This is a genomic window from Prevotella heparinolytica (assembly GCF_002998535.1).
GTDB lineage: Bacteria > Bacteroidota > Bacteroidia > Bacteroidales > Bacteroidaceae > Bacteroides > Bacteroides heparinolyticus.
In genome coordinates this window covers 3,212,129-3,442,814 of record NZ_CP027234.1, presented here as the reverse complement: position 1 = coordinate 3,442,814, position 230,686 = coordinate 3,212,129, and the positions used below count along the sequence as shown (strand labels likewise).

The window sequence follows — 230,686 nt, the reverse complement described above, 5'->3', positions numbered from 1 at the left end:
TTTGTACCAATCAATCAGAGGGGCTGTCTGTGAGTGATAAACATTCAAGCGTTTCTTGATGGTTTCTTCGTTGTCATCTGCACGGCCGGAATCTTTTCCGCGTTTGATTAGACGAACCATCAGCTCATCTTCCGGCACTTCGAGGTCGAGCATGACACTCACTTCCTGTCCTCTCTCTCTCAGCATCACTTTCAATGCTTCTGCTTGTGCAATGGTTCTGGGGAAGCCATCAAAAATAACCCCTTTGCTGTCCTTGAAACTGTCGAATACACTTGCCAGAATATCAATCATCAAAGAGTCGGGAATCAGTTGGCCTTGGTCGATGTAGCCTTTGGCTGTCTTTCCGAGTTCTGTTCCGTTCTTGATTTCCGCACGGAGCACATCTCCGGTAGAAATGTGGTTGATGCCATACTTCTCTACTATTCTCTCGCTTTGTGTTCCCTTGCCTGAGCCGGGGGCACCGAAAATTACAATGTTCAACATCTTTTTGAGTTACGATTTATTGAGTTATGATTCTTTCTTTGTGGTTATTCCATTACCGTATAAATGTCAGGGTAGTTACGTCCGAATCCGTCATAGTCTAACCCATAGCCCACTATAAAGTCGTTCGGGATGTTCATGGCTACGTATTCAATGTTCAAGTCCACTTTCAGCTTTTCGGGTTTCACCAGCAGGGAAGCGATATGGATTTCCTTTGGTTTACGGGTGCCGAGCGTTTCCAGCAGGCGTTGCATGGTAAGCCCCGTATCCACGATGTCTTCCACGATGACCACCGTGCGGTCTGTGAGGTCTTCGTTGATGCCTATCACTTCCTTGATTACTCCGGTAGAGGACAGCCCTTGGTAAGAAGCCAGTTTTACGAACGATATTTCGCAGGGAATGGTGATGCGTTTCATCAAGTCGGAAGTAAACATGAACGAACCGTTGAGCACGCTGACGAACAGCGGGTTCTTTCCGGCCAAGTCCCGGTTTATTTCGTTTGCCACGCGTGTCACTTCTCTCAGAATGTCCTGCTCTTTGATAGAGACGGAGAACCTTTTGTCTTTTATCTGTATGGTATCCATAAGATGGGATGTTTTTAAAAAGTTGCCGCAAAAATACAATTTTTATTCTACTCTCCTTTACTTTTCTCGTCAAATTCACAGAAGATGCCGAAAACCTTTCTCTTTTTCATTATTACTACGCATTGACCTTACAAATCAAAAAAAAGAAGAATCTCTTGTTTCTCCACACTTTACTGTCCGTAAGCTCACATCTTGTTGCCCGTAAGCCCACACTTCACCATTTGTAAGCCCGCGTCTTAGCTTTGCTCCGCCCCCATGTTACGGCGTATAAGCTGTGCTGTTTCTCCGCCTTCTCCACCTCCAACGAGGAGGGGGTATGGGGGAGATATTTTCTTCTCTTTTCTTCTCTTCTCTCTCGCGCGCGTAAGGAATAAAGAGGGTAAATCTGTTGATATACTGTATGTTATGCTCTTTTGGGGCGGTTTCTGAATTGCTTGTCAACTCCGAGCCGGCTCGGAGTTGACAAGCAGTCGGCTGTAAGTTCGTGCGTAGTTGCTGCGCAAGGACCGGACACTTGATGAAAACGGTCATGGGCAACAAAACGATTTTACCCTCCTTTAATTTTTCTCGTCAATTTCATTGGAAGTATGGAGATTTATTCTATTTTTGTGCCTGATAATCAATGCAAATATTCTTTGTCTGAGATTTATCAATGTTAAACTTAAAAACATGCTTATGAAGAAGACCTTTTGTTTTTGCAAGGCAGGTGTGTGCTTGCTGATTGTCCTATGCTTCGGAGCTTGCTCTTATGATTGGGATGATGATTTCATTCAGAAAGAACCGTCCGATTTGTCGGTAGATGAGGCTCGGGATTTTTTTGAGAAAGAAGTGATGAGGACGGCAACACGTTCTGCCGATAGGGTAGAACAACCGTTGATGTGGAGTTTGGGAGATATTATTCCGAAGTGGAACAAGGGTGTTCCTACCGGAGCATCTTCGATTTGCAGTGTTGACGTACCCATTGAGAATTCCACCTATTGTTATCGGGTGATACAGACAGACCCACAAACGGGAGAAGAAAGCTTCGTGAAATGTTACCATAAACTGGTGGTGGTCAAGGATCGGAAAACGGGTAAACTTGGCAATTATGTCGTATTCTTCATTGCTGCGAATGACTATGCCAAGGCTCATCCGGGCGATGTGTCCAAACGGTTCAACAATGATGGCGAGATGGGCGATTTTTCAGGTCTGAAGATTTATACAACGCTGGAGGGGAGTATTATTCGGGTGAACAAGTATAATAAAGGGCAAAAGCAGCAAGGAGTATTTTTAGGCTCTGCAAAAAAACAAAAAGGAATACGGCAGAGGTCTTATGCGGATAATACGCATGCTGGAACACATGGAGCTGCAACGGGGCTTCAAAGTAGGAGCCGTAACTCGTTATGAGGGCAACGATGACTGGGATTATAAGAATGGAGACTACATAGACTGGGGGTTGGGTTTCTTTTGGGATCCGAAGTATGACGTGGTACTTTATGATTATGACGGAGATGGAAAACCGGATGGTGTATGGTTAGATGAGGTGGAAATAGAAGGAGAGTATAATCCGTCTGCTCCTGAAGAAGAACCTCCTTATCATGAATATCCCGAACCGGACCCTAAACCGGATGGGGATGGAACTGGTGATTCGGGAAGTGGCGGAGGGTACACCGGAGGGGAAAACGGTGTTTCAGGCGGTGCTCCAAGAGCCAGAGCCATATTCCGCAACTCTAAGATGACGGAGCTGAATTGGGATGTTATAGAAAGGATGCTTGACAAAATTACCAATGACTGTTTAGGAGAGCATTTGTACGAGGGGCTTAAAGAGCACTTGGGTGGAAAAACCTTGACCATTCAGTTTGTCGCTCCCAAAGAGGGCTCAAGTTTTAACTTCGATGGGAATACGGCAGGCATCAAGCTCACCACCGACATGGAGAGCAACCAGCTGTTTCACGAAATGATGCATGCCTTTCAGGCTTATCAGGAAACGGAAGCTTCGTATAAAGCTTCTCTGATAAATAAGGAGATTGAAGCAAGATATGCACAGTACCAATATGTGAGGAAGTTAAAGGAATATCCGGGAAGTAAGTGGGAGAAGCAATATACAAATACAGATGTGGGGATGGTTATTGCAGGTTTAGAAGATATGGTTGATGCCAAAGGAAATTTGCGGCCTAACCGTACAGATGATCTCCTATTGACCCAAGTGTACACAGCAAAAAGTGCTATTGAGGCTATAAGTGCATATTCCACTCTTCTTTTTGATTATGATAAATCCGGAATTGAGAATTTTACTTCTTTACAAAAAATATCTAAAGACTGCTGATTATGAAAACTACAATTATTTCTTTTCTACTAATCTTCTGTGCCGTTTATACAGCGGCACAGACCAATTACTATACCGAGACCAAAACGTTTCAGGAGAACGGATATACTTATCAGTGTGACGTGTTGACTGGGAAAAGAGTAAGGTTATATAACAAAGAGAATAACTTAGTCTATGTCCGGCAAATATTCAAAGATACCAAAGAAGTTCCGGGATTTGGCTTCGATTTTGATGATGTAGTGGAGGAAACCTGGACGAGACCGAAAAGCCTTTCCATTGTCAATAATGCTTTTACTGCGGAACAAAAACAACGTATGGGAACAGAAAGTGTCGGTATATGTATGTACATCAGTCCGGAAACAGGAAAGGTGGTTGAAGTGGCTTTTCATTTTACAACTGTCAGTCCTTTTGCCACAATTCCACTCTCTGTCTATCGCAAGATAGAAGTGGAGCTAAAGCAACAAATTTGGTTCACTCCCACCAAAGACGGGAAAAGATTGAATCATTTGATGAGATATTGGAGGCATCGGTTTAAAGAATAGCGGCGATATAGCTTTGGTCTTGTATGAGGAAACTGATTATGAAAACAACGCTTTTTTCTTTTTTACTGTTCTTTTGTGCTGTTTATACAGCGGCACAGACCAATTACTATACCGAGACCAAAACTTTTAAAGAGAGTGGGTATGTCTATCAGTGTGATGTATTGCCGGGCAATGATGTTCGTCTTTACAATAAAGAGAATAAACTGACTTATGTAGACCAAATCTTTAAGGATACTAAAGAAGTGCCTGGATTCGGATTTGATTTTGACGACGTGGTAGAGGAAACTTGGACAAGGCCGAAAAGTTTTTCTATTGTAAACAATGCGTTTACTGCTGATCAAAAGTTGAGGATGAAAAACAGGAGTGTAGGAATATGTATGTATATAAGTCCGGAAACAGGTAAGGTTATTGAAGTAGAGTTTCATCTCAGTACAGTTAGCCCTTTTGCCACAATTCCACTCTCTGTCTATCGTAAGATAGAAGTGGAGCTAAAGCAGCAAATATGGTTTACCCCCACTAAAGACGGGAAAAAGTTGAATTTTTTGATGAGGTTTTGGATGCATAGTTTTAATGAATAGCATCGTTATAGATTTGGTTTTGTATGAGGAAACAGATTATGAAAACAACAATTGTTTCTTTTATGCTGTTTTTCTGTGCCGTTTATACAGCGGCACAGACCAATTACTATACCGAGACCAAAACCTTTAAGGAGAATGGATATACTTACCAGTGTGACGTTTCACATGGACTTGTAAAATTGTATAACAAAGAGAATAACTTAGTCTATATCCGGCAAATATTCAAAGATACCAAAGAAGTTCCGGGATTTGGATTCGATTTTGATGATGTAGTGGAGGAAACTTGGACGAAACCGAAAAGTCTATCCATTGTCAATAATGCGTTTACTCCGGAACAAAAACAACGTATGGGAACACAAAGTGTCGGTATATGTATGTATATCAGTCCGGAAACGGGAAAGGTGGTTGAGGTCGATTTTACTCTTGCAACATTTAGTCCTTTTGCCACAATTCCACTCTCTGTTTATCGGAAGATAGAAGTCGAATTAAAGCAACAAATATGGTTTACTCCCACTAAAGACGGGAAAAGGTTGAATTATTTGATGAGGTTTTGGATGCATCGGTTTAAAGAATAGTATTGTTATAGATTTGGTCTTATATGGTGAAACGAATTATGAAAACAACAATTGTTTCTTTTATGCTGTTTTTCTGTACTGCTTATACTGCGGCACAGACCAATTACTATACCGAGACCAAAACGTTTCAGGAGAACGGATATACTTATCAGTGTGACGTGTTGACTGGGAAAAGAGTAAGGTTATATAACAAAGAGAATAACTTAGTCTATGTCCGGCAAATATTCAAAGATACCAAAGAAGTTCCGGGATTTGGCTTCGATTTCGATGATGTAGTGGAGGAAACCTGGACGAGACCGAAAAGCCTTTCCATTGTCAATAATGCCTTTACTGCGGAACAAAAACGACGTATGGGAACAGAATGTGTCAGTATATGTATGTATATCAGTCCGGAAACAGGAAAGGTGGTTGAAGTGGCTTTTGATTTTACAACTGTCAGTTCTTTTGCCACTATCCCTCTCTCCGTTTACCGTAAGATAGAAGTCGAATTAAAGCAACAAATATGGTTTACTCCCACTAAAGACGGGAAAAGATTGAATCATTTGATGAGATCTTGGATGCATCGATTTAAAGAATAGCGGCGATATAGATTTGGTCTTGTATGAGGAAACAGATTATGAAAACTACAATTGTTTCTTTTATGCTGTTTTTCTGTGCCGTTTATACAGCGGCGCAGACTAATTACTATGTCGAGACCAAAACGTTTCAGGAGAACGGGTATGCTTATCGGTGCGATGTATTATCGGGCAATGATACTCGTTTCTACGATATAGGGAGAACCGGTAAACTTTTGTACGACTATTTTTTAGATACTCAAAATAGGATATAAAGACTTATGAAGTGCGCCCCACAGATAAAACAAACCATTGTAGTACGAACAACCGATTTGTTGTTCATAGCCTGTTTGCTGTGTTTCGTCTTGAATAGAAAGAGCCCTGTCGATGTATTGTCGTTATGGCAATATGGAACGTTTCTTATCGTGTATATATGTATGCGGAACTTTTCAAAACTTCATTATCCTTTACTTGTAATAGCTCTTTTGGGGGGAGTGATGGAAACAGTGGTCGTTGTTATGCAAAAGATGTATATACTGGATAATGAGAATGTATATTTCAGTGTGACGGGAACTTTCGGACATCCGGCAGAATTGGGCGGAATGTTGTCTGTGTGTTTTACTGTCAGTATCGGACTGTTGGCGTGGCATTATAATAGAAAGAATCGCTTTTGGGCATTTATTGAAGGTGGTGTTTCGTTGATTATTTTGTGCGGACTGGTGCTGTCCGATTCGCGTGCGAGTTGGTTGGCGGCCATTGTCGGATGCTTGTCTGTTGTTTTTTGTAGGTTTATTGGATTTGAAAAGGTGAGGAGATGTAACTCTTTTCGTCTTTGTATGACAAAAGGACTTGCAGTGTTATGTGGCGCAGTTTTTTTGTATGCTGTTTATCTTTATAAGAAAGATTCTGCGGACGGACGGCTTTTGATATGGTATGTTACAGCGGATATGATTTGTGAGAAACCACTTTTCGGACATGGTGCCGGTGGTTGGCAATCAGGCTATATGCTTTCGCAGGCTGCATATTTTGAGCGGCATCCGGATGCTCCTGCCCGTATGCTGGCCGATGATGTATCGTGCCCTTACAATGAATATCTTTATATAATGACAGAACAGGGTGTTGCCGGTTTGTTATTGATTCTTCTGGCGTTATATATTTTGACGACTTATAGGTCGGATGATAGGCTGTCTTTTATATGTAAGTCGGCTATATTATCTTTAGGAATTTTCGCTCTATTTTCATATCCGTCTGCCATGTTTCCGTTGATGTTGCTGTGTGTCGCTTTGTGGGGAATGATGAGGACGAAGGAAATCGGTCGGATGCATGTTGGGAGAACAGTAAAAGCAGCTCTTTTTCTGTCCGTGCTTTTCGTGGTTGGTGGGGTGTCTTTATGGTCATTCAAGGCGTATGACGATTGTAGGGTTGCCATGCGAAATCTGCGTTATGAACAAGAGAGTGAACTTCATCAAAGGGCACGGGATTTTTTGGACAAGCATTATTGCCGGTTTCGCTTTAATCCGCTTTTTATGAATGCTTATGCCCGATATGCTGCCCTGAATCTTCCGGACGACAAGGTGGAAGAAATATTACGGGCAACGGCAGAGTTGATACCCTCTTGTGGACTGTATTGCGATATGGGCGATTGCTTTGAACGGAAGAGTGCTGTTGCTGAAGCAGAACAATGTTATAGGCAAGCAGCTTATATGATTCTTACGCGTATGATGCCGAGATATAAGTTGTTTCAGTTGTATGTAAATTGCATGGATACGGTTGCGGCATGTAGGGAAGCGACGACTTTATTGAATTTTCAGGAAAAGAAAGTGGGAACAAGAACGTTGCGAATGAAAGCGATAGCTAAAGAATATATTGAGAATTGTGCTCGTAACGATTCCCTTGGTAAGAAAATAAGGTGAACACCTTTTTGACTCTTTGCACTTTTTCAAAGATTTCCGTTGTAACTATTCATCTTTCATTATCCCTTCTTTTGCTTTTTCTAACTATTCACCCTACCTTTGCTTTACAATCATATATATAATAATGTATCATGAAGATTTTTCCTACCGCAAGCATCAAGCAGTTGGATGCATATACCATAGAGCATGAACCGATTTCTTCCATCGACTTGATGGAGCGTGCTTCGCAAGCATTGGCCGAAGCCATTGCAGAGCGTTGGGATGCCGACACACCATTTACTGTCTTTGCCGGACCGGGCAATAACGGAGGCGATGCACTGGCTGTGTCCCGGCTTTTGGCTGAAAAAGGATTTAGGCCGGAGGTCTATCTGTTCAATACGAAAGGCTCGCTTTCTTCGGATTGTAAGACGAATCGGGATAGATTGAAAGAGGTACCGGGAGTCGTTTTTCATGAAATCACCAGCGAATTTGTTCCGCCTATGCTGACAGCCGGTCATGTGGTTATAGACGGCCTGTTTGGCAGCGGGCTGAACAAAGCGCTTAGCGGCGGCTTTGCCGCAGTGGTGAAGTACATCAACGCTTCACCCGCCACGGTGGCGGCCATTGATATCCCATCGGGACTGATGGGAGAGGACAACAGCTATAATGTGCAATCTAATATCATCCGTGCCGATTTGACCTTGAGCTTGCAATTGCCTAAGCTGGCTTTCTTTTTTGCGGAGAACGAACCTTTTGTAGGCGAGTGGCAACTGCTGGACATAGGGCTTGACAAAGAAGGCATGGAGAAGATGGAGACGGACTATTATCTGGCAGAAAGCGAAGCGATGTCCGGATTGCTGAAGCCTCGTAGCCGCTTTGCTCATAAAGGAAACTTCGGGCATGCCTTGCTGATTGCCGGTTCGCAGGGAATGGCAGGAGCTTCGGTTCTGGCAGCACAGGCTTGTCTGCGTTCGGGTGTAGGATTGCTGACGTTGCATGTGCCGTTTTGCAATCAGCTCATTGTGCAGACTGCTGTACCCGAAGCCATGACCGAGTTGGACGTGAGCGATACATGTTTTGCCTCTCCCACTGATACGGACGATTATCAGGCTGTGGGCGTAGGGCCGGGACTGGGGCAGTCGGCGGAGACTGAAAAGGCTCTGCTTGAGCTGATTGAATCTTGTCAGACTCCTATGGTAGTAGATGCCGACGCGTTGAATATTCTGGGCAGAAACCGCAGTTACATAGCCCGATTGCCGAAGGGCAGCATCCTTACGCCGCATCCCAAAGAGTTGGAACGTCTGGTGGGCAAATGTCAGAACTCCTACGAACGGTTGATGAAGGCGCGTGAACTGGCCGAAACTGCCGGGGTGCATATCATTCTGAAAGGTGCTTATTCTGCTGTTATTACCCCTTTGGGAAAATGCAGCTTCAACATTACGGGAAATCCGGGAATGGCTACAGGAGGGTGCGGAGATGTGCTGACGGGAGTGCTGCTGGCTTTGCTGGCGCAAGGATATGAGGCCGAAACTGCCACCCGCTTGGGTGCTTACGTGCACGGACTGGCCGGAGATGTGGCGCGCAGCAAACGTGGAGTGATGGGGATGACAACGGGCGATGTGGTTGCTTGTCTGCCGGAGGCATGGAAATCTTTGTAAAGATTTGGGATTTACCGTCCACTGAAGATGCTTACGTAATTTCTATAGATAAGCAAAGGGTCGTATTTCTGCTAAAACTAATCGGATTTTTTATTAGAAAACGGAAAGGTATTATTAATGCCCTCTTTCCCTATTATGTTTCACGCATTCTAAGGCTTAGATAAATCTTAGAATGCGTGAAACATAATAGGGAAAGTTGTTTTGAAAGCTTTAAAATAACCCTTGACCAGAAAATCTACATTTCTTGACCTGTTTTTAGGTGCTTTTGCTCTCAAAAAGGACGGCAATAGATATATATTGCTTTCATTCTCGACATTTCTCAATTAACGAATCTTTAAATTTGTACTATGACCATTAAATTTTATACGCTTATGAAGACAAGATTGCTTATTTTTTTATTATTCCTATGTGTAGGAGTTGACTTAGTGGCTCAGAATGCTACAATTACAGGTGTCGTTACAGATAGTGAGACTAAACACTTTTTAATAGGTGCGACCGTCATGTTAAAAGGCTCGAATAAAGGAACAATAACAGATGCCAATGGGCAATATACCTTATTCATACCTAAAGGTAAACAGACAATCCTATTTTCTTTCATGGGATATCAAGTGCGCGAATTTGATATAGATTTAAAATCTAATGAAGTGAAGACGCTGAATCTTGTTATGCGCCCAGATAACCATATGTTGAAAGAAGTAGTTATCAGTGCTCAAGCCAAGGGGCAGACTGCGGCGATTAAAAGTCAATTAAATGCAACTGGTATTATGAATGCTGTATCTGAAGAAAAGTTGCATGAACTTCCGGATGTAAATGTTGCTGATGCTATTGGCCGTCTTCCTGGTTTAATGATTCAACGTGATGGAGGAGAGGGGCAAAAAATCATCATACGCGGTTTAGATCCTAAGTATAACTCGGTAGCTATTAATGGTATGAATGCACCATCGACGAGTAGTACCGATCGGAGTACTGACTTGAATATGATTTCACCGGACATGATTGCTGGGGCTGAAGTGCTGAAAGCCAGTACAGCCGATAAGGATGCCGATGGGCTAGGAGGAACAGTAAACCTAATAGTGAAAGATGCTCCGAGGGACTTTAAATTTAATATAACTGGAGAAACAGGTTACCATTCGCAAATAAATGGAATGGGGAGATATAAGGGTGGTGTCATGGCAAGCAATCGATTTTTTAGCGAAAGATTTGGTGTCATATTTACTGCAAGCGCTGATCAAACAGACCGGAGCAATGATACATTTAATGCAGCTTATAAGGTAAATGGCAATACGCCTACTCCTGGATTGGATTACACAAAACCATGGATTACAGGGGTCAGCCTGGAATCGAATTTAGAAAAGCGTCAACGTTTTAACGTAAACCTGAATATGGATTTCGACTTGGGAAAAGGTTCTAAACTCAAAATGTCCAATCTCTTTAGTAGAATGAACAGAGATCGTGATATACGTCAAAAACGTTATGACTTAGAAGGAACCCGGCTGAGATTTCAGCAAACTGACCGTAATTCACATAATGCTAATATTACCAATATGTTGCAAGGGGATTTCAAAGTTTTGGGAGCAACCTTGAATCTCGGAGTAGGGCGTAGTAGTTCGCGCACAAGGACTCCATACGACCACCAAATGCAATTTCGGTTGAATGCCCCTTTTATAGCTGATATAGATGCATTGTCTTATCAGCCTCCTTATTTGATAGCCAATTCTAAATTCGTCAAAGAAGATGATCTTACGCAATATTATCTGTATGAAGCCGTTTTTAATACAGAATTTGCCAAAGAAACAGAATACAGTGCATGGTTGGATTTGAAGAAACCTTTTAGTTTTGGCGAGAAAGTCAATGGCTACATTAAAATTGGTGGAAAGTTCCGCCAAAAAGAGAGAAGTCTTGAAACAGAGCGTAGGTATAGGCGTATGGATTTGTCTGAAGGAGCTGGCCCGGTGTTTGAGAATATGCCCGGATTAACCCCATCATCTTTCAAGAACTCTTATATAGGTATTACGGATTTCTTAGACTCCAGTTATAAGCCTCATGACTTTTTAAATAATAAGTATAAAGACTTATACATTAATTTTACGCTAGATCATCGTGCCATGAGAAACTTCTATAATATTAATCAAGGTGTATATGGTAATATCCTTACTACAAAAATATTGAAGGACTATGATGGAAATGAGAGTCTTTGGGCGGGGTATATTATGGGTGAAATAAACTTTGGAAAGTATGTTACATTTATACCAGGCGTACGCTACGATTTTTCTTACTTAAATTATAATGCATACAGTGGTTCTAATGTTCCTGACAATGAAGATAAGGAACATGATTTTGAATATGAAAAAAGTAATGATTCCGACAGATATAAATATTGGCTGCCACAAATCCATTTGCGTGTGAAGCCAACAAATTGGATGGATATTAGGTTGGCATATACCGAAACTCTGTCAAGACCGGATTATAATCTGCTTGCTCCGAGAACAATCATAAAACCCAACGTGAATGAAGTAGTCTGGAGTCGTACTAAATTGAAACCTGCTTTATCTCGAAATTATGATGTTATATTGACGTTCTATCAGCCGGATTATGGATTGTTTACTATCAGCGGGTTTTACAAAGACATTAAAAACTTTACTTATACTCGCTCTGCCTATATGTTGAATGGTACAGTAACAGATCCTGCTAATTTTGAATTGCCAATGAGCTTGACAGGTGGTAGCATTACCTATCCTTTAAATAGTTCATATAATGCAACCTTGAAGGGACTGGAATTTGATTTGCAACTGCAATTCCGTAAAATGAAGAATTTTATGAGAGGTGTCGTATTGGGGGCTAATCTTACTCTTATGGATTCTAAAATGAATTATTTTGAAACATTGAAGTCAAGAATTAAAAATCCGGATTTTACTCCCGGAGGTACTGAGAAGCCATTCCTTCCAATCAACTCTGACATTATATATACAGACCGATTGTTAAAGCAGCCTTCCCTACTATTCAACATTTCCTTGGGATATGATTACAAGAAATTTTCAGGCAGAATATCTTGCAACTATCAAGACGGAGTGTTGATTGCAGAACAGCATCGCCAAGATGCAGCTGATGTGGAATCTACACGTCCATTCGTAAAATGGGATATGCAGTTGAAATATAGTTTGACCAGACAATTCTCTCTGTATGCAACTTTGTCTAATTTTACGCAATCTTCCGATCGTAAACGTCGTGATATAACGAACTATCCGTCCAGAGTTGAATACTATGGTTCGGCAGCGTATATCGGATTCAAATATGATATCTTTAAATAAAAAATGTTCCACTAAAATACTAAAGTCATGAAACTATATTCTATAACTATAAGATTGCTTCTTACATTACCACTCTTGTGTATTGGCTGCGAGAATGAAGATATACTCGATATCAATGATTTGGATATCTCTCCAGATAATCCGGGGAGTATGATTATTGTAGAACCAGACGACGGTATTACGTCGGTCAACGCTTTGACAAAAGCTATTAATGAAAATGGAGATGCGACATATATATTGCGTCGTGATGGAGTTTACTATATGGAAGGCAAGAACGTATTCAAACATAATGTTGTGATTAAGGCGGAAAAAGGTTCAGGTAAAATGCCAGTCATACAGCCCATTTGTGATGCACAAGGAGCCCTAAATGCTGATATGATCCGTTTGGCAGGTAGTGCCACTTTTGAGAATATTTATATTATAGGTAAGGATGCGGCAACAGGTAATCTCATGCAGCGTCTGTTTCGTATTGACGCATCAAACGTGAGATTGAAATTTGATAATTGTTTTATTGATTATTGCAGAAATTTCTGCATTCGTACTGACAATGTCAATAATAAAATTTATCTGAATAACTCTACCGTTCGTAATTTAGCTCTCACAAGTGATCCGGCCAACGGCAGATTAATTGATTCACGTGGAAACGAGCAGGATAGCATTGTAATCAATAACTGTTATCTTTATAATAACACTGCCCATATCGTACGATTTGATAATGTAGTCACAAACTATTTTGGAATTAAACATACTACCTTCTATAATGTCGGGCATCATATACAAATAAACTATGCCATCAAGGTTGAAATTGAGAATAATATTTTTGCTAATGTAGGGTGGAAATCGAGTAACAAGAGTAATGTGTTTTGGCAAATTTCAATACCAAAGAAAGATGAACGTGCTAAAGATATAGATATGAGTATTTGTAACAACAACCTCTTTTTCTCTGAAGAAATGGAAGGGTTGTTTGCAAAATACCCACGGAATCAGAAGCGTACTGCCTTATCCGATGATGGCTATCAGCTGATAGAGCAAGGTAAACTGACTTTTAAGGACAATTTCTCGGAAGTGCTGGTTTTTGATTATCCACCAGCTTTGCCAATGGAATATATTGATAAATTCTTTGAGAATATGGGAAGTAATATGGTCAAATGGGCAGATCTTCCATTTTATGTAGATGAAGACGGAGTAGAAGGTATTGAATCAGGAAAAACATTCACATTTCATTATTCGGCCTCTTCTAAATCGGCAACAGCTTCCACGACTCAAGGACCTATTGGAGCATTATTTTAAAGTGAGAAGAAAATGAAGAATATGCTATTTATATTTTTAGCAATGTTCTACTCTGCTTGTATATCGGCTCAAGAAGGGGATAGCAAGAAAGTTAAAGCAAGGGAACATCCCTATTTAATAATGACAACAGAAGATGAGGCTGTCATTTGTTCTGCCGTGCAAACAGATGGAATGTGGAAAGAATATCATGCTTTCATGATGGAAGAGGCTGATAATCTTCTGGGTAAGCCCAATTGTCAAAGAACTGTTCAGGGCAGAAGATTGCTTGAAGTGTCTCGTGAAATTCTGCGTAGAACATTGATTTTAGGATATGCTTACAGAATGAGCGGTGAAGCGAAATATGCCCGACAGGCGGAAAGTGAATTAGATAATGCCGCAGGCTTTGTTGATTGGAATCCGTCTCACTTTCTGGATGTAGCCGAAATGACTGCGGCTATGGCTATCGGATATGACTGGCTTTACAATTTTATCAGTGATCGGACTAAAATTAAAATAGAGAAAGCTATAGAAATGAAAGGGTTGAATCCATCGTTGGATAGCCGCTATAATAGCTGGCTCTATCGGAACAATAATTGGAATCAGGTATGTAATGGTGGAATAACACTTGGAGCTTTGGCTATTTATGATAAAATTCCAACCTTCGCTGATAAGTTAATCAACCGGGCTGTTCAATCTGTTAAACTACCTATGTCCGTCTATGCTCCTGATGGTGCGTATGCCGAGGGCTATTCCTACTGGGGGTATGGGACGACTTACAACCTCCTTTTAATTGATGCCTTGGAAAAGGTTATGGGAACTGATTATAATCTTTCTCAAGAACCGGGTTTCTTAAATACCGGTAAATTTATCCAGAACATGTTGCTTTCTGATGGTAAATCCTTCAACTATGGAGATTGTTCATCATCTGGTCGCGTAAGTCCTGCTATGTTCTGGTTTGCTAATAGGACTTCTGATAAAGATATTCTTTGGAGTGAGAAATATCAGTTTAGTCTGTCTTCCAGAAAGAGGCTTATGTCTTATCGATATGCCATATTGGGTCTGATATGGGGTGCTTCTACTCCTATGGATATTCTGCCTAGACCCACTCAAAGAATATGGGTATCAAGCAAAACAACTACTCCTGTTGCCCTTATGCGGACTACGTGGGATTATCAACATGGATTATCCATTGCGTTCAAAGGAGGGACAGCACAATCTGGACACACACATTTGGATGCCGGTTCTTTTATCTTTATTAGTAAGAACACTCGTTGGGGCATGGATTTAGGCCCTCAGGATTACAACTCATTAGAATCAAAAGGCCTTGATTTATGGAATAAGAGTCAGGAATCTGATAGGTGGAAGATCTTTAGATACAATAATCTGGCTCATAATACACTCTCTTTTGACAACAAATATCAAAATGTGAATGGTTATGCAGCGATTACAGACTTTCAGGACAATGAAAATTTCATGTATGCTATTGCAGATCTTACGCAGATATATGAAGGTCAAGCAAAGGAAGTAAAAAGAGGAGTAGCCATCGTTGATTCGCACTACGCAGTTGTTAGGGATGAAATAAAGACACTGGGACGGCCCACAGTCATTCGTTGGAATATGGTGACAGAAGCCCAACCTGATATTATAGGCGAACATACGATACAACTTTCCCAGAATGGGGAAAAATTGTTATTGGAAGTGGAATCTCCGGTAAAGATCAGAATGAAGATTTGGAATGCAACATCACCTAATAGTTGGGATGCAGAAAACCCGGGGGTAACATTCGTTGGGTTTGAAACTGAACTACATCCCAATGCGACAGAAGTATTACAGGTTAAACTCATACCGGAGGGAAATTTTGATTCCCGCAAAGAAATAATGCCGTTAACTGATTGGAAAAATAACTAAAAATAAAACAGTATGAAAAAGACATTGCTTTTGGTAAAATTAGTAATGGTACTCCTCTTGCCATCATGTAGTAATAATAATGATGTGATGAGTACTATAATAGAAAAAGGATTAAAACGTAGTATTGAACAGTCTGAATTCATGGCTGCAAGTCTAATGGAACAGCCCGAAAGGCTTCCAAAGACCACAGAGAAAGATGGAACTCTTGTGACATCAGATACGCATTGGTGGTGTAGCGGTTTCTTTCCTGGAACTTTATGGATGCTTTATGAAGCTACCGGGAATGAAACGCTGAAGAAGTATGCAGAAAACTATACGATGCGTATTGAAAAGGAACAATATGCTTTAGATACGCATGATTTAGGTTTTATGATGAACTGTAGTTTTGGAAACGGTTACAGAATAACCGGGGATGAAAATTATAAGAAAGTCTTGTTACAAAGTGCTCGGTCATTGGCTACACGCTATAACGAAAATTTAGGAGTTATTCGTTCGTGGGATAATAAGCCTAAATGGATGTATCCTGTAATTATTGACAATTTAATGAATTTGGAACTATTGGAAAATGCGTATAAACTATCACAGGACTCATTGTTTGATAAAATTGCAAATAGCCATGCTACAGTAACTATGATAAATCATTTTCGTCCGGATTATAGTTCATGTCATGTAGTAGATTATGATACCATAGCCAATAAAGCACTCAAAATGGATACCCATCAGGGATATTCAAGTGCTTCAGCATGGGCACGTGGACAAGCATGGGGATTATATGGCTATACGATGATGTATAGAGAAACCCGGAACGGAAAATATCTCCTGCAAGCCACTAACATTGCAAAGTTTATCCTGCATCACCCAAATCTTCCGGAAGATAAGATTCCTTATTGGGATTTTGATGCGCCCAATATTCCGGACGAACCGAGGGATGCTTCTGCCGGAGCTATCATAGCATCTGCTCTGTTAGAGTTGAGTCAATGTGTCAATGACGATAAACTTTCTAAGGAGTTTCAATCTGTAGCTGGTCAACAGCTAAGAACGCTCTCGTCAGATGAGTATCTGGCGGCTCCTCGGACGAATGGTGGATTTATTCTTAAACATTCAGTGGGAAATAGACCTCGAAACAGTGAAGTTGATGTCCCACTTACATATGCTGATTATTATTATGTAGAAGCATTGCTCAGATATAAGAAACTGTTGCAATAAGTATTTCGGTCAATTGTATAAGAATATGGGTAGAACGGTTGGGGCAATCTAATTATTCATAAACAACACTTAACAACTACCATGAAAAAGAGATTGGCTTGTTTATTTTTGCTATTATGGTTTTGCTGCAATCAGGCACAGATTGTACGTGCCCAATTTGCTATGACAAACGTATATGGCCGGAAATATTCCCTATTGAACGGGAAATGGGATGTAATCATAGACCCTTATCTGCATGGGCATAAAGATTCTATCTATAAAGATAAGCCTCTAAAAGGCAAATTCGATTTCAAAGAATATGCTTTTGAGGGAGGACTGCGCCTTAATGTGCCGGGTGACTGGAATTCTCAATGTCCGGAATTAAAATACTATGAAGGAACTGTGTGGTATGCAAAGTATTTCAGCGTACAAAGGAGTTCTGACGAAAATATATTTCTATATTTCGGAGCAGTAAATTACCGAAGTACTGTATATCTGAATGGCACAAAAATAGGTGCACATGAAGGAGGATTCACTCCTTTTCAGATAAATATAACAGACCATATTGTTTCTGGGAATAATTTTCTTGTATTGGAGGTTGATAACAGTAGAAATAAAGATGCAATACCGGCTTTGCTCTATGACTGGTGGAACTATGGTGGCATTACTCGAGATGTTATGATTGTGAAAACTCCTCAAGTTTATATTGACCATTATTTTATACAATTAGACAAATATAAACCGGATTTGATTCATGTCAAAGTACAGCTTTCTGAAAAGCGTGTAAATGAAAATATCCGAATTGCTATTCCCGCTTTGAATGTATTCTGGCAGTTGAGTACAGATAGTACAGGTATGGCTCAAACCTCCATGAAAGTTAAACGGTTGCAGCGCTGGTCACCGCAAACACCTCATTTGTATTTGGTCCAGTTGGCTACCCGTAACGATACTATTGAGGAGGAGATTGGATTTAGGAATCTTTATGTCAAAGGGAAACATATTTACCTGAACGGTAATCCTGTCTTTATGAAAGGTATCAACTTTCATGAAGAAATAGCCCAAAGGCAAGGCAGGGCTTTCTCTCAACAAGATGCGGTAGCTCTGCTGTCCGAAGCGAAGACATTGGGAGCTAATCTGATACGGCTGGCACATTATCCTCAAAATGAGTATATCGTAAGACTGGCCGAAAAAATGGGTTTCATGCTTTGGGAAGAAATACCACTTTGGCAAAATATAGATTTCAATAGTAAAGCAACTTTGCGGAAGGCATTGGCCATGCATTCTGAAATGGTAATGAGAGATAGGAACAGATGTGCTTTAACTTTTTGGGGGATTGCTAATGAAACAAGCCCATCCAAACCGCGCGACAGTTTTCTGAGAGAAATTATAAATAATTGTCAAAAGATGGATACCACCAGGCTTCTTACTGCTGCTTTTGATAAGGTGAAGTGGAATAATGATACCAGCACATTTGAGTTGGAGGATACACTTACGGAATATTTGGATGTTATATCTATCAATAAATACATGGGATGGTATCATCCTTGGCCACTAAAACCGTCTGAAATTAGCTGGAATATCTGTCCCGATAAACCGCTTTTTATTTCCGAATTTGGTGGAGAGGCATTATATGGCCGGCATGGAGATGCTACGGTAGCGAGTTCATGGAGTGAAGAATATCAGGAACAGCTTTATAAGGATAATTTAGAAATGTTTGTTTCTATTCCTAACTTGGCAGGTATAGCCCCTTGGATTTTATTTGATTTTCGTTCTCCTTATCGTTTTCATCCACTCAATCAAAATGGTTGGAACCGGAAAGGGTTAATCTCAGATCAAGGATATCGTAAAAAAGCCTGGTATATAATAAATGATTTTTTTAGAAAACATTAATCCCTAGATGTTTCATAATGAATATCCATATGCTTACCTTGCTGAGGCAATTAGTGTATCTGTAAACTTTGCCCAAAAGCAATTCTATTCCTATATCTTTTTTTGCAGAGAATATTGTTTCGGAGTTAAACCAAACTCTTTCTTAAAGCTCTGTCCGAAATAGCGTTGATCTGAATATCCAACCATGTAACATATTTCTGAGACGGGATAAGAAGTCTGTTTCAACAACTCTGCCGCTCGTCGCATGCGTCTTTTCCTGATCAAATCACTTGGCGACAAATTTGTAATTTCTATAGCTCTTCTATATAAGGTAGAACGACTTATATTTAGCAAACCGGCCAATTTATCAATGTTAAACTCAACATCTGCCATGTTGTCTTCTATAACGTTGATGATATTGGCAACGAATTTGTCATCATCTGATGTAATAAGTACTTCTTTAGGGTCTATAATCAGCTCTTTTCGAATGTTCTCTTTGATTGCCGTACGTACATCAAGTAACTGTTTTATTCTTACATCCAGACTGGCTACATTGAAGGGTTTTACAATAAACATATCAGCCCCCGCTTCATATGCTTTCTGTTCTGTTATTTCAGAAAGGATCGATGAAATGAAAATGACGGGTATTGCTGATAGTATCTGGTATTCTTTCATTTTGCGGCATAACTCAAATTTATAGTCGTCCTCTTTCACAACATCAAAAATAACTAAAGAGGGGACTCTGTCGAGCATGTGCTTTATGTCGGTGGAAGCTGTCTTTAGCGATACGTTAAATTTATCTTGGAAAACAGACTTTATGAAAAGGTCTATATCTTTGTCTCCCTCGTACAGGTAAATCATTGGCAGATTTTTATCCGAATCAAGACTCAATTCATCTACAGTCCTGTCTTTTTGAATAGTTACAGGTAATAGCAGCGATACAGATTGCGCTCTATCCAATGTTTTCATTTCTCTTGCACTATAATGTGAGCCTCCTAATAGTAAGCCGAAAGTATATTCTCTCATCCGGCTGCCTTCAATATTGCGTATGGATAATTCACTATGATGCACTTTCAGATAATCATATGCAATTAGAAAACGAGTGTTTAACTCTTTTATATTAGATTCGCCTTCTCCATTTCGCGATGCAATGATACTTACGTTCAGTTTGTAATCATGTGAGTCAAGCATATATTTCACTTCAATTCTACCGTCATCTGTTATATAAGAGATAGCATCTTCCATGATATTATAGAGAGCTACTTCTATCTTGGTTATGTCTATGATAGTTGTAACAGAAGTCACGTTCCCTTCTATTGAGTGAGTTATATGTTTAGTGGCAAATTCATCTATAAATAAATCATAAATTCCTTGGATAACAGGAATAGCATCCACTTCTGATAGCTGTACGTCATATTCTCCCAAAGATACTTTTTTGAACTCCATCAACTTCGATACTTGTTCCGATAATTTGAATACATTGCCTGACATTATATGTAGCATGTGCTTAATATCTGAAATTGTCAACTGGTCATAGTTTTTCAGTAAATATTGTAAAGGTGCATAAATCAGGGTTAATGGTACTTTAAAGCCATATGACAAACGGGTGTAATAATCCAATTTCCACTTAGATAAAGCATCCTTATGCTTCAATCTTGAACCTAAATTAAAGTTTCGGACAACTAATAGTAAGATGCCTACAACTACGGTAACATATATGGAGTAGGCCCACCAGGTTCTCCATGGAGCCTTTCCCACAACGATTTCAACAGTCCGTATATTGTCCATCCAAATTCCTGAAGCATTAGTTGATTTTACTTTAAAAATGTATGTGCCGGGAGTTAAATTAGAATAAGAAGCACTATTTCTTGATGCATCTGTAATAATCCAATCTTTATCGAAGCCCTCTAACATATAGGCATACTCTATCTTTGTCGGATCTTTATAATAGAGAGAACTGAAAGACATGGAAAATTGAGTGTCTTTATACGATAATGCCAACTTACCGGAATTATTAATCTCGTGTAAGGGGTTTTGCTTTTCATCGGAAAAGTTATCTTTATTCAGAATCTTTATACTGGATATATAGACATTATGCGGATAGGTGTCTGGTGTCAATTGAGTAGGATTAAAAAAGTTGAGTCCATTTACTCCTCCTATAAATATTACTCCATTGCGGTTGACGCATGTTCCTAAAATATACCAAGTCTTTATGATATTTTGATTTACATTCAATTCATAATAAACAATCAAATCTTCTATATTGATCTTATAAATACCATGTAAACTAACCGCCCATATGTTTTCCATGTTATCCTGTATAATGGATCCAATATAGGAACTTTTTCTTGAATATGGGAATTCTAATCTTGTAAACTTATCTTGCTCAATGTTGTATCTATATAATCCGTTTGCCGTTCCGGCCCATATTCTTTTTTGATGGTCTATGTATATAGCCGTTATCCATGAACCACCAAACATATTTCTATGATATAACTTTGTACTTACAACTTTCAAATCATCATCTACTTGCAGACGATATAATCCGTCATTGTCGGATGAAAGCCAAATGTCTCCATTACTATCCCTGCAAATGGCTCTGTGCTTGCCTTTCACCTTCTCAGGATAGCCTAATCTGGTGAATTTGCCGGTTGAAGCATTAATGCAGCCAACTCCGCCTTCGGAGAATGCAAGCCAGATATTATTGTAATAGTCCTTGAATATGGAACGTACATATCGCATTCCATATTGTTCTAAAGCAGCATTCAGTGATTGGTCGTCGTAAAAAAGGCATCTTCCCGAATCAAAGAATTTGATGGCGTTTTTCGTGCTAATCAGAAATTTTTGCTCTTTTATTTTGGTGATGCACTGGATTTTATTACCTGCAATTATATCATTTGTATTTCTTCGGTCAACATATTGCGTAATAGTGTAGTCATTCTTATTGTTCCATTTAATTTTATTAATTCCATTGGATGTGGCTAACCATAAGTAATTGGCATCACAGTATATGGAAGAAATAATATTGCTGGAGGGAACATCCTTTCTGTCTTTGCTATACTTGATGACATGAAAATTAGAGGATTCATCATTGTATAAGTATACCCCCTCTAATGTACATATCCAGATTCTGGATTTCTTGTCTTTATAGATTTTATTGATAGTGTTTTTCAGCTCGTTATCTCCTGATTTATCTATTAATAATTTATTTTTTAAGGTTACCTTTCCGCTATGGTCATATTCGTATATGGAAATACCATATCCTCTGGTTCCTACCCACACTTGGTTCGCGTATTCAAAGAAGGAGATAACTTCGTGATTATAGGCGATATGATTAAATCCTGATACTCCCACAGAATCCAAAGCATCTATGTTGCTATATAATATTTCTTCACCACGGCATATCCATAGTTTCTTACGGCTATCAATAAATAATTGAACAATTTTATCTCCACTATATAAAGTGTCGATTTTCGTTTTGCCGTCATTACCAATATGAATGATTACCAGTCCGGATTCTGTGCCTAATAAGATTTTTTGATTTCCATAAATCACCATAGAAGTAATATGATTATTCAGTGATTCTTTATATATGGTTATTTTGCGGATGAATTTCCAGTTATAATTAAAGAGGAAAATTTCTCTGTCTGTAGCAACGATTTGATAATCGCCGTTATACTGATAAGCTATGATATTCTGGGACTCCAATAACGGCGAACAAAGTTCACATTGGTTATTTATATAGTCGTAGGCATAAAGTCCTTCATTAGTTCCTATATACAATGTCGTCTTTCTGTGGCTTAAGAAATTAACATAATGATCGCTTATCATTGAATGGGTTAATGGCTGAAGAGAATAACCATCAAAAAGAAAGACACCGTTATCCAACCCTAACCACATAAACCCTAATGTGTCTTGTTCAATAGAAGTAATTGTATTATAGAAAAGATTTCCTTTAAAATCAAAAGATTTGATGTTTTGTGCCATTCCATAAAATGAACAAGACAGCAAAATACACAATGGCACGAAGATATTTTTATTGATATTTTTCATAGGGCGCTCAGCTAAAATATTACACATTAAGATAGTCTTCCTTATCACACCTGTATTTCTTTGGGGTTCTGCTAAGATGTTATTTCTTATAAAAAACAAATCTACTAATTTATATTGTTAACCTGTTATTTAGAGTCTTAAAAAGCAAAAAGCATTTGGAGTTTAAAAGGACTCTGGTTGTGGTATCTATTGAGTTGTCCATATATGGTAGATGATTTCTCAACATATTATGAGAGGCAAAGATACTCGGGGAGTTTTAGCCTGTTAGTTTCTAATATATGCTATATCGGCGTACTTGGCTACCGGTAATTTTGTTGATGTGAGTTACATAAATGACGGCAACTTAAAATGTGCTAAAATTATATTGAACTCTGGTTCAAAAGAGGACTGTCTTATTTGAGAAGGACAAAACTTTTGTAGTTGAGTCAACTGCCGGATATGGAGCTTAACAAAGAAAACATAGAGAAGTTGGAGACAGACTATAAATCTGTTGGAAAGCGAAGCGGGATTCGGATTGCTGATATTACATGTACTGTTGGATAATCAATCCATTATACCGGTTCCGTGCCCGAAGACATGGCAGCACCGGATGCAGACGATACAAGTTTTGTCTCTCTCGTTGATATAGACTGATTGGCGATGTGACTGCATGTCTACCGGAAGTGTGGAATAACCTGTAAATATTTATAACTTGTAGCTTGCTGAATTCCTTTCAATAAAACGCTTCTTTTAAACCGTTGATAATCAGCCTGCTATGTTCTTGCTAAAAACAGCTCCGATTTTTACTAATTTCCCGATGGATTTTTACTAAAAATCGGCTCAATTTTTAGTAAAAATGGAGAGCTTTTTAGTAACGCTTCTTCTCCCCTTGTGCTAAAAAACTCTTTTTGTAAAATAAACGGATTGTTTCCTTATGCTCACTGTCTGGCGGTGATGTGAAAACACCCTTGCTTCAACTCATATTTGACATAACACTTCTCCGCCTGTTTTAAGTCTCTCAACACCTCGGACAGTACCAGCTTCAAAGTATCCGGACTGACATCCTGCAAGGGACGTCCGTCTTCATCCTCCACTTTTTGGAAACGCTTCCAGCTGACATCGAACGTGGTGCCGTAGAAATGGGCGGAGTTTTCGGAGGCATTGCCATTGCGGCGGCGCAAGCGTTTGACGTCCTCTTTCGTGCGAAGTACGGATGTTACTACTATCTTATTCGGGTTTAACCCTTTGGAGGCCAAAGAGTCGAGAAAGTTACTGCCGATAGTGTCCAACAAACTTGCCGCTTCCGGAATGAGATAAGGAAGGGAGTGCGTCAGTGAATCCACAGCATACAGCTCATTCGTGGTGATGAGTTGCAGTTTCCCTTTTATCCTTTCCGCTTCTTCGCGCGAAGAAATCGGCGGTATGCCGAGTGCTTGAGCCACATTGAGGTGCTTCTCGTTCAAATCGCCGAAAGAACGTTTGTAGCTGATGACTCCCCGAATGTTGCGTGGCTGGTTCGGCTTGAGCGACATGTCTTTCTTTTTGCAGCCGGCAAGCGTGCATGTGGCAACCAGTGCGGCAAGTAACAAAATAGGTATAAAACGTTTTTTATGCTGTATTTTCATTCTTATTTATGATATGGGTTTGTGTGACTTGTGATGGAAATTCCGGGCAAAGATATAGCAAACCATTGAAACTCCGGGAATGGATTGCGTCTTTTTTCGTCTCTTTTCGTACCTTTGTAGCGAATTTATAGAAAGCAGAGGGAAACGTGCAACGATATTTTATATACTTGGCTTATGACGGCACAGCCTATCACGGTTGGCAAATCCAACCCAACGGGACAAGCGTGCAAGCGTGTCTGATGAAGGCGCTTTCCACCTTGTTGCGCCGGGAAGTCGACGTGGTAGGTGCGGGGCGTACGGATGCCGGAGTGCATGCTTCGCTGATTGTGGCCCACTTCGACAGCGATGCTCCTTTGGACACCGTTCTTATGGCCGACAAGCTGAATCGGCTTCTTCCTCCTGACATTTCCGTCTATCGGCTGCGTGCCGTGAAACCGGATGCACATGCCCGTTTTGACGCGACGGCGCGCACATATCGATATTATGTCACTACGGCCAAGACTCCTTTCAACCGCCAATATCGCTGCCGCCTGTTTCAGACACCCGATTTTGAACGGATGAATGAAGCGGCGCAAATCTTGTTTGACTATACCGACTTTACCAGTTTCAGCAAGTTGCATACTGATGTAAAAACCAACAACTGCCGCATCATGCAGGCCGGGTGGACGCAGCAGGATGAATCGACGTGGGTCTTCACCATCAGGGCCGACCGTTTCCTGCGCAACATGGTGCGTGCCATTGTAGGGACGCTGCTTGAAGTGGGGCGGGGCAAACTCTCCATCGAAGGTTTCAGGCAGGTCATCGAGCAACGCGATCGCTGCCGGGCAGGGACTTCCGTTCCCGGAAATGCGCTGTTTCTGGTGGATGTTGCCTATCCGGAAGAAATTTTTGTTAGTGATTAACGGATAGGGACTCGTGGTTAGTGTATTGTAAATCATTAAATTGTAAATAAACCGATGTGGTTATTGCTTGCCTTTCTCTCGGCGGCTTTGCTGGGATTTTATGATGCTTTCAAAAAGAAGTCGCTTCGCGACAATGCCGTGTTGCCGGTACTGTTCCTGAATACGATATTCTCAAGTCTTGTCTTTCTTCCCTTTATCCTGATTTCGGCCTTTGCTCCTGCCGTGCTTGAAGGTACGATGTTCAATGTCCCCGTGGCGGGATGGGAAGTGCACAAGCTCATCGTGATAAAATCGTTCATTGTGCTTTCTTCTTGGATATTCGGCTATTTCGGAATGAAACATTTGCCGTTGACCATCGTGGGACCCATAAACGCCACCCGTCCGGTGATGGTGCTTGTCGGCGCCATGCTGGTGTTTGGCGAGCGGCTGAACCTTTATCAATGGATCGGGGTGATGCTTGCAGTGCTCTCCTTCTTCATGCTGAGCCGTTCGGGCAAGAAAGAAGGCATCGACTTCAGGCACAATAAGTGGATTCTTTTTATTGTGCTTGCTGCTGTGACGGGTGCTGTCAGCGGATTATATGACAAATATCTGATGAAGCACCTCAATCCGATGTTGGTTCAGTCTTGGTACAATGTCTATCAGGTATTTATCATGTGTCCCGTCATCCTGTTGCTGTGGTATCCCCGGCGAAAGGATAGTACCCCGTTTCGTTGGGAGTGGACGATTATCTGCATTTCCATCTTTCTTTGTGCGGCAGATTTTGTTTATTTTTATGCCCTGAGCTACGAAGATTCCATGATTTCCATCGTCTCCATGGTTCGTCGCGGCAGCGTGGTGGTTTCTTTCCTTTTCGGTGCGCTTTTCTTCCGTGAAAAGAATTTAAAAAGTAAGGCTGTCGACCTCATTTTAGTGCTGATTGGAATGTTCTTCCTATATTTGGGGAGTAAATAAGTAAACAAAGATGGCAGAAGACTTGTATATAGATAATGGAAGTAAGGAGGAAAAGTATCGCACTTTGCTTCCGCAGATAAAGAGCTTGGTGTCGGGTGAAGACGACCTTATAGCCAATTTGGCCAATGTATCGGCCGCTTTGAAAGAGACTTTTCGTTTCTTCTGGGTAGGTTTTTACTTGGCGAAGGGCGATGAATTGGTGTTAGGACCTTTTCAAGGACCGATAGCCTGCACGCGCATCAGGAAAGGACGCGGAGTGTGTGGCACGGCTTGGGAGAGGAAAGAAACGTTGGTGGTGCCCGATGTCGACGCCTTTCCCGGACACATTGCTTGCAGTTCTTTATCCCGTTCCGAAATAGTTGTTCTTCTTAAGAGAGAAGACACCGTATGGGGTGTACTTGATATTGACAGTGAACGTACGGATAGCTTTGATGAAACAGATGCCCGTTTCCTTGAAGAGATAGGTTCCCTGCTTTGAGCCCACACGCAACCTGAAAAGAGTGTCGGAGGAAAAACCGGTTGTGACCGTGTAGTACAATGAAATAATAAGATATTTGAATGATGAAAAAGAGGTTAAGTGTTTTTATATGTCTGTTTTTCCTTGGATTTGTTTCCTTGCAGGCTCAAGAAGCCAAAGTCTTTTTTAAAAACATGCCCGACTCCTTGTGTCCGTTGCTTTCTGCCGTGAACCGCGCAGACTTTATAGATTTTCTGGAAAGCAAGATGAAGGCCGAAGTCACCAATCGTTTCGGTAGTAAATCGGAGATGACGGCACTTTCTTCCGATTATATCAAAGTGAAGATGACCTCGCAAAGCTCTTGGGAGATGAAACTTCTGCCTATGGACGACGGTACGAAGATTATTTGTGCGGTTTCCACCGTGTGTGCTCCGGCTTGCGACAGTCATATCAGGTTTTATTCTACCGAATGGCGAGAATTGCCGACTTTGTCTTTTCTGCCGCAACTGCCCGGCATGGAGGATTTTGTTTCCGAGGCTTCGGACACAGTGGATATTTATAGCTATCAGGCAGCCCGGCGTCAAGCCGATATGCTGTTGTTGAAAGCTGATCTTTCTGCCGAAGATGTTACACTTACGTTTACGTTCGCCACAAAGGACTACATGAATAAGGAGGCGGCAGAGAAACTGAATCCGTTTGTTCGCTCCTCCATCGTGTATCGTTGGAAGAAAGAGCGTTTCATTTTACCTTGATAGTGTCGAATCCTTTTCCATACACTCCTATGACCGCACTTTGCGAGACGAAAGCATTGGGGTCTATGTCTTTTATCAGTCGGAAAATAATGACGGACTCCCGTTTCTTGGCAAGGATGAAGAGCATTTTTACTTCACGTCCGGTATAGAATCCCGAAGCATTGATGACCGTCGCTCCCCGGTGCGGATGTATGCTGATGTGTCTGGCTATCTCTTCATATTTATCGCTGATGATAAAGAACTGCACGGATTGGCGGGCGCTGTTCACCACCTGATCCACAACGAAACTGCATATATACAAGGTGACATAGCCATACACCACCTTCTCCCAATCGCGCAACACAAAGTAGCTGGAAGAGATAATGATGAGGTCGCATATCAATATCACCTTTCCCAAGGTTATATCCCGGTATTTGTTGATGATGGCGGCGATGATATCCGTACCGCCTGTACTGCCATTGTAGGAAAAAGCAATGCCGACCCCTCCTCCACAGAAAGATGCCCCGATGACACATGCCATGAAAGGTTGGTCGTGGAGAAGATTTGTGCCTGCCACTAACTTTTGGATGATTGTAAGGAAGAAAGTCAGCGTGAAGACGGCAAATATGGTCTTGATGCTGAATTTCCATCCCATGATGTATATGGAAAGCAAAAGCAAGATAAAATTGATGCTGAAGTAACTGTATTGCACGGGCAATCCGGTTGCAAAATAGATGATGGATGCAATGCCGGGTACGCCGCCGGTAGTGATGTCGTTGGGAAGCAAGAACACCGTCCATCCTATATCGTACATAATCATGCCCAAAGTTATCATCAAATAATCCTTCAGCTCACGCATGGTGTTCTGTTGGAAGGGGATGCTTGCTATCTTTTTCATACTCTTATGGTGGCTAACTAACTTTCTGTCTATTTATACTCATCCATTCTTTAAAATTATTGCAAAAATATTCATTTATGTCGGAAAACGAAATAATTTCCGACTAAACAATTTGCGCTTTCTCCTTATTCTTGGCTATTTAACTTTTCAGATGCTCTTTAAGTTTATAGAGTGGTTAGAAAGAGTTCTGTTTGGTTGAATTCCCGGTTTAACTTATCCACTTCAATCAACCTCTTCCATCGTATTATTAAAAACAAAAATCAGATAGAAATCTTTCGATAACTATCTGATTTTCAGAGAGCGGAAGACGGGACTCAAACCCGCGACCCTCAGCTTGGAAGGCTAATGCTCTATCAACTGAGCTACTTCCGCATTATTTTTTTTGTGGGCAAAGATGGATTCGAACCACCGAAGGCGTAAGCCAGCAGATTTACAGTCTGCCCCATTTGGCCACTCTGGTATTTGCCCTTTTGCTTTTAAGATTCTATCTCAATTCTCTCATTGAGTAGGTTTGTTTCTCAATTGCGGTGCAAAGATACTACTATTTTTGGAAACTCCAAGCAAAATCTATCATTTTTATTGCAGTAATTGCGCATTCATCGCCCTTGTTGCCTAATTTTCCACCGCATCGAGCTTCGGCCTGCTCCATGGTATTGGTCGTGATTAATCCGTAAATCACCGGTATGTCACAGGTTGCGTTCAATTGGGCAATACCTTGGGTAGCACCCATGCAAACATAGTCGAAGTGTGGAGTATCTCCTCTGACCACACAGCCAAGTGCAATTACGGCGTCTACTTCGCTATATTCGATAAATTGGTTGGCGCCGTATATCAGCTCGAAGCTGCCGGGAACCATCTTTACCAATATATTTTCATCTTTTACGCCATGTTTCTTCAAAGTATCTATTGCTCCTTTTAAAAGGGCGCCTGTAATGTTATGGTTCCATTCGGATACAACGATGCCGAATTTCATGTTTTCCGCATTAGGCACGGAGTTGAAGTCGTAGTCTGAAAGGTTGTGGAAAGCTGTTGCCATAGTTGTTTAAAAAATTAATGATTAGAGAATGGAGGAGAATGAATGTGCTTTGAATGAGAAAAAAGAGGCACGGACTACACGAACTCCACGGCAATTGTACTATTCCGTGCTTTCCGTGTGATCCGTGCCTGAAATATCAGTTTACTGAAAAGTGTATTATTTCTTCATCAATTTGGCTTGCTCGATATATCTGTCGATATCCATGGCTTGGTATGAGCGGAAGTATTTCTCTTTAATAGTGGTGTAGGCCTTGATGGCGTCGTCATACTTGCCTTGTTTTACCAGAATTTCCCCCGCTTGCAGCAGATAGATAGGGCTAAGTGAGTTGTTGTCGGCTTTGTCGGCTGCCTTCAACAGCATGGAAGCGGCTTTGTCCATTTGGCCGAGTTGTGCATAACAATTGCCCATGGCTCCTATCATGGCCGGAGCTACCATCAGGTCGTTTCCGTCGAAGCTGTCCAATGCTTTCACCGCTTCATCGTATTGGCCGAGTTGTGCATAGCAGATACCCATATAGGCTTTTGCAAGGTTGGCGGCTTTTGTGCCGCTGTATTGGTCGGCTATTTTTATGAAACCGGCATAACCGATGCTGTCGCCGTTCAATGCTTGTGTATAAGCATCCGCTTCAAAATATTCCTGTCCTTTGAATAGGGCAGCCTGTGCTTTTTCTTCACGGGGAGCCGCATAAAGATTTTTATACATCACCACACCCGCAACAACGATGATAACTGCTGCTACAGCACCGATGATTGCTTTCTTGTTCTTAATGAAAAAAGCCTCCGATTGTGTCAGTGCGTCTTCCACGTTTAAGGCGTCATTCGTTTTTTTCTGTTCTGCCATTTCTATGTATTTTTTTTGTTATTATTCTGAAAAGAGCTGTTTCGACCCGCAAAAGTAAGTTTTTTATGTCTATCAACGAAATTTAGCGGCATCTTTTTTTAGTATGTATCTCAAAATTTACAAAAACCTGAGTCCGGGGGCAGGCGGTTGCTTTCGCTAAAGACGAGGGGCTGCATCCTGTCGGGAGGATATTTCCTGAATGCACCGGTTTGCAGCGATTGGTCAGAAGATAAGAGCGCCTTTTTACGCCGGCCTCCCTCCCCCTGCTTTGACAACTGCAATCCTTTGTCGTGACAGAGGCAAGTGTTCAAGCTGACAGACACAAGTCTCTGACAGGGTAGTGGTAAGCGTCTGATAAACAAGGAGATTTGGCTTTAAGACTCAAGCCTTCGGGTGAGGCTCTCGACCGGCTTCTTATCCCGGATTCAGGTTGCAAAACCCTTTTGTTTTTTATAAAGCTAAGTTTAAATTCCGCTTAAAAACAGATACACTTATTTTGTACAGCTTTGGGATTACGCTATCTTTGCAGTTGAACTCATCATCACCCTATGATACTGAAACGCATATCGATACTTAATTATAAAAACTTGGAGGAGGTGGAGCTGGCTTTTTCTCCTAAGTTGAACAGCTTTTTCGGACAGAACGGAATGGGGAAAACCAATCTGCTTGATGCTATCTACTTCCTGTCGTTTTGCAAGAGTGCCGGTAATCCCATCGACTCCCAGAACATCCGTCATGATGCGGACTTTTTCGTTATTCAAGGATTTTATGAAGGGAGCGACGGCACGCCGGAAGAGATTTATTGCGGCATGAAGCGCAGCCGGAAGAAACAGTTCAAGCGGAACAAGAAAGAATACACCCGTCTGTCGGATCATATCGGTTTTTTGCCTTTGGTCATGGTGTCTCCGGCTGATGCTGGGTTGATAGGGGGGGGCAGTGACGAGCGTCGTCGTTTCATGGATGTGGTTATCTCGCAGTACGACAAAGAATATCTTGAAGCATTGATACGCTACAACAAAGCGTTGGCCCAACGAAACACGCTGCTGAAAAGCGAACAGCCGGTAGAGGAGGAACTGTTTCTTGTATGGGAAGAGATGATGGCGCAAGCCGGTGAAGTGGTTTTCAAGAAACGGGAGGCATTTATTCGGGAGTTTATTCCTATTTTCCAGTCTTTTCATTCATTCATTTCTCAAGATAAGGAGCGGGTAGGGCTGACTTATGATTCGCATGCCCGTGATGCCTCCTTGTTGCAGGTGTTGAAAGATAGCCGCACGCGCGACCAAATAGTGGGATACTCATTGCGCGGTGTGCATAAGGACGAATTGAGTATGTTTCTGGGAGATTTTCCAATCAAGCGGGAAGGTTCGCAAGGACAGAACAAGACTTATTTGGTTGCCCTGAAGCTGGCACAGTTCGATTTCTTGAAGCGCACCGGTACGACCGAGCCTTTGTTGTTGCTGGACGACATCTTCGACAAACTGGATGCTTCGCGTATGGAGCAAATCATCAAGCTGGTTGCCGGCGACAACTTCGGACAGATATTCATAACGGACACCAACCGTGAACATCTAGACCGCATTCTGCATAAGGTAGGCAGCGATTACCGGATGTTTAGTGTAGATAAGGGCGCAGTGTCCGAAATGAAGAGGGAGGAAGATGTATGAAGCGGAACAATGCCGAGCAGATAGGTGTGCTTATCCGCAACTTTCTAAGGCAGGAGAGTCTGGATTCGCCACTCAACGAACAACGGCTCATCAATGCGTGGGCGGAGGTGCTGGGGAGTGCCGTAGCCTCTTATACCCGCGAACTTTACATCAAGAACCAAGTGCTTTATGTGCACCTCACGTCGGCAGCTCTCCGTCAGGAGTTGATGATGGGGCGTGAATTGCTGGTGCGCAATCTGAACCATCATGTGGGGGCACAAGTCATCACCAATATCATCTTCCGATAAAGCCGGCAATCAAAATCTGAGACCTCTGCAAAACTCATTGTTCAAGATTTGTTCATTTCATCATATTTTTGTAGCTTTATAGTATGAAACAACGTCCTTCTTCTCGGAGTTTTGCTGACCTAATAGTTGGTCATCGTAAGGTTAAACAGACCTTTTTCTTTCAAATCGATCAGATAATCGACTGGAATCCCATTCGTGGACTTATTGAAATTGCTTACACCAAAGGCAACCGTCCCACCGGTCGTCCAAGCTATGACAGCCTTGTGTTGTTCAAGACCGAACTTCTTGGTACATGGTATGGCTTGAGTGACGGCGAGGTCGAAGAGCAGGTAAATGACCGTCTGTCCTTCAGTGGCTTTGTCGGTTTAGGCTTGGGTGACTGCGCTCCAGATAGTACAACTGTATGCCGTTTCCGTAACATTTTGGTTGAAGCCGACCTTTACGACAATGTTCTGCAAGAGATAAATCGCCAGTTAGAGTTGGCTGGTGTTTTGGTTAAGCGTGGTGCTATCGTTGATGCAAGTATCACGGATAGTCCCGGTCGGCCTCGCGGCCGTAAGGAATACGAAGTAGTTGAGGATCGCAATGAGGAATCAGGCGGGGATGTAGCAGAAAACGCAGTGGTTAAAGAGATCGTCAAGCCCAATGTTGATGGTGAAGCACGTTGGGTAAAGAAGATGGGGCAGCTACACTTCGGTTACAAGCGACATTCGGTTACAGATGAGAACGGTTTGGTGATAGCCGAGGAAACCACACCGGCTAACGAAAGTGACATCAAACATTTGGAAAAGCCATTAGAAAAAGCTAAACTTCCACAAGGTACACCTGTTTATGCCGACAAGGGTTATGATTCTACAGCAAACAGGGATGTACTTAAACGTATGAAGCTCAAGAGTCGTATCATGTACAAAGGAGTAAGGGGACGTAAGCTAACGGAAAGAGAGCAGCGTGTTAATGTAGCAATCAGCAAGACACGGTACAAAGTGGAACGTACCTTTGGATCTATTCACAGATGGTTTCATGGTGGGATAGCCAGATATGTAGGTTTAGCTAAGACTCACGCACAACACATCATGGAGGCTATTGCCTACAATTTATATCGAACTCCAGGGATAATTGTGGCTAATTCTCTCCAATAAGAGGAGAGTATGAGATGAAATAGAGCATATACAGCCTAAAAATCAAAAATATAGACTGCAGGTGAGCCAATATTGCTCAAAAACAAGAATGATAGAGAATGGGGTAAGGTTTTGCAGAGGTCTCGTTGTATGACTATTGAAGGAGTTACTATTAGGTCATGTTCTGCAAATGCGTAAGCGCTTGCAAGAATGGATTTCTGTTCTTCTTCAGTGAACATTTTGATTTTTTCAGCCAACCATTCAAGTTCTTCTCTTTGAAGTGCTTGTTGTTTTTCATTTTGGTGTTCCAGTAAAATAGATACTTTTTCTTGTTCTTTTTCGGTCAATGCATTTTCCAATGCTTGATTCTTCCGTTTAAGAACGTTGAATTTCAGCAATGCTGCAATGTACATACAGAAATATCCTACTGCAATATCGAATATTAGGACAAGCAGATAATTGTTGCTTGAATTTTGGGTATTTCCAGCCATATACTCACTGATAGGAATGACGGCTAATAGCATGATGATGGCTATTACATAAAGCACCCTATATCGCGTTTATGGCTTACCTGCGGCAAGGAGGCAAACAAAAAGGCGATAATCAAAACGGCAATTATTGCACAGAGTGATATGAAAGATGTTCCCATAGGTTTATTGTTCTATTTGAGGACTAATTACAATGCGCCAATAGCCAGTCTTATCCGAACCTTCATGAGCCAAAATTCCCATATCCCTAAGGTTCTTGATGTTTTTCTCTATAGCGCGTTTAGTTACACCAACCTTGTTAGCCATATTATCGGCTGTGATTGATGGGTCAGAAATAACGAGGTCGATTATCTTTTGTGCAGTTTTACTGACTTTCTTAGGTATTTCCGATGTGTCTCCGAACATTTTTGCATTTACACCGAACTTTTTCACCGAACTTTTGCTGTTTACACCGAACATTTTTGCATTTACACCGAACTTTTCGACCGAACTTTCTTCGTTTATAGGGTACTTTTCGAGGGTGCTATTTACCCTGTTAGCCACTTCCTCAACAGGTATTCTTCCGTTATCACCCCAGTTTAGATTATAAAAAGTGGTGAAGAAAGAAGTTGCTTCCGTCTGATATTGCGGTTCTTTTCCTTGCAGGAAGTTGGGTAGTTTTTCTGTAAGCTCTCGCATTTTACGCAAACCGGAACCACGTTTCTCCATATAGTCCAATTGTGTAAATACATCTGCAATGACAGGATTACGACGCATGGACGGCACTTTGTATATATCACGGTCTTGGATTTGTGTACCATCAAGCATCGCACCGGGTGATACCAATTCTACTCGGTCGTCATAGATATCAATATGTACTTCACCACCCATTACAGTATAATCTCTATGGATAAGATGGTTTACTAACCCTTCAAAGATAGCACGGTCTGAATAGTCGGGGAGGTTCAAGCGATAGTTCGGCATCTTCACCCATCCGCTCATGGTGTAGTTCTTAATGAAGTCCATGCCATATTTCAAAAGCAATACAAGATTTGCTCGATGTTCTACGGAACTGATGGCATCGTCTTTATATAGTCCCGTCCAACGGGTACAGAAAATACGTGATTGGAATACGGTACAATTATCCACAAACAGCAATCCGGCATTGGTTAGTTTACCGTCAGATGCGACCAGTCCAAATGATTCCAAATACTTATCGTTCCATTCCTGATGGGTTTGCTCACGGAATGTATTGGCAAGAATGATGAAAGAGTGCTTGTCTGCATCCACTTGTGTAGGCAACGAATCCCAAGTCATGTGCGTGCCCTTTAATACTAACGAAAGAAGTTGTTGCGAATTGCACTCTACACTTTCATTACCGACTCTTGTATAAGCTGTACGTGTTCCGTCTTGATAATAATAATAAGGTGTCAGCGTTCCTGCCTTTACTTTCACTTCAAGCAGGGTACGTCCTTCGTGTTCAATCGGAATAAGCTGTACGTCCGGTACAGGATCAAGTCTTGCTTTTATCATTTCACTGATAAAGTCGGCATCTGCTTGCGGATTCTCCAAACCTACAATCACTCCGTCATCGTTTACTCCATAGAATAAACTGCCACCGTTCGTATTGGCAAAAGCCGATACGGATTTAAGCCATGATTATACTTTCTTTCGTTCAAGCATTTCCTTGAAATCGTAAGACGAGCATTCAGCTATCAATGTATTGTTATGAATTTGCATCGTTTTCTTTTTGTTGTTTGGGTATAAAGCCCGATTTTATATACAAAGGTAAGGATAAAACCGAATATTCTGTTAAAATCGCCCCATTGATTTGATTATTATGTGTTTATATTCTGAAGTGATTTAAACTAATTGATCAAATGATAAACAGCGTACTAATAGCTAAAATTGTTATATTATGGGTGAGCAAACTCATTCATAACAACATCCCCATGTACGCTTTGTTGGACAAAGATACAATAAAAAGTGAAATATTGCCTCATTTATGTGTGGGCAAACGTGGTTTCGTAACTCAAAGTAGTCTTGTTGAAATCGTAAATGCCATTCTTTATAAACTGAAAACAGGGTGTCAGTGGAAATATTTACCTGTAGATTCCCTGTTCAGTGACAAGGTTCTGACCTATGGTGGGGTATTCCATCATTATAACAAATGGAGTAAAAAAGGTGAATGGAAGTCTCTTTGGCTTCATCTTTTGAATAAGCACCGTACAAAGTTTGATATGTCAAGTGTAGACCTTGACGGAAGTCATACGGTAGCTATGCGTGGTGGAGAGGAGGTTGGTTATCAGGGTAGAAAAAAGCGCAAGACAACCAACGCTCTTTATATTACAGACCGGCAAGGCATACCGGTTATCATGTCTTCGCCTAAAAGCGGCGAACATCATGATACTCATGACATAAAAAACGTAATCCGCTCCATGATGCATGACCTTGGGATTGCAAAAGTCAGAACAGATGGTCTTTTCTTGAATGCGGATGCCGGATTTGACTGTAAAGCTCTTCGAAGTGTACTTGGCTGTCATGGAGTAGTCGCCAATATCTGCATCAATAAAAGAAACGGGACTCCCAATAATACCGTTGTGGACGAACTGTTGTATGCTGAACGTTATGCCATTGAGAGGACCAATGCATGGATGGACAGTTACAGGACTATTTTAAATCGATTTGAAACAACGGTTAGGAATTGCGAATCATGGAACTATATTGCATTTATGGTAATTCTGCTAAGGAAATATTTGAGAAAAAGAAAAGTTTAAATCACTTCTCTATTTAAAATGATAAAATCCATACACTACTGTCCCGTAAAAGTGGATAAATAGTTCTTTGAAATTATTGAAATATAGTCAATTACACGTTTTTTGAAATGAAACGGACTTGATTTTGCAACTTTGCAGTCTAATACAAATGGCTGCTATGTTCCAAGACAAATACGTATTCTCTCAATTAACCGCTTTTCTGAACAGGACTCAGTTCAACAACTATGTTCGCAAGTATGATGGCAACCGATATGTGAAACATTTCACTTGCTGGAATCAGATGCTCGCGATGATGTTTGGACAACTGAGTAACCGTGAGAGCCTGCGAGACTTAATCGTTGCTTTCGAGGCGCATAGGGCCAAGCAATATCATCTTGGGTTAGGTCGTGAACCGATAGCCAAGACAACTCTTGCGACAGCCAACCAGAACCGTGATTACAGAATTTTTGAAGAATTTGCATTCTATATGATGAAAGAAGCCTGCGAGAAGCGGACGACCAACATCCTTGACATTTCCGGAAAGAAATATGCGTTTGATTCAACAACGATTCCGTTATGTCTTGCAACATTCCCATGGGCAAAGTTCCGAAGCAAGAAAGGAGGAGTGAAAGCTCATGTCTTATACGACATTGAAGCACAAGTTCCTGCCTTCTATACTGTAACCACTGCATCAAAGCACGATTCTACAGCAATGTCTTCAATCCATTATGAGCCAAATGCTTATTATAACGTGAGTTCGACGAATTTAGAATAAGGCAAGCTGCGTGTCTATTTTCCTTTGTACATTGATACACGGTTTTTTCGGAAATAAGCAATATGCAGCAATGGCTCCCAGAAGGTTAACGATGAAGTTATCAAAGCATCTATGTCTGGAGTGCTCTACCTGAGCAATGTTCTTAAGCTCATCATTCACCGTTTCAATAATCGCTCGGTTTCATTCCGTCAAAAACTGTTTTATAAAACGGTCAAGCGTATTTCTATCAACTTTACATAATTTTGAAATTTTACGCTTAGAGACTTTTGCCTTTAAAAGTTCATGGATAAGATTTTCTTTTCCATGAAGTTTGTATTTTTCTACAGAACTTTTTCTTCCCTTTGGTCGTCCCAGCGTCACACCTTCAGCTTTTTTTCTTGCCAAAGCCTCCTTCGTGCGCTGGCTAATAAGATTACGTTCAATCTCAGCAGATAGTCCAAAAGCAAAGGCAAGAACCTTACTTTGGATATCATCACCAAGACGATAGTTGTCTTTTATAGTCCACACACGACATTCTTTGGTCATACAAATATTTAATATCTCCATAATCATGAACAGATTTCTTCCCAAGCGTGATAATTCTGCACAGATAATGAGATCATCTTTCTGAATCTGTAGCAAAAGCCTACCCAATTCACGTTTATTGTATGATTTCATACCACTAATGGTTTCCTCAATCCAACCATCAATTACAAGTTTATAACGTTCACAGAAATTATTAATTTCAAAACGCTGATTCTCTACTGTCTGCTTATCGCTGCTTACTCTAATGTATCCGTAAATCATAATTCTCATTTTTTTATTATTTATACTTTCCCATAATAACAAGAAAAATCCTTTTAGCCATATTTATAAAGATATAAAAGAATAAATTCTTAATAAGCAGTATTTTTATATGTAATAGCATTAGTGTCCCGTTAAAATGGGACGAGTTAAACAATTAATCAAATAGCCCCGGAATCAGGGGTTCATTTAGATCTTTGACATCATTGAAATTAGTCTTGTCGAACAGGTCACGCAAGTGGGTTTTGTCAGTCAATGATATGCTGAGAATCTGCAAAACTTCATAGGTTGAGCGTTTCAACTTCATATCATGTTGGACAATAGCCACAAGACAGTATGTGATAATAGCCACACTGATTTGTATGCGAACAGGGTTCTCTGTTGTGCCCCAGAATTTCTTTATCTTGAGATGCTGCTTGAGCCATTTGAAGAACAGCTCGATCAACCATCTTTTCTTATAAAGATTGGCGACATCCAGTGCAGAAAGTTGTTTCGCATTCGTCAAAAAAGTGAACTCACGGTCATCTTCTTCATCGTGATATCGGACGAGTCTGAATGACTCAGGATATTTCTTCTCGGAGAGATATCCGGTCAGTTTCACTTCCGCATCTGTCATTATGTGCTTTGGTATTCTTCGCTTCCATTTGACTGTCTTATACTTTAAGTTCGTCTTGGCTCTGACAACAAAGAAAGAGTCTGTAAGATGTATCCTATAGAGTTCTTTAAAGGAGTCATAAGCCCTGTCGAATATATAATAAGCATTTGGCTCATAATGGATTGAAGACATTGCTGTAGAATCGTGCTTTGATGCAGTGGTTACAGTATAGAAGGCAGGAACTTGTGCTTCAATGTCGTATAAGACATGAGCTTTCACTCCTCCTTTCTTGCTTCGGAACTTTGCCCATGGGAATGTTGCAAGACATAACGGAATCGTTGTTGAATCAAACGCATATTTCTTTCCGGAAATGTCAAGGATGTTGGTCGTCCGCTTCTCGCAGGCTTCTTTCATCATATAGAATGCAAATTCTTCAAAAATTCTGTAATCACGGTTCTGGTTGGCTGTCGCAAGAGTTGTCTTGGCTATCGGTTCACGACCTAACCCAAGATGATATTGCTTGGCCCTATGCGCCTCGAAAGAAACGATTAAGTCTCGCAGGCTCTCACGGTTACTCAGTTGTCCAAACATCATCGCGAGCATCTGATTCCAGCAAGTGAAATGTTTCACATATCGGTTGCCATCATACTTGCGAACATAGTTGTTGAACTGAGTCCTGTTCAGAAAAGCGGTTAATTGAGAGAATACGTATTTGTCTTGGAACATAGCAGCCATTTGTATTAGACTGCAAAGTTGCAAAATCAAGTCCGTTTCATTTCAAAAAACGTGTAATTGACTATATTTCAATAATTTCAAAGAACTATTTATCCACTTTTACGGGACAGTAGTGAATTTCAGATTTGGGAACATAAACATAGTTACCGATTTGGCGTGTAGGAATAGAATGACGACGTATGTGCTTAAATACACTGCTGTCATTGATATGGAACTTCTTTGCGATCTCTCTGATGGTGTAACAATCTTTGGGTTCAAAGGACAATGCCTCCTTTTTTCTCTTTCTACTCCCTGCCTTTGTTTTGAAGTGTTCATCCATATACTGCCGACTAAGGCGTATCAGACGCTGACCAAAATTGTATGACGGTATCAAGCCTTGCCGTATCATACGATAAAGAACGTCTTTACTAATTCCGTAAATCAGCATAGCTTCCTTTACGGTTAGATACCCCTTACTGGATGGTATTCGTCTAATCAGTGCTTGGCGTATCGCTTCTTTCTCTTTTGCGATTTGTCTTTTCTTATACGCCCTCTTGGAACAAGCAGGGCAACAATACTTCGACACTAATGTCGGAGGAGTAAAGATTTTACCGCACTCCTCGCAACTTCTTTGAATGATGTAATTTCCTCTTGGCATATTCTTCTCGTTTTAAATGGTTTATATCAATTTAAGTTGTACCTTATCGCCAAATAAGACGTGTCGCAAACATGTCGCAAATAAGAGATAAAAAAGCCCATAGAAAACACATAGCAACCATGAACCCCATAAACGCAAAAAGAGGGTGTGTCAAAATAGACACATCCTCTTTTTTTGTTTTTTCGCGTCTTCCCTGCTCGATTTCCCTTATGCCGCAATCAACTCTGTTTTTCTTCCATGACGGCCTCCATTGGGCCGGAAAAGGCGTATCAGGACACAAATCAAGGCTGTAAATGCGTCTGACAGCCCCGATATCCCCCCCTTGAGCATCTTTGCGCACATTTTCTTGATGTTGAAGGCCATGGCGAAGAAGGCAAAGTCCATCAAAACCTTGTCTTTTCCAAAGTGCCGGAAGCGTCGGTATGCCATATCGAACTTCATCTGTCCGAAGACGGCTTCAGGTTCAATGCACCGCCGTCCCCTGTGCCTGATGCCTTCCCGGGAAGTGAGCCTTTCCCGTGCCTTTCCCTTGTATTCGTTCAGCCTGTGGTTGACCTCCATGATGCGTCTGTCCGTCCTTGCCCCGTAGCATCTGCATCTGAGCGGGCATCCTTTGCAGTTCTGCGCCCGGTAGCGTGCGCTTTCGGTGAGGTATCCGCCTGCGGTCTTTCCACGGGTTGTCCCGACGCGCTCCATGTGCTGCCCCATGGGACAGACGTAATAATCCTCCTCCTTATTATAGTACAGGCTGTCCTGATGGAACGGGGCCGGTGTATAATGTGGACGCTGTTCCATGTGGAAACGGTTGTACTTGACGTATGCCTCCACGCCGGCATCCTCCATGAAACGGTAGTTCTCCTCCGAGCCGTACCCCGAGTCGGCAACGGCGGTGGAAGGATGACGGTGATAGCGCCGGAAGAAAGAATCCATAAAGGGGATAAACGTGAGCGTGTCGGTGGGATTGGGAAACAGGGCAAAGTCGGTGATGAACTGGTTCTCCGTCGCTATCTGGAGATTATAGCCGGGCTTGGTCTGCCCGTTGTTCATGGCATCCTCTTTCATGTGCATGAACGTGGCGTCAGGGTCTGTCTTGGACATGGAATTGCGACTGCCAATCTGTTCAAGACGGCTGTCATACTCCTGCAGTTTCTCACGGTACTTATCCAGTTCCTTTATCTGTTTCTCCTTTTTCTTGCACTGTGCTTTCTCTTCTTTGGTGGTAGCGGCAGGGGGCGTGGCAAGGGCTTCTCTAAGTTCGGCAGACAGTTCGCTCAATGTTGCGGGCGTGAACTCCACATGCTCTTTCTCCGAGGATTTCTCTTGCGCAATGGTATCATCGACCTGCTGCAGGAGGATGCGTATCTTCTCTATCAGTTTAGTGCGATTCTTTTCTATTGTCCTGCGCCATACAAAAGTGTATTTGTTGGCTTTTGACTCTATCTTCGTACCATCGATATATTCCACATCGAGCGTTACAAAGCCACGCTCCGCGAGCAGAAGAACCAACCGGGTAAATACATTGTTGAGTTCGTCCTTGACACGATTACGGAATCGGTTGATAGTAATAAAATCAGGTTTCTCATATCCTGCAAGCCAAATGAAGTGTATGTCACGCAGGAGCAATTGCTCTATCTTGCGGCAAGAATAGATATTATTCATATAGGCATAGAGGATAACCTTGAGCATCATCTTCGGGTGGTATGGACTACGACCGCTTTCCTTGTAGAGCTTGCGGAAATTATCCAAATTAAGACCGTCAACAATGGCGTTGACCATGCGGACAGGGTCGTTCTCCGCAATATTTTCATCAAGCCGTTGTGGAAAAAGCACCGTTTGGTTGCAAGTGTAAGGGCGAAAGTGTAACTTTGACATAACGTAATTTTGTATGCCTAAAGTTACAAAAACTTTAGGAAATAGCAAAGCCCTGGCTTGAGAAAGTCGGGGCTTTGTGCAAAAAAAGAGGATGTGTCTATTTTGACACACCCTCTTTTGCTTATTGTTTATTGTCTGTTTCCTTATCGGAATCATTTGACCTCCTCAAAATCCACATCCTGCACATTATCTCCGTGCTTGTTACCATCCTGTGCACCGCCGTTTTGTCCGGCATTCATGTCAGAACCGGTTTGCGCACCGCTTTGAGCATACATTTCAGCACTTGCGGCCTGGAAAGCGGTGTTTAGTTCTGTCATGGCAGAATCAATAGCAGCCAAATCCTGAGACTTGTGAGCATCTTTCAGTTTCTGCAGAGCGGCCTCAATAGGAGCTTTCTTGTCAGCAGGCAACTTATCGCCCAAATCCTTCAGCTGATTTTCTGTAGTGAAAATCATGGAGTCTGCCTGATTCAGCTTATCGATCTTTTCACGTTCTTTCTTGTCCGCTTCGGCATTAGCTTCCGCCTCTGCCTTCATCTTTTCGATTTCCTCCTTGCTCAAGCCGCTGGAAGCTTCAATGCGGATGGCTTGTTCTTTACCGGTGGCTTTATCCTTGGCCGAAACCTTCAAGATACCGTTGGCGTCGATGTCGAATGTAACCTCAATTTGAGGAACACCGCGACGGGCAGGAGCAATACCGGTCAAGTTAAACTGACCGATTGATTTATTCTGCGAAGCCATCGGACGCTCTCCCTGCAATACGTGGATAGTCACCTCTGTCTGATTATCGGCCGCAGTAGAGAATGTTTCACTTTTCTTACACGGAATAGTCGTGTTGGCATCGATCAGCTTAGTCATCACACCACCCATCGTTTCAATACCCATAGACAGCGGAGTGACATCCAGCAATACCACACCCTTGATTTCATCTGTCAGAACTGCACCTTGAACAGCCGCACCCACAGCTACCACTTCGTCCGGATTAACACCCTTGGAGGGAACTTTGCCGAAGAATTCTTCTACCAGCTTCTGCACGGCAGGAATACGCGAAGAACCACCTACAAGGATTACCTCGTCAATATCCGCATTGTTCAAACCTGCATCGCTCATGGCTTTCTTACAGGGTTCCAAACAAGCTTGAATCAGGCTATGGGCCAAAGCTTCGAACTTGGCGCGAGTCAGCGTCTTCACCAAATGTTTGGGCACACCACCCACCGGCATGATATAAGGCAGGTTGATTTCAGTGCTGGTAGAAGAAGAGAGTTCTATTTTCGCTTTCTCGGCAGCTTCCTTCAAACGTTGCATAGCCATCGGATCTTGCGTCAGATCGGCGCCCTCGTCATTCTTGAATTCCTGAACCAGCCAGTCGATAATCACCTGATCGAAGTCGTCACCGCCAAGATGAGTGTCACCATTAGTTGACAGCACCTCAAATACGCCGCCACCGAATTCAAGGATAGAGATATCGAACGTACCGCCACCAAGGTCGAATACAGCCACCTTCATGTCCTTATGGGATTTGTCGATGCCATAGGCAAGGGCTGCGGCAGTAGGCTCGTTCACAATACGTTTCACTTCAAGACCTGCAATCTGGCCGGCTTCTTTCGTAGCCTGGCGTTGAGAGTCAGAGAAATAAGCAGGAACGGTAATAACTGCTTCCGTAACTTCCTGTCCCAGATAATCCTCGGCAGTCTTCTTCATTTTCTGCAGAATCATGGCCGAGATTTCTTGCGGAGTATACAGACGTCCATCAATATCTACACGCGGAGTGTTATTGTCTCCTTTCACCACTTTATATGGCATGCGAGATATTTCTTTCTGCACCTGTTCCCAGTTCTCACCCATGAAACGTTTGATTGAGAATACAGTCTTTGTCGGGTTGGTGATGGCCTGACGCTTGGCAGGGTCGCCAATTTTACGTTCACCACCGTCTACAAATGCCACTACCGAAGGAGTGGTTCGCTTGCCTTCACTGTTTGCGATTACCACCGGCTCGTTACCTTCGAAAACGGAAACACAAGAGTTTGTTGTTCCTAAGTCAATACCAATAATTTTTCCCATGATTGTTTTATTTTATTTGTTATTATTCATTGTTAGCCGTCCACCACATCGGCAGACGCCAATCCAAAAACAAATGCCGTGCCAAAGCATGTAAAGGCAACCACAATCGGGAAGTGACAGAACTTGCTGTCAAATTGTCAGAAACCGCATGCTCTTTTCTGCCTAAATAGTCTTTTTACTCCGGTTCTTGTTCAGAAACCAGCTTCCGCCATGCCTTCAAAATGCAGAACGGGAGGCAGTTCTTTGCCTGAAAGCTTAGGCTTCTTCTGTAATACGATTACGGCATGTCCGGAAGAACCGAACAGCCCCATATTTTTCATATCCAGCTGTCTATACCTTCTCACTCTGCCCAAAGCAGCCAGCACCTTCTGTTCCACTGCCATATCGGGACATGCCATGCGAGTATTTCCCAACGCATGCAGATGCAAAACTCCCGGTTTGGCCTTCACATCAAACGTGCCTGTGAGGCTGTTGCAACCACTGTTGCCGTACATCATGCCGGTCTTTGTGCGAAAGCTGATGTAAGGATACGATTGTCCCGGAGCAGGAACCATTGCCGTACCGTCCACTTCGATGATATACCATTCACCGTCGATAGACGAAATCTCAGTCGCGTTTTTAGTCGAAGCACAGGACGATACTCCCACCAAGGCAGCTGCCATACAGATAGATAAAATCAATTTTTTCATTATTCCTTTCAGTGTGTTCAAATTAATCCTCCTTTAGAAAACCAAAGCGGAGAGACAAATATAACGTAAAGCTTTTATTCCCACAAATCCGGCGCTTAAAAGAAAGCTTAAAAGGATATTAGGGAAAATAAAGCCGCTTCATAATGATTTTATGAGAATTAACCCTTATATTTGCTCTCCGTTATTTTCACAAACAAGATATAATATAAAAATAAGTAGTAAAGAAATGGGTAAAGTTCTTATTATCGGTGCGGGCGGTGTAGGTACCGTTGTTGCGCACAAAGTGGCTCAGAATCCTGATGTTTTTACAGAAGTCATGATAGCCAGCCGAACCAAGTCCAAGTGCGACGCCGTTGTCAAAGCCATCGGAAACCCAGCCATCCAGACCGCTCAAGTAGATGCAGACTGTGTGGATGAACTTGTAGCGCTTTTCAATCGTTTCAAACCCGAAATTGTCATAAACGTGGCTCTCCCCTACCAGGATCTTACCATCATGGAAGCATGCCTGAAGAGTGGCGTCAACTATCTGGACACGGCCAATTACGAGCCGAAAGATGTGGCCCACTTTGAATATAGCTGGCAATGGGCTTATAAGAAACGTTTCGCAGAAGCCGGACTTACCGCCATTCTCGGTTGCGGTTTCGACCCGGGTGTGAGCGGCATTTATACGGCTTACGCAGCCAAGCATCACTTCGACCGGATCGAGTATCTGGATATCGTGGATTGCAATGCAGGCAACCATCACAAAGCATTTGCCACCAACTTCAATCCGGAAATCAACATCCGCGAAATCACTCAAAACGGACGTTATTATGAAAACGGCCAATGGGTGACTACCCGTCCGCTTGAAATTCATAAAGACCTCACTTATCCCAATATAGGTCCGCGCGACTCTTATCTGCTTTATCACGAAGAGCTGGAGTCGCTGGTCAAGAATTTCCCCACCATCAAGCGTGCGCGCTTCTGGATGACGTTCGGTCAGGAGTATCTGACGCACCTGCGTGTAATCCAGAACATCGGCATGGCGCGTATCGACGAGGTGGAATACAACGGAACCAAGATTGTTCCGTTGCAGTTCCTCAAAGCCGTACTTCCCAATCCGCAGGACTTGGGCGAGAACTACGAAGGCGAGACCTCCATCGGTTGCCGCATCCGCGGACTGAAAGACGGTAAGGAGCGCACCTATTATGTATACAACAACTGCAACCATCAGGAAGCCTATAAAGAGACCGGCATGCAGGGTGTAAGCTATACCACCGGCGTACCTGCCATGATTGGAGCAATGATGTTCCTCAAAGGTCTTTGGAAAAGACCGGGAGTATGGAATGTGGAAGAATTCGACCCGGATCCTTTCATGGAACAACTCAACAAGCAGGGATTGCCCTGGCACGAGATTTTCGACGGAGATTTGGAAGTTTAATAACGAAAGGCCATGAACATAGGAGACAAAGCCCCCGACATATTGGGTATCAATGAGAAAGGCGAAGAAATACGCCTGAGCAATTATAAGGGAAAGAAAATCGTACTTTATTTCTACCCCAAAGACATGACGTCGGGGTGCACCGCACAAGCCTGCAACCTGCGCGACAATTACTGTGAGCTGCGCAAAGCCGGTTACGAGGTCATCGGCGTCAGTGTGGATGGCGAGAAGTCACACCAAAAGTTCATCGAAAAGTACGATCTCCCTTTCAGCCTGATTGCAGACACCGACAAGAAACTGGTGGAGCAATTCGGCGTATGGGGAGAGAAGAGCATGTACGGCCGCAAATACATGGGAACTTTCCGCACCACTTTTATCATCAATGAAGAAGGCGTTATAGAACGTATCATCACCCCTAAAGAGGTGAAGACCAAGGACCATTCCGCCCAGATTCTTTAAATCATAGCAAAAATTTTATGGCAAAAAAAGACGAACTTAATTTTGAAACAGAAAATGGCGCTGCAACACCTGCCGGGAAACTGAAAGCCTTGCAGGCTGCCATAGACAAGATAGAAAAAAGTTTTGGCAAAGGCTCCATCATGAAGATGGGCGACGAGAGCATCGAGCCGATAGAAGTAATCCCTACCGGCTCCATCGGACTGAACGTGGCACTCGGCGTAGGCGGTTATCCACGCGGACGCATCATCGAGATATACGGCCCGGAATCATCTGGTAAAACCACTCTGGCCATCCACGCCATCGCCGAAGCGCAGAAAATGGGAGGCATAGCCGCTTTCATCGACGCCGAGCATGCTTTCGACCGTTTTTATGCCACCAAATTAGGTGTGGACGTAGATAATCTGCTCATTTCACAGCCCGACAACGGCGAGCAGGCGTTGGACATTGCCGACCAGCTCATCCACTCCTCTGCCATCGACATCATCGTGATAGACTCCGTTGCCGCACTAACCCCAAAAGCCGAAATAGAAGGCGATATGGGCGAGAACAAGGTAGGACTTCAGGCGCGTCTCATGTCGCAAGCCTTGCGCAAACTCACGTCGGCTGTCAGCAAAACACGCACCACCTGCATCTTCATCAACCAACTACGCGAGAAAATAGGTGTAATGTTCGGCAACCCTGAAACCACGACAGGCGGTAACGCCTTGAAGTTCTACGCTTCCGTGCGCCTTGACATCCGTCCGGGGCAAGCCATCAAGAATGGTGAGGAGATTCTGGGCAAACAGACCAAGGTCAAAGTGGTGAAGAACAAAGTGGCCCCCCCGTTCCGTCGCGCAGAGTTCGACATCATGTTTGGCGAAGGCATTTCGCGTGCCGGCGAAATCATAGACCTGGGTGTGGAGATGGAGATTATCAAGAAAAGCGGTTCTTGGTTCAGCTACAACAACACCAAAATTGCTCAAGGGCGTGATGCAGCGAAACAAGTCATTCTCGACAATCCTGAATTGGCCGAAGAATTGGAAGGACTGATTTTTGCAGAACTCAAAAAGGAGAAATAACAAAATCCTCCCGGACATGCACGGCGCATCTCCGGGAGTTTTTTCATCCCGGTACATTTTTTTACTGCAAAATTTTGCAGTAATATCAAAAAACCGTACTTTTGCACCGCAATTAAGGATGGTTCCGTAGCTCAGCTGGATAGAGCAACGCCCTTCTAAGGCGTGGGTCAAGCGTTCGAATCGCTTCGGAATCACAACGAAAGGCAAGCAGTCGATAAAAAAGATGGCTTGCCTTTCGTCATTTTACCGGATAGCGATTTTGCAATCATTCCGGAAACCCGATTTACCCATAGCCCACGGACTATCAGGAAAATCCGTGTCCTGCATTCCCTCCTTCCACTATTCAGAGAGATTCAATGGAAAGGTTGTACAAGTGAAGAGTCACGCTTGTACAACTGTAAGGTGATACTTGTACAAGCGTAAAAGCAGAAGCTGCCTTCGGGCCTTTCAATTAAAATGTTGTGGATTTCTTTGACTAAGGATGACGTAAATGATGACCGGCGCTCCGATGATAGGCGTTACTGCATTCAGCGGAATAATGCCCGACTCGCCCGGAAGTACGCACACCAGGTTACAGACCAAAGCCACCGCCCCTCCGCTCAGGATGGTGACGGGCAGCAACGAATTATGGTTGGATGTCCCCAGAATCAGGCGGGCCACGTGCGGTACGGCCAGCCCGATGAAAGCCACCGGCCCGCAAAAGGCAGTGGTGACGGCGGTCAACAGTCCGGTGACAACCAGCAGCCAATTCCTCACCCTACGGATGTTCACACCCAGATTCTCCGCGTAGCGTTCGCCCAGTAGCAGTGCGTTCAACGGCTTTATCAGCAGCAACGAGGCAAACAAGCCCAGCAGAGTGATTGCGGCAAAGGCAGGCATCTGTTGCAAAGACACTCCGCCAAAGTTACCCATGCCCCATATCATGTAGGACTGCACCCCCTCGGCAGTAGCGAAGAAGTTGAGCAAGGCGATGGCCGAAGAGGCCATATACCCTATCATGATACCCGTTATCAGCAACATGATGTTGCTCTTCAGCAAAGTAGAGAAGAAAAGGATGAGCGCCATAATCAGCATAGCCCCCACAAACGCCCCTGCCAGCACGGAGAAGAATCCGGACAGACTGAATGTGCCTGCCGTGATGCTGCCTCCGAAGAACAGCATCACGAAAGCCACTCCCAGACTTGCTCCGGAATTAATACCCAAAATAGAGGGGCCGGCCAACGGGTTCTTGAAAGCTGTCTGCAACATCAGTCCGCAAACGGCAAGGGCACTGCCACACAGCAACGCCGTCAATGCCTGAGGCAACCGCGACTCCCATAGGATAAAAGCCCAGCCAGCCTTCACTCCTTCAGCCCCCCAAAGAATACGGAACACATCGGCCGGCGGAATCGAAACCGACCCCACCAGCAGATTCGCCAGAAAGAGCAGTACAATGATTGCTCCCAGGCCGATGCCGTATCTCCAACCTTTATTCATTCAGTTTGCAAAAATAGCGCAAACCGCCCAAATCTCCCATTTCAGGATGCAGAATTTGTATCAGGTCGGCCAGCAGATAGTCCGGACGGAAAGGCGTCTCTTCATAATACGGCACTTTCCCTGTGTTGCAGCCATAAATATTACGGGTCTTGAAAGCCTTAAAGCCTGTATATCCCATGAAGTCCATTTTCAGATCCGCATAGGTCATATCCCGTTCGCGGTTGTATTTGATGGTCCACACGTCCGCATTCCCTGCCTTGTCGAACACCGTCTCGAAGGCCAGAGGCACGGAACCGCTGTGCGTGTCGTCGGCAAAGGCATAATTCCCGCACGCGTCCCTGAAGAGGCCACCCATGGTGCTGCGTCCGCCCGGCACATACCAAGCCGTTCCGTTTTTCAATTCACTAACCACCGACAAACGCACCGACGAAAGTTCGGCACGCATCTTCAACTGCCGATAACAGCTGTCCACCTCGGCAAAAAGGCTGTCGGCTTGCGCCTTCCTGCCGAACAACAGACCGTAGAAACGCATCCACTCGGCACGCCCCATGGCAGAGGTCTCCATGTAGTCGGCACATTCGATGATGGGAATATTCAGCTTCTCTACACGTCCATAGCCGCCACTGTTCTCAAAAGGCGAGAGCAAGATGGCATCCGGATGCAGGTCGATGATTTTTTCCATATCCGGATTCATGCCGTCGCCGCAGTCCGCTATCGTCCCGTTGCGACATCCCTCCTGCACGGCCGGCAGTTTGATATACTTCAGGTCGCACACGCCGCCTATGCTGCCCCAAGCGCCCAGCTTGCCCACCAGCGCGCAATGCACCGACGAGTAGACCACCGCCTTCGAGAGTGGCGTGCGCACCACCGTCCCTTCGGGCAGATTCTCCGGCAAGGGATCGGCAGCAGGCACAAGCACATACGTATGCAGCGTTTTCAACGTATCCCACGGGTTTCGCAACGAAGCCACGGTATAACCCGGATAATCCACCAATACGAGGTTATCGGCATAGCGTAAAGCCACCGTGTCGCCTCCGGCAACCGCCGTAACACTCCTGCCCCTTGCGCCACAAGCCGCAAAGAGCCAAATGGCAGAGCATACAACAACCGATACGAAAAATCTTCTCATCCGTTTTTAGTTAAAGAAAACCGCCTTCTTAGGATTCTGACCACCGCAATCAAACTTCTCTACAAAGCTGCCGTCGCTTTTGAAACGATATACATTGCCGTTCGTCTTGCCGTGTCCGGTAGTGGCAATGTAGATATCACCGTTCTTCCCGTTCACCTCAATCATATACACCACTGCCGTATTCAACTCTTCCGGAACATTTTTCAAGAAAGAGGTCGCATTCATCTTCCCGGACTTCGCATCATAGGTAGCAAACGAATTGCGGGCGGAAACCTCCGGCCAGTGCGAGTAGTCCACTCTCGAATCCACCAGATAAAGCAGGTCGCCTTTCGCGGCCATGTGGGTAGCATAGCCCAGTTGCGACACCTTGTTTCCGTTTTTCGGCTCTATCATCTGCAACACATAGCTTTCGGCACTGTAATCCCACGAAATGAGATACACCCGGTCATCTTCCTCTGTCATCATGTTGGGATTCTGCGTCACGGTCAGCTTCTCTTTCAGGCTGAATGTGTTCAGATCTATCACGGCCACTTCCTTGTTATAAACATACTTGGAGTCCACAACCTTATACGAATCCGCCACATAGAGCATCCGCTCGCTTATGGCCACCCCCTCCAAGTTGCTTCCCACTCCGGTCAGTTTCTTCTCCACCTGCAACGTATTGGCATCGATTTTGGCCACCGTCCCTCCGTAAAACGAAGCATAGATATAGCCATCCTCGGCGGCAATGCTGCGGATACCGGCAGACAAGTCTGCGTCACCGACAAAAGACACCCGCTTCTGCACCACACCGGCAGCGTTCAGCTTCACCAGATAATTGGAACCATACACAGCCACATACAGACACTCTTCATACACTATCATGTCCTGTCCCACATCTCCCAACTGCGCATTGTTCTGCTTCTTGAAGATGTCGCTTATGGATGCGGCATCCCCGTTGGGGGCATAAAACATGATACCCGCATTGTTCTCCTTCTGCGTGCCCTCATTCAGGAAATAAGCACGCACCTGTGGCAGACTCACTGTCGAGCCGCTGTCGTCCAACACATCATCCTCGTCGCTACAAGAAACGAGCGAGGCACTTAACGCCAGCATACAAAGCATGCCGAATAGCAAACTTCTCACTTTCATAAATACCAGTCTTAAAAAAATTAAGTTTTAAAAATTCAATGTCCCCGTAAGCCGCCACGAACGTCCCGGCATCGGATAATATTTTATCACTTCATACTGTTCATCGGTCAGGTTCACCACCTCAGCCTGCAACCGCAGCTTGCACCGCTTCATCGCCAGCTCCCTCGACACGCTCACCGTATGCTCCATGTACCCGTCTATCCGGTTCTCCGGGATGTTTTGCGACAGCCGGTAACGCTTTCCCACTCCCACCACGGAATAGCCCACGTTCAGCCAAGGCGTTTCCCACACGGCCGATACGTTTCCCGTATGCACGGGCGTATAAGGCAACTGCTCCTTGTAGTTCTTGGCCGTTGCATCAGTCACGTCCACCGCCTTCTGATAGCTATACCCTCCGGACATGGCCAGCTTCATGCTTCTGCCCAAAGCCACCGCCGTGGCCAGCGTAATGTCCACCCCTACGGCACGCACCTTGCCATAGTTTGCCATCCGCCACGCATACGTGGTGGGAAAAGCCACAATCTTGTCGGTCACGTCGTTATAATACGCATCCACCGTAACGGACAGATAATCCGGCAACCGCCAAGACGAGCGGCTCCACGTAATGCCCACGTTATACTCGTTCGCCTTCTCCGGGCGCAGGCTTCGGTTGCCAAGCCTGTAATAATACAAATCGTTGAATGTAGGCATACGGAACGTGCTTTTGTACATCAGACGCAAGAAGAGCTCCTCCTCCTTCCACGGTTTCAGGCTGATGGAGAGTGACGGAGCCAGACGCTGAAAATCATCGGGCGCCTCTCCCACCCTCACCCGTTCGGTCACAAACGTATGCACCAGCGTGCCCGTGGCCGTCACCGCCCCTTGCCGGTAGCGCGCGTTAAAAGCCGTCAGCGAAGTATATCGCGTGGGAAACGGACAGTCGTTCAGGTTGCTTCGCAACTTATTCACCGCCCCGTCTTGCGCCACCGACAGCGACCAAGCCAATGACGGGCTGTACAATGCCGTTGCCGACAGGTAATACTCGTCTTGCCGGTGCACGCCCCGATATACTCCCTGCTCATACTCCTTCCCCTTATCCTCATACAAGTTCCATCCATGCGTATACTTGGCCTGCGCCTGCACGCTCCACCGCGGCGAGAAACGCTTCTTGTAGCGCGCCTGCACAAACGGGTTCTCATCCCGAAGCGTCTCGTCCGATAACGGGTTGTAGAGCGTCACCGCACCCGGCAGCCCCCTTCGCGAATAGTAATAGCCCCCTTTCACATCCAGTTCGCCTCCATCCCCGAACGTATGATACAAAGCCGCTTCGCCCTGCCACGAATAGATGGCCGAATTGTGCCGCTTCTCCTTCGTCACATACTTCCCGTTCACCAACGTAAACGGATATACCCCATCGGCCCTCATGTAGTCGGCATTCACAGCCAGGCGCGTGCGGTCGCCCACTCGCTGCCACCATCGCAACGAAGGACTCACATAGCCGAACGACCCGCCTTTCATCCTGACCTGGAAAGCCGTGTTCCGTCCCTCCTCCAAATACGGTTTCTCCGTCTCAATGTTCAGCACCCCCGCCGAGGCATACAAACGGGCCGACTGCAACAAATCCTCCCCTTGCCCCACTGCCAGCGAAAGCATCGCCACATTGTCCGTCGAGAACCGTCCGATGTCAATCTGCCCCGCCAGGCAGTTGCTCACCGCCACCCCGTCATAGCTGACAGCCGTATGCGGTGCTCCCATGCTGCGTATCGATACTGTTTTCAGTCCCCCTATTCCCCCGTAATCCTTCACGTTGGCGCCGGCAAATCGTCTCACTGCATCTGCCATGCCCTGTATTCCCAGCCGTTCCATCTCCTGCTTCGACATGGTTTGCACGGGCACGGCCGATGTCACCTTGTTCGGTAGCCGTCGTGCCGTCACCACCACCATCTCTATCTCGTGCACCTTTCCGGTAATGGTATCCCTTCCCGCCTCCTGAGCGGCAAGCGGCAAGACGCTTATTCCCAAGATACAGATGCGAGCCAGTTGCCTCCTCATATATCCGGCCATACAGACAATTAAAATTAATCTTATAAAAATCCGTGCATTGTCCGCTTTCCTCGAGCGGACAATTTTTCGACTTTGTTTTGCAGGTCTTCTGACTTGTTTCCGGTGTATCGCCTTCCCATCCTTTCTTCAAGGATAGTGGCATTGGTATCGATGCACCCTCCGCGAAACTCACAGCAGCGGGACTGTCCGGGATTTCCACCCGGTTCCCTTTTCATCCATATTCTCCGAATGGAGAAGGCGGAACAAAACAGGGGCAAAGATAAGAATAACAAATGATATTATAATATCGTTAAAAAAGAAGTTTTTATTACACCAAGTAATTTATGTTATAATGATTGGGGTAGATGATTTTGCCGGCACTTAAATTGAAAGATTTCTTACGAAACAGACAAATCTGTACAGCAGGGAGTAATTCTAAGCAACTTTTTTCACTATCTTCAAATGGAATAAAAATAGGATTTGATCTCGAGAAATGACCATAAGCCCTAATCCCATCATACTTAGAAGCTAAACCGGCTTTACTCTTCAAATACTCTATCACTTTGGCAACCGTGGTAGTCTTAGTAACCAACTTTTGGGACTTCAAGAAATCAATTACTTCATTAAAGGATTTCAGATGTTCCATGTTACCATGCAGGTCAAAGCATTTTCCATTCAATAAGTCACACGTATATTCTACAATTACATAATTTTCTCTATACCTCACCTTGCCCCACCAATGTGCATTTGCAATCAATGTATCCCAGAAATAATATCCCTCTCCCAGCCATGCATTTGCAGCTTTGCAAATAAAAGGAGCATTCGATTCTATGTAATCAGGATTATCTCTATCCTCTACCGTCTGGAAAAGCTTCATCTCATTGCACTTCTTTAGTGTGTTTCTTCAAAGGTTCTTCCAAGGAAGACAAATTCATTGTCGGTAAAACAATGGGAGGAACATTTGCCTGAAGCGTTATTGTACTCACAAAAGCTCTAACATATGGAAACACTATTGCAATACTGTTTGCATAGAAAAAAGAAGGAATCTCATTAAATTGGATATTGCTTGCAAATTTAAAAGTTGCATGACACTCAACCGAGACAAAAGACTCCGAAGCACCTTTATCTTTCGCAGAAAATATAAACTTTAGGTCAAAAACAGAATTAGGGTTCATTTGCTTAAAACTTCCCGAAGGTTTAAAATCAATTTCCAATTCTGACAACTTGTTTAAATCAAAATCAATTCTCACTCTATTAAAGATATATTTCTCCAAAGAAAAAGCAGCCTTATTCATGATAAAAGAATATTATTGGTGAATATTGGGTACAAATATAAGAAAACTCCGAATACAAATCCGGAGTTTTCTTGTTTTTATTTTCTGACGTTCCTTTCCATTTGAATGACCAATTGCTTGTAAATGATAAAAAATCATCTATTGTAGGTCCTGTGTTATAGGAATCAAATTCCTCCCACTCTTGTTCAATAATAGCCCGTGGGCTATTATTAAAATATTGCTTTAATTGTTCTAATATGGTATTCATAATCCCAATCTTTTGATATATCAAGCCTTGATGATAACTAATCACTTATAAACTTTATGCAAAGATATTATTTTTCTCTCAATACGCCAAATTCATCCCAATATTTTTACCATCTGTTATATAAAGGCATATTCTTGCCTCTCAACATCCTCCATAACAGTCAAAAATGGCTGTTCCATGCATCGCTTCTCTTATGGAATATAAGCTCCGTCTTTCGCTTCAAATATAATTGAGGGCTCCTGTACATTCACCGTATGCCATACACCTGCAGGAATTTGCATACCATACAGCCCTTCGGCCGGACAAAGCAACTGCCTTGATACTTCCCTGAAAGTTCTTTTCCTCACTACCTCCCTTATATTCGATAGTGCATCCGAGGCATACTCCTCCACCTCTTCATAGAAAATCTCCTCCAGCTTTCCACATAGGCATACCACCGTTTCCGCTGTAGCCTCATGCCGATGAATTGACACCTCCGTGCCTGGAAGCAATGCATTCAGCATCCGTTGCGACATATCTTCCGACGAGTTACGCAAGTCATAATTCTGTCGCAATCTTGGAGATTCAGCGGCTTGTGCCCACAAACTGTCCAAGAAATTCTTATCAAATAAATTGTTCATTATATAACAATCATTTATTTAACGATGCCAGATATGCCTCATGCAGAGGATAATATAGTTTCAATGAACAATACTTCATTCTATCAATACGCCCTGAGCACCACCTCAAAAGCTTCGGAGTACATCTGCCCCCACTGACCACCTCTCATAGCCGCAAGACCTGAGATATATTCGGGCGATCTAGGATGTGGATATGAACGCATAACACCACGGTACATTGAGAGAGCCTTAATTTTAGCTTCCACACCTTCCTTGCCAACTTCTACAAAGCAATTAGGATTAAAAGTATTCATGCCGCTATTTATCTTCCACTCCGTACAAGAAGGTACTTCCATATACCAAAACTCTTTCACACGTTTTACCCCTGGACGTCTTTGGAACAGACGGATAGCTTCCTGACACGCCATTGAGGTCTGTAAATGGTCATTATTAGTATCTGCAGGATGATGAGTGATGATAATATCCGGTTCACTTTCCTTAATTGCACTTTCTATGAACTGTACCAACTGCAAGTGAGGTACAGTATTCATCTCGATATTAGGAAATGTACCTTCATAAATTTTATTTACTCCGAGGAACTTATTGGAAGCATTCGTATCATCCTCCAATTCATTGTCCTCCGGACGGAAAGCACGTACTTTAACTTCCGTACACATAATGACAACTTCTACTTCATCACCCTCTTTACTCCACTTATACATAGAAGCACCAGCTCCCAAGACCTCATCATCAGGATGAGCCACTACAATTAAACGCCTCATAATTTATTCTTTTTTTATTACACAATTAAAGCTTAGGCATCACTTCTATCTCAGAATTTGACGCTTTAGCGTCAGCAAGAAACTCCCTCAATATCCAAGTGGCTTCTTTGCCAAGAAAAGTATATACAATGCAGATAACAGTATAAATGATCATCTTCAAATCATAGAAAAAACCAGCTTTCTTAACGTATGTATATTCCAATTCTCTGCGAGTAGGATAAACCTTCTCCATATATTCCTTCTCATCTGTGAAATTATCACCATAAACAAAGTCATAAAGTGCAGCAGGTCCGCTAAGTCCTACTGGTACACTCTTGGCTTCATCCCATTTACCATAGCGGAACATATCAAATTGATCTTTTGCTACAGGTCGAGGACCAACAAGACTCATAGTACCATTAAGGATATTGAGCAATTGAGGTAACTCATCAATCTTTATCCTACGGATAAAATGGCCCCAAGGGAAAATTCGGTCTTCTTCTGGACGGAGAGAAGCTTCTGCTCCTTTCTTTGGTTCTCTCAGCACTCGCATGGAACGAAACTTATACATTTTGAAAAGTTTATTGTTCTTTCCTATTCGATGAGCAGTATAGAAAATAGGCCCCCAGTCAGAAATCAGGATGCCAATTATACCGATTATCCACAAAGGGCTGGTAACAATAATACCAAGTAGTGCACACACAAAGTCAAATATTCGCTTTATTATTCTGTAAATCATAATACCGATACTTACAATTCACTTTCTATTCATTAGAAGATTTTGATTTATCTCCTCTATGTGGTATTTGCTTCAAAACCTTTGCAGGCCTCCCGGCAGCCACTGTCCAAGCCGGTATATCCGTTGTAACAAATGAACCTGCACCTACGATGGCACCTTCACCTACTGTCACTCCCGGCATCACAAAACTTTCCATTCCTATCAAACACCCTTTCTTTAGAACAATAGGCTTCACTATATATCCTAGTTCCATATAATCATCTCCAACACAATAATCACAAAAATTTCTTTGATGACAAAGCAAACGAGTTCCAGAAGCTATACTAACGTGATCTTCCAGTGTAATCATATCAGCATGTCCTTGATCTATTCGTACATAATCTCCAATAAAACATTCTTTACCAACATGACATCCCATCTTTCGCATAAGTATAGGTCTAATCTTGCGAGGATTGAATGACTGCAATATCGGCCAATCCATCATCTTTTCCAATCTCTTACGATAGATGTTACCAAAAAACTTTCCCAAAACCTTACTTACACTTACATCACCATATTCTTCTTCTGAATAGTTAAAGCCGAGTGTTCTCAACATTTTGTAAGTCGTACTTAGTTTTTTCTGCTTACTCATATCTTAAATCGATTATTTTTTATTTTTAGGTTCAATACCTGCGAATGATTCTTTCAAACTTACCACTCTATATTCAAATGCATATTTGCTCATTTCCATATCATATGTACTATTAGAAAACATCTTACCCAAAGGACGGACATGATTCCCGAACATCCATATGAGAGGATTAAATAATCTTGTAATCCAAACATGTCTTCCACTCTGTTTCGCATAATAGCGAATGATCTCTACAGTATCAGCATATTCTGCATTTTGAGGAAACACGATACCTCCTGTTTCGTGTAAAATCAACTGCTTAACGAACTCACAAAGGTTATCTATATAAAGCATACTTCTCTTATTATGCCAAGCCGGGAAGATAGGAGTCTTATTAGCCAACCATACCAATCTAGGAAAATTACCTTTACATCCTGGGCCATAAATCATTGGTGGTCGAATAATACACACTTTAAAGTTATTATCTGATAAGGTGCGGATTCCTTCTTCTCCTTGTAATTTACTATCGCCATAAAAGCCATTAGGTGCTGGTTTTGTATCTTTATGTATCTGCTTACCTTCAAGAGTCTTCACTTCTTTATAAACAATCATACTACTCATATGGATAAATTGCTTCACACCTGCAGCTTTAGCCGCTTTGGCTATCTCTATCACCATATCGCGGTTAACAGCATAATACAGAGGTCCCTTACCTTTAGCCGCTTTAACATGGGCAATACCAGCCACATTGTAAACAACATCATATTTTGAGAAGTCCGCTTGCTTCCAACGATTGTCAATCGTATCTACAGCATCAATATCAAATAGCTTTTCTTTACCATCAAATGCAGCATCAAGCCAATGTTCTACTCTGAGACCAACATAACTGCCGACACCTGTTATCAAAACTTTCTTCATGATTTATTTTGCTCCTATAATCCTCTCTAAATTATCAATACACATATCCATTCGATAATTCTTCATGTAATAGTCTCGACTATTACGTCCCATTTTTTCAAAAGATTCGCGATTCGTTAGAACCTTTTCTCTAATCACCCTTATCAATGCTTCGGAATCCCCTGCAGGTACGGCATATCCACACTGTGATTCATCAATGATATCAGCTCCGCCACATCCTATCATGGCTAGGACAGGTCTTCCAGCCGACATATATGATTGTAGGCGAGCTGGAACAACAGCTTCTAAATGAGGAAATCCTGCCCTCAAGGTTACAAGCATTACATCTGCTTGTTTGTAAAAAGCTGGCATAGCTTCAAAAGGGTACTGTCCAAGACAAACAGCTTTATTCTCCATCCCATTTCCTTTGATGAAGTTTTCGAGCCATTCTTTTCGTGAACCACCACCAACAAATATCCATTTCACTTCAGGTTCGTCTTTCAATCCTAACATCACCTCAGTTACAGCTTCCAGATTCTGAGACTTGCCCAGATTACCTGCAATCATAATTTTAAAGCCTTCCGGAGCTTGTGGTATTTCATAATCTGCAGACATCTCCAGAATATCATCACTCCAATTTGGAAAGTAAATAATTTTATCCTTGAAGTCACCTTTCTGCTCAATAAGCTCTCGAAAACGTTTACTTGTTATCAATATCTTATCTGTTTGATTATAAATATCCTTAACCAGCTTATCTACAAAGTTCACTACTTTCTCGTTCTTTATTCCCCCCCCAGACTTCATAGCATCTGGCCATAAATCCATAATCCAATAATAGAAAGGAATTTTTCTAAGCTTTCTCAGCAATAATGCCGGATAAGCTTGGAAAATTGGCGAAGGCTCATGACCGATAATGCAATCATACTTCTTTTTCCATGCAATGAAAAAAAGCACCCACAAGCATCCACTGATTACGTATGACAAATAATTGAAAGGTAACCTCCATCCCCCTTTCCCTCTTGGCGTTTGAAAACAACGATATACATTAACACCATTTACGACTTCATATCGCTTGCTAAATAATCCATATCCATCAAAGTATTTCCCATCAGGATAATTGGGAATACCTACAAGGGCATCCACATGATGCCCTCTTTTTACCAATTCAAAAGCTAAATCATTACTTTTAAATACCTCTGGATAAAAATATTGTGTAACTAATAATATTCGCATTTTATATTTCTATATAAGATGATTTCCCATCATAACCTTTCAAAGCTCTTCCTGAAAACCAGAGCCTTCCATCACAATACGCATTCTGTGGAAACTCAAATGTACCAAACTGGAATATAAATGGCAGCCAATCCTTCTTTGCTTTATAACGCTCTTCCCAGTGTAACCCATCCTTTGAAACCCAAAGGTGTGCATACTTATCAGTATTCACCTTTGACGGTTCAACTGTTGTTGATATGAAAGCGACATCACCAACTTGTCCACCTTTGATAACAGAGCCTTGTACTTCCTGTAGTTCAGTTATCTCTAGAGTCTTACGATCAAACTTTTTAATAACATTCTGTTGGTATTGAGTATCTGTTCCGAATACTACAAAATCTTTATAAAAAAATAATTGGCATGTACGATACTCTTGTCCGCCCCTAAACACCTCTAAAAAGGTCTTAAACTCATCATCTGTATACCCTATGATACATTCGTTTTCTCGATCGCCAGTTGCTACCCAAATACGATCTGTATATTTATCAAAGAACAGTCCATGAATATGATTGATATTCCCTGCTTCAAACGTATAGGCGATATGCCAAGTACGTGCATTATCTTCCGAGCAATAAATATTAACAGCCTGTTTCTCCATGTTTTGAAAATACTCACCAAAAAAGATATTACCTGAAAGAGCTAAACATAGGTTCAACGGCTTAGACCCTCTGGGCATAGCAAAGCTTTTTATAAAAGAATTTTCACCTTTCTTCTGCAAGAACAGTCCTTTCTTGGCAACAGCAATTCTATCTGCATTCGCCAATTGATAAAAACTCGTGATTTCAGCCCGTAAAAGTCTTCTTATCAAGGTAAATCGAGATGGCCAATAGAACTTGCTGTCATCAATCTTATACTTACCGATTGTTTCTTCAAGAAGATAACCTCTACTCAAAAGCATAGTATTATCTCCTATTATAATCGCCTTTCCTTTCCTCATACCTGCAATCCAAGTTCTTTTACAACTAAATTCCTGATGTAGTTAATTTCAAAAAGACCATAATAAAGAATTTTTGTTCCTACGCTCGCATACTCGTAAGCCAAAGTACTTTCATAACTTATAAGCAAATCGACAGCTGGCAGATGCGTATTTAGTCCCTCGATAAAAGTAAAATCAAATTCTTTACGTAAATCATAGTAGGACGCATTTGTTTCGGCTGGATGATTCTTCAGATATATGATTACATCAAGTCCTTGCAATTGACGTATTATTTCACGTTCGTTATCGAAGAACAAAGCAGGCTGCCCAACTATAAGCAACGACTTCTTTTCTGGTTTAAACGAGGGTTTGAAACCATAACCCATGTGGATATACTTAGGATTGTTTGCAATAACTGAGTGAGAAAGTGCAATCTCATCATCTTTTGTATAACAATAAATCGTCGATGGAGAGCTTTTATAAAGAGATTTCCATATATATGCACCTAAATCTTCTTGCCATACAAAATGTGATGCCTCAAGAACTAAATTGTGAAAGTGCATCGTTCCGTGTTGAATCATAGTTTTATTCTCATGGGGTAGCTTATCATATAAAATGGCCATACGGTCACAAATACAGCTAAATGTCATATTAACATCTAAAGGAATATGACGCAATGCAAAGTCCGTCAAACACCATTCGTATGCACGAAAAGACAATAAATACTTATCGTACCCTAATGAAATAACGGTTTTAATATGTAGTATCACTGCCTGCCCCGCACTTTTCCATATTTCGCCCATTGACACATAATCAAGAGCACAAACAGATTTATATTCTGCAGGTAGAGTGATAAAATCAAATGGATTATGAAACCACACATCATCTTCTCGCTGTATGCCTGCTGTTTTGCTTAGCGCAAGTAGACGTCGTTCGTGGTGCAAATATAGTCGTTTGAGTGGGTATTTCTTTTGTTTGTGCCCCAAGAAGCATATGCTGTTCTTTATTGGGAAGACGAAATCTGACACTATCATAATTACAGGCAAGCATATATTGAATACGAGCCTAAAAAAAGTGCTTTTCCAGAGATGTTTAAATATCTTTCTCCTGCTTGCTCCTAACTGATTAAAATGCTTAATCTGCTCATCTTGCCGTCCTGTTTTCAGTTCAATATCATTCAACAACGTAATGCAATAAGTTTCTCGTTGTTCTTTCAGACTATATTCTGCCATACACATTCGCGATTAGCCATTTGATATCATCATCTTCTCGTAACCCTCCGCCATGTTTTTGAGCCCAAAATAGCGGTGAAACCTCTCAACAGAGCGCTCTTTCTGTTCTTGAGAAACAAGCTTTTGATCAATAATAGTTTCAAGCTTTCGTGCAACGTCCTTGGGATCTCTTGTAATAACTATACCGCAATCATCACCCATAACCTCACAATTCCCACCAACATCAGTGAGTAGTAGGAACAAACCAGCACGAAGAGCCTCTAGGGTACTGATCGAAAGCCCCTCGTTTTTACTGGGCATAACAAATACATCCATATCTACCAAGATATTTGCCACATCCTTTCGCAAACCCATAAACTCAACAACATCGTTAAGGTGCAATTCTAACACCCGCCTTTCCAAATCCCCTCTTGCACTTCCATCTCCAACAAGAAAAAGTTTAACCTTTTCTTTCTTCTCTTTGGGCAGTAAAGCTAAAGCAGAAATAATTACGTCTTGGCCTTTTCTGCCAGACATAGAACCAACACAAACAAGGTTTATCTGTGGCCTTTCCAGCTTTCTTGACCTCATATTTTCGGCCACATCAGATATTCCGTTATATATCATACAACGTTTTGAAATAGGAGCTATACTCTCTTCATATGCTTTTTGTGATATATAAATAATCTTATCTATATTTTCATATACATAATCACGAAGTCTCAATATCCTTGCCGTTTGTTTTTCGCTGTTGTTGAAAGCCGGGAATGTTGCCAGGAACTGACCACACAAATCATCCGCCTGGTGTATTATTATTGCCGTTTTCTTTTCAATACTATTTTTTTGCTTAAGTTTTAGATAATAATAAGCAGAATGGATTTCCTGAAAAATAAGCCATTCGCATTGATTTGAATCAGACAAAGCTCTTTTTGCGACGCATTTAGCTGGCCTCACATAGTTAAGATATTCTTTTAGTCTTGCCCAAATAATATAATCAGAACTGAGCAAATTCCTAAAAAAAGATCTAATTCCTCTTGTAGCTTTATAAGTACATGTTTCATTACCTTCGCCTATTGGCATCTCTTCGCCATTGTTTACATCCACTACCTCTGCAGAAGAGTAGATTTTATTTAATAATACATCATTAAAGAATGGCTTACTTTTGACAATATTATCCAAGACAAAGTTGGCGCCATGTACAGCCTTTAAAGTTCCAGTACTAACAATTGAGAATCTTTTCATTATAATGTGATTTAGGGTTATTTTTCATTTTAAAAACATTATATCTCACTCCATTTGAATAGATAGCTATAAGAGCAAGAGCTGTTGTAACAATTATTATAATATAAGTATAATCAACCCCTTTGTACCTATAGTCCACAAAATAAAGCTCCTCCAAGCCCTTCATAATCAAATAACCTTGGAATAATAAAATTCCAATAAAATAAGGTACCCTAAAAATCCAGTTTCTCATATATGTCATTGTTAAAGGAATTGCAAAAATCAGGAAAACTTGATAATAAAGCAACATCCTACCTACTATATCAATGGGTGGCGCAAAAACATAGCCTACGGTTAAGAGGCTTAAAGTTATAGAGGTTAGTTTATTTATTCCGTCTTCAAGCGCATGCTTCCTTAAAAAAATAAAGTATAATGCCAAGTATAAAATGCGTATTAATTTAGCATTCAAGGATACTTCTGATGACGTGTCAATATAGTTCTCAAAATCAAGACCAAAAATTAACAAGTAACGTCCAAGATCTGAGTTCAGCAGCGCAATCAATAGAGAAGCAACTATCATTATCACCATGAAGCCTTTTTTATCTTTAATGTTGTATATAAAATATATCGGAATCCACACGATAGAAGAGCTATGAGTAAAGAAAGCGACAATACACAAAATAAGATACACAGACAATTTCTTTCGGAAAATATAAGGTATCGTTAGGATTACGATTACCAAAGCCAAATACTGTCTTACTACAAATAGAGACTGATTATACACAAAAAGGAGAATTAGAACTATAGATATTATATAATTCGGAGAATACTTTTTTATGACGTAGAATAATGAAAAGAATAGGATTAAATTATAGACTAAAAGAAAAAAAACAAAATCATTTGAAACATATGAAACTATTCTGTTAAAGACTGCATAGAAGTAATCTGTGGTTCTAATTTGATCAAAAATCTTTGTAATTGGAGCACCAGCAACGTCTCTAAACTGGACTTCATATCTTGGTAAATCCTCAACACTATTAATATCAACACCTACATGTAATAGAACAAACACAAAGAAAGAAATCCCAACAAAAAAGGAATCCAACTTGTAAGTGGAAATCTTCATCTTTTTTATTAATAGCAACATGAGAGCTATGATGGAAAAAAACAAATAATTAGTTACAAATAAATGCATCCTTTAAAATAGAATTACAACAGAAATATCAAGAATAAATTCAAAAAACTATAATTTATCGTCGTAAGATTCTCTTTAAGCCCTCATACCAAGAACCTTTTAATAATACTCGAAGAGGTATTCTTATTATCTGTACAAAATTATAGTGGAGAATATTTATTATTCCAAACTTATACCAAAAAAGAAAGTGGTAATAAAACTTATCTCTTATTGAAATGTCAGCTGAATCTATGTATACAAGACAGTAGCTAGTAATAGCCTTAAAAACGGAACTATTAAGACGCTTACGACAATTTCTGAATATATCAAATGTAAGCGCTTGATAAGGAACGATTGCAAAATGATTCCAAGTTATATCAGCCCCATGTTCTTGGATAACTCCTTCGGACGAGAAGAAACACGATGCCTCATTATTATCATTTAAAAATTTGATTACTTTTAGAATCTGAGCGGTAGACGTTGAGAGGTATCTATAATGCCAGTGCATATAGTTTTTTGTAAGATCCATGTTATTAATACACTCGCTTGTATAAAATGATGCTGCAAAAGCACCTTTGGGCTTCATCGCATTACAAAATCCTTCAAGGCCTCTGGTTTCTCCCACATATGGGGAATTGAACTTTATATAAATACCATTATCATGTTCTTTTATTGTGTTCAACACAATACGAACTGCATTGTTAGAGATATAATCATCATCCCCTATAACCCATAGCCACCTAGTATCACAACACTCAAAAAGCCTTGCTACATTGGCATCTCCGCCTATGTTTACTTTATTATTTTTAGCAATTACCCCATACTCCTCCACATAAGGAGAAATAAAACGTTCGAAATCGTAATTTGTACTACAATTATCTCTTACAACAACACATACATCTTCATTCAATTGAGGACAAATATGGTCAAGACAATCTTTTAGATAATGACTGCGATTAAATGTGGGTATCCCTATTGTTAATATTGGTTTCTTATTCATCATGCCATTTTTTTTTGAAATGATTAAATGTCCAAAAACCCCATGGGAGCATTATCATTTGAATTAGACAATAACCAATGGTTATACCGTATAATCCATATTGTTTACCGAACACCAATGTGGATAAAAGACACAAACAACCTGCTGAAATGGAATTAATGAGAAAAGGTTCTTGCTTATGACAACGTAAATAAGTGGCCCAAGAATTAACATATTGGTGAGTATATACAGGTATCATCATTAATAACATAGGCCAATAATCTAAGAATCTATCTGCAAGTAAATTCCCATTCAATCGTATTTGAGTAAGATGCAGGAAAACAACACACAGAAAGAATGTCACTAATAAACAAAGGCAAACCATTGACATTTGCTTTAGAGTTTTGTTAAATAAAAAATCTAACTGTTGATAATCTTTTAGCGCTACCAATTGACTGTATAATGGGACTTTTGTGCTTAACCAACTAAATGAAAAAGTTTGTATTGCATTCAAAGCTTGAAGGGTCATACCCATTTGACCAGCAATAACAGCGCCTTCTTTAGCAAATAAAACAGGATTAAACAGTTGAAAGATGAAATAACCGCTTATCCAACTTAGCGCAATCTTCCATTGGAAGGGAAATATTTCCTTAAAATATTCAATTCTATCCGTTACTTGATACTTCCATAGATTTACTATCAGTTTTATTAATTCAGTTTTATAAACATAGACCTGCCATAAAAGAACGGATAGTAAATATCCTATACCAACAACAAAGAGTTTTAATCCTGAAGCAAGTCCAATCCACGTGACTAATGGTGTTAAAATTTGCTGATAAAACCCTATTTTGCTCATTTCCTTTACCTTTCCCAACCCCATAAAGATGGATGTGAATGGTGATTGAAAAAGTTTTATTGCGGTTCCAAGACAAATAAGTGCCCAAGGTATTTTCCATTCTATGCCAACATGTTCACTTCCATATTTTTGAAAATAAACAAACCCCAATAATAAAAGAAAAATAAACACAATAATAGCTAATACGGTATACCACTTGACGCAAAATTGGATCAACGAGGCTAACCTTGATCGGTAATACCTTTCTCCTTCATAATTAAAATTATTTAATGATAAATGCGAAACCTCATGTGCCACAAATTGTGTCATTATGCTTGTGAGGCCTAGTTCAAAGAAGACCTGCATTGCAAGTAATGAACCAAATGTATAGAAGAATCCCTGTTCTACTCCTGTTAGAAAAGTTGTTATAAAGAATACAGAAGCTACTCCTATAAACCCTCCGATTATTCTAGCTCCCGAAGAATAAGCTATAGACTTATCAACCCCTATTTTCTTAGCAAGTTCTTTGATTATATTAGCCATTATAAAAAAAGCCTTTCGTATTTTCGTAAAAATAGTTGAGAACCTACAACCTCAACAAACTCATCAGGAATAGCAATTCTCTTAATCTTTGGATATGTTTCTATCCCACCATCAGCATAAAGATCATTTACTATCTCAACAACAGCAGACCCCATACCACAAGATTTCTGATGTTCCTCTATTGTAATCAATCCTTTTGGGTGAGAGTTAATAACCCTCTTCAACTGATCAATATCAATAGGCTTTACAAATGGAACGCTATAGAGATTATAGGGAAGATTTTCATCCTCTATTTGATGCTTAGCTGCGTCAAGAATATTACCGCAAGCTAATACCGCTTTTTCATTCCCTTTCTTAACGATTAGCGGGCAGATATCTCCAATCTTAATATCTATAACCTCTTTAGTATGTACAACCTTCTCACCAGCTTTACCCAAACGAATATACATAGGACCATCGTATATAGCAGATAACTTCGTTATAGCCTTAGCTTCGATCGGGTCACCCGGCGTTGCTACCACTATATTGGGTATAACACGAAGGGCACCAATATCCTCAGTCGCTTGATGAGTAGCACCAAGGCTACCATAAGCATAACCAGCTCCTACAGATACAATCTTCACATTCACATTGTGGTAAGAAATATCATTACGTATCTGCTCCAAGCACCGGATAGTTGGGAAATTACCTATTGAATAAAAATACACATTATAACCTGCCATTGATAAACCTGCCGCTACTCCTGCCATATTCTGTTCAGCAATTCCCACGTTCAGGAAACGTTCAGGAAACTCCTCTGCAAATGGCTCGATAACATGATAACCTAAATCACCTACAAGCAGAAAAATTTTATCATTATGACGAGCTTCTTCAATTAATTGCTTTATAAAATTCGTTCTCATAACAACTCCTCCTTAGCTTGTTTAAGTTCACCATCATTTGGTGCGCTATAATGAAATTTCAGATTATGTTCCATGAAACTAACACCTTTACCCTTTATTGTATTTGAAACGATTACGGTTGGCTTGCCTGTGCATTCTTTAAAATTATCGAAAGCAGAAATAATCTGATTATAGTCATGGCCATCGATTTCAATAACATTCCATTGAAAAGTCTTCAATTTTTCAGGAAGAGGATCAAGACACAACACATCCTTTGTATCCCCCAAGGCCTGCATTTTGTTCTTGTCTACTATCAAACAAAGATTATCCAAATGATTATGAGCTGCAAACATAATAGCTTCCCAATTGCTACCTTCATTGATTTCGCCATCACCAATCAAACAATACACACTGTTGTTTAGACCATTGCGTTTCGCGCCAAGAGCTAATCCGCAAGCTACTGGCATACCATGACCAAGACTACCTGTAGAAAGCTCTACACCAGGAAGTTTATGAGTGGCATGAGCAAAAAAAAGAGTTCCATTCTTTGCAAAGTTCTCCATAAGTTCATTCATATCAATGAATCCCATTTCTGCCAAAACTGCATAATATAGGGCACAACAATGCCCCTTACTCAATATAAATCGATCTCGTCCAGGAGCCTCCTTTGTTTCTGGAGTATTATTTAGATAGTTGGCATAAAGTGTAACAAGTAAGTCCGCCATAGATAAAGCTCCACCAGAATGCGACTCATTTGCATTATGAGCCATTTCAAGAGCTTTATAACGAACTGACTGAGCCAGTTCGAATAATTGTTTTTTTTCCATCATTATACTTATTGAGATAAAATTCTATAGTTTCATACAACCTTTCATCAAAGTTCGATGTATTTAGATTATAGATATTTTTACGAAGGGCAGTAGTATCCCCTTCCATATACATACATTGCCCATAACGATAAGGCAGTGCACCAAAATTCAATTTAAAACTTGGATTAATTGCATCCCTTATCTTACTAACCAAATCTTTCAAAGATGTTGGATTGTCAGAACAGATATTATAAATACCACTCTTTCCATCAGCATAAATTGCCATCTCAATAGCTTTCGCACATTCACCTACATAAAGATATGCCAATTTCTGTTCTCCAGGTGTTAAATCCATGTGGTCCTCATTTGATATACTCTTTATTAAACTGGGAATTAACCATCTGTCTGCTTCATGAGGGCCAAATAGAGGGAAAAGACGAAACCAGAACCAATCCATGTCATGAATTTCACAGAAACTTCTCAGTATTGTTTGAGATGCAGATTTTACTGCTGCATAAGCTGTCTTGGGATTGATAGGATCAGATTCTTCAATTTTTTTAGTGAAGTTTCCATATTCTGATTGGGAGCCAATGCCTACAAACTTCTTGCATTTAGTTTCCAATGCTATATCCAGAAGCTCCTGTTGTAAATAAATATTACTCACCTGCTTACTCCACACAATACGATCTGCAGCCGCTACTCCATTCCAAGCAAGATTATAGACAATAGTTGGATTAAAATCATGAAATCTTGATTTCCAATCATCTGAGTTATCAACCCATAGTACTTTTTCTTTATATGATTCCAAGCCGTTAAGTTTAGAATTAGGCCTTTTAAGGCATAACACCTCATGACCATCATCCACTAGAGCTTTAACTAAATATGCCCCAATAAACCCACTTGCACCTGTTACAAATGCTTTCATTACCTAAGAAACTTCTCAATTTCCTCCAAACAGAGGTTAAATACATTTTCTGTTTTATATCTCTTGTACCAATCAGCCGTTAAAGCTACACACTGCATGGCATTTAATCTTGGCTTCCATCCAAGACGTGTCTTCCCCTTATCAATATTAAGCATCAACAAATGTGCTTCATGGAGTGCCTCAGAATCTGAAACATCTTGCAATTCTCCAAAACCAAAGGTCTTGATGATAGCAGTCGCCATCTCCCAAACAGTAAGCACACTTTCAGCTTCAGGACCAAAGTTCCAGCCTTCACAATATTCTGTAGGATTCTCCCACATCTTCTGAGCGAGCATCATGTAGCCAGAAAGAGGCTCTAATACATGCTCCCATGGACGAATAGCCTTTGGTGAACGAATTTTGATTGGACTACCTGTTTCAAGCGCACGAATACAATCTGGAATAATACGATCAAGAGCCCAATCGCCGCCTCCAATTACATTACCGGCACGAACTGATGAAACGCTAACGGTATGCTTCTTACCATAATCTTCCGGATTAAAGAAACTCCTTCTCCAGCTTTGGATGGCAATTTCGCAAGCACCTTTAGAGGAAGAATATGGATCATAACCACCGAATGGGTCAGTTTCAACATACCCTTTCATCTGTTCTTTGTTATCATAGCACTTGTCGGTAGTAATCATTATACCAACTTTCACACTCTTTGTAACACGAATAGCCTCCATGATATTGATAGTTCCCATCACGTTTGTCTGATAAGTCTCGACAGGTTGCACATAGCTCAAGCGAACCAATGGCTGAGCAGCAAGATGGAAAACAATCTCTGGCTGATATTCAGTAAAGATTTGCTTCATCTTTTCGCCATCACAAATATCAGCACGAATATCTGCTTTGATTTTTGAGCCAATACCAGAAAGAACAAAATTGTCTTTCTCAGAATATGGCTCAAGGCCAACACCTACAACCTCAGCTCCTAACTCATGAAGCCAAATAGAAAGCCAAGACCCTTTGAAACCAGTATGGCCGGTTACAAGAACCCTTTTTTCTTTATAAAAACTATTGAAAATATCCACCATATTGTTTAAAAACCTTTAGGGATATTAGGAATCGCACGTTTCCAACGTTGCCAAGGTGCTTTATTTTCAGCTAGCAATTTTTCCAACATAGCTTTCTCACGAACGTTGTCCATACATTGCCAGAAACCTTTATGAATGTATGACATCAACTGATTCTCTTCAGCAAGTTTGGTAAGTGCGACCTTTTCAAACACACATGTATCATCTGTTAAATAATCAAATATTCTTGGCTCAAGTACCATATATCCAGCATTGATAGGTACCCCATCAGCAATATTCTTCTCTCGAAAGGATTTTACCGCTCCTCCCTCAATATCAAGCACCCCCTTCTCTTGAGCCATTTTAACTGCTGTTAGAGTTGCAAGTTTACCATGAGACTTATGAAATTCTAGCAATTTGTCTATTTCAACATCACATACACCATCGCCATAAGTGAACATGAAAGGTTCATTACCAACATACTTCTGAATGCGCTTAACACGACCACCTGTCATGGTGTTATAACCAGTATCAACAACAGTCACTTTCCAAGGCTCCATATTTGTCTGATGAACCGTCATTTCATCTTTACCATTACGAAAATCAAAGGTTACATCAGAATTATGCAAAAAGTAATTAGCAAACCACTCCTTGATATATTCCTGCTTATAGCCTGCACAGATAATAAACTCTATATGTCCATAGTAGGCATACTCTTTCATAATATGCCAAAGAATAGGCATGCCGCCAATCTCAATCATTGGTTTTGGTTTGAATTGGCTTTCCTCACTGATGCGTGAGCCAAAACCACCAGCTAAAAGTACTACTTTCATGGTATATTTCACTTTATGTAATCAAGACTCATTCTATCCCCCTTATTAAGGTTACAATTTACCTTTTTCCCTAGTATATCTTTGAAATATTTTGGATGCAATCCAAAACCCGGCCTCACAGATCTCACATTCTTTTCTGTGATAACATCACCAGCTTTCATATCTTCAGCAACATAGAGAGAACGAGAGAAATTGCGTCCTTTAATTTTGAAAGGGTCTGTAGGATAATCAACATGACCAAGGGCCTTTTCTACATTACGAATAGAGATTGTCATTGCTGCAAATTCTTCTGTAGTCATAGAGAATGCAGCGTCAGGTCCCCCAATAGCCCTATCCATGATGAAGTGCTTCTCAACTATTTCTGCACCCAATGCCACTGCTGCTACTGCCACATCAGACCCCATTGTGTGATCAGACAATCCTACTTTAACGCCAAAACGTTCTTTCATGTCAAGCATTGTCTTGAGATTTACATTCTCAAGAGGGGCAGGATAAGCAGATACGCAACGAAGAAGAGTAATATCTGTGTTACCTACCTCATGACAAACCTTAATTGCCAGTTCGATATCTTCCATTGTTGCAATACCCGTCGAGATAACCATTGGCTTACCTTTACTTGCCGCATATCGTATGAGGTTAACGTCTGTTATTTCAAAGGAAGCAATCTTATATATTGGATTGCCACACTCCTCCAGCAAATCAACTGCAGTATTATCAAAAGGAGTTGAAAAGCAAATTAATCCTATTGATCTTGCATAATCAAACAGCTTCTGATGCCATTCCCATGGAGTATATGCTTCTTTATATAAATTATAAAGTTTATAACCATCCCAAAGGCCATTATCAATCTGAAAGTCTTCCTTATCACAATCAAGTGTAATGGTGTCAGCTGTGTATGTTTGTATTTTGACCGCATCTGCTCCAGCTTCTTTTGCAGCATCCATTGTGCGAAATGCAATATCAAGACTACCATTATGATTCGCAGATAACTCTGCTATAATAAATGTATTCATATCAACATTCAAATATTACAAGTAGCCATAGCTCTTGCTTCACCTTAATTAGCTTAATTAAATAGTGCCATTATCAACATGAATATTCTGACCAGTAATACTCTCTGCCTTGTCACTCAACAGAAATGCCACAGTCTCAGCAACCGATCTTACCGATGTTGCAGCCTTCAATGAAGTGCGAGCATATATCTTGTCTCTCTGTTCCTTAGTCAAGGAAGCACTCATTGCTGTAGCCATAAATCCTGGCACTACCACATTTGAGCGGATACCCATCTGTCCCCATTCGCGAGCTGTATCCTTTGAAAAAGCTTCGAGTGCCCCCTTTGAAGAGGCATACATTGCCAGCCCCTTATAACCAGTGTGGACACTGATAGAAGAGATATGAACGATAGAGCCCTTAGTATGATGAAGAATCATGTTGCGAATCACATTCTTAGCCATCATCATTGGTGTGAAGACATTCACATTATACATTGCTTTCAAACGCTCAAGATTCAAGTTGGTTATAATGTCATCATAAGCCAATGCTGCATTGTTGACATAACCATTAATCTGTACTTTATTGCCACAGAAATCCTTGAAAACACTCTGGCGAATATTATCACAATCAGAGAGATCAACACTCTTGTAAAATAGTCGACCTTCATACTCGCTTTGCAGAGCCTTGAAATCATCGGGACAGCTACGAGCAATTCCATAAACAGTATGGCCCTGTTCTAGTAGGACTCGACAAATTTCTAATCCTACCCCACGAGAACAACCTGTAACTAATATATTCATGCTAAATAAATTTATTATTTACACTCTTTTTAACTTGCCTGTACGTGTGAGAGAGAATACCTCCACGAACTTAATCTTACGGGGAATCTTAAAATCCTGAAGTTGTTCCTTGAGTACCTTGCGAATCTCTAATTCTGTGAGTTCCACATTGTCTTCTAATTGAACTTCTGCTACCAAAATATTGCCAAGGATAGAGTTCTTCTTACCAAAAACCAACGATTGGCGAATACCCGAAATTGCATTGATAACATCCTCAACCTCATTAGGATTGACCTTATAGCCACCTACATTGATGAGTTCATTCTTGCGACTCTTGAACTTGAAAAAACCTTCCTCCCTGTTTGTCCATTCGATAAGGTCGCCTGAGTGATAATAATCTCCATCAAACTTGAAGCTATCTGAAAATCCCAACAGACTTTTGTGAATCAGCAACTCAGAGTTCTCGTCAACCTTAAACTTATCACGGATTTTCTCAGGTATTTGAAAAGCATCACCTCTTGCAGCGAACAACGAACCAGCTTCTGTAGAAGCATACACATTATTAATTTTTGCATTTGGGAATATTTTCTTAATAGAATCATAAAGATGCTGATCAGACTTCTCCCCCCCTAATGTTGCGCGTATCAAACTTTCGTAAGACTTCTCGAAAGGCAACAACAAACGATAAAAAGTAGGAGTTGCAGAAACATGTGTGATCTGGTACTTATCAATCAGGTCATACACCTCTGCACGATTCCTATTAAAGACATTCACAAAGGTATCTTCATTTTCAAAAGCCTGAAAAAAAACCTGTAGCCCTGCCATATGGGTAGGATTATAGGCATACCCCCAAATTTGCCCTCTATACTTATCACCAAGGCGAACCGCACGAGTCAAAGAGCTGATATGATGAACGATTTTTTTGGGTTGGCCAGTGGTACCAGATGTAAAAATAGTAATCTCTGATTGAGATTCCTGCACACCTTTTACCACATCCCCCATGCTGCTTACATGTACTTCATCAATGGCTACAACCTTGTTAATATCCTCTTCCTCAACACCATCAATTTCAGACGCATTGATATCTGAATCAATCAGGATTAAAGGCTTATTAGCGACTAACGCTTTGATGACGTTTACAAAGTACTCAAAGAGTTTCTTTGTACGCATCATTGGTATATACTCCTTACTCCCGTTAATGGCATTCAACAGCTCATCATAAGAATAAGTCCTCTCACCATCAATCAAAAAAATCATCACGCCTCTAGCTTCTTATAGATTTCTCCAATAGTATTAACAAGACCATCCTCAAAAATATCGATGTCGAATTCATCCTCAAGCTTTACTGTCAACTCTGCCAAATCGAATGAAGTCAAACCTAAGTCATCGCGAAGGTTATCCTCATTGTTAAGTACAGTTACTGGTGCCATTTCTTTAGCTACACGAATTTCGTTGATAATTTCTAAAACCTTTGCTTTCATTATATCTGAATTAATATTATTACTCATTTCGTTGTATGATATTTAGCAGTATTACAGTTCTATTACTTCAATCCTGCTTTACAAAACTTAATATAGTCTCTAATCTTAAGATCATACTTTTCCATAAAGAGATTTCTATCTAAGTTTGTACTAACTAGATAATTATCTCCATCCACCTTCTTTTGAGAAGAGAATTCACAACCCAAAAACGCATCTATCAATAAGGCATTTCGATTATTCTCTGCCACTGCACAATATAAATGACCAAAATCAAGAATATTAAAGAAAAAATAAAAACATTCACGAACATAGTTGTAGCCCAGCTCTCCTGATTTAGGATTCATATACAAACCTAGTTCCGCTGTGTCAGAAGCTTTATCAATATCATTTATATTAACTACACCAATATAATTACCTTTAAATGACATAACTAGCCAATAATACCTGTCATTGCGTTCTTTTAAATTATCTATAAATTCAAGATGTTCCTTTAATTGAATTTCATTTTTATTATACATCCATTTTTTTATCGACTCAGAATTACGCCATTCCAGTATCATTTTCTTTTCTTGGTCTGATAATTCCAAGAAAGACTTAAATATATATTTACTACTCTTATATTCTTGCTTTTTATTAATATCTATCATAAGTTCTTGATGCCTTCTAATGTATACCTATACTATCAAATCGATCTAAATGCTTTTATAATATTGGAAGCTATATCCGCTCTTTCTAAATGTTTTGAAACAAAGATTTTTAATTTCTCTACTGCATTTTCCAATCTACCAGTCGTCACATTTTGAAGTTGACCTAATGGAATTATGTAACCATTTTGTTCTAACATACGATAAAAATCATATTGGTTGTCTACATAAAAGCCTGCTATTATAGGCAAATTCCTGCTTAAGGCTTCAATACACACAGTACTTGCTGAAAAAATTCCAGCACTTGATTGGTCAAAAAGCATTGCCATTTGGTTCGCTCTAAGATTACTTAAAACATCAACCCTCTTTCGATTTTCATCTGACAGATATACTTTTTCGCCTAATATAACCTTAATATTATAAGGTATAGCTATTTTTAATAGCATTGATACAACTCTATCTGTCAAACGAAGAGGATCTGCACCTCCAAAACAAACTACAATATCTTCATTTCTAGTTTTAATTGAAGATTGGAGTAAAAAAGGCCTTCTAAGAAGTGAATATTCTAAACCAAGGCATAATTTTGAATAAGGTTCTATGATATTTTCATATAATGATTTATCGTTAACACCATGATTTACTATTAAATCTGCATAGAAATGTTTATCATGTAAATCATCAATGCATACCAATTTACAGCCTTTGCCCTTTACTAGCTTTTGATATTCAGTAGTATAAAAATAATTGTCTAATACTACAATCTCATCACCTTGCAGATAAGATAAAAAGTTTTCAAATTTACTATTGTCACAAGGCAATTCTACAAGTTTACATACATTTTCTGCCTCATTCTTCTGATATTCTGAAGGATTTTGGGTAAAAAAGATACATTCAAAATCATCTTTGAGCATATCGGCAAGTGCAAGGCTACGAATGAAATGACCGTAACCAATATCTGCACTTGCATCTGCCCGAAAGTAGACTTTACGCTTTGTCATTAAACAACAATTTATATTTCATTTCAGCAAGCTTCCAATCGGTTTCTGTATCAATGTCTTGGATACGAGTTTCATCAACCTCGACACCACCGATTTTGATATTTCCAGAAAGCCATCCTGCTGTTTTATACCAATAGAACGTACCCGTATCATGATACTCCTTTGGAAGATCTTGACTACGGCTATTTTCATACTCCGGCCAATGACGTTTCATGGTTCCATCTTCCGCCAAATCAAGACAACGCCAAATAGGATAAGAAAATTGAACCACAGGATATACGACTGTGAAGTCAGAAGAAAGAAGACGTTCGTAAGCTGCTGTAATATCCTCACTTTGCGTCATTGGAGCTGTAGCGTAAATGCAACAGAAATTATCGAATTCTATCCCGGAAGCTTTATAATTACTGATTACTTCATTAAGGACATCCGCTGTTGTTGCAAAGTCGTTTGCCGTCTCAGCACTTCTCATAAATGGAACCTTAGCCCCATATTGACGCGCAACTTCTGCTATTTCTTCATCATCGGTACTAACCATAACTTCATCAAAGAGCCCTGTTTTAAGAGCCGCTTCAATGGAATAAGCAAGCATTGGCTTACCAAGAAAACGCTTCACATTCTTACGAGGTATGCGCTTACTACCACCTCGTGCAGGTATAATACATAAGTTTTTCATTTTACTTACATATAAATTCTTTGACCTCAGAGATTGTATACTGCTGCTCCTCATCTGTCAATGTTGGGAACATAGGAAGTGCGAGAGAATGCTTGTAATAATCCTCAACTATTGGAAGATCACCCTCCTTATTTCCAAACTGTTTGTAGTAAGGCATGAGGTTGAGCGGATAATAGAGCACCTGTGCGTAGATCTTGTTCTCACGCAGGAAGTTATAGAGTCCAAGACGGTCTTCCACTTGAATGATATAGAGATGGTATGCATGATAAACATCAGGAGCTTCATATGGTGTCTTGATACCTTCGACATCAGCCAAAGCCTCATTGTACTTACGGACAAGTTCACGGCGAATCTCTACGTTACGACGTGCACGTTTGAGTTGAGATGTACCTAGAGCTGCTTGAATATCAGTAATACGGTAATTATAACCAAGTTCCTGCATCTCGTAATACCAAAGTCCATCCTTACGCTGGAGTTTGTCAACATCATGAGTGATACCATGAGTTCGATAAAGTGCCATCTTCTCATAGAGATTCCTATTTTGAGTACATGCCATACCACCTTCTCCTGTGGTAATGTGTTTAACAGGATGGAAAGAAAAGACAGTGATATCAGAATACTTGCCACAACCTGTATAAACCTTATCACCTGCACTATCTATAAAATAAGCTCCAGGAGCATGACATGCATCTTCTAGAATCCACATTCCATATTCATCAGCCACTCTACGATATTCTTCCATATTATGAGGATAGCCGGCAAAATCAACAAGAACCATACCTTTATAAGTACCCTTTGGAGAAGCTGCAAGAGTTTCTTTCAATTTGTCAATATCAAGCAGAAATGTTGTAGGGTTTATATCAACGAACTTGACATTGCCTCCACAGAAACGTATACAATTGGCTGAGGAAGCAAAAGTCATAGGCGTACAGATAATATTATCGCCTTCCTTTACCCCAAGAGCCATTGCTGCGATATGGAGAGCGGCTGTAGCATTACATACCGCTACCGAATAGTCTGCATGCACGTATTCACAAAACGCTTTTTCAAATTCGGGAATAGCAGGACCACAAGTCAAGTAGTCAGACTTAAGGGTCGTTATCACAGCCTGAATGTCGTCATCGGAAATATATTGGCGACCATAAGGAATAACATTTTCTATCATTTAGTTATAATTTTAATGACGGATTGATATAGAGTTTAATCTTATCTCGAAGGGATTCAACTGTCTCCTGAACAGGATTATCGTTAGAACTGTAGTGAAAATCATCAGCAACAGGTTGGGCGTTGTAATGAGCAGTATAATTATTTTTGCCACGATGACCAGTGAAAGAGATACAAGGAAGAATTGCATAATAATCACCAAGGTCAATAGTGTTGATGCTATCGGCCGCCGAGATAAGTTCCTCATGAATCTTCTCACCGGCACGAATGCCAACCTCCTTTTGCTCCATTTCGGGAGCAATGGCTGTAGCAAGATCAGTGATGCGATAGGAAGAAACCTTTGGAATAAAAATTTCTCCTCCAATATGATTCTCTAAAGCAAACTCTACAGCTGTAACGACTTCTTGATTAGAAATAATAAAACGGGTCATTCGCTTGTCTGTAATGGGTAGGCTTCTACCGCCAAGTTCCTTACGAGAAAGAAATAATGGAATAACAGAACCTTTACTACCCATCACATTACCATAACGCACTACAGAGAAACGGATATCCTTTGAGCCTTTCATGTTATTAGCAGCAACGAAAAGCTTGTCAGAGACTAATTGGGTAGCTCCATAAAGATTGAGAGGAGCACATGCTTTATCAGATGATAGCGCAACCACATCATGCACTCCACACTTGAAAGCCGCATCAATTACATTTTGAGCACCGATTATATTAGTCTTAATACATTCTTCCGGATTATATTCTGCAGATTCGACGGATGCTATGGTAGCTGCATGAATAATAATATCGATGCCCTCGCAAGCTCTGATCAGGCGTTCCTTATCACGCACATCACCTAAGAAAAAGCGTAACTGCGAAAACTGTTTCCCGGGATATAGTTGAAGAATATCATTATGTTTCTGTACATCACGTGAGAAAACAATAATTTTTCTAACCCCAGGATAGTCACGAAGGATTGTTTCAATGAAACAACGGCCAAAAAGCCCAGAACCACCTGTAATAAGTATTGTTTTATTATTGAACATTATATTTACTTATTATTAGATTCCACAGGATCGAAATATGTATCAGGGCGGTCAGGATCAAAACAACCGTTTGCCCATATAACAGTCACCATATTCTCGGTATCTGACAAATTAATGAGATTATGGGTGTAACCGGCTATCATCTCAACTACTTGTAATTTATCACCACTGACCTCATAATTAAGAACCGGATAAGGAGCACCATTCTCGTCAACTCCTTCCTTACGAAGTTGAATGAGACCATGACCACTGACTACAAGGAAACGTTCTACAAGATTGTGATGCCAATGTTGTCCTTTTATGACACCGGGTTTGGATATATTGATAGATACTTGACCATGGTTTTCAGTACGAATGAACTCAGAGAAACTTCCTCGATCGTCAATTTTCATTTCAAGAGGATATGCAATCTTACTCTCCGGAAGATATGAAACGTAAGTAGAATAAAGCGCCTTGCGAAAGCTATCGCTCACACAAGGAATCTGAAGATTATATCTCCCCTTATCAAAAGAATAGATAAGATCGGCAATGTCACCGAGGCGCACCTTATATACATTAGGTACATAACAATACTTACCCTCTTTATATTCATGGCCAGAAAGACATGCTATTAAAGCATCAACCACATCGTCAATATAAACCATGTTGAGCATGACGCTTGGATCATTAACCTGAATAGGTTGTCCGTTAGCAATATTATAACAAAAAGTCGCTACTACAGAATTATAGTTAGGGCGACACCACTTTCCAAAAAGATTAGGAAAACGATATACAAGCACCTTGGCTCCTGTCTCCTTTCCATATTGAAACATCAGTTCTTCTCCTGCCTTTTTGGAAAGTCCATAAGGATTATCAAGAGCAGCCTGAGAAGAAGAGGAAAGCATAACAGGACAGGTATTAGCATATTTCTTAAGTGTGTTAAGAAGTGTAGTGGTAAAACCATAATTTCCTTTCATAAACTCTTCCGGATCCTTTGGTCGGTTGATACCTGCAAGGTTGAACACAAAGGAACATTCCTTGCACCATTCTTCAAGTTGTTCCGGAGTGGAATCAATATCATACTCATAAACAGCCTCAATAGCTTCGGGAAGTTTATACCAGCGAGCCTTATTATCTTTGATGTTATTAAGTTGAGCACAAAGGTTTTTACCGACGAACCCTTTTGATCCTGTAACTAACACTTTCATAGATTTAAAATTTTCTCCACACCATCTTGTTGACGATGCCTACATAACTCTGAATAATCTTAACGACTTTGGTACTGACATTCTCATCTATGTAATCAGGAACAGGAATCCCGTGCTGACCGTCTTTACAAAGTTCAACTGCAGTGGTAACAGCTTGAAGGAGTGACTTCGTATCAATACCTGCAATGATAAAGCCTGCCTTATCAATTGCCTCAGGACGTTCTGTGGAGGTACGAATGCAAATAGCCGGGAACGGATGACCGATACTGGTAAAGAAAGAGGATTCCTCGGGAAGTGTACCAGAATCTGATACCACAGCAAAGGCATTCATCTGGAGACAATTATAATCATGAAAACCAAGTGGTTCCTGCTGAATAACGCGTTTATCCAACTTGAAGCCTGAAGCTTGTAACCGGTTTCTACTCCGGGGATGACAACTATAGAGGATGGGCATATCGTATTTTTCAGCCATGGCATTAATAGCATTGAAGAGAGAAAGGAAATTTTTCTCAGTATCAATGTTTTCTTCACGATGAGCACTTAAAAGAATATATTCCCCCTTTTTAAGTCCAAGACGTTTGTGAACATCAGATGCTTCAATCTCTGCAAGATTCTCATGGAGGACTTCTGCCATAGGAGAACCAGTTACATAAGTACGCTCCTTTGGAAGGCCACAATCGGCTAAATATCTGCGAGCATGTTCTGAATAAGCCATATTGACATCAGAAATGATATCCACAATTCTACGATTAGTTTCCTCCGGAAGACATTCGTCTTTGCAACGGTTACCTGCCTCCATATGGAATATAGGAATGTGAAGACGCTTTGCACCAATAACAGACAAGCAACTATTGGTATCACCCAAAACGAGTACTCCATCCGGCTTCAAAGTAGCGAATAACTTATACGAACAATTAATAATGTTTCCACAAGTAGCACCAAGATCATCACCAACTGCATCCATATAAACTTCCGGTTCGGCAAGCTTGAGATCACGAAAAAAAATACCATTGAGATTGTAGTCATAATTCTGTCCGGTATGAGCCAGAATGAGATCGAAATACTTTCGACATTTATTGATAACGGCAGCAAGACGGATTATCTCAGGGCGAGTACCTACTACTATGATAAGTTTAAGTTTACCGTTTTCCTGCCAGTGGATATCACTATAATCCAATTTGGGAAGTTTGTCCATAATGCAACTCTTATTCAGAACGATAATCACGTGATTTTGCACGAGATTGGAGTCCGAGATCTTCACGAATGAAATTCAGTTTGAGGAGAAGCTCTTTCATGCCCTCAACATCTAGCCTGCGGGTGTTGTGTGAGTGATAATCCTCTGTACGGCTGATTGCATCATCACCTTCGGTAAAGAATTTGTCGTAATTGAGGTCTCGAGAATCGCAAGGAATACGAAAATAATTACCCATATCTTCTGAACGAAGCATCTCCTCACGAGTGACAAGAGTTTCATAAAGTTTCTCACCATGACGGGTACCAATAACCTTGACTTCTGTCTTACCAAACTCAGGATTTACTTTTGCATATATCTCCTTGAGAGCCTTTGCGAGTACTTCCAATGTAACTGCAGGAGCTTTCTGCACAAAAAGATCACCATTATTCCCGTGCTCAAAAGCGTAAATGACGAGATCCACAGCATCATCGAGGGTCATCATATAGCGAGTCATATTAGGATCTGTAATTGTTATCGGCTTACCTTCCATCATTTGCTCTACCCAAAGAGGAATAACAGAACCACGAGAAGCCATAACGTTGCCATAACGTGTACAACATATAGTAGTCTTTGCATCAGCACCAAGTGCGCGACCCTGAGCGATAGCAACTTTCTCCATCATAGCTTTAGAAATTCCCATAGCATTAATCGGATAAGCAGCCTTGTCAGTAGAGAGGACAACGACATTCTTAACACCATGTGAGATGGCAGAAAGAAGCACGTTATTAGTACCTTCCACATTAGTACGAACAGCTTCCATCGGATAGAACTCGCACGAAGGAACCTGCTTCAATGCTGCAGCTGAAAAAACATAATCTACGCCGGCCATTGCAAAATCTACAGCCTCGCGCTGGCGTACGTCACCGATGTAAAATTTCACTTTGTGGGCCACATCAGCACGATTAGCCTGAAGAAAATGACGCATATCATCTTGTTTTTTCTCATCTCGACTCAAAATCCTGATTTCTTTAATATCTGAATCAAGAAATCTCCTTAATACTGCATTGCCAAATGATCCAGTACCACCTGTGATTAACAGGACTTTATCTTTGAATACTGACATAATTATTATTTATTATAAAATTGCTAATCCAAACAGCATTGAATACTTTCTATTAAAAAATACAAATAACACAAGTTCATCAACTGTATAGTTTGTTTGCTAGTTCCAGTCGCAACTCCTACCCCATCACCTCCAGCATCCCCCCCGCAATCTCCATCCTTGCGCATCCCAGCATATCCACGCGTATCACCAGATTGGTTTTTCCGTCGCCGGTTTCCAGCACATATCCCTCCAGCCCCATGAGCTTGCCGCCGTTGACACGGACTTTGGCTCCAAGGGGGATATCTATAGGTTCGATGGCTATTTCGCCGTCGCCGTCGTTCACCATCCGTTTCAGGCTGCGCATCTGGCTGTCGGGGATGACGGCTACGGAGCGCATGCCACTGTCGGTACGTTTGGCAGCAATGTTCACCATGAAGCGTTTGATGTAGGGCAGGTGCACGATGTCCCGGCGGCGCTGCTGCTCCGTGCAACGGATAAAGAGCATGGCGGGGAAAAGGATGCGCTCTACGGTGCGGCGCTTGCCGTCGGCACGGACACGAAGCTCTTGCCGGACGGGGACGTAGACTTCGTAGTCTTTGGCGTCATCGGCCTGCCGGACTATGCGGGCTTCGAGTTTGTCACGGCAGATGCGCTCGGAGTTGTTGCCCACAATGGCGATGTACCACTGCTTGGTTTCGGGCTTTTTATCGGGGAAAGATACGCCTACGGCGTCGTCGGTTTCGGCAACCGGCGCTATCTTCAAGGGCTTAGGCGAACTTATTTTTTTATTTTTTTCCACAACCTATACTAAAGGTTCGGAGCTTGTTTCAATTCCTTTCCGCCTTAATTTCGGGCTTCCCCCACGCGTTTTCTTTCACAAAAAAACTGCAGGAAGAGAACTTGGATAAGGCGAGACAAAATAAAAAAACGGCTCCGTATTGAAAAACACACTTCTTCCCGATTCGGGAATCGACTGTCGGGGACAAAAGTACAACTTTTTTTATATTCTACCGCTTATCTCGAAGGAAAAAAGTAAAAAAAATAGAGATTGGAGAGGTCAGGGATTGGAGGAGAGGAGAATATAAGAAGAGGCGGTGGGGATTCCCGGCTCAAGGAGGAAGGTGGCGCACGTGCCTTGACAAAGGGTTTCATACCGGCGTGCCGCTTCATACCTCTTCTTGTCCTCCGTCTTTCTTCGTCAGACCGGGAAAGAGCAGGCGCACGCCTTCCACATAGATGCGATGGGCATCTTCCTCATCCGTGAACTCTTCAAAAGCGCGCAGGATGTGCTCGTAATAGTCTACCTCGTAGTTGCCTTTGCCTTGCTTGATTTCCTCAAGGTAGGTCTGGCTCATGTGGCAGACATCACGAAAGTCGCTGCGCCTGATGTGCAGACGGCACAATTCGCGCATCAGAAAAGTGCCGAAAGCTTCGTGATCGGAGGCTTTACGGGCCTTCAAGTGTGTCATAAATAATGAAGTTTATTAAATAAACAGGATTGCACGGTAATCTGTACCCACATGCCGGTACAGGCTATCCGAGAAAATCGAATTAAGAAGTTGTTTTCTGTCTTTCACAGAGGGTATGCGCTTTTATCATTTTCTTGTTTTCTTCTTGTCTATGGCGAGCGCCTCCAAAAGAACATGATAAGAACATGATAAGAACATGATAGGAACTTGGTTGGTACGAAGGTAAGATGGTTACTCCTTTAATGTGCTTCCAATCGTGTCAAACTGTTGAAAAGCTGAAATAAATTCAAAAACAGATTCTAATTATATCAACAATAATATACCCTCCGAGAGGTCTTTCGGAGAAAATGAAGATGAAGGTAAAGAATTTTCGCCCCCAGGGGGGATGGTTTCCGGGCGTGCAAAGAGGGCACGCCCGGAACGAGCGAGGCGGGGAAGTTCTTCCACCTCATCAACCAAAACAAGGAGCAGAAGGCGCGTTAGCTGCTCAGGCTCATCGACCGCTTTGAGCAGGAGGAGGGAGTGGTCGTGAGCGATTAGGGATAAGTGGTCAGCAGAACATTAGAGATTGGAATGCCGAAGGGCACATATTGAAGCTTATCATCACCGAAGGCGGAAAGGATGCGCTCACCCTCGGCGAAGCGGGCTATCTGTTTTGTCATCAGCGTGCCCAACGGGGCGGCGGGCGACCTGCACAAGAGTTTCGAGGCCTTCGACCCGTGGCTGGACTATGCGCAGAGCATCGTGATTTACGGCGACACCGACCTGCCAGGGCGCACGCGGACCAAGTACCTGTCCGACTACTTCGGCAACCGATGCCTGCTCACAATGTTGCCGCACGACTGCAAGGATATCTCCGGCGTGGTGGTGAAGTACGGCATCGACGTGGTGCGCGAAATCATTGACACGGCCAAGCCGCAGCACACAGCAGACATCATCACCGTGGGCGAACGCAAGGAGGAGGTGCTGAACGTACTGTGGGACGAATACGACCATGGTTACGACGTGGGCTGCGACCCGCTCACCAACCACGTCTGCCGCCCCGCCCACCAGGTCGGCGCCCACGCCGCCAGCTGGAACGACAAGAGCCTCGGCATCTGCTACGAAGGCGGTCTTGATGAAGACGGACATCCGGCCGACACACGCACCTATGCCCAGAAATGCACCCTGATGGATTTGCTGCGCCGATTGCGGAAAGACTATCCCCATGCCCGTATCCTGGGGCACAACCAGCTCGGCCAATCCGTGCGCAAGGCTTGCCCCTGCTTCGACGCAAGGAAGGAGTACAGGGAGTTGTAGAGACAATGTGCCCGATGCCCGGAAGAAAGCCACCTCCTTAAGCATCAGGCACATTCATTTACGCCCCTCGAATGATGCCGCACATCTTCTCAAAAACCTCTACCGCTTCCTTTTTATTCAATCCGGCTTTTACGGCCACAGCGAAAATATCCTCCTTCGTTGGTTCTATACTTTCGTTGATGGAAGTTGTACGATAGCCGTTGATGCCATCGGCAGGCAGCAAATCATAAGCCGGTGCAAAATGCCAATCTCCGTCGCGACGGATAAAGGAGAAATTCTTTGCATGGTCATCTTTATTGCCTATCAGATAATTGAATACCATCAGACGGTAGACCTTCCACATCTCGGCGACACTACGGGTCAATGCCGCACATACCTGAAAAATATGCCTGTAGTCGATACCGGGCAAACGATAATCGGCACCGATAAGCCCGGCAACACTTACCACATGCAATTTACCCTCCGCCGTACGGTCAAAACGTTCGACACCAAAATATTTGTCCTCGAAAAGACGTGTATCAGGCATTTCAACCCCGCATTCCTTAGCAAGAAGCGAATAGTGATATTCCTCTATCCCTATACGTTGAGAATCTCTCTTTGCACGAAACTTCACCAACCATTCCCTGCCCTCATAACGGGTGAAAATTTTGGGACGCGCACCTCCGGGAGAGCCTCCCCTGTCCTGAAATTCAATAATCCCCTCTCCTGCATAATCATCACTGTCGAGTATCCGTTCCGCCTCCAATGCCAGCTTCTCAAAATCCGCATATTCCTGATTGGAAACAACGCTTCTGTCCGGCCGGAATTCCAAAGCTCCGCGCCCTGCAGAGCCGACGAATGCGAGGCGATCCAACAACGACAGAGTATGCAGCCTGACGCCTTTCTGCTGCAAATACCTATCAAGAATAAGCAAGCCCCACCCATCAGGCAAGCAGTCATCAAAAACACCGAAGTCCCCCTCAAATGGACGCGGTTTTGCTATAAAGACACCACTCCTCAACGGCAACTCAAACGGCGAAATGGAAAATCCCGAATTAAGCCATCCGGCCGAATACTCGAACGCGCACAACCCTTCTTTGGTCAGAGCCAACCGCCCAACCAACAAATCGCAATGGATGACCTCTATCTGTCTGATACTATTCATTCTTCTGTCCTCTTTTACGGGTAATACTTTGTTCGTTCAGCACCTCGTCCAACGACCGGTACTGCTTCTGCGCAAAAAGAGTATCGAACTCAGCGAGCGCATTCAAGGCAAATCCTATCCGGAGCAATCCCTTTAAGGAGATCTCTCCTGTCTGCTCAAACCTGCGGTAAGTGGCAAACTTGATTCCGGCTCTTGCAGCCAATCCCTCCTGGGTTAAATTCAGTTCCAATCTCCGAGCCTTCACTCTGGCCGCCATCTGTAGCGCCACCTCGTCGGGAGTAGAAAAATTAACTGCTATTATATTATTCATAACTGCGATATTATCTCACTAACAAATATTATATTGTTCATTACAAAGATAAGCATTATAATCTAATCGTACTTATTTTAAGCATAATTATTTTAAGAATCATTGTAATGCGCAAGCAGCCGTATGAATCAAGGACGACAGGGAGCAAGCTTCTTACACTTGATAATAAAAAAAACGACGAGACACCGGTTTTGCCCCGGTATCTCGCCTGAAATATTCCTTGTTTTAAGGAGAAACCACTGCATCTTTTGTCCGACAAACGTGCTACGCCTATTCAGTGTACACGTGCCGTCAAGCAAAGATGTCGCTTCGCTGAATATATGCAATCACATCACCCTTGTTGACCACATCGCCTTGCTTGGCGCACACCTCTACCACGCGCCCCGTGAAGCCGGTCCACACCTTCTCATACTCTCCCCACGGTGTGGAGACGTAGCAGAACACTTCGTCGTGCTGGTACTTGCGACCGATGAAAGGTTCGGACGAAGGCCCTTCGACGGAAACTTCCCAAAGCACCTGTCCCTTGGAGGGGGCAACAACGGGGTCGGCTTTGGCACGCTTCAGCTTCTTGATTTCCTCTTCCGAGAATCCGCTCTTCGCCATGGCGGCATCTTTGGCGCGTTGCAAATCGTCTTCAAAGCGTTTCTTGGCAATGCCCGACTTGTAATCGCGATATTGGCGGTCGTGCATGGCCAACTCGAAGAGTTCCTCGTCGTCATCGCCATACGCCCAGCCGTTCTCGTCCATCTCCTTCCGGTATTCGTCCAGAGCGTCGGGATAGTTCAGCTGCGGGTCGGTATCCACGAACTCATAGCCTTTGGACTTGGCAAGCTCCACGATTTCGGGTGCCAACGCACCGGGCAGGCGCCCGCTCTTGCCCAGAATCATATCCCAGGTATGGTTGTCGATCATCGTCCAGCGCTCTTCGCCCTTCATCAGCTGCATCAGGTTCATCAGCGCCACGTTCTTGACGTATTGGCTGAAAGGCGTCACCAGCGGAGGATAACCCAGCTTAGGCCATACGTATTCCACCTCGTCGAACAGCATCACAAGCAAGTCGTCGATGCTGAGCTCAGGTTCGTTCTTGCCCCGCAATATCATGTTGATGCCGGCATGCACCCCTTTCAGGTCGGCCATCATGGAGCCCATCATGCCGCCGGGCAGACCGCACTTCAGCAGCAGCGAAGACATGTATTTGTTGGTGGGATCCATGAAATAGCCCAGAAAGTCGTCTATGAACTCCTGTGTCATGGCACGAGCCTTCATATAAGCCTTCATGTTGATATCGGGCACTTGGAAGCCCAAATCCTTCAGCATGGCCTGCACGGAGATGATGTCCGGATGGACTTTTCCCCACGACATCGGCTCCATGGCCACGTCTATGATATCGGCTCCGTTCTCGCATACCTCAAGGATGGAAGCCATCGAAAGCCCCGGCCCGCTATGCCCGTGATACTGTATCAGCACGTCGGGATGCTTCTCCTTGATGGTCCTGACCAACATGCCCAGCATGCCGGGACGGCCGATGCCCGCCATGTCCTTCAAGCAGATTTCGGGCGCGCCGGCCTCGATGAGCCGGTCGGCAATCCGGGCGTAATACTCCACGGTATGTACGGGGGAATAGGTGATGCAGAGCGTGGCCTGCGGTATCATTCCTGCCTCCAGCGCATACTTAATGGAAGGAATAATGTTACGGGTCTCATTCAGTCCGCAGAAGATGCGGGTAATGTCCACCCCTTGCGCATGCTTCACCTTATACATCAAGCGGCGCACGTCGGCCGGAACGGGATACATGCGCAACGCATTCAGACCGCGGTCGAGCATGTGCGTCCGGATGCCCGCTTCCCTGAAAGGACGGGTAAAGGCGCGAACGGCTTTATTGGGATTCTCGCCATACAGAAGATTCACCTGTTCGAAAGCTCCTCCGTTTGTCTCGACTCTTGCGAAACAGCCCATTTCAACAATCAACGGGGCGATGCGCTCCAATTGGTCTACCCGGGGTTGGTATTTACCGGAAGACTGCCACATGTCCCGGTAAACAAGACTGAATTTGATTTCCTTTTTCATCGTGGTTAATAATAAATGTTTTTTCTTTGGTTAACTTAACATATACAAATATAGAATAATCTTCTGACATATAGTTAATGGAAACCCATAAAAATCCACCCGGAATTATATGTTATATATCATATTGTCGGATGTCCGACTGCTTGTACGACACATTTTTCGCGCCCGGAAACATTTTTTCCGAAAGAATCGTAAAAGCAATGTGATTTTTTCATAATTTTGCCTACATATGTAGAAGCCGTCTGGAATTTATTCTTGAATATGTTCCCGGCAAAAACACTTTAATTATAAACACTTCATTACATGAAACCAAATCAATTCAAATCACTCTTTTTATTGATGGCCCTTGCAGTTGCCCTGCCCTCTTTCGGACAAGGGCTGAAGGCTTTCAAGTTAAAAAACGGTCTTTCCGTATATATATGGGAAGACAACACGAAATCGGATGTGTATGGAGCCGTTGGCGTACGCACGGGTTCGGTGAACGACCCGGCAGAGTACACCGGACTTGCGCACTACCTGGAACACGTCATGTTCAAAGGTACGAACAAAATCGGCACGCTCGACTGGAGTGCCGAAGAACCCCTCTACAAGCAAATCATCGCCAAATATGACGAAATGGCCGAAGAAGCCGACCCGGTGAAGAAAGAAGCCATCGGCAAGGAGATAAACGAGCTGACCATCCGGGCAGGCAAGGTGAGTGTATCCAACGAGTTCTCCAACCTGATGGAAAGCATGGGAGGCAAGAACCTGAATGCAGGAACCAGCTACGACTACACGGTCTACTATAACTCTTTCCCGGCCTACCAGATCAACAAATGGCTGGAGATTTCGTCGCAACGCTTCCTCAATCCGGTGTTCCGCACGTTCCAGTCGGAGCTGGAGACCGTATACGAAGAGTATAACCGTGCGCAAGACAACCCCGGCAGAGTGCAGAACCAGTTCCTTATGGGCAAGGCTTTCGAAGGACACCCTTATTCGCGCCCCATATTGGGACTTCCGGAGCACCTGAAGAACCCGCGCCTGAGCAAACTGATAGAGTTCTACAACACTTGGTACACGCCGGAGAACATGGTGCTGGTGCTGGTGGGTAACATCAATGCCCAGCAAGTGAGCGCACGCATCAACGCCGCTTTCGGCCGCTTGCCCAAGAAAAGAATTCCCGAAAGAAAGAGCTATCCGGAACTTGAAATAAAAGGACGCACGCAACACACCGCCAAGATAGGCTATTACCCCAGCGTTGCACTGGTATACAAGGGCGTGCCCACCGGACATCCGGACGAGAAGGCGCTGGACATCGCCATGGAATTACTGTCGAACAGCAACAACACCGGAACGCTGGACAAACTGGTGATAAGCGGTGACCTGACCAACGGATACGCATTTCTCAACACCCTGCGCGAACAAGGACGCTGCATCGTAAGCGTGATGCCCTTGTACGACGAGAACCAACGCCGGTTCGAATCGAACAAGAGCGCCGAGAAGAAAGCGCTGAAGGCTATTGAGCAGATAGCCAAAGGCGAATTCCCCGACTGGCTGGTAGAGGCCATCAAGAACAATATATGCCGCGACTACGACTTGCGGATGGAGGCCAACGAAAGCAAGGCAAACGCACTGATGGAAGCCTTCATCAACGAGGCCGACCTGAGCAAAGTGCTGAACTACAAGGAAGAAGTAATGGCCGTCACCAGCGAAGACATCAAGCGCGTGGCCAAACAATACCTGACGGACAATTACCTGGCACTGTACATAGAGAAAGGAAAAACCAAAGAAGATAACAAGCTGAAGAAGCCCGGTTACAAAGCCATCGAGCCTCCGGTAGGCCAGCAGTCGCTCTATGCCACACAGTTCAAGAACATGCCCATCGGGCAGGTGGAGGAAAAGTTCATCGACTTCAGCGATGTGCAGACCAAGAAGCTGAACGAACGTTCGCAAATGTTCTACACGAAGAATCCGGAGAACAACATCTTCAGTCTGACCCTGAGATATGGCGCAGGAGAACGCGAGTTTCCCAAGCTGGGCATTGCCGCCAACCTGATGAACGACGCCGGAATCATGGGAGCATACGAACCCCAGCAACTGAAAGAAGAGTTGAGCAAGCTCAATGCCACCTACTCCGTGAACGCTGACGACAACTACCTCTACATCACGATGAGAGGATATGAAGAGACCTTGCCACAGGCCTGCCAACTCTTGGCACGCCAGATCTTGATGCCCAAGCTGGACGCCAAACAGCTGAGCCGCATCAAGGGAAGCCTTCTGGGTATGCGCCAGCAACGCAAGGAGAACGTTTCCCTGCTGAATCAGGCACTGAGCCAATATGTCCGCTACCAAGACAAGTCGGACTACATCACCGAGCTGACCGACAAGGAAATCTACGAATTGCAAATAGCCGAGCTGACGGGAGACATCAACCGTGCCGCCAACTACGAGGCCGAGATTTTCTATTGCGGCTCCCTGCCCTTCGACAATGTATACGAGATCTTGAGCAAGAACCTGCCGCTGGTAGCCAATGAGCGCCCCAGCCAATCGCCCCAGGACAAGGCCTTGGCACAGGTTACGGAAAACATCATCTACTTCCTGCCCAACTCCGACACCGAGCAGGCACAGATCTCTTTCTTCCTGCCCATGCAAGGTTATGACAAGAAAGACGACGTGTTGCGCGACGCCTTCTACCAATACTTCTCCGGAGGTTTCAACGGATTGGTGCTCAACGAAATACGCGAAAAACGCTCGATGGCCTACACGGCAGGAGCTTATGTGGTAACCCCGCAGGTAAAGGGGAATCCGACCTACTTGTCAGGAAGCATCGGCACACAAAACGACAAAGCCAATGATGCCATAGATGTATTCATGGAACTTATCAACAATATGCCGAAGAACGCCGAACGCATGGACAACATCAAAAGCTACATGCGTCAAGAGGCCTTGAGCACGCATCCCGGCTTCCGCTATAAGGCAAGCTATCTCAAGAGACTGCAACAGATGGGCTATGAAGGAGATCCTGCCGCAGTAAATCTGCCGAAGATCGACGCCCTGACATTCGAGGATATCGTGAAGTTCTATGAGGAGAACATCAAGGGTAAACCTTATGCCATAGGTATCATGGGCAACCCGAAAGACATCGACCTGAAACGCTTGGAAAAATACGGCAAAGTGGTGAGACTGAACGAACGTAAGTTGTTCAACACCAAGGATGCCTTGTTTTAATTACTAAAAAGGTAAACAATGAAAGAGGAGCGATGATCATCGCTCCTCTTTTTCTCCCCCATGCCCCGACAAGGTGGGCAGACATATCTTGAATTTCACCGCCAATATGCGGACAATGAATACGGTGGTGCCCGCCATCACCTGACAAGCGTAGGATTGCATCCCCAGCGAATCGCAAAGCCAATAACACGTCCCGCCTACCACGCAGGCCATTGCATAAATCTCTTTTCTGAATATCAGCGGGATTTCATTGATGAAAACATCGCGTATCACACCTCCCGCCGCTCCGGTGATGCTGCCCATGATGATGGCCACCCAGAACGGATAGCCCACGGCAAGGCTCTTGCCTACACCCACCACGGTGAACAGAGCCAGTCCGATGCTGTCGAAAATGAAGAACGTATTGTGCAAATGGATGAGGTATTTCCCGAAAAGAATGACCCACAACAAAGCCAGACCGGTACAAATCAAATAAATGGGATCTGTCATCCAGCCCGGAGTGACATCGAGCAGCAGGTCGCGTATCGTACCGCCGCCAATGGCCGTCACAAAACCTACCACATAAGCACCAAACCAATCGAACCGCTTGGCCGAAGCCAGACGTATGCCGCTGATGGCAAACGCGAACGTACCGACAAAATCGAGAACCTGAACAAATGTAGGCATTGTCATACTGTATTTGAGATTTAGAATGAGTATTTAAAATTCCACTATTTTCAAGAAGTATTCAAAATTATGGGCAAAGTAACAAATAAATTCCCTAAGAAAACGTATTTTTGTTCCATCATTTTTTTCACCATTATGACAATGAAGATAACGATTGTATCGGGAGCACGTCCCAACTTCATGAAAATAGCTCCTATATGCCGTGCCATCGATGCGGCCAAAGAAGCCGGGAAAAACATCTCTTACCGCATAGTGTACACCGGACCGCAAGATGACACCAGCTTGGATGCCTCGCTCTTTTCCGACCTTGCCATGAAGCAGCCGGACGCCTACCTCGGTGTTTCGGGACGCGACCACTCCCAAGTGGCAGCCTCCATCATGTTGGCTTTCGAAAAAGAGCTGAACGCTCATCCCGCCCAGGTAGTACTGGTGGTAGACGACATGACCGCCACCATGAGCTGCTCCATCGTAGCCAAAAAACGCGGGCTGAAAGTGGCGCACGTCATAGCCGGAACACGTTCTTTCGACATGAACATGCCCCGTGAAGTGAATCGCACCATCGTAGATGCCATCTCCGATTATCTCTTCACTGCCGGCATGGTGGCGAACCGCAACCTTAACCAGGAGGGAATGATACCTGATTATATCCATTACGTGGGAAACATCTTGATCGATACCATCCGCTTCAACCGCCATCGCCTGATACAGCCAGTATGGTTCTCTACCCTCGGCTTGAAAAAAGGAGAGTACCTGTTGCTCACCCTGAACCGGCACGACCTGCTGGCCAAGAAAGCCGTGCTGCAATCTTTGCTGCAGACACTGCTTGAAAAAGCAGACGGCATGCCCATCGTGGCCCCGCTGCATCCATACGTGCAAAATGCCGTGAAATCATTGGAACTGAATGCCCCCAACCTGCACATACTGCCGCCGCAGAGCTATCTGCACTTCGGTTTCCTCATCAACCAAGCCAAAGGTATCGTCACCGATTCGGGCAACATCGCCGAAGAAGCCACTTTCCTCGACGTGCCCTGCATCACCCTAAACACCTATGCCGAACATCCGGAGACCTGGCGCATCGGAACGAACGAGCTGGTAGGCGAAAACTCCTTCGCTCTTTCCGCCTCGCTCCACAAACTGCTTCACGAAGGCTGGAAGCACACCACCCTGCCCGATCGATGGGACGGACGGACTGCGGAACGTATCGTACAGACTTTGCTGAACAAGGAGTCGGTTTAAAAATATCCGGAAAGAACAGGAACTGACGCTAATGGCACAGATGCAGAAGATCTGTGCCATTAGCGTCAATTGTATGTAGAAGCATCGCGCGGATGCCACGCAGGTATCATCCGCCAAGCCCCGACAGAGAAAAATTATGTAAAGTTAAGAAGCCGTAATGTCAAGATAATCATTTCATTAATCACTAATAACTTCTTTTTGCTTCTTGATTGGCAGTTATTTGCTAACTTTGCAGCCTGATTATTGTGTAACAAGTATGAAACATATATATATTATTTCCGCCCTTTTTCTGCTGTCCCTGTTCGCATGCGTACCTGCATCGGCACAGATAAAAGGCGTAGTTACAGACTCCCTCACCAACGAACCATTGATGTATATCACCGTACAATACGAGGGAAAAGGCGTGGGAGGCATCTCCAACGGCAATGGTGAATATCAGGTGGAAACCCGCAAAGGCTGGAATGAACTGACCTTCTCTGCCGTGGGATACATCACCAAGAAAGTGAAGTTTGAACCCGGAACCAAGGTACTGAACGTGAAGATGCTGGCAGACGACATCATGCTCTCCGAGGTAGTGGTAAAACCCAAGAAAGAGAAATACTCGCGCAAGAATAATCCGGCCGTGGAGTTCATGAAAAAGGTCATCGAGAACAAAAAAGCCCTGAAACTGGAGGAGAACGACTACTACCAATACCGGAAATACGAAAAGATGAAGATGTCTGTCAACGACATCACACCGGAGAAAATGGAGAAGGGCATCTACAAGAAGTTCTCCTTCTTCAAGGATCAGGTGGAGTTGTCGCCTAAGACCAACAAGATGATCCTCCCCATCTCCGTAAAGGAAACAGCCGGCAAGACCATTTACCGCAAAGACCCCAAGAGCGAAAAGACCATCATCGAGGGTATGAACTCCACCGGCATCGAAGAATTCTTCAGTACCGGAGACATGCTGGGAACCATCCTGTCGGAAGTGTTTTGCGACATCAACATCTATGATGACGACATCCGTCTGATGCGGAGACGCTTCGTCAGCCCCATCGGCAAAGGAGCCATCAGCTTCTACAAATACTACCTGATGGACACGCTTATGGTGGACAAGCAAGAGTGCGTGCACCTTACTTTTGTTCCGCAAAACCCGCAGGATTTTGGCTTTACAGGACACCTGTACGTGGTGAAGGACTCTACCTATGCCGTGAAGAAATGCACCATGAACCTGCCCAAGAAGACGGGGGTGAACTTTGTGGAGAACCTCGACATCGTTCAGGAATTTGAGCAACTGCCGGACAATAACTGGGTGTTGACCGACGACGACATGACCGTGGAACTCAAATTCGTGAAAGGCATCCAAGGCCTGGAAGTACAGCGTACCACCAAATACTCCGACTACTCATTCCAAGAGATAGAACCTCGCCTCTTCCGCTTGAAAGGAAGCGTCATCAAGGAAGCGAACATGCTTGCCAAAAGTGATGAATATTGGGCAAAAGTACGCCAAGTGCCACTCACCAAGAAAGAGAGTACCATGGACGTATTCATGAACCGCATCGAACAGATACCGGGCTTCAAATACGTGATATTCGGAGCCAAAGCCCTGATAGAGAACTTCGTGGAGACGGGTACCAAGAATCATCCCAGCAAGTTCGACCTCGGCCCCATCAACACCATGATCACAAGCAACTATGTGAACGGCACGCGTTTCCGTCTGAGCGGCATGAGCACCGGAAAGCTCCACCCCCACTGGCTCTTCAGCGGATACGGAGCCTATGGTACCAAGGACAAGAAATGGTTCTATTCCGGCGAGGCGGCCTACTCTTTCAACAAGCGCGAACATGTGTTGTGGGAGTTCCCGAAACATCACATTGCCTTTAAATATACCTACGATGTGATGTCGCCGATGGACAAGTATCTTGCCACCGACAAAGACAACGTATTCGTGGGCTGGAAGTGGACTACGGTGGACCAGATGTCGTACATGCGCGACGCCACCCTGCACTACGAACTGGAGACCAACACCGGATTCTCCGTCCATGCCATGGCACGCCATCGCAACGACCAGCCTGCCGGTATCCTGCAATATTGGAAGAACGATGGAAGGATGCCCGGCGTAAGGGGTGACAACAATACGCTCGTGCGCGACATCACCACAGCCGAACTCGGCGTAACGCTGCGCTATGCTCCGGGAGAAACATTCGTCAACACCAAACAGCGCCGCGTTCCCATATCATTGGATGCTCCGATATTCAGCATCTCGCACACGGCCGGCTTCAAAGGCGTGCTTGGAGGCGAGTATAACTTCAATATGACAGAGGCGAGTGTCCGCAAACGTTTCTGGCTCGGTGCATGGGGTAAGATAGACATCACCGCCCGTGCCGGTGCACAGTGGAACACCGTTCCCTTCCTCTTGCTGAATCTGCCGATGGCCAACCTTTCGTACATCACGCAGCACAACGAATCGTTCAACCTTATCAACAACATGGAGTTCCTGAACGACCGCTACGCTTCGCTCGCCCTGACCTACGACATGAACGGAAAGCTCTTCAACCGTCTTCCGCTCATCAAGAAACTGAAGTGGCGCGAAACATTCCGTGTACGCGGTCTGTGGGGAACATTGACGGATAAGAACAATCCGTACAAGAGCGATAATGCCGACTTGTTCCTCTTCCCCACGCGCAACGGCATACCTACCAGCTATGTCATGGGTAAGACGCCTTACATAGAAGCCAGCGTGGGGGTGTACAACATCTTCAAGCTGCTGCACATCGAATATGTACGCCGACTGACGTACACAGACCTTCCCGGCGTGAAGAAAGACGGAATACGTTTTATGATCATGATGATATTTTAAACGACCATGCAACCTTTAGCGGAGAGGCTACGCCCTAAATCATTGGATGAATACATCGGCCAGAAACACTTGGTGGGGCCGGGTGCCGTGCTGCGCAAGATGATTGATGCAGGCCGTATCTCTTCGTTCATCCTGTGGGGACCTCCGGGAGTGGGAAAGACCACGCTTGCGCAAATCATCGCCAACCAACTGGAGACGCCTTTCTATACGCTCAGTGCCGTGACCAGTGGCGTGAAAGATGTGCGCGAAGTGATAGATCGTGCCAAGAACAACCGCTTTTTCTCACAGGCAAGCCCCATTCTCTTCATCGACGAAATACACCGTTTCAGCAAGTCGCAACAAGATTCACTCTTGGGAGCGGTGGAACAAGGAACGGTGACGCTGATAGGAGCCACCACGGAGAATCCTTCGTTCGAAGTAATCCGCCCGTTGTTGTCGCGTTGCCAGCTCTACGTACTGAAATCGCTTGAAAAAGACGACCTGACCGAGCTATTGCAACGAGCCATTACCACCGATTCCATACTGAAGGAGCGGAAAATAGAGCTGAAAGAGACCACCGCCATGTTCCGCTTCAGTGGAGGAGACGCCCGCAAACTGCTGAATATTCTCGAACTGGTGGTAGATTCCGAAACCGAAGACCCTGTTGTCATCACCGACAGGTTAGTGACCGAACGTCTGCAACAGAATCCCCTGGCCTACGACAAGGATGGAGAAATGCACTACGACATCATCTCCGCTTTCATCAAATCCATCCGTGGCAGCGATCCCGACGGTGCCATCTACTGGCTGGCACGTATGGTCGAAGGCGGTGAAGACCCGGCTTTCATAGCCCGCCGCCTTGTCATCTCCGCCTCCGAAGACATCGGTTTGGCAAATCCCAATGCGTTGCTGCTTGCCAATGCTTGTTTCGATGCGGTGATGAAACTGGGCTGGCCCGAAGGACGCATCCCGCTGGCAGAGGCCACGATATACCTTGCCACCAGCCCGAAGAGCAATTCGGCTTATATGGCGATAGACAATGCGCTGCAATTGGTGTGCGAGACCGGCAACCTGCCCGTGCCCCTGCATCTGCGCAACGCCCCCACCAAACTGATGAAGCAATTGGGCTATGGCGACAACTACAAATATGCCCACGACTACCCCGGAAACTTCATCAAACAACAATTCCTGCCGGACGAACTGAAAGACCGACGCATCTGGGAACCACAACTCAATGCCGCCGAACAGAAACACAAAGAACGGATGCAGCAGCTGTGGGGAAAAGAAAGGTTTTAAGAAGAAGCCTGCCCGGATGGAGAAAGCTCTTCGGGAAGAAAATACAAACAAGCGCTGAAGTATGTTTGCAAACTTAGTTTTCTTTAAAAAGAAAATCAAACAAATTTCTAAATCTTTTCTTTAAATTTGCACAAAAACAAAAAGAAAGAATCAATATGAAGATAGTAGTACTGGACGGCTATGCCGCCAATCCCGGAGATCTTTGTTGGGACGAATTGCACGCTTTGGGTGATTGTACGATTTACGATCGCACCGCTCCCGTTGAAGTAGTGGAACGAGCTGCCGATGCGGAAATTCTGCTCACGAACAAGACCGTGATCACAGCCGAGCACATGCCCCGGTTGCCCGAACTGAAATACATCGGCGTACTTGCCACCGGATATAACATTGTGGATACCATCGCTGCCAAAGAGCGCGGCATCGTTGTCACCAACATCCCTGCTTATAGCACCGACTCGGTGGCGCAGATGGTGTTCGCCCACATCCTGAACATTACCCAACAGGTGCAATATCACTCCGAAGAGGTGCGCAAAGGCCGCTGGACGCAGAGTAAGGACTTCTGTTTCTGGGACACACCGCTCATTGAGCTGCGTGGAAAAAAGCTGGGCATCGTAGGGCTGGGACATACCGGCTACACCACTGCCCGCATCGCCATCGGGTTCGGCATGAAGGTATGTGCCTACACTTCCAAGACAAACTTCCAACTCCCTCCCGAAATCCGTAAAATGGAGCTGGATGAACTTTTCCGCGAATGCGACATCATCAGTCTCCATTGCCCCCTCAATGACTCCACCCGCGAGATGGTCAATGCCGAACGGCTCCGCATGATGAAACCTACCGCCATCCTCATCAACACCGGACGCGGTCCGCTCGTCCATGAGCAAGACCTGGCCAATGCCCTGAACAGCGGAATCATCTATGCCGCCGGTGTGGACGTACTATCCGAAGAACCGCCCCGTGCCGACAACCTGCTGCTTACTGCCAAGAACTGCTACATCACTCCGCACATAGCATGGGCCAGTACCGCCGCACGCGAGCGCCTCATGCAAATCATGCTGGAGAATATCAAGGCCTATCAAGAAGGAAAACCGGTGAACGTGGTGAAGTAAAACAAATATCGAACAAGCTCTCTACAAATACGCAACATGGGAAAATCTGCCGTTAAAGGACTTTTTTATTTTTGTTTGGTAGCTGCCACTTTAGTGCTGGCTGCCCTCACCATAGCCGCCGGGAAATCGGGGAGCGTAAATCCCACGGAATCCGTCATCATGCCCTTGCTGGGACTGGCCTTACCGGTGCTGCTGATCATCAACCTGATAGTGGCGATATGCTGGGCAATGGCGCACCGATTCTGGGCTTTGGTTCCACTGATAGCCATCGGATTCAACTGGCCTTATTTCACCTCGGTCATCCAGTTCAATGCCGACAAGGAGAAAACGCCGGACGGCAAGTATCTGAAGATTGCCACCTACAACGTACATGGCTTCGGCTACGAGGTGACAGGCTACTCTTGTAAAGAGATAGCACGCATCATGGATCAAGAAGGAGTAGACGTGCTTTGCTTTCAGGAGTTTGGCGACAACGAATACTTCCCGATGGACAGCATCTGCAAAACGCTGTCGCACTGGCCGCACATTCTTATGGCAAACAACGACTCTACCCAAAACGTACTCCCCATGGCCATATTCAGCCGCTACCCGCTCATTGACCGGCAGCTCATCACCTATCGGGAAAGTTCTAACGGCAGCATGATGTGCGACATCGTGGCGGGTGAAGACACCATCCGTCTGATAAACAATCACCTGCAAACTACCAATGTGAACCAGAAACGACACAAATGGCAACAGGAGATAGGAGTGGCCGACACACGCCGCGAGATGCATGCGGCAAAAGATGCCGCACTGACCCTGCACGGCAACTTCGTGAAACGTGCGGAACAGACGCAAATCATCGGCCAGCATGCCAAAGAAAGCCCCTACCCCATATTGGTATGCGGTGACTTCAACTCACTTCCGTCGTCGTACACCTACCATTACCTGACCGGTTTTCTGGAAGACGGTTTCCGCAGTGCCGGATACGGTTACATGCACACCTACCGCTATGGCAAAGGCCTGCTGCGCATCGACTATATTTTCCACTCCCCTACACTGAAAGGTATCGACTACTACTCGCTCAACCTGGAATTGTGCAGCGACCACAATCCGGTGATTATGGAAGTGGAGTACTAATAAAAAGCCGGGCATGAGAACTCCTCAAAGTTCATGCCCGGCTCTTTCTTTTAAAATCTAACGTCTAAACCTAAAGTCTGACAACAATGTCTCCGCATTGTCTCAGCTATTCTACCAAGCCCAATCGGTCAGGCTATATGCTTCCTCCACCTTCTTCTCGATGTCATCCGGCAGATTACAGAAGAAGTCAAGATCGGTTTTCTGTTCCAGCACGTCAATGCTGACCACATACTGCTTCAGTACATCGGCTGAAACATTGTCACCATATTTGTAGCCATAATCATCCCGATGCTCTATCCAGAAACCAATGGCATAAAACGAACCGTTTTTCTCGCCCAATACGGCCATATAGTAGAATTTTGGGCAAGCCAATCCGTGTATGGTACGACCCTTTTCATCGGTTTTCGGAATAATGCCGTCCTGTCCTTTTTTCTCACCGGTATAGTTCACAAGCAGTTGGTTCAGAGCTCCACCTTTGGTCACATACAGTTTATCAAAGGATGTTCTTCCCCACTTTCTGACACGATTCTCGAATGCCGCCCAGAATCCGCCATTGAAAGAATTGAACTGCGGACTCATGTTACTATAATAGAATGTCTGCTCATTAGCTTCTTTAGAATATACCCTATCCTCGGACGCGCAGAGATGTCCTTTATCAAACCCGTCACTCTTATGAGATTCATTATCCACTTGCATCTCTTTGGGGAGTTGCGGATCCACATCCCAAGCATCAGTACGGCTCACGTTATCCTGTTTCGTAGTCTTATCGAAAACAAAAGCGACCCATGCCGAATGCTTCATGGCATCGTTCCACTCCAACGCATAATTGAAGACGGTCTGATTATTGACCGACACGGTATGCTCCACATAGTAATTAGCGGAATTGAGGTGCGGAATGGAATAATCGGTCACATAGGCTCTGCCTTCCGTTGCCACATTTGCATTCTCATTCACAATCGTCTCGTGCGAAGAGAGTAGATATTCCACCCCTACATCATCACCGTCAATATAGGCAACACGAAGCTTGAGAAAGACATGCTCCTGTGGCGTGGTGTAACGTACCCAATAGGCGGAATTCCCTGTAATCGGTGCAGTGGTTCTCCACTCCGTCACCGCAGAAACAGCCGGGAGATTCGAGAGTTTAGACACTCCGTCGTACTTTGCAAAACTATAATTCACCCCTTTAAGCTCTTTATTTCCGATAAGGATTCTTGATGCAAGCCCTTCGGGCAATAATCCCTCAGCAGTTGCACCACCGCCAGCATAGCCTTTCAGCACAAAAGCCTTGGCACCTGATTCCGTAAGCTCAATAGAGTTTATATCCGGACGTTTTTGCATGGAGGCTACCTTATACTCCACTCCAACCTTGTTCCCGTCAATATACGCCACGCGAAGCTTGACATAACCGTAATAGGAAGCCGTGACATAGCGCACCCATGCCGTTACTCCTTCCGTAAGTTCCAATGTCTCTCTCCAGTCTGAAACCGTAGAGAAATCCGGCATCGCGTCCAAACGCTCCACCTTGCTGCAAACGGCAAAGGTATAATCGGTGCCGCACAACTTCCGGTCCTTGATATATACCGGCGTGGCGAAACCTTCGGGTTGCAACATGCCCCCGGCGGTAACATTATCCAAATATCCCAGCATGACCAATTTCGCAGAGCCAACCTCCGTACTTTCAATGACTTTTTCCTTTGGAAGTGGAATATCCGGTTCGTCCGACGAACCACATCCTACAAGCAAAGCAGAAACCAGCCAAAACAATATCTTAAACATCTTCTTCATATTCATTTTATCTTTTTAGAAAAAAAGGGAGCAGCGTAAAATGCTACTCCCTTTCGCTGATTAATAAGTCCGTTTTTTTAGCGCTTCACAGGCCCGGCTGTCTTTTCAAACTTCTTCGTTTCTTCGTTGTACATGAACGACATGCCATAAAGACCGTCGCCACGTCCGCCATATACCTTATATACAGCAATGTAGCTGATTCCCGAATCCGGAGTATCCACCCAAGAAGGAAGTAATATGTTTGCAATGCCCTCGGCCATACGGTCGTCCATGATTGCCTGCACCTCTTCGTCTGACTTACCTGTCAGATAACCGTCAACATTATAATAGTTTTTCCACGTATTATATTTATTGTTGATGTTATTGTATTTGCTTGAAGAACCAAAATAATATTCCTCCTGCGCTGCATTCTGAGTACTCAAGAAAGCAGGCTTATTAGCAGTTACCCAAGCAACTAAAGCTTGATAATCAGCTTCGGCCATAGTAATAACCTTTGTACCTCCCAATAATCTGACAATGTTCCAAGTTGCACCGTCATAGGTCAATTCGGCAATCTTCGTTGATACGGTCAGCACTTCTGCAAACGGGTCGTAAGCAGTCCATACATTGCCATCAAATTTATACAGAGCCGTCTTTACTGTTGTTTTCTTATCAGCATAAAACTTATAAGAAATCTCACAAGTAGCCCCCGACTTTGTATAAGGGAAAGCCTTTCTCAAGAAGATGGGCAGATAGAAATTGATATCCATATTGGCATCAAAGTTCTTGTATTTGCCCGGCTCTCCTTTTTCGGTACCCATGGAAACATAATCATCATCAGACAAGGTATATTTCTTGTCAGGAGTGAAGCTGCTGTATACATTCCAACCGGCAGCAGTCTTCTGATATACCTTTACCAAAATGGAAACAGATCCAGCATAATATTTATAAGAAATGCCAACAATCTTGCCCACCGCCAAATCGGCGAACTTAGTCTCACAGAAAGCTTTGAGATAAGTATCTATATCCATGCTGGAATCGAAGTTATCATACTTGCCCGGCTGCCCCTTTTCAGTGCCCATGGCATCATAATCTTCGGTAGTCAATGTATATTCTACATCCGTTTTCACCTCTTCAAAATCCTTGGTGATATCACCGTAGTTCACGCTGACCTTGGCTGAAGAACCTTTATCACAATAAGGGAACTTAGCTTTCAACATGGCATTCAAAGCGTTCTGCAAAGAAGCTTTGTCGGTAAAATAGCCTTCACCGGGATAGTTGCCGGTAAATTCTCCTTCATATTGGGCAACATCGGTTATCTTGATATCATTATAACCTTCAAAGTTGTCTTCATTATAATCGCATCCGGTCAGCATGGCTATCGCCGCAAACATAGACGCCCAAATATATTTCTTCATAATTGTCATATCTCCCTCTTTTAGAAATTTACTTTAAGCTTTAAAGACATATTACGTCCGAAACCGTAGAACACACGGTAAGCAGTTTTCCATGTATGGTCACCGCCATCGAATGCAGAGTTGATATACTCTTGGTTGAACAGGTTCTCGATGTTACCTGAAAGAGTAGTTTTCAATCCGGCAATTTCAAAAGCATAGCTTCCGCTGAAATCAACAGTAGAGTAAGAAGGAATACGCCAAGGAGTCTCATAGATTTTCTCTCCTCCAAGGGAAATGTCGTTACTCTGTACGGCATAGTCGGCATAGTTGCGACCATAGAAATTCCAATCAAGACTCAAGCGCAGGCCTTTCATCGGAAATAGATTGACGCCAATGGCTGCCGTGGTCTGTGCAGATCCACCTTCCATTACGTTTTTCTGACCGACCAGCATCGTTGCATGATCTTCGGCGCCGATACCAGAAGCCACTTTAAAGTTTTTGGTCATAGGCTGTCCGCCTGAGTTGTAGAAATAACCCACCGGATTATTTGTCCAACGCCAATCGCCGACAGACAACATACCGGTAAAGTTCACCCATGTTGCGGGTTTATAATTCATCTCCAACTCAACACCTTGGTGAGTAGAGTTCACACCTTGCATATTCACCATGGCACGGTCCAGATTGCCATCAGCATCTGTATAATCGAAAGAACGAGCCATTGTCTTATCTTTCCATATAGTATGGTAAGCATTCAAGTTGGCTGTAAATATGCGAGAACGGTATCCGTAGCCCACTTCAAAGCTCAACACTTTTTCGTTCACGGCATCCTTGTTCACGGCATTGCTCACCGTAGAAGAAAGGAATGCACCGCCGGAGAAGTAAGGAGCACGGCTGATGTAGCCTACATTGGCAAATACATTGTTGTGTTCGTCCAAGTTATAGTTGGCACCGCCCTTGATCGTAAAGCCCAACTTATTTACTTTATCCGATTTAGCATGAGCCTCATCATAATAGAAACGGTCGTAACGCCATTGGCTTACTTCGCTGATAGAACCGGAAACAAAAGCTGTCAGCTTGTCGTTGTCATATTCAGCCTGACCGAACACACCGCCCTGCAATACGTGTCCATCGTAATCGCGATATACAACATCGCCTACAGTAAGTTTTTTATAGTTAAAGGCATCAGTGCCCGCTCCGGCAAAATTTGCAGCCTTCACATTCTTACGATAACGGTCGATGTAATAAGAGCCGTTATAAAGATCGATGATTTCATTGGTATGTGTACCGATGTAGTAACGGGCGTCAATGCCGATATAGAAGTTGATCTGGTCGTTCAGTTCTTTCGTATAAGTAGAAAGCAAACCATACCATTTATGCAGGTTTTTCGATGTGGACATCACCATCTGCGAACCGCTTGTGCTTTGTTCGTTCATTTCCTGAATCTTATCATAAGCAAATGTCCCGTCCGCATTGCGGAATGTGGTACTCAGGACACCGTCCGAACTGCCATACCATGCACTGGAATAAGCGCTGGTGCCTTGACCGCTATAGCCATATCCATCACCGATGGATATATAGAGCATACTGTTCAAAGAAGATTTACTGTCAATCTGCCAAGAGTGATTGAACTGTATCTGAGGCTTATGATATTTGTTGCGGGCAGAAGTCTTGCGTTCGCCATTCTTACCGAAACCATAAGTGGGGTTGTAACGATATTGTTCGCCCGGCTGCATGTACTTCTGTACTTGTTGCCATCCTTCGATGGTCAATCCGTCATAGTTACTACGTTGGTTGTGCCATTGCGGAGCACCAAAAGCAGTCAAAGACACCTGATGATTGTCTCCTAAACGTTTGGCAAGGCTGGCAAAATAAGTGTAGCCTTCAAATTCGGTACCTTGCACATAACCGTCTCCCCAAGACTTACCACCCAAAAGGGTAAATGCCCAACCATCTTTCGTTAAACCGGAAGAAACACTGAACAACACCTTATTATATCCATCATTACCTACGGCATAGCTGGCAAATCCACCTTTCTTGGCATCTGTGGCTTTGGTCACGATATTGATAGAACCACCTACCGAAGGAGCAGATACTTTGGATGCACCTAAACCGCGCTGATACTGCACGTTGCTTGATACGTCGGTCAAACCGGCCCAGTTGCTCCAATAAACGCCTCCCCACTCCATGTCGTTCATGGGGGCACCGTTTACCAATACAGCCACGTTCTCCGACTTAAAACCGCGAATGTTCACTTTGGAGTCTCCAAAACCACCACCGCCACGACTAACGTACACACCGGGAGAAGACTTCAATATTTGCGGAAAGTCTGCCGTACCGATACGCTCTTCAATATAAGAAGGAGCAATGGTCGACATAGCTACCGGAGTTTTACGGGCAATAGCCTGAGAGGTGATTATCACGTCGTTCAATGCTACTGCATCCGCATACATCTGAACCGCTCCCAAATCCACCGTACCTCCTTTTTGGGCAATTTTCTTCTGGAGGTCTTTATAGCCTACGTACTTGAATAATAATGTGCCATTTGGGGCCACATCTTGTTTGAAATAACCGTCAATGTCAGTCACTGTTCCCTGAGCAGTACCTACTACCATTACGGCAGCTCCTACCAACGGTTCACCCGTTTCTGCATCAACAAGTTGACCTTTCACTGTGGTCTGGGCAGATGCTACGGCACTGAATGCCGACAATACGGCCACCAACAGGAAATGAATTAGATGTCTTCTCATAATTCTTTGTTTTGTTAATAGATAGTGTTAATTAAATATTAAATTCTGTTTCAAGTCGCAAATATAAAAAATTAAAGTCAGATATATATTACGTTTATGCTACCTTTTTTTACATAAAGAAAGTTTCTTTGAATCTTTCTTTAAACAGATTGAAGAACAGCATTATATAAAAAAGCTCCGCCTTTCAAGGCAGAGCTTTCTATCTTTTCTCTAATAGAGCAATAAGCTTTCAAATCGAAACAGGAATCAATCTGCAACCAATTTTCTGTAACGCACGCGTGTAGGTTCTTCCTTACCTAATCGTTTCTGTTTATTTTCCTCATATTCGGAATAAGAACCTTCAAAGAAGAATACGTTGGAGTCTCCCTCAAAAGCAAGGATGTGTGTACAGATACGGTCGAGGAACCAACGGTCGTGGCTGATGACTACGGCACAACCTGCAAAGTCCTCCAAACCTTCTTCGAGGGCACGAAGCGTATTCACGTCAATGTCATTGGTGGGCTCGTCGAGAAGCAGCACATTGCCTTCTTCTTTCAAGCAAAGAGCCAAATGCAAGCGATTACGCTCACCGCCCGAAAGCACTCCGCAGAGTTTCTCCTGATCGGCTCCTGAGAAGTTGAAACGCGACAAGTAGGCACGTGCGTTGATGTCGCGTCCGCCCATGCGAATCAAATCGTTGCCTCCGGAAATCACCTGATACACGCTCTTGTTGGGGTCGATATCCTTGTGTTGCTGATCCACATAAGCCACCTTAACGGTCTCTCCTACCTCAAACTCGCCTTTATCCGCTTTCTCCAAGCCCATGATAAGACGGAAGAGCGTTGTCTTACCGGCCCCATTAGGACCAATAATGCCCACAATGCCATTGGGGGGAAGCATAAAGTTAAGGTCGTCAAACAGCAGCTTCTCTCCGAACGCTTTTGCCACATGCTTGGCTTCAATCACCTTGTTGCCCAAACGAGGACCGTTCGGTATGAATATTTCAAGTTTTTCTTCTTTTTCCTTCACATCCTCATTCAGCAGCTTGTCATAAGAGTTCAAGCGAGCCTTTCCCTTAGCCTGACGGGCTTTAGGAGCCATACGTACCCACTCCAGCTCGCGCTCCAACGTTTTGCGACGCTTGCTTGCCGTCTTTTCCTCCATCTCCATACGCTTGGTCTTCTGCTCCAACCAACCGGAATAGTTTCCCTTCCAAGGAATGCCTTCGCCACGATCCAGCTCAAGAATCCATCCGGCCACATGATCAAGGAAGTAACGGTCGTGAGTCACGGCAATTACCGTACCTTCGTATTGCTGCAAATGCTGTTCCAACCAGTCGATGGATTCCGCATCGAGGTGGTTGGTGGGTTCGTCGAGCAGAAGCACATCAGGTTTCTGCAACAACAAGCGGCAGAGGGCCACACGGCGACGTTCACCTCCTGAGAGGTGTTCCACCGACTGGTCTTCGGGCGGACAACGCAAAGCATCCATCGCACGTTCCAGTTTGCTGTCGAGGTTCCATGCATCGGTAGCATCTATAATATCCTGCAACTCGGCCTGACGGGCGAAGAGTTTATCCATCTTGTCCTGATCCTCGTAATACTCCGGCAAACCGAACTTCTGATTGATTTCTTCATATTCCGTCAGCGCATCCACAATGGGTTGCACACCTTCCATTACAACTTCTTTCACTGTTTTTGCAGGGTCAAGATACGGTTCCTGCGCAAGATATCCCACGGAATATCCCGGTGAGAACACCACTTCGCCTTGATAAGATTTATCCAGACCGGCGATAATCTTCAGCAAGGTTGACTTACCCGAACCGTTCAAACCGATAATACCTATTTTTGCTCCGTAGAAGAATGAGAGGTATATGTTCTTCAACACCTGCTTGTTATTCTGCTGGATGGTCTTGTTCAGTCCCACCATAGAAAAGATGATTTTCTTATCGTCTACTGTTGCCATGTATTCTAAAAAAATAATTAGTGATTAATGATCAGTGGGCAAAGATATGAAAAAAAACGAAATTCCTTTGTTCCTTCCGAAAAAGTATCTATCTTTGCACCCGCTTAACAGCAATCAAGGTTTGATTCGCTAGCTCAGCAGGTAGAGCACAACACTTTTAATGTTGGGGTCCTGGGTTCGAGCCCCAGGCGGATCACCAGAGAATCAGAGAGTTACATTAATGCAACTCTCTTTTTTTATGCCTAAATTGCGTCGGTTTACATAATTCAGTTAAACCGAGAGTTAAACCAAGATACCGCCCCTAAAAGTATGTAAATACCTTTTATTCAAACATTTGATTATATCTTAGTTGAGTTCTCCATAAGATTATCCATATACTTATTCATAAAATAAGAATGAGTTCCTCACTGTTTTCAACTCTTTTGCCAAGCAGCTAAATCGAGAATTTGAGCGATTGAATTTTGCATACCGTATAATAAAGAATGAAATTGCAGAAGTATTTCCGAAAAAAGAGATGATAACAAAAGAAAATGGTTGGAGGCATTTTGATACAACCTCCAACCATTTTTTATTACTTCATCTCTTCCAAATAGAGCATACGGCTTGAATAATCGTTCTGTTTGTGATAATCCACCCTGTGGCTATAAGGAATTTCCAATCCATTTGTCATAAGATAAGCACCACTGAAAACTTTTCCTTCAAAGTTCAAAGGCACATTGTCTATGCGATTCAGCTCGTGCACCTTGTAGTACTTGTCGGGGCAAAGGCCGGCCATCTTCACACGTGGCAGGTGCTGATTGCAGAAATGCTCGGTTTTCCACCAATAGAAGACCGCCTTATCTTTTTGGGGCGCAACATACATCAGCGAGGCCACACCCTTATTGTCATAAGGTGATATCAGGCGATAAATATCCCCCATCTGCACAACGGGACGGATGGTTTTATACTCGGCAATGGCATTCTTGCAAAGCGCTTTCTCGCCTTCCGTCATGTTTTTGGGTTGAATCTCCATGCCCAAACGACCACTCATTGCCACATCGATGCGATATTTCAGAGGGATGGTGCGGAACGTCTGGTGATTGGGAGCGGCACTTATGTGCGAAGCCATGGCGATGGCGGGGAAGAAATAAGAAGTACCCCATTGCATATAGACACGTTGCAGGGCATCGGTATTATCGCTTACCCAGAACTCGTCGAAATAGGGCAGAACACCATAATTGGCACGGCCGCCGCCACTGGCACAAGCCTGAATGGTGAGGTCGGGATATTTGCTGCGGATGCGTTGGCAAACTTTCTCGAAGCCACGATGATATTCTATGTACAGATGACTCTGATTGTCTTTCGTCAAATATTGAGAACCATGATTCATGATGGACATGTTGGCATCCCACTTGATGTAGTCTATGGCAGGATAAGCCGTCATCAGATCGTCCACAACCTTAAAGATGTAGTCCTGCACGGCAGGGTTGGCAAGGTCGAGGACTACTTGCGTGCCGCCTCGCCCCAATACAAGGTCCCGTTCGGGAGCCTTGATGACCCATTCGGGGTGCTGCTCATAGAGTTCGCTGACGGTATTCGCCATTTCAGGCTCAATCCAGATGCCAAACTTGATGCCGTGCTTCTTGGCATCCGCCAACAGCCCGTCGATGCCTTTAGGAAGTTTGCTCTTATCCACTGTCCAATCGCCCAATGAAGAGCTGTCGTTCTTACGGGGATATTTGTCGCCAAACCATCCGTCGTCCATAACGAAAAGTTCGCCACCCATGGAAGCAATGTCTGCCATCATCTGATCCATACCTTCTTGATTGATATCAAAATAGACTCCCTCCCAACTGTTCAACAGAATCTTACGGGGTGTGGTGCCGTGGGCCAGCTTATGCAGGCGTGCCCAACGATGGAAATTACGGCTACCGCCGCTCAAACCTTCACTGCTGTATGTAAGAGCCAGTTCGGGGGTACGGAAAAGTTCGTCTTTCTTTAATGTATAGGCAGAGTTTTCCTCATTGATACCGGCAAAGAAATGGTGATACCCGTCGTCGTGAGTGTCAATGCGGAGTTTGTAATTTCCGCTGTAACAAAGAGCCGCACCGATCACGTTACCGGCATTCTCCTGCGGTCTGCCGTCCAGCGAGAACATCACTTCGGCATGCGATGTGTGCGAGTTGCGCACACCGTCCTTATTCTTGATAACCTTCATTCCTGATGCCAAAGGTTCTTGAGACACTCGCCCCTCATTGCCCCACGATCCATACAGATGGGACAACCACACCTCACCGCGACGGATGGGCAGATAGGCGGAAGCAAACTGATTGAGCACCACGGGCTTTTTCTCCTGATGAGAAATCTCCGTCCAAGCCTCGATTACATCGGCATCTTGCCAAGCCCGATAGCAGACGTTGACAAAGAAAGGATACACCTTGTCTTTCAGCGAAACAACTGTCGTCACAGCATTGTTTTCTTCAGAAGCAGTGACTTTCAGCACTTGCAGTTGCAACGTCATATTGCCATCGGCATGCTTCACTGCGAGAGCGGTTTCCGTAGGGCAATTCATACCATACTCCGGATAAGCCGTATGCTTCGATTCCACAGTTTCGAGGTTCTGCATATCCACGTCAGAGAGTTTGCTGCCATAATACAAGTACTCCAGTTTTCCACCCTCCGACGCAGAGAGCACCAAAGAAGTTTTCGGAGTAGATACATACACGTTTTGGGCAAACAAGCCGCCGGTCAGCAGCAGTGCTCCCAGAAAGAGATTGGTTCGTTTCTTGAAATCCATGTTTTTCTTGTTTTTTAGATTGATTTGTTTAGTCGTGACAAAGATAAAATTTCTCACCAAGACGAAATAGTATTGTTTTATCTTATTCTCGTACTACTTTATCGTTCGCTACGAAAATCTGCCTCCCAACGAAAAACTTCCGTCTCACTTCCGGCTGACGATCGTTCCCGTGGCCTGATTGGTCGGCATCACCAGCACTTCGGCAATCTGAATATGTTGAGGCACGGCAGCCGCAAAATAAACCACCTCGGCAATATCGTCACCGCTGAGCGGACGGATTCCCTTATACACGTTATCGGCGGCTTCTTTATTACCCCGGAAGCGTACGACGGAAAAATTCGTCTCCACCAATCCGGGCTTGATGTTCGTCACACGAACGGGAGTATCCACCAAGTCGATGCGCAATCCGTCCGACAAGGCTTTGACGGCAGCTTTACAAGCACAATACACGCTTCCGCCGGGATAAGCATAATCACCGGCAATGGAGCCCATATTGATGACATGCCCGCGTCCCCGTTCCACCATGCCGGGCACTACCAAGCGGGTCATGGCAAGCAAGGCTTTCACATCGGTGTCAATCACCACATCCCATTCGTCCAGATTTCCTTCGTGTTCCTTGTCCACCCCGATCACCAAGCCGGCGTTGTTTATCAACACATCTATCTCTTTCCAGTCGCCGGGCAAAGCGTTCAACGCCGCTTCGGCCACCTCCCTGTCGCGCACGTCGAAAGAGAGTAAAAGTACCTCTGCCCGGTATTTTTCTTCCAATTCTTGCTTTACCGCTTTCAGTTTCTCCAGATTTCGACCGTTGAGAATCAGCCGATACCCGTTCATGGCAAATTTGCGTGCACAGCCCTCTCCTATACCCGAAGAGGCACCTGTGATAAGTACTGTTTTCTTTTCCATACCATTATTGTTTTTTCTGCTGATTGCAAAAGTATCATTAATTTGCGAGTTGCAGGATATTATCTCCGGTTATTTTCAAATCCTTCAGCCGCACCTCTCCTCCTTACTTTCGTTCCTAAACGAGGTGATGGGTACTCTGCTCTGCCCCAATCCCTCATGGAAGGGTTCAAACGCGACAGTACTTTTTATAACACAAAGAACTACAATGTTTTACACTTGTACAAGCATCGCCTCACGCTTGTACAAGCGTACCCCCTCACTTGCACCATCGTAAGCCTGCACTTGTACAAGCGTAAGCTTACACATGTAGATTCGTGCCTCTGCTACCGGCTGAAAGAATCAGGAAGAACGTACCGGCTTTACCCATCGACAAGAAAAATATCAAAAAATACGACTAAAAAAAACATCCTTAGGGTAAAGATTGTTATTATTATATCTAAATTTGCACGATTTCAGAGCCGGTCCGGTTGTTGTCCGATTCATTTATGAGCTTTTTTGGGAAATCAAAGAGAAGCCGGGATATAACTCACAGACGGAAACGGACTCTTAAAACACTATTAACACCAATTTTATTAAAGAAAGAAGAGAGTATGAAGAAAATGAAATTTACAGCATTGCTGCTGTGTGGTACCATACTGCTGGGCAGTTGCGGTACAATGAACAACACTACAAAAGGAGGTATTATCGGCGGAGGTTCCGGCGCAGCCGCAGGTGCCATCATTGGTGGGCTGATAGGTAAAGGCAAAGGCGCCGCCATCGGTGCTGCCATCGGTGCTGCCGTAGGTACGGGAGCGGGTGTTGCCATCGGCCATAAAATGGACAAGAAGGCTGCCGAAGCAGCTAAAATTGAAGGCGCACAAGTAGAACAAGTGACCGATGCAAATGGTTTGCCGGCCGTAAAGGTTGCTTTTGATGCAGGCATCTTGTTCGGCTTCAACTCTTCAGCTCTGAGCAATGACGCAAAAGCTTCTTTGCGCGACCTTGCACAGATTCTGAAAGACGACCCGACAACGGACATCGCCATCATCGGTCATACCGACAAAGTAGGTACTTACGAAGCCAACGTCAAGGTATCGAAGAACCGTGCTTATGCTGTCGAAAACTACCTGCAAAGCTGCGGCGTTTCTTCGGCTCAGTTCAAAAAAGTGGAAGGTGTCGCCTATGACCAATACGACGAAAGCAAAACTGCTGCTCAAAACCGTCGCGTAGAAGTGTACATGTATGCCAGTGAGCAGATGATTAAAAATGCCGAGGCATCTAACTAAAACCTAAAGTAAGTCCACACAAAGAGCCGACTCAAGCTCAAAACCATAAAAAACAGATTCTTGGTGGATATTAAAGAAAAAAAGTCATTAGATGAAAGCCCCCACGTTCGGTATTCCGGAATTTGCTTGGAGATACCCGTGCGTGAGGGCTTTATACAATCAGGACAACGCCGGAAGTTCTGTCAGCGTTTCTCTTCATGGAGGCAAATCGAAAGTAAGTATCTGTTTTATGAAGCTTCGTAAACCTTTGCGTATTCTGCGCAACATTATACTCTTTTTTTTCATTTCCACCTTCGCTACGGCAGTGCTTTACCGCTTTCTACCGGTCTACGTCACTCCTTTGATGGTGATTCGCAGTGTGCAGCAACTATCCAAAGGAGAAAAACCGCTTTGGCACCACACATGGGTATCGTTCGATAAGATTTCACCCCACCTGCCTATGGCGGTTATAGCCTCGGAAGACAACCGCTTCGCCACGCACAACGGGTTCGACTTTACGGAGATAAAGAAAGCCATGAAAGAAGCCGAGAAAGGGAGAAGAAGACGGGGAGCCAGTACCATCAGCCAGCAGACGGCAAAGAATGTATTCCTATGGCCTAAATCCTCATGGCTGCGCAAAGGATTCGAGGTTTATTTCACGTGTCTGATAGAACTATGCTGGTCTAAAGAGCGTATAATGGAGGTATATCTCAATTCCATCGAGATGGGAAAAGGCATCTACGGAGCACAGGCAGCGGCAAAGTACAAATTCAACACCACAGCCGCCAAACTATCGGCGGGACAATGTGCCTTGATAGCAGCCACACTGCCCAATCCGATACGTTTTGATTCGGCACGCCCTTCGGCTTACATCAAAAAAAGGCAAGGGCAAATTCTGCGCCTGATGAAATTAGTGCCGAAATTCCCTCCGGCGGAGAAGAAGGAAGAAAAGATAAAAAAGAAATAGAGAGTATCTTCACACTCATTTGCAGAAATACATCCACTCCCCCTATCTCATTATCCGCCAAAATGAAACTGCCGGCTCCAACAGTACGAAACCGATGGGGCCGGCAGACTAAGATTGCATAAAGAAGCAATGCAGCATCTGTCGCTGCAAACTCAATAGGTATGCTCTCCCTCCTTCATTTCCTTTGCATCGATTTTGCGAATATCGATGCTGCGCCACGCATAGAAAATATAGGCAAGAACGAAGGGAACAAGAATAGAGACGTACGCCATCACCTTCAGGGTGAACAAGCTGGAACAACTGTTGGCAATGGTCAACGAACTCTGCAAATCATGAGTGGAAGGATAGTAGGCCGTATTATTATAGCCCGCCACAAGCAAAAGAGGCAGAACAGTGAGCACTGTACCCACACCGGCAAACCAAATGCCCTTATCAAATGCAGGTTTCCACAACGTGCGGATAATGCCCCAAAGCACGGCAAGTACGCCCACGAGAAATACAAGCAATACAACAGGCATTTCGAGGAAGTTGGTCAGATACTTATAGGGTGCCATAAACACCTCTCCCGTTTCCGGACGGACAGCATAGCCGTCGGCCACCAACGTGCGGATGACGAATGCCAAGAAGAACAGCAGGAAGAGTCCCGTATTTCCCCAAAGCGAACGACGGCAACGGCTCACCAGATTCTCATCGTTGATGTTATTGATGAAATAGAGCGTACCCAGAATGCGCGACAGGAAAAACACAGCCAGCCCCAACACCACATTCCACGGGTTGAGCAGTGCATCCAGCCCGTGTCCGGCATTGGCCCACCGGCTGATGACCGGCATTGCCGCATCTGCCATGTTTCCTTTATTAATGTAGAATTCTGAACCGGTGAAGAATGTAGCCACCGCACCGCCCAGCAACACCGGCCCTACAACTCCGTTTATCACCAAGAAAGTACGATACGTGGTCTTTCCCAACAGATTTCCCGCCTTGGACTGGAACTCATAGCTGACAGCCTGCAATACAAAACTGAACAGAATAATCATCCATAACCAATATGCACCGCCGAAACTGGTGCTGTAAAACAGCGGAAACGAAGCAAAAAACGCGCCGCCAAACGTAACCAGTGTAGTAAATGTGAACTCCCACTTGCGTCCCGTGGAGTTTATCATCATCTTTTTCTGCTCCTCCGTTTTGCCCAAGCAGAACAAAAGAGAATTACCTCCCTGCACAAACAGCAGGAATACCAGAATAGCTCCCAACAAGGATACTACAAACCACCAATAGTGCTGAAGAAATATATAAGTGTCCATTGATATTCTAAATTTATATTTTACGATTTATTATAAGCCCTCACTATTCATCGTTCATTATTATCGGGTCCTTTGCGGATGGCCTTCAGCATAATGCCGACTTCAGCAATCAACATGATTGTGAAGAGCACAAGGAAGATAAAGAACGTGGTTTGCACGGAGCTGACATCCAGCTTGGAGACAGCGGCACTTGTAGGCAACATGTCCTGTATGGCCCACGGCTGACGTCCGCACTCGGCCACCGCCCATCCCGCCTGTCCGGCAAGATATCCTAAAGGAATAGTCAGTATAGCCACCCAATGCATCCAACGCATCTGCGACAAATCCTTCTTGTAGGCCAAGAACAATATCAGGATAAAGAAAAGAATGAAATACGCACCCAAAATCACCATCAAGCGGAACATATAGAATGTCAGAGGTACATTCGGCACCAAGTCGTTCACATTCTTAATATAACCATAGCCGAAATAGGCCACATTCTCTTTCAGCACCCGTGCAGCCTCTTCCGCCTCTGCTGCATTGCCCGCAGCCTTGGCTGCACGATAAGCGGCAAATGCTCCGATAGCCGTCTTTCCCTTTTCAATCTTCTCCTCCGCCGAAAGAGCCACCGTGCCATCCTGTTGCAGATAACCGCCTTTCAGCAAATCGTTGATACCCGGAACAAATGCGTCCATCTTGCGTTCGGCAAGCAATGACAACATTTTGGGTATTTCCACACGGAAGAGGAATGGATCCACCCCGTCCTGCGGCGTTTTCTTATCGGGATTCAACAGGCCGAAAGCCACCAAACCGGCCCCATGCTGCCCATCATAGTAGCCTTCCATGGCAGCCAGTTTCATCGGTTGCTTCTGAGCCACCTGATAACCGGAGCCGTCGCCCGTCCATGCAGACAAAACAGCAGACACCAAACCTACCCACGCGGCAATCTTGATACTTGCCAAAGCAAACTTCTTATCACGCTTCTTCAACAAATACCAACAGCTTACGCCAACCACAAATACAGCCGCCAGCACCCAGCCGGACAATATACTATGGAAGAACTTATTCACAGCCATCGGTGAAGTGGCCACAGCCCAGAAATCCACCATCTCGTTGCGGGCCGTATCGGGATTAAATTCCATACCCACAGGATTCTGCATCCATGCATTCGCAACCAAAATCCACCAAGCAGAAATCGTCGCTCCCAATCCCGTGAGCCAAGTAGAAGCCAAGTGGAAACGCTTGCTCACCTTATCCCATCCAAAAAACATGACCGCAATGAATGTTGCCTCCATAAAAAAGGCCAGAATACCCTCGATGGCAAGCGGTGCACCGAAAATATCGCCCACAAACCAACTGTAATTGCTCCAGTTCGTCCCGAACTCGAATTCCAGAATCAACCCCGTAGCCACACCCACGGCAAAGTTGATACCAAAGATTTTCATCCAGAACTTGGCGGTACGCTTCCAAAACTCATCGCCCGTACGGTAATAGGCCGTCTCCATAATGCCCATGATTACGGCCAATCCGAGGGTCAAGGGCACAAAAATCCAGTGGTAGATGGCTGTCAGGGCAAACTGCGCCCTCGACCAGTCAATCAGAGAAGAGTCAATGTGTTCAAACATAAAAGTAAAAGATTTATGATTTATAAATAATAATGAATTAAAGTGTTAGTCAATTGGCTTCAATACTTCTATGAATAAGTTCCCGACTGACATAGTCTTCTTTGTCATCACCCACCACAAGCGTATTCAAAAATCTCGGAAAAAAGAAAAGACGGAGAACAAAAAACATAATGAAAAGTTTCACCAGAATAATAAGCCATAAAGTGCGCCCCAATGTTATGCTCCGGAAGCCTTCCAGATAAAAGCGCCAAATGTTTACCACAGTCTGTTTCATCAGATATAGATTTATAATGATTACAAATATAAAATACTTTTATGACACAGGCAAACAAAAGACAAAAAAATATTTGATGGATAAACAAAATCATAGGCACAAAACAGTATTTCGGCGACAAAAAACGCCTTGATATCTATCTCTTTTGCATCCCTTATCCGGCTGCCCTAACTTTGCAAACATAAAAACATAGAATACCTAAAGATATGATGAACGTAAAAAGATTGACAGTGATAACACTCTGCATGGCAAGTTGCATAGGACTTTCGGCACAGGCCGACAGTTCCGTGCAACAAGCCGCGGCAGAAAATACCCGGCAAACTGCCGACACTCTACCCGCCCAATGGAACTTGCAAGCTTGCATTGACTATGCTTTGCAGCAAAACATCACCATCAAGAAGAACCGCCTCAACGCCGCAAGTGCCCGTGTGGATGTGAAGACGGCCAAAGCCGCCCTCTTCCCCAACCTATCGGCCAGTGTAAGCCAGCGCATCGTGAACCGCCCCAACAGTGAGACAAACACCATTATCGCCGGCGACAACATCACCAGCAGCCAGAGCAAAACGTCATACAACGGGAGCTATGGCATCGACGCCAATTGGACCCTCTACAACGGTGGAAAGAACCTCAACACCATCAAGCAGCAACAACTGAACAGCCGCATCGCCGAGCTCAACGTGACTGAAAGCGAAAACAGCGTCGAAGAGAACATCGCACAAACATACATACAAATACTATACGCAACCGAAGCCGTAAAAATCTGCGAGTCGACACTGAAAGTGAGTCAAGCCGAATGCGACCGCGCCCGCCTGCTTCTCGAAGCAGGAAGCATCGCCAAAAGCGACCTCGCACAACTGGAAGCACAAGTCAGTACAGACAAATATCAATTGGTTGCGGCACAAGCCACCTTGCAGGATTACAGGCTTCAACTGAAACAGCTTCTCGAACTGGACGGAGAACAGGAAATGGAACTATACATCCCGGCTCTTAACGACGAAAATGTACTCTCTCCTCTGCCCGACAAGACAGATGTTTATCGTTCGGCACTCATTTTCAGACCCGAAATAGAAGCCGGCAAGCTGAATGTGCAAGCTTCCGACCTGAACATCAAGATTGCCCGTTCGGGCTATTTGCCCACATTGAGCCTGACTGCCGGCATCGGAACCAGCCATGCCAATGGCAGTGACTTTACTTTCAGCGAGCAAATCAAGCAGAACTGGAACAACCCATTAGGATTCACCATCAGCGTACCCATCTTCAGCAACCGACAGACCAAAAGCGCGGTAGAAAAAGCCAAGATTCAGAAGCAAACCAGCGAGCTGGATTTGCTGGACGAGCAAAAAACGCTGTACAAAACCATCGAAAGCCTCTGGCTCGACGCAAACAATGCACAGCAACGGTATGCTGCCGCAGTAGAGAAGTTGAAAAGCAGCCGGACGAGCTACGAATTGATACAGGAACAATTCAACGCAGGCATGAAGAATACCGTGGAGCTGCTGACGGAGAAAAACAACCTGCTCAGCGCACAGCAGGAGATGCTACAAGCCAAATACATGGCGATACTGAACATGCAATTGCTGAAATTCTATCAAGGTGAACAGATAGCTATATAAGAAACTAATAATAAGGAAAGATATGAATAAGAAGAAAATCATTCTCATCAGCATAGCTGCCTTATTGGCAGTGGGTGCAGGATGCTGGCTTTTCGGCGAATCCAAAGCCAATCATAAGGTAGTGTACGAGACGGCAACCGTGACCAAAGGAGAGATTTCAGAATCCATAACCGCCACCGGAACCATTGAACCGGTGACTGAGGTAACCGTAGGTACGCAGGTCAGCGGCATTATCGACAAAATTTATGTGGACTATAACTCCACAGTGACCAAAGGCCAACTGATAGCCGAGATGGATCGCGTGACGCTGCAAAGCGAACTTGCCTCGCAGCGTGCCGCCTACAATGGAGCAAAAGCCGAATACGAATATCAGAAAAAGAATTACGAGCGCAACAAAGGTTTGCACGAAAAGCAACTCATCAGCGACGTGGATTACGAACAGGCTGTGTATGGCTACGAAAAGGCCAAGAGCAGCTTCGAGAGCAGCCGGGCTTCGCTGGCAAAGGCGGAGCGCAACCTCTCATACGCCACCATCACCTCTCCCATCGACGGTGTGGTGACAAGCCGCAGCGTGGAGGAGGGGCAGACCGTAGCTTCGGGATTCTCCACCCCGACACTCTTCACCATTGCCGCCGACCTGACGCAGATGCAGGTGGTGACCGATGTGGACGAGGCCGACATTGCCGGCATAGAGGAGGGGCAGCGTGCCACGTTCACCGTAGACGCTTATCCGAACGATACGTTCGAGGGCGTGGTGACGCAAATCCGCTTAGGACAAGCCGGTTCGAGCAGCTCGAGCAGTTCTACAACTTCGTCGGCCACGGTGGTGACGTACGAAGTGGTGATTTCCGCCCACAATCCCGACCTGAAGCTGAAGCCGCGCCTGACGGCCAACGTCACCATCTATACGCTCGACCGCAAAAACGTGCTCTGCGTCCCCGCCCGTGCACTGCGCTTCACCCCGGAGAAACCGCTTATCGGCGACAAAGACGTGGTGAAGGATTGCGAAAGCGAACATAAACTCTGGACGCGCGAAGGCAACACCTTCACCGCCCATCCCGTAGAAATCGGCATCTCGAACGGAATCAGCACGGAAATCATCGGCGGCGTAGACGAAGGAACCGTCGTCATAACAGAAGCCGCCGTCGGCGGAAGAGCGGGAGGAAACAGCGTGCCTGACAGCTCGCAGCAGGCAAACAGGGAACAGAGTCCGTTCATGCCGGGCAGAAGGAGATAGCCTCTTGCCCTTCGCGCAGTAAGACTATCGATGCTGCCGTAGTTACAGTACGGCAACAATCGAACTTACAGTACGGCAACAATCGAACTTACAGTACGGCAACAGTCGAACTTACAGTACGACAACAGCCGAACTTACAGTACGGCAACAGCCGAAGTTACAGTACGGCTGCGGTCGAGGTTACACTGCCTTCTGTATCATCATAAAGTATAAACTAAAAACGCCCCGCCTCCCTGCGAGGAGAGGGAGGCGGGAGAGAGGTTAATCATGAAAACAGTCATCGAACTTCAGAACATCAAACGAAACTTCCGGGTAGGAGACGAAACGGTACATGCCTTGCGCGGTGTTTCGTTCTCCATCACCGAAGGAGAGTTCGTCACCATCATGGGTACATCGGGTTCGGGCAAGTCGACCCTGCTGAATACATTGGGCTGCCTCGACACCCCTACCGGTGGAGAATACCTGTTGGACGGTATATCCGTTCGCAGCATGTCGAAACCACAGCGCGCCGTACTGCGTAACCGTAAAATCGGCTTCGTGTTCCAGAACTACAACCTGCTGCCCAAAACGACGGCCGTTGAAAACGTGGAACTCCCACTGATGTACAACTCCTCCGTTTCGGCAACCGAAAGGCGGAAGCGTGCCATCGAAGCCCTGCAAGCCGTAGGGCTGGGCGACCGTCTGGAACACAAGTCCAACCAGATGTCGGGCGGACAGATGCAACGTGTAGCCATTGCACGGGCTTTGGTGAACAACCCGGCCGTGATACTGGCAGACGAAGCTACGGGTAATTTGGACACACGTACTTCGTTCGAAATTCTGGTGCTTTTCCAAAAGCTGCATGCCGAAGGGCGTACCATCATCTTCGTGACGCACAATCCTGAGATAGCCCAATACAGCAGCCGCAACATCGTGTTGCGCGACGGACAGGTAAAAGACGATACCATCAATACCAACATTCTCAATGCCGCCCAAGCGCTGGCGGCATTGCCTAAACAGGAGGAAGACAAATGAACGGAACAAACCTTTTCAAAATAGCATTGCGCGCACTGAACAACAACAAACTGCGGGCTTTCCTCACCATGCTGGGCATCATCATCGGCGTGGCGTCAGTCATCACCATGCTTGCCATCGGACAAGGGTCGAAAAAAAGCATTCAGGCCCAGATAGCCGAAATGGGTTCCAACATGATAATGATTCATCCGGGAGCCGATACACGCGGAGGCGTACGCCAAGACCCCAGCGCCATGCAGACACTGAAAATGGCCGACTATGAGGCGCTGCGCGACGAGACAAGCTTTCTGTCGGCCATCAGCCCCAGCGTCTCCTCATCGGGACAGCTCATTGCCGGCAACAACAACTATCCTTCTTCCGTAAGCGGTGTAGGGACGGAATATCTCGAAATCCGTCAGCTGTCGATAGAAAATGGCGAAATGTTCGACGAAAGCGACATACAGACTTCCGCCAAGGTCTGCGTCATCGGTAAGACGATAGTAGACAATCTCTTCCCCGGCGAAGACCCGATAGGGAAAATCATCCGGTTCAACCAAGTGCCGTTTCGCGTGGTAGGGGTGCTGAAGTCCAAAGGATACAACTCCATGGGGATGGATCAGGATGACGTCGTGCTGGCCCCCTACACCACCGTAATGAAGCGACTGCTGGCACAGACCTACCTCAGCGGCATCTTCGCTTCTGCCCTCAGCGAAGACATGACGGACAATGCCACCGAGGAAATCACCGGAATTCTGCGGAGAAACCACAAGCTGAAAGACGGCGATGACGACGACTTCACCATCCGCAGCCAGCAAGAGCTCAGCACGATGCTGAATTCCACCACCGACCTGATGACCACACTGCTTGCCTGCATTGCCGGCATATCGCTCGTGGTGGGCGGCATCGGCATCATGAACATCATGTACGTGTCGGTCACCGAACGCACCCGCGAGATAGGCCTGCGCATGAGCGTAGGTGCTCGCGGCATCGACATCCTGAGCCAGTTTCTTATCGAAGCCATCCTCATCAGCATCACCGGAGGCGTCATCGGCGTGGTCATCGGTTGCGGCGCAAGCTGGGTCGTGAAAAGCGCGGCTCATTGGCCCATCTTCATCCAGCCATGGAGCGTATTCCTCTCTTTTGCCGTCTGCACTGTCACCGGTGTCTTCTTCGGCTGGTATCCCGCCAAGAAAGCCGCAGACTTGGATCCGATAGAAGCCATACGCTACGAATAATCAGGAATATAAGAAAGAGGATATCAAATAAAAATCTATCTTTGTCTCGTTATGAAACAATTATCCTACTCCCGCCCCCGCTTCATCGAAGCCCTGATACACATCATAGGCTGGGGAATCGTATTCGGTTTCCCCTTCCTGATGATGGCACGCAGCGGCTTCACCATAACATGGATTGACTATCTGCGTCATGGCAGCATAGTCCCCCTCTCTTTTCTCATCGTATTCTATGCAAACTACTTCTTCCTGATTCCCCGTTACTTGTTCGAGGGGAACATAAAGAAATATATTTTGCTGAATATGGCTTTGATAATAGCCGTTGCCGCAGGTGTCCATTTATGGCAGGAATATGCTTTCCAGACCCATTTGAGAGAAGGCGGCGAAAGAGGCGGAAGACACATGGGGCCTCCCAAATGGATATTCCTCCTGCGCGACATTTTTTCCATGATACTGACCGTCGGCCTAAGTGCCGCCATCAAAATGAGCAGCCGATGGAGGCAGATGGATGCCGCCCGCCGCGAAGCCGAGAAAAGCCGTGCGGAAGCCGAATTGAAAAACTTGCGCAACCAGCTCAACCCGCATTTTCTGCTCAATACGCTGAACAACATTTACGCTCTCATCGCCTTCGACACGGACAAAGCACAATCGGCCGTTCAGGAGCTGAGCCGCCTGCTTCGCCACGTGCTTTACGACAATCAGCAGAACTTCGTCACCCTCGACAAAGAGATGGACTTCATTCGCAACTACATTGCACTGATGCATATCCGCCTCTCCTCCAATGTCACCGTCGAGACCCGGATAGACATCCGTCCCGACAGCCGCACGGAAATAGCTCCGCTCATTTTCATATCTCTCATAGAGAATGCCTTTAAGCATGGCATCTCTCCCACCGAACCCAGTTTCATCCGCATCCGCTTCAGCGAAAGCCCCGAAGAGATACGTTGCGAAATCACCAACAGCCATCACCCCAAAAGTCAGGCTGACAAGAGCGGAAGCGGCATCGGGCTTGAGCAAGTGCTGAAACGTCTGGAACTCACCTACCCCGGCCGCTACGACTGGAAGCACGGGATAAGCGAGGACGGGAAAGAGTATTATTCCATTTTAGCGATAAAACCTTAATAAGCATAAGTATATGAAACTGAATTGTGCAATCGTCGACGACGAGCCTTTGGCATTGGGACTTCTGGAAAGCTACGTCGATAAAACGCCGTTTCTGGAGCTTGCGGGAAAATACTCCAGCGCGGTGCAAGCCATGAAGGAGTTGCCGGGCAAGCACGTCGACCTGCTTTTCCTCGACATCCAAATGCCCGAACTGAACGGACTGGAATTTTCCAGAATGATAGATTCCTCCACCCGTATCGTCTTCACCACGGCTTTCGGCCAGTACGCCATAGACGGCTATAAAGTGAATGCATTGGACTACTTGCTGAAACCCTTTTCGTATGTAGACTTCTTGCAGGCAGCCAACAAAGCCTTACAGTGGTTCGAGTTGCTGCAACAACCCAAAGAAGAGATTCAAAGCATCTTCGTAAAGAGCGACTACAAACTGGTGCAAATCGAACTGAACAAGATATTATACATCGAAGGGCTGAAGGACTACATCAAAATCTACGAAGAAGATTCTCCCAAGCCCATATTATCCTTAATGAGCATGAAGGCGATGGAAGACCTGCTGCCTTCGTCACGCTTTATGCGCGTCCACCGTTCTTATATTGTGCAAAAGGACAAGATACGCATAATAGACCGCGGGCGCATTGTATTCGGAAAGAATTACATCCCGGTAAGCGACAGTTACAAACAATCCTTTCAGGATTTTCTGGACCAGAGGAGTCAGTAGCCTGTCGGTGCGTCGATTAAAATAGAATAAATCGCTGATTTATTGCAAAATCCTATTGCATATTAGATAATGTTTCTATATCTTTGCGTCGAATAGATGGAGTTGTGAAACTCCCCAATAGAATAGTTTAGTTAAGTCTAGTTTAGTTTTTGTGTGAAGCACTTCCTCCGTAAGCGAACGTTGGAAGTGCTTTTGTTTCAGATGCAAAGACGGCTCACCCGAAATTGTGTCCCCGGATGAGCCGTTCAAAAAAAAACCAAAACAAATGCTTTTACCGTCCTGCCTTATTGTCCTGCTGCCTGCGTATCCAGAAACAGCTCCACATCTTCGGCATGATGCGCCACATAGGCTGCCGGTCCCGTATCGCCCGAATCGAGCATGTCGCGCACAACATCCGCTTTACTCTTGCCCGTGATAAGGAAGACAAGTCTTCGGGCGGCAAAGAGCGGGCTGCCGGTCATGGCTACGCGCTTCTGCCCGTTATAGGGGTTGACACTCGCTTCATAAGGATGCAAGGATGAGAGCAGATGCTCCTGCCCCGGAAAAATGGAGGAAGTATGCCCGTCGTCTCCCGCACCCAACAACACGACATCGAAAACGGGAACATCGACCCGCAACGGAACGGTACTACGAACCCGGACCGAATATGCTTCGGCTTCCTTCTCCGGACTGTTCGCTCCGCAGATGGGATAGACATACTCGCCGGGCATCTCCACTTTATCCAGCAGCAGACGGCGCATCGTGCCGTAATTACTTTCGCAGTCTTCGGCAGGCACGCACCGTTCGTCCACCCAATAGATGCGCATCCGTGTCCAAGGGGTCACCTCTTTATACTCGTTCGCCCAAATGTCGAACATCAGCGAGGGGGTGCTTCCTCCGCTGAATGCCAAATAGAACGTTCTGCCCGGCTCATCGTTCATCATCCCGACGAGGCTTCTGATTAGTGCATGGGCCGTTTCTATGGCCGTAGGATAGATATAACTTCTCATAACTCGCAATATTCATCTGTATTCGTCAGGTTCTTGCACGGATTTGTCCACTCGGCACCGTGTTCGTGCATCATGGCCTCGCTCTCCAGAGGTCCCCACGTACCTGCCGGATAGCCGTAGAGAGGGGCGTCGGCATGCTCTTTCCAGTAGCGCAACACCGGGTCGAAGAAGCGCCAGGAAGCCTCCACCGCATCGCTGCGGGTGAAGAGCGTGGCATCTCCGGCTATGCAATCCTCTATCAGGCGGGCGTATGCATCGCCTACGGGCAGTCCGCCCAACTTGTCGTAACTGAAGTCCATCATCACCTGTTTTACGTCGAAACCCGAACCGGGTGCCTTCATTCCGAACTTCAGGACAATGCCTTCGTTGGGTTGCAGGCGCAGAATCAGTTTATTGGCACGGGGACAGTTTCCTCCTTCGCAACGGAACATCCGGTGAGGCGTCTCGCGAAAGTGGACTACAATTTCCGATACCTTCGTCGGCATCTGCTTTCCGGTGCGGATGTAGAAAGGCACACCGCTCCACCGCCAGTTGTTGATGCCTATCTTCATGGCAATGTAAGTTTCCGTACGCGAGTCGGGCGCCACTCCCTTTTCCTCCCGATAACCCGCTTTAGAGCCGGAAGCCGTATATTGCCCGCGAACGATGTGTTCCTCCAAATCCTCTTCCGTAAGCGGTGCAAGCGATTCATACACCTTCACCACCTCGTTGCGGAAGTTATCGGCATTAAACACGGCGGGCGGTTCCATCGCCGTGAGGGCCACAAGCTGAGCAAGATGGTTCTGCACCATGTCGCGCAGCGCACCGGTATCTTCATAAAAGCCTCCCCGCCCTTCAATGCCCAGATTCTCCACTGCGGTGATTTCCACGTAATCGATGTAGTTGCGGTTCCAAAGCGGTTCGAAGATGCCGTTGGCAAAACGGAAAGCAAGAATGTTCTGCGCCGTCTCCTTGCCCAGAAAGTGATCGATGCGGTATATCTGGTGTTCTTGGAATACGGAAGCATACACCTCGTTCAGCTCGCGTGCCGAGTTCAAGTCATACCCGAAGGGCTTCTCTACGATGATGCGCGTGCGGGGACGATTCAGCCCCGCCGCTTTCAGGTGCAGAGGGATTACGCCGTACAGCGAGGGGGGCGTAGCCAGATAGAACAGCAGATTGTCCGGCCGCACTTCGCCGGAGATGGCCTCCAGGCGTTCGTTCAGCAGGCCATACTCCCCTGTTTCGGCGGGGTTCAGCGTCTGGTAGAACAGATGGTTGCAAAAGTCCGTCATCTGCTGCTCCACCTGTTCTGCTGCGGGTACAAACCGGTGCAGTTCGTTCAGGATGTATTCCCTGTAATAATTGTCAGTATAGCTTGTACGCCCTATGCCCAAAATGGAGAATCCCTCGGGCAGACGTCCGCCTTTATATAAGGTATAAAGCGCCGGCATCAACTTGCGTTTTGTCAAGTCGCCCGATGCTCCGAATATTATCATTATAAATCTGCTCATTGTCCGCTTTTTTATTTATGCACCATAGGTTCCCGATCTCGTATCTCCTCCTCTTCCGGTCCAGTTCTCATGGAAGAAGCGGCCGCGCGGTTCGTCTGTCCGCTCAAAGGTATGTGCGCCGAAGTAGTCGCGTTGCGCCTGAATCATATTGGCAGGCAGATGGGCCGATGTCAACGAGTAGAAATAGTTCAACGCCGATGAGAAAGCGGGCACAGGCAATTCTTCTCCGATGGCCTTCGCCACTAACCGCTTCCAGCCCGGGAGCAGCCGGTTCATCTCGTTCTTGAAGTAAGGAGCCAGCAACAAATGTCCGGGCTTGTCTGCCGTTTCAAAGGCGGCGGCTATGTCGTTCAGGAAGACGCTGCGTATGATGCAGCCTCCGCGCCACATGCGGGCCACGGACGCCGCATCGAGGTTCCAGCCGAACGTCTCGGAAGCGCGTTGCAGCACGGCGAAGCCCTGTGCATATGACACCAACTTCGAAGCATAGAGTGCGGCATAAAGTTCTTCCGTCAACTCCTCCTTATTATAAACCGCCTGCAAGCGTTCACGGGCATATTCTCCGGAAGCCTGTGTGCGCAGCTCCTTCGAGGCCGACAGGCTGCGCTCGAACACGGCCGTGGCAATCAGCCCCAAAGGCATGCCCAGTTCCATGGCGTTGATTACAGACCATTTGCCCGTACCTTTCTGCCCTGCGGCATCCAGAATCCTGTCCACCAGATACCCGCCCGTCTTGTCTTTGTGAGACAGAATTCCGGCGGTGATTTCGATGAGATAGCTGCGCAACTTGCCTTCATTCCAGCCGGCAAACACCTTGGCCATCTCCTCGTTAGGCAAATCCAGCAGCTTCTTCATCACCCAGTAGGCTTCGGATATGAGCTGCATGTCTCCGTATTCTATGCCGTTGTGTATCATTTTCACAAAATGCCCCGAACCTGCCGGGCCCACCCAGTCGCAACACGGCGTACCGTCAGGCGCTTTGGCAGCTATGCTTTGCAGCACGGGCTTCACTTCCGGCCATGCGCTTTCCGAGCCTCCCGGCATAATGGAAGCGCCGTTCAGCGCCCCCTCTTCTCCGCCCGACACGCCGGCACCCACAAAGCGGAAGCCTTTCTTCTCGGCCAGCAGCACACGGCGCCCCGTGTCTTCGTAGTTCGAGTTGCCGCCGTCAATCAGGATATCCCCTTCCGCAAGATGGGGGAAAAGCTGTTCCATCAGTTCGTCCACCGCACTGCCGGCACGAACCATCATCATTATTTTGCGGGGAGTGCCGATGGAAGCCACAAAATCGGCTATGTCCGTATATCCCCGTATGCTCTTTCCTTTGGCACGGCCGTTCATAAAACGTTCCACCACGCCTTCCTCCACTCCGCGAACCGTACGGTTGTAGACCGATACTTCCCATCCTTTGCCCGCCATGTTGAGGGCCAGATTCTCGCCCATCACGGCAAGCCCTATAAGTCCGATGTCTGATTTCCTTGAATTATCCATATACTTTTACTTGTAAACATTTTCTTTGCTATTGAAACAAAGAGTTTGCGGCATTTGTTCGTGCATGTATGGAAATTCGTGCCAAATCCCTAATCGCTATCCACCAGCCTCGCCGTCGCCTCCACCAACCGGTACTTGCGGCACACCTCGAGTATGATTTTCTGCGGGATGTCCGTCACCATCGGCCGTGTCTTTCCGTCTTCGCCGGTCATGTGCCGCAACGGCAGTTGCGGGTATATGGCGTGCAATATCAGGGCCGAGCGGTCGTAGGCCGTGAACGCCTCTCTCCTCATGTCGATGTTTATAAGGCAACTCTTGCGGAATTCCGCCGCTTCCTGCATCCTTTTGATGGTTCGATAAGATTTCATGGATAATAGTGGTTAGTGGGTGTCGTCAGGGTATAAGGATTGGAATTGAAGCATCGGCGGTATCAGTGTGGGGAAGAGGTTAAGGGCACGGGCCACATGGTCGTCATGAGTTCTCCTATTAAACGCGTCGTGTTTATTTCCCATATGGTTCCGTGCCCCATACCCTGATCCGGTGTTATTCTTTTCTAACGTCTGACCTCTTACGTCTAACGTCTAACCAAGCGGATTCTCTCCTTGGCCGCCCGAACCCGTACCGCCGCCCGAGCCGCTGCCGCCACCCGTGCCGCTGCCACTGCCGCCCGGTGCAGGCGTCGGTAGTCCTTTGGCTTTGCGATAATCGGCCAGCGAGGCGTAGCTTACTTTGTTTTCCAGCACGCCGCCCTCTTCGTAGCTAAGGCCGTGCAAGGTTCTTTCTTTCAGCTCCTTCGAGGGGGTGAAGACCACGCGGGGCGACTTGATCATCTTTTCCGGGCGGAAGTCGTCTACCTTCTCCACACCGTCGCTCTTGAAGGAGAGGCGGAACGAACCCAGACCGGGCACGTTCACCGTATGCCCTTGCTGCAACTGCTGCGGGATGAAGGCCGCCAGCAGCTCCATGGCGGCTTCCAGCTCGATGGCTGCCATGGTGGTGTTGGTTGTGGCGGCGCGGGTCAGCGCCTTTTGGGCCAACGGCTTCTCGCTGTTGGGGATGGCATACCACTTGGCGGGATCGTCTTTCTTCATCGGATTCTTCTTCTTCGTCAATTTATATTTTATACTCATGATAGTAATGTATTTAGTTGATAATTAAAAGGCTGACTCTCTGCCGGGAGGCCTCTCCGGTCATCTGTCGACGTGCCGCCCGGCCTTGTATATGCGACGTGCTCGGTCTCGTATATGCGACGTTGCTCATCTCGTATATGCAACGTGCCCGGTCTCGTATATGCGACGTGCTCAGTCTCGTATATGTGACGTCACTCGCCTCGTATATGCGAGGTTTCGCACCCCGTATATAGGGTGTTTCGCACCTTGCACAATCGTGCCCCTACCGGGCGGCGGACGGATGTGTCCTTGTTTCATAAACACGTGCTTTTAATCGGTTAATACTATGAATACGAAAGGTATGAAACCGACACGGTCGCTTCGCTCCCTTTTATTCTTGGGCCGCCCGCACCACGAAGCCGAAGCTGCGGCCGTAGCTGTACAGCGGGTACAGGATGCTCGAGTCGAAGTACAGGTGCCACCCGCAGTCCGTGCTGTACGGCCCTGCCGTCCAAATGTAGGCGTAGCTCCCCATGTAGACGGGCATTGCGGAATGGCCGTACCGAAACCCCGAAGCGGGGAAAAATATGGTCTCGGTCTTGCTTGAGTTGCAATAGAAGTTCCAACCTTTGTTCCAAGGTCCTTGCACATTGGACAGAGAGAAGCCGGTGTAGACATTGCTCGGAGGCATTTTGTAGCCTACAGGTGAAGGGTCGTAGATGGTCTTCACAACAGGGTTGTCGTTGGCTGTGTAGACGGTGTTGTCCGCACTCCAAAGGTTGGCGTATATATTGTCCATGCTACTATTAGTACAGAATGTATTAGGCTGGGTGATACCGGAAGTGATGCAGGCATTACCGGTAGAGAAGCTGCTTGTCGGAGGATACTCGTTGGTGTGGGTTGCCCCCGATGCATCGTACCAGGTCTTGTTGATGCTGTACGGGCTTCCGTTTGGATTCTTCAATGCCCCCACAAACGGGTCTTTACGTCCCCACTGGTAATAGGTATTATTGCCAATCTCTGTAATGGTATGCGCCTTCTGCTTCACGGTGATGGTCTGTTCGGCGGCAGAAGTGTATCCTGCCGTGGGCCGCTGTTTGAAGCGTACCTGCACCGTGCGTTCGGCGTAGATTTCCTTCTTCCCGTCGCACCAGCCGAGGTTGAAGGCCATAAGTTTATAATGTACACCCTGATAGTTGGTGATTTCCTTGTCGGGTGTGGTTGTCCCCGTTGTTCCGGGCTTGTAGTCCGTCACCCAGATGTGCCAGCTCCAAAGCACGGTGTTCGATGCGTTGCGCACTGCCACCACGGCGTTGCCCTGCCGGATGGTGGCCTGCCCCACGGTAAACTCGAGGAAGTGTCCGTCGGAAGAAAGGTCTATGTTCGTCACCAAGTCCTTCTCATCCTGCCAGATGAGCGTGCAGCTTGCTGGCACGCAACCCGTGTTGTTGTAGATATACGGGTCGGTAATCCCGTTACCGAGGTGGTTGATAAACGGATTCAGCACATTGCTTCCGCTTACCGTCGAGGTATATGCCGAGGTGTTCCATCCCGGATTCGGCCCTCCGGGCACCTTGACGTAATCCACGGCATTGCCGTAGACCAGCGGCAGGCGGTACGTTCCCGGCGCGTTCACTATGTAGCAGTTGGCGGTGCGCATCGGGGCAGTTCCTCCTTTAGTGGAAAGGTCGTAGCCGGCCACCTGTGCGGCGTTCTTCAACGCCTCGGTGTGCGTGGCAGGGGCGCTGTTCACCTGAGCCGCCACGGTGGCTGTATAGGAAGCCGCCGAAGTGCCTCCCGCTTCGTTTTCGGTGAATGCCGTCAGCCACTCCGGTTTGTTTTTATTCCAGGTTGCCCCGTCCGTTGAATACTCCACCTCCCAGGGGATGGGCACGACCTTGTCCACCCCTCCGCCCGATACCGTGGCGCAGCTCTTCACCGTGTAGCTATCGCTTCCTCCCCGATAGTCGTATTCCGCCGGAGCCGTCACCTCCAGCGTAGGGGTAATCACCATGCTTGTCACCGACACCTGATAGGTCACCGTCTTTCCCATTTCCCATTGGCTGCCTGCTATGGAGGCTTTCATCGTGCGCACGGCATTTGTCAGCCTGTCCGTGTACTTCACCTCCAGTTCCGCCCCCGCGGGCAGCTGTTGCGGAATCATCATGAACGTGGCCGCCGCAGGCGTTATCTCCGTGCCGGGTGTCTGGCTCTCGGGTATAGTGGCCGCAGGCGTCAGCGCCTGCGTAAAGTTCTTCCTGTCGGCATGGCCTTCCCATGCGCTCTCGCCTATGCGGTACGTGCCCTTGCCGTACACGCCCTTCAGCGTGACGTTCGTAATCGTCCCCGCAGGCAGGTCATTGCCCGTGACAAAGCGCACGGCCGTCAGCGCATGCTTAAAGGTAAGCAGGGCGGGCGTGCCTCCGCCGCCCGGCATCTCGTCGGTGGCGGCCGTCAGCAGGTCGGTCTGGCCGGCCACGTCGTCAGGAACGGTGTAGGTCAGCACAGGCGCACCTCCGGCGGTCTTGGCCGAGAGTGCCAGGCTCGATGCCGGCAGTGCGCTCTTGTAGGGAGCGTACGCAAAGAAGCGTATCTTCGAGCCCGGCCCCGGCCAGCGGCTGTCCGTAGTCCATCCGCCGGCTTTGCTCACCTCCGTGTCATACATGTAGTCGGGTGTCCGCGTGTCGTTCCACGCTTCCGCGGCGGGATATACGAAAGCGGACACGCCCATGGAGGCGTGCATGGTGGAAGCGTCTACCGGGGCGGCCTTCGTGGCGGGACGGCTTTCTGTAACGGAGACGCCGCCCGTTGTCACGTCCCCCGCAAGAGCGTTTTCCCCGTCCGTGACCATGCCCTCCCTCACCGTGGCGTGCAGGTAGAGCGGCGTTCCTCCCCCGGTCAGGGAGTCCTGCAGGGCAAACACCCGTGTCTCCGGCGGTGTTTCCCCTGCAGGCATCCCCAATGCCTCTACCTTGAATCCGATACTGCGCCCCGGATACGCGCCCCCCTCTTCGTGAGAGTCGTCGCAGGAGCAAACTCCGGCAGTCAGCAGGGCCAGTGCCCCGCCTGCCAATACTGACAATGTCACTCTTTGCATATAGATGTTGTTAGTGATTAGTGATGAATAGATGAATGATAAGTGGCGGGTAAACAGCGGCAAGCGCCTGGCGTGGAGTAAGTGTTGACCGCTGACAACAGCCAGGCACCTGCCGCTAATCACTGATTACATTCCTATCTCGGTGCTTCCCGCCGTCCAGTCTTCCACGGTCACGGTGAAGGTGATGGGGTTGCCCAGTACAGGGTCTCCGCCCGTTCCCGGATTCGGGTCGATGGTCGGGTCGCCGGGATTCACGGGGTCGGTGGGAATCGGATCGATGTTACCCGCGCCGCCGCCCGGAGAGCAGAAGTTCAGCGCGTAGATATACTTCTTCCCGGCTTCCCAGGCAGAGTCTATCTTCACGGCGGAGTAGCCGTACTTTCCTGAAGCGGGCGGATAAATCTGCGTACCGTTCTTCGTGATCTGGCAGAGCACGGCCAGATAGGCTCCGTTCGGAGAGGCGGCGCCGCTCCACGGCGTTAATGTCTGCGGAAGCAGCATGAAGTTCTCCGTTCCCGTGATGTTCTGCTCCGACGCCGTCAGGGTGACGGGGGCGGACAGGCGGGCCGAGAAGCTGGCGGGGGCGTTCGGCGCGTCCCATCCCGCCAGCGGGCCGGAAGCGGTCGTGGGCGAGGTGGGGAAGGTGAAGTTGGCCGCCGATTTCACCTGGCATACCTTCACTCCCTGCACCTTGATGGTGACGGTGGGGTCGGAGCACTTGGCCTTCACCTCTATCTGCGAGAGGATGTGCTTGAAGTTGAGTGCCACGCCCGATGCGGAGGTGGTGCGGCTGCCGGTGTTGTGGGCCACCACGATGTCCTTCTGATCAGAGACCTTCTGCGGTGTCACGTAGCTGAATATCTTCTGCGTGCCGCTGTTGATGTACACCGATGCGCCGGCAGGCAGGTTGGCCGGAGCGTAGGCGAAGAACTTCACCTCGTCGTTTCCGGGCCACGTCTGAGGATCGGTCATTTCCCATTTGCCGCCCGTCTGTCTCACCTCGGCGTTCTCGAAGAGGTTCGTTCCTCCCGAACTCTTGAATGCCGTCACCTTGAAGGGCGACAGGTTGGTCAGCGTGGTGACCGCCCCGCGGGTGGAAGCACCCAGCGTGGGATGGAAGTTGATGGATTCGCTGCGGTTCACAGCGTTCGTTTCGTCCTGCGAGCAGGAACTAAGGCCGATGAGGCCTGCTGCCAGAAGGCAGCCCACAAGTTTCTTTTTCATACTTGTTTTTGTTAGGATTAATAAAATTAGATTAAGAAAAAACACTGCCAGTTACCTGCCAGTTATATCATATATTCCACATATTCACTTTCACGTCATCATCCGCTTGTAAAACAGGGAATCCGCATCATCTCCGTCTGAAGAATCATCATCCGCGTTAAAAACACAATCCGCGGCATCCGCGCCCGAAAGGCTACAGGTCTATCGGCCGCGTCTCCGTGCTCCAGTCGTCCACTCCCGTCTGGAATCCTCCTCCTTCCTCCCCCGCGGGCGCGGGGATCGTCAGTCCGTCCAGCCGTATATGCACGTGCCGCCTGTCGGTCGCGCGGTTCACCTGTCCGCTCACGTCGAACGAAATGCGCCTGCAGCTGCCGTCGCGCAGGGTGACGCTGAGCGTCAGCCGGTGCGACGTGTCCTCCGCCTCGCTCACCCCGAAGCACAGCACCCGGCCCGTGAGCCGTGCCGTGCCCTCCTCGATGCCCGCTTCGAAGCGGAGGGACGAGCGTGAGGGGGAACGGTGCCCGGTTCCCGGGAACAGCGAGGCGGACATGCCTGAGAGCGAGAAGGCTGCGGAAGAGACACCCGCAAGGTTGCGCACGTTCACTATCTCTACGGTGTAGATGTAGCTCTGCTCCTCCGGACAGAGCACGAGCGGACTCTCCGGGGCCGGCAGCTCCGAGGGGACGGTGACGGTGAAGTCCGTGCCGCCCGTTCCCCAGAGCATGCCGGGAGAGGAGACCGCCGGCTCCTGTCCGTCCCCATCCTGCACGGGGAGAGGAGGCGCGCAGGCCTCGAAGCTCTCCGGGGTGTCCGTGCCGCGCAGGAGCGCGGACTCGCTGTCGTTGTTCAGGCAGAGCACGCGGTACGTGCCCGGCAGAAGTTCGGTCAGCCCTCCCTCACGGGGAAAGTCCCTGCGTAAAGGGCAGCCGGAGGAGGGGAAGAAATAGACGCTCATGCCCGTGGCCGACGCCCCGGGGGCGTTGCTCCAGTCAAAGATGACCCGCACCCGTACCGAAGAATCGGGGGCGAAGGCGAAGGGTTTATGGTCGCAGGAGGCGAGCAGCGAGGCGATGCCCGCCGCAAGCAGGATAATCACGGACGCCCCCAACAGGAAGGCGATGCCGTGCAGACGTTTTTTTCTCATGGATGTTCTCATGCTTCTCGTGGATGTTATTTCTGTCGTTCTCATGAATTTCTTATTTTCCGATTTGTGACCTGCGTTTCCCGTTGTAATTGTCATGTCCCAGCAGCCACACCAGCGACACCTCGGCTTTCGTGGGGCCGAACCAGCGGCGCTGCTTCGTGGCCTGCCACAGGTAGCCGCCGCCCTGTGGGATGTACTCGTAGTACTCGCCGCCCAGATAGCCGACGCCGATGCTGAAGTCGAGGTTCAGCCTGCGGCCGATGGGGGCGGAGTAGCCGTAGGCGATGCCGCCTCCGTAGCTCCAGCGGTCGCCCAGATAGCCCTTGCCGCCCCACTCGAGGTCGTAGGTAAGCAGCTGCCCGTACACCCCTATGTGGTGCCCCGTCAGCGGCTTGCGGCCGTAGCTCAGCCAGCGCCGCACCTCGAGGTCGCCGCCGTATATGCGGTGGTAGCGGTGGCGGCGGTCGCTCTTCAGCCACGTGTACATCCAGTTGCCGGCCACCGACCAGCCGCGGCCCACGTAGAACTCCAGCCCGAGGTTGGGCAGCACCACGGCGTCGTAGAGCAGGTTGGTCTTCACGGCCATGTAGAAAGGCCTGCGCTCCCGGGATGCGGATACGGGCTCCGCAGGTTCGGGGGGCAGGATGTAGACGGTGTCCTTAACGGCTTCCCGCACCTCCTCCGACTCGTACCACACGTGCAGGGTGGAGGCGCGAAGCTCGGGGAAGAAACGGCTCTCCATGTAGCGCCAGGCGTAGCCGCCGCCAAGCATGCCTAAGCGCCGTTTACGGCCGTCAGTCACTTGTCCGTCGCGCATGAGCCATTCGGGCGTGTGGCGCAGGATGTCGAGCACCTCGTGGCGGTAGGGCATGTACTCGTCGGAGAGCACGAGGCGTTCAAGCCCCTCCCAGTCGATGCCCTTGGGCACGGTCGAGAGCCAGCCGAACTCGTGCGGGAAATAGCCGGAGACCATCCGCCGTATGGCCTCGGCACGCCGCTCGGAGAGGCGTTGGTTAAGGGCGGTGCTCCCCTCGGGGGAGGCGCCGCCGGTGACGCGCAGGCCGCGGATGCGCCGCGAGGGGTCTTGAAGGAGGGTTCTGAAACGTTCGGTGAAGGCGCGCACGCGGGCGCCGTTCTCACGGAAATAGGGGTCGGGGCGCGATTCGCCCTGACGGAAATAGACGCGCACGGAGTCCGTGCCACGGCGGATGCCGGGATCCTGCGCACCGGAATGCCCGGAGAGGAGCAGCAGCAGGAGAAGGATAAAGGGTCTTTTCATCGCCTGTGAATAAGGGTTAATAATTGTGCCCGGGAGGATTGCCTCTTGCGAAGAGGTGGGAAGAGACGGGAAAAGGCGGAGGAAAGACAGGGCGGACGGATGCCCGGGCCTCCTTCGGACGCACAAGCGGAGTAAGGAAGTACGGAAGGAGCGGGGATACCCGGATGCGGGTATCTATGCGGGGAATATGCAGTTTTTTTTCAAAATAATTTGCTCGTTTGAAATAAAAGCCGTTAATTCGCAGTCGATTACAAAACCGGGTACACCTCTTCGCAAGAGGTATTCGTTCTGATTTCGTATGTACGACACACCTCTTCGCAAGAGGTGGCGTATAAAATACCGTCGGTACGGCGTACCCCTTCGCCGGCTCATGCCCGGATTCTTTCCAGCAGTTCGCGGTTGGCCTCCGCCAGCCGTTCGTCCTTTATCCCTTCGATGTATATGAGCGTGGTCTTGGTATCGGTATGCCCCAGCGCCTTGGAGATGACGGGCAGGCCCACGCCATGTTCGTAGGCGATGCTCGCCCACGAGTGACGCGCGACGTAGGAGGTGAGGTTCACCCCGATACCCGCCTGCCGGGCCAGCTGCTTCAACGAGCGGTTGTAGCGGTTCAGGGCGCAGGGATAGGAGACGGGGCATATCCGTCCGTCCTTCACCTTATATAATATAGGGAAGAGATAGTCGGTGCCCTCAGCCTTGTACCTGCCCAATATCTCGAGCATGCACTTTTCGAGTTTCACCCTCACCTGCCGTCCCGTCTTCCGGCGCCGGTAGGTAAGCACCCCGTCCTTTACCTGCCGCTTCCTCAAGTGCGCCAGGTCGGTGAAGGGCATGCCCATGGCGTAGAAGGAGAAGAGGAAGAGGTCGAGGGCGGAAGCACCCGGAGCCGGTGCGGCCTCTTTCTCCTTTCCTCCCCCGCAGGGAGGGGGAAAGGGGGTGAGGACCAGCCTGCGCATCTCCTCCGCCCCGATGCTACGCTTCACGGTGCGCTCGTTGCCCGTGAACAAGCCCTTGAACGGCGCCCTGTCCTTCACGAGCCGCTTTGCCGCCGCCTTGTTGTAGATGGCGCGCAGGGAGCGCATGTAGCACGAGGAGGTGTTGGGGCATACGCCACCTTCGCGAAGCCAACGCTCGTAGCGGCGCAGGGTCTCGGCATCGAGCGCCGAAAGCGGCACGTCCCTGCCGGAGTTGAAGCGGACGAACGAGCGCACCGCCGTGCGGTAGTTGTCGGCGGTGGAGCGGCTTAAGCCACGGGCTGCCACCCGGACGAAACCGGAAAGCGTGGGGACGGCGTTCCGCTCTTTACTTACGTTCCTTACTTTCTTTTCCTTTTCCCTTTTACTAATGGGACTTACTCTCCGGAGTCCGTCCGCCCTTCTGAAATAAGACAGAATACTGAACATCTTGTATTATGATTTATAGGGTTGATGAATTGCAGGCAAAAATACGGATTATGGGGAAAGGGGGGCATAAAAATGTAAGAGTTGCATTTGCGTATCTCCCTAAAAATGACGAATATTGCAGTCTGAAAAAACAGATATCAAAAAGCAATACGGAATGAAAAAAGCTCTTATCTCAGGCATTACCGGTCAGGACGGTTCGTTTCTGGCCGAGTTTCTTCTTCAAAAAGGTTATGAAGTACACGGCATCCTGCGCCGTTCTTCTTCTTTCAACACCGGCCGCATCGAGCACCTCTACTTCGACGAATGGGTGCGCGACATGAAGCAACGCCGCACCATCAACCTGCACTATGGCGACATGACGGACAGCAGTTCGCTCATCCGCATCATCCAGCAAGTACAACCCGACGAAATCTATAACCTTGCCGCACAAAGCCACGTCAAAGTATCGTTCGACGTGCCCGAATATACCGCCGAAACCGATGCCGTGGGTACGCTGCGCATGCTTGAGGCAGTGCGCATCCTCGGCATGGAAAAGAAAACGCGCATCTATCAGGCCTCTACTTCCGAACTCTTCGGTAAGGTGCAGGAGGTGCCTCAGAAAGAGACCACTCCCTTCTACCCGCGCAGCCCCTACGGAGTGGCCAAGCAATACGGCTTCTGGATTACCAAGAACTACCGCGAAAGCTATGGCATGTTTGCCGTGAACGGCATCCTCTTCAACCATGAGAGCGAACGCCGGGGCGAAACGTTCGTGACAAGGAAAATCACACTGGCCGCCGCACGCATTGCACAAGGCTTTCAGGACAAACTCTATCTGGGCAATCTCGATGCCCGGCGCGACTGGGGGTATGCCCGCGACTACGTGGAATGTATGTGGCTCATTCTGCAACACGATGTTCCCGAAGATTTTGTCATTGCCACCGGCGAGATGCACACGGTGCGCGAATTTGCCACGCTGGCTTTCCGTGAAGCCGGCATCGAGCTGAGCTGGGAAGGCGAAGGCGTAAAGGAAAAAGGCATCGACACCCGAACGGGAAAAGTGCTTGTAGAGGTAGACCCGAAATACTTCCGTCCCGCCGAAGTGGAGCAACTTCTGGGAGACCCCACCAAAGCCAGAACACTGCTTGGCTGGAATCCGCAGCAGACCGGTTTCGAGGAACTGGTGCGCATCATGGTGGCCCACGACATGAAGTTCGTGAAAAAACTGCACCTGAGAGCAAAAGAAGAAGAATAACGCTTAGAAGCGAATATTGTCATGATAGATAAGAGTGCCAAAATATATGTGGCAGGTCACCGCGGGCTGGTGGGGTCTGCCATCTGGAACAACCTCCGGCAAAAGGGGTATGCCAACCTCGTAGGAAAAACCCACAACGAACTCGACCTGCTCGACGGGGCAGCCGTCCGCCGCTTCTTCGACGAGGAACAGCCGGAATATGTCTTTCTTGCCGCCGCTTTCGTGGGCGGCATCATGGCCAACAGCATCTACCGGGCCGACTTCATTTACAAGAACCTGCAAATACAGCAGAACGTCATAGGCGAGAGTTTCAGGCATCATGTGAAAAAACTCCTTTTTCTGGGCAGCACCTGCATCTACCCCCGCGATGCCCGGCAACCGATGAGAGAAGACGAACTCCTCACCTCGCCTCTGGAATATACCAACGAGCCATACGCCATAGCCAAAATTGCCGGACTGAAGATGTGCGAAAGCTTCAACCTGCAATATGGAACCAACTACATTGCCGTGATGCCCACCAATCTGTACGGGCCTAACGACAACTTCGATTTGGAACGCAGCCACGTGCTCCCCGCCATGATTCGCAAGATACATCTGGCCCACTGCCTGAAACGCGAAGATTGGGATGCCGTATGCCGCGACATGAATCTCCGCCCGGTGGAGGGTGTTGACGGCAACAGCAGCAAGGAAGAGATACTGAACATCCTTGCCAAATACGGAATAGAACGGGAAGAGGTGAAGCTTTGGGGAACGGGAACACCTCTCCGCGAATTTCTCTGGAGTGAAGAGATGGCAGACGCCAGCGTCTTCGTCATGGAGCATGTAGACTTCAAAGACACTTGCCAACCGGGTGAAAAGGAAATACGCAACTGCCACATCAACATCGGTACGGGTAAGGAAATCAGCATCCGTCAATTGGCCGAGCTGATTGTAGCCACCGTAGGTTATCAAGGCCGGCTTGCCTTCGACAGCAGCAAACCCGACGGCACACTGCGCAAGCTGACAGACCCGTCGAAACTGCATGCACTGGGTTGGCACCACAAAATAGAAATCGAGGAAGGGGTGCAACGGATGTACGACTGGTATTTGCAGTGCATGTCGTGACACATTTTCTCCTCCCCTCTCTTATATAAAACGTTTTTTCCTTCAAAAGTTTGCATTCTGTATATAAAGCCTTATATTTGCGCAAATTTCAACTAAATGTGCAATTGTATCATGGAACAAAGCTTTATCGCCTATATAGAGAATAGTATAAAAGAGAATTGGGATCTGGATTCCCTGACCGACTATAAAGGAGCCACATTACAGTATAAAGATGTGGCCCGCAAAATAGAAAAGCTGCATATCATTTTTGAGGCAAGCGGCATAAAGAAAGGCGATAAAATTGCCGTATGCGGCCGTAACAGTTCGCACTGGGGCGTGACTTTCCTCGCCACACTGACTTACGGAGCCGTCATTGTTCCCATCCTACATGAGTTCAAGGCAGACAATGTGCACAACATCGTGAACCACTCCGAAGCCAAACTGCTGTTTGTAGGCGATCAGGTATGGGAGAACCTGAACGAAAGCGCCATGCCTCTGCTGGAAGGCATCATGATGATGACAGATTTCTCCATCCTCGTCTCTCGCAGCGAGAAACTGGATTACGCCCGCGAACATCTGAATGAAATGTTCGGGAAGAAGTATCCCAAAAATTTCCGCAAAGAACATATCAGCTACCATAAAGACCAACCCGAAGAGTTGGCGGTGATTAACTATACATCGGGCACCACCAGCTATTCAAAGGGAGTGATGTTGCCCTACCGCAGCCTTTGGTCGAACACCGCCTTTGCCTTTGAAGTGCTGTCACTGAAAGCCGGAGACAAGCTCGTGTCCATGTTGCCCATGGCCCACATGTACGGTTTGGCATTCGAGTTCCTCTATGAGTTTGCCGCAGGATGCCACATCTTCTTCCTGACCCGCATGCCCAGTCCGAAAATCATTTTCCAAGCATTTGCAGAAATAAAACCGAATCTGATTGTGGCCGTCCCCTTGATTATCGAGAAAATCATAAAGAAGAACGTACTGCCCAAACTGGAGACACCGGCCATGAAGCTGTTGATGAAAGTTCCCATCATCAACGACAAAATAAAAGCAACCGTACGCGAACAAATGATGCAGGCCTTCGGCGGAAACTTTGTCGAAGTCATCATAGGTGGCGCCGCCTTCAATCAGGAGGTGGAACATTTGTTGAGAATAATAGATTTCCCCTACACGGTGGGCTATGGCATGACGGAATGCGCCCCCATCATATGCTACGAAGACTGGTCTCGCTTCAAACCCGGCTCTTGTGGCAAGGCCGCACCACGCATGGAAGTGAAAATCCTATCGCCCGATCCGGAAAACGTTCCGGGAGAAATCGTTTGTCGTGGTCCCAATGTCATGCTGGGATACTATAAAAATCCGGAGGCCACCGAGCAGGTGCTCGACAAAGACGGCTGGCTGCATACCGGCGACCTTGCTCTGATGGATGCCGAGGGCAACGTAACCATCAAAGGACGCAGCAAGAATATGCTTCTCGGCCCGAGCGGCCAGAACATCTATCCCGAAGAGATAGAAGATAAGTTGAACAACCAGCCCTATGTGGCCGAAAGCATCATCGTACAACAGAACGAGAAGCTGGTTGGCCTGGTATATCCCGACTTTGACGACGCTTTTGCCCACGGCCTCAACAATGACGACTTGGAGCGCATCATGGAAGAGAACCGTATTGCCTTGAATGCCGAGCTGCCGGCATACAGCCAGATTTCCAAAATGAAGATCTACCCTGAAGAGTTTGAAAAGACACCTAAGAAATCCATTAAACGTTTCTTGTATCAAGAAGCCAAAGGATAAAAACCAATGAAGAAAGAACTGTTATTATCTGCCGCCATACTGCCGATGTGCGGAATGGCGGCAGAAAGTCACGACACAGCTGCATCCACTCCGCAGCAACCTCCCAATATAATCTTATTCCTTGTAGACGATATGGGATGGCAAGATACTTCCTTGCCTTTCTGGACGCAACGCACCAAATACAACGACATTTACCACACTCCCAACATGGAGCGGATGGCCGCACAAGGCAGAATGTTCACGCAGGCCTATGCTTGTAGTGTCAGTTCTCCCACACGTGTCAGCCTCTTTACCGGAATGAATGCGGCAAGACACCGTGTAACCAGTTGGACGTTGCGCAAAAACACGACTCACGAAGAGCCGGATTCCATCCTGACATATCCCGCATGGAATGTAAATGGTATTTGTCAGGAAGCCGGTGTGGAACGTTCCACACAAGTCACATCTTTAGCTCAGCTACTCAAAGATAACGGTTATCACACCATTCATTGCGGGAAAGCACATTTCGGTGCTGAAGGTACTCCCGGAGCCGACCCTCTGAAAATGGGCTTTGCTGTGAATATTGCCGGACATGCTGCCGGCTCGCCTGCCAGCTATTATGGGAAAGAGAATTTCGGCAATAAGGTTGATGGCATAAGTCCTCCTGCCGCCGTTCCCGGTTTGGAGCAATATCACGGCACAGATATCTTCCTAAGTGAAGCACTTACGATAGAAGCTCTGAAAGCATTGGACAAGGCACAGCAGACAAATAAACCTTTCTTTCTATACATGGCACACTATGCCATCCATACTCCCATACAGCCTGATATGCGTTTCTACCGGAAGTATCTGGATAAGGGGCTTCCTCCGGTTGAGGCAGCGTATGCCACCCTCATAGAAGGTATGGACAAAAGCTTGGGGGACATCATGGACTATCTGGACAAAAACAACTTGGCTGACAATACTGTGCTTATCTTTATGTCCGACAACGGCGGTCTGGCCGCCCATACCCGCGCCGGGCAACTACATATCCAGAACTTTCCGCTCAACAGCGGGAAAGGTTCTGCTTACGAGGGTGGGATACGTGAGCCTATGATCGTGCGCTGGCCGGGAGTCATAACTCCCAATACTAAGTCCGACCATTATCTGATGATAGAAGACTTCTTCCCTACCATTCTTGAAATGGCAGGTGTAGATAACTATAAAACCGTGCAGCAGCGCGACGGAATAAGCTTTATGCCCCTACTCACCGGAAAAGGCAGAATGAAAAGCCGTGATATCTATTGGCATTACCCTAACAGTTGGGGACCATCAGGGCCGGGCATCGGAGCTACCTGCTCCATACGTTCGGGCAACTGGAAACTGATATATTATTTCGGTAGCGGTAAACGCGAACTTTTCAATATCTCTGCCGACATACATGAGAAGCATGACAAATCCGGAGAAAAGCCCGGACTTGTCAGGAAGTTGTCAAAGAAATTAAGTAATTACCTTCGGTCTGTGGATGCACAGCGACCCATACTTCGCGCCACTCGGCAACCTGCACCTTGGCCGGATGAAATATAAAAAACAAAAATGAAACGTATCTTTTCACTCATCTTTCTGTCTTTACTCATTGTAAGCGCAACTCTCGCTCAAGACTATTCCGGCGAACAAGGCTCTATGCGGATGAGACATAATCAGACTTTGGCAGGCATCAATATCTCTTTATGGAGAAACATATCCACTCAGCGCATTGACACCACGGGAAGCACTTGGCTCAACTTGGGTGTATTCTCTTCGATGAATCGTCTGAACGGTCTGGGAGTCAATATGCTCGGTAGCATTGTGCGTAAAGAAGTGAACGGTATTCAAGTGGCAGGCCTTTCGAACATGGTAGGGGGGAAAATGCGGGGTATTCAAGTAGCAGGTATCACCAATATCAACGGCAGCCTTACCGGAATATCGGTTTCGGGACTGGTAGGCATCACAGGAAACAATGCGCAAGGATTGACCCTTTCCGGACTGGCAACTATCAACGGAAACCACAGTCACGGTATCAGCATAGGCGGCTTGTTGAATATCAATGGTGATGCTGCTGCCGGTGCGCAACTTGCCGGATTGGCCAACGTTTCAGGTGGAAGCCTGAAAGGATTTACGGGTGCAGGCTTGTTAAACATTGTCGGCGAACATCTGAATGGGGCGCAGCTTTCCGCCCTCGCCAACATCATTGCCGGAAACATGGTAGGCATTCAGTTTTCCGGCATAGGCAACGTGGTTGGAGGCACAGCCAAAGGGGTGCAAATAGGCGCTGCCAATATGGCCGTACATGCCAAAGGGGTGCAAATCGGCCTTTTCAACTATTACAAGAATAGTCTGGACGGATTTCAATTAGGGCTGGTCAATGCCAACCCGCAGACTAAAGTGCAGTTGATGCTTTTTGCAGGCAATGCCACCAAGCTGAATGCCGGAGCGCGATTCAAGAACAAACTGTTTTATACCATTCTGGGTGGTGGCACTCACTATCTGGATTTCGGCGACAAGTTTTCGGCAGCTCTTTTCTACCGGGCCGGACTTGAGCTTCCTCTCTACAAGCAGTTATTCATCAGCGGAGACCTTGGCTATCAACACATTGAAACGTTCAAGAATAAAAACGATGAGATACCTGCACGCCTCTATGCGCTGCAAGCCCGTGTCAATTTGGAGTGCCGCCTACACGACGGCCTCGGCATATTCCTTACGGGAGGCTACGGCAGCAGCCGCCACTACACCCGAAACAAATGTTACGACAAGGGGGTGATTGTTGAAGCCGGAGTAGTGTTGTTCAAATATTAAAGGTATAGGGCGACTCTTATCAACCAAGCAAAAACATCAGCAGCACTTGCGCAATGATGACCCGCAGGAACATGCACAGTGGATAGACCGTGGCATAAGCCACGGACGGATTGTCGCCGGGAATCGTATCATTGGCATAGTTCAAGGCCATCGGGTTGGCCATGCTTCCGCACAGCATGCCGGCCGTTGTTCCGTAATCTACTTTCATCCACTTAAATGAAACGAGGCCCATGATGAGCACCGGAACAACCGTGAGCAGGAAGCCTGCCAGAATCCAGAGCAAACCTTCCGGACGGAACACGGTATCGAAGAAATGTGCACCGGCATCCAGCCCCAGACATGCCAGATAGAGAGACAGGCCCAGCGCACGGAGCATCAGGTTGGCACTGCGCGTGACGTAGGTCACCATGTGCATCCGCGGTCCGAATGTGCCGATGAGAATGCCCACAATAATCGGTCCGCCCGCCAACCCCAAACGCACGGGAGCGCTGATGCCCGGTATGGAAATGGGAATCGCCCCCAACGCCAGACCTAAGACGATACCTATAAACACGGCAACCAGATTAGGTTCTTTCAGGCTTTTGACAGCATTGCCCAATACCTTCTCTACATTCTGTATGGCAGCCGCTTCTCCCACCACGGTTAGGCGGTCGCCCAACTGCAATGTCAGTTCCGCTGTGGCCAGCAACTGCACGCCACTGCGATATACCCTGCTGATATTGATGCCATAATGATTGCGCAGATGGAGTGAGCCGAGTTTCTTCCCGTTCAGTTCGGGACGAGTCACTACGATGCGTTGCGATATCAACTGGCTGTCTATGGCGTTCCAGTCTATATCTTCCTTGTTCCAATCGGTATGCTCCTGCTCGCCGAAGAGTACGGTCAGTGCCGGAGTATCTTTCTCCGAGGTTATCACCAAAAGCCGGTCGCCCTCCTTTATCACTTTCTCGGAAGTGGGAATGCTGACCTTTCCATCCCGCCACAAACGGGAGATGACGAACTTCGGATAACTGCTCAGTCCGCCTACCTCTTTGATACTCTTATTGAATATGGCCGGATTATGTACCTGAAAGGCTACAATGTAAGGCTTGTTCACGTCTTCCTTTTCTTTCAGTTCCAAGTCTTCTTTACGTACCAGCGCCTTACGGATTGCCAGTACCGCCAAAATCACTCCGACCACCCCCAGCGGGTATGCCACCGCACAGCCCAGAGCCGGCGTACTGGATTCCAATCCCATCTGTTTCAGCGTCTGCTGCGCTGCACCCAGCGCAGGAGTATTCGTCGTCGCACCGCAAAGGATGCCCACCATGTCCGGAAGAGATATTTGCAGCGCATAACTGCCCAATACGGTCATCAAAGTGCCGATGAGTATCACTCCCACAGCCAGCATATTCAGTTGTACCCCTCCTTTCCGGAAAGAGCTGAAAAAGCCGGGACCTACCTGCAATCCCAACGCATACACAAATATCACCAGCCCGAAGCTTTCCGCATAATTAAGCATCTGCGAATCGATGGATAATCCGAAGTGCCCGGCAATGATGCCGGCAAAGAAAACGAAGGTCACTCCCAAAGATATGCCGAAAAAGCGCAACTTTCCCAAGCCCAGCCCGATGGCGGCAATCAACGAGAGTATAACAACCGCCTGCAAAGCGGAATGTTCGACAAATAAATCATATAGCCAATCCACTATACACTTAATTTACATATTCAGTGCACAAAGATAATGTAAAATTCCGATATAAGGAATGAAAGTAAATGAACGACCCGAAAATCCGTCGGCTTAAGTAACGATTTATTACCACCGGACTGCAACGCCCGCATCTCTTCCCCACCCCCTTCAGAAGGCATTCTGAGAGGGGTACAATCAGTCGGCGACTGAAATGGTTTCAGTCAGTGAGTGAAATGGTTTCAGTCGCCGACTGAATCCCATTCAGTCAGGGAGTGAATAAAAAAGCTTCGGGAAACAAGAGGAGCTTCAAAAAGTTTGTAAAATAAAAGGAAAGAAAGACAAACTTCTGTCTAAGAACTAAAAAAGGGTGCAACCTCAATTTCGGTCGCACCCTCTCCTTTCCTGTTCAACGATATTTTTTATCAGATGCCAAGCGATTTGCGCACGGCTTCCACCTTCTTCTCCGCTTCGGCATTCGTTGCAGCATAACACTTAGGACATCCCATTTCGCCTTTCACCTCGATATAAAACTTGATTTTAGGCTCCGTGCCCGACGGACGAACGGAAATCTTCGTACCGTCTTCCGTAAAGAATTGAAGCACGTTCGAAGGCTCCGGCATATCCAATTCGGTTACGTTTCCTCGCGCATCCGTAGCTTTCAAGGTTTTGTAGTCCTTCACCAAACATACGGCCGAACCACCGATTTCTTTCGGTGAATTAGCACGGAAGTTATCCATCATGGCCTTGATTTCTTCCGCACCGCTCTTACCCGGTTTCACTACGTTGACGGTTGTTTCTTGAGAGAACCCGTATTCTACATAAATATCCATCAGCACGTCATACAACGTCTTGCCCTGATCCTTTGCCCAAGCACAAATCTCGGCCAGCAGCGAACATGCCGAAACGGCGTCTTTATCACGCACAAAGTCTTCGGCAAGGAAACCGTAGCTTTCTTCACCTCCGCCAATGTATTGCTGCTTGCCTTCGCTTATGCGAATCTCACGGGCTATCCATTTGAAACCGGTGTAGCAATCGCGCATTTCAATCTTGTTCTTGTCGGCCACAGCCTTGATGAGTTCGGTGGTGACAATGGTTTTGACGATGAAATCATTGGGCTTCATCTTGCCCATTGCAATGCGGTTCTTGATGATATAGTACAAGAAAATGAGGCAAGTCTGGTTGCCGTTGATAAGTACCCACTCGCCCTTGCTGTCCTTGCAAGCCATACCTACACGGTCGGCATCCGGGTCGCTTGCCATTACGATGTCGGCATCTATCTTCTTCGCCAGAGCAATGGCCAAAGTCAGGGCCTCCGCATTTTCCGGATTGGGAGAAACAACGGTCGGGAAATTGCCATCCTTCACCATTTGTTCGGGCACGCAGTTCACGTTTTCAAATCCCCACACTTTCAGTGAATCGGGAATCAACACTCTGCCGGCGCCGTGAAGCGGAGTATATACGATGCTGAGATTCTTCTGCCGTTTGATTACCTCCGGATCAATGGAAATGGTATGCACCTGTTTCAGGTAAATCTCATCCACTTCCTTGCCGATGCTCTGAATCAAATCCTTGTTTCCGTTGAACTTGATGTCGGCCACCTTCACCTTATTCACCTCGTCGATGATAGCCGTATCGTGCGGTGCAAGTACTTGTGCACCATCATCCCAATAAGCCTTGTAGCCGTTGTATTCTCTCGGATTATGGCTTGCAGTGATATTGATACCGCTTTGGCAACCGAAATGACGAATGGCAAACGATACTTCGGGAGTAGGCCGCAAATCATCAAAAAGATACACCTTGATGCCGTTTGCCGAGAAAATATCGGCAGTGATTTTGGCAAACTTATCGCTGTTGTTGCGGCAGTCGTGCCCCACCACAACGGAGATTTGCCCCTTGCCGGCAAAGCACTTGTTCAGGTAGTTGGACAAACCTTGGGTAGCGGCACCTACCGTATAGATATTCATGCGGTTGCTTCCCGCTCCCATGATGCCGCGCAAACCACCCGTTCCAAATTCCAAATCTTTATAGAAGCTATCTATCAATTCGGTTTTATCGGGATTCTGCAACATGCGTTTCACTTCCGCCTGCGTCTCGGCGTCATAAGCCGGCGTAAGCCATTTCTCGGCTTTCTCCGTGACCAGTTTAATCAGTTCTTGATTTTCCATAAGACTGTATTTTGATATTTTAATTATAAAAAGTCTGTTTTGTTGAGATACAAATGTAAAAGATTAAGTCCTAAAATCCTAATTTATTCGGGCTTTTTATATCTGTCTCCCGTCTGCTTTACATACTCTTCGAGGAATGCTTTCGGGTATCCCGGACGAATGACGCCTGCCGGCTGACCAATGGAGTTACGCGCGAATTTTCCGTCTTTCATGCGTTTCACCACACCGTCATTATACTTTACAACAAGGAATTCGCCCAAACGCTTCCATGTGGCAAACGCGCTTTCGGCAGTCATGTTTGTATAGTTCGTCAGGAATGCCTTTGCTTTGGCAGGCTCCTTTTCCAACAGTTTGGCAGCCGCAGCTTCAACCCCTTCTTGTGCTTCGTTGAAGGCTGTTTCCAGTTCGGTTTGGGCGGCACGCACATCATCAATCATCAAGTCGTATCGGGGATACACCATATTGGCCACCCAATTGAAAATCCAAAAAGCCGAATTCCACGAGAAAGTGATGTAATCGGCACCATCCACGCGGGTATAGCACGTAGGGACTTTGTTCGTGCAACAGTACACAGGGGTGAACACGGTCATGTTGGCATCGTCCGTACCGAACCACAGTACGCCACCGATGGCATCGGGCAACTCTGAACGCATCTGGGCCACAAACACAAAACCGCTCTGCTGGGTGGAAATGGGACGTTCGTTGAAATATTCCCGGTCGCCTACCTTGAAAGAAAGAGGAGACAGACGGTAGGGCGCATGATAAGGGCCTGCGCCAAAGTCCTTGCTGATGTCGAGAGGAGTTCCCTCGTAATGGTCGCGCATGGCATTCTTGACATCCTGAACCGATATCTTACGGCTCGGCTTCAAGAACAGCGGCATCGGAGTATCGTTCTCGCCTAATATATAAGGTAGAAATTCATTGCCACGGTCGGTAAACATGTTGAAGTAGCTCCAAACACGGGCCTCGCAATAGCGACGGGCACCGAAATCAAGCGGAGCATAGGCATTGGCGAAACTGAAATCCTTGTTCACACCGTTAAAATAACCCTTCTCGCGGGCAAAGGAAACAACATCGGGAGAATACATGCAGTTTTCCTTGTCGTTCATATCGAACTGATGGATGCGGCTCTGGTTGGCATGGGCAGAGATGCAGTCGTCGGGCACGCGGACAGCCACCCACACAGCGCCACGCACACCGGGGCCTTTGCCAATCATTTCCATAATCCATATTTCATTGGGGTCGGCAATGGTGAAGGACTCGCCACTGCTATAATAACCATACTCCTGGACCAGTTCTGTCATCACCTTGATGGCTTCGCGAGCAGTACGCGAGCGTTGCAATCCCAAATAAATCAAACTGCCGTAGTCGATGATGCCAGTGGTATCAACCAGTTCGGGACGTCCGCCGAAAGTCGTTTCACCGATGGTGAGCTGAAACTCGTTCATGTTGCCGATGACGTTGTACGTCTGTCGTGCCTGCTCTATCCGTCCAAGATACTTACCAGTGTCCCACTCATGGATATCAATCAGCATACCTTTCTTATGCACTCCGGCAGGATAATGATACAACTCGCCGAACAAACCATACGAGTCGGCAGAATAGGAAACAATGGTAGAACCGTCTGCGGAAGCATTCTTGCCTACAATAAGGTTGGTACAAGCCGGCGCATTCACCACTGCCGCCAGCAAAAGCAAAACGGAGAAAGTCAGTTTTTTCATACTTTAAATTATTATTGTTACTATAATGTTGATTCTCTATTCAGAACAAAAACCGGCCGCTCATCACCAGACAAATTCAAACCGTTCGGTGGTTTGGTTGCCGCAACCATCGGTCACCGTCATCTCGACCACATGCTTGCCTCCTTTTTTCACATGCTTGGGGTCGAGTTCACAAATCAAGTGTCCGTTGATAGAATTCTGTTTGCCGAACAAAGCATATTTGCCGTCAATCGTACCCCGATAAGCGCCGATGCCCGTTTCCTTGTCTTTAGCCTTAAAAGTGATGCACCCCGTCCGTGCCCATTGAGGCTTATTGAGCGGAATGATTTCGGGCGGCACGGTGTCTACCGCTACGGTGTACGTCCCCAAATCACGAACACGCACTTTCATGAAACCGTCTTCGTATTTACCGCCAATGCCGTATTTCCCGCCACGCGACGTAACACCTGCCACGTAGTACTTCGTTATGTCTTCCACCGGACGGCGACGCAACCCGATACGCAGTTCGCAAGTCCCGTGCATGGAAACAGGAGTATCGTTCAGTTGATAAGTAAAAGCCACGTCACCGCTATCGGCCCGTACGGCATAATTCAAGTACACATCATCATAAAGCATGCCTTTAGGAACTACAAGCTCCAGACCGGGTTCTTGCAGGTAATTCACCTTATCCCACTTGAAAACATATTTCTCACGGTGTTTCACCGGTGCAATCTCCATCTTCTTGCCTTGCACGATGAAACGTACTTTGGAGGTATTGCCCTGCGCATCGCTCAATGTATAGACAAACCGATAGGGACGTTCCTCGTCGATATTTATCAACCCCCGGTTGCCATTGGAGGCATGGAGCATGCGCAAACGGTTGCCCGGCTCGATGAACGACTTCATATACCGCCCGTGCGTCCACGAGTTGATATAGAGATTTTCTTCGTATGCAAAACGGTCTACCACACTACGGAATACCTCCTTGCCGTCCACTTCCAGGATAACGTTCTTTACACCGTATTTATTATGCACCCCGTCCATGTAATCGTAAGCGCTGATGGCTGCACCTATCACTCCCCAAGCAGTAATCGGCTTCATCGGCCGCGCCGGAAAAGCCTGATTCGTCTGTTTGCCTTCCACCACACCTTTGCCCGGCCGGGGAAACAACATGATGCCCTCGGCACGCGGCGCCGTATTGTCCTTCACCTTATCCATGAAAAAGGGAAGCGGGTCTATGTACTCTTCCGTCTTTGTTTCGAGCATATCCAGATGGAGATGCGGTCCGAAAGAGTATCCGGTATTACCGCTCAAAGCAATGACCTGTCCTGCCTTCACAGGATATTCATCCGGTTCGGGAATAATCTCCACCTCCCAGCTTTCTTTCTCATATTGCAGGCTCTCTACCCTGCGAGCCACATCGCCCACAAAGGCACTTAGATGACGGTTGATGGTAGTATATCCGTTGTCATAGACAACATCGAGCACATACCCCGAACCGTGATTGACGCGGATTCGCGAAATATACCCGTCCGCCAATGCACGCACCGGCTTACCGACGGTGCCTTGAGTCTTGAAATCCAACCCTCCGTGGAAGTGATTGGCGCGTATCTCACCGAAATTGCCGGAGAAAGTAATGGGAAAATCAAACGGAGGAACAAAAATAACCTTATTTGCAACAGGCGCTTCCTGAGCATATCCGCTTTGCAGCCCGGTAATCAAAAAGAAGAAAAAGAGAAGTATAGGATGTTTCATATTTTATCACTTAATGCCACAAAGATAAAAAGAATAGTTCTCACAGCCTACATTGCTTATAGAAAATAATAGGCCAAGGAGACGACTTAAAATAGGCACCGCCTACCTTGCGGTATATATGTACGGATAATGACGATGAATACAGAGAAGCTGCGTCATCGACCCCATGAAGTTTCTGCTAAAAAACATAAACACTGCGATGACACCGAAACCGAGAAATCACTATCTTGCGCCATGTTTAACCCTTAAATTCTAAGGTCATGATTATCGGAGTACCTAAAGAAATCAAAAACAATGAAAACCGCGTGGGAATGACCCCTGCCGGAGTAGCCGAATTGGTGAAACGTGGTCATACAGTGTATGTGCAAGCCTCAGCAGGCGCAAACAGCGGTTTCTCTGACGATGACTACATCGCCGTAGGTGCAAAGACCTTACCTTCCATTGAGGAGACGTATGCCATAGCCGACATGATTGTCAAGGTAAAGGAACCCATTGCACCGGAGTACAAACTGATTAAAAAAGGACAGGTAGTATTCACTTACTTCCACTTTGCCGCCGATAAATTATTGACCGAAGCCATGATTGAAAGCGGTGCCATCTGCATTGCTTACGAAACCGTAGAGAAAGAAGACCATTCTCTGCCATTGCTCACTCCCATGAGTGAAGTGGCAGGACGCATGGCTACCCAAGTGGGAGCACGCTTCCTTGAGAAACCGCAAGGCGGAAAAGGAAAACTGATGGGGGGTGTGACGGGAGTACGTCCGGCACGTGTGCTTATTCTCGGTGGAGGCATTGTAGGAACCAACGCCGCACAAATAGCTGCCGGCATGGGAGCGGAAGTCTTGATTGCCGACATCAACCTGCCTCGCTTGCGCTATCTCAGCGAAGTAATGCCCAAGAACGTGAAAACGCTCTATTCTTCCACCCATAACATCAAAATGGAATTGCCCAATATCGACCTCGTCATCGGTTCTGTTCTCATTCCCGGCGACAAAGCGCCCCATCTCATCACTAAAGAGATGCTGAAGCTGATGAAACCGGGCACTGTGCTGGTGGACGTTGCCATCGACCAAGGTGGATGTTTCGAGACCTCCCACCCAACCACGCACAGCGACCCCGCATATCTGATAGACGGCATTGTGCATTATGCAGTAGCCAATATTCCCGGCGCCGTACCTTTTACATCTACCATGGCACTGACCAACGCCACCTTGCCCTATACCGTGGACTTGGCATGCAAAGGATGGAAACAAGCCTGCAAGGACGACCCGGCATTGGCATTGGGAGTAAATGTTGTGGAAGGCAAAGTCACCTATAAAGCGGTGGCAGATGTGTTCGGACTGAAATATGAGCCGTTAGTGATATAAATCCAAAACGGGAAAACAATCCACGGAACTACACGGATTAGCATCATTCTATGGCTAATCCGTGTATTCCATATCACTCCATACCTCTTCTAAAACATCTCCTTCATTCTCTCCCATGCCCGCTTGCTCTCTTCCGCCAGTTCTTGCATGACTGCCGCGACAGACTGCACTCCTTTACCTTGAAGCAAAGCAGATACCTGCCCAATCTCCAGTTCGCCCTCTTCAAGATCGCCTTCAAAGATGCCTCGCTTGGCACGACCGCGGCCTAAAAGTACCCGCAACTCCTCCTCCGTGGCACCGGCTGCTTCAGCAGCCTCTACTGCACTACGGAAATTGTTACGTACCAAGCGTACCGGAGCAAGTTTCTTCAAAAGCAGACGGGTGTCTCCTTCTTCCAGATGCAGACAATAATCCTTGAACACCTCGCTCGCAGAGCTTTCTGCCGTCAAAGCAAAACGAGTTCCTATCTGCACTCCTTCTGCCCCCAACACACGGGCGGCAAGTATTGCTTCACCGGTAGCAATGCCTCCGGCTGCAATCAACGGCAGCGTAGTAGCCGCACGCACGGCAGGAATGAGGCACATGGTAGTGGTTTCTTCCCTTCCATTGTGTCCGCCGGCCTCAAAACCTTCGGCAACAATGGCATCGACGCCCGCCTCCTCTGCTTTCATGGCAAAACGAGAAGAAGAAACAACATGCGCCACAATAATGCCACGTTGGTGCAGCCAGTCGGTCCATTTCTTCGGACTGCCGGCCGAAGTAAATACAATCTTCACTCCTTCGTCCGCCACAATCTGCATTATTTCTTCTATTTGAGGGTACATCAAAGGGATGTTTACACCAAACGGACGTGAGGTAGCCGCACGACATTTTCTGATGTGCTCCTGCAACGTATCGGGGTGCATGGAGCCTGCACCCAACAGTCCTAAACCACCCGCATTACTCACCGCAGCAGCCAATCTCCAGCCACTGCACCACACCATACCGCCTTGAATTATCGGATATTGTATTCCGAAAAGAGAGGTCACTCTGTTCATTTCCATTACTGTGAAAAGTTATTGTAGAAAAAACAAAAGAGGGAACAAGAAAGTTCAGAAAAGAGAAATACAAAAAAAGAGAAAAGCCCGCAGGATGTTTTCCCCTCAAGCCCTTCTACGGAATGGTTCATAATACTTTCAAGAAAACAGTTTCAGATACCGCCTACTCCGCCTCCTTACGAAGCAAAGAGGAAGGAAGAGAGAGGCTCTTCAACACCTCCAACGTACGCGCACGCCGTTTACGCCCTTTATAATCCCAAAACTCTTTGGTGAAAGGAGTCATCAAGTCAATACCGGACGGTTTGCCTGAGACGCCTTGCCAACCGCCAACTGCCATGTTGTTGGCCCGCTCTGTCATCCGGTAGCGTAAACCGGTAGCTTCAATCTGTTCTATGGTCTCACGCGGACCGGCATCAAAGGGGGACTTTGCCCAATTGGTAGGTATCAAGAGAGTTTTGAGTGCATAGAATTCATCCCCTCGCCAAGTGTTTTTATCAATCTTGATTTTTTTCTGGTAAACCGGATCCCAGTTATATCGGGTATTGGCTGTATAAGGACGAAGAGTCAGTTTCACTTTCTGTTCCGACACTCGCGGAAAAACAGGCATAGAAGCGTCAAAATCCATCCACGACTTATGTGTCTCGGCCTTCGGATTATTCAAAGGAGCAGTGGCATCCAGCTCTTTCAAGACCTCCGGATTCAGCTTTATCTCGCCCTTTCCTCTTAATAGTTGCTGCAATCGCAACGAGTCTTGAGGCGTCCAGTTTTGGGCATAGAATGGGAAGGCCACTACAACGAGCAGCCCCCCAAAGAGTAGAAATCTTTTCACCTAACCTGATTTACTAATACCTGATTTATAATATCAACACCTATTGAACCTGAAAATCACCACCACATGTATCCGCTCCCGCAAAGCGGTTCGTCATAACAGGGATCGACGGTCCACATGGTTTTGGGATATTTCCGTGTTTCCCACCAGCGTCGATAACGGGCGGCCGCATCCAGCACTTCATCGTCAGAGAGGAAGTAGATGCCTTCATAATTCTCAGCATCCGTATGCACCATTTTGCATCCCATCGAAGCATTATGCCCGAGACGGATGGTTTCTACCGTCCACAGAATGCACTCGCCCAAGCGAAGCTTGCCGCCGGCCGAATAGGATACCGGCGCCAACGGGAAAGAAGGTATCACCGTCAGGTCTTCAACATATTTCAACAGGCCTTCTATGTCTTCGGAAGTAAACTTGGGCATGCTGCTCAATCCGTCCGGACTTTGCGTGGAATATTTGCCGGCCTTCAATTGTTTTACGAATAAGTCGACATTCGGATGGTTATAGTCCAACGTTTCTTTACTGCAAGAGAACAGAGAGAAAACGGAAAGCGTAAAAAACACAAACAGTACAAACTGACTGTGTATATGTAATTTGCGGTATAGAGTCTTCATATTTGTATCGTATTAAGATTAATAAGTCACACGTACGCCGCACAACAGATTCAGATTAGTGGGGCGTTCCGTGCGTAAAGTTCTGCTTTGCGAATCTGTGTCGAAATGATGGGAAACGGAAGGTTCGGCAAATAAGGCAAAACGATCGCTCATTTTATAGCGCACCCCTACTCCGGCAACGACTGACAACTGCACCGGTTCTGCTTCAAACCCATTATCCGGTGCACCGGCAATACATTTCTCGGCCGCTCCACCTACCATAGCATATAAATCGACTTTAGGAGTACTTGCCAACATCATGTTCAGTTTCACAGGAATTCCCAGCGTATGCAATGTATGCTCCCCTCCCAAACGATTGTATTGAAGACCGGCTTCCAAAGAAAGGGACTTATTCAGGGCAGCCTCCATACTGATGCCGGCAGTCAACGGCATGTGGAAGTCGTCTTTAGGCAAAGAAGTGCCGACAGCAACTTTCACCGCCCGATTGTACTTTTTTACCTCGGTCTTGGCCGGTGCGGCTTCTTCCACGGAAACATCGGCATGATTTATTTCCGAACCGATATCCGTATCATCGGTATCCGTATGATAAGCTCCGTTCTGCACAGGACTTACATTGTCATAGAATCCGTTTCCTGATTGCCGGGCATTGCCATAAACCCGCTGAGTTATCCTGATGGAAACGCGGACGGATACGGCTTCTTCTTCATCGGCTTGTGCTGCCAACCCTGCCGGAATGCCGCTACCCGTAGGTTGCTTGATACCGTTTTTGGGCATCATAGGAGTTGCCTGATGAATGGAAGGAAAGCTCTCTTGTATCACATCACCGTTCAGGCTACCCTCCGGTGTCATGGCTGCAACTTGTGTAAAGGCTTCCTTAATCTCTTCTTCAGGAGAGAAATACCAAAAAGCGGCAGAGGCTGCTCCCAATACGAGCACAATCGATGCGGCGGCCGCAATGCGACAGTGCTTTGGAGAAAGAAGAATCTGTTTCTTGAAAGAGGCCGGAGGCAGTTCGCGTTCCAACTCTTCCCAAAACCCCTCCCGCACAGGCATCTCTGCACCGGAAAGACGGTTACGGAATAAACCGGTTATTTCATCATTTTCTCTCATTTTCAGCATATTCTTTAATTCTTTTTATCAACAAACACTTGGCACGATGCAACTGCGAGGTGGATGAATGTTCTTTGATGTGGAGTATTTCCGCTATTTCCTTATGCGATTTCTCTTCAAAGACATACAAGTTGAACACCGTGCGGCATCCATCGGGAAGTTCCGCTACAAATTCCATCAACACCTCTTCGGAAAGATGGCTGCCGGTTTCGGCAAAATCGGCATCGTCCGGCACGTCAGGAAGATGTTCTTCATTCACCACCAGTTGGACGAAGCGCTGCTGCCTCCGAAGGTAATCTATGGCTTGTGTCACCATCACCCTTGTCACCCACGTGCTCAATGCACACTCTCCGCGAAACGTGAAGTGGGTGAAAATCTTTATGAAACCATCGTGCAATACGTCATGGGCCGCATCGACGTCGCCCGTGTAACGGTAGCACACCGCCAGCATCTGCTTGGAGTAGAGGGTGTATAGCTCCTTTCGGGCAGAATCCTTTCCGGCCCGGCAGCCCTCTATCAGTTCTATTTCATTTTCCAACGTCAGTGCCTTTTTTACGGACGCTCTTTGCGTCGTTTGTCAATTAGACGCAGCATTTCCTGAAATGCTGCAATGTAATATGCAAAAATAAGTTAGAGCTTTTTTAATTTTTGCCCGGCTTCATTTGGGGGAAGACTCTAATGAAGCCGTAAATTGCCGAAAAGAGATACTCAAACAGACTCTAATATATGCAAATGATAAAGAAACCTCCCATAAGCGCTTGCCACAGTATTGCAAACCTTATGAGAGGTTTCCTTCTCGTTCTACAATAATGCTTTTATAGCCTTTTCAACAAGCTTTAAAGCTCATATCCAGTCCCTTGACGGAGTGAGTCAGTGCCCCGACCGAGATAAAGTCCACACCGCACTCGGCATAGTCGCGCAAGGTATCGAACGTGATTCCGCCTGAGGATTCCGTTTCATAACGGCCTGCCACCATTGCTACTGCCTTCTTTGTCATTTCGGGCGTGAAGTTATCGAACATGATACGGTCTACACCGCCCAAGTCGAGTACCTGCTGCAATTCGTCGAAGTTGCGCACTTCTATTTCAATCTTCAGATTCTTGCCTTTCTCCTTGCAATATTCCTTGGCACGGATAATGGCCTTATCGATGCCTCCTGCAAAGTCCACATGATTGTCTTTCAAGAGAATCATATCGAACAAGCCGATGCGATGGTTCACGCCACCGCCGATCTTCACGGCCATCTTCTCAAGAATGCGCATTCCGGGAGTGGTTTTACGGGTATCGAGTACGCGGGTATGAGTTCCTTTCAGCTTCTCGGCATATTTACGGGTCATGGTGGCAATGCCGCTCATGCGTTGCATGATATTCAGCATCAGACGCTCCGTCTGCAACAACGACTGTATCTTGCCTTCCACAATCATGGGTACATCGCCCGGCTTCACTTCGGCTCCATCGTTGATGAATACCTCCACCTTCATGGTGGGGTCGAAACGCCGGAACACTTCTTTGGCTATCTCGATGCCTGCAAGGATACCGGTTTCTTTAATCAGGAGCTTCGATTTTCCCATTGCCGTGGCAGGAATACAGGAAAGGGTCGTGTGGTCTCCGTCGCCTATATCCTCGGCAAAGGCCAGGTCTATCAGCCTGTCAATCAATTCTTCTTCCTTATTCATTTGTATTATCTATCCTTATTTGATGTATAACGTAGTTGTTCTGCACTTTTCTGAAGAAACAATTCACCCGGAAATTTCCATTGGCAGTTGTCAACGTACCGATGACGAAACCCGACTCTTCTCGTTTACCTTGATGGTTCACACTAAAACCGCTGACCTTATGATTGGAAAAGAAAGCAGCCATTGTTTCTTCCGCCGTCTGCTTGTCCGTACGAGTCGATTTGTTCAGAATAATCAAATCGACTTTGTCGCCCAGATACTTGTTAAGTTCCTGAGCGCTCCCTTCCTTGAAAGCTCCAATCACTCCCTCCGGAACATCCTGCGCCATAAGCGAAGAGATCCAGATGAAGAGACCGGTCAACAAAAAGATTACCCGTTTTTTCATTTTCACAAGTATTTAGAGGCTGCTTATATTTCTCCGCCATTCCACTCTTATGAGCTTTCTTTATTAAAGTTTTTTTCCCCGTTTCTACGTCCGAAAAGTAACTCACGGAGAAACCGACAAAAACCTCAAAAGGAGGAATTAAACAGACCTTATGATAGGCAAAGGTAAGCATTTGTCTCAAAATACAATAAAAAAGCACTAAATTTGTGCACTAATCAAGAAAACAGAACCGACATGAAAACAACTCTGCTCGTCGTGGGACGAACCGTGGAACAACATTTTATAACAGCCATCGATGACTACATACAGCGTACCAAGCGTTATCTCTCATTCGAAATGGAGGTCATCCCCGAACTGAAAAACACCAAGAGCCTCTCTGCGGAAGTACAGAAAGAAAAAGAGGGGGAGCTGATTCTGAAAGCCCTCCAGCCGGGCGATGTCATCGTATTGCTGGACGAAGGTGGAAAAGAAATGCGCTCCACAGAGTTTGCCGACTATATGGAGCGCAAGATGAATACCGTGAACAAACGGCTGGTCTTTATCATTGGAGGGCCTTACGGGTTCTCTGCAAAAGTGTATGGGGCTGCCCACGAAAGGCTATCTTTGTCGCGCATGACCTTTTCGCACCAAATGGTGCGCCTCATCTTCGTAGAGCAACTCTATCGGGCAATGACGATACTGAACGGAGGGCCGTATCACCACGAGTGAAGCAGCTATTGTCCCGGATATCCGCACATGATTCTTTTTACCCGTCATACCGACGTTTTCCAGACGGTTTCAGCAAGCGAAACTGTCGGTTTCAGCATGTGAAACTGCCGGTGCCGGCAAGCGAAACTGCCGGTTTCAGCAAATGAAACTCTCGGTGCCGGCAAGTTGAAACCGACTCAGAAAGCCGTATGGCTTATCCTCCTATTGTTTGTTTACAAGATTAACCACCTGCTGCAATAAATCCGACAAGCTGAAGGTGGCATTCTTGATGTCGGCAATCCGTCTCCGGCCTTCCGCCGTCAGGGAGAAACGCATCTGGCGTTTATCTTCCTTGCCAACGAGACGGACTATCAGTTTCTTCTTCTCGACGGAGCAAATCACCTTGGAAGTATTGGAAGCCGACAAACCCAACGTCTCGGCTATCTCTCCGGAAGTGAGCTTAGGTGCTTCTAACAGGGTACAGAGCAGCATGCCCTCATTCAACGACAAATCGTATTTCTGCATAAACTGCACCTCAAACTCGGCAATGGCCCGATAAACATCACGAATTTTGCATAAAGTTTCCATCATCTCCTCCTTTAAATAAACAGATTCACATTGGCCTTATCCGCACGTTCCATATAGGTGGCCACACCGCCTACGGTGACTTCGTCCAGCAATTCCTCACGCCGGATACCCATCATATCCATAGACATCTGGCAGGCTATGAACTCCACACCTTGCATCAAGGCCTGCCTGCGCAAAGACTCCAAAGAATCCACTCCCTTGCGTTTCATCAGGAATCGCATCATACGGCTTCCCATACCAAACATGTTCATTTGAGACAGCTTCAGTTTCAAGGAGCTGGACGGAAGCATCATGCCGAACATCTTGCCAAAGAAATCTTTCTGCACCCGAGGCTTCTGCACTTTCTTCAAAACGTTCAGTCCCCAAAACGTGAAGAAGATGGAGACCTTTTGACCTGTTGCCGCCGCTCCGTTTGCCAAAACAAAAGTAGCCAGCGCCTTATCCAAATCATCGCTGAACAGAATCAGCGTCTTTCCTCTGCCCCCACCTGCATATCCGCCGGAAGAACATGCACAAGCGGAATCGCCTTTCTCGATAACCACCGTATAACGTCCTTTCTCCTCACGGTTCTCGATTAACTTGTTGCCCGTAGTCTCACACCAGGCCGAAGCATCGCGGGCAAAGCCGGCATCGGTCGCCACAATCTCCACACGCTCGCCAATTTCAATGCTGTCTATCGCTTTCTTTACTTGTATGATGGGACCGGGACATTGCAGACCACAGGCATTGACTTTCAGAACTTTCTTCTCTGTATCCGAAACGGAAGAAGCCTCTGCCGAAACCACATCGAACGACGAAGAAACAGTAGCCGATGACAAAGCCGTAGGTGCAGGAAGCGGAGCTACCGCCGTGGAAAAGGTCTTATAACCGCCCATCAGGTTACGCACGTTCCGATAGCCACGCCCCATCAGAATGCGTTGTGCCAAGTAGCCGCGCAATCCCACAGCGCAGAAAAGCACAACGGGCTTGTCTGCCGGAATCTCGGCAAGACGCTCGCGCATTTCATCCAAAGGAATATTGAGGGCGCCCGGAATAGTGCCGAAAGAGAATTCTTCGGCAGTACGTGTATCGACCAGCACTACCTGTTCTTTCTTTTCAAGCAGTTCGCGCCAAGAGATGGCCGGCATGGCGCCGCCTACAATGTTGGACGCCACATATCCGGCAATGGCAATGGGGTCTTTGGCCGAAGAGAAAGGAGGAGCATAGGCATGTTCCGTCTCCATGAGGTCGTATACCGTACCGTCCCGTTTGATGAGACCGGCAATTTGGTCAATGCGCTTGTCCACCCCTTCATAGCCCACACATTGCGCACCATAAAGTTTTCCGGTACGGGGATGAAAAGTCAGTTTCAACGTTATAGGCAACGCATTCGGATAATAACCGGCATGAGAGGAAGAATGCGTCACCGAGCTTTGATACTCCATTCCCCATTGTTTCAAACGTTTGGCGGCAAGTCCGGTAGAAGCGACGGTCATATCGAACACTTTGGCAATAGAGGTGCCGATTGCTCCTTCGTATGAAACAGTATTGCCCAACGCCATATTATCCGCCACGATACGCCCCTGACGATTGGCCGGATTGGCAAGATAATTGAGCCATGGCTTTCCTGTCAGAGGATGCGGATATTCGATGGCATCGCCCACCGCATAAATATCTTTCTCCGAAGTCTCCAGATGTTCATCTACCCAGATACCTCCGGTTTCGCCCAATTTCAATCCGGCTTGTTGTGCCAATGCCGTGGCAGGGCGCACTCCGATGGAAAGAAGTACCATATCGGCCGCAATCGTTTTACCGCTTTTCAGATATACGATAATGCCCTGCTCCGTACGTTGAAAATGCGTAACTCCCTCTTCGAGATACAGAGAAACGCCTTTCTGTATCAAATGTCGGTGGATATGCGCCGCCATAGAAAAATCGATGGGAGCCATCACCTGATTGCCCATCTCCACCACAGAGACCGCTATACCTGCATGATGCAGATTCTCCGCCATCTCCAAACCGATAAAACCGGCACCTACAACAACCGCACGCTTCACTTGCTTACCTGTGACATACGCCTTGATCCGGTCTGTATCCTCCACATTACGCAGTGTGAAGATGCCTTCAGACTCAATGCCCTCCAAAGGAGGCTTCACCGGATTCGCTCCCGGAGACAAAAGCAGTTTGTCATACGCTTCTTCATATTCTTTTCCGTCGGCATTGCGTATCGTAAGGGTTTTGGCCTTTGCATTGATTGCAAGCACTTCATTCTTTACGCGCACGTCGATGCGAAAACGTTTCCCGAATGCTTCGGGTGTCTGTACCAATAACTTATCACGTTCAGCAATAACACCACCTATATAATAAGGTAAACCGCAATTGGCATACGAGATGTGAGGCCCTTTCTCCAATAAGAGGATATCAGCCGTTTCGTCCACTCTTCTCAATCGGGCGGCAGCTGTGGCTCCACCCGCTACACCGCCAACAATTACATATTTCATACTCTTCTCTTTTCACTTTTAAAGTTTGACTGTGCAAAGGAAAGAATAATTCCTCTTATTAAATAATTTCCAATAGAAAATAATGTTAACAGGCTTGTTATTAATAAAAAAGACTACACGAAGAAGAGGCGTTATTCATAAGAAGAAGCATTGCTCTTTTTATCCGGCAACCCACTCTCGGTACATCTTCAGCAACCGAAAACCGGGAGAGACCAATAAAAGCAACCGAAAAAGAAATAGCAGTAGTCGGAGCAATTTCAGGCAGAAATCGGATACACAACCGTCAGCCCAAATATCAGGAGAATGCAGGATGATACAAGCGAGAGCTTGCACTTGTACAAGTGAAGGCCAACGCTTGTACAAGTATAAGGTTACGCTTGTACAAGTGTAGGCTCTCACTTGTACAAGCGTAAATCATTCATTATCAGCAGGGAATTTCTTTATAAAAGAACAAAGATTAGACTACCCTCACTCGGAAAAGAATCGGCAGGCCATGCTACCAACCAAGAAGGGAGAGTCCGGCTGCTTCGTACCACGCAGTGGAGCGATAGGCTATATTGGCAGCCCTCACTTCATAAGCGGTAGACTCGGAAGGAATGTAGTGCGTCACTCCATTAGCGCGGGGTTGCATTGGGAACATTCCTTCAATAGAATCGAACTTTCGTCCAACGAACATAGAGAAGTTCTTTTCGGTTGTATTCCAATAACCGAGGGCAGATGCAAAAGCCTGCTTCCACGCCTGATAGCCGGCATCATCTGTCAGATATTCCATCATTTCCACCATATCGAAATAACCGACATAACTACTTATGGAAGTACGTTTATCGTAATCAAACACTTTGGAACGAAGCTCCGAAACACCCATACCGCTCTGCAAAACCTGCTTTGTAGCCGCCGCCAGTTTCTCCAACTCTGCCGTTTTTAAAACAGTAATGGAAGTCCCCCCCGTCCAATTATCGTTTGATATACCGATACCACCTGTATAAATCTCATTATAGGCCTTAAAATACTCCTCAGCCATGCCGACAGCAGCATTCGATTTAAACATCAATGGCACAATCCTGTCATAAGGAGCACCCGGCCCCGGATTTTCTGTTGGCGACCCCATATAATAATCAGTATATTTGCGTACCTCGTAAGCCACCTCAACAGACATCATAAAACAAGCGTCGAACATGATAAACTCCAGGTGTGGAGCCAATTGCAGCACTTCCACCAAACCGGAGATATTCATTCTGTCATCACCATTCCCCCTATCCTGCCCTATCCAACGGGTTCTGGGAATTTCCAAAGGATATGGAATCCATCCGTCGCAATGCGACCAGTACACCAGCCCGTAGCTATCAGCCGGATATTCTTGGAAAGCACGGCTCAACACTTCTTTCATAACCTGTGTTTCCGTAGACACCTGTTCATCATATTCTTTAAGTATCTCCTTTGTCACTTTCCCACTGCCGTCTTTGTGTATGCGAAACAAGACGGGCTTATCGTTATTATCCAAATAAACCAACAAGTTATGAAGCGAGGAATCGACAGATTTCATTCCTGCCATCATTTCCTCCACATCCTTAGTCGCAAAATCTTGGTTATTGTAATTTTCATCCAAACCATTCTTATCTGCCACGATATAGACCAGCACCGTACGGCTTCCCTCGGCCGGAGGAGCAGGACACTCCTTCTTTTCACATCCGGTCAACAAGATGGAAAAGAATATTCCCATTAAAAGATGAAAATCAAATTTCATAATCATTCGTTTGAGTTTTAAACACAAGGATTATTCCTGAGGCTTCTTGAACTTAAAAGCAGAAGGCTCTATCCCTTGAAGCAGCAACCCTGTACTCTTTTTATACTTCCCTTTCACTTTGGCAGCTTCTTTTTCCAGCTTCTTTTTGTTCTCGGAAAAATAAATCATACAGGTGTAGTCAGGCTTTTTAAAATCAGCTTCCAAATAATTCTTCAACTGATATGTGTATAACTCCCTCTTGGGCAAGAAACCATTCTTGTCTAATTCCACACTATCCAACAACTGGATTTCCGTATAATACACAATTGAATCATTGAAAGAGGCAGCCACTCCAAAGGCATATACCGCCTTCTCTTTATTCTTCATTGTAAAAGCCGGGCACAATGCAAAAACCAAAGCCACGGCACAAAGTATGCGAACGTATTTCATGAATTAATTAAAAGTTTAGTAATAAACCGGAAAGCTATTGACAAAAATCAACAAGCAATCGCGGCAAAGATAAGAAAAAAACCGCATGCTCCGAAAAGCACACGGTTTTTAATTCTTTCTATAAGTCGGAAATCAATATTTCTTATTTATCCCAAATAAGATTTGAGCAATTTGCTACGATTACTTTGTCTTAATCTTCTGATTGCTTTTTCTTTAATCTGGCGTACACGCTCACGGGTCAAGCCGAATTTGTCGCCGATTTCTTCTAATGTCATTTCCTGTTGTCCGATACCGAAAAACATCTGTATGATTTCTTTTTCGCGTTCGGTTAACGTAGAAAGAGCTCTATCAATTTCCCTCGCAAGAGACTCGTTCACCAAAGAGCGGTCGGCCATAGGAGAATCATCGTTGACCAACACATCGAGCAAACTGTTGTCTTCTCCTTCTACGAAAGGTGCGTCCACCGATATGTGGCGTCCTGACACCTTCAACGTATCAGAGATTTTGTCAACAGGGATTTCCAGTTCTTCGGCAAGCTCTTCGGGAGACGGACGGCGCTCGTTTTCCTGTTCAAATTTAGAAAAGGCCTTACTGATTTTATTCAGCGAACCTACCTGATTCAACGGAAGACGCACAATGCGCGACTGCTCTGCCAAAGCTTGTAGAATGGACTGGCGTATCCACCATACTGCATAACTGATGAACTTGAAACCACGTGTTTCATCGAACTTCTCGGCAGCCTTGATCAGTCCTAAATTACCCTCATTAATCAAGTCGGGCAAACTCAAACCTTGGTTCTGGTACTGCTTGGCTACAGATACAACGAAACGCAGATTGGCACGTGTCAGTTTTTCCAATGCAACACGGTCACCCTTGCGGATGCGCTGAGCGAGTTCTACCTCCTCTTCAACAGTAATGAGGTCTTCGCGACCGATTTCCTGCAAATACTTGTCAAGAGAAGCACTCTCTCTGTTAGTGATACTTTTGGTAATCTTAAGTTGTCTCATTCTTAAAAACAGATTTGGGTTGCAAAGTTACTACAAAATCTTTTGTTACAATAATTTTATCTTCACTTTTTTACCTAATTTATATCTCAACCATCATAACAAAAAAGATGTCGACAAATATCTTGCCGACACCTTCTTTTTGGTTTTATTCGCTAATATTAGAGCCTCTTTAGTAAATTCTCGCTCTAACCCTATTTGTATCCTGACAATCTTTACCTTTTATTTCTTTATTCTTGAGTCAAATCCACGGCATACATGGCACGTTTTCCTGACGGGAACATACCGGTGATGAACAAACCTTGTTCAGGTGACTTTCTCGCCTCTTTCATGATTTTTTCCAAGTCGTCCACCGTCTTTACCGACTGACCGTTCGCTTTCAGGATAATAAAACCCTTACGGATTCCTGCATCGGCCATCTTGCCATTAGTAACACCCGTTACTTCCAAGCCATAAGCCAAATTCAACTGTTTCTTCAAAGCGTCTGATATCGGTTTAAAGGCTGCACCAAGAATTTCCATTCCGGCATCTTTAACTACTTTCGTGGTGCCTTGTTCATTTTTCAGCGTCACCGAGATGGTTTTCTCTTTCTTGTCGCGCATCACTTTCACCTGTACTTTGTCGCCCGGACGATGTTTGGCCAGCAACTCCTGCAAGTCGGCAAATTTATGAATAGCCTTACCTTCCATACCCACAATCACATCATCTACCTTCATATCGGAACCGGCAGCAGAACTTCCTTCCATAATTTCACGTACCCAAAGACCGTCTACCACGCCAAACTTCTCGCGAGCCTCTTTCTTGACATCGCTGAATTTCTTGCCTGTCTTATCAGCCATTTGCGTATCGCCCGGTTCTTCCGTAAGGCTTGTTATCGTCACACCCAGCTTCACGCGTTGAACCGTGCCGTATTGTTTCAAATCGGCCACAACTTTCTTCATTATACTGGTAGGAATGGCAAAACCATAACCGGTATTTGAGCCTGTAGGCGAAAACAAAGCAGCGTTAATGCCCACAAGTTCGCCGCGTGCATTTACCAACGCCCCGCCGCTATTACCCTGATTAATGGCAGCATCCGTCTGAATATACGATTCGATACTCTGTTTGCCGGTTGCCTGCCCCATGCCCAAAGAGCGTGCCTTAGCACTGACAATACCGGCCGTTACCGTAGAAGTCAGATTAAAAGGATTTCCTACCGCAAGTACCCATTCGCCTACTTTCAGTGCATCCGAATCACCTACCGGAACAGTGGGGAAATCATCTTCTCCTTCAATCTTAATCAATGCCAAATCCGTTTCTTCATCCGTGCCGATGATACGCCCTTTAAACTGACGGTTATCATTCAACGTCACGCTGATTTCATCAGCACCTGCTATCACATGATTGTTTGTCACGATATAACCGTCTTTGGAAATTATAACGCCCGAACCGAAACCGGTACGCTCCGGCGTCTGCACCTGACGTTTCTGTGTTCCGCCACGATTGCCAAAGAAGTCACCGAAGAAGTCGAAGAACGGGTCGCGCACTTCTACCTCCTGAACTTTGGACGATTGGGTAGAACGGATATGAACCACACCATGAATCGAACTTTCGGCTGCTTGCGTCAAATCAACAGGTTGTAAAGCGGCGGCACTATATGAAGCCAACCGGACATCAGGATTCTGCTCAAACATTTCATCGAACGTACCTGAGGCAACCGACGCCTCGCTCTTCAACATTTTATAAGTAGTAATGCCGGCCACTCCTGAACTAAGGAGTACAATAGCCGCAACTCCAAGAATGTTTTTTGTTGTCTGTTTCATACTAATTTCTATTCTTTAAACTGTTAATATTCGGGTTTCATTTAACATTACGACGTTAAAATAACGACAAAAAACGTTCTGTTATTCCCCTTGTCACTCTTTTTTGTTCTCTTTTAACAGAGGATATTTAGGACTTAACAGCGATTAACGGCAAAGACTGACAAATTAGCATTTATGCACGATTGCCGACTGTTAAAAGACTGACAGATAGTGCATAAAAACAGTATATTGTATCTCAGTAGTTCAGGTAATCAATATCCATGTGATAGTTCCACTGCGGAAAATAAAGGTTACCTCCCTCCCACTCCACTTCACCACGTTGGAAATCAACCGTCTCGCTACGAGGATATTTCTTTGCGGGAACCAACGGCATGCCATAATCCGTATTCACAATCATGCGCCAAGAGTCGATGCCACCCAAAAAGAAATACGTTTCATCCGCATCACGGGCAAAGGCAGGAATGCCGAATGACTGGTCGACAGGAACCCAGCCTATGCCTTCAAAGTAGATTTCCGCCCAGTCGTGCAGATTCCATGCATTCGGATGCATCATGAAACCGCTTTGGAAATGTGCAGGAATGCCACTGATACGGCAGAGAGTGATGAACAACAGACTGACCTGCCCGCAATCGCCATGACGATTATCCAGCACATATTCCGGGATATTCTCAATCGTAGAGTATTCTCGTGCCGAGGCCCACGGAAAATTATCGTTCACCCAACGGAAGATGCGCTTTGCTTTCAGATACGGATTGGTTTCTCCGGCTGTCAATCTGGCAGCAAGTTCGCGCATGCGGGGCGAAAAGATGATATGTTTCTCGCGTTCGGCCGTATATTCTTTATAAAGAGGGGTTGTAGTATCATAAGGCAATACGTCTTCCGGCTTCAGGTTGTGCCACTCGCCGTATGTAGTAAATTCAAATGTCTCGGAAAAGATTGTGGGTTCTCCTTCGACAGCCCGCCGCTCCATATACAACGTAGTATGACGACAATCCTGCGGAGACAATACGTATTCCGATTCACTGGCAGAGATAAGCCTGACATCCTGCTGGCGTGCCTGGTCCGTACGGGGATAAGGCAACCAACAGCGGATGATTTTCCCCGCAGGCACGGCATTCGTATCAACCGTCAAGGTATAAGTGACACGCATACGCTTCGGCGCCACAAGCTTTTTCGCCTCTTTCTTCACGGCAGAGATAATTTCGGGCAGATTCTCCATATTTACCTTCTCGCTGCCACTTAGCGCTGTTCCTTCCTTGCCCGTCTTGATGTCACGGCAAACGGAATCTATACGAAAAAGATTAGGCCCTGCATTGCGGAAATAGCGTTTCTCGCCATCCAGCACCATGTATTCCAAAGCCTTGACATCTTCCCACTGTCGCATTTGCCCGTCGGTCACGTCGGGAATGTATTTACGAATATAATCTTTCACTTGCGCCTCTGTCAGACAGAAATCAGCAAGCAGACGTTGGTGCAGGTCATCATCCCAATTGTATCCCTTGCTCCCCTGCTTGGTGTTGCATGCGGAAACCAACACGAACAGAGATACGATGTACAACAGCTTTCTCATAATCTCCTTTTATAATTTTACCACCCCGATACCCGGCAAGTCGGGCAGCGTAATCTTACCTTTTACCACTTCCATGCCCTCGAAACGGTCGTTCGCAATCAGCAAGTTGCCATCCAAATCGGCAAAATCGACTGCCGGAGAAAATTGCGCGGCAGCAGAGACGGCACACGAAGTTTCCGTCATGCACCCCACCATCACTTTCATGTCCAACGCGCGCGCCAAAGTCACCATTTTCCAAGCCTCGCGCATGCCGGTACATTTCATCAGTTTGATATTGATACCTGTAAAGACACCTTTCAGGCGGGCTACATCTTTCAAGCGCTGAATAGATTCGTCGGCAAATACCGGCAACGGACTTTGTTCGGTTACCCATGCAATGTCGTCCAACTGTTCCTTGGGCATCGGTTGCTCTATCATCACAATGCCTTTTTCCTTCAGCCAATGTATCATGTCGAGGGCATATCGTTTGTCTTTCCAACCTTGGTTGGCATCGATGGCAATCGGAAGATCCGTGACCGAACGGATGGTTTCAATCATTTCCTTATCATTGTCACGCCCCAGTTTCACTTTCAGAATATTGAAGCGCTCGGCACATTCTTTGGTCTTTGCACGTACCACATCGGCCGTATCAATGCCGATGGTGAAAGTTGTGGAAGGAGCTTTTTCCTTGTCCAATCCCCAGATTCTATACCATGGGGCTTGCAACAGCTTGCCCACAAGGTCGTGCAGGGCGATGTCCACCGCCGTCTTGGCGGCAGAGTCGCCGGGAGACAACGTATCGATATAAGCCAATATATCCTCCAGTTGGAATGGGTCGGCAAACCGTCCGATGACATCCTGCACTTTCTTCAAAAAAGCCATCACGCTATCCACTGTACCCAACTCATGTTGCAGATAAGGCGGCATGGACGCTTCGCCATACCCGATAATGCCGTCATACTCTATCTCTACCTGAATGTCAGGGGTAGTGGTACGGGAATATGTGGCCACGGTGAAGACGTGACGCAATTTCAGTTCATAAGGAAAGAAACGCAGTTTCATTTTAGGAGTGACACCCATACGGCTGTTCACATTGAACAAGGAAGGTTGATCGTTACCTCCGGCAAATACATTGTTGATGGCCAAGCCTGAGCCAAGTGTGGCAAAAGCGGCGGTTTTCAGGAATTCTCTTCTGGTTGACATAGTCGGGAAAAACCTCTCCACCATCCCTCCTCCGCAGGAAAGGGAGGTTTGAAGTTACTTTAGTTTATGGTTATACATACGGTTAACAAGAGTCGTTACTCCATCTCCCTACGGGGAAAGAGCCGATAATACCCATTCGTCGCTGTAGTATTTATCGATTTCTCCTTATTTATATAAGGTAATACGCGCGTGGCAAACAGCAATCGGCCCAGATTATATTCATCGAACAATTCGTCATCGGGATTGAAACTGCTGATGCGCACATCGCCTTGCGAATGGATGAAACGCTTGTTCCCGATGTACATTCCCACGTGTACGACACGTTCCTTACGTTCGGACGTTGCTTTGCGTCCGAAGAAAATCAAGTCTCCCGGCTGCAAGTTGCCGAAATCGGAAGCAATGTCGATATGCTTGCCGACGTATGCCTGCTGAGAAGCATCGCGCGGAATGATGATGTCGTGCATAAACAGAACGGTACGCATAAAACCACTGCAATCCACGCCTTTTGAGGAAGTCCCGGCCCAAAGATAAGGTATTCCCATCATGGAGCAAGCCGTGGCAATGATGCTTGCCGCATCTTGTTTGAGAGAAACGCGCCATTTCTTCTCAGGCATAGCGAGCGATTTGGAGATGTACCCTTCGCGACCATCCGGATAGGCCACTCTATAAAAAGCCCCTTTCGCACCCACCCACTTCAAACGGTTTCCGGCAACAACGTCAGAAATGGTCTGCGAGGCCGCGTCGGGTTTTGAATAGACGAAACCGTAATGCGAGGTCACCACAATCTTCTCCGCCGCGTTCCATGCAGCCAGTTCCTCTTGCGTGACGGGATGAACACCTACACGGTGCACCCATGCTATGTAATCATCCGGTGTCTGAATGCGATACCAGCCTTCACGTTGCAGTATCCTGACCGGCATGCCCATCAATCCCTGTGTCATCATCTCCGATGAAAAATCGGCATCAGCACGAAGATTGCACACCGATACATTGACAATGCCATAGGTTTTGCCCTTAAGCTCCTGCTCATCCGGAAGCACCCGCAAGCAATCCATCACTTCGTATCCTCTTTTTGCCAAACCTGCCAGCAGTGCCACCTTTGCTTCAGCCGAAGTGGTGACACCACGCAACATTACGTTCTTCCCCGAAAAAGAATAATCCACATCGAACAAAGCCACACGCTTGTCCGGTGCAAACTTCCGTTTCAAGCTGTCAGACAATTGTGCCACTTCAGCAGGAATGGTACGGTCTCCTACTTCTGAAGCGACAGCAAAAAGCGGAATTAATAGAGAAATGAAAAGGATAAAGGAAAACTTTTTCATCGGCCACTGTTTTTTGAGTATTACTAATGTTAGCAAAGCTACAAATTAATTCCGAAAGAGATACATCTTTTCAGCAATTTTAATAATAAAAGAGCTACCGATGGCATCTGCATCCAAATCCATCCCACGCCTTCCCACATGTAAAGAAATCTGATTATTCGATTTTGTTTTACTAAAATCCGGTTCTATTTTTACTAAAAACCGGACGGATTTTTACTAAAAATTCCCCGAAAACTTAGTAAAAATTGCCTCGATTTTTAGTAAATTTCCACAAGGCTGATTTTCAACGGAATAGCAACCGACACTTTTGTTGTTTTTTTTCTTTCTCCGTCTAATAGACTGAAATCATAAAAAAAAGCCTAAAACAGACTCTACGCAGATTCTAAATCCGCTTATTTGCGATTAATCGCTAAATTGTTGTATCTTTGTCGGCCATAAAGCAGTTGGTCGGTCTGCCGCCTGCACCATGTGCGTGCATGAGGAAAGTCCGGGCAACACAGAGCATCCCACTTCCTAACAGAAAGCTGTCCGCGAGGGTAGGGTAACGCAGAAGAAAATAACCGCCGCAACCGCTGGCTGCGGTAAGGGTGAGAAGGTGAGGTAAGAGCTTACCGGCCTTGTGGCGACACAAGGGCTGTGCGTCTTGGGAGTTGTAAGGTCATGTATACCGGCGTTATGAGGGTTGCTCGCCCCATGTCGGAGGGTAGACCGCTAAAGCCGTATGGCGACATGCGGCTCAGATAAATGGCAGGCACTTCTAAAATGGCGGGAAACGAAAGGTCGGAGATGAATAATCCCGGCACAGGACTTTCTCTTCGGCAGAAGAACAGAACCCGGCTTACAGACCGACTGCTTTTTTTCCTTAAAAAATTGCCAAGTTCATGAATAAGCGCATTGCCATACTCTGGAAGTTCCTGACCTACGACATCTGGCGTATTACGGAAGACGAAGTCACACGGACCACTTTTTCCCTGTACAATGTCATCAAGACAATTTACCTCTGCGTCAATCGCTTCACCAACGACCGGATAGTAAACAAAGCCTCGGCCTTGACATACAGCACACTGCTTGCCATCGTGCCGATTCTTGCCATCCTCTTTGCCATTGCACGCGGATTCGGGTTCGACAATCTGATGGAAAGCCAGATAGTCAGCGGCTTCGGCGGCCAGACGGAAACAACGGAAATCATATTTCAATTTGTAGACTCCTATCTGTCGCAAACCAAAAACGGAATATTTATCGGTGTAGGTCTGGTGATGTTGCTGTGGACGGTTCTCAACCTTATCAACAACATGGAGATAACCTTCAACCGCATCTGGCAAGTGAAGAAAGCACGCAGCATGTATCGCAAAATCACCGATTATTTCTCCATGCTGCTGTTGATGCCTATCTTGATCGTTCTTTCGGGCGGTCTTTCCATCTTCATGAGCACGATGGTGAAGAACATCGAAGACTTTGCCCTGCTCGCCCCTATCGGCAAGTTCATGATACGCCTCATACCCTTTGCCCTGACATGGTTCATGTTCACGGCATTGTACATCTTCATGCCCAATACAAAGGTGAAGTTGAAACATGCCCTTCTATCCGGCATATTGGCAGGTACGGCACATCAGGCTTTTCAGTTTCTTTACATCAGCAGCCAGTTGTGGGTGTCGCGCTACAATGCCATTTACGGTAGCTTTGCCGCCCTTCCGATGTTTCTGCTGTGGCTGCAAATCTCTTGGACCATCTGCCTCTTCGGTGCCGAACTGACCTATGCAGGACAGAATATCAGAAACTTCAGTTTCGACAAGGATACGCGCAACATCAGCCGGCGCTACCGCGATTTCATCTCTCTCTTGATAATGTCTCTCATAGCCAAGCGCTTTGCACAAAACGAAACGCCCTATACAGCCGACAAGATATCCGAAGAATGCCAAATCCCCATCCGCCTGACCTACAAAGCCCTTTACGAATTGCAGGAAATCAACCTCCTGCACGAAGTGATGACAGATGAAAAAAGCGAAGACATCGCTTACCAGCCCTCTATGGATATCAACCAGCTGACCGTGGCTCTATTGCTTGACAAATTGGACACACACGGCTCGGAAGACTTCAAGATTGATAAGGACAATGAGTTCAACAGCCAATGGGAGGTATTAGTGAAAGCGCGAGAAGAATATTATAAGAAAGCCGGCACTATATTGCTGAAAGACTTGTAATTCTTCCCTAAAAAGAGGAGAACAAGCTGAAAAAACCTGTCACTCCTCCTTCCGAAACTGTTCAAGAAAGGATAAAAGGAATCGATCCGAAAATAACAGATTAGAAATTCCCGTTCGCACAGAACGAAAAACCCGCAGGCTGCACAAATCAATAATTATTATAGGAAATCACTTTTTCTTTCGGCTTCCGCAGTTTCTTTCGCTTCTCTTTCAGTGGATAGCCGACAGCAATATCAAGCAAAAGACGTTTATTGGCAGGAATGCCGGTGAGTTTTTTAATGTCCTTTTCATCGAACCAGCCCAAGATGCAAGAGCCCAATCCTTCGCTCTCCGCAGCCAAAACGATATGTGAGGCAGCAATACCGATATCAATCAGCGGGAAATACTTATCCTTGATTTTAGCACCCAGAAAAGAGGTGACATTCATAGACTCTTCCACAATCAGGATATGAACGGGAGCATCTTTGGCAAACTTATTCATCCCCAAGCCGGCGGCAGCTTTACCTACTTTGGCCGATAACTCAGGATCTGTAACGACTACAAACTTCCACGGCTGCGCATTGCACGCAGAAGGTGCCAAACGGGCAGCTTCCAATATCCGTTCCAACTTCTCCGGCTCCACAACACGAGCCTTATCATACGCCCGATCACTCTGGCGAGATGCCGCCAACTGCAAGAAATCCATATCTATTAATAGCTTGCTAAAAATGAATCACAAAAGAAATCACTTATATTGTATCATGCGGCTGATATACTTACCGATGATATCAAACTCAAGATTCACCACACTGCCAATCCGGAAAGCATGGAAATTGGTATTTTCAAAAGTATAAGGAATAATAGCCACTTGGAAAGTATCTTCGGTAGGGTTGCATACGGTCAGACTAACTCCATTGACCGTTACCGAGCCTTTATCCACCGTGATGTATCCCCGTTTTGCCATTTCTTTGTCAAAAGCATACTTGAAAGTGAAATAATAGCTCCCCTCCGCATCCTTTATGTCGACACATGTGGCAGTCTGGTCTACATGCCCCTGAACGATATGTCCGTCCAAACGTCCGTTCATCATCATGCTACGCTCCACATTCACTTCGTCTCCTATCTCCAGCAGACCAAGATTGGAACGCTCCAGTGTTTCTTTCATCGCCGTTACGGTATATGTATCATCCGTCAGGCTGACTACTGTAAGGCAAACACCGTTGTGAGAAACACTCTGATCTATTTTCAGTTCATTTACAAATGAACACTTGAACGTGAAATGCACATTCTCTTGGTCTTTGACCACGCCCACCAACACGGCACATTCTTCTACAATTCCGGAAAACATTGTCTTATTATTCTTTTAGTTATTTCTTATAGTCTCTGCAAAGATAAAAAAAGAGCTTCATATTAGACATAAAAAAAGGAAGCTTTTCACAAAGCCTCCTTTTTCAGTTTTCAATAGGTATTAGTTTTTTTTAAGGTAAAAAGATTGTTTTCAGGATAACGGTGCAAATATAGACGCTTTTCATGATACCAACCAAATTAAAAAACATGTCTTATAACATCTTTTCGGAAAACGGTTTAGTATAATTATCATTTCAAAGTACTTTTCTACATTTGCAGGCGTCTTCAGGAGGCAAATATAAGACTATTTTTGATGAAACCCTGAAATTATCCTAAAATATGGTCTATTTCTTGTCCTCCGAGTAGTTCTCGTCCGTTTTACCACTATGTTTTAACACTTTGGCATCAATGAAGAACACTATTTCCTCCTCCGATTTTCAGCACGATTACATGCTTTATAATTTCATGAAACACCTTCAGCTACGATAATAGTCCCAAGAAGAGGGACGTTGTAACAAAATTTCCAAACCAAGCCATGTCTCTTAGCCAACCATCAGGATACAATCTCCTACCCCCGTCAGAACACCTTCTGACAAGGGTATGGATCAGTATACGACAGATGGTACATCAGTCGTATACTGATCTACCCTCTGTATAGGAGTGAGAAAAGACAACGCTGTTTTCTTTCTCAAAAAGGAAAAGAACAAAGACTTTTTTGTAAAGATATTCTCCTGTTCCTTTATCAACACGTCGTCAGGAATCAGGGGCAATCAGTTTGTTCAATTGCTTCATTCTTCGAGATTGGCTGATAATAATTTCATGAAAAGATCGGGTATGCGTTATAATTATTCCGCCGACGGATATTTCTATTGATTTTTTGTATGCAAAAAACAAAACAGCTATTAAATCCGTATGTCTAATGTTTGAAAGAAATGTTTCAAATATATTACAATACCCTATTTCTGCCAATCTCATATCAGCCCACCACAAGTCTTCAAAAGAGCGGATATATTCTGTCGAAATAGCAGTATAATAAAAAAGATTTGCACTATCTTTGCGCCGAGATACGAAAACAGCAAGCATTATGGCAGAAGTAAAAAACGAAGAGACAAGCGAAAAGAAGAGCTTGAACTTCATAGAACAAATAGTAGAGAACGATTTAAGAGAGGGTAAGAACGGCAGTAAAGTACAAACACGCTTTCCGCCGGAACCGAACGGTTACCTTCATATCGGACATGCCAAGGCCATCTGTCTCGATTTTGGCATTGCTGCCGCTCATAACGGCATTTGCAACCTGCGTTTCGATGACACCAACCCCACCAAAGAAGATGTGGAATACGTAGAAGCCATAAAGGAAGATATCCAATGGTTAGGCTATCATTGGGGAAACGAATATTATGCTTCTGACTATTTTCAACAGCTTTGGGACTTTGCTGTCCGTCTCATCAAAGAGGGCAAAGCATATATCGACGAGCAAACTTCTGAACAGATAGCTGCGCAAAAGGGCACTCCCACACAACCCGGGGTGGAAAGCCCGTATCGCAACCGCCCCATTGAAGAGTCTCTCACATTGTTCCAGAAAATGAATAGCGGAGAAGTTGAAGAAGGAGCCATGGTGCTTCGGGCCAAGATAGATATGGCCAGTTCCAACATGCACTTCCGCGACCCCATTATCTACCGCGTAGTGAAACATCCGCATCATCGTACGGGCACCACATGGAAGGCTTATCCGATGTATGACTTCGCACACGGACAAAGTGACTTCTTTGAAGGTGTGACACACTCGCTGTGTACTTTGGAGTTTGTGCCCCACCGTCCGCTTTATGACCTCTTTGTGGACTGGGTAAAAGAAGGAAAGGACCTGAACGATAACCGTCCTCGCCAATATGAATTCAACAAACTGAACCTGAGCTACACGCTGATGAGCAAGCGCAACCTGCTGACTTTGGTCAAGGAGAACCTTGTCAACGGTTGGGACGATCCTCGCATGCCGACCATCTGCGGTTTCCGCCGTCGGGGTTATTCTCCGGAATCCATACACAAGTTCATTGATAAAATCGGCTATACCACGTATGATGCGCTGAATGAGTTTGCCCTTCTGGAAAGTGCCGTACGCGAAGACTTAAACGACCGTGCCACCCGTATCTCGGCGGTATTGAACCCCGTGAAGCTCATCATAACAAATTATCCGGAAGGACAAGTGGAAGAGATGGAAGCCGTCAACAATCCCGAACATCCTGAAGAGGGAAGTCACTTTATAGAATTCAGTCGTGAACTCTGGATAGAACGCGATGATTTCATGGAAGACGCCCCTAAGAAATATTTCCGCATGACACCGGGACAAGAAGTACGTTTGAAAAGCGCCTATATTGTGAAATGCACCGGTTGCAAGAAGAATGATGCCGGCGAAATCGTAGAAATATATTGTGAATACGATCCGGAGAGTAAAAGCGGCCTGCCCGGAGCTAATCGTAAGGTAAAAGGTACCATTCATTGGTTAAGTTGCGACCATTGCCTCCAAGCAGAAGTACGCCTTTACGACCGTCTCTGGAAAGTAGAGAATCCGAGAGACGAACTTGCCGCCATCCGCGAGGGAAAGAATTGTGATGCGCTGACAGCCATGAAGGAAATCATCAACCCGGATTCTCTGCACACGCTGCCATGCTGCTACATCGAGAAATACGCTGCCGGCATGCCCCCGCTCTCTTATCTGCAATTCCAACGTATCGGCTATTTCAACGTTGACAAAGACTCCACCGGCGAGAAAATGGTGTTTAACCGTACCGTAGGTCTGAAAGACACATGGGGTAAAATCAACAAATAGAATCATGAGTAAGATAAATTGGTTATCTGACAGAGAAAAAGAACTGCGAAAGTTCGCTGCAGAATACGAGGCTTTCAAAACTGACAACAAACCCTTGTATCTGGATGCCGACGACATCGCAGATCTTTCTAACTGGTATGCCGTACGCCATAGATACGCAACGGCGATTGAGCTCGTTGAGTACGGACTCAGACTGCACCCCGGCAACACAACCTTGCTGGTAGAACTTTCTTATTTATTTTTGGACACCCAAAAGAAAAAGGAAGCGCAAGAAGTGCTCGAAAGCATTACGGAGGACTCTTCCGAAGTAACGATTCTGAAAGCCAACTTCTTGTTGGAAGAAGGAAAAGTAGAGGAAGCCGACGAGCTCCTCAATCATATGGCAGGCCAAGACGATGTAATCAACATTATCGACGCGTGCTATGCATACATCGACATGGGATTTCCGGAAAAGGCATTGCCGTGGCTGGAGCGCGGACGCAAGCAGCATGCCGACAGAGAAATATATCTTGCAGCCGCCGGCGACTGTTACTTCAGCATGGGAGAAATTGAGAAAGCCGGTGATTATTTCAATCAGCTGATAGATATAAATCCTTATTCGGCACCTTATTGGATAGGATTGGCTCGTTGCTATTTCGAGCAACAGATGCTTGACAAAACGATTGAAGCCTGTGACTACGCCCTCGTCGCTGACGAGGAATGTGCCGATGCCTATACGATAAAAGGGCACTCCTTCTTTCAATTGGGAAATGAAGAAACGGCTATGGAGAATTATCTGCAGGCAGAAAAGTTCGGAGCGCTCTCTTCCAGCTTTATCAACACGCTCATCGGCATGAACAAAGTGGCTAAAGGGAAATGGGAAGAAGGATATGTTTTTTTGGAAAAAGCCATTAAGGAAAACACCGATTATAGCAGCATACCCATAACAAGCTCCTCACTCTATGCCCATGCAGCATTCTGCTTACATAAAATGGGAGAAACGCCAAAGGCTCATCAATATTGCCGGACAGCCTATGAACTGAATCCGGAAGATATCAACTCATACTTGATTGAAGGTCGTATCTATATGGAGGAAGGAGAATATGAAAAAGGAGAGGAAAAATGGGACAGAGCCGTAGAATATGCCCCATATGCAGAGACATGGTACGAGATTGGTTTGTACTGCATGGAAATAAATCAATTGAACTATGCCAAGAAAGCTTTTGAACAGGTCAAGCAGATGAGTCCTGATTTTGAGGATATCAACGAAAAGCTGGCCGGCCTTTACATGTTACTGAAGGACAAGGAAAACTTTACGAAGTACAATAGTTTGTGCAAACACCCTCTTGAGTGGGAAAAAGTGGAAAAACTAAAGCAATTGTTGCAAGATGACAACCAAAATGAATTGATTCAAATAATCAAAGACATCTTCGACGGCTTGCAATGACATTTAATAACCACCGAACTAAAAAGATATGGAATCATCAGCAGAACTCATCAAATGGGTATTGGAGAATCTGAACTATTGGGTAGTCACGTTGTTTATGGCTATCGAAAGTTCTTTTATTCCATTCCCGTCCGAAGTCATTGTTCCACCCGCCGCATGGAAATCCATGGCAGACGAAAGTATGAATATTGTCCTTGTCGTTGTTTTCGCAACAATCGGAGCCGATATAGGAGCATTGATAAACTACCATCTGGCACGTTGGCTGGGACGCCCTATCGTGTATAAATTTGCCAACAGCCGTTTCGGGCACATGTGCCTCATCGATGAAGATAAGGTGCGCCATGCAGAAGAATACTTCAAGAAACATGGTGCCGTCTCCACCTTCTTCGGGCGCCTCATCCCGGCAGTGCGCCAGCTCATCAGCATTCCGGCAGGGCTGGCCGGCATGAAATTAAGTTCATTCCTCCTTTACACTACATTGGGAGCCGGAATATGGAATGTAATTCTGGCCCTGATAGGTTATCTCATCTACCGTTTTACGGAAATAAAGACAACGAATGATGTTTATGTAATGGCAACAGAATACAGCCATGAGATAGGATATGTTATCATAGCCGTTGCCGTATTGGTCGTAGGTTTCCTTATTTACAAAGGGATGAAGAAGAAATAAAGATGCATCGACCGGAAGAACTGAAAACTGCCCGAAAACCCCATGGGTGAATATCCTTTCTTAACCATAAGAAATTCAACACTTTACGGTTGTACAAGTGTGAGGCGTTACTTGTACAACCGTAAGCTTTCACTTGTACTACCGCAAGCCTACGCTTGTACAAGTGTAAGCACTCACTTGTACAAGCGTAACTAATCAATGAAAATGAAGAAGTATAGGAGTTGGCGCAAACTAACTGATAATGAGGAGGAAATACATAAATCAGCATAATACTGCTCTATTTGTAAAGGGCAGAAATATGCAGATTTAGGCAGAAGCTCAGTTACCAGAGTGTTACCTTGTTTTGATGTTGGTAACGATGGAGAAGAAATAGGTAACTGAATTATTATCGTTCGTGTGGCTGTTGCTTCGGTCGGCAGTTTTCTGCGTAAGTGAGGAACGCTTTTATTCGGGTAATTTTGCCCACAAATATTAAAGCGTATGAAAACAGAGAAAATGAAGGTGTTGCTCTACCTTAAAAAGAGCGGTCTGGACAAGTCGGGGAAAGCTCCGATTATGGGACGTATTACCATTGGGCGTTCCATTGCCCAGTTCAGTTGTAAGCTTTCCTGTAATCCTGATTTGTGGAATCCCCGTGAAAGTAGGATGGACGGCAAGAGCCGTGAGGCGGTGGAGATTAACGGCAGGTTGGAAAATCTTCTGCTTTCCATTCAATCTGCCTATCAGTCGTTGATTGCCAAAGGCCGGCCATTTGATGCAACCGATGTAAAAGAACTGTTTCAAGGTAGCATGCAAGCACGATGCAGGCTTGTTGAGAGGCTGGATATGCTTATCAAGGAGAAAGAGAGTCATATCGGTATAGACATCAAGGAAGAGTCTATGTCTGCCTATCATTCTACTCGGAAACGATTACAGGAGTTCATTCAGAAGAAATACCATGTTTCGGACTTGGCTTTCTCACTGTTGACAGAAAACTTCATCTACGAATTGCAGACGTTCTGTCTCGGTGAACTCGGTCATCAGCAAAGCACATTCTTCAGAGTTGCGGCAGATTTGAAGACCGTCTGTAGGCTGGCTTATCGTGAGGGGCTGGCTGATACGCTTCTGTTTGATAAAGTACATATAGAACGAGGAGACAAGAAAGCACCTAAAGCTCTTGACAAAGAAGCATTGGACAAGTTGAAGGCACTCCGCTTTGATGAATTGGAAAAAGAAATGGAAACTGCTCGTGATGTGTTTCTCTTCGCCTGTTATACCGGTGCAGCCTATTGTGATTTGATGGTACTAAGCAAGAAGCATCTTGTCCGTGATGATGCAGGCAGTTTGTGGTTGAAGTTCAGCAGACAAAAGACAGGCGTACTTTGTCGTATCAAGTTGTTGCCGGAAGCTGTTCGGTTAATAGAGAAAATGCACAGCGATGAAAGGGGAACACTGCTCCCCCATATCAAATATCCCACTTATCAGTCCTGTCTTAAAGCCTTGCGATTACGGGCAGGTATATCTTTTCCCTTTACTTCGCACATGGCAAGACATAGAGGATTTTATAAACACCCAATAATCAATAGATTAAATTATTTATCAATGAAGGGAGGTAACGATAAGGAAACCAGCGAGCTCCTATACTCTACCTTATTTTGCCATTTCAAAGAACCACTTTGTTTATTGCAAAGATAAGGGTATATCGTGAGAAAAAAGAATTTTCTCTTCGAAAAATGGTAGATAAGGCTGAACAGAAACATACTTAAGCAAGATTGTGAAATTTGTAAACTTCTGGATACTGCCTTGTGAAAAGATTATTTTATTCCTTTTATTAAAGTAACTTTATCTCTTGTTCTGCAAACCATCCTTTGCTTATAGCTTGATTTTTAACTTTATTAGAATCACTTGAATACATAACAATTGCAAGTGATTCTTTTGCACGAGTACATACCACATAAAACAGCCTTTTCGTCCTGTCAATCGACGATTCTTCCCCTGCTTCAATGTGCTTAATGTCTGTCTCAGTTAGTTCTTTTACGCCAAATAACTTATCATAACTAAACATAAAGCCTTTTGCCTCAGAATCATCAATTATGACCATAACCCTGTCAAACTCTAGACCTTTCACGCCTTGATGTGTATCAAAACGTGTACGTTGATTCACATAATCATCATAGCTTTTGACCATATTGATAGGTAAATCCATAACCTTAGCCCATGCCTGCAAATCCTCCTCCAGCTCATCATTGATTTCATCAGGTGTAAGCGCACAAGCTTGTCTTATAACCTCCGGAATAGTCAGTAGTTGAGAGTCTCGTACAGCTTTAACAACCTCGCGGATAGAATAATTATCATTGACTTTTTTAGCGACTGTACCCGTTTCTTCTCTGCAACGTAAGTAGAGCTCATATGATTTCTCAATATTTTTTTTGCTAAGTAATGGTGAATTCGACTTTAATATTTCAAGAGCGATTCGGCCATCCTCTTTTATGGAATCTGCTATAGGCAAAACCTCTTTTGTGAAGAATTCCAATTCTGATACAGTACCCTGCAAAAAAGTCATTTGATACTTGGTCACTTTGGATAATGGTCCGAAAAACTGTTCAAATCCCAATCTCCTTGCAGCCATCATGTGTTCCAAAGTTAGTATTTTAACATTTGCATTTGCCTCAACCCATTTTGCATCTTTAGTAAGTTCACACATCTTCTTCATAACTGTTTGTTCAACCTCATCCTTATTTATTCCATTACCTTGTTGAACAACAAACAGACGAGCAAATCCTTCAATAGCATCTTCCCGTGAAACCTGTTCTGCATGAAAGTCTATATCTTTACCAATTGCATTTGCTAACTTGACAATTCGTTTAGCACAGCGATAGTTCATCTTTTTGACTGGCTGTTCCCACTCTGGAGGAATAATACTCACCATATCCTTCTTCCCATCAGTATAGATTCGCTGCTTTTGGTCACCAAGGAGTCCGAGGGTAAACGTTTCTCCGAAATTCTTTTGAATACTAAAGAAAGCATCCACAAGTTCTTTTTTTGTGTCTTGACTCTCATCGATTAGAAAAATTGGATATCGCTGTGCTATGATTCGCTGGAGCATCAAACTATTCATAATCATTTGAGCAGAAATCTTAATTACATCTGCATGATTAAGCGCATTATATTCAGGATTACTTCCATTGGGATTGTACACAAACTTTTCTATAGTCTCTGCTCGTTCCAACCGATCTTTCAGGTAATTCATTTTTTCAAAATTAGTACAATATGTTTTGGTCGTCTTATTTCTAGCAGAGTCCAACTTCTCACTGATTATACGTATATCGTCTCGAAGATACTGGCAATAAAGTTGCTTTATGTCATTTTGATAATACTTGATAACATCCCACACAAAGCTATGAATAGTGGATATATGAAAAATTGGGCTATAATCTAATCGATTGATAATCTCATCGGTAGCAGCATTCGTATATGTAATTACAGCCACATTTTTGCCTCGCAGCATCAAATCTTGTCCAATCTTGTCGCGTATCTTCTTTAAAAGAAGAACCAAAGAATATGTCTTTCCTGAACCAGCACCAGCAAAGAGAAAGAAACTTTTGCGGGGTGTTTCCAGTATACATTTTTCTAAAGTTTCATCAACCTGTGAATCAATATTATTATTCGGCATAATTTATCCATTTGAATCCAAACATTTTTTCAACCATTCCAAACCTTCTTGGATGTATGCAGGAGCACTTATTTCACAAAAATCTTCCTTATACAAGAGGGAGTTTGCAAAATCTGCTTTTTGGAAACCACCTTTACTTTCCAGCTTCTTAAAAATTGATTCTTGTAAATCCTGAGCAGAATGATTTTTCTTTAATAGATTAACGATTGTAGTAATAGTACCCATCTTCTTTAGTCCATCTTGCCTGAACAGTTCCAGATTGGAAAAGATCAAAGCATCCTCAAATGTATAGGGGCATATTTCGGTATATTCGTCCTTCTCTTTAGTCCACTTTACCCTTACTGGGATTTGAAAGGCAATTCTAACATTATCTATTGTCTTACCATTCCCATCAAGAGCAATAAGATCATCAATCAGTTCCTTACCTCGCAACCAATGCTGTATCGATGGATTTCCAGTCCTATAGCCTTTCCCTTTGGCTGTAATTTTTGGTTTTTGTTTTTCTTTTCCATCCTCTTTAATGGTTTCAGAAGCATCAATGTCTGTAACTATTAAAGTAGGAATTCCTAACTTGTTTATCAGACTAGAGAAACTATGGGCATGACGACCATTTACTTCGATAATAGAAATATAATACGAATCAAGTCCAAATTTGGTAAGGAAACTTGGAACTAGGATCTTTTCTGCTGGCCCTTCAACAAATATCACAGCATCGGCAAAGAATATATCACAATGTGTCAAACGGATATACCTTGTCACAAATTGCTTAGTTTCGTCACCAGAGCCAAATGTACCTGACAGATTAATAACATTCGAAACTGGAATATTATCACCTGCACCCAATACTCGTCTGAAGTAACGCATACAATTCAAATCAAGTTCATTGACAACATGATTAGAGTGCGTACTCAGTACAAGCTGAGTGTTGAGCCATGAGTTATCCCTGATAATTTTGTTGTTACATAGAGCTTCGAACGCCTTTTTTACAAACACTTGCTGTGCTTGTGCATGAAGATGTGCTTCTGGCTCTTCCACAAACACCAAGTGAATAGGTTCTATATTCTTGTCCTCACTTAAAGTCTTTAACCATTTTTCTCTGAAATCAATCAACTTCAAATAAATGGAAATTAGGTTTCGATAACCTAGTCCATTATATTTCTCAGGCAAGGCAAATTCGGACATTCCTTGAATAGCAAATTGCACAGCAGAATCGTGCTTAATGGCCTCCTCTATTTGGATCTTACTGCATATCTTAATCTCGGGGTTTAGAAATCCTGGATAGTTAATGTTCCCCAGTTCTTTAACTGGTATTTCAAAGGCCTTGGTCAGTTTTGTATTGTATGTTTCATTTGCTTTTGCAATTCCGCTAACAAGCCCTAAATCACAAGGCGATAAAACCTCTTCCTCTGGATTTAAACTTGAATAATACTTTTGGAATTGTCTTGACAAGGTATCTATCTCGTTATCCGATTGTCCTTCTGGATCTGAGAAATCTCGTGAAGCCAAAATGACATCCACCCTTATTAGTTCATCCAGAGGATTCTTATCAAGTGCATTATTAGGAGTAGACTGAACTTTATCCTCTTCAGCTGGCTCTATAGATGGATCAATGATATAGTATTTTACATCGAAGTAGTCTCTGAGATTTGAGCCTTTACCTAAGAAATCGCAAAGATTCCTTGGAAACAAATCTGGAGAAGACGCCTTCTCCCATTCTTCAGTTGCTTGTAGGGCAATAGCTTTCCCTTTGGATTCTTTGTAGTCTGAATATAATTTAGTTATATCCTTAGGAACATATTGTCCACGGACACCAATTTTTTTGCCATCCCATTTGCTAAGCGATGGAATCAGGTGATTGACCCTGTATTGTTCTCCATCAACAATATCAATCCAAATATCCATTGACGGAACAATATTATCCCATTTATGTGGATTCAACAATTCTTCATCTACAAGATCTTTAGCCAACCATTGGTTACCAAGGGCATCAATCAATGCCCAATTGGTAGCCGTGAACTCCTTCAGGGTAAACTTCTCTTTGTTTTTCAAAAACCACACAATAGCACTTATAGCAGAAGTCTTTCCACTATTATTTGCGCCAATAAATACGGTTTCTTTCTCACCGAAGTCTATATGACAATTCTTTAGTTTGCGGAAATTTCTGATATGGACTGAATGTATCTTCATATTTTCTATCTAAAATCTATCATTTAGGCTCAAATAATTGGCATTCAATAGCCTAATGAGTTATAAAATGCAGTAGATAATAATTTTTCGCCCTATCTTCAGCTGCGATATACAACGCTTTTCATAACTCGAATAGCCTATTGCAAAGATAAGGGGATCTCGTGAGAAAAAAGAACTTTATCTCTTGAATTTTTCGTGAGGGTGTGTCAAAATAGAAATTTCAAGAGTTTAAACTTTCAATCTATAAGTTGGTTCACTGATTTAATACAAAATTCGGCTTTATTTGGCTTTATTTGGCTTGCTACAAAACCATAAATCATGTTTGAAGTTTCAACTTGTTACTTTTCAAACACGCCATTTCTATTTTGACACACCCTCTTGTTTTCTGTGTATTCCATTCTTTTGATGAACTGCAATCTCCGAAGACTGCGTTTTTTGTTTTCGCCCAGCTTCTCGCACATCCTCCACTTATGTCCGTGTATCATGTCGTGATCAGTTGTTCGTTGTCAGCGGCAAAGGTAGTTCCGGGCTTCTATGGACAAAAAAGGTCAAGGCGGCAAGCCGTTTAGACGACAATCTCCACACTTCCATTTCATTGCAGGTAGTATTCATAAAACATTGTTTGTCCTAAGCCCTACCTTTTTTCGCCCCTGAAACGAAAACGACCGACCCGACGGAAAAACGCATAAAATGTCAGATATGCGAGAAGCTGGGAAAAAGAAATGGAAACTCAACACCATCTCCTTTGGAATCCGCATAAAATCAGATAAGATGATTTATTCCGAAGTAAGGACGGAGAGAATAACCATTCAAGAAGAACAGACAGAGTAAAGCGGTCGGCAGATTTGTCCACCGCTACTTTCTTTCATGAGCAGGGGAAATGGCGAAAAAGAAAGGAGCAAAGAAATCCGATGAAAAGCATTTCATTACTTTTGGCAGTGAGCAGATATTCTTTGTGGAAAATCCCCCTAAGATCTATGCCCCATATAGCAATTTACAGTAGTTTTCTGAACTTCATCTCCGCCAACCTGTTGATTTCATCCTTGTAGGTCTCAAGATGGTGGAGGATGATGTTTTCCACATAGATACCGATGGTCATATCCCTATTCCTCATAGACATGACTATCTCCGCCAATGTATCCTGTAACTCTTTGGCAATATAGATGGTCTTGCGATTTTTCAAAGTATTGCGACAGATGAAAAGCGACTCATAATCGCCTTTGTCGGATTTTCGCCTTTCTCTTCTTGGGACTCTTGAAAAATCCTTTGACATAGGTTCGTCATTTGGACGTTCCGATTCAACACACAGCTCTTCAGATTGAGAATGTTTTATCTCACTCTCTTTTCTTTTCATGGGAATACCCTGTGAAATAAGTTCTCGGATGGCAACGGGATCTACCTTGCCGTTTTTGTTCTCTGTCATACTTCCTTAATTTTTATTGTTATACAATTCACTGTTCATTACGTTGCCAAGATATTTACCGATGGAGATGAATACATCCGTTATCGGAGATATATCCAATAATTGGCTTGTACCAGCAGGGCTACATCCTTTTGTTCATACCCTTTCTGTGGAGATGTTAATTAGCGTCCATCAATACAATCGTTCGATTGTATCTGCTTTCGCACATTCCCACGTTCGAGTGAAAGAATCAAGGATATGTTTTTTGCTATTCCCCCTCGCCTATATCGTTCATCGAAACGTGATGTTATCGAAGACGCACACCCTCACCGACATATTCGACAGTGCAAATATATGGCTCGGTGATGCTGTAATCAGTGTGATTTCCTTTAGTGCGTACTTGTGGCGTCAATTTGGATAGTTGTGGCTTCATATGAGGTAATGGAGTTAGACATGACGCTTAGTAATTTTGCACCCAAGCGGTAAGCCGAAGCTTTCGAGACATAAAGCGCTCTTTTTTGAGTGATTCGTTTTCGTCCTTCATGGACAGACTTATTTGCATCGGGCAAATAGCAAGGTATGTTTTATGCAGCACGACTCCGTTTTTGCTGCATAAAACCCTTGCTCTCCAAGAGAGCTGAAAAACTCCGAAGTCGTTTTTCTTGAAAGAGAAAATGTCATATTTCGAATGCTGGTTATGCCGTAAAACACTAAAATCCAAAGTAAGAAATGAAAATGAAGAACATTCGGAGCGCACGCTCCAAAGAGAAGACAGAAAAGCGTGTTACGGTCAATTTCACACCGACGGAATACGCTCATTTTCTCACGATGAAAGAGGAAAGCGGTGTACCAAGTCTGTCACTATTCATCAAGGCAAGAATCTTTAATGAGACTTTTCGGGTGATAAAAGTGGATCGTTCGTTGCTTGATTATTATCAAAAGCTGACGACTTTGTATGGACAATTCCGCAGTGTGGGAGTCAATTACAACCAGACAGTAGTTGCAATGAAGAGCAACTTTACAGAGAAGAAAGCCTTTGCGATGCTCGCCAAGTTGGAGAAACTGACACTTGAATTAGCAATAATCGGAGGTGAAATCGTGCAACTGACTCGTGAATTTCAAGAGAAATGGCAACTTCGACAGTAGCCATTTTACATCGTATTGTTCTTTATGGATAAAAAATCAGGCTTCCCTCTCGTTTTGGGAAGCCTGATTGATTATTTGAATTTAATTACCGTTTCTTGAATTTTCCGCCTTTCAGGTCGCTCTCTACCATTCGTTTGTTCAGTTTCTCTCGAAGTTCATCAAGGAAATAGGTACGGCTGTCATGCTTGCGGCGTTTCATGTTCATATAGACGTTGTAGCAGTTCTTTATCTCTGCGCCGAAGATTTCGGAAAGAGCGTCCGCTAATTCCTCTACGCCGATCTCTCCATTGTTAATGCAGTTGCAGGTGTCGAGGGCGTAAAGGAGTTCGACCAAGTCGGTTACTTTACCTGTCCAATGGAATTTCTTGGCAGATTTGATGGGCAAAGCAGAAAGATGTCCCTGCATCCGCATCTTCAACAGTTCCAGTTCTGTATCAATGACAGACAATAGCTCTGCCACATTTTTCCCCCGCCCTATCCGATGAGGGTTTCTCTTGCAGAGATTGCAATCGGAAACGGGTATAACGAAGAATACGGAGTACAAAAATGTTATCATTCTCTTCCGTGTTCAATTTAATGATCTCTTTTATCAAGTTATCAGTTGCATTCCGCTGTTCGGCAGTGGATGAATCATTCGAAGAAAGAACCCTGAATGAAAAAGTTTTAACTAATCTTTCCATACACATTTGATTTGAATTATTGATTGAGATAATAGCAAAGTCAACTGTTATTTCATGAGCTTTTTGTAGAAATCTTCTTTGTAAGTATTGCCGATACTGATTTCATATTTTCCGATGAATACGTCGTTGGTGTCGAACGATTCTATTTTCTCTAAATTCACAACATAGGATTTGTTGATGCGGAAGAAAACAGACGGAGGCAGAAGTTCATGGATAGTGCGCAGGTACATCTTGGTAATGATGCGTCGATTTTCTGTTTGTATGATTACATAATCCTTTAAGCCTTCTATAAAGAGGATGTCGTCATATCTGATTTTGAAATATTTACGATCTGATTTCACGAAGAAGAAATCCACATCTGCCTCCACACTTTCTTTCTCTGCATTGGTGAGTAGGGTATGATAGGCAGAAACCTTTTCCACTGCTTTACGAAAACGTTGTTCCTCGATGGGTTTGACGAGGTAATCGGTAGCGTTTACCTCATAGCTGTCCAATGCGTATTCGGAATAGGCTGTGGTAAAAACGACAAGTGTTTGTTGTGGGATTTTACGGGCCAAATCAAGCCCGTTTGTCCCGGACATCTCGATATCAAGGAATATTAAATCCACAGGATTATCTTTTATGTATTCAGTCGCAGATTCTGCAGACTCAAAATTTCCGACAAGTTCCAGCATTGGACTCTTGCGTACCAGCCTTTCCAATCCTTCTCGGGCGATAGGTTCATCATCGACGATAATACATTTTATAGGTTCACACATAAGCATACAGTATATTTATTTTCTTCTTCCGTAATGGATAAGGTATAAGACTTTCCGAATAGCAATTCTAGTCTCCGTTTGATGTTTTTCAACCCCAAACCTCCGTAATGATTCGATGTACGAGAAGCAGCCTTGGTGTTTTCGCACTGGAAGTGCAGTTGGTTTCCGGATGCGGCAAACGTGATGTGTATGTTTGTCTTTCCTTTGACTTCAACACTATGCTTGACCGCGTTTTCTACAAAGGGAATAAATAGTAATGGATATATAGATATATCTTCCACCACGCCCTCTGTCTTGATTTCGTAATACAAGTTTCCACGACGTGTACTTTCCAGTTCCAAATAGTCATGCAAGAAGGAAATTTCATTCCGTATCAGAACTTTTTCTTGCGAGGATTCGGACAACTGATAGCCCAACAAATTTTCAAGCCGGGAAAGAATGGCATATGCCAGTTGTGGTTCTTGCTCTGCTTTAATGTTGGCATTATTGAGCGTGTTGAAAAGAAAGTGCGGATTTATCTGGCTTTTCAGTTGTTGCAATTCTGCTTCTGCCGTCGTCTTTTCCAATTCCGATACTCGACGGCTGTTTTCAGCCCAGCAACGAAACAGTGGTACTACTGAAGTAGAGGCTATCGTCAATCCCAACAATAACATATTTCCCGCGATATTAAAACAAAGAGAGGTCAGCCTGTAACTTTTGGGAACATCGTACAGAGTGTTTTGCACCAGTATGATAAAAAGCATCAACAGAAATACGCACAAACCGATGGAAGCGAAATATCCTGACAACTTATTGCGCAACAGGAAACGAGGAACCAGCAGGCGGGCGTTGGTATATACGGTGCAGGTGAAGACAATGAAATATGCCATCCATTCGTAAAACCTTGCATTTGTGAGCCGTCCGTGTACACTGCCAGTGTTATAGACCATTTCCATTGTCAAGACAACTATAATGCAAAGTAAAAGCAGGTTTCCCATTCTATGGAATCCTCCTGTTTGGATTTGTGTTCCAATCTTTTTATTTATCTCTTTCAATAATGCCATTCGATTCTTTATGTTTATTAATTCCCAAAAACTTTATCGGAAAATTTCTTGGAAAGCTTAGGAACTTTTCAAACTCGTTTTGTGTGAAGCGTTTTCTGGTCTTCTTGAGATGGTAAAAATGCGCTTACCCATTTTGGGAGGATTGCTATTGTTTGTACAGGTACAGACAAGCGTGTCGGCGCATATTTCAATCTCAATTTCCATTCGGTCTTTTCCCGGTGAATTGAATAGATGTTCTTCTACAAACGATAGTAACGTCAATGGAGGAATAAAACAAATACCAGTCCTCATTTGGCAAGAGAGTGTGAAATCGGCGAGAGCCCCGCACTTCTTTTCCAAATTCAGGTAGTCTTTAAGGATTTTAATTTCGGAATTGAGTGGTACAACCGGATTGCTGCAATCGTATAGGCGATAGCGTACAATCCGGCTCAGTGTCAATAATAGCGGAGATACTTCCGGAGGTTCGGTCAGGCATAGTGCAGTTGCTTTTTTCAATTTAGCCAAAAGAAATTCCGATCCGATATTGTTTCTCAAATTTTCCAACTCAACGGTTAGCCTGTGAGTTCCGATTTGTTCCTCCATCTCAGTCATTTGAATCCAATGTTTGTAAAAGACGATTACAGTAATACTCGTCACCGACAATGTCAGTACCGAGAAATCGGAGAAGAAATCGACTGCTTTATTGCGTCCGTCAGAAAAAAAAGAATATGGACCGAAAGGTATTTGATACTTAAAATGAATGTAATACTCCAAGCCGATATTCGCTATCACGAATGTGAATATTGCAGCGAGCAAGACAGCTGCATATTGCACATACCTTTCTTGTTGTAGCAATTTAGGAATGAAGATGTACATATTCAGATATATCAGCAACAGATAAGCTACTATATGCGCAAATATAATACCACAAACATCTCCGCCTCGAATCTGTTCTCCATAGGTAATAAAAATATGGTTTGTGGAGATAATGCCGATGGAGATGATAAGCAGGAAATGGCGAGTCCATCTGTATTTCTTCTCCATAAGAAAATCATATAATACGCTTTGTTTCTTTCTCTCTTGCATATATATACTATTACTTTTTTGCCAAGTCTTCCATTATTTCAAAACACAATGCGTCTACATTTTTCGCATGAGGATGCAGAAAAGAAACATTGGAAAGAATAATGACTCCACTCTTTTCATTCATATTGAATACCATAGAGGAAGAAAAACCGCCCGTACCACCATTGTGCCAATATAAATCGTTTCCGTTATTTGCCTTTACGATATGCCATCCAAGTGCTATGCTAAGTTTGTCGTTTACTTTGAAAGTCGGTTTTCTTGTCATTGCAAGTTCTTTGTTGCCCATATCAAATTGAGCCTCTAAAAAACATGCCATATCGTTTGCAGAAGAAAGAATGCCACCGGCTCCTAAAAACACATCCGAATCCCATATCCAATTGCCGATAGGAACACCTGTGCGGCTTATTCCTTTGACAAGACCGGTTTCTACTAATCTTGCATCTGTATATGAATTATTCATTTTGTACTTTTTGAAGATTTTATTGGAAACGAGTTCCGTGAAACTGCATTTTTCCATTTGACATAACGTATATCCCAACAAACCAGTTCCCAAATTTGAATACAGATATTCTTTCCTATAGGAAGAACAATATAATTGCAGCTGATTTCTGAGGTAATACTCTAATTCAGAGTCGCTGTATTTCTGAAAAGGATTTTCCCGCTCTGCTTTTGTACTGTCTGCCAGAAACTCTGAAAGTTGCAAATTGGAGGGATTTTCTCCCAATCCGGATGTATGATTTGACAGGCTTTCAAAAGTTATCCGCACATCATCCTTGAACGTATAAGGGTAAAATTTATTTATGTCGTCTGTCTGTTTAATCTTCCTTTCAAGTATTGCATCGGCGAGTAATGTCGCCGTAAAGACTTTTGAAATTGAGCCAATCTCAAAAACCTTATCTTTGTTTTCAATATTTCTAATCGTGTCATTTTGTTTTATCATTCCATAAAAATGGGATATCCCATTTTTTATGAGCACGATGGATAGTTGAGTTTCATTAGACAAATCCTTTGTCTTTTCAAATATTTTTCGCGTCAGGTTTTCTCTCAAACCAGTTAAATCATTTACGACATTCTGTGAAAAAGTTATTCCATGTCCAAACAGGTTTATCAAAAGGAACAGCGCGAATTTTGTTTTCATATAATCTTATGATGTATTGAACGTTATGCCTGAGCATTTATTATAATCTGTATCGTATGCCTATTGAAAAATAGGGGGATACACCGAAATGAGGGTAGTCGTCTTTGCTGCTAAAGAAAGCCTTCAATGTCCGTGAACGAAAATAAGCTTCTCTTGATGCGACAATTCCTCCGACAATAGGGATAGAAACATATTTCCCAATTCTGAACTCTGGTTGAATGCCTATATAACCATACTGCATCACGAAATACTTCTTACTGCCGTCTTTCTCTACTGCAGCCATAAGCCCTTTGGATTCCGCATGTATTCCCAGATTAAAACTCTTGCTAAGTTGTGTACTGATTTCAGCTTCGAATGTATTATACATGGATAATTTGAATTTGTATTTTCCCTCTATTTTCCAATCCAGATATAAGGACGGAAAAATCATTGGATACCCCAGCGCATTATTCAACGCAATACCGGCTCCCCAATCCAAATTCTTGTTTGCGTGTCTGATAAATAATACACCTCCCTGACCGAGAAACGAGCTGCCCGATATTTTGTTCAGATCGGATGTGTACATTCCAGCTCCTAAAATAGCGAGTATAGACCATTTCTCATTAAGTGGTCGCAGATGCATAACTCCCATTTGAGCATTCATAAGTTCTTTCTCTGTAAAATCCGATGGCATTTCTTTATTTTTCATGGAAGCGTATGTACCACCCAAAGCGACAATCCAAGCCGTCAGTCTCCCGTTTTCATTCTTTCTTACATATAAAGGAAGTCTCGCTGAGCCTTCAAAGGTCTGCAAGTTTCCTTCACCACCAATTTTATTACCATTCTCATCTTTATATACAGACGGAGCAATATATTCTGACTTTAATTGAATCTGGGCAAACACATTCGCTCCTCCCGAAAAGAGGAATAGCATAAAAATATATACTCTGAGCATTTTTTGTTCCATAATAGTATTATTTCAACACAAAGATATCGTATAAAACAATCAGGTTTCAAGAAAATAGACAAATTATAGGTTTTCAACATACAAAATGGGGTGTTTGAATATACTAACATTCTTCTTCATACTTAGTTCCACCATCCGTGTTTGCTATGATGCACAATTAGTGGAGAAAAAAGTATTTTCTTCTCAATGAGTTTGCTAATTATCCATTTACGGAAACTTTTGGCTTGTGGAGAAGGAAAGCGAAACGACAGCATCGTTATCATTTCAAGGTTATATAAATCCACTGCACCGCCCTTAAACGATAGCGTTTGCATCACCTCATCTTCTCTGAGCAAGCCCTCTTTGAGGATAGACTTGATGTGGCTGCTTACCTTACCGGAGAATACACCGAACAAGGTGGCTATTTCGCAAGCCGACATCCAAACGGGAGTTGTCGGGATATGTACTTTTCCGTTCTCTCCAATGGTTATGATTTCTCTTTTCATAGTAATTCAATATTCATTGTTTTTTCTTCTTTCGATTAACCTATCCATATCCTCTGCAATCTTCTTCTCGGAAATCTTCGCATAGGTCTGCGTGCTGGTAATGGATGCGTGTCCCATCATCTTGGCAATACTCTCTGTGCAAATCCCTTCGGAAATCAAAAACGAGCCGAAGCTGTGTCGGGCTTGATGGTAGGAGAGATTCTCTTTCCGTCCGATAATGACACCGAGTTCGTGTATCTCGAACCACATGGCATCCCTGCTCGGCAATGGAAAGACCGGCTGCGTGTCATCAGTCGTATTGTACAAATCAAGTATCTGCTCCGCTATCGGATGCAGGGGAATGAAGGACTCTACTTTCGTCTTCTTGCGGTTGATGCGAATATATCTTCTATTGTCGGCAGTCCGCCCGATATGGTGCGGATAAAGCAGCAGGGTATCGACATAGGCAAGTCCCGTAAAGCAGGAGAAGATAAAAGCCCTGCGAGCCAATTCCTTCAAAGGGTCATTGGCGGGCAGTTTCAGTTCCAGCAGTTGTTTCAGTTCAGTCCTGCTGATGTGCATCCGCTTGGAGGGTGGTTTCTTCTCATACTCCAGTTCTTCCAAAGGATTGGCACGGATGATCTCATGGTCTACGGCAAGATACATCAGTCTGTTCAGCCAACAAAGGCAATGGTTGGTCTGCAATGCCCCGAAGTTCTTATATCGCTTCAGGTAGACCTTGTATTCCCGTCCGAATTCTTCGGTGATATCCGAAAAGGCAATATCCGTCTTACCTTTCGAGTCCAAGAACTCACGGATATAGCTCTGGTAATACCGTGAGCTTCTGTAAGCCGAAGTGGAGTCGATTTCCTTGGAGCGGACGGCAAGGCGTTCCCGTTCCCTTTCTCCCATTTTGAGCAGATGGGTAGGAATGACCGCATGACCTGCAATTTTGTTTTTCAATAGTTCGGCACTGACCACACCCTGCTCTTTGAGCATTTCATCATAGAGCTGCTCCGCATGCTTGCGGAACTCTTTCAGGCGATTGTTCGTCCGCACCTCTACGGTCTCCGCCTTTTTGGCATTCCACTGTTTGGGATTGCAGGAGATGCCGGTGGTTATCGCCGTACTTTTCCCGTCAATGGAGATTCGGCAGAGTACGGCGGTCGTGCCGTCTGCGCGGACTTTGCTTCGGTTGATGTATAACAATAAAGAAAATGTGCTACGCATAATTCGTTTGTTATCTATGGGGTGTTTATAATATGAGTTTCAAATCCTTTGTCGCTTCGATGTATTTGTCCATATCCTCGAAAAGCTTCTTGGGCGTAACCTTCGCATACACCTGAGTAGTTTGCAGGTTGGAATGCCCCAGCATCTTGCAGATGGTCTCGATAGGAACGCCGGCTTCCAAGGTAATCAGCGATGCAAACGAGTGCCTGCCGGCATGGTAGGTCAGGTCTTCCTTGATGTCGGCAAGGACAGCCAGACATTTCATGAGGCGGCGCATATTGGGATAGTGCAACATCGGGAAGAGAGTCTGACGGTCGTCATCCCTGTATTTCTCTATCAAGGCAAGGGCTTCGGGCAGCAGCTTGACACAGGCACGAAGCTCGTTTTTCTTGCGGCGGTATTTGAGCCACAGACTGCCATTGTCATCCGTGAACAGATTGTCACGTGTAACGGAAACGGCATCGGCGTAGGCTGTTCCCGTATAGCAGGCAAAGAGAAAGAGATCTCTTGCCAAGATATGGGAAGTGCGATGTTCTGGGATTTCTAAGTTACGGATTTTCTCAAAGGATTCCCGGCTTAGGGCTTTCGGTGTTTTCTCCTTTTGTTGGGGAAGGCTGAAGTGGGCGAAGAAGCATCTGTCGGCATGTCCCTCCTTGTAGGCTTTTCGGCATACCTTCTTGACGATAGCCAGATAGTGCCGGCAGGTATCTATGGCAAGTCCTTTATCATCCAAGATGAAACTCTGATAGTCATGAATGAACTGCTCCGTCATCTGACCGAAAGCGACGTCTTTGGTGCTAAACTCCTTTTCGATGAACTCTGCCAAGGTTCTCCGGGTATAGATATAGGCAGGGTAAGTTCCCTTTGCACGGTCTATCCCGATACGTTTCCTCAATTCCTCGCAGACAATGTCCGTCATTCCCAACAGAGTCATCTGCGTTCCGAGACTTCCTTGAAACAGGTTTTTGACGGCTTCCGCATCGAAGTCTGCTTTCCTATCCACGAGCGTATCAAAAGCAGAGTGAATGGAGAGCAGCAGCTTGTCCAGCTTTGCATTGGTCTCTACGGCTTCATGACTCTTGCCCTTCAGACGGCTTTCACGAGGATTCCATAAATCGGGTGTGCAGGAGGTTTTGCAACTGAACTGCACCATCGAATGATTGACGGTGATGCGTCCCATAATGGGCGCTTTGCCCGACTTGTCGGGTCTGCTCTTTTTGAGGTAGAGCAACACTTTGAATTTTTCTATTTTCATACGCTTTAATTTTATGGGCAAAATTACCCGTTGTTAAAGCGTCCTTTGACAAGCAAAACATTGAGGAATAGTGAGATAGGAACCTCTCTATAGAAATCTCTCCTTTTTTTTCGTTACCTCACTTCATTGGGGAAACCGGTGGATAACGGTTTGGTTACCGAAAGGATTCAATATTCCGTGCCGGATTGCTTTTCTGCCACACTCGCAGAATATAGAAAAACACCTAATTCTCAATCTGTTACCGGTTTATTCTCTATATTCTTCCAAATCCTTAAATGGACGATATTTTCCACATGGCAAGGCACACGTTCGGCACGATGAGTTTAAGTGCAGGAATACCTATCGAAAGCATTGCCAAGATGATGGGGCACGCCTCTATATCCAGTACTCAAATCTATGCACAGGTGACAGACAATAAGATTTCTGAGGATATGGATAGGTTGATAAGGAAACATCAAAAAGAAGAAACAAAGGAGGAAGCTGTATGAATGCCTATCACTATCAAACTAAAAAAGGCCGTAGCTATTTCGAGTGGGGCGACAATATGCAAATCATTCGCAAAGGCAAAGGCAAAATCGCCATGACAGAGAGCGAACTGGTAGATTTCTTTAGTGTAACATGGAGGAAGCTCAATTATCGTCTGCAACTTCTAATAAAAGTCTCTTTCCTGCATCCCGAAGAAAAGGACGCGGGTGAAGTGGAAGTCTACGTGAACGGACGACTACGAGGATATGCTCCGCTTTATCCGCTTTCAATCATCATCGCTTTGTCTTATCAATTGGACAGCATGGAAGCCCACTTGTTCAGAAAGCACATCTGCCAAGAGTTACAACACCCCACACCTATGGTAGAACAGATATTCCTATACGGAAGTGGCAGTATCAATTGATACACTTTTTCTTTCACCCATATTATCTTACTACATAACTACAAGGAGGGATAATTCGGTGAAAGGAAAAGCTTTGGTGTTGTAGTCAGAAAGTAGAAATTACTATTACTACGGACAGACTATATGCTACCATGTCTTTGCAGATGCTTCACGGCAATAACAGAAAACAGCATCGGTATCTCGCCATTCTTTCCTGCGATTTTAAACGTTCCGTTCTTTTCAACTGTCATATTCCCAAATAGGTTGAAAGGCGAGTAATCATACTCTCCGAAAGACTTTATTTGCAAACCATTACAGAGCAAACCATTCAGCACTACAGCCAGCCCATGATTCCACGTAACGGTCTTTTTCCGATTGTCATTTTCCGAATCAGTGTAGGTAGATTCTTCCACAATGTAAGGCTCTTTGCGTGAATAAGCATATCGGACTTGCGAGAATTTTTCATTAAACATCCACAAAATAGGATGGAATTCCACGATAACAAACTTTCCACCGTCTTTCAGCATTTGTGAAATTACTTGTCCCCATTGGATTAAGTCTGGCAACCAATTAACTACGCCATAAGATGTGTATATAATGTCGAACTTCTGCCCTTTCAACATGGTAGGCACATCATAGATATTGCAGCAACAGAATTGTGCATTCAGCCCTAATTCCTCATTCAACGACTTTGCTGTTTGTATAGCCTCTTCCGAGAAATCCACACCAACGATATTAGCTCCCATCTTTGACAGGGAAAGCGTATCCATGCCGAAATGGCATTGAAGATGCAGAATAGACTTTCCTCGAACATCTCCTAATAGAGACAAATCCAAGTCGGGAACAGACTTTACTTCTCTTTTGAATTTATTCAAATCATAAAATGAGGAATGCAGATGAATTTTTGTTCTTGTATTCCATGCTTCCTTATTTGTCTTATAATAATCTTCCATCGTTTGTTTTCCCTTTAATGTTAGTGTGTGTAATGTTCTAAAACAGGTTGATAGCATCGATTTCTGTTTTAGTAGTTTACTTAAACCTCGATAATAACGCCACAGCTTCTTCGGTCGAGGTGGCGAAATTTACCATGCGTCCTCTGTTACTTTCGACGATGAAAGCGGCGAGACTATGGCTGGTATATTTCGACCAATCGCCGACGATGGCAAGGCGAAGGCGATAGTTAGAGAACTTTTGAAGAATGTCGCCCGCGAGTCTTGTTTTTAGTTCAAAGAAGTGGGGAGAAATGCTATGCTCGTGGATTATTATTCCATCGTAATACTGCCCGAAGAATTCGCCTATCAAGTCTAAGGCGTCTTGCACACTGCCGATGAATTGTTTTTCTGAAAGGACTTCCAAGAATGTTTGCCCGTCGGCTTGATGAGATATGATAGACTTTTCTTTCATGTTTTGTTGTTTTTTGTGAACATCTACTTCTTTCATGGCGACGAGGGAGGTAGTTCGCCATTCTTGCTGGCTGATTTTTGTGAAGTGTCCTGTACGAACCTCATTTAACAGTGGAACAGGCTTATTGACTTCTGTATGGCTGTAAACGAATCCGCATTTCTCTTGTACTCGTTTTGATTTCTCGTTGCCATCGTAGTACCCACACCAAACTGTAGTTTTCCCTAAATCCTCAAACGCATACCGAAGCAATTCGTTTACGGCTTCAGGTATCAAGCCTTGTCCCCAATAGGGTTCACCAATCCAATAACCTATTTCACACTCATTGTCTGTCATTTGTGCGCTTTTGATTTCACTTCTTGCAGTCATTATTCCAACGCTGCCGACAGCTTCACCAGTTTCTTTCAACACAACTGCATAGGTTTCAGGAGTAGGTTTCAGGAGCAGAGAGTACTGCCTTTATAATTTCACGACTGTTCTCTACACTTGTATGTGGTGGCCAACCAGCAATCGGACCAACGTTTGGATTCTGTGCATACTTGTATAATGCTTCAGCATCGCTTTCTTTCCACGCTCTCAATAGCAGGCGTTTTGTTTGTAGTTCCATATTCTTTCTTATACTTTATCTGTTGTAATGTCTAAAGAAGTCAAACTTTCTATTTCTTGTGGCAATAGATGAAGTCCGAGCTTTCAGTTTATTCTCTCATACACAAGTTTTGTATAACAGAGCTTTTCGTTGATGGTTGCTTTCAACGAATCGTCTATGCCTTCATATTCTTAACCATCTCCTTTTTAAAAAGACTATCTGCAACCTTTTCTTTTAGCTCGGTTTGGCATTGTTTAATAGTCTTTCCTGCCGTTTCAATGACGATACGGCTTTTGTGCCACTCGTAATATTCTCGGTTTTCTATGTCGTCCCACACAGGGAGATTCATATTTGCTACTTCTGTATTTCTCTGTTCTGCACGCTTTTTGTGTTCTGTCTTATCCGAACATATAACCTCAATATTTACAAAACAACAGTTGTTATTAACAGCAACCTCTTCCCATTCTCGCCTTGTCAGTTCAATAGGGTTGCAACAATCAGCCACGACATTGTTGCCCGATTGCAGATTATCAGCTGTCATACGATATGCCAATCGATAGCCTTCTCCCTCAACATTGATACGACATAGATCTTTCAGTCCTTGTTCTATAGTATCAATACGCAGATAAACAGCTCCAAACTCTTTTACTAAAAATCTTGCAAGAGTGGATTTGCCCACTGCTGGTAGTCCAGAGAAAATAAAAAGAATGGCTTTACTCATTGTAATATTCATTTTAGTAGCTTGGCTGCGAGTTTGTAAGTAAACGAAATTCGAGGATTGGATAAATCCCATCGCTCCACTTCCTGCCATACCAATTTTGCATGCTTCTTGCTTATATCTCTTAAAGCATTTCCTACGGATTTCCGAAGATATTCGCTTTCATGTGCCTTATGCTTAGCAATGAGAGCAATAGCCACTGAAGGATTTTCTTTAAAGTATGGGCGACTTGTCCAAATTCTCAATCCCTCAGTTACAGCACGGATAACATTTGGATTATCGTCTGTTATCCATTCCTCTATGAGAGATAAAGAAACTTCATACCCTCTGTGTCGGCAAACTTCATCGAAAGCCTTTGCAAGCATTTCCTGCACTCGCCAATTCTCATCAGTGCTTACTCGCTCTTTCAGAAAACGAAGTGCGTTATTATCTTCTGTTGCCAATCTGCCCAATATCGTTGTTGCCAACATTCGTGCTTGATAGACTTCGTGCTTTAACAATTCAAGTGCAAATTCAAAGCACTGTTCTTTTGAGTATGTAGAAAGGATTTCGTCGGCTCCATCAATGATGTGCTGAAAACCATGCTCTATTTGCAGTATCTTGTTCAATATATTATCGACTTCCATTTATTTGTTAGTGATTATATAAAATTCATTCCCCGTTCTCTTTAACAACAAGTCCGTTGCGCCAAGTAGTGACAATGAACCTGGGCTGTTGACTAATTTTTTCTTTTCTATTCCTGGTTGAACTACATATATATGGAATTCAATATCGCAATAACTCGATGATAGCATATTTTGGATTATCAGTAATTCATTATCACCACCTTTTTCAAAGCGTGAAGGTCCTCCTTGCGTAAGTCGAGTGCTATTTCTACGGTTCATATGCTTTAATAACTCTATAGCATTATGCCTCCAATGATAGCTTCTTTGTGCTTGCCCACATACTTCATATAAATCTTTCAACCGCCCTCCAGGTTTCTTGTTGGAAGAAAATTTACAATGATATAATTCAAATATAAGTTTGTTATGTTCTGACTGATATCCTTTTATTGCGATGATATCGCTTGCCTCATTTGCATCGTCATCGTCAAAAATAATATCATACTCCGGTTCTTTCTTCAATAGCTCAAGTATTCTATACTGTATCGAATCTTCCTGTTTCGTTTTTTTCTGCGATTCTTTAGTAATATCGACGCCGTCCCAATTATACACCAATATCTTTTTCGTATCGAAAATAGGGGACTTATAGTTGAACAAGAAAAATAAATCATTGTACATTTTTGAATTGTCTTGAAACCATATGATAGGGGGATACTCAAAGAATAAATCTATAATGTCTTTACTTTCTTTTCTTTGACTTACAATAATTGGATTTCCTTTTATGAGGCTATATTTATATCCTCGACCATTCTTATCTTCATCTAATTCCAACTTATATGAAGATATACTATTTCCCGTGATAATATCAAAATCAATAGTATTGGAGGTATAGGCTACTAACTCGATGTTATGGTCTATTAGCAAGTTGGAGTCATCAATCGCTGATAGAGGGTCATAGTAAAACTTCTCATTCCATTTGATTGATATTGGAACTTTTCCCGAGGGAAAAGTTGATATTCTTTCGGGCTTTTGAATAAAATCAAAAATATTTTTTGTATCAATCCTTTCATCTAGCAATTTACTTCCTATCTTATCACACCATTCACAATAATCCGGTATAGATTTAACCAACTTTGTCCATACACGCCCCTTATTAGAACATCCAATAGTTATTTTTTCTCCGTCTTCATATCCTGTTCCAAATAAATTTGAACTATGCATTCCTTTGTCTATCTCGCTTAATCCTTTGACAATTCCATTTCCTGCATACATTGTAAAACTAATAGGTCCATCCAAGTGTGATTTTAATCCAAGATTAAACAACTCCAACTGAAAAACATTATGCAAGACCCTGTATATATCACTTTCATTGTATAAAGAAATATTTTTACCAACTAATGCTTCTGCAAGTTTATCATGAGTAGACCCATTATTTGAACTGTTGATATATAAAAGTTTCTGCTCTGGGTTCAAATATGCAATATACAAGTCGTATTCCGTATTAATCAGGTCGTCGATTTTTCCCCAAGCAACTTTTTCCGTGTTACGTGCAATGATTACTTGCAAATTCTTTTTAGTATGTTCAACAGCAACAGTTTCATATTTTTTATTTTTGAAATAATCAATATACTTTTCAGGACGCCAAAAGACATTGCTATCATAAAGTTTAAATACCACAGTGCTCATAGCTGGCATAATGTTCCGCAGAGGTATTTTGTGTGGTATCGGTACGTCCGAAAAGTTCTTAAAGAAACTTTCTTCTTTAACAATGCTCCCGATAATATCTTCATTTGATTGGCTTATGATTTTATCCCAATCCGAATCTTTACGATATAGTTCATTTAACACACCTTTAAATCTATTGTCAACGATATTAGCAATAACAGTCGCTGTTCCAAGATTACTTCCTGTTGTCCGTGTAAACCTCCCAATGAACTGGAAGGATGTTGTTATATTTTTGTGCATTTCGTGCATTGCACAAATTTTTAATTGGGGAAGGTCGAATCCTTCTCCAAGCATATCTACACAAACAATAATTCGGTGTCGTTTTTCTTTAATTCCTTCAAGTATTTCTCGCTGTGATACTTTTGATATTCCACTATGAATTAAGACTGGAGAATACTTTGAGTGTTTTTTATATATCTGTTCGTAAATTTCTTCTGCTTTTTTTCTCTCATCAACACGAGCCATTAAAATATGGTCATATCCGGCTTCAAGATCTCTTTTTAGTGTGTCAATAGCCTTTTCTGCAATCTTTTCATCGGCCGTTGCGGGATTAAAATCTACGATAGGGATAAATGTGATTTTTTCATAATACTTGTCTCTTTGTGCCAAAGATAGAGGATAGTTATATATGATTTCTCCTTCAATACGACCACCATCATTTCTGAATGGGGTTGCTGTGAATAGCAATACAGGTTTTTCTGCGACTTCAAATTTTAACTTTATTTCTTTCCAAGTTTTTGCTGCGATATGATGTGCCTCATCTACAATCAAATTATTACATTGCTGAACTATCAGATTAAAAATATTACTTTTCCCTGTTTTGAGGAGGTTTGTCAGAATTTGAGGTGTGGAAACAATTACATTGGCATCTAATATCTTCTTTGCATCCTCTACTGTTTCAATGGTCGTTTTAAGTACAGAAACCTTTGGATAAAGGACTGAATTTGCAACAATTTCAAATGGTTCAGTTTTAAGAATACCCAGTTCAATAAATTTATTGGAGATTTGTGTTCGTAATGAATCTGTCGGGACGATAACTAATGTTTTTTCATTTTGATTTGCTATTGATAGACAGAGCATCGTTTCTGTTTTTCCAGTCCCAGTCGGCATTACAACCAAAGCTGATTTGTTTGAAATACTCCAGTGTGCTAAAATTGAATGTAATGCACCGATTTGAGGCGGGCGCAGTCCATATTGTACAATGGTTCCAGATTCGTTTTGTTTTTCCTGTTTGTATTGAAATCCATTATACCAAGAAGAAACAATTTTTGAAACAGATGGATGTTTCCCGACAAGCAGTTTTTTCTTACAACTTTGGATTGCTTCTAAAGTTAGTTCTTGTTCCTTCTCCAATTGAAGATAAAATACTGCATTATAGCTCTCGGTGGGATATTTATCTTTATTTTTCGACAGAAAATAGACAAATCCATGTATGGTATGAAACTCATAGCCTGAAAAGGCATTACCCTCGTACTTTTTAAGGATACCTTTCTCTCTCCCAATATAATAGGTCTTTTTATTTTTTCCTAGAAAAATGGGTATTTTGACGGAAAAATCAACTGCCACTTGCTCGTCTGGAAATAAATTACACATAACGACTTACTTTAGAAACCATTTATTCTACAAATATAAGGATTTTATAATTAATAAAGCAATTGTTCGTATTCTATTTAATAGTGTCATTCCAACTTTATATTTTTGAGTCCAATAACAAATGCAATAGTTGTTTATCTCCTTGGAAAATCGTTGTACCCTTCGATAGTTCTCTAAATACCCTTATAATTCTTCTCCAGCATCCTTTCCAAGTCCGAAGCCTTGTAGAGTATCTTCCCTGCAAATTGCGTGTAGGGGATGATTTTTCTGTCGCGGTAGTCCTGCAAGGTACGGGGACTGATATACAGCCGCTCGCACACTTCCTTGCCCGTGAGGAAAAGTTCGCCAGCAAAGAGTGGCTTGTGTGTCTGTGCCACTTCCATGATCCGTTTCCCCACACCTCTCAATGCCGAGACGACCAGCTGCATCTCGTCCGTCTCCATGTTCAAATCTCTTGCAGTTTCCATCATATCTGTCTGTTTTTAGAGTTATTCGTCTTTGAAAGTAGCAAACTTTCCACATCCTCGCGCTTGTAATAGCACTTGTGGCCGATTTGCGTAAACGGCAGCACACCCATATCGCGATAATGCTGCAAGGTGCGCTTGCTGATGTTCAACAGCCGGCACACATCTCCGTTGTGCAGCCAGTCCGTGTGCTTACTCTTCTCTCCGAATGCCTTGTGACAGCATTCCGCAAGGCTCAAGATTTCATCCCGAAGCTTTGCCCAATTGGTTTCCGTAATGACATAATAATTCATAATCATATTTTGTTATTGTTTGTTATTTCAAATTTTTCCTGTTTCTATCGGCAAAGATAATGGCGTGCATGCACCTTTCAAAACAGCGGAGAACAGCAGGGAAGTGTCGGGAAGAATAAGAAAAAGAGCAATCTGCATCATCGGTTCGCATTTGCGTTTTCCTGCCCGTCTTCTTTTTTCGATGCAAAATTAATATCGGATATTTCTCATTCTATCGCTTTTCATTCAAGTGGCAGCTTGTGGCGCTATGACAAGGACAAAAGAGACAGATTGATGTTCTTGTCACCGCACAAATGAGGTTAATAAGGTAATCAAAGCAAAAGAGTGTATCTGAAAGCAAACAACGATAATCATATTTCTGCTAACCTTTCTTTCCTGTCATCCGTTTTTTGCTTAATGAGGCAATAAATGCTCTTCTTGCCTGCCCGTTTCCCTAAGAATTTTACAGCAGACAGGCGCAACATTATGCAAAAAGACTCTGAATGCTTGGAAGTTACGCATTCTCACCCTAACTTCACTCTTGGAAACCAATTCAAGGGAATAATGAAAAAGAACGCAGATACAGGCAAGCATAAGCAACGGGGAAAGCTTCCCCATCTCCATTCCTTCAAACTTGTAGTAGCCAAATGTAGTAAAATGTGTAGTATCGCCCTACACTATCAAGCATTACTGATTATCAATTACTTATCACAGAATAGTATGTAGTAAGAAGAAGGATGAAAAAGTTTGGAAACGGTAAAACAAGTAAACTTAAAATAAGATAGGGTGATGAAAAAGGAAAGAAGAAATATGGAAGAAATAGATCGTTTCATAGGAGAAACTCTTGGTATAAGCCAAGCTGAAAGTTCAAGTGAACAAACTGTCGCTGAATTCCGGGAAAAGGGAATGAAAACTATTCATGAGCAAAAACGACAAGAGGTAGAACATGCCATAGAGCATGCCATGCCATCCGAGCCTGTACTGCATACAGAGCATGCAACTATTCAACGACGCATCAGTGCCAAGATGAGAAAAGAGACACTAGACGCATACAAACAGACTTTCCTTGTTCCTACAAAGTTGAACGACCGAAAGGCGGTTTATCTGAGCAGGGCGACACAAGAGCGTGCGGACTTCATCGTCCGTAGGTTGGGCGACAAGGGCAGCAACCTTTCAAGTTTTGTGGAGAACCTTGTGCGCACACATTTGGAAGAGTACGGTGAGGACATAGAGAAATGGAGAAAGCTGTAAACCGCAGGAAAAGGGACAAGGAAGGAATTTCAAAAGAATTATTTCATGCTCTAATCCTACAATTGCATTAAAATATGACGTCATTTTCTTATAAATATGACGTCTTATTTGACCAGAAATGACGTCATATTTTTGCTAAGCAGACGTCTGAACGATGAGAACATCACGAACGCTGTTAAACACAGAATGCACAGCAATCGCGTTTCAACGGCAAAACGCCTTGTGCGTAAACGGCCTATTGGGTAGCATTGTAAGACGTCAGTTTGTACCCACAAACTGCGCTTGCTCCCCTTGTGAGACTGTCGGGGAGGTTAGACCGTAATCACTCCGTTCTCATCGGTCAGTATTCAGGAATTAAGAAACAACAAATCATCTACAATGATAAACTTTCAAGGAAACTTATATGAACAGATACAATGGAAAAACTGCCCGATGGCAGCAGCAGGAGAAGAAAGAACTGCGGATGAACAAGACGGAGTTCATCAAGGTAAGGTGCACCTTAGAGGAGAAGCAACGAATTAAATCAAAGGCAGAAAGCACGGGGCGGAAGTTCTCAGACTACTGCCGTGAGATACTCCTTAACGGAGAAGTGATTGCCGTTCCCAAGATGACCGACAACGAGAGGGAAGCCATTGCCATACTCCAACATACAGGACGGTTCTACGGGCAGGTTTCCAACCTCATTAAGGTCAAGGACGAGGATTGGCTACATATCACAAAGAACCTCTCCCTATGTGCAAAGGAAGCATTTAAGCGGTTTTACAACCCTCATTTTCGTGTAGACGACGAAGTATATAAGGTCTTAAATATGAGAAGAGATGATAGGTAAATGTAAGGCGATAGCACACGGAAGCACGGCCTTGGACTATATATTTAGGGAAGGCAAACTCGGCAATCGGCTTGCCTTCCACAATCTTTGCAGCAGGGAGCCAAAGACCATCTATGAGGAAATGAAAGTGGTCAGCGACTATAATAGCCGTTGCAGGAACAAGTTCCTACGCATCGAAATAGGTATAGCACCACAGGACGAGAAAAGACTGCCTGTATCCGAACTTATGCGGATAGCCCATTTGTTTGCCAAGCGAATGGGACTTGACAACCACCAATGGGTGGCGGTAACGCACAAGGATACCGACAACAGACACATTCACATCATTGCCAACCACATCAGTCTGTACGGAGAGGTCTATGATACTACTTTTGTGAGCAATAGGGCAGCAAAGGTGGCGGAAGAAATCAGCAGGGAGAAACACTTGACTATCGCAAAGGAGGTCAAGGCAAAAAAGCAGCATCAGGAGCCAAAAGCCAGTCCAATAAGAGAGCAGACAAAACAGCAAGTACAACAAATCTGCTATGCCCTGCTTGACAAGTACAAAGGTATGGGTATTACTGGGCATTCCATGTTCCTTTACGAGTTGAACAAGAACGGCATCGCGATAGAGCGCATGAAGAACAAGCAGGGCAAGGTCTATGGCTTGAAGTTCTCATACGCAGGACAATCATTCAAGGCATCCGAAATCGGCAGGGAGTTCGGCTACCGTTCCCTGCAGAAAAACTTTAAACCAACCAACAGGGAAGAGCCAAGGAAACCACACCAAACAATACAGGAGGCAACAGAAAAGAACGAACGCCCTGATACCGGTTATCAACTCGTACCTCCAAGCCGCTCCTCAATTTCACGAGACAATGACACACCACAAGTGCAGAATCCTATTAGTACAGTGGCAGACACCATTGTTAGTGCAGCCGATGAAGTTGTGGAAGGGTTAGGCGATTTGATTACACCATCCACACAGGGCAATGACTATGCTGAAACAGCGTGGCAGCGCAAGCTCAGGAACCAAGCCAACAGAAAGAAAAAACGTGGAAGAGGATTATAACTCACGCCTAAGAAAAAATGCAGAAAGAAGAATATCTCATCAAGAACGCTTGTTATTCGGTAACAAAGTATTATCTTTGCAAACAGAATAACAAGCGTTCTTTGTTAGGCAGAAAACAGCGAAGCCAAGTAGCTCGCTCGTTTCTAAATCGTTACCTGTTTAGTTGTGTAAATAAGGTAACTTCTTTATTTTCAATTAGATACATTTTAACAGTTATCTTACACGGTAAATTTACAGCCCTCAAAGTATAAATAGGAAAGGGGTAGAAGTAGTCAACAGGCCTTTCGGACTGAACAAAAAAAACGGTGAGCAGTTTTTTCTTCCTGCCCACCGTTTTTATTAACGCATATCCAAATGCGAATAATTACTTCAAAGCAGCAATAGCTTTATCATAATCCGGTTCTTGAGTAATTTCCGGAACTAATTCCGTATAAACCACCTTACCATTCTTGCCAATGATGACCACCGCACGTGCCAATAATCCCGCAAGAGGACCATCTGCCATACGCACTCCGTAGTTTTCATCAAAATCAGAAAAACGGAAATCCGACAAAGGTATTACATTCTCTATTCCTTCTGTAGAACAGAACCGGGTATGAGCAAAAGGCAAATCCTTAGATATTGCCAATACAACAGTGTCAGCCAAATCAGCCGCTAGTTGATTGAACTTACGCACCGAAGTGGCACATACGCTCGTATCCAGACTCGGGAATATATTCAATACTACATTCTTTCCGTTCAACTCTTTCAAAGAAAAAGAAGATAGATCTGTTTTTACTAATTCAAAATCAGGAGCTGCTGCGCCTACCTGTATAAACTCACCGTAAATCTTTACCGGTTGTCCTTTAAATGTTGTTGTAGCCATAGTTATATTACATCAATTTATATGGTAATAGAACAAAAGCTAATGTCAAAAAGTTCATAAGAAGCAGATCTTATTTTCAATCTCAAGCCACTTTATTCTTTTTCCAACGACATACAAAAGAAGCAAACCATGCCTGAAATCTTAAAAAGAGTGTAATACGAGCGCAAAATCACAATAAGAGTTATAAAAAGCGATTCTATAACCTCTTAGACTTGCAGATATCGAAAAAAGCCGTATATTTGCATTGTGTTTTTCATAGTATTAGATTTAAGGTTAACAAAGGTTGGAGTACAGCGGTACTCCTTTTTTTATTTATATACCTATCGTTTTTTACATCAAGGAAAATCCCCGCTTTGAGTAGATTCTATCAGTTTTTCTCTATCTTTGTACAACCTTTGCTCGGCATAGGGTTACATAGAATAAAAGAATTCATAAACCACTAAACTAAAAACAAATAATTATGGCAATGCATACATGGTTTGAGTGTAAAATACGCTACGAAAAAACAATGGAAAACGGAATGAACAAGAAAGTAACCGAACCATATCTCGTAGACGCCCTCAGTTTTACAGAAGCAGAAGCACGTATCATCGAAGAAATGACACTTTTCATATCGGGTGAATTTACCGTATCAGACATTAAACGCGCCAACTACAGCGAACTGTTTCCGTGTGAGGAAGAGGCGGCCGACCGTTGGTTCAAGTGTAAATTGGTCTTCATCACATTGGATGAAAAAAGCGGTGCGGAAAAGAAAACGTCAACCCAAGTACTGGTACAAGCTGCCGACCTGCGCGATGCCGTGAAGAAACTGGACGAAGGCATGAAAGGCACAATGGCTGATTACCAAATCGCCTCTGTAGCCGAAACCGCCATCATGGATGTATATCCGTATAGCGCAGAGTCCAACGACAAACCGGAAGTCTGATATGAATATAACAGAGAGTTTAAAACAAGTGCTGAACGAACTGCCCGAAGGAGTACGATTGGTAGCTGTTTCCAAGTTTCACCCCAACGAGGCGATAGAAGAAGCATATCGCGCCGGGCAACGCGTGTTCGGAGAAAGCAAGGTACAGGAAATGACAGCCAAATATGAAAGTCTTCCTAAAGACATTGAGTGGCACTTCATAGGACATCTGCAAACGAATAAGATAAAATATATTGTTCCCTATGTGGCACTGATTCATGGAATTGATTCCTACAAACTTCTGGCTGAAGTCGATAAACAGGCAGGTAAAGTAGGCAGAACCGTGAACTGCCTGCTCCAACTACATATTGCACGCGAAGAAACCAAATTCGGATTCAGCTTTGACGAATGCCGGGAGATGCTGGCTTCGGGAGAATGGAAGCTGTTTCAGAACATCAGGATATGCGGGTTGATGGGTATGGCTACGAACACGGACAATGCCGAACAAATCAAAACGGAGTTTTGTTCTTTAAGAAATTTCTTCCGGGAAGTAAAAGACAAGTGGTTTTCAGAGTCGGAAGCTTTCAAGGAACTGTCCATGGGAATGTCTCACGACTATCGTGAAGCCATTGCAACCGGAAGTACACTGATACGTGTAGGAAGCAAGATCTTTGGAGACAGAAATTATTGACAACTAAAAAATACTATTATCATGGCAACATTAGAAACAACTTTTGCAGGGTTAAAACTTAAGAATCCCATCATTGTCAGCAGTTCAGGATTAACAGACAGTGCCGCAAAGAACCAAAAACTTTTTGAAGCAGGTGCAGGTGCCATTGTACTTAAATCTCTTTTTGAGGAACAAATCATGATGGAGGCCGACTGGCAGGGAGACCCCAATATGTATCCCGAAGGAAGCGACTACCTCGTGGGGTATATTCGAGAACATAAATTGGGAGAATATCTGAACCTGATAAAAGAGAGCAAAAAAGTTTGCAACATACCTATAATAGCCAGCATCAACTGTTATCAGAATGCCGACTGGGTGGATTTTGCCACTAAAATAGAAGAAGCCGGCGCAGATGCACTGGAGATCAATATTCTAGCCTTGCAGACTGACGTCCAATATGCATACGGTTCTTTTGAGCAGCGTCATATAGATATCTTAAGCCATATCAAGCAAACGGTAAAGATTCCTGTTATCATGAAATTGGGTGATAACCTTACCAACCCGATAGCCCTCATCAACCAGCTATATGCCAACGGAGCTGCCGCAGTAGTAATGTTCAATCGCTTCTACCAGCCGGACATCAATATCGAGAAGATGTCTCAGGTACCCGGCAACATATTCAGCAATGAAGCCAACTTGTCCAACTCTCTACGTTGGGTCGGCATTGCTTCGGCCATTGTAAACAATCTGGACTATGCTGTATCAGGCGGTATTCATTCTCCTGCAGGAGTAGTCAAAGCCATTCTGGCAGGAGCGTCGGCTGTGGAAGTTTGCAGCGTGCTTTATCAAAACTCCATTTCCGTCATTTCAGAATATACTCATTTCCTTGACTCTTGGATGCATCGCAAAGGTATGAACAATATCAATCAATTTAAGGGTATGCTGAACATCAAAGAACAAAAAGGAGTCAATGTCTTTGAGAGAACCCAATTCCTGAAATACTTCTCATCGCATCAATAAAATCGGCAAGGAGCATAAGAGAGAGTGAGGTTGTATCAAAAGCATAAAAGCGCTTTGAAACAACCTCACTCGTATTTTCTGCGACTCCTTCTACGGCAAACACGCCGCACTTGATCAAAGTCTCTTATCCAACACTTCGAAGCAAGAATTCTTGCTCACAAATTCAGGAACGATATCTTTCATGGCTGACACAATCTTCATCTGATCATAAGTATAGCTCACATCAATCAGTTTCTGGATACGTTCTTTCACCTCCTCGTAATCATACTCGCGCACGGTGGCAATCATAATCTTCTCGTGATAAGTGGGTTTCGTCAGCTCCTTCACATTGAGCAGCTCTTCATAGAGTTTCTCTCCATGACGAAGACCGGTGAACTCAATCTTCACATCCGTGCGGCCTGAAAGGCTAATCATACGCTTGGCAAGGTCGACTATCTTCACCGGCTTGCCCATGTCGAAGATATAAATCTCACCGCCACTACCCATACTTCCTGCCTCAAGCACCAAACGGCAGGCTTCGGGAATGGTCATAAAGTAGCGGATAATTTCAGGATGCGTAACCGTCACCGGACCTCCACGCTGAATCTGGTCGCGGAAACGTGGAATAACAGAACCGTTAGATCCCAGCACATTGCCGAAACGCGTGGTGATGAACTGTGTGGCATTCTCCCTCCCCTCTTTCTGAAGTTTTTTAGCCAAAGACTGCACGTAAATCTCACAGATACGCTTGGAACATCCCATGACGTTCGTAGGATTCACTGCTTTATCTGTAGAAATCATGACGAATTTCTCAGTACCATACTTAACGGCAAGGTCGGCCAATGTACGAGTACCATATACGTTTATCTGGATGGACTCGGAAACATTGTCCTCCATCATAGGCACATGCTTGTAAGCAGCAGCATGGAAAATATACTGAGGCTTGTATTCCTTAAAAATAGCTTCCATCCGGGTAACATTGGAGATATCGGCTATGATCGTTTCGGCATCAATGTCGCGCCAACGGTCTTGTAGTTCCAAACGGATATTATGCAACGGAGTCTCTGCCTGATCCACGAGAATCAATTTATAAGGATTGAATGAGGCCACCTGACGCATGATCTCACTGCCTATGGAACCAGCCGCACCGGTAATCAATACCCGCTTACCTTCAAGCTGTGATGCTACCTTGTGGATATCTATCTCAATGGGATTGCGCTGTAACAAGTCTTCAATCTGTATTTCCTTTAATTGGGTGCGGTTCAGGACCTGCCCACTCCAATCGCTCAAAGGAGGAGCCGTCATAAGTTTAATATTGTGCGCAAGGATGTTGTCGGCCATATCAGACTTTTGCAGTTCCTCCATTTTTGCCGGAGAGATGATAACCACCTGCACATTGCGGTCGAGTAAGTTGTCGATCAACGTATCGTCATTAGGATATACCTTAACCCCCATCATAACCTTATTTATAAGTTCGGGGTCATCGGCAATGAATCCACGTAAGCGATAATGGTTCCGAAGATTGACACGCAATGACTTGGCTATGTTCACACCTGCTTCTTTTGCACCGTAGATGAACACATTGGCACTGTGCCTGCCGTCAAAATTCAACGTGTCAAAAATAGTCTTGACTATCACACGCGAAGAGGCCATCATTGCAAAACTGATGATATAGGAGATGAATATTATACTGAAAGGGACCAGCTTGGTGTTGAAAAAGCTATCTCCCAGCACATTTATAGCCATCAAGATTGCATAGGAAACTGTCAAGGAGACAAAGATGCGCATTATATCGACGAAAGAAGAAAAGCGCAACACATTGGAGTAAGTACGGAATACGCGGAAAAATATAAGGTTGACGATTACTGCTCCCAAAATAACTTTGTCAATGTTTGAAGATTCCAAGAAAACACTTCTGAGATCATACCTCAGAATATAAGCCAAAATACTTGATATGATGATGATAAATACATCAATCAATAGAATAGTCCATATCGGTAATACCTTTGCAGAGAGATACCGCTGAATAAATTTCAGTTTCATTGCGTTTAATAGTTTTTGTTTTAGGATTCGCAAATATACACTATTTCATCCAAGAAAAGCAAAGAAACAATAAAAAAATGTTATAAAGAATTGATTTTTCTCACACTCTTTCAAGGATGATATTATAAATAAAACACGAAGAGAAGATTCCATGTTGCATGCTTCCGCTTTAATTGCCACCGCCAAGGTGTAGGCTTATGCCTTCTGAAGTGTGGGCATATCTCTTCTGAAGTGTGGGCATACGTGCTCTGAAGTGTGGGCTTGCATTCGCTAAAGTGTGGGCATAGGTCTGCTAAAGTGTGGGATTACGTTCACTAACATGCGGGCTTACATGCGCACTATCATAAGAAGCAGAATTATAATGAATTACAAAAGAAACCCGTCTCCTTGTCTTTTACGACCGGAAGACGGGTAGAAACGTTCTTTCATAACAACATCACATCAGATTGCTTGCCAATTCACTCAACGGACTACGCTCTCCTTTCACCAGATTGACATGTGCAAAAAGATTTTGATCTTTCATGCGGTCTATCATATAAACCAGCCCATTGGATTGGCTATCCAGATACGGTTGGTCTATCTGCTGAATATCACCCGTGAACACCATCTTTGTTCCTTCACCGGCACGGGTAATTATCGTTTTTATTTCATGCGGCGTCAAATTCTGAGCCTCATCAATAATGCAATAAGTCTCGCTCAAACTGCGTCCGCGAATAAAAGCCAAAGCTTCAATTACCAATTGTTCGCTTTTTTGCATGTCTTCCAGGCGTTTCACTTCGCTGGAGTTAGCCGAAAATTGATGCTTTATCACATTCAGATTATCAAATAGAGGCTGCATATAAGGGGCAACTTTCTCATTTGCATCTCCGGGAAGATAGCCGAGATCTTTATTAGACAATGCCACAATGGGACGAGCCAAAAGGATTTGCTTATAATCTGTCAGTTTTCCCAAAGCAGCAGCCAGTGCCAATAATGTTTTGCCGGTTCCGGCCTTACCGGTCAGGGCTATAAGCTTTACATCCGGGTCGTTCAGCACTTCAAAGGCAAAGCTCTGTTCGGCATTACGAGGCTCAATACCGTAATTTTTGGTTTTGTTTACCCGGCAGACGGAGTGAGTAAAAGGATTATAACGAGCAAGCACGCTGTTTCGGTCACTTTTCAATACAAAGCAATCATTGGGATGAACAATATCCTTAAAGTCGAATTCACTGATATCCAATCCTTCCTTCGAAGAATAAATACGGTCTATCAAAGTGGGGTCAACTCCCTCAAATACTTCATTCGATTTTTCAAAGATGTCAAGGTTCACCACTTTATCGTTGATATAATCTTCACACAGCAGACCAATAGAACGGGCTTTCATCCGTAGATTCACATCTTTCGTGACCAAAATGGATTTCATCTTCGGATATTTCTCGGTCAGCCAGTCTGTCACTGACAGAATCTGATGGTCGGGAATGCGCTCGGGAAAGGAATCATGCACTCGGGAAGAATTTATCGTACCCGTCACAACAAACAGCCGACCCAAGCCTTCGCCCAACGGAGCACCGCGAGTGAAAAGATTGTCATCGGTTATCAAATCGAGTTCGCGGACAAATTCACGGGCATTGAAATTGATCTGCTCATTGCCTTTCTTAAATTTATCCAACTCTTCAAGGACCACGATGGGGAGATAAATGTCGTTTTCTTGGAAATTTTTCAGACAATTATAATCGTGAAGAATAACATTCGTATCAATCACAAAATTTTTCTTGGCTCCCATACTCATTAAATTTTAATTATTAATGTTTTTCAGGATAAAGCAAAACCATATTCAGGCAATAAAAAACAAGCGTGCTTCTTTTGTATAACCTACGGTTTACGTTATCTTTGTTGTCCTTAAAGATAACAATTTAATACAGAGAAAAAGATTTCTTTCTCGTTAAATATTACAAAAGATGGATTATCAGGACACTTTAACCTATTTATATAACAGCACTCCCATGTTTCAACAAGTAGGAGGTTCGGCCTATAAAGAAGGATTGGAAAACACTTTGGCACTGGATGAGCACTTCGGCCACCCACATCGCAAGTTTCGCACCATTCATGTGGCAGGTACCAACGGTAAAGGCTCTTGCTCGCATACCATTGCAGCCATACTGCAAGAAGCGGGCTATAGCGTGGGGCTATATACCTCGCCCCATTTGGTGGATTTTCGCGAACGTATCCGCGTCAATGGACAACCCATACCGGAAGAGTATGTCATCCGTTTTGTGGAAGAGGAACGTTGCTTTTTTGAACCGCTGCATCCGTCCTTTTTTGAATTAACCACCGCTATGGCTTTCCGGTACTTTGCCGATGTGGAAATAGATGTAGCTGTGATAGAAGTGGGACTGGGAGGACGCTTGGACTGCACCAACATAATCCATCCGGATTTATGTATCATCACTAATATCAGTCTTGACCACACTCAATTCTTAGGGAATACATTGCCCCAAATTGCAAGAGAAAAGGCAGGAATCATTAAAAGCGACATCCCCGTAGTGATCGGCGAAACAACCCCGGAAACTAAAGCCGTATTTCAAAAGAGAGCCGGAGAAGTAAATGCTCCCATCTATTTTGCAGAAGAAAATGGACGTGAGGATTATCCCGGTATAGAATATGAACTAAAGGGACTCTATCAGAAAAAAAACTCCCGTACTATTCTCACAGCCCTTCCACTCCTGAAAGAAGCCGGTTATCGACTGGATGAACAATCTGTTCGCAGAGGTTTTGCCCACGTAACTGAGCTGACCGGCTTGATGGGGCGTTGGCAAAAGTTGCAAAACCACCCTATCCTAATCTGCGATACAGGACACAATGTGGGTGGAATCACCTATATAGTAGAGCAACTTAAACAACAGGCTTTTCACAATCTGCATATTATCATCGGCATGGTGAATGATAAAGATATACAAGGCGTGCTGGCATTGCTGCCCGAAGATGCAATTTACTATTTTACCCAAGCCAGCGTAAAACGTGCCTTGCCGGCAAATGATTTACAAAAACTTGCGGAAAGTGCCGGGCTCAAAGGCAACTGCTATCCAGATGTACCTTCGGCCGTACGAGCTGCACAAGAAAAAAGCCTCCCGGAAGACTTTATCTTCGTAGGAGGCAGTAGTTTTATTGTGGCCGACTTATTAGCGAACCGCGATGCACTCAATCTCCACTAAAGCGTCCTTGGGCAATGCCTTTACGGCAACGGCTGAGCGTGCGGGAAAAGCTCCGTCAAAATAAGTGGCATAAACCTTATTCATATCGGCAAATAAAGACATGTCTGCCAGAAAGACAGTGGTTTTTACAATGTTGCTCATATCCAAACCTGCCTCTTCCAGAATATGCTTCATGTTTTCCAAGGATTGGCGGGCTTGTGCTTCTGCCCCTTCCGCCATTACTCCGGTAGCTGCATCAATGGGTAATTGACCGGAAACAAACACCATCCCGTTAGCCTCAACAGCCTGACTATATGGACCTATAGCACCCGGCGCTTTGGGGCTGCAAATTGTTTTTTTCATCATTTCCAATGGTTTTATATGGTTAATAATAGTACATATATTGCTCATACTTTAAAAAAGGTTCAAAACATAAGCAGTACTTCGAATCCTCATGTATTTACTATATAAAAGCAATTTCACTCATACCTTTTATGAGCCAGACTTAACTTCTTTAACACGGGAATTTTCCCAATAAAGGCTTTGCTTGCGAAAACAGAGCCTTTATTCATTCTTATTTGCAATGCTTTTCTATCAATGCGTCCACATTAACGTCTCCCAACTCCTTTGCTTTGCTAAAGCTGTCACAAGCTTCCTTATTCTTCTTTAACTGAATTTGTGCGATCCCCATCAGACGATATGCTTCTGCATATTTGGAATCTTTGGCCAAAGCAGCTTTCAGCACTTCCAATGCTTCTTCATAACGTCCGACACGGATATTTACTACCGCCAGCTCTGCACGATAAGTCAATTCATTCGGGTTCAGTTCAATGGCCTTTGTCATATCATCCAGTGCACGCTGATATTGTTTGGCTTTCAAGGCAGCCTGTTCACGATAATAATAAAACATATCATTGACATTACCTTTCACAGCTTTATAATATGCATCATAATCCAATACTGCATTACGCGCTTCACCGGCATTCATACGGACTTGTGCACGTTCCAACAGATAAGGAGCTACTTCTTCCGTATATGGTTGGGAAAGACGCATAACACAACTATCCATCAAAGCCAGCACTTCTTCAACAGGTGCCTGCATCAGTTCCTTGGTCTTTGCTGCACTAAAGAAAGTGGCCGGCGATGCCATGTTACTATGGTTCACTTTATCGTAGCAGACAAATGCCGCCGGATAATCCTGTTTGGCAAATAAAATGTCTCCCTCCAATTGCTGATAAACAGGCAAGTTCTCTATTTCCATCGCTTTCTTTATCTCTTCCAAAGCAGTATCATATGACCAGGATTTATATACCTTTTCCGGTTTTCCCAATACATAACTATATATTATTTTAGCACGGTTAAAGAAAACATCGTCTTTCTTCACGGCAACCTTCAATGCTTTATCCATGTCATCGGAAACCTTATCCATGGAAACATTGTCATTTGACATGAACATTTGCTGAGAAGCGCGGCGAAGATAACCATCTGCACTATTAGGATATTGTGCGATAAAATTATCCAGAGTCTCCATATACTTTTCCGGAGAAAGCTGTGAAGAAGCCATATAAAGAAAAACTAAGGCTTGCTCTTCCGTATCAGGTAGTGCTTTCTTGATTCCGATATTCTTCAAAGCCATATCTCCATAGGAAAACGGCGAAATATTCTGCGCCATCGCAAATTGGGCATCAATGGCATAACAAATACCAGCAGTATCTTGTCCAACAGATTGCTGAACCAATCCGAACACTTGTCCGTCCGCCGTCATCACCGGACAACTCACCATCTTCTCCTTCAAATGCATATCAAGCGTATAATAAGAATACTTATCGGCTATTTTGGTCGTTTCTTTTATTTTTCCGGCAGTATAAGAACGATTCTTTTGAGTGGAGTACGGTAACAGATATACATCGGTTCCCACCGCTGAAGCAACAGAAGCTAAAGTCAAGGCAGGAACTTTCTTTCCGGAAGTAGCAACCCGAAATCTCACCACATCATACATATCATTGGCTCCCATAATAGCCTCAACAGACATCTGTACCCCATCAGAGGTCATCACAACTGCACGCTCGGCTCCTTTAAACAAGGTATAATCCGACAAGGCAACTCCCTCTTCTGTGACAAAAAAACCGTTGCCAGTGTTCAGTATCTTATCATTACGATCATAAGTAACCACAGAAAAAACAGCACGCTTGGCTTTATCTATCCACTTCGGAGCTTGTGCCACACTCCATTGGGACAACACACAGAGCGTGCATATCAACAGCAATTTCTTTTTCATATCTTAGTACCTTTGTTTTACAGCTTCATAAATCAAAATACCGGCAGCAACAGAAACATTCAAGGATTCGATAGTTCCCAGCATAGGTATTTTCACCCATTCGTCACACAATGCCAGATTATCATAAGAGACCCCCCGGTCTTCAGCCCCCATAATGATGCACATCGGACCGGTATAATCAGCTTTGGTATATTCATAATCTCCTTTCTCAGTGGCTGCCACAATCCGGAAGCCACTCTCTTTGAGAAACTGAAGTGTTTCTTTCAAACTCTGCTCACGGCAAACAGGCAACGTGTGCAATGCTCCTGCCGAAGTTTTCATGGCATCCGCATTGACCGACACACTATTCTTTGCAGGAATAATCACCGCATCCACTGCTGCGCACTCGCACGTACGGGCTATGGCTCCAAAGTTACGAACATCCGTAATTCCATCAAGCATCACAAACAGCGGATTCTTTCCTTGTTCGAAAAGGAACGGTACCAGATGTTCCGTTTTCTGATACGTCACTGATGAAATAAAGGCAACCACTCCCTGATGATTTTTACGAGTTATGCGATTAATCCGCTCAACCGGAACACGCTGTACAGGTATCAATGTACCCTTCAAGACAGCGAACAACTCTTTTGACAAATCGCTCTGAATGTCTTTTTTCACCAATATCTTATCAATATCTTTTCCTGCCTGAATGGCCTCTATTACAGCACGGACGCCAAAAATCATTTCACTTTGCTCAACCATCTATTCGTTCAAATATTTATTAAGAATCTATTTTTTATTTATCGTACACTTATCACCTCTTCAGCAATGCCTTAGCATTATTCAAAGCAGCTTCTGTCAAGGTTGCTCCACTCAACATGTGAGCCAGTTCCTCTATTCTTTCTTCATCGGTCAGACGGCGAATGTGACTATTCGTTTCTGTTTCATTGTCTTGCTTATAGACTTTGTAGTGAGCGCTTCCCCGGGCAGCAATCTGCGGCAAATGAGTAATACTGATAACCTGACGGTTCTGTTCACCCATCTCTTGCATAATATCCGCCATGCGGTCAGCTATCTCACCGGAAACTCCGGTGTCTATTTCATCAAACACAATGGTAGGTAGCTTAACAGCACCTGCAATCATTGCTTTGACCGACAACATGACACGCGCAATTTCACCACCGGAAGCTACAGAAGAGATACTTTGCAAAGTTCCATTTTTATTAGCCGAAAACAAGAAATTCACAGTATCGGCTCCATGCATCCCCGGTTCCTTACGCTCTCCCATCTCCACACGGAAACGCACATTGGGCATTCCTAACGGAATCAGCCGTGCAGCCATTTGTTTCTCAACCTCACGGGCAGCCGCCATACGGGTCTCCGTAAGAAGAGCTGCCTGTTTTTGCACTTTATGATATAAAGCTTCACAGTGTTCCTTCAACTCTTCTATCTGTTCATCCGAAGAAGTTATAGCCGAAAGCCTGGCTGCATATTCATCTGTCAAATGCAGAAGTTCATCGACAGTAGATACTTGATGTTTTTGTTGAAGTGTATAAATCAGATTCAGACGCTCGTTTACTTCATCCAAACGTGCAGGATTAAATTCTATTTGTTCTTCCTTTCCGGCGACTTCCTGCGCGATATCTTTCAGTTCAATGTAAGTACTATCCAAACGTTCGACAAGTTCACCGGCAACCGGATAGACACTCTGCAAACCATGCATCGTATTCAAGCACTCTTTCAACCCTGAAAGTAAACCGCCTTCATCCGAATGTAACATTTGTCCCACTCTATATAACCCCGCTTTAATGTCTTCTGCATGGTTCAGCGTTTCAGCTTCCTGCTCCAGTTCTTCCTGCTCACCCGCTACCAATCGAGCCTCTTCCAGCTGCTCAAACTGAAAACGGATGTAATCCTCATCAGCTCTATCACGTTGCGCTTGTGCAACAAGTTCGGCCAAATCCTGCTGCACCTGCTTCCACTCACGATAAAAGCCTTGATAAGCACACAGTATCTCATCATTGTGAGATAAAATATCAAGAACATTGAGTTGAAACCCCTCCTTATTCAACAACAGATTCTGATGCTGAGAATGTACATCAATCAGCTGTTCTCCCAATTCCTTCATCTGCACCAACGAAGCCGGCGTGTCATTGATAAACCCCCGGCTTTTGCCCGAAACAGAAACCTCACGACGAAGAATACACTCTGCCTCATATTCCAGCTCATTCTCTTCAAAGAAAGGTTGCATACCATAGGCAGATATATCAAAACGGGCTTCAATCACACATTTTGAAGCTCCCGTACGAATGGATTTCACATCGGCACGTTGTCCCAACAGCAACCCGATAGCACCTAAAATAATAGACTTACCTGCACCCGTTTCACCCGTTATCACGGAAAAACCGCTATCGATATTTATATCAAGTTGCTCGATAAGTGCATAATTCTGTATATAGAGCGAATGTAACATTTTCTTGATAATTGATTCTTTAATTAAACAACCGACAACGAACAAGGAGATTGTTACCTCACTTTATTCACTCTGCTTGTTTCAGCACTTTAACCAAATAATCCACAATATCTACAGCAACCTCAGCTTTGGATTTCAATGGATAATCGGCCTTTCCTTTATCATCAATAATAGAAATCTTATTAGTATCATGGCGGAAGCCCGCTCCTTTATCATTCAGCGAATTCAAGACAATAAAATCCAGATTCTTCCGTTTGAGTTTTTCTTCTGCATTCAGCAGCTCATTATTCGTTTCAAGAGCAAACCCCACTAAAACCTGTTTTCGATTATTTGCCTTATTCTTCTGTTTACCCAAGAAAGCAGCGATGTCTTGAGTGGGTTTTAAAGCCAATATCATTTCACCCGTTTTTTCCCGCTTTATTTTCTCATCAGCCACGTGTTCGGGAGTATAATCGGCTACCGCAGCAGTCAATATAGCTGCATCTGCAGAACCCCAGAAAGCGCCGGCTGCATCGTACATGTTTCCAGCCGATTCCACTTGGATATATTGAGCCATTGGAAAATACGTTGTTTGTTGAACCGGCCCTGCAATCAATATAACCTTGGCCCCACGACTTACACATTCATCGGCAAGTGCAAACCCCATCTTGCCGGATGAATAGTTGCCGATAAAACGCACGGGATCTATCTTTTCATAAGTTGGACCTGCTGTTATCATTATCGTCTTTCCAACCAACTCACCCTCTTTGGCTGCAAAATACATTTCCAAATACCTGACAATATTTTCCGGTTCCTCCATACGCCCTTTACCAACCAAATGACTGGCAAGTTCTCCTGTACCCGGCTCTATGATGTAATTACCATACGAACGAAGGATATCCAGATTTTTCTGAGTAGAAGGATGAGCAAACATATCCAAATCCATGGCAGGTGCAACAAACACAGGAGCTTTTGCAGAAAGATACGTAGTGATCAGCATATTATCTGCCACTCCATTAGCCATCTTTCCGATTGTGGAAGCTGTCGCAGGGGCTATCAAAAGGGCATCTGCCCACAGCCCCAAGTCTACATGACTGTTCCATGTGCCGTCACGCTGAGCAAAAAACTCACTGATAACCGGTTTTCCGGTCAAAGCAGATAAAGTGATGGGAGTGATAAATTCCTTGCCTGCCGGTGTAATAACGACTTGTACTTCTGCACCGCGCTTAATCAATTCACGAATAAGCAAACAGGATTTATAAGCCGCAATGCTTCCTGTAATGCCCAAAACAATTTTTTTCCCTTTTAATATATTTGCCATAACGCAGAATATTCCGAACCCTAAAAGTCCGTTTTTAACTTTTATCTTTGGTTCTCTATATTTTTTCAGATTCCTATTTTTGAGTCAATTCGCGCAAACGTATTTTAGTCAACATCGCTTTGGTATTCAATGTAAAGTCACTGTTCAGCATCCAGCCATAATAACCGGGATCACGCTTCAAAACATCAGATACCGCCATCCCTTTATATTTGCCGAAGTTGAACACTTCCACTCCTTTATCATCATAGACCATGCGGCCTGCAAAATCCACGTTTTTATTGAAATTGGAGTAGTCGGAAAGAAAAGCAATATCGTTTTGTAATTCCGGATAACGATCCAATTGCGACATCAGCACCTCATAAGTAGCACGAGTATCTGCCTCTGCCGTATGCGCATCTTCCAGATTCTTACCACAATAGAATTGATAAGCAGCAGACAGCGTACGCTGTTCCATCTTATGGAAAATAACTTGCACATCCACAAACTTACGACGACTCATATCAATATCCACACCAGCCCGAAGGAATTCCTCGGCCAAAACCGGGATATCAAAACGATTGGAATTGAAACCTGCCAAATCACACCCTTCAATATCATTGGCTATGCTACGTGCCACTTCTTTAAAAGAAGGACAATCGGCCACATCCTGGTCGTAAATACCATGGATAGCAGAAGATTCCTCCGGGATATGCATTCCGGGATTGATACGCATGGTCTTGGTCTCTTCATTCCCGTTAGGATAGACTTTAAGATAACAGATTTCAACAATCCGGTCTGAATTAATGTTGGTACCCGTAGTTTCCAAATCGAAAAAAACAATCGGATTTTTCAGATTTAATTTCATTGTTCTTCAATATTTACTGTTTTTCACCATAAAAGGACATAAGGCACAGTATCCAATAAAGTTCCGTGCTCTCATGTCCTCTCCTACGGTAAAAATTCATTTATTCCTTTAATCATTCAACATCATCGGCATCAACAACATCAATAGGTCTTCGTTCTCTTCCTGTTCCACAGGGATGATGACACCTGCACGTGACGGGTCGGCCAATTCGATAACCACTTCGTCAGCAGAGATATTATTCAGAATATCGATCAAGAAAGTAGATTTAAAGCCGATATTCATAGGATTACCCGTATACTGACAAGTCAGCGTTTCCTCTGCCGAAGTGGAAAAGTCTATATCCTGCGCAGAGATCACAATTAGATTTTGCTGCATACGTAGCTTGATGAGACTGCTTGCCTGCGATGAGAAAATGGAAACACGACGTAATGCACCAATCAACAGCTGACGATCTACAGTCACTTTATAGGGATTACCTTGCGGAATTACAGAATTGTAATTCGGATAACGCCCTTCTATCAAACGACATACCATACGGTAATTTTCCAAAGTAAACACAGCGTTGCGTTCATCGAACTCAACGGTTACCTTTCCTTGCTCTTTCGGCAACAGGTTCTTCATCAAAGACGCCGGTTTTTTGGGAAGTATAAAGGCGGCACGCTCACTGCCTTTAGCAGCCACCGTTTTACAGCGCACCAATTTATGGCCATCGGATGCCACTACGGTGATATCCTCTGTCGTAATATCAAAATAAATACCATTCATCACCGGACGAAGTTCATCATCGGCAGTAGCAAATATGGCGCGGTTAATGCCACCTAACAGGATTTGCGCATCCATTTCCACGCGTACAGCATTGTCGCCCAACATAGCCGATTGCGGGAACTCATCGGCATTCTGCCCCATCAAACTATATTTACCGTTCTGATACTGTACAGTAATTTCAAGAGAGTCCATATTAACTTCAAAAGTCAATGGTTGCTCAGGAATTTCCTTCAAAGCATCCAACAACGTTTTGGCCGCAACGGCAAAACGTCCATCCATATCACTTTCGTTCACCTCGACTGTAGTAACCATTGTTGTTTCACTATCAGAAACTGTCGCGGATAAAGTTCCGTCTTGCAGTTCAAAGAGGAAACAATCCAAAATGGGCAATGCATTCTTTGAATTAATCACACGGCTGACAGCCTGTAAATGACTGGAAAGCGCTGTGCTTGAAACGATAAATTTCATATTTTCCGTATATTTAAGTTTTTATTTTGCTATCTATATAACTAACGGACAAAGTTAAAAAAAGAATTCCCTATGACAAAGAATTAGCAAGAAAAAACAGCCGATTATTCTTCTCGTATTCCTAAAAAATTGTAACTTCGCCGCATCATTAAACAAGAAAACAATGGAATTTACAGGAAAAGTCATCGCCATACTCCAGCCCAGAGGTGGAGTCGCCAAATCATCCGGCAACGAATGGAAAGTACAGGAATATGTGGTTGAAGACCACGGTCAATATCCACGTAAAATGTGTTTTGAGGTTTTTGGTGCCGAAAAAATCGAGCAGTTCAATATCCAAATGGGGGAAGAGTTGACCGTATCTTTCGACATAGATGCACGCCAATGGCAAGATCGCTGGTTCAACAGTATCCGAGCATGGAAAGTGGAACGTGTAAACAACACTACATCTGATCCAAGCGCTCCCCTACCTCCACCGCCAGCTCCTGCACCTACCACAGCACCAGAATTCCTTGCAGGGGATGCCAAAGAAGATTTACCTTTTTAAATCGTTTATTAAATCTCTTTTCTATAATTTTTCAAAAGAGTTCATTTTAACTGATGACGTAGATTTTTAATAAAGAGAATCTGCGTCATCAACATTTTAAAAGGCCAAGAACAGAAAGGCCTGAACCTCTTTTTTCTATTATCCTCCTTTATAGAGCAGTACGATGTTTGGATAGATAATTTTATCCGCACAAGTAAACTGCACGGCAAGCATAAAATGGCGGAAGAAATCAGCTTGCCGAAAGAAGAAGTTCGGTATCAGGCGCACATAAGCTTCCGGTTGTAACAAAATTGTTCCCATATCTGCCATCATCACAAAATTATAAACCGGCGACAGACTACCTATACCTTCTTCATAGACCGATGTCCCATCCAACACCTCTCCATTCTCTATCGCATCTATATAAGTTGAAAGACTAACCACATCAGGAGCCAGCAACAAGCTGTTCCGATAAAAACAAGCATATGTATGAAAATCCGGCTCAGCAATCCCTGTCATTTGCGCCAGCAAAGAAGTCCGTGGCAAAGCATACTTCTTATATTTCATCGCCTTAGGGTATAATGTATAGTCAAATGGTTTGGACATCGAAGAAGCCTCTTTGTCCTGCGGGATGGTATAAAGCAAAGATTGCAAACGGTGTTCTGCCAGCTGTTCGTCCTTAACAGGAATACAAACCACAGCACAAGGAGTAACATTCAGCGTATCTTTCGAGCAAAAAAGACAAGACAAGAAACTTTCAGCCGCAAAATCGTTCAAGAATGCCGTCCACTCCTCATCTCGCTGCTTTACATAATCGGAATAGGCAACTTTTGCATACTCTTGGCGTGTGGTGAAGTTCAAGAAAGAACTCCTATCCGAAATAGCCCATCGGTGATATAAAAAAGTAGTAGCCGGTAGATTGGCACCGGGAAAGCCCTCTATAGGCTTCTGGGCACGCAGTACATTCATAAAAGTAAGAGTAGAGTCTACCCCATGACTCATACCGGAACAATAAACGGCATTTTCATTGAGCTGCACTTCAAATTCCACCCAACTCCCCAAACGCATGTACGAATGAATATCATCCGTTCTTTTCCCCATTTCTACAGCTTGCATACGCACATATATCATAGCGGAAACATCATTGTGCTTATTGGTACGGATGGTACGAAAAGCAGCCTGACTCATCAAAGAATTCTTGGTACGATAAGCATCAATCACCTGCTCCACCAAGCGTTTCTGAAAGCTGACAACAAAAAAATCTGATGTGAAATACATCGTAAGGAAACGGCCGTCCGCCATAGGATAAATGCGGATTTCTTCTCCTTTATAGTCAAACGTCTTCAGGGGAAAACTACCAGAGCAATATTTCTGCACAAAAGTCTCTACCAGTTCGTAATCATCCGAACCGAGACTGCAATATAGCACCTGATTTTCCGGCGTGTCCGGTTCGTGAAAGCTAATCAACATTTTATTCATTTGCATGCTCAACCCGTGAGGAGTATCTTGCAGCAAAGTATGCAGATTTTCTTTCAGATATGAAAAGAGATCGGAGATATATAGAAAATGATTATCTTTACTACAATCCAGCCCATTGATATCTTCCATCAAATCGGCCATGTGATTGGTTTCCAAAATGGCAATTGCATCTTGAGGAACCAACGTGTAGAGGTCAAAATCACGCTGGTTTTCCACTGAATGCAACCGAAAAAATGAATACACGGCAAAACCCGTACATAATAACACTACGGATACGATGACAGCTATCTGTATAAAGAGTCGGAGTTTCATGCCCTGTTTTATCTAATTTTTGCAAAAATAATAAATTCTGCAAATAAAACAAAACAAAAGCTTTAAAAAGTTTAAAAGGTTATTTCAAGACCATCATATGCAAAATGCACATGGGATGGTAACGCTTTTTCAATATCGGCATGGAGTCCGACATGGTGACTCATATGAATAAAATAAGTTTCTTTCGCACCAATGCGTTCAGTAGCCACCAATGCTTCCGATACAGTCTGATGCGTAGGATGTGGTTCTGGTCGCAAGGCATTCATAATAAGAACCTCAACGCCTCTCAATCGCTCGAAAGATTCATCAGGCATTGTGTGCATGTCCGTAATATAACCCAGTTTTTTACCGATGCGATACCCCAGTATGGGCAGTTTACCGTGCATTACCTGCAAAGGTAGTATTTCTGTCCGGTTGATATAAAAAGGCCGGCCGGCTTCCACCTCCTCTAAATTGATACGAGGAACGCCCGGATACACTTTGTCTACAAAACAGTAAGGCATACGTGCTCGCAAATGAGCCGCAGTATTGACATCCGAATAAATAGGGATATCGGCAAAACGGCAAAACGGACGCAAGTCGTCCAACCCGCCCACATGATCATAATGCTCATGAGTAATCAGTACACCATCTATTTTTTCAAAAGAAGACACATTCAACATCTGCTGCCTGAAGTCCGGACCGCAATCTACCAGTATCACTGCATCTTCCGTATGCACCAATGAGGATGCACGCAAACGATTGTCACGTACATCAGCAGAAGTACAAACCGGACAAGTGCAACCTATCTCCGGCACTCCGGTCGATGTTCCACTTCCTAATATCCTGATTCTTCCCATAACCAATTATCAACCATCATCAGTTACCTATAAAATTTACTTCCGGATAAATTTCTATACCAAATCTTTCACGTACAGAGGTCCTCACAGCGTCCGAAAGAGCTACAATATCCGTTCCTTTTGCACCACCCAGATTTACCAAAACCAATGCTTGTTTTTCGTGCACAGCCGCCGGCCCCAACGATTTCCCTTTCCAGCCGCATTGTTCTATCATCCAACCCGCCGGGATTTTCACATGTCCGGCATCAACATCATAGTACGGCATCGTAGGAAACATTCGCTGCAATGCTTCAAACTGCATGCGGGGCACGATAGGATTCATGAAAAAGCTCCCTGCATTTCCCAACATCTCAGGGTCGGGCAACTTACTTTGGCGAATATCGATAATCACGCGACGCAATGTACGCAAGTCCACCTGCGGATATTTTGCCAACTCTTCCCGGATTGTGCCGTAATCCAACATATAGTGCTCTTTCTTACCCAATCGAAAATTAACATAAGTCACAAACAGATCCTTCATCTCCGGTTGTTTAAAGATGCTTTTCCGATAAGCATACCCACACTCAGCTACGCTAAAGACACGTTTTTCTCCTTCAACATGTATGGTTTCCACTGAAGTTATCAGGTCTTTGACTTCCACCCCATAAGCACCTATATTCTGTACGGCACTTGCACCCACTTCTCCCGGTATCAGCGAGAGATTCTCCGCACCATACCAACAGTGGTCTACACAATAAGCCACAAAATCATCCCATACCACACCAGCACCAACACGTACCCACACATTCTCCTCATCCTCTGCCGTCACTTCTATAGAATGGATATGCGAATGCAACACCGTACCTTCATAATCCGTAGTAAACAGCAGATTACTGCCACAACCAATATGCAAATAAGGCACAGTAATACGTCCTGCTGCAATCATTTCGCAAAGAGCCTCTTCCGAATCGTATTCCAAGAATCGCGCAGCAGTCACTTCAATGCCAAAAGTATTAGGTATTTTATTCAAATAAAGTTCCATTCCCTCCTTTCAATCAGCTACATACTCGTATCTTCATATTTGTACAACTCCCACTCTTCGGCTTGTCTGCGAAAATAGAAAATATTGGAATAGCCGTTGTCTATACCGTTTACTTTTAATATTTTGGTATTTGATAAATCTTCATTTTTCTGTCCGTAGTTTATATTGGATAACTTGTCGACAGGCATCACCGGACGAAACGCGTACCATTGGTTCATATCCAAGGTAGTTTCCAAAATGGAAAACTCATCGTCCGGATCAATGGTTACAAACTGCAGCGGATGACTGATATGCTTACTTTGATACACACTATCCGTCACAAAACGAGTATAGAAATCTACAAAGCTTTCATTTTCTCCTTTCTCTATTTCACGCAAGTTAATGGCTTCGAGCATCCACATGCCGTGTTTCCGTTCAAAATAGTACCTTTTCACCATACGGGTTTTCAAATATATCCATTCCACCTGCACCGATTTCAAGGCAGTATCTCCCACCAACTCCAAATCATCTTCTTCATCAAAAAGCAAAGTGTAATAACTTTGCTTAGTGAAGAGATAATCGTGTTTCCAGAAACGCTCCTCTATTTTTATCGGAGTATTCCGATTATAGTAAGGTAGAGGAAATACCGTCCTTTGCTTTTGCAAAGCATCATCCGAAGCATAACTGAAGATAAAATCATCAAACAATTCGTCTGCCTCTATCGGTTTCGGTACATCCTCTACTTCCGCCACTTTCAGCGTGTCAGCTTTCTGGTTGACGGAATCTACCATATTCGTAAGGGTAACAAAGGGATCCATCTTCGTTTTTTTATTTCCACATGAAATAAGAAAAACGAGCAACAAAAACCCCAATACTATTTTTCTCATTTTTTACGGACCGCTACAGTCACTTATTAAATTTAGCTTTCAATTTTTCCAGCATGTCCACGGTCATGGACTCCAAATTATATTGCGGCATCCAGTCCCATTCTTCACGAGCACACGAATCATCCAATGAATCGGGCCAGCTATCGGCTATGGCTTGCCGCAGAGGATCCACCTGATATGCCATTTCAAAATCGGGTATATGCTTTTTGATGGCGTTATATATTTCTTCCGGATCGAAACTCATGGAAGTAATATTGAACGCATTGCGATGCTTCAGCCTTGCCGGCGCAGCTTCCATCAGTGATATGGCAGCATTCAAGGCATCGGGCATGTACATCATGTCCATATAAGTACCCTGTTTTAATGGGCAGACAAACTTTTCGCCTTTCACTGCCGAATAGAAAATATCCACCGCATAGTCCGTAGTACCGCCACCCGGAGGGGTTACGTTGGAGATAATTCCCGGAAAACGCACCGAACGGGTATCCACGCCATACTTCGTATAATAATAATCGCTCAACAATTCCGTTGTCACTTTGGTTACGCCATACATCGTACGCGGACGCTGAATCGTGTCTTGCGGTGTCTGTATGTGGGGAGTAGCCTCGCCGAACGAACCTATGGAGCTGGGAGTAAAGACTGCACAGTTATACTCACGCGCCACTTCAAGCACGTTCCACAGTCCGTCTATACCAATCTTCCAGGCCATGGCCGGACGACTTTCCGCCACCACCGAAAGCAAAGCTGCCAGATTGTATATCGTATCTATCTTAAACTGGCGTGCCACCACTTCGATGGACTGCCGGTCGGTGACGTCTGCAATGGCCGAAGGTCCTGATGCTTTTAATTCACCTTTGGGCATAGCGCTCGGAATATATCCGGCCACCACATGATCATCACCATAGCGTTTACGCAACTCCAATGTAAGTTCCGAACCAATCTG

General features: G+C 44.8%; 192 protein-coding genes, 4 tRNA genes, 1 other RNA gene, 9 pseudogenes and 1 riboswitch (2 of these 207 cut by a window edge). Of the genes and pseudogenes, 69 read left to right on the top strand and 137 right to left on the bottom strand.

The window, feature by feature from the left end:
- On the bottom strand, window positions 1-483 hold the 5' portion of the coding sequence (locus tag C3V43_RS13945; protein WP_106070268.1) for an adenylate kinase. Its footprint begins 96 nt before the window's first position; 483 of the gene's 579 nt are visible here — the first part of the coding sequence; its start codon is at window positions 481-483; its stop codon lies beyond the left edge, outside the window.
- Window positions 484-527: 44 nt separating this feature from the next.
- Entirely contained in the window at window positions 528-1,064 is a 537-nt protein-coding gene (gene hpt / locus C3V43_RS13940) for a hypoxanthine phosphoribosyltransferase (RefSeq protein ID WP_106070267.1), read from the bottom strand.
- Window positions 1,065-1,739: 675 nt separating this feature from the next.
- On the opposite strand from hpt, the gene C3V43_RS13930 reads away from it, so the two are divergent.
- The 14 genes from C3V43_RS13930 (at window position 1,740) to C3V43_RS13865 (ending at window position 18,728) form a co-directional block, all read left to right on the top strand.
- The gene (locus tag C3V43_RS13930) at window positions 1,740-2,450 is read left to right on the top strand and encodes a hypothetical protein (RefSeq protein ID WP_129588770.1); all 711 of its coding nucleotides are present in this window, start codon (window positions 1,740-1,742) and stop codon (window positions 2,448-2,450) included.
- The gene (locus C3V43_RS13925; protein ID WP_164996258.1) at window positions 2,377-3,369 is read left to right on the top strand and encodes a hypothetical protein; all 993 of its coding nucleotides are present in this window, start codon (window positions 2,377-2,379) and stop codon (window positions 3,367-3,369) included. Before C3V43_RS13930 ends, C3V43_RS13925 begins: the two co-directional genes overlap by 74 nt.
- A 2-nt stretch (window positions 3,370-3,371) precedes the next feature.
- Window positions 3,372-3,911 (top strand): DUF5043 domain-containing protein, encoded by a 540-nt coding sequence (locus C3V43_RS13920; protein ID WP_106070263.1) that lies wholly within the window; start codon window positions 3,372-3,374, stop codon window positions 3,909-3,911.
- Between the two features lie 38 nt (window positions 3,912-3,949).
- The gene (locus C3V43_RS13915) at window positions 3,950-4,489 is read left to right on the top strand and encodes a DUF5043 domain-containing protein (RefSeq protein ID WP_106070621.1); all 540 of its coding nucleotides are present in this window, start codon (window positions 3,950-3,952) and stop codon (window positions 4,487-4,489) included.
- A gap of 38 nt (window positions 4,490-4,527) precedes the next feature.
- A complete protein-coding gene (locus tag C3V43_RS13910; RefSeq protein WP_106070620.1) occupies window positions 4,528-5,064 on the top strand; it encodes a DUF5043 domain-containing protein in 537 nt (178 codons plus the stop codon).
- A gap of 38 nt (window positions 5,065-5,102) precedes the next feature.
- The gene (locus C3V43_RS13905; RefSeq protein ID WP_106070619.1) at window positions 5,103-5,642 is read left to right on the top strand and encodes a DUF5043 domain-containing protein; all 540 of its coding nucleotides are present in this window, start codon (window positions 5,103-5,105) and stop codon (window positions 5,640-5,642) included.
- A gap of 38 nt (window positions 5,643-5,680) precedes the next feature.
- On the top strand, window positions 5,681-5,893 hold the full coding sequence (locus C3V43_RS13900) for a DUF5043 domain-containing protein (RefSeq protein WP_164996257.1): 213 nt from the start codon (window positions 5,681-5,683) through the stop codon (window positions 5,891-5,893).
- Between the two features lie 243 nt (window positions 5,894-6,136).
- Window positions 6,137-7,531, top strand: a complete 1,395-nt coding sequence (locus C3V43_RS13895) for an O-antigen ligase family protein (protein WP_164996256.1) — start codon at window positions 6,137-6,139, stop codon at window positions 7,529-7,531.
- Between the two features lie 131 nt (window positions 7,532-7,662).
- On the top strand, window positions 7,663-9,168 hold the full coding sequence (locus tag C3V43_RS13890) for an NAD(P)H-hydrate dehydratase (RefSeq protein WP_106070260.1): 1,506 nt from the start codon (window positions 7,663-7,665) through the stop codon (window positions 9,166-9,168).
- A gap of 371 nt (window positions 9,169-9,539) precedes the next feature.
- On the top strand, window positions 9,540-12,476 hold the full coding sequence (locus C3V43_RS13885) for a TonB-dependent receptor (RefSeq protein WP_106070618.1): 2,937 nt from the start codon (window positions 9,540-9,542) through the stop codon (window positions 12,474-12,476).
- Window positions 12,477-12,503: 27 nt separating this feature from the next.
- Window positions 12,504-13,766 (top strand): DUF4957 domain-containing protein, encoded by a 1,263-nt coding sequence (locus tag C3V43_RS13880; RefSeq protein ID WP_106042441.1) that lies wholly within the window; start codon window positions 12,504-12,506, stop codon window positions 13,764-13,766.
- 12 nt (window positions 13,767-13,778) lie between these two features.
- Complete coding sequence (locus tag C3V43_RS13875; RefSeq protein ID WP_106070259.1) at window positions 13,779-15,653, top strand: heparinase II/III domain-containing protein; 1,875 nt, start codon at window positions 13,779-13,781, stop codon at window positions 15,651-15,653.
- A 12-nt stretch (window positions 15,654-15,665) separates the two neighbouring features.
- On the top strand, window positions 15,666-16,859 hold the full coding sequence (locus C3V43_RS13870) for a glycoside hydrolase family 88 protein (protein ID WP_106070258.1): 1,194 nt from the start codon (window positions 15,666-15,668) through the stop codon (window positions 16,857-16,859).
- Between the two features lie 81 nt (window positions 16,860-16,940).
- Complete coding sequence (locus tag C3V43_RS13865) at window positions 16,941-18,728, top strand: glycoside hydrolase family 2 protein (protein ID WP_106070257.1); 1,788 nt, start codon at window positions 16,941-16,943, stop codon at window positions 18,726-18,728.
- A gap of 90 nt (window positions 18,729-18,818) precedes the next feature.
- On the opposite strand, the gene C3V43_RS13860 is transcribed toward C3V43_RS13865, so the two are convergent.
- Window positions 18,819-22,760 carry a helix-turn-helix domain-containing protein gene (locus tag C3V43_RS13860; protein WP_106070617.1) on the bottom strand — a complete coding sequence of 1,314 codons (3,942 nt, stop codon included), beginning with the start codon at window positions 22,758-22,760 and terminating at the stop codon, window positions 18,819-18,821.
- A gap of 917 nt (window positions 22,761-23,677) precedes the next feature.
- A complete protein-coding gene (locus C3V43_RS13855; protein ID WP_394336143.1) occupies window positions 23,678-24,364 on the bottom strand; it encodes a DUF5715 family protein in 687 nt (228 codons plus the stop codon).
- A 146-nt stretch (window positions 24,365-24,510) separates the two neighbouring features.
- Between C3V43_RS13855 and truA the strand changes: the two genes are divergently transcribed.
- From truA to C3V43_RS13835, 4 genes are all read left to right on the top strand, one after another.
- Entirely contained in the window at window positions 24,511-25,266 is a 756-nt protein-coding gene (gene truA / locus C3V43_RS13850) for a tRNA pseudouridine(38-40) synthase TruA (protein ID WP_106070256.1), read from the top strand.
- Between the two features lie 54 nt (window positions 25,267-25,320).
- On the top strand, window positions 25,321-26,220 hold the full coding sequence (locus C3V43_RS13845; protein WP_106070255.1) for a DMT family transporter: 900 nt from the start codon (window positions 25,321-25,323) through the stop codon (window positions 26,218-26,220).
- Between the two features lie 10 nt (window positions 26,221-26,230).
- Entirely contained in the window at window positions 26,231-26,698 is a 468-nt protein-coding gene (locus C3V43_RS13840; protein WP_106070254.1) for a GAF domain-containing protein, read from the top strand.
- Window positions 26,699-26,781: 83 nt separating this feature from the next.
- The gene (locus tag C3V43_RS13835; protein ID WP_106070615.1) at window positions 26,782-27,429 is read left to right on the top strand and encodes a DUF3256 family protein; all 648 of its coding nucleotides are present in this window, start codon (window positions 26,782-26,784) and stop codon (window positions 27,427-27,429) included.
- Here the strand turns inward: C3V43_RS13835 and C3V43_RS13830 are convergent.
- The 5 genes from C3V43_RS13830 to C3V43_RS13805 form a co-directional block, all read right to left on the bottom strand.
- Complete coding sequence (locus tag C3V43_RS13830; RefSeq protein WP_106070253.1) at window positions 27,416-28,306, bottom strand: YitT family protein; 891 nt, start codon at window positions 28,304-28,306, stop codon at window positions 27,416-27,418. The genes C3V43_RS13835 and C3V43_RS13830 overlap by 14 nt on opposite strands.
- 299 nt (window positions 28,307-28,605) lie before the next feature.
- Window positions 28,606-28,678, bottom strand: a tRNA-Gly gene (locus tag C3V43_RS13820).
- 13 nt (window positions 28,679-28,691) lie between these two features.
- Window positions 28,692-28,774, bottom strand: a tRNA-Tyr gene (locus tag C3V43_RS13815).
- A gap of 73 nt (window positions 28,775-28,847) precedes the next feature.
- Window positions 28,848-29,342: a 6,7-dimethyl-8-ribityllumazine synthase gene (gene ribH, locus C3V43_RS13810; protein ID WP_106070251.1), complete on the bottom strand. Its 495-nt coding sequence runs from the start codon at window positions 29,340-29,342 to the stop codon at window positions 28,848-28,850.
- A gap of 156 nt (window positions 29,343-29,498) precedes the next feature.
- Window positions 29,499-30,182, bottom strand: coding sequence for a tetratricopeptide repeat protein (locus C3V43_RS13805; protein WP_106070250.1), 684 nt, complete (start codon window positions 30,180-30,182; stop codon window positions 29,499-29,501).
- Between the two features lie 548 nt (window positions 30,183-30,730).
- Between C3V43_RS13805 and recF the strand changes: the two genes are divergently transcribed.
- The 3 genes from recF (at window position 30,731) to C3V43_RS13790 (ending at window position 33,272) form a co-directional block, all read left to right on the top strand.
- Window positions 30,731-31,846 carry a DNA replication/repair protein RecF gene (recF, locus tag C3V43_RS13800; RefSeq protein ID WP_106070249.1) on the top strand — a complete coding sequence of 372 codons (1,116 nt, stop codon included), beginning with the start codon at window positions 30,731-30,733 and terminating at the stop codon, window positions 31,844-31,846.
- On the top strand, window positions 31,843-32,133 hold the full coding sequence (locus C3V43_RS13795) for a DciA family protein (protein ID WP_106070248.1): 291 nt from the start codon (window positions 31,843-31,845) through the stop codon (window positions 32,131-32,133). Before recF ends, C3V43_RS13795 begins: the two co-directional genes overlap by 4 nt.
- 83 nt (window positions 32,134-32,216) lie before the next feature.
- On the top strand, window positions 32,217-33,272 hold the full coding sequence (locus tag C3V43_RS13790) for an IS5 family transposase (RefSeq protein WP_106068887.1): 1,056 nt from the start codon (window positions 32,217-32,219) through the stop codon (window positions 33,270-33,272).
- A 125-nt stretch (window positions 33,273-33,397) separates the two neighbouring features.
- On the opposite strand, the pseudogene C3V43_RS13785 reads toward C3V43_RS13790, so the two are convergent.
- Window positions 33,398-33,900: pseudogene (locus tag C3V43_RS13785) on the bottom strand (hypothetical protein); the annotation flags it as partial.
- 4 nt (window positions 33,901-33,904) lie between these two features.
- Window positions 33,905-35,458 (bottom strand): annotated as a pseudogene (locus C3V43_RS13780) (ATP-binding protein).
- A 140-nt stretch (window positions 35,459-35,598) separates the two neighbouring features.
- On the opposite strand from C3V43_RS13780, the gene C3V43_RS13775 reads away from it, so the two are divergent.
- Window positions 35,599-36,495: an IS5 family transposase gene (locus C3V43_RS13775; protein WP_106070247.1), complete on the top strand. Its 897-nt coding sequence runs from the start codon at window positions 35,599-35,601 to the stop codon at window positions 36,493-36,495.
- Window positions 36,496-36,643: 148 nt separating this feature from the next.
- Complete coding sequence (locus tag C3V43_RS13770; RefSeq protein WP_235655860.1) at window positions 36,644-37,249, top strand: DUF4372 domain-containing protein; 606 nt, start codon at window positions 36,644-36,646, stop codon at window positions 37,247-37,249.
- On the opposite strand, the pseudogene C3V43_RS13765 reads toward C3V43_RS13770, so the two are convergent.
- The 7 genes and pseudogenes from C3V43_RS13765 to C3V43_RS13730 form a co-directional block, all read right to left on the bottom strand.
- Window positions 37,241-37,426, bottom strand: a pseudogene (locus C3V43_RS13765) (transposase); the annotation flags it as partial. The gene C3V43_RS13770 and the pseudogene C3V43_RS13765 overlap by 9 nt on opposite strands.
- A gap of 3 nt (window positions 37,427-37,429) precedes the next feature.
- Entirely contained in the window at window positions 37,430-38,035 is a 606-nt protein-coding gene (locus C3V43_RS13760; protein WP_004302103.1) for a master DNA invertase Mpi family serine-type recombinase, read from the bottom strand.
- 154 nt (window positions 38,036-38,189) lie between these two features.
- Window positions 38,190-39,353 (bottom strand): IS4 family transposase, encoded by a 1,164-nt coding sequence (locus C3V43_RS13755; RefSeq protein ID WP_106070614.1) that lies wholly within the window; start codon window positions 39,351-39,353, stop codon window positions 38,190-38,192.
- A 94-nt stretch (window positions 39,354-39,447) separates the two neighbouring features.
- Window positions 39,448-39,999: a helix-turn-helix domain-containing protein gene (locus tag C3V43_RS13750; RefSeq protein WP_106070246.1), complete on the bottom strand. Its 552-nt coding sequence runs from the start codon at window positions 39,997-39,999 to the stop codon at window positions 39,448-39,450.
- A gap of 207 nt (window positions 40,000-40,206) precedes the next feature.
- Entirely contained in the window at window positions 40,207-41,871 is a 1,665-nt protein-coding gene (locus tag C3V43_RS13740; RefSeq protein WP_106068183.1) for an IS1182 family transposase, read from the bottom strand.
- Between the two features lie 152 nt (window positions 41,872-42,023).
- Window positions 42,024-43,931, bottom strand: coding sequence for a molecular chaperone DnaK (gene dnaK / locus C3V43_RS13735; protein WP_106070244.1), 1,908 nt, complete (start codon window positions 43,929-43,931; stop codon window positions 42,024-42,026).
- A gap of 191 nt (window positions 43,932-44,122) precedes the next feature.
- Entirely contained in the window at window positions 44,123-44,620 is a 498-nt protein-coding gene (locus C3V43_RS13730; protein ID WP_106070613.1) for an META domain-containing protein, read from the bottom strand.
- 226 nt (window positions 44,621-44,846) lie between these two features.
- On the opposite strand from C3V43_RS13730, the gene C3V43_RS13725 reads away from it, so the two are divergent.
- The 4 genes from C3V43_RS13725 (at window position 44,847) to C3V43_RS13710 (ending at window position 47,751) form a co-directional block, all read left to right on the top strand.
- Window positions 44,847-46,040, top strand: a complete 1,194-nt coding sequence (locus C3V43_RS13725) for a saccharopine dehydrogenase family protein (RefSeq protein WP_106070243.1) — start codon at window positions 44,847-44,849, stop codon at window positions 46,038-46,040.
- Window positions 46,041-46,052: 12 nt separating this feature from the next.
- Window positions 46,053-46,499 carry a thioredoxin-dependent thiol peroxidase gene (gene bcp, locus C3V43_RS13720; protein ID WP_106070242.1) on the top strand — a complete coding sequence of 149 codons (447 nt, stop codon included), beginning with the start codon at window positions 46,053-46,055 and terminating at the stop codon, window positions 46,497-46,499.
- Window positions 46,500-46,516: 17 nt separating this feature from the next.
- Window positions 46,517-47,557, top strand: a complete 1,041-nt coding sequence (gene recA, locus C3V43_RS13715) for a recombinase RecA (protein ID WP_106070241.1) — start codon at window positions 46,517-46,519, stop codon at window positions 47,555-47,557.
- A gap of 120 nt (window positions 47,558-47,677) precedes the next feature.
- Window positions 47,678-47,751, top strand: a tRNA-Arg gene (locus C3V43_RS13710).
- 253 nt (window positions 47,752-48,004) lie between these two features.
- Here C3V43_RS13710 and C3V43_RS13705 read toward each other — a convergent pair.
- The 38 genes from C3V43_RS13705 to C3V43_RS15015 all read right to left on the bottom strand — a co-directional run bounded on the left by C3V43_RS13705 (window position 48,005) and on the right by C3V43_RS15015 (window position 83,815).
- Window positions 48,005-49,033 carry an iron ABC transporter permease gene (locus C3V43_RS13705; RefSeq protein ID WP_106070240.1) on the bottom strand — a complete coding sequence of 343 codons (1,029 nt, stop codon included), beginning with the start codon at window positions 49,031-49,033 and terminating at the stop codon, window positions 48,005-48,007.
- Window positions 49,026-50,162: an ABC transporter substrate-binding protein gene (locus C3V43_RS13700; RefSeq protein WP_106070239.1), complete on the bottom strand. Its 1,137-nt coding sequence runs from the start codon at window positions 50,160-50,162 to the stop codon at window positions 49,026-49,028. The genes C3V43_RS13705 and C3V43_RS13700 overlap by 8 nt, the downstream gene beginning before the upstream one ends.
- Window positions 50,163-50,168: 6 nt before the next feature.
- A complete protein-coding gene (locus tag C3V43_RS13695) occupies window positions 50,169-51,293 on the bottom strand; it encodes a YncE family protein (RefSeq protein ID WP_106070238.1) in 1,125 nt (374 codons plus the stop codon).
- Window positions 51,294-51,320: 27 nt separating this feature from the next.
- Complete coding sequence (locus tag C3V43_RS13690; protein WP_106070237.1) at window positions 51,321-53,336, bottom strand: TonB-dependent receptor plug domain-containing protein; 2,016 nt, start codon at window positions 53,334-53,336, stop codon at window positions 51,321-51,323.
- Between the two features lie 61 nt (window positions 53,337-53,397).
- Window positions 53,398-53,599: riboswitch (cobalamin riboswitch) on the bottom strand.
- Window positions 53,600-53,643: 44 nt separating this feature from the next.
- Window positions 53,644-54,192, bottom strand: coding sequence for a hypothetical protein (locus C3V43_RS13685; protein ID WP_106070236.1), 549 nt, complete (start codon window positions 54,190-54,192; stop codon window positions 53,644-53,646).
- A gap of 1 nt (window position 54,193) precedes the next feature.
- A complete protein-coding gene (locus C3V43_RS13680) occupies window positions 54,194-54,610 on the bottom strand; it encodes a protein-export chaperone SecB (protein ID WP_106070235.1) in 417 nt (138 codons plus the stop codon).
- Entirely contained in the window at window positions 54,603-54,857 is a 255-nt protein-coding gene (locus tag C3V43_RS13675) for a hypothetical protein (RefSeq protein WP_129588768.1), read from the bottom strand. Before C3V43_RS13675 ends, C3V43_RS13680 begins: the two co-directional genes overlap by 8 nt.
- 191 nt (window positions 54,858-55,048) lie before the next feature.
- Complete coding sequence (locus C3V43_RS13670; RefSeq protein ID WP_106070233.1) at window positions 55,049-55,477, bottom strand: WbuC family cupin fold metalloprotein; 429 nt, start codon at window positions 55,475-55,477, stop codon at window positions 55,049-55,051.
- A gap of 83 nt (window positions 55,478-55,560) precedes the next feature.
- Window positions 55,561-56,238 carry a PIG-L deacetylase family protein gene (locus tag C3V43_RS13665; RefSeq protein ID WP_106070232.1) on the bottom strand — a complete coding sequence of 226 codons (678 nt, stop codon included), beginning with the start codon at window positions 56,236-56,238 and terminating at the stop codon, window positions 55,561-55,563.
- Window positions 56,239-56,263: 25 nt separating this feature from the next.
- A complete protein-coding gene (locus C3V43_RS13660; RefSeq protein WP_106070231.1) occupies window positions 56,264-56,956 on the bottom strand; it encodes a sugar transferase in 693 nt (230 codons plus the stop codon).
- Window positions 56,957-56,981: 25 nt separating this feature from the next.
- Entirely contained in the window at window positions 56,982-57,587 is a 606-nt protein-coding gene (locus tag C3V43_RS13655) for an acyltransferase (RefSeq protein WP_106070230.1), read from the bottom strand.
- A gap of 12 nt (window positions 57,588-57,599) precedes the next feature.
- Window positions 57,600-58,484 (bottom strand): NAD-dependent epimerase/dehydratase family protein, encoded by an 885-nt coding sequence (locus C3V43_RS13650; RefSeq protein ID WP_106070229.1) that lies wholly within the window; start codon window positions 58,482-58,484, stop codon window positions 57,600-57,602.
- Between the two features lie 3 nt (window positions 58,485-58,487).
- On the bottom strand, window positions 58,488-59,696 hold the full coding sequence (locus C3V43_RS13645; RefSeq protein WP_106070228.1) for a glycosyltransferase family 4 protein: 1,209 nt from the start codon (window positions 59,694-59,696) through the stop codon (window positions 58,488-58,490).
- Between the two features lies 1 nt (window position 59,697).
- Entirely contained in the window at window positions 59,698-60,672 is a 975-nt protein-coding gene (locus tag C3V43_RS13640; protein WP_106070227.1) for a hypothetical protein, read from the bottom strand.
- Window positions 60,669-61,883 (bottom strand): hypothetical protein, encoded by a 1,215-nt coding sequence (locus C3V43_RS13635; RefSeq protein ID WP_129588767.1) that lies wholly within the window; start codon window positions 61,881-61,883, stop codon window positions 60,669-60,671. Before C3V43_RS13635 ends, C3V43_RS13640 begins: the two co-directional genes overlap by 4 nt.
- 12 nt (window positions 61,884-61,895) lie before the next feature.
- A complete protein-coding gene (locus tag C3V43_RS13630) occupies window positions 61,896-63,104 on the bottom strand; it encodes a glycosyltransferase family 4 protein (RefSeq protein WP_106070225.1) in 1,209 nt (402 codons plus the stop codon).
- Window positions 63,082-64,209 (bottom strand): EpsG family protein, encoded by a 1,128-nt coding sequence (locus tag C3V43_RS13625; RefSeq protein ID WP_164996255.1) that lies wholly within the window; start codon window positions 64,207-64,209, stop codon window positions 63,082-63,084. The genes C3V43_RS13630 and C3V43_RS13625 overlap by 23 nt, the downstream gene beginning before the upstream one ends.
- A gap of 124 nt (window positions 64,210-64,333) precedes the next feature.
- Complete coding sequence (locus C3V43_RS13620) at window positions 64,334-65,260, bottom strand: glycosyltransferase family 2 protein (RefSeq protein ID WP_106070223.1); 927 nt, start codon at window positions 65,258-65,260, stop codon at window positions 64,334-64,336.
- Entirely contained in the window at window positions 65,250-66,614 is a 1,365-nt protein-coding gene (locus C3V43_RS13615; RefSeq protein WP_106070222.1) for a lipopolysaccharide biosynthesis protein, read from the bottom strand. The genes C3V43_RS13620 and C3V43_RS13615 overlap by 11 nt, the downstream gene beginning before the upstream one ends.
- Window positions 66,614-67,516: a transketolase family protein gene (locus tag C3V43_RS13610; RefSeq protein WP_106070221.1), complete on the bottom strand. Its 903-nt coding sequence runs from the start codon at window positions 67,514-67,516 to the stop codon at window positions 66,614-66,616. The genes C3V43_RS13615 and C3V43_RS13610 overlap by 1 nt, the downstream gene beginning before the upstream one ends.
- The gene (locus C3V43_RS13605; RefSeq protein ID WP_106070220.1) at window positions 67,513-68,325 is read right to left on the bottom strand and encodes a transketolase; all 813 of its coding nucleotides are present in this window, start codon (window positions 68,323-68,325) and stop codon (window positions 67,513-67,515) included. The genes C3V43_RS13610 and C3V43_RS13605 overlap by 4 nt, the downstream gene beginning before the upstream one ends.
- Complete coding sequence (locus C3V43_RS13600) at window positions 68,276-69,229, bottom strand: NAD-dependent epimerase/dehydratase family protein (protein WP_106070219.1); 954 nt, start codon at window positions 69,227-69,229, stop codon at window positions 68,276-68,278. Before C3V43_RS13600 ends, C3V43_RS13605 begins: the two co-directional genes overlap by 50 nt.
- Complete coding sequence (gene rfbG, locus C3V43_RS13595) at window positions 69,229-70,305, bottom strand: CDP-glucose 4,6-dehydratase (RefSeq protein WP_106070218.1); 1,077 nt, start codon at window positions 70,303-70,305, stop codon at window positions 69,229-69,231. The genes C3V43_RS13600 and rfbG overlap by 1 nt, the downstream gene beginning before the upstream one ends.
- Window positions 70,306-70,310: 5 nt before the next feature.
- The gene (gene rfbF, locus C3V43_RS13590) at window positions 70,311-71,117 is read right to left on the bottom strand and encodes a glucose-1-phosphate cytidylyltransferase (RefSeq protein WP_106070612.1); all 807 of its coding nucleotides are present in this window, start codon (window positions 71,115-71,117) and stop codon (window positions 70,311-70,313) included.
- 8 nt (window positions 71,118-71,125) lie between these two features.
- Entirely contained in the window at window positions 71,126-72,130 is a 1,005-nt protein-coding gene (gene pseI / locus C3V43_RS13585) for a pseudaminic acid synthase (protein WP_106070217.1), read from the bottom strand.
- A 57-nt stretch (window positions 72,131-72,187) separates the two neighbouring features.
- Complete coding sequence (locus C3V43_RS13580) at window positions 72,188-72,910, bottom strand: SDR family oxidoreductase (protein WP_106070216.1); 723 nt, start codon at window positions 72,908-72,910, stop codon at window positions 72,188-72,190.
- Between the two features lie 18 nt (window positions 72,911-72,928).
- Window positions 72,929-74,149: an ANL family adenylate-forming protein gene (locus tag C3V43_RS13575; RefSeq protein WP_106070215.1), complete on the bottom strand. Its 1,221-nt coding sequence runs from the start codon at window positions 74,147-74,149 to the stop codon at window positions 72,929-72,931.
- Window positions 74,146-74,370, bottom strand: a complete 225-nt coding sequence (locus C3V43_RS13570; RefSeq protein WP_106070611.1) for an acyl carrier protein — start codon at window positions 74,368-74,370, stop codon at window positions 74,146-74,148. Before C3V43_RS13570 ends, C3V43_RS13575 begins: the two co-directional genes overlap by 4 nt.
- Before the next feature lie 62 nt (window positions 74,371-74,432).
- Window positions 74,433-75,017 carry a UDP-4-amino-4,6-dideoxy-N-acetyl-beta-L-altrosamine N-acetyltransferase gene (gene pseH, locus C3V43_RS13565; protein WP_106070214.1) on the bottom strand — a complete coding sequence of 195 codons (585 nt, stop codon included), beginning with the start codon at window positions 75,015-75,017 and terminating at the stop codon, window positions 74,433-74,435.
- 35 nt (window positions 75,018-75,052) lie between these two features.
- A complete protein-coding gene (pseG, locus tag C3V43_RS13560) occupies window positions 75,053-76,012 on the bottom strand; it encodes a UDP-2,4-diacetamido-2,4,6-trideoxy-beta-L-altropyranose hydrolase (protein ID WP_106070213.1) in 960 nt (319 codons plus the stop codon).
- Window positions 75,999-76,685: a pseudaminic acid cytidylyltransferase gene (gene pseF / locus C3V43_RS13555; protein WP_106070212.1), complete on the bottom strand. Its 687-nt coding sequence runs from the start codon at window positions 76,683-76,685 to the stop codon at window positions 75,999-76,001. Before pseF ends, pseG begins: the two co-directional genes overlap by 14 nt.
- 1 nt (window position 76,686) lies before the next feature.
- Window positions 76,687-77,850 (bottom strand): UDP-4-amino-4,6-dideoxy-N-acetyl-beta-L-altrosamine transaminase, encoded by a 1,164-nt coding sequence (gene pseC / locus C3V43_RS13550; RefSeq protein ID WP_106070211.1) that lies wholly within the window; start codon window positions 77,848-77,850, stop codon window positions 76,687-76,689.
- Window positions 77,851-77,854: 4 nt separating this feature from the next.
- Window positions 77,855-78,880, bottom strand: coding sequence for a UDP-N-acetylglucosamine 4,6-dehydratase (inverting) (pseB, locus tag C3V43_RS13545; RefSeq protein WP_106070210.1), 1,026 nt, complete (start codon window positions 78,878-78,880; stop codon window positions 77,855-77,857).
- 5 nt (window positions 78,881-78,885) lie between these two features.
- Entirely contained in the window at window positions 78,886-80,067 is a 1,182-nt protein-coding gene (locus tag C3V43_RS13540) for a capsular polysaccharide biosynthesis protein CapF (RefSeq protein ID WP_106070209.1), read from the bottom strand.
- A gap of 4 nt (window positions 80,068-80,071) precedes the next feature.
- Window positions 80,072-81,262 (bottom strand): UDP-N-acetyl glucosamine 2-epimerase, encoded by a 1,191-nt coding sequence (locus tag C3V43_RS13535; protein WP_106070208.1) that lies wholly within the window; start codon window positions 81,260-81,262, stop codon window positions 80,072-80,074.
- Between the two features lie 10 nt (window positions 81,263-81,272).
- On the bottom strand, window positions 81,273-82,364 hold the full coding sequence (locus C3V43_RS13530) for a polysaccharide biosynthesis protein (RefSeq protein ID WP_106070207.1): 1,092 nt from the start codon (window positions 82,362-82,364) through the stop codon (window positions 81,273-81,275).
- A gap of 118 nt (window positions 82,365-82,482) precedes the next feature.
- Window positions 82,483-83,145, bottom strand: coding sequence for a transcription termination/antitermination NusG family protein (locus C3V43_RS13525; protein ID WP_235655859.1), 663 nt, complete (start codon window positions 83,143-83,145; stop codon window positions 82,483-82,485).
- Between the two features lie 367 nt (window positions 83,146-83,512).
- Window positions 83,513-83,815 (bottom strand): hypothetical protein, encoded by a 303-nt coding sequence (locus C3V43_RS15015; protein ID WP_235655858.1) that lies wholly within the window; start codon window positions 83,813-83,815, stop codon window positions 83,513-83,515.
- Between the two features lie 1,029 nt (window positions 83,816-84,844).
- On the opposite strand from C3V43_RS15015, the pseudogene C3V43_RS15005 reads away from it, so the two are divergent.
- Window positions 84,845-85,114, top strand: a pseudogene (locus C3V43_RS15005) (N-acetylmuramoyl-L-alanine amidase); the annotation flags it as partial.
- 58 nt (window positions 85,115-85,172) lie between these two features.
- Here C3V43_RS15005 and C3V43_RS13510 read toward each other — a convergent pair.
- The 3 genes from C3V43_RS13510 to C3V43_RS13500 all read right to left on the bottom strand — a co-directional run bounded on the left by C3V43_RS13510 (window position 85,173) and on the right by C3V43_RS13500 (window position 88,635).
- Entirely contained in the window at window positions 85,173-86,258 is a 1,086-nt protein-coding gene (locus C3V43_RS13510) for a type II toxin-antitoxin system HipA family toxin (RefSeq protein ID WP_106070206.1), read from the bottom strand.
- Entirely contained in the window at window positions 86,251-86,568 is a 318-nt protein-coding gene (locus tag C3V43_RS13505) for a helix-turn-helix domain-containing protein (RefSeq protein WP_106070205.1), read from the bottom strand. Before C3V43_RS13505 ends, C3V43_RS13510 begins: the two co-directional genes overlap by 8 nt.
- A 291-nt stretch (window positions 86,569-86,859) precedes the next feature.
- On the bottom strand, window positions 86,860-88,635 hold the full coding sequence (locus tag C3V43_RS13500) for a hydroxymethylglutaryl-CoA lyase-like TIM-barrel protein (protein WP_106070204.1): 1,776 nt from the start codon (window positions 88,633-88,635) through the stop codon (window positions 86,860-86,862).
- Window positions 88,636-88,938: 303 nt separating this feature from the next.
- Here C3V43_RS13500 and C3V43_RS13495 point away from each other — a divergent pair, with 303 nt between their 5' ends.
- A complete protein-coding gene (locus tag C3V43_RS13495) occupies window positions 88,939-91,842 on the top strand; it encodes a M16 family metallopeptidase (RefSeq protein WP_106070203.1) in 2,904 nt (967 codons plus the stop codon).
- A 36-nt stretch (window positions 91,843-91,878) separates the two neighbouring features.
- On the opposite strand, the gene C3V43_RS13490 is transcribed toward C3V43_RS13495, so the two are convergent.
- Window positions 91,879-92,508 (bottom strand): trimeric intracellular cation channel family protein, encoded by a 630-nt coding sequence (locus tag C3V43_RS13490; RefSeq protein ID WP_106070608.1) that lies wholly within the window; start codon window positions 92,506-92,508, stop codon window positions 91,879-91,881.
- Between the two features lie 141 nt (window positions 92,509-92,649).
- On the opposite strand from C3V43_RS13490, the gene C3V43_RS13485 reads away from it, so the two are divergent.
- The 5 genes from C3V43_RS13485 (at window position 92,650) to C3V43_RS13465 (ending at window position 100,089) form a co-directional block, all read left to right on the top strand.
- Entirely contained in the window at window positions 92,650-93,744 is a 1,095-nt protein-coding gene (locus C3V43_RS13485) for a UDP-N-acetyl glucosamine 2-epimerase (RefSeq protein ID WP_106070607.1), read from the top strand.
- Between the two features lie 256 nt (window positions 93,745-94,000).
- Window positions 94,001-96,586, top strand: coding sequence for a DUF5686 and carboxypeptidase-like regulatory domain-containing protein (locus tag C3V43_RS13480; protein WP_106070202.1), 2,586 nt, complete (start codon window positions 94,001-94,003; stop codon window positions 96,584-96,586).
- Window positions 96,587-96,592: 6 nt separating this feature from the next.
- Window positions 96,593-97,861, top strand: a complete 1,269-nt coding sequence (locus C3V43_RS13475) for a replication-associated recombination protein A (protein WP_106070201.1) — start codon at window positions 96,593-96,595, stop codon at window positions 97,859-97,861.
- Between the two features lie 155 nt (window positions 97,862-98,016).
- Window positions 98,017-98,970: a D-2-hydroxyacid dehydrogenase gene (locus C3V43_RS13470; protein WP_106070200.1), complete on the top strand. Its 954-nt coding sequence runs from the start codon at window positions 98,017-98,019 to the stop codon at window positions 98,968-98,970.
- A gap of 36 nt (window positions 98,971-99,006) precedes the next feature.
- Window positions 99,007-100,089 carry an endonuclease/exonuclease/phosphatase family protein gene (locus tag C3V43_RS13465; protein WP_106070199.1) on the top strand — a complete coding sequence of 361 codons (1,083 nt, stop codon included), beginning with the start codon at window positions 99,007-99,009 and terminating at the stop codon, window positions 100,087-100,089.
- 111 nt (window positions 100,090-100,200) lie between these two features.
- Here C3V43_RS13465 and C3V43_RS13460 read toward each other — a convergent pair whose 3' ends face one another.
- The 4 genes from C3V43_RS13460 to ettA all read right to left on the bottom strand — a co-directional run bounded on the left by C3V43_RS13460 (window position 100,201) and on the right by ettA (window position 107,941).
- Complete coding sequence (locus C3V43_RS13460; RefSeq protein ID WP_235655857.1) at window positions 100,201-101,874, bottom strand: DNA/RNA non-specific endonuclease; 1,674 nt, start codon at window positions 101,872-101,874, stop codon at window positions 100,201-100,203.
- 77 nt (window positions 101,875-101,951) lie between these two features.
- Entirely contained in the window at window positions 101,952-103,271 is a 1,320-nt protein-coding gene (locus C3V43_RS13455) for a hypothetical protein (RefSeq protein WP_235655856.1), read from the bottom strand.
- Window positions 103,272-103,291: 20 nt separating this feature from the next.
- Window positions 103,292-105,997, bottom strand: coding sequence for a TonB-dependent receptor (locus C3V43_RS13450; RefSeq protein ID WP_106070198.1), 2,706 nt, complete (start codon window positions 105,995-105,997; stop codon window positions 103,292-103,294).
- Between the two features lie 246 nt (window positions 105,998-106,243).
- Complete coding sequence (gene ettA / locus C3V43_RS13445; RefSeq protein ID WP_106070197.1) at window positions 106,244-107,941, bottom strand: energy-dependent translational throttle protein EttA; 1,698 nt, start codon at window positions 107,939-107,941, stop codon at window positions 106,244-106,246.
- Window positions 107,942-108,064: 123 nt separating this feature from the next.
- Between ettA and C3V43_RS13440 the strand changes: the two genes are divergently transcribed.
- Window positions 108,065-108,140 (top strand) — tRNA-Lys (locus tag C3V43_RS13440).
- 372 nt (window positions 108,141-108,512) lie between these two features.
- Here C3V43_RS13440 and C3V43_RS13435 read toward each other — a convergent pair.
- Together C3V43_RS13435 and C3V43_RS13430 are read right to left on the bottom strand one after the other, a co-directional pair.
- Window positions 108,513-110,717: an alpha-galactosidase gene (locus tag C3V43_RS13435; RefSeq protein ID WP_106070604.1), complete on the bottom strand. Its 2,205-nt coding sequence runs from the start codon at window positions 110,715-110,717 to the stop codon at window positions 108,513-108,515.
- A gap of 144 nt (window positions 110,718-110,861) precedes the next feature.
- On the bottom strand, window positions 110,862-111,623 hold the full coding sequence (locus tag C3V43_RS13430) for an SDR family oxidoreductase (RefSeq protein ID WP_106070196.1): 762 nt from the start codon (window positions 111,621-111,623) through the stop codon (window positions 110,862-110,864).
- Window positions 111,624-112,213: 590 nt separating this feature from the next.
- On the opposite strand from C3V43_RS13430, the gene C3V43_RS13425 reads away from it, so the two are divergent.
- Window positions 112,214-112,888, top strand: coding sequence for an OmpA family protein (locus tag C3V43_RS13425; protein ID WP_106070195.1), 675 nt, complete (start codon window positions 112,214-112,216; stop codon window positions 112,886-112,888).
- A gap of 229 nt (window positions 112,889-113,117) precedes the next feature.
- Window positions 113,118-113,834 (top strand): monofunctional biosynthetic peptidoglycan transglycosylase, encoded by a 717-nt coding sequence (gene mtgA, locus C3V43_RS13420; RefSeq protein WP_106070603.1) that lies wholly within the window; start codon window positions 113,118-113,120, stop codon window positions 113,832-113,834.
- A 152-nt stretch (window positions 113,835-113,986) separates the two neighbouring features.
- Here the strand turns inward: mtgA and C3V43_RS13415 are convergent, their stop codons facing one another.
- The 3 genes from C3V43_RS13415 to C3V43_RS13405 are packed head-to-tail and all read right to left on the bottom strand — an operon-like array spanning window position 113,987 to window position 117,013.
- Window positions 113,987-115,135, bottom strand: coding sequence for a cytochrome d ubiquinol oxidase subunit II (locus tag C3V43_RS13415; protein ID WP_106070194.1), 1,149 nt, complete (start codon window positions 115,133-115,135; stop codon window positions 113,987-113,989).
- Window positions 115,136-115,182: 47 nt separating this feature from the next.
- The gene (locus C3V43_RS13410) at window positions 115,183-116,739 is read right to left on the bottom strand and encodes a cytochrome ubiquinol oxidase subunit I (RefSeq protein WP_106070193.1); all 1,557 of its coding nucleotides are present in this window, start codon (window positions 116,737-116,739) and stop codon (window positions 115,183-115,185) included.
- 49 nt (window positions 116,740-116,788) lie between these two features.
- Window positions 116,789-117,013 (bottom strand): DUF4492 domain-containing protein, encoded by a 225-nt coding sequence (locus C3V43_RS13405; protein ID WP_106070192.1) that lies wholly within the window; start codon window positions 117,011-117,013, stop codon window positions 116,789-116,791.
- A 206-nt stretch (window positions 117,014-117,219) separates the two neighbouring features.
- Between C3V43_RS13405 and C3V43_RS13400 the strand changes: the two genes are divergently transcribed.
- The 6 genes from C3V43_RS13400 to C3V43_RS13375 all read left to right on the top strand — a co-directional run bounded on the left by C3V43_RS13400 (window position 117,220) and on the right by C3V43_RS13375 (window position 123,928).
- Window positions 117,220-118,626, top strand: coding sequence for a TolC family protein (locus C3V43_RS13400; RefSeq protein WP_106070191.1), 1,407 nt, complete (start codon window positions 117,220-117,222; stop codon window positions 118,624-118,626).
- A gap of 22 nt (window positions 118,627-118,648) precedes the next feature.
- Entirely contained in the window at window positions 118,649-119,863 is a 1,215-nt protein-coding gene (locus tag C3V43_RS13395; protein WP_106070190.1) for an efflux RND transporter periplasmic adaptor subunit, read from the top strand.
- 267 nt (window positions 119,864-120,130) lie between these two features.
- Window positions 120,131-120,877: an ABC transporter ATP-binding protein gene (locus tag C3V43_RS13390; protein WP_174704390.1), complete on the top strand. Its 747-nt coding sequence runs from the start codon at window positions 120,131-120,133 to the stop codon at window positions 120,875-120,877.
- On the top strand, window positions 120,874-122,091 hold the full coding sequence (locus tag C3V43_RS13385; RefSeq protein WP_106070188.1) for an ABC transporter permease: 1,218 nt from the start codon (window positions 120,874-120,876) through the stop codon (window positions 122,089-122,091). Before C3V43_RS13390 ends, C3V43_RS13385 begins: the two co-directional genes overlap by 4 nt.
- 51 nt (window positions 122,092-122,142) lie before the next feature.
- The gene (locus C3V43_RS13380) at window positions 122,143-123,210 is read left to right on the top strand and encodes a sensor histidine kinase (protein ID WP_106070187.1); all 1,068 of its coding nucleotides are present in this window, start codon (window positions 122,143-122,145) and stop codon (window positions 123,208-123,210) included.
- Window positions 123,211-123,223: 13 nt separating this feature from the next.
- Window positions 123,224-123,928, top strand: a complete 705-nt coding sequence (locus C3V43_RS13375) for a LytR/AlgR family response regulator transcription factor (RefSeq protein ID WP_106070186.1) — start codon at window positions 123,224-123,226, stop codon at window positions 123,926-123,928.
- A 284-nt stretch (window positions 123,929-124,212) separates the two neighbouring features.
- Here C3V43_RS13375 and pgl read toward each other — a convergent pair whose 3' ends face one another.
- From pgl to C3V43_RS13320, 10 genes are all read right to left on the bottom strand, one after another.
- Window positions 124,213-124,917, bottom strand: coding sequence for a 6-phosphogluconolactonase (gene pgl / locus C3V43_RS13370; protein ID WP_106070185.1), 705 nt, complete (start codon window positions 124,915-124,917; stop codon window positions 124,213-124,215).
- On the bottom strand, window positions 124,914-126,410 hold the full coding sequence (gene zwf / locus C3V43_RS13365; RefSeq protein ID WP_106070184.1) for a glucose-6-phosphate dehydrogenase: 1,497 nt from the start codon (window positions 126,408-126,410) through the stop codon (window positions 124,914-124,916). Before zwf ends, pgl begins: the two co-directional genes overlap by 4 nt.
- A gap of 15 nt (window positions 126,411-126,425) precedes the next feature.
- Window positions 126,426-127,901, bottom strand: coding sequence for a decarboxylating NADP(+)-dependent phosphogluconate dehydrogenase (gnd, locus tag C3V43_RS13360; protein ID WP_106070183.1), 1,476 nt, complete (start codon window positions 127,899-127,901; stop codon window positions 126,426-126,428).
- Window positions 127,902-127,990: 89 nt separating this feature from the next.
- A complete protein-coding gene (locus tag C3V43_RS13355; protein WP_106070182.1) occupies window positions 127,991-128,269 on the bottom strand; it encodes a hypothetical protein in 279 nt (92 codons plus the stop codon).
- A 213-nt stretch (window positions 128,270-128,482) separates the two neighbouring features.
- Complete coding sequence (locus C3V43_RS13350; protein WP_106070181.1) at window positions 128,483-129,031, bottom strand: HU family DNA-binding protein; 549 nt, start codon at window positions 129,029-129,031, stop codon at window positions 128,483-128,485.
- A 370-nt stretch (window positions 129,032-129,401) separates the two neighbouring features.
- Window positions 129,402-132,107 (bottom strand): fimbrillin family protein, encoded by a 2,706-nt coding sequence (locus C3V43_RS13345; protein WP_129588766.1) that lies wholly within the window; start codon window positions 132,105-132,107, stop codon window positions 129,402-129,404.
- Window positions 132,108-132,233: 126 nt separating this feature from the next.
- The gene (locus tag C3V43_RS13340) at window positions 132,234-133,331 is read right to left on the bottom strand and encodes a fimbrillin family protein (protein ID WP_106068836.1); all 1,098 of its coding nucleotides are present in this window, start codon (window positions 133,329-133,331) and stop codon (window positions 132,234-132,236) included.
- Between the two features lie 193 nt (window positions 133,332-133,524).
- Window positions 133,525-134,475 carry a DUF5119 domain-containing protein gene (locus tag C3V43_RS13335; RefSeq protein ID WP_164996254.1) on the bottom strand — a complete coding sequence of 317 codons (951 nt, stop codon included), beginning with the start codon at window positions 134,473-134,475 and terminating at the stop codon, window positions 133,525-133,527.
- 52 nt (window positions 134,476-134,527) lie between these two features.
- A complete protein-coding gene (locus C3V43_RS13330) occupies window positions 134,528-135,754 on the bottom strand; it encodes a DUF3575 domain-containing protein (RefSeq protein ID WP_106070178.1) in 1,227 nt (408 codons plus the stop codon).
- Between the two features lie 368 nt (window positions 135,755-136,122).
- Window positions 136,123-137,157, bottom strand: coding sequence for a tyrosine-type recombinase/integrase (locus C3V43_RS13320; protein ID WP_106070176.1), 1,035 nt, complete (start codon window positions 137,155-137,157; stop codon window positions 136,123-136,125).
- 154 nt (window positions 137,158-137,311) lie between these two features.
- On the opposite strand from C3V43_RS13320, the gene gmd reads away from it, so the two are divergent.
- The 5 genes from gmd (at window position 137,312) to C3V43_RS13295 (ending at window position 144,058) form a co-directional block, all read left to right on the top strand.
- Window positions 137,312-138,391 carry a GDP-mannose 4,6-dehydratase gene (gmd, locus tag C3V43_RS13315; RefSeq protein WP_106070602.1) on the top strand — a complete coding sequence of 360 codons (1,080 nt, stop codon included), beginning with the start codon at window positions 137,312-137,314 and terminating at the stop codon, window positions 138,389-138,391.
- A gap of 21 nt (window positions 138,392-138,412) precedes the next feature.
- Complete coding sequence (locus C3V43_RS13310) at window positions 138,413-139,495, top strand: GDP-L-fucose synthase family protein (protein WP_106070175.1); 1,083 nt, start codon at window positions 138,413-138,415, stop codon at window positions 139,493-139,495.
- A 111-nt stretch (window positions 139,496-139,606) separates the two neighbouring features.
- The gene (locus C3V43_RS13305) at window positions 139,607-141,265 is read left to right on the top strand and encodes a long-chain fatty acid--CoA ligase (RefSeq protein WP_106070174.1); all 1,659 of its coding nucleotides are present in this window, start codon (window positions 139,607-139,609) and stop codon (window positions 141,263-141,265) included.
- Between the two features lie 6 nt (window positions 141,266-141,271).
- A complete protein-coding gene (locus tag C3V43_RS13300) occupies window positions 141,272-142,810 on the top strand; it encodes a sulfatase (protein WP_106070173.1) in 1,539 nt (512 codons plus the stop codon).
- A 9-nt stretch (window positions 142,811-142,819) separates the two neighbouring features.
- Window positions 142,820-144,058, top strand: coding sequence for an LA_2272 family surface repeat-containing protein (locus C3V43_RS13295; RefSeq protein ID WP_106070172.1), 1,239 nt, complete (start codon window positions 142,820-142,822; stop codon window positions 144,056-144,058).
- A gap of 19 nt (window positions 144,059-144,077) precedes the next feature.
- On the opposite strand, the gene C3V43_RS13290 is transcribed toward C3V43_RS13295, so the two are convergent.
- The 4 genes from C3V43_RS13290 to C3V43_RS13275 all read right to left on the bottom strand — a co-directional run bounded on the left by C3V43_RS13290 (window position 144,078) and on the right by C3V43_RS13275 (window position 151,347).
- On the bottom strand, window positions 144,078-145,745 hold the full coding sequence (locus tag C3V43_RS13290; RefSeq protein WP_106070171.1) for a putative transporter: 1,668 nt from the start codon (window positions 145,743-145,745) through the stop codon (window positions 144,078-144,080).
- Between the two features lie 404 nt (window positions 145,746-146,149).
- A complete protein-coding gene (locus tag C3V43_RS13285) occupies window positions 146,150-147,892 on the bottom strand; it encodes a phospho-sugar mutase (protein ID WP_106070170.1) in 1,743 nt (580 codons plus the stop codon).
- Between the two features lie 83 nt (window positions 147,893-147,975).
- Window positions 147,976-149,613: a C69 family dipeptidase gene (locus C3V43_RS13280; protein WP_106070169.1), complete on the bottom strand. Its 1,638-nt coding sequence runs from the start codon at window positions 149,611-149,613 to the stop codon at window positions 147,976-147,978.
- Window positions 149,614-149,676: 63 nt separating this feature from the next.
- Window positions 149,677-151,347 (bottom strand): M23 family metallopeptidase, encoded by a 1,671-nt coding sequence (locus tag C3V43_RS13275; RefSeq protein ID WP_106070168.1) that lies wholly within the window; start codon window positions 151,345-151,347, stop codon window positions 149,677-149,679.
- Between the two features lie 260 nt (window positions 151,348-151,607).
- Here C3V43_RS13275 and ald point away from each other — a divergent pair, with 260 nt between their 5' ends.
- Entirely contained in the window at window positions 151,608-152,714 is a 1,107-nt protein-coding gene (gene ald, locus C3V43_RS13270) for an alanine dehydrogenase (protein ID WP_106070167.1), read from the top strand.
- An 89-nt stretch (window positions 152,715-152,803) separates the two neighbouring features.
- Here ald and C3V43_RS13265 read toward each other — a convergent pair whose 3' ends face one another.
- The 7 genes from C3V43_RS13265 to C3V43_RS13235 form a co-directional block, all read right to left on the bottom strand.
- Complete coding sequence (locus tag C3V43_RS13265) at window positions 152,804-153,751, bottom strand: NAD(P)H-dependent flavin oxidoreductase (RefSeq protein WP_106070601.1); 948 nt, start codon at window positions 153,749-153,751, stop codon at window positions 152,804-152,806.
- Window positions 153,752-153,914: 163 nt separating this feature from the next.
- Window positions 153,915-154,580, bottom strand: a complete 666-nt coding sequence (locus C3V43_RS13260; RefSeq protein WP_106070166.1) for a DUF4858 domain-containing protein — start codon at window positions 154,578-154,580, stop codon at window positions 153,915-153,917.
- Window positions 154,581-154,636: 56 nt separating this feature from the next.
- Entirely contained in the window at window positions 154,637-155,194 is a 558-nt protein-coding gene (locus C3V43_RS13255) for a DUF4943 family protein (RefSeq protein ID WP_106070165.1), read from the bottom strand.
- An 18-nt stretch (window positions 155,195-155,212) separates the two neighbouring features.
- The gene (locus C3V43_RS13250; protein ID WP_106070600.1) at window positions 155,213-156,304 is read right to left on the bottom strand and encodes a putative outer membrane beta-barrel protein; all 1,092 of its coding nucleotides are present in this window, start codon (window positions 156,302-156,304) and stop codon (window positions 155,213-155,215) included.
- On the bottom strand, window positions 156,291-156,842 hold the full coding sequence (locus C3V43_RS13245) for an RNA polymerase sigma factor (protein WP_106070164.1): 552 nt from the start codon (window positions 156,840-156,842) through the stop codon (window positions 156,291-156,293). The genes C3V43_RS13250 and C3V43_RS13245 overlap by 14 nt, the downstream gene beginning before the upstream one ends.
- A 288-nt stretch (window positions 156,843-157,130) precedes the next feature.
- A complete protein-coding gene (gene nadC, locus C3V43_RS13240) occupies window positions 157,131-157,979 on the bottom strand; it encodes a carboxylating nicotinate-nucleotide diphosphorylase (protein WP_106070163.1) in 849 nt (282 codons plus the stop codon).
- Window positions 157,972-158,364: a DUF4783 domain-containing protein gene (locus tag C3V43_RS13235; RefSeq protein WP_106070162.1), complete on the bottom strand. Its 393-nt coding sequence runs from the start codon at window positions 158,362-158,364 to the stop codon at window positions 157,972-157,974. The genes nadC and C3V43_RS13235 overlap by 8 nt, the downstream gene beginning before the upstream one ends.
- Window positions 158,365-158,598: 234 nt before the next feature.
- Between C3V43_RS13235 and rlmH the strand changes: the two genes are divergently transcribed.
- The gene (rlmH, locus tag C3V43_RS13230; protein WP_106070161.1) at window positions 158,599-159,072 is read left to right on the top strand and encodes a 23S rRNA (pseudouridine(1915)-N(3))-methyltransferase RlmH; all 474 of its coding nucleotides are present in this window, start codon (window positions 158,599-158,601) and stop codon (window positions 159,070-159,072) included.
- 201 nt (window positions 159,073-159,273) lie between these two features.
- Here rlmH and C3V43_RS13225 read toward each other — a convergent pair whose 3' ends face one another.
- The 9 genes from C3V43_RS13225 to C3V43_RS13185 form a co-directional block, all read right to left on the bottom strand.
- On the bottom strand, window positions 159,274-159,639 hold the full coding sequence (locus C3V43_RS13225) for a MarR family winged helix-turn-helix transcriptional regulator (protein ID WP_106070599.1): 366 nt from the start codon (window positions 159,637-159,639) through the stop codon (window positions 159,274-159,276).
- A gap of 11 nt (window positions 159,640-159,650) precedes the next feature.
- Window positions 159,651-162,119: an FAD-dependent oxidoreductase gene (locus tag C3V43_RS13220; RefSeq protein WP_106070160.1), complete on the bottom strand. Its 2,469-nt coding sequence runs from the start codon at window positions 162,117-162,119 to the stop codon at window positions 159,651-159,653.
- Window positions 162,120-162,615: 496 nt separating this feature from the next.
- Window positions 162,616-163,863 (bottom strand): clostripain-related cysteine peptidase, encoded by a 1,248-nt coding sequence (locus tag C3V43_RS13215; protein ID WP_106043464.1) that lies wholly within the window; start codon window positions 163,861-163,863, stop codon window positions 162,616-162,618.
- A gap of 30 nt (window positions 163,864-163,893) precedes the next feature.
- Window positions 163,894-164,292: a hypothetical protein gene (locus C3V43_RS13210; protein ID WP_106042790.1), complete on the bottom strand. Its 399-nt coding sequence runs from the start codon at window positions 164,290-164,292 to the stop codon at window positions 163,894-163,896.
- A 146-nt stretch (window positions 164,293-164,438) separates the two neighbouring features.
- Window positions 164,439-165,299: a sigma-70 family RNA polymerase sigma factor gene (locus tag C3V43_RS13205; protein WP_106042788.1), complete on the bottom strand. Its 861-nt coding sequence runs from the start codon at window positions 165,297-165,299 to the stop codon at window positions 164,439-164,441.
- Between the two features lie 227 nt (window positions 165,300-165,526).
- Entirely contained in the window at window positions 165,527-167,098 is a 1,572-nt protein-coding gene (locus C3V43_RS13200; protein ID WP_106070159.1) for a trypsin-like peptidase domain-containing protein, read from the bottom strand.
- A 235-nt stretch (window positions 167,099-167,333) separates the two neighbouring features.
- Window positions 167,334-168,668: a transglutaminase-like domain-containing protein gene (locus tag C3V43_RS13195; protein ID WP_106070158.1), complete on the bottom strand. Its 1,335-nt coding sequence runs from the start codon at window positions 168,666-168,668 to the stop codon at window positions 167,334-167,336.
- Window positions 168,669-168,677: 9 nt separating this feature from the next.
- Window positions 168,678-169,850 (bottom strand): dipeptide epimerase, encoded by a 1,173-nt coding sequence (locus C3V43_RS13190; protein WP_106070157.1) that lies wholly within the window; start codon window positions 169,848-169,850, stop codon window positions 168,678-168,680.
- Between the two features lie 95 nt (window positions 169,851-169,945).
- Window positions 169,946-171,172 carry a C40 family peptidase gene (locus C3V43_RS13185; protein ID WP_106070156.1) on the bottom strand — a complete coding sequence of 409 codons (1,227 nt, stop codon included), beginning with the start codon at window positions 171,170-171,172 and terminating at the stop codon, window positions 169,946-169,948.
- A gap of 439 nt (window positions 171,173-171,611) precedes the next feature.
- On the opposite strand from C3V43_RS13185, the gene rnpB reads away from it, so the two are divergent.
- Window positions 171,612-172,029: RNase P RNA component class A (gene rnpB / locus C3V43_RS13180), an RNA gene on the top strand.
- Window positions 172,030-172,053: 24 nt separating this feature from the next.
- On the top strand, window positions 172,054-173,373 hold the full coding sequence (locus C3V43_RS13175) for a YihY/virulence factor BrkB family protein (protein ID WP_106070155.1): 1,320 nt from the start codon (window positions 172,054-172,056) through the stop codon (window positions 173,371-173,373).
- Between the two features lie 148 nt (window positions 173,374-173,521).
- Here the strand turns inward: C3V43_RS13175 and C3V43_RS13170 are convergent, their stop codons facing one another.
- The 3 genes and pseudogenes from C3V43_RS13170 to C3V43_RS13160 form a co-directional block, all read right to left on the bottom strand.
- Window positions 173,522-174,058, bottom strand: a complete 537-nt coding sequence (locus tag C3V43_RS13170; protein WP_106070154.1) for a nitroreductase family protein — start codon at window positions 174,056-174,058, stop codon at window positions 173,522-173,524.
- Between the two features lie 39 nt (window positions 174,059-174,097).
- A complete protein-coding gene (locus tag C3V43_RS13165) occupies window positions 174,098-174,700 on the bottom strand; it encodes a riboflavin synthase (RefSeq protein ID WP_106070153.1) in 603 nt (200 codons plus the stop codon).
- Window positions 174,701-175,043: 343 nt separating this feature from the next.
- Window positions 175,044-175,127, bottom strand: a pseudogene (locus tag C3V43_RS13160) (phosphate signaling complex protein PhoU); the annotation flags it as partial.
- 656 nt (window positions 175,128-175,783) lie between these two features.
- Between C3V43_RS13160 and C3V43_RS13150 the strand changes: the two are divergent.
- The 4 genes from C3V43_RS13150 to C3V43_RS13130 all read left to right on the top strand — a co-directional run bounded on the left by C3V43_RS13150 (window position 175,784) and on the right by C3V43_RS13130 (window position 181,293).
- A complete protein-coding gene (locus C3V43_RS13150) occupies window positions 175,784-177,523 on the top strand; it encodes a glutamine--tRNA ligase/YqeY domain fusion protein (RefSeq protein WP_106070151.1) in 1,740 nt (579 codons plus the stop codon).
- A 4-nt stretch (window positions 177,524-177,527) separates the two neighbouring features.
- The gene (locus C3V43_RS13145; RefSeq protein ID WP_106070150.1) at window positions 177,528-178,949 is read left to right on the top strand and encodes a tetratricopeptide repeat protein; all 1,422 of its coding nucleotides are present in this window, start codon (window positions 177,528-177,530) and stop codon (window positions 178,947-178,949) included.
- A gap of 28 nt (window positions 178,950-178,977) precedes the next feature.
- Window positions 178,978-179,619, top strand: coding sequence for a DedA family protein (locus C3V43_RS13140; RefSeq protein ID WP_106070149.1), 642 nt, complete (start codon window positions 178,978-178,980; stop codon window positions 179,617-179,619).
- A 480-nt stretch (window positions 179,620-180,099) separates the two neighbouring features.
- On the top strand, window positions 180,100-181,293 hold the full coding sequence (locus C3V43_RS13130) for a phage integrase SAM-like domain-containing protein (RefSeq protein WP_106070147.1): 1,194 nt from the start codon (window positions 180,100-180,102) through the stop codon (window positions 181,291-181,293).
- Between the two features lie 136 nt (window positions 181,294-181,429).
- Here C3V43_RS13130 and C3V43_RS13125 read toward each other — a convergent pair whose 3' ends face one another.
- Together C3V43_RS13125 and C3V43_RS13120 are read right to left on the bottom strand one after the other, a co-directional pair.
- Complete coding sequence (locus C3V43_RS13125; RefSeq protein WP_106070146.1) at window positions 181,430-183,271, bottom strand: UvrD-helicase domain-containing protein; 1,842 nt, start codon at window positions 183,269-183,271, stop codon at window positions 181,430-181,432.
- A gap of 3 nt (window positions 183,272-183,274) precedes the next feature.
- Window positions 183,275-185,458, bottom strand: a complete 2,184-nt coding sequence (locus tag C3V43_RS13120; protein WP_106070145.1) for an ATP-dependent endonuclease — start codon at window positions 185,456-185,458, stop codon at window positions 183,275-183,277.
- 690 nt (window positions 185,459-186,148) lie between these two features.
- Here C3V43_RS13120 and C3V43_RS14840 point away from each other — a divergent pair.
- Window positions 186,149-186,289: a hypothetical protein gene (locus C3V43_RS14840; RefSeq protein ID WP_164996253.1), complete on the top strand. Its 141-nt coding sequence runs from the start codon at window positions 186,149-186,151 to the stop codon at window positions 186,287-186,289.
- Window positions 186,290-186,452: 163 nt separating this feature from the next.
- On the opposite strand, the gene C3V43_RS13110 is transcribed toward C3V43_RS14840, so the two are convergent.
- Entirely contained in the window at window positions 186,453-186,881 is a 429-nt protein-coding gene (locus C3V43_RS13110) for a DUF3408 domain-containing protein (RefSeq protein WP_106070143.1), read from the bottom strand.
- Between the two features lie 708 nt (window positions 186,882-187,589).
- On the opposite strand from C3V43_RS13110, the gene mobA reads away from it, so the two are divergent.
- On the top strand, window positions 187,590-188,006 hold the full coding sequence (gene mobA, locus C3V43_RS13095) for a conjugal transfer protein MobA (RefSeq protein ID WP_106070141.1): 417 nt from the start codon (window positions 187,590-187,592) through the stop codon (window positions 188,004-188,006).
- A gap of 85 nt (window positions 188,007-188,091) precedes the next feature.
- On the opposite strand, the gene C3V43_RS13090 is transcribed toward mobA, so the two are convergent.
- The 9 genes from C3V43_RS13090 to C3V43_RS13045 form a co-directional block, all read right to left on the bottom strand.
- A complete protein-coding gene (locus tag C3V43_RS13090; protein ID WP_053444123.1) occupies window positions 188,092-188,418 on the bottom strand; it encodes an RteC domain-containing protein in 327 nt (108 codons plus the stop codon).
- 315 nt (window positions 188,419-188,733) lie between these two features.
- Window positions 188,734-189,432 carry a LytR/AlgR family response regulator transcription factor gene (locus tag C3V43_RS13080; RefSeq protein WP_174704398.1) on the bottom strand — a complete coding sequence of 233 codons (699 nt, stop codon included), beginning with the start codon at window positions 189,430-189,432 and terminating at the stop codon, window positions 188,734-188,736.
- A complete protein-coding gene (locus C3V43_RS13075; RefSeq protein ID WP_217349953.1) occupies window positions 189,429-190,373 on the bottom strand; it encodes a sensor histidine kinase in 945 nt (314 codons plus the stop codon). The genes C3V43_RS13080 and C3V43_RS13075 overlap by 4 nt, the downstream gene beginning before the upstream one ends.
- A gap of 171 nt (window positions 190,374-190,544) precedes the next feature.
- On the bottom strand, window positions 190,545-191,510 hold the full coding sequence (locus C3V43_RS13070) for a histidine kinase (RefSeq protein WP_235655855.1): 966 nt from the start codon (window positions 191,508-191,510) through the stop codon (window positions 190,545-190,547).
- Between the two features lie 52 nt (window positions 191,511-191,562).
- Window positions 191,563-192,690: a serine hydrolase domain-containing protein gene (locus C3V43_RS13065; RefSeq protein ID WP_106070139.1), complete on the bottom strand. Its 1,128-nt coding sequence runs from the start codon at window positions 192,688-192,690 to the stop codon at window positions 191,563-191,565.
- Between the two features lie 40 nt (window positions 192,691-192,730).
- Entirely contained in the window at window positions 192,731-193,636 is a 906-nt protein-coding gene (locus C3V43_RS13060) for a DUF6268 family outer membrane beta-barrel protein (RefSeq protein ID WP_053444118.1), read from the bottom strand.
- A gap of 122 nt (window positions 193,637-193,758) precedes the next feature.
- Window positions 193,759-194,121, bottom strand: a complete 363-nt coding sequence (locus C3V43_RS13055; protein WP_021663310.1) for a virulence RhuM family protein — start codon at window positions 194,119-194,121, stop codon at window positions 193,759-193,761.
- 6 nt (window positions 194,122-194,127) lie between these two features.
- Window positions 194,128-195,330 (bottom strand): site-specific integrase, encoded by a 1,203-nt coding sequence (locus C3V43_RS13050; RefSeq protein ID WP_106070138.1) that lies wholly within the window; start codon window positions 195,328-195,330, stop codon window positions 194,128-194,130.
- A gap of 25 nt (window positions 195,331-195,355) precedes the next feature.
- Window positions 195,356-196,585, bottom strand: coding sequence for a site-specific integrase (locus tag C3V43_RS13045; protein ID WP_106070137.1), 1,230 nt, complete (start codon window positions 196,583-196,585; stop codon window positions 195,356-195,358).
- A 287-nt stretch (window positions 196,586-196,872) separates the two neighbouring features.
- Here C3V43_RS13045 and C3V43_RS13040 point away from each other — a divergent pair.
- Both C3V43_RS13040 and C3V43_RS13035 read left to right on the top strand, forming a co-directional pair.
- Window positions 196,873-197,073: pseudogene (locus tag C3V43_RS13040) on the top strand (tyrosine-type recombinase/integrase); the annotation flags it as partial.
- Window positions 197,070-197,474, top strand: coding sequence for a hypothetical protein (locus C3V43_RS13035; RefSeq protein WP_106070135.1), 405 nt, complete (start codon window positions 197,070-197,072; stop codon window positions 197,472-197,474). The pseudogene C3V43_RS13040 and the gene C3V43_RS13035, both read left to right, overlap by 4 nt.
- A 119-nt stretch (window positions 197,475-197,593) precedes the next feature.
- Here the strand turns inward: C3V43_RS13035 and C3V43_RS13030 are convergent, their stop codons facing one another.
- The 8 genes and pseudogenes from C3V43_RS13030 to C3V43_RS12995 form a co-directional block, all read right to left on the bottom strand.
- A complete protein-coding gene (locus C3V43_RS13030) occupies window positions 197,594-198,406 on the bottom strand; it encodes a class I SAM-dependent methyltransferase (RefSeq protein ID WP_174704389.1) in 813 nt (270 codons plus the stop codon).
- Window positions 198,407-198,482: 76 nt separating this feature from the next.
- A pseudogene (locus C3V43_RS13025) lies at window positions 198,483-198,761 on the bottom strand (DUF4180 domain-containing protein); the annotation flags it as partial.
- Window positions 198,762-198,911: 150 nt separating this feature from the next.
- Window positions 198,912-199,461: pseudogene (locus C3V43_RS13020) on the bottom strand (GNAT family N-acetyltransferase); the annotation flags it as partial.
- 154 nt (window positions 199,462-199,615) lie between these two features.
- Complete coding sequence (locus C3V43_RS13015) at window positions 199,616-200,161, bottom strand: P-loop nucleotide/nucleoside kinase family protein (protein ID WP_106070598.1); 546 nt, start codon at window positions 200,159-200,161, stop codon at window positions 199,616-199,618.
- 8 nt (window positions 200,162-200,169) lie between these two features.
- Window positions 200,170-200,784: a DNA alkylation repair protein gene (locus tag C3V43_RS13010; RefSeq protein WP_106070133.1), complete on the bottom strand. Its 615-nt coding sequence runs from the start codon at window positions 200,782-200,784 to the stop codon at window positions 200,170-200,172.
- Entirely contained in the window at window positions 200,785-204,078 is a 3,294-nt protein-coding gene (locus C3V43_RS13005; protein ID WP_106070132.1) for a DEAD/DEAH box helicase, read from the bottom strand. It lies immediately after the preceding gene.
- A 173-nt stretch (window positions 204,079-204,251) separates the two neighbouring features.
- Window positions 204,252-204,548, bottom strand: coding sequence for a helix-turn-helix domain-containing protein (locus C3V43_RS13000; RefSeq protein WP_106070131.1), 297 nt, complete (start codon window positions 204,546-204,548; stop codon window positions 204,252-204,254).
- The gene (locus C3V43_RS12995; protein WP_106070597.1) at window positions 204,545-204,835 is read right to left on the bottom strand and encodes a helix-turn-helix domain-containing protein; all 291 of its coding nucleotides are present in this window, start codon (window positions 204,833-204,835) and stop codon (window positions 204,545-204,547) included. The genes C3V43_RS13000 and C3V43_RS12995 overlap by 4 nt, the downstream gene beginning before the upstream one ends.
- 408 nt (window positions 204,836-205,243) lie before the next feature.
- Between C3V43_RS12995 and C3V43_RS15115 the strand changes: the two are divergent.
- From C3V43_RS15115 to C3V43_RS12975, 4 genes and pseudogenes are all read left to right on the top strand, one after another.
- A pseudogene (locus C3V43_RS15115) lies at window positions 205,244-205,432 on the top strand (hypothetical protein); the annotation flags it as partial.
- 171 nt (window positions 205,433-205,603) lie between these two features.
- A complete protein-coding gene (locus tag C3V43_RS12985) occupies window positions 205,604-206,065 on the top strand; it encodes a DUF3408 domain-containing protein (protein ID WP_106070130.1) in 462 nt (153 codons plus the stop codon).
- 403 nt (window positions 206,066-206,468) lie between these two features.
- On the top strand, window positions 206,469-206,894 hold the full coding sequence (locus C3V43_RS12980; protein WP_025881808.1) for a plasmid mobilization protein: 426 nt from the start codon (window positions 206,469-206,471) through the stop codon (window positions 206,892-206,894).
- Complete coding sequence (locus tag C3V43_RS12975) at window positions 206,884-207,945, top strand: relaxase/mobilization nuclease domain-containing protein (RefSeq protein WP_106070129.1); 1,062 nt, start codon at window positions 206,884-206,886, stop codon at window positions 207,943-207,945. The genes C3V43_RS12980 and C3V43_RS12975 overlap by 11 nt, the downstream gene beginning before the upstream one ends.
- A 364-nt stretch (window positions 207,946-208,309) precedes the next feature.
- Here the strand turns inward: C3V43_RS12975 and tpx are convergent, their stop codons facing one another.
- On the bottom strand, window positions 208,310-208,810 hold the full coding sequence (gene tpx, locus C3V43_RS12965) for a thiol peroxidase (protein ID WP_106070127.1): 501 nt from the start codon (window positions 208,808-208,810) through the stop codon (window positions 208,310-208,312).
- 460 nt (window positions 208,811-209,270) lie between these two features.
- On the opposite strand from tpx, the gene C3V43_RS12960 reads away from it, so the two are divergent.
- From C3V43_RS12960 to C3V43_RS12950, 3 genes are read left to right on the top strand one after another with little or no spacing between them, the layout of a single operon-like run.
- Window positions 209,271-209,735 (top strand): DUF4494 domain-containing protein, encoded by a 465-nt coding sequence (locus C3V43_RS12960; RefSeq protein ID WP_106070126.1) that lies wholly within the window; start codon window positions 209,271-209,273, stop codon window positions 209,733-209,735.
- A 1-nt stretch (window position 209,736) separates the two neighbouring features.
- Window positions 209,737-210,405: a YggS family pyridoxal phosphate-dependent enzyme gene (locus tag C3V43_RS12955; protein ID WP_106070125.1), complete on the top strand. Its 669-nt coding sequence runs from the start codon at window positions 209,737-209,739 to the stop codon at window positions 210,403-210,405.
- Between the two features lie 21 nt (window positions 210,406-210,426).
- Window positions 210,427-211,404, top strand: coding sequence for a dihydroorotate dehydrogenase-like protein (locus C3V43_RS12950; protein ID WP_106070124.1), 978 nt, complete (start codon window positions 210,427-210,429; stop codon window positions 211,402-211,404).
- Window positions 211,405-211,518: 114 nt separating this feature from the next.
- Here the strand turns inward: C3V43_RS12950 and C3V43_RS12945 are convergent, their stop codons facing one another.
- Window positions 211,519-213,426: a polysaccharide biosynthesis protein gene (locus tag C3V43_RS12945; RefSeq protein WP_106070123.1), complete on the bottom strand. Its 1,908-nt coding sequence runs from the start codon at window positions 213,424-213,426 to the stop codon at window positions 211,519-211,521.
- A 436-nt stretch (window positions 213,427-213,862) separates the two neighbouring features.
- Window positions 213,863-215,188 carry a PhoH family protein gene (locus tag C3V43_RS12940; RefSeq protein ID WP_106070596.1) on the bottom strand — a complete coding sequence of 442 codons (1,326 nt, stop codon included), beginning with the start codon at window positions 215,186-215,188 and terminating at the stop codon, window positions 213,863-213,865.
- Window positions 215,189-215,363: 175 nt separating this feature from the next.
- Between C3V43_RS12940 and C3V43_RS12935 the strand changes: the two genes are divergently transcribed.
- Complete coding sequence (locus C3V43_RS12935; protein ID WP_106070122.1) at window positions 215,364-216,617, top strand: bifunctional folylpolyglutamate synthase/dihydrofolate synthase; 1,254 nt, start codon at window positions 215,364-215,366, stop codon at window positions 216,615-216,617.
- On the opposite strand, the gene C3V43_RS12930 is transcribed toward C3V43_RS12935, so the two are convergent.
- From C3V43_RS12930 to dnaN, 7 genes are all read right to left on the bottom strand, one after another.
- A complete protein-coding gene (locus C3V43_RS12930) occupies window positions 216,585-216,959 on the bottom strand; it encodes a RidA family protein (RefSeq protein ID WP_106070595.1) in 375 nt (124 codons plus the stop codon). The two genes, C3V43_RS12935 and C3V43_RS12930, sit on opposite strands and share 33 nt — an antisense overlap.
- Before the next feature lie 211 nt (window positions 216,960-217,170).
- A complete protein-coding gene (locus tag C3V43_RS12925) occupies window positions 217,171-218,874 on the bottom strand; it encodes a serine protease (RefSeq protein ID WP_106070121.1) in 1,704 nt (567 codons plus the stop codon).
- 3 nt (window positions 218,875-218,877) lie between these two features.
- Entirely contained in the window at window positions 218,878-219,615 is a 738-nt protein-coding gene (rlmB, locus tag C3V43_RS12920; protein WP_106070120.1) for a 23S rRNA (guanosine(2251)-2'-O)-methyltransferase RlmB, read from the bottom strand.
- 52 nt (window positions 219,616-219,667) lie between these two features.
- Window positions 219,668-221,326, bottom strand: a complete 1,659-nt coding sequence (gene recN / locus C3V43_RS12915; protein WP_106070119.1) for a DNA repair protein RecN — start codon at window positions 221,324-221,326, stop codon at window positions 219,668-219,670.
- A gap of 67 nt (window positions 221,327-221,393) precedes the next feature.
- A complete protein-coding gene (coaBC, locus tag C3V43_RS12910) occupies window positions 221,394-222,626 on the bottom strand; it encodes a bifunctional phosphopantothenoylcysteine decarboxylase/phosphopantothenate--cysteine ligase CoaBC (protein ID WP_106070118.1) in 1,233 nt (410 codons plus the stop codon).
- Between the two features lie 73 nt (window positions 222,627-222,699).
- Complete coding sequence (locus C3V43_RS12905) at window positions 222,700-223,470, bottom strand: 3'-5' exonuclease (protein ID WP_106070117.1); 771 nt, start codon at window positions 223,468-223,470, stop codon at window positions 222,700-222,702.
- Window positions 223,471-223,578: 108 nt separating this feature from the next.
- Window positions 223,579-224,703, bottom strand: a complete 1,125-nt coding sequence (dnaN, locus tag C3V43_RS12900) for a DNA polymerase III subunit beta (RefSeq protein WP_106070116.1) — start codon at window positions 224,701-224,703, stop codon at window positions 223,579-223,581.
- Between the two features lie 163 nt (window positions 224,704-224,866).
- Between dnaN and C3V43_RS12895 the strand changes: the two genes are divergently transcribed.
- A complete protein-coding gene (locus C3V43_RS12895; RefSeq protein WP_106070115.1) occupies window positions 224,867-225,247 on the top strand; it encodes a DUF3127 domain-containing protein in 381 nt (126 codons plus the stop codon).
- A gap of 138 nt (window positions 225,248-225,385) precedes the next feature.
- Here the strand turns inward: C3V43_RS12895 and C3V43_RS12890 are convergent, their stop codons facing one another.
- The 5 genes from C3V43_RS12890 to C3V43_RS12870 form a co-directional block, all read right to left on the bottom strand.
- On the bottom strand, window positions 225,386-227,017 hold the full coding sequence (locus C3V43_RS12890) for a DUF3352 domain-containing protein (protein ID WP_106070114.1): 1,632 nt from the start codon (window positions 227,015-227,017) through the stop codon (window positions 225,386-225,388).
- Between the two features lie 71 nt (window positions 227,018-227,088).
- On the bottom strand, window positions 227,089-227,856 hold the full coding sequence (locus C3V43_RS12885) for an MBL fold metallo-hydrolase (RefSeq protein WP_106070113.1): 768 nt from the start codon (window positions 227,854-227,856) through the stop codon (window positions 227,089-227,091).
- 19 nt (window positions 227,857-227,875) lie between these two features.
- Window positions 227,876-228,877, bottom strand: a complete 1,002-nt coding sequence (gene murB / locus C3V43_RS12880; RefSeq protein WP_106070112.1) for a UDP-N-acetylmuramate dehydrogenase — start codon at window positions 228,875-228,877, stop codon at window positions 227,876-227,878.
- Between the two features lie 17 nt (window positions 228,878-228,894).
- Window positions 228,895-229,743 carry a DUF4348 domain-containing protein gene (locus C3V43_RS12875; protein WP_106070111.1) on the bottom strand — a complete coding sequence of 283 codons (849 nt, stop codon included), beginning with the start codon at window positions 229,741-229,743 and terminating at the stop codon, window positions 228,895-228,897.
- A 19-nt stretch (window positions 229,744-229,762) separates the two neighbouring features.
- Window positions 229,763-230,686: the 3' portion of an NAD-dependent epimerase/dehydratase family protein gene (locus C3V43_RS12870; protein WP_106070110.1), read on the bottom strand. The gene runs 33 nt beyond the window's last position; 924 of the gene's 957 nt are visible here — the last part of the coding sequence; the start codon falls outside the window, past its right edge — the gene reads right to left on this strand; the stop codon is at window positions 229,763-229,765.

Bases quoted from the DNA above. Each gene is read 5' to 3' on its own strand.
- hpt (WP_106070267.1), bottom strand. From the start codon at position 1,064: ATGGATACCATACAGATAAAAGACAAAAGGTTCTCCGTCTCTATCAAA.
- C3V43_RS13930 (WP_129588770.1), top strand. From the start codon at position 1,740: ATGAAGAAGACCTTTTGTTTTTGCAAGGCAGGTGTGTGCTTGCTGATT.
- C3V43_RS13925 (WP_164996258.1), top strand. From the start codon at position 2,377: ATGCGGATAATACGCATGCTGGAACACATGGAGCTGCAACGGGGCTTC.
- C3V43_RS13920 (WP_106070263.1), top strand. From the start codon at position 3,372: ATGAAAACTACAATTATTTCTTTTCTACTAATCTTCTGTGCCGTTTAT.
- C3V43_RS13915 (WP_106070621.1), top strand. From the start codon at position 3,950: ATGAAAACAACGCTTTTTTCTTTTTTACTGTTCTTTTGTGCTGTTTAT.
- C3V43_RS13910 (WP_106070620.1), top strand. From the start codon at position 4,528: ATGAAAACAACAATTGTTTCTTTTATGCTGTTTTTCTGTGCCGTTTAT.
- C3V43_RS13905 (WP_106070619.1), top strand. From the start codon at position 5,103: ATGAAAACAACAATTGTTTCTTTTATGCTGTTTTTCTGTACTGCTTAT.
- C3V43_RS13900 (WP_164996257.1), top strand. From the start codon at position 5,681: ATGAAAACTACAATTGTTTCTTTTATGCTGTTTTTCTGTGCCGTTTAT.
- C3V43_RS13895 (WP_164996256.1), top strand. From the start codon at position 6,137: ATGCAAAAGATGTATATACTGGATAATGAGAATGTATATTTCAGTGTG.
- C3V43_RS13890 (WP_106070260.1), top strand. From the start codon at position 7,663: ATGAAGATTTTTCCTACCGCAAGCATCAAGCAGTTGGATGCATATACC.
- C3V43_RS13885 (WP_106070618.1), top strand. From the start codon at position 9,540: ATGAAGACAAGATTGCTTATTTTTTTATTATTCCTATGTGTAGGAGTT.
- C3V43_RS13880 (WP_106042441.1), top strand. From the start codon at position 12,504: ATGAAACTATATTCTATAACTATAAGATTGCTTCTTACATTACCACTC.
- C3V43_RS13875 (WP_106070259.1), top strand. From the start codon at position 13,779: ATGAAGAATATGCTATTTATATTTTTAGCAATGTTCTACTCTGCTTGT.
- C3V43_RS13870 (WP_106070258.1), top strand. From the start codon at position 15,666: ATGAAAAAGACATTGCTTTTGGTAAAATTAGTAATGGTACTCCTCTTG.
- C3V43_RS13865 (WP_106070257.1), top strand. From the start codon at position 16,941: ATGAAAAAGAGATTGGCTTGTTTATTTTTGCTATTATGGTTTTGCTGC.
- C3V43_RS13860 (WP_106070617.1), bottom strand. From the start codon at position 22,760: ATGAAAAATATCAATAAAAATATCTTCGTGCCATTGTGTATTTTGCTG.
- C3V43_RS13855 (WP_394336143.1), bottom strand. From the start codon at position 24,364: ATGAAAATACAGCATAAAAAACGTTTTATACCTATTTTGTTACTTGCC.
- C3V43_RS13845 (WP_106070255.1), top strand. From the start codon at position 25,321: ATGTGGTTATTGCTTGCCTTTCTCTCGGCGGCTTTGCTGGGATTTTAT.
- C3V43_RS13840 (WP_106070254.1), top strand. From the start codon at position 26,231: ATGGCAGAAGACTTGTATATAGATAATGGAAGTAAGGAGGAAAAGTAT.
- C3V43_RS13835 (WP_106070615.1), top strand. From the start codon at position 26,782: ATGAAAAAGAGGTTAAGTGTTTTTATATGTCTGTTTTTCCTTGGATTT.
- C3V43_RS13830 (WP_106070253.1), bottom strand. From the start codon at position 28,306: ATGAAAAAGATAGCAAGCATCCCCTTCCAACAGAACACCATGCGTGAG.
- ribH (WP_106070251.1), bottom strand. From the start codon at position 29,342: ATGGCAACAGCTTTCCACAACCTTTCAGACTACGACTTCAACTCCGTG.
- C3V43_RS13805 (WP_106070250.1), bottom strand. From the start codon at position 30,182: ATGGCAGAACAGAAAAAAACGAATGACGCCTTAAACGTGGAAGACGCA.
- recF (WP_106070249.1), top strand. From the start codon at position 30,731: ATGATACTGAAACGCATATCGATACTTAATTATAAAAACTTGGAGGAG.
- C3V43_RS13795 (WP_106070248.1), top strand. From the start codon at position 31,843: ATGAAGCGGAACAATGCCGAGCAGATAGGTGTGCTTATCCGCAACTTT.
- C3V43_RS13790 (WP_106068887.1), top strand. From the start codon at position 32,217: ATGAAACAACGTCCTTCTTCTCGGAGTTTTGCTGACCTAATAGTTGGT.
- C3V43_RS13775 (WP_106070247.1), top strand. From the start codon at position 35,599: ATGATAAACAGCGTACTAATAGCTAAAATTGTTATATTATGGGTGAGC.
- C3V43_RS13770 (WP_235655860.1), top strand. From the start codon at position 36,644: ATGGCTGCTATGTTCCAAGACAAATACGTATTCTCTCAATTAACCGCT.
- C3V43_RS13760 (WP_004302103.1), bottom strand. From the start codon at position 38,035: ATGATTTACGGATACATTAGAGTAAGCAGCGATAAGCAGACAGTAGAG.
- C3V43_RS13755 (WP_106070614.1), bottom strand. From the start codon at position 39,353: ATGTTCCAAGACAAATACGTATTCTCTCAATTAACCGCTTTTCTGAAC.
- C3V43_RS13750 (WP_106070246.1), bottom strand. From the start codon at position 39,999: ATGCCAAGAGGAAATTACATCATTCAAAGAAGTTGCGAGGAGTGCGGT.
- C3V43_RS13740 (WP_106068183.1), bottom strand. From the start codon at position 41,871: ATGTCAAAGTTACACTTTCGCCCTTACACTTGCAACCAAACGGTGCTT.
- dnaK (WP_106070244.1), bottom strand. From the start codon at position 43,931: ATGGGAAAAATTATTGGTATTGACTTAGGAACAACAAACTCTTGTGTT.
- C3V43_RS13730 (WP_106070613.1), bottom strand. From the start codon at position 44,620: ATGAAAAAATTGATTTTATCTATCTGTATGGCAGCTGCCTTGGTGGGA.
- C3V43_RS13725 (WP_106070243.1), top strand. From the start codon at position 44,847: ATGGGTAAAGTTCTTATTATCGGTGCGGGCGGTGTAGGTACCGTTGTT.
- bcp (WP_106070242.1), top strand. From the start codon at position 46,053: ATGAACATAGGAGACAAAGCCCCCGACATATTGGGTATCAATGAGAAA.
- recA (WP_106070241.1), top strand. From the start codon at position 46,517: ATGGCAAAAAAAGACGAACTTAATTTTGAAACAGAAAATGGCGCTGCA.
- C3V43_RS13705 (WP_106070240.1), bottom strand. From the start codon at position 49,033: ATGAATAAAGGTTGGAGATACGGCATCGGCCTGGGAGCAATCATTGTA.
- C3V43_RS13700 (WP_106070239.1), bottom strand. From the start codon at position 50,162: ATGAGAAGATTTTTCGTATCGGTTGTTGTATGCTCTGCCATTTGGCTC.
- C3V43_RS13695 (WP_106070238.1), bottom strand. From the start codon at position 51,293: ATGAAAGTGAGAAGTTTGCTATTCGGCATGCTTTGTATGCTGGCGTTA.
- C3V43_RS13690 (WP_106070237.1), bottom strand. From the start codon at position 53,336: ATGGCCGGATATATGAGGAGGCAACTGGCTCGCATCTGTATCTTGGGA.
- C3V43_RS13685 (WP_106070236.1), bottom strand. From the start codon at position 54,192: ATGAAGCTTTTCCAGACGGTAGAGGATAGAGATAATCCTGATTACATA.
- C3V43_RS13680 (WP_106070235.1), bottom strand. From the start codon at position 54,610: ATGAATAAGGCTGCTTTTTCTTTGGAGAAATATATCTTTAATAGAGTG.
- C3V43_RS13675 (WP_129588768.1), bottom strand. From the start codon at position 54,857: ATGAATACCATATTAGAACAATTAAAGCAATATTTTAATAATAGCCCA.
- C3V43_RS13670 (WP_106070233.1), bottom strand. From the start codon at position 55,477: ATGAACAATTTATTTGATAAGAATTTCTTGGACAGTTTGTGGGCACAA.
- C3V43_RS13665 (WP_106070232.1), bottom strand. From the start codon at position 56,238: ATGAGGCGTTTAATTGTAGTGGCTCATCCTGATGATGAGGTCTTGGGA.
- C3V43_RS13660 (WP_106070231.1), bottom strand. From the start codon at position 56,956: ATGATTTACAGAATAATAAAGCGAATATTTGACTTTGTGTGTGCACTA.
- C3V43_RS13655 (WP_106070230.1), bottom strand. From the start codon at position 57,587: ATGAGTAAGCAGAAAAAACTAAGTACGACTTACAAAATGTTGAGAACA.
- C3V43_RS13650 (WP_106070229.1), bottom strand. From the start codon at position 58,484: ATGAAGAAAGTTTTGATAACAGGTGTCGGCAGTTATGTTGGTCTCAGA.
- C3V43_RS13645 (WP_106070228.1), bottom strand. From the start codon at position 59,696: ATGCGAATATTATTAGTTACACAATATTTTTATCCAGAGGTATTTAAA.
- C3V43_RS13640 (WP_106070227.1), bottom strand. From the start codon at position 60,672: ATGAGGAAAGGAAAGGCGATTATAATAGGAGATAATACTATGCTTTTG.
- C3V43_RS13635 (WP_129588767.1), bottom strand. From the start codon at position 61,883: ATGGCAGAATATAGTCTGAAAGAACAACGAGAAACTTATTGCATTACG.
- C3V43_RS13630 (WP_106070225.1), bottom strand. From the start codon at position 63,104: ATGAAAAGATTCTCAATTGTTAGTACTGGAACTTTAAAGGCTGTACAT.
- C3V43_RS13625 (WP_164996255.1), bottom strand. From the start codon at position 64,209: ATGAAGATTTCCACTTACAAGTTGGATTCCTTTTTTGTTGGGATTTCT.
- C3V43_RS13620 (WP_106070223.1), bottom strand. From the start codon at position 65,260: ATGATGAATAAGAAACCAATATTAACAATAGGGATACCCACATTTAAT.
- C3V43_RS13615 (WP_106070222.1), bottom strand. From the start codon at position 66,614: ATGGCTAATATAATCAAAGAACTTGCTAAGAAAATAGGGGTTGATAAG.
- C3V43_RS13610 (WP_106070221.1), bottom strand. From the start codon at position 67,516: ATGAGAACGAATTTTATAAAGCAATTAATTGAAGAAGCTCGTCATAAT.
- C3V43_RS13605 (WP_106070220.1), bottom strand. From the start codon at position 68,325: ATGATGGAAAAAAAACAATTATTCGAACTGGCTCAGTCAGTTCGTTAT.
- C3V43_RS13600 (WP_106070219.1), bottom strand. From the start codon at position 69,229: ATGAAAGCATTTGTAACAGGTGCAAGTGGGTTTATTGGGGCATATTTA.
- rfbG (WP_106070218.1), bottom strand. From the start codon at position 70,305: ATGGTGGATATTTTCAATAGTTTTTATAAAGAAAAAAGGGTTCTTGTA.
- rfbF (WP_106070612.1), bottom strand. From the start codon at position 71,117: ATGAAAGTAGTACTTTTAGCTGGTGGTTTTGGCTCACGCATCAGTGAG.
- pseI (WP_106070217.1), bottom strand. From the start codon at position 72,130: ATGAATACATTTATTATAGCAGAGTTATCTGCGAATCATAATGGTAGT.
- C3V43_RS13580 (WP_106070216.1), bottom strand. From the start codon at position 72,910: ATGAATATATTAGTTACAGGTTGTTCTCGTGGGGTAGGATTAGAAATT.
- C3V43_RS13570 (WP_106070611.1), bottom strand. From the start codon at position 74,370: ATGAAAGCAAAGGTTTTAGAAATTATCAACGAAATTCGTGTAGCTAAA.
- pseH (WP_106070214.1), bottom strand. From the start codon at position 75,017: ATGATAGATATTAATAAAAAGCAAGAATATAAGAGTAGTAAATATATA.
- pseG (WP_106070213.1), bottom strand. From the start codon at position 76,012: ATGACAAAGCGTAAAGTCTACTTTCGGGCAGATGCAAGTGCAGATATT.
- pseF (WP_106070212.1), bottom strand. From the start codon at position 76,685: ATGAAAAACTTATGTATTATACCTGCACGAGGTGGTAGTAAGCGCATA.
- pseC (WP_106070211.1), bottom strand. From the start codon at position 77,850: ATGATAGAAAATGTTATTCCTTATGGTCGCCAATATATTTCCGATGAC.
- pseB (WP_106070210.1), bottom strand. From the start codon at position 78,880: ATGTTCAATAATAAAACAATACTTATTACAGGTGGTTCTGGGCTTTTT.
- C3V43_RS13540 (WP_106070209.1), bottom strand. From the start codon at position 80,067: ATGAAAGTGTTAGTTACAGGATCAAAAGGGTTCGTCGGTAAAAACCTT.
- C3V43_RS13535 (WP_106070208.1), bottom strand. From the start codon at position 81,262: ATGGACAAACTTCCCAAATTGGATTATAGTGATATCCACTGGCAGGAA.
- C3V43_RS13530 (WP_106070207.1), bottom strand. From the start codon at position 82,364: ATGTCAGTATTCAAAGATAAAGTCCTGTTAATCACAGGTGGTACTGGA.
- C3V43_RS15015 (WP_235655858.1), bottom strand. From the start codon at position 83,815: ATGACACACTTGAAGGCCCGTAAAGCCTCCGATCACGAAGCTTTCGGC.
- C3V43_RS13510 (WP_106070206.1), bottom strand. From the start codon at position 86,258: ATGAATAGTATCAGACAGATAGAGGTCATCCATTGCGATTTGTTGGTT.
- C3V43_RS13505 (WP_106070205.1), bottom strand. From the start codon at position 86,568: ATGAATAATATAATAGCAGTTAATTTTTCTACTCCCGACGAGGTGGCG.
- C3V43_RS13500 (WP_106070204.1), bottom strand. From the start codon at position 88,635: ATGAAAAAGGAAATCAAATTCAGTCTTGTTTACCGGGACATGTGGCAG.
- C3V43_RS13495 (WP_106070203.1), top strand. From the start codon at position 88,939: ATGAAACCAAATCAATTCAAATCACTCTTTTTATTGATGGCCCTTGCA.
- C3V43_RS13490 (WP_106070608.1), bottom strand. From the start codon at position 92,508: ATGCCTACATTTGTTCAGGTTCTCGATTTTGTCGGTACGTTCGCGTTT.
- C3V43_RS13485 (WP_106070607.1), top strand. From the start codon at position 92,650: ATGAAGATAACGATTGTATCGGGAGCACGTCCCAACTTCATGAAAATA.
- C3V43_RS13480 (WP_106070202.1), top strand. From the start codon at position 94,001: ATGAAACATATATATATTATTTCCGCCCTTTTTCTGCTGTCCCTGTTC.
- C3V43_RS13475 (WP_106070201.1), top strand. From the start codon at position 96,593: ATGCAACCTTTAGCGGAGAGGCTACGCCCTAAATCATTGGATGAATAC.
- C3V43_RS13470 (WP_106070200.1), top strand. From the start codon at position 98,017: ATGAAGATAGTAGTACTGGACGGCTATGCCGCCAATCCCGGAGATCTT.
- C3V43_RS13465 (WP_106070199.1), top strand. From the start codon at position 99,007: ATGGGAAAATCTGCCGTTAAAGGACTTTTTTATTTTTGTTTGGTAGCT.
- C3V43_RS13460 (WP_235655857.1), bottom strand. From the start codon at position 101,874: ATGAAGAAGATGTTTAAGATATTGTTTTGGCTGGTTTCTGCTTTGCTT.
- C3V43_RS13455 (WP_235655856.1), bottom strand. From the start codon at position 103,271: ATGAAGAAATATATTTGGGCGTCTATGTTTGCGGCGATAGCCATGCTG.
- C3V43_RS13450 (WP_106070198.1), bottom strand. From the start codon at position 105,997: ATGAGAAGACATCTAATTCATTTCCTGTTGGTGGCCGTATTGTCGGCA.
- ettA (WP_106070197.1), bottom strand. From the start codon at position 107,941: ATGGCAACAGTAGACGATAAGAAAATCATCTTTTCTATGGTGGGACTG.
- C3V43_RS13435 (WP_106070604.1), bottom strand. From the start codon at position 110,717: ATGGATTTCAAGAAACGAACCAATCTCTTTCTGGGAGCACTGCTGCTG.
- C3V43_RS13430 (WP_106070196.1), bottom strand. From the start codon at position 111,623: ATGGAAAAGAAAACAGTACTTATCACAGGTGCCTCTTCGGGTATAGGA.
- C3V43_RS13425 (WP_106070195.1), top strand. From the start codon at position 112,214: ATGAAGAAAATGAAATTTACAGCATTGCTGCTGTGTGGTACCATACTG.
- mtgA (WP_106070603.1), top strand. From the start codon at position 113,118: ATGAAGCTTCGTAAACCTTTGCGTATTCTGCGCAACATTATACTCTTT.
- C3V43_RS13415 (WP_106070194.1), bottom strand. From the start codon at position 115,135: ATGGACACTTATATATTTCTTCAGCACTATTGGTGGTTTGTAGTATCC.
- C3V43_RS13410 (WP_106070193.1), bottom strand. From the start codon at position 116,739: ATGTTTGAACACATTGACTCTTCTCTGATTGACTGGTCGAGGGCGCAG.
- C3V43_RS13405 (WP_106070192.1), bottom strand. From the start codon at position 117,013: ATGAAACAGACTGTGGTAAACATTTGGCGCTTTTATCTGGAAGGCTTC.
- C3V43_RS13400 (WP_106070191.1), top strand. From the start codon at position 117,220: ATGATGAACGTAAAAAGATTGACAGTGATAACACTCTGCATGGCAAGT.
- C3V43_RS13395 (WP_106070190.1), top strand. From the start codon at position 118,649: ATGAATAAGAAGAAAATCATTCTCATCAGCATAGCTGCCTTATTGGCA.
- C3V43_RS13390 (WP_174704390.1), top strand. From the start codon at position 120,131: ATGAAAACAGTCATCGAACTTCAGAACATCAAACGAAACTTCCGGGTA.
- C3V43_RS13385 (WP_106070188.1), top strand. From the start codon at position 120,874: ATGAACGGAACAAACCTTTTCAAAATAGCATTGCGCGCACTGAACAAC.
- C3V43_RS13380 (WP_106070187.1), top strand. From the start codon at position 122,143: ATGAAACAATTATCCTACTCCCGCCCCCGCTTCATCGAAGCCCTGATA.
- C3V43_RS13375 (WP_106070186.1), top strand. From the start codon at position 123,224: ATGAAACTGAATTGTGCAATCGTCGACGACGAGCCTTTGGCATTGGGA.
- pgl (WP_106070185.1), bottom strand. From the start codon at position 124,917: ATGAGAAGTTATATCTATCCTACGGCCATAGAAACGGCCCATGCACTA.
- zwf (WP_106070184.1), bottom strand. From the start codon at position 126,410: ATGAGCAGATTTATAATGATAATATTCGGAGCATCGGGCGACTTGACA.
- gnd (WP_106070183.1), bottom strand. From the start codon at position 127,901: ATGGATAATTCAAGGAAATCAGACATCGGACTTATAGGGCTTGCCGTG.
- C3V43_RS13355 (WP_106070182.1), bottom strand. From the start codon at position 128,269: ATGAAATCTTATCGAACCATCAAAAGGATGCAGGAAGCGGCGGAATTC.
- C3V43_RS13350 (WP_106070181.1), bottom strand. From the start codon at position 129,031: ATGAGTATAAAATATAAATTGACGAAGAAGAAGAATCCGATGAAGAAA.
- C3V43_RS13345 (WP_129588766.1), bottom strand. From the start codon at position 132,107: ATGCAAAGAGTGACATTGTCAGTATTGGCAGGCGGGGCACTGGCCCTG.
- C3V43_RS13340 (WP_106068836.1), bottom strand. From the start codon at position 133,331: ATGAAAAAGAAACTTGTGGGCTGCCTTCTGGCAGCAGGCCTCATCGGC.
- C3V43_RS13335 (WP_164996254.1), bottom strand. From the start codon at position 134,475: ATGAGAAAAAAACGTCTGCACGGCATCGCCTTCCTGTTGGGGGCGTCC.
- C3V43_RS13330 (WP_106070178.1), bottom strand. From the start codon at position 135,754: ATGAAAAGACCCTTTATCCTTCTCCTGCTGCTGCTCCTCTCCGGGCAT.
- C3V43_RS13320 (WP_106070176.1), bottom strand. From the start codon at position 137,157: ATGTTCAGTATTCTGTCTTATTTCAGAAGGGCGGACGGACTCCGGAGA.
- gmd (WP_106070602.1), top strand. From the start codon at position 137,312: ATGAAAAAAGCTCTTATCTCAGGCATTACCGGTCAGGACGGTTCGTTT.
- C3V43_RS13310 (WP_106070175.1), top strand. From the start codon at position 138,413: ATGATAGATAAGAGTGCCAAAATATATGTGGCAGGTCACCGCGGGCTG.
- C3V43_RS13305 (WP_106070174.1), top strand. From the start codon at position 139,607: ATGGAACAAAGCTTTATCGCCTATATAGAGAATAGTATAAAAGAGAAT.
- C3V43_RS13300 (WP_106070173.1), top strand. From the start codon at position 141,272: ATGAAGAAAGAACTGTTATTATCTGCCGCCATACTGCCGATGTGCGGA.
- C3V43_RS13295 (WP_106070172.1), top strand. From the start codon at position 142,820: ATGAAACGTATCTTTTCACTCATCTTTCTGTCTTTACTCATTGTAAGC.
- C3V43_RS13285 (WP_106070170.1), bottom strand. From the start codon at position 147,892: ATGGAAAATCAAGAACTGATTAAACTGGTCACGGAGAAAGCCGAGAAA.
- C3V43_RS13280 (WP_106070169.1), bottom strand. From the start codon at position 149,613: ATGAAAAAACTGACTTTCTCCGTTTTGCTTTTGCTGGCGGCAGTGGTG.
- C3V43_RS13275 (WP_106070168.1), bottom strand. From the start codon at position 151,347: ATGAAACATCCTATACTTCTCTTTTTCTTCTTTTTGATTACCGGGCTG.
- ald (WP_106070167.1), top strand. From the start codon at position 151,608: ATGATTATCGGAGTACCTAAAGAAATCAAAAACAATGAAAACCGCGTG.
- C3V43_RS13265 (WP_106070601.1), bottom strand. From the start codon at position 153,751: ATGAACAGAGTGACCTCTCTTTTCGGAATACAATATCCGATAATTCAA.
- C3V43_RS13255 (WP_106070165.1), bottom strand. From the start codon at position 155,194: ATGAAGACTCTATACCGCAAATTACATATACACAGTCAGTTTGTACTG.
- C3V43_RS13250 (WP_106070600.1), bottom strand. From the start codon at position 156,304: ATGAGAGAAAATGATGAAATAACCGGTTTATTCCGTAACCGTCTTTCC.
- nadC (WP_106070163.1), bottom strand. From the start codon at position 157,979: ATGAATAAGGAAGAAGAATTGATTGACAGGCTGATAGACCTGGCCTTT.
- C3V43_RS13235 (WP_106070162.1), bottom strand. From the start codon at position 158,364: ATGAAAAAACGGGTAATCTTTTTGTTGACCGGTCTCTTCATCTGGATC.
- rlmH (WP_106070161.1), top strand. From the start codon at position 158,599: ATGAAAACAACTCTGCTCGTCGTGGGACGAACCGTGGAACAACATTTT.
- C3V43_RS13225 (WP_106070599.1), bottom strand. From the start codon at position 159,639: ATGGAAACTTTATGCAAAATTCGTGATGTTTATCGGGCCATTGCCGAG.
- C3V43_RS13220 (WP_106070160.1), bottom strand. From the start codon at position 162,119: ATGAAATATGTAATTGTTGGCGGTGTAGCGGGTGGAGCCACAGCTGCC.
- C3V43_RS13215 (WP_106043464.1), bottom strand. From the start codon at position 163,863: ATGAAATTTGATTTTCATCTTTTAATGGGAATATTCTTTTCCATCTTG.
- C3V43_RS13210 (WP_106042790.1), bottom strand. From the start codon at position 164,292: ATGAAATACGTTCGCATACTTTGTGCCGTGGCTTTGGTTTTTGCATTG.
- C3V43_RS13205 (WP_106042788.1), bottom strand. From the start codon at position 165,299: ATGAGACAACTTAAGATTACCAAAAGTATCACTAACAGAGAGAGTGCT.
- C3V43_RS13200 (WP_106070159.1), bottom strand. From the start codon at position 167,098: ATGAAACAGACAACAAAAAACATTCTTGGAGTTGCGGCTATTGTACTC.
- C3V43_RS13195 (WP_106070158.1), bottom strand. From the start codon at position 168,668: ATGAGAAAGCTGTTGTACATCGTATCTCTGTTCGTGTTGGTTTCCGCA.
- C3V43_RS13190 (WP_106070157.1), bottom strand. From the start codon at position 169,850: ATGTCAACCAGAAGAGAATTCCTGAAAACCGCCGCTTTTGCCACACTT.
- C3V43_RS13185 (WP_106070156.1), bottom strand. From the start codon at position 171,172: ATGAAAAAGTTTTCCTTTATCCTTTTCATTTCTCTATTAATTCCGCTT.
- C3V43_RS13175 (WP_106070155.1), top strand. From the start codon at position 172,054: ATGAATAAGCGCATTGCCATACTCTGGAAGTTCCTGACCTACGACATC.
- C3V43_RS13170 (WP_106070154.1), bottom strand. From the start codon at position 174,058: ATGGATTTCTTGCAGTTGGCGGCATCTCGCCAGAGTGATCGGGCGTAT.
- C3V43_RS13165 (WP_106070153.1), bottom strand. From the start codon at position 174,700: ATGTTTTCCGGAATTGTAGAAGAATGTGCCGTGTTGGTGGGCGTGGTC.
- C3V43_RS13150 (WP_106070151.1), top strand. From the start codon at position 175,784: ATGGCAGAAGTAAAAAACGAAGAGACAAGCGAAAAGAAGAGCTTGAAC.
- C3V43_RS13145 (WP_106070150.1), top strand. From the start codon at position 177,528: ATGAGTAAGATAAATTGGTTATCTGACAGAGAAAAAGAACTGCGAAAG.
- C3V43_RS13140 (WP_106070149.1), top strand. From the start codon at position 178,978: ATGGAATCATCAGCAGAACTCATCAAATGGGTATTGGAGAATCTGAAC.
- C3V43_RS13130 (WP_106070147.1), top strand. From the start codon at position 180,100: ATGAAAACAGAGAAAATGAAGGTGTTGCTCTACCTTAAAAAGAGCGGT.
- C3V43_RS13125 (WP_106070146.1), bottom strand. From the start codon at position 183,271: ATGCCGAATAATAATATTGATTCACAGGTTGATGAAACTTTAGAAAAA.
- C3V43_RS13120 (WP_106070145.1), bottom strand. From the start codon at position 185,458: ATGAAGATACATTCAGTCCATATCAGAAATTTCCGCAAACTAAAGAAT.
- C3V43_RS14840 (WP_164996253.1), top strand. From the start codon at position 186,149: ATGTCAGATATGCGAGAAGCTGGGAAAAAGAAATGGAAACTCAACACC.
- C3V43_RS13110 (WP_106070143.1), bottom strand. From the start codon at position 186,881: ATGACAGAGAACAAAAACGGCAAGGTAGATCCCGTTGCCATCCGAGAA.
- mobA (WP_106070141.1), top strand. From the start codon at position 187,590: ATGAAAATGAAGAACATTCGGAGCGCACGCTCCAAAGAGAAGACAGAA.
- C3V43_RS13090 (WP_053444123.1), bottom strand. From the start codon at position 188,418: ATGCGGATGCAGGGACATCTTTCTGCTTTGCCCATCAAATCTGCCAAG.
- C3V43_RS13075 (WP_217349953.1), bottom strand. From the start codon at position 190,373: ATGGTCTATAACACTGGCAGTGTACACGGACGGCTCACAAATGCAAGG.
- C3V43_RS13070 (WP_235655855.1), bottom strand. From the start codon at position 191,510: ATGGAGAAGAAATACAGATGGACTCGCCATTTCCTGCTTATCATCTCC.
- C3V43_RS13065 (WP_106070139.1), bottom strand. From the start codon at position 192,690: ATGAAAACAAAATTCGCGCTGTTCCTTTTGATAAACCTGTTTGGACAT.
- C3V43_RS13060 (WP_053444118.1), bottom strand. From the start codon at position 193,636: ATGGAACAAAAAATGCTCAGAGTATATATTTTTATGCTATTCCTCTTT.
- C3V43_RS13055 (WP_021663310.1), bottom strand. From the start codon at position 194,121: ATGAAAAGAGAAATCATAACCATTGGAGAGAACGGAAAAGTACATATC.
- C3V43_RS13050 (WP_106070138.1), bottom strand. From the start codon at position 195,330: ATGCGTAGCACATTTTCTTTATTGTTATACATCAACCGAAGCAAAGTC.
- C3V43_RS13045 (WP_106070137.1), bottom strand. From the start codon at position 196,585: ATGAAAATAGAAAAATTCAAAGTGTTGCTCTACCTCAAAAAGAGCAGA.
- C3V43_RS13035 (WP_106070135.1), top strand. From the start codon at position 197,070: ATGAATGCCTATCACTATCAAACTAAAAAAGGCCGTAGCTATTTCGAG.
- C3V43_RS13030 (WP_174704389.1), bottom strand. From the start codon at position 198,406: ATGGAAGATTATTATAAGACAAATAAGGAAGCATGGAATACAAGAACA.
- C3V43_RS13015 (WP_106070598.1), bottom strand. From the start codon at position 200,161: ATGAGTAAAGCCATTCTTTTTATTTTCTCTGGACTACCAGCAGTGGGC.
- C3V43_RS13010 (WP_106070133.1), bottom strand. From the start codon at position 200,784: ATGGAAGTCGATAATATATTGAACAAGATACTGCAAATAGAGCATGGT.
- C3V43_RS13005 (WP_106070132.1), bottom strand. From the start codon at position 204,078: ATGTGTAATTTATTTCCAGACGAGCAAGTGGCAGTTGATTTTTCCGTC.
- C3V43_RS13000 (WP_106070131.1), bottom strand. From the start codon at position 204,548: ATGATGGAAACTGCAAGAGATTTGAACATGGAGACGGACGAGATGCAG.
- C3V43_RS12995 (WP_106070597.1), bottom strand. From the start codon at position 204,835: ATGAATTATTATGTCATTACGGAAACCAATTGGGCAAAGCTTCGGGAT.
- C3V43_RS12985 (WP_106070130.1), top strand. From the start codon at position 205,604: ATGAAAAAGGAAAGAAGAAATATGGAAGAAATAGATCGTTTCATAGGA.
- C3V43_RS12980 (WP_025881808.1), top strand. From the start codon at position 206,469: ATGAACAGATACAATGGAAAAACTGCCCGATGGCAGCAGCAGGAGAAG.
- C3V43_RS12975 (WP_106070129.1), top strand. From the start codon at position 206,884: ATGATAGGTAAATGTAAGGCGATAGCACACGGAAGCACGGCCTTGGAC.
- tpx (WP_106070127.1), bottom strand. From the start codon at position 208,810: ATGGCTACAACAACATTTAAAGGACAACCGGTAAAGATTTACGGTGAG.
- C3V43_RS12960 (WP_106070126.1), top strand. From the start codon at position 209,271: ATGGCAATGCATACATGGTTTGAGTGTAAAATACGCTACGAAAAAACA.
- C3V43_RS12955 (WP_106070125.1), top strand. From the start codon at position 209,737: ATGAATATAACAGAGAGTTTAAAACAAGTGCTGAACGAACTGCCCGAA.
- C3V43_RS12950 (WP_106070124.1), top strand. From the start codon at position 210,427: ATGGCAACATTAGAAACAACTTTTGCAGGGTTAAAACTTAAGAATCCC.
- C3V43_RS12945 (WP_106070123.1), bottom strand. From the start codon at position 213,426: ATGAAACTGAAATTTATTCAGCGGTATCTCTCTGCAAAGGTATTACCG.
- C3V43_RS12940 (WP_106070596.1), bottom strand. From the start codon at position 215,188: ATGGGAGCCAAGAAAAATTTTGTGATTGATACGAATGTTATTCTTCAC.
- C3V43_RS12935 (WP_106070122.1), top strand. From the start codon at position 215,364: ATGGATTATCAGGACACTTTAACCTATTTATATAACAGCACTCCCATG.
- C3V43_RS12930 (WP_106070595.1), bottom strand. From the start codon at position 216,959: ATGAAAAAAACAATTTGCAGCCCCAAAGCGCCGGGTGCTATAGGTCCA.
- C3V43_RS12925 (WP_106070121.1), bottom strand. From the start codon at position 218,874: ATGAAAAAGAAATTGCTGTTGATATGCACGCTCTGTGTGTTGTCCCAA.
- rlmB (WP_106070120.1), bottom strand. From the start codon at position 219,615: ATGGTTGAGCAAAGTGAAATGATTTTTGGCGTCCGTGCTGTAATAGAG.
- recN (WP_106070119.1), bottom strand. From the start codon at position 221,326: ATGTTACATTCGCTCTATATACAGAATTATGCACTTATCGAGCAACTT.
- coaBC (WP_106070118.1), bottom strand. From the start codon at position 222,626: ATGGCAAATATATTAAAAGGGAAAAAAATTGTTTTGGGCATTACAGGA.
- C3V43_RS12905 (WP_106070117.1), bottom strand. From the start codon at position 223,470: ATGAAATTAAATCTGAAAAATCCGATTGTTTTTTTCGATTTGGAAACT.
- dnaN (WP_106070116.1), bottom strand. From the start codon at position 224,703: ATGAAATTTATCGTTTCAAGCACAGCGCTTTCCAGTCATTTACAGGCT.
- C3V43_RS12895 (WP_106070115.1), top strand. From the start codon at position 224,867: ATGGAATTTACAGGAAAAGTCATCGCCATACTCCAGCCCAGAGGTGGA.
- C3V43_RS12890 (WP_106070114.1), bottom strand. From the start codon at position 227,017: ATGAAACTCCGACTCTTTATACAGATAGCTGTCATCGTATCCGTAGTG.
- C3V43_RS12885 (WP_106070113.1), bottom strand. From the start codon at position 227,856: ATGGGAAGAATCAGGATATTAGGAAGTGGAACATCGACCGGAGTGCCG.
- murB (WP_106070112.1), bottom strand. From the start codon at position 228,877: ATGGAACTTTATTTGAATAAAATACCTAATACTTTTGGCATTGAAGTG.
- C3V43_RS12875 (WP_106070111.1), bottom strand. From the start codon at position 229,743: ATGAGAAAAATAGTATTGGGGTTTTTGTTGCTCGTTTTTCTTATTTCA.